215 protein-coding genes, 4 tRNA genes and 4 pseudogenes (2 of these 223 only partly in view) are annotated in these 226,183 nt (G+C 70.5%); 153 read left to right on the top strand and 70 right to left on the bottom strand.

Annotated elements, in window-relative coordinates; all coding sequences use genetic code 11:
- Positions 1-19, bottom strand: partial view of a hypothetical protein gene (locus C6N31_RS03600; RefSeq protein ID WP_198357096.1) — the start only. 206 nt of this gene lie to the left of the window's left edge; only the first 19 of its 225 coding nucleotides appear in the window; it begins with the start codon at positions 17-19; the stop codon falls past the left edge of the window.
- A gap of 216 nt (positions 20-235) precedes the next feature.
- Here C6N31_RS03600 and C6N31_RS03595 point away from each other — a divergent pair, with 216 nt between their 5' ends.
- Positions 236-1,570 carry an NsdA family TPR-like regulatory protein gene (locus tag C6N31_RS03595; protein ID WP_138355165.1) on the top strand — a complete coding sequence of 445 codons (1,335 nt, stop codon included), beginning with the start codon at positions 236-238 and terminating at the stop codon, positions 1,568-1,570.
- A 408-nt stretch (positions 1,571-1,978) separates the two neighbouring features.
- Here the strand turns inward: C6N31_RS03595 and C6N31_RS03590 are convergent, their stop codons facing one another.
- Entirely contained in the window at positions 1,979-2,524 is a 546-nt protein-coding gene (locus C6N31_RS03590; RefSeq protein WP_138355166.1) for an FHA domain-containing protein, read from the bottom strand.
- Positions 2,525-2,730: 206 nt separating this feature from the next.
- On the opposite strand from C6N31_RS03590, the gene C6N31_RS03585 reads away from it, so the two are divergent.
- The gene (locus C6N31_RS03585; RefSeq protein ID WP_198357121.1) at positions 2,731-3,324 is read left to right on the top strand and encodes a TetR/AcrR family transcriptional regulator; all 594 of its coding nucleotides are present in this window, start codon (positions 2,731-2,733) and stop codon (positions 3,322-3,324) included.
- On the opposite strand, the gene C6N31_RS03580 is transcribed toward C6N31_RS03585, so the two are convergent.
- The gene (locus C6N31_RS03580) at positions 3,287-4,180 is read right to left on the bottom strand and encodes a MaoC family dehydratase (RefSeq protein ID WP_198357095.1); all 894 of its coding nucleotides are present in this window, start codon (positions 4,178-4,180) and stop codon (positions 3,287-3,289) included. The genes C6N31_RS03585 and C6N31_RS03580 overlap by 38 nt on opposite strands.
- Before the next feature lie 81 nt (positions 4,181-4,261).
- The gene (locus C6N31_RS03575) at positions 4,262-5,572 is read right to left on the bottom strand and encodes a 3-oxoacyl-ACP reductase (RefSeq protein ID WP_138355168.1); all 1,311 of its coding nucleotides are present in this window, start codon (positions 5,570-5,572) and stop codon (positions 4,262-4,264) included.
- 82 nt (positions 5,573-5,654) lie between these two features.
- Between C6N31_RS03575 and C6N31_RS03570 the strand changes: the two genes are divergently transcribed.
- Both C6N31_RS03570 and C6N31_RS03565 read left to right on the top strand, forming a co-directional pair.
- Complete coding sequence (locus tag C6N31_RS03570; protein ID WP_138355169.1) at positions 5,655-6,965, top strand: acetyl-CoA C-acetyltransferase; 1,311 nt, start codon at positions 5,655-5,657, stop codon at positions 6,963-6,965.
- A gap of 151 nt (positions 6,966-7,116) precedes the next feature.
- Positions 7,117-9,018 carry an AMP-dependent synthetase/ligase gene (locus C6N31_RS03565; RefSeq protein WP_138355170.1) on the top strand — a complete coding sequence of 634 codons (1,902 nt, stop codon included), beginning with the start codon at positions 7,117-7,119 and terminating at the stop codon, positions 9,016-9,018.
- A 75-nt stretch (positions 9,019-9,093) separates the two neighbouring features.
- Here the strand turns inward: C6N31_RS03565 and C6N31_RS03560 are convergent, their stop codons facing one another.
- Both C6N31_RS03560 and C6N31_RS03555 read right to left on the bottom strand, forming a co-directional pair.
- Complete coding sequence (locus C6N31_RS03560) at positions 9,094-10,272, bottom strand: lipase family protein (protein WP_438817407.1); 1,179 nt, start codon at positions 10,270-10,272, stop codon at positions 9,094-9,096.
- A 187-nt stretch (positions 10,273-10,459) separates the two neighbouring features.
- Positions 10,460-11,485 (bottom strand): AraC family transcriptional regulator, encoded by a 1,026-nt coding sequence (locus C6N31_RS03555; protein ID WP_138355172.1) that lies wholly within the window; start codon positions 11,483-11,485, stop codon positions 10,460-10,462.
- Between the two features lie 116 nt (positions 11,486-11,601).
- Here C6N31_RS03555 and C6N31_RS03550 point away from each other — a divergent pair, with 116 nt between their 5' ends.
- The gene (locus C6N31_RS03550) at positions 11,602-13,593 is read left to right on the top strand and encodes an AMP-dependent synthetase/ligase (protein ID WP_232484685.1); all 1,992 of its coding nucleotides are present in this window, start codon (positions 11,602-11,604) and stop codon (positions 13,591-13,593) included.
- 72 nt (positions 13,594-13,665) lie between these two features.
- Here the strand turns inward: C6N31_RS03550 and C6N31_RS03545 are convergent, their stop codons facing one another.
- Positions 13,666-13,869: a cold-shock protein gene (locus tag C6N31_RS03545; protein WP_014144190.1), complete on the bottom strand. Its 204-nt coding sequence runs from the start codon at positions 13,867-13,869 to the stop codon at positions 13,666-13,668.
- 256 nt (positions 13,870-14,125) lie between these two features.
- On the opposite strand from C6N31_RS03545, the gene C6N31_RS03540 reads away from it, so the two are divergent.
- On the top strand, positions 14,126-14,977 hold the full coding sequence (locus C6N31_RS03540; RefSeq protein ID WP_138355173.1) for a menaquinone biosynthetic enzyme MqnA/MqnD family protein: 852 nt from the start codon (positions 14,126-14,128) through the stop codon (positions 14,975-14,977).
- A 69-nt stretch (positions 14,978-15,046) separates the two neighbouring features.
- Here the strand turns inward: C6N31_RS03540 and C6N31_RS03535 are convergent, their stop codons facing one another.
- Positions 15,047-19,456 carry an FtsK/SpoIIIE domain-containing protein gene (locus C6N31_RS03535; RefSeq protein ID WP_198357093.1) on the bottom strand — a complete coding sequence of 1,470 codons (4,410 nt, stop codon included), beginning with the start codon at positions 19,454-19,456 and terminating at the stop codon, positions 15,047-15,049.
- A gap of 277 nt (positions 19,457-19,733) precedes the next feature.
- On the opposite strand from C6N31_RS03535, the gene C6N31_RS03530 reads away from it, so the two are divergent.
- The 4 genes from C6N31_RS03530 (at position 19,734) to C6N31_RS03515 (ending at position 22,735) form a co-directional block, all read left to right on the top strand.
- Positions 19,734-19,979, top strand: a complete 246-nt coding sequence (locus C6N31_RS03530) for a hypothetical protein (RefSeq protein WP_232484684.1) — start codon at positions 19,734-19,736, stop codon at positions 19,977-19,979.
- On the top strand, positions 19,979-20,653 hold the full coding sequence (locus tag C6N31_RS03525; protein ID WP_417791422.1) for a hypothetical protein: 675 nt from the start codon (positions 19,979-19,981) through the stop codon (positions 20,651-20,653). Before C6N31_RS03530 ends, C6N31_RS03525 begins: the two co-directional genes overlap by 1 nt.
- 68 nt (positions 20,654-20,721) lie before the next feature.
- Positions 20,722-21,036, top strand: a complete 315-nt coding sequence (locus C6N31_RS03520) for a WXG100 family type VII secretion target (RefSeq protein WP_306664930.1) — start codon at positions 20,722-20,724, stop codon at positions 21,034-21,036.
- A gap of 97 nt (positions 21,037-21,133) precedes the next feature.
- Entirely contained in the window at positions 21,134-22,735 is a 1,602-nt protein-coding gene (locus C6N31_RS03515) for a serine/threonine-protein kinase (RefSeq protein WP_198357092.1), read from the top strand.
- Between the two features lie 28 nt (positions 22,736-22,763).
- On the opposite strand, the gene C6N31_RS03510 is transcribed toward C6N31_RS03515, so the two are convergent.
- The 5 genes from C6N31_RS03510 to C6N31_RS03490 all read right to left on the bottom strand — a co-directional run bounded on the left by C6N31_RS03510 (position 22,764) and on the right by C6N31_RS03490 (position 31,092).
- The gene (locus C6N31_RS03510; RefSeq protein WP_244809347.1) at positions 22,764-24,290 is read right to left on the bottom strand and encodes a serine/threonine-protein kinase; all 1,527 of its coding nucleotides are present in this window, start codon (positions 24,288-24,290) and stop codon (positions 22,764-22,766) included.
- Between the two features lie 101 nt (positions 24,291-24,391).
- Positions 24,392-26,671: a transglutaminaseTgpA domain-containing protein gene (locus C6N31_RS03505; RefSeq protein WP_138355179.1), complete on the bottom strand. Its 2,280-nt coding sequence runs from the start codon at positions 26,669-26,671 to the stop codon at positions 24,392-24,394.
- Positions 26,668-27,870, bottom strand: coding sequence for a DUF58 domain-containing protein (locus C6N31_RS03500; RefSeq protein WP_138355180.1), 1,203 nt, complete (start codon positions 27,868-27,870; stop codon positions 26,668-26,670). The genes C6N31_RS03505 and C6N31_RS03500 overlap by 4 nt, the downstream gene beginning before the upstream one ends.
- Positions 27,870-28,862, bottom strand: coding sequence for an AAA family ATPase (locus C6N31_RS03495; RefSeq protein WP_138355181.1), 993 nt, complete (start codon positions 28,860-28,862; stop codon positions 27,870-27,872). The genes C6N31_RS03500 and C6N31_RS03495 overlap by 1 nt, the downstream gene beginning before the upstream one ends.
- A gap of 40 nt (positions 28,863-28,902) precedes the next feature.
- The gene (locus tag C6N31_RS03490) at positions 28,903-31,092 is read right to left on the bottom strand and encodes a fibronectin type III domain-containing protein (protein ID WP_138355182.1); all 2,190 of its coding nucleotides are present in this window, start codon (positions 31,090-31,092) and stop codon (positions 28,903-28,905) included.
- A 304-nt stretch (positions 31,093-31,396) separates the two neighbouring features.
- Between C6N31_RS03490 and mqnC the strand changes: the two genes are divergently transcribed.
- Both mqnC and C6N31_RS46870 read left to right on the top strand, forming a co-directional pair.
- A complete protein-coding gene (mqnC, locus tag C6N31_RS03485) occupies positions 31,397-32,584 on the top strand; it encodes a cyclic dehypoxanthinyl futalosine synthase (RefSeq protein WP_138355183.1) in 1,188 nt (395 codons plus the stop codon).
- Positions 32,585-32,689, top strand: a pseudogene (locus C6N31_RS46870) (imidazolonepropionase-like domain-containing protein); the annotation flags it as partial.
- A 95-nt stretch (positions 32,690-32,784) separates the two neighbouring features.
- Here C6N31_RS46870 and C6N31_RS45490 read toward each other — a convergent pair.
- From C6N31_RS45490 to C6N31_RS03470, 3 genes are all read right to left on the bottom strand, one after another.
- Positions 32,785-33,300: a response regulator transcription factor gene (locus tag C6N31_RS45490; RefSeq protein WP_138355185.1), complete on the bottom strand. Its 516-nt coding sequence runs from the start codon at positions 33,298-33,300 to the stop codon at positions 32,785-32,787.
- 53 nt (positions 33,301-33,353) lie between these two features.
- Complete coding sequence (locus C6N31_RS03475; RefSeq protein ID WP_138355186.1) at positions 33,354-34,343, bottom strand: hypothetical protein; 990 nt, start codon at positions 34,341-34,343, stop codon at positions 33,354-33,356.
- A 108-nt stretch (positions 34,344-34,451) separates the two neighbouring features.
- On the bottom strand, positions 34,452-34,856 hold the full coding sequence (locus C6N31_RS03470) for a peptidase inhibitor family I36 protein (RefSeq protein ID WP_138355187.1): 405 nt from the start codon (positions 34,854-34,856) through the stop codon (positions 34,452-34,454).
- A 134-nt stretch (positions 34,857-34,990) separates the two neighbouring features.
- Between C6N31_RS03470 and C6N31_RS03465 the strand changes: the two genes are divergently transcribed.
- The 8 genes and pseudogenes from C6N31_RS03465 to C6N31_RS03435 all read left to right on the top strand — a co-directional run bounded on the left by C6N31_RS03465 (position 34,991) and on the right by C6N31_RS03435 (position 43,390).
- Positions 34,991-35,389 (top strand): hypothetical protein, encoded by a 399-nt coding sequence (locus C6N31_RS03465; protein WP_138355188.1) that lies wholly within the window; start codon positions 34,991-34,993, stop codon positions 35,387-35,389.
- Positions 35,382-36,950, top strand: coding sequence for an efflux RND transporter periplasmic adaptor subunit (locus tag C6N31_RS03460; RefSeq protein ID WP_307811191.1), 1,569 nt, complete (start codon positions 35,382-35,384; stop codon positions 36,948-36,950). The genes C6N31_RS03465 and C6N31_RS03460 overlap by 8 nt, the downstream gene beginning before the upstream one ends.
- A complete protein-coding gene (locus C6N31_RS03455) occupies positions 36,940-37,647 on the top strand; it encodes an ABC transporter ATP-binding protein (protein WP_307811190.1) in 708 nt (235 codons plus the stop codon). The genes C6N31_RS03460 and C6N31_RS03455 overlap by 11 nt, the downstream gene beginning before the upstream one ends.
- Positions 37,648-37,736: 89 nt before the next feature.
- Positions 37,737-38,894, top strand: coding sequence for an ABC transporter permease (locus tag C6N31_RS03450; RefSeq protein ID WP_138355205.1), 1,158 nt, complete (start codon positions 37,737-37,739; stop codon positions 38,892-38,894).
- Positions 38,895-38,987: 93 nt separating this feature from the next.
- Positions 38,988-39,686 (top strand): demethylmenaquinone methyltransferase, encoded by a 699-nt coding sequence (locus C6N31_RS03445; protein WP_138355190.1) that lies wholly within the window; start codon positions 38,988-38,990, stop codon positions 39,684-39,686.
- A 105-nt stretch (positions 39,687-39,791) separates the two neighbouring features.
- Positions 39,792-39,860, top strand: a pseudogene (locus tag C6N31_RS46030) (zinc-ribbon domain-containing protein); the annotation flags it as partial.
- Positions 39,861-39,935: 75 nt separating this feature from the next.
- Entirely contained in the window at positions 39,936-41,990 is a 2,055-nt protein-coding gene (locus C6N31_RS03440; RefSeq protein ID WP_232484682.1) for a hypothetical protein, read from the top strand.
- Positions 41,991-42,103: 113 nt separating this feature from the next.
- The gene (locus C6N31_RS03435; protein WP_138357572.1) at positions 42,104-43,390 is read left to right on the top strand and encodes a geranylgeranyl reductase family protein; all 1,287 of its coding nucleotides are present in this window, start codon (positions 42,104-42,106) and stop codon (positions 43,388-43,390) included.
- On the opposite strand, the gene C6N31_RS03430 is transcribed toward C6N31_RS03435, so the two are convergent.
- Positions 43,387-44,259 (bottom strand): helix-turn-helix domain-containing protein, encoded by an 873-nt coding sequence (locus C6N31_RS03430; RefSeq protein ID WP_138357571.1) that lies wholly within the window; start codon positions 44,257-44,259, stop codon positions 43,387-43,389. The two genes, C6N31_RS03435 and C6N31_RS03430, sit on opposite strands and share 4 nt — an antisense overlap.
- Before the next feature lie 107 nt (positions 44,260-44,366).
- Here C6N31_RS03430 and C6N31_RS03425 point away from each other — a divergent pair, with 107 nt between their 5' ends.
- Positions 44,367-44,759, top strand: coding sequence for a cupin domain-containing protein (locus tag C6N31_RS03425; protein WP_138357570.1), 393 nt, complete (start codon positions 44,367-44,369; stop codon positions 44,757-44,759).
- Between the two features lie 73 nt (positions 44,760-44,832).
- On the opposite strand, the gene C6N31_RS03420 is transcribed toward C6N31_RS03425, so the two are convergent.
- Together C6N31_RS03420 and C6N31_RS03415 are read right to left on the bottom strand one after the other, a co-directional pair.
- Positions 44,833-45,336: a peptidylprolyl isomerase gene (locus tag C6N31_RS03420; RefSeq protein ID WP_138357569.1), complete on the bottom strand. Its 504-nt coding sequence runs from the start codon at positions 45,334-45,336 to the stop codon at positions 44,833-44,835.
- A gap of 81 nt (positions 45,337-45,417) precedes the next feature.
- Positions 45,418-45,879 (bottom strand): annotated as a pseudogene (locus C6N31_RS03415) (ATP-binding protein); the annotation flags it as partial.
- Between the two features lie 30 nt (positions 45,880-45,909).
- Here C6N31_RS03415 and C6N31_RS03410 point away from each other — a divergent pair.
- Both C6N31_RS03410 and C6N31_RS03405 read left to right on the top strand, forming a co-directional pair.
- Positions 45,910-46,500: a DUF5753 domain-containing protein gene (locus C6N31_RS03410; RefSeq protein WP_138357567.1), complete on the top strand. Its 591-nt coding sequence runs from the start codon at positions 45,910-45,912 to the stop codon at positions 46,498-46,500.
- 11 nt (positions 46,501-46,511) lie between these two features.
- Entirely contained in the window at positions 46,512-46,709 is a 198-nt protein-coding gene (locus tag C6N31_RS03405) for a DUF397 domain-containing protein (protein ID WP_138357566.1), read from the top strand.
- A 62-nt stretch (positions 46,710-46,771) separates the two neighbouring features.
- On the opposite strand, the gene C6N31_RS03400 is transcribed toward C6N31_RS03405, so the two are convergent.
- The 3 genes from C6N31_RS03400 to C6N31_RS03390 all read right to left on the bottom strand — a co-directional run bounded on the left by C6N31_RS03400 (position 46,772) and on the right by C6N31_RS03390 (position 48,989).
- Positions 46,772-47,080 carry a helix-turn-helix domain-containing protein gene (locus C6N31_RS03400; protein WP_138357565.1) on the bottom strand — a complete coding sequence of 103 codons (309 nt, stop codon included), beginning with the start codon at positions 47,078-47,080 and terminating at the stop codon, positions 46,772-46,774.
- Positions 47,080-47,445, bottom strand: coding sequence for a type II toxin-antitoxin system RelE/ParE family toxin (locus C6N31_RS03395; protein ID WP_198357089.1), 366 nt, complete (start codon positions 47,443-47,445; stop codon positions 47,080-47,082). Before C6N31_RS03395 ends, C6N31_RS03400 begins: the two co-directional genes overlap by 1 nt.
- A gap of 668 nt (positions 47,446-48,113) precedes the next feature.
- Positions 48,114-48,989: a C40 family peptidase gene (locus C6N31_RS03390; protein WP_138357564.1), complete on the bottom strand. Its 876-nt coding sequence runs from the start codon at positions 48,987-48,989 to the stop codon at positions 48,114-48,116.
- A gap of 595 nt (positions 48,990-49,584) precedes the next feature.
- On the opposite strand from C6N31_RS03390, the gene C6N31_RS03385 reads away from it, so the two are divergent.
- The 14 genes from C6N31_RS03385 to nuoN are packed head-to-tail and all read left to right on the top strand — an operon-like array spanning position 49,585 to position 65,470.
- Positions 49,585-49,944 (top strand): NADH-quinone oxidoreductase subunit A, encoded by a 360-nt coding sequence (locus C6N31_RS03385; RefSeq protein WP_138357563.1) that lies wholly within the window; start codon positions 49,585-49,587, stop codon positions 49,942-49,944.
- Between the two features lie 18 nt (positions 49,945-49,962).
- Positions 49,963-50,517, top strand: coding sequence for a NuoB/complex I 20 kDa subunit family protein (locus C6N31_RS03380; protein WP_138357562.1), 555 nt, complete (start codon positions 49,963-49,965; stop codon positions 50,515-50,517).
- The gene (locus C6N31_RS03375; RefSeq protein ID WP_138357561.1) at positions 50,514-51,248 is read left to right on the top strand and encodes an NADH-quinone oxidoreductase subunit C; all 735 of its coding nucleotides are present in this window, start codon (positions 50,514-50,516) and stop codon (positions 51,246-51,248) included. Before C6N31_RS03380 ends, C6N31_RS03375 begins: the two co-directional genes overlap by 4 nt.
- The gene (locus tag C6N31_RS03370; protein WP_138357560.1) at positions 51,248-52,582 is read left to right on the top strand and encodes an NADH-quinone oxidoreductase subunit D; all 1,335 of its coding nucleotides are present in this window, start codon (positions 51,248-51,250) and stop codon (positions 52,580-52,582) included. Before C6N31_RS03375 ends, C6N31_RS03370 begins: the two co-directional genes overlap by 1 nt.
- Positions 52,579-53,454, top strand: coding sequence for an NADH-quinone oxidoreductase subunit NuoE (gene nuoE, locus C6N31_RS03365; protein WP_138357559.1), 876 nt, complete (start codon positions 52,579-52,581; stop codon positions 53,452-53,454). The genes C6N31_RS03370 and nuoE overlap by 4 nt, the downstream gene beginning before the upstream one ends.
- Entirely contained in the window at positions 53,451-54,791 is a 1,341-nt protein-coding gene (gene nuoF, locus C6N31_RS03360; RefSeq protein WP_138357558.1) for an NADH-quinone oxidoreductase subunit NuoF, read from the top strand. Before nuoE ends, nuoF begins: the two co-directional genes overlap by 4 nt.
- A complete protein-coding gene (locus C6N31_RS03355) occupies positions 54,788-57,277 on the top strand; it encodes an NADH-quinone oxidoreductase subunit G (RefSeq protein WP_138357557.1) in 2,490 nt (829 codons plus the stop codon). Before nuoF ends, C6N31_RS03355 begins: the two co-directional genes overlap by 4 nt.
- Before the next feature lie 26 nt (positions 57,278-57,303).
- On the top strand, positions 57,304-58,632 hold the full coding sequence (nuoH, locus tag C6N31_RS03350) for an NADH-quinone oxidoreductase subunit NuoH (RefSeq protein WP_138357576.1): 1,329 nt from the start codon (positions 57,304-57,306) through the stop codon (positions 58,630-58,632).
- Positions 58,625-59,188, top strand: coding sequence for an NADH-quinone oxidoreductase subunit NuoI (gene nuoI, locus C6N31_RS03345; protein ID WP_164296565.1), 564 nt, complete (start codon positions 58,625-58,627; stop codon positions 59,186-59,188). Before nuoH (C6N31_RS03350) ends, nuoI begins: the two co-directional genes overlap by 8 nt.
- Entirely contained in the window at positions 59,185-60,021 is an 837-nt protein-coding gene (locus C6N31_RS03340) for an NADH-quinone oxidoreductase subunit J (protein ID WP_138357555.1), read from the top strand. Before nuoI ends, C6N31_RS03340 begins: the two co-directional genes overlap by 4 nt.
- A complete protein-coding gene (gene nuoK, locus C6N31_RS03335) occupies positions 60,018-60,317 on the top strand; it encodes an NADH-quinone oxidoreductase subunit NuoK (RefSeq protein ID WP_138357554.1) in 300 nt (99 codons plus the stop codon). Before C6N31_RS03340 ends, nuoK (C6N31_RS03335) begins: the two co-directional genes overlap by 4 nt.
- Positions 60,318-60,329: 12 nt before the next feature.
- Positions 60,330-62,225, top strand: a complete 1,896-nt coding sequence (nuoL, locus tag C6N31_RS03330) for an NADH-quinone oxidoreductase subunit L (protein WP_138357553.1) — start codon at positions 60,330-60,332, stop codon at positions 62,223-62,225.
- Positions 62,226-62,231: 6 nt separating this feature from the next.
- Entirely contained in the window at positions 62,232-63,827 is a 1,596-nt protein-coding gene (locus C6N31_RS03325) for an NADH-quinone oxidoreductase subunit M (RefSeq protein ID WP_138357552.1), read from the top strand.
- A complete protein-coding gene (gene nuoN / locus C6N31_RS03320; protein ID WP_138357551.1) occupies positions 63,824-65,470 on the top strand; it encodes an NADH-quinone oxidoreductase subunit NuoN in 1,647 nt (548 codons plus the stop codon). Before C6N31_RS03325 ends, nuoN begins: the two co-directional genes overlap by 4 nt.
- A 60-nt stretch (positions 65,471-65,530) precedes the next feature.
- Here the strand turns inward: nuoN and C6N31_RS03315 are convergent, their stop codons facing one another.
- The gene (locus C6N31_RS03315; RefSeq protein WP_138357550.1) at positions 65,531-67,531 is read right to left on the bottom strand and encodes a CocE/NonD family hydrolase; all 2,001 of its coding nucleotides are present in this window, start codon (positions 67,529-67,531) and stop codon (positions 65,531-65,533) included.
- 307 nt (positions 67,532-67,838) lie between these two features.
- Between C6N31_RS03315 and C6N31_RS03310 the strand changes: the two genes are divergently transcribed.
- Entirely contained in the window at positions 67,839-68,858 is a 1,020-nt protein-coding gene (locus C6N31_RS03310; protein ID WP_138357549.1) for a polyprenyl synthetase family protein, read from the top strand.
- A 93-nt stretch (positions 68,859-68,951) separates the two neighbouring features.
- Here the strand turns inward: C6N31_RS03310 and C6N31_RS03305 are convergent, their stop codons facing one another.
- The 3 genes from C6N31_RS03305 to C6N31_RS03295 all read right to left on the bottom strand — a co-directional run bounded on the left by C6N31_RS03305 (position 68,952) and on the right by C6N31_RS03295 (position 70,897).
- Positions 68,952-69,710 carry a zf-HC2 domain-containing protein gene (locus C6N31_RS03305; protein ID WP_138357548.1) on the bottom strand — a complete coding sequence of 253 codons (759 nt, stop codon included), beginning with the start codon at positions 69,708-69,710 and terminating at the stop codon, positions 68,952-68,954.
- The gene (locus C6N31_RS03300; RefSeq protein WP_138357575.1) at positions 69,707-70,198 is read right to left on the bottom strand and encodes a sigma-70 family RNA polymerase sigma factor; all 492 of its coding nucleotides are present in this window, start codon (positions 70,196-70,198) and stop codon (positions 69,707-69,709) included. The genes C6N31_RS03305 and C6N31_RS03300 overlap by 4 nt, the downstream gene beginning before the upstream one ends.
- 102 nt (positions 70,199-70,300) lie before the next feature.
- Positions 70,301-70,897 carry a hypothetical protein gene (locus tag C6N31_RS03295; protein WP_138357547.1) on the bottom strand — a complete coding sequence of 199 codons (597 nt, stop codon included), beginning with the start codon at positions 70,895-70,897 and terminating at the stop codon, positions 70,301-70,303.
- A 288-nt stretch (positions 70,898-71,185) separates the two neighbouring features.
- Here C6N31_RS03295 and C6N31_RS03290 point away from each other — a divergent pair, with 288 nt between their 5' ends.
- From C6N31_RS03290 to C6N31_RS03275, 4 genes are all read left to right on the top strand, one after another.
- Positions 71,186-72,265, top strand: coding sequence for a CHRD domain-containing protein (locus C6N31_RS03290; RefSeq protein WP_138357546.1), 1,080 nt, complete (start codon positions 71,186-71,188; stop codon positions 72,263-72,265).
- Positions 72,266-72,572: 307 nt separating this feature from the next.
- A complete protein-coding gene (locus C6N31_RS03285; protein WP_138357545.1) occupies positions 72,573-73,862 on the top strand; it encodes a LolA family protein in 1,290 nt (429 codons plus the stop codon).
- 66 nt (positions 73,863-73,928) lie between these two features.
- Entirely contained in the window at positions 73,929-74,990 is a 1,062-nt protein-coding gene (locus C6N31_RS03280; protein ID WP_138357544.1) for an ABC transporter ATP-binding protein, read from the top strand.
- Positions 74,977-75,876 carry an ABC transporter permease gene (locus C6N31_RS03275; protein WP_187144978.1) on the top strand — a complete coding sequence of 300 codons (900 nt, stop codon included), beginning with the start codon at positions 74,977-74,979 and terminating at the stop codon, positions 75,874-75,876. The genes C6N31_RS03280 and C6N31_RS03275 overlap by 14 nt, the downstream gene beginning before the upstream one ends.
- Positions 75,877-75,933: 57 nt before the next feature.
- Here the strand turns inward: C6N31_RS03275 and C6N31_RS03270 are convergent, their stop codons facing one another.
- From C6N31_RS03270 to C6N31_RS03250, 5 genes and pseudogenes are all read right to left on the bottom strand, one after another.
- Positions 75,934-76,491, bottom strand: a complete 558-nt coding sequence (locus C6N31_RS03270) for a flavodoxin family protein (protein ID WP_138357543.1) — start codon at positions 76,489-76,491, stop codon at positions 75,934-75,936.
- A gap of 473 nt (positions 76,492-76,964) precedes the next feature.
- A pseudogene (locus C6N31_RS03265) lies at positions 76,965-77,690 on the bottom strand (DUF6895 family protein); the annotation flags it as partial.
- 24 nt (positions 77,691-77,714) lie between these two features.
- Positions 77,715-78,476 (bottom strand): class I SAM-dependent methyltransferase, encoded by a 762-nt coding sequence (locus C6N31_RS03260; protein ID WP_138357541.1) that lies wholly within the window; start codon positions 78,474-78,476, stop codon positions 77,715-77,717.
- A 62-nt stretch (positions 78,477-78,538) separates the two neighbouring features.
- Entirely contained in the window at positions 78,539-79,486 is a 948-nt protein-coding gene (rarD, locus tag C6N31_RS03255; protein ID WP_232484681.1) for an EamA family transporter RarD, read from the bottom strand.
- Positions 79,487-79,636: 150 nt separating this feature from the next.
- Complete coding sequence (locus C6N31_RS03250; RefSeq protein ID WP_138357540.1) at positions 79,637-80,494, bottom strand: SDR family oxidoreductase; 858 nt, start codon at positions 80,492-80,494, stop codon at positions 79,637-79,639.
- 117 nt (positions 80,495-80,611) lie between these two features.
- On the opposite strand from C6N31_RS03250, the gene C6N31_RS03245 reads away from it, so the two are divergent.
- Positions 80,612-81,028 (top strand): winged helix-turn-helix transcriptional regulator, encoded by a 417-nt coding sequence (locus tag C6N31_RS03245; RefSeq protein WP_138357539.1) that lies wholly within the window; start codon positions 80,612-80,614, stop codon positions 81,026-81,028.
- A gap of 217 nt (positions 81,029-81,245) precedes the next feature.
- Here C6N31_RS03245 and C6N31_RS03240 read toward each other — a convergent pair whose 3' ends face one another.
- From C6N31_RS03240 to C6N31_RS03220, 5 genes are all read right to left on the bottom strand, one after another.
- On the bottom strand, positions 81,246-82,346 hold the full coding sequence (locus C6N31_RS03240) for a 2-oxoacid:ferredoxin oxidoreductase subunit beta (protein ID WP_198357088.1): 1,101 nt from the start codon (positions 82,344-82,346) through the stop codon (positions 81,246-81,248).
- Entirely contained in the window at positions 82,339-84,276 is a 1,938-nt protein-coding gene (locus tag C6N31_RS03235; protein ID WP_164296594.1) for a 2-oxoacid:acceptor oxidoreductase subunit alpha, read from the bottom strand. Before C6N31_RS03235 ends, C6N31_RS03240 begins: the two co-directional genes overlap by 8 nt.
- Before the next feature lie 325 nt (positions 84,277-84,601).
- Entirely contained in the window at positions 84,602-85,261 is a 660-nt protein-coding gene (locus tag C6N31_RS03230; RefSeq protein ID WP_275946681.1) for a response regulator transcription factor, read from the bottom strand.
- A gap of 231 nt (positions 85,262-85,492) precedes the next feature.
- Positions 85,493-86,806, bottom strand: a complete 1,314-nt coding sequence (locus tag C6N31_RS03225; RefSeq protein ID WP_198357087.1) for a sensor histidine kinase — start codon at positions 86,804-86,806, stop codon at positions 85,493-85,495.
- A gap of 105 nt (positions 86,807-86,911) precedes the next feature.
- Positions 86,912-88,132, bottom strand: coding sequence for a sensor histidine kinase (locus C6N31_RS03220; RefSeq protein ID WP_164296599.1), 1,221 nt, complete (start codon positions 88,130-88,132; stop codon positions 86,912-86,914).
- A gap of 190 nt (positions 88,133-88,322) precedes the next feature.
- On the opposite strand from C6N31_RS03220, the gene C6N31_RS03215 reads away from it, so the two are divergent.
- The 12 genes from C6N31_RS03215 to C6N31_RS03160 all read left to right on the top strand — a co-directional run bounded on the left by C6N31_RS03215 (position 88,323) and on the right by C6N31_RS03160 (position 99,647).
- Positions 88,323-88,691 (top strand): NADH-quinone oxidoreductase subunit A, encoded by a 369-nt coding sequence (locus tag C6N31_RS03215; protein ID WP_138359465.1) that lies wholly within the window; start codon positions 88,323-88,325, stop codon positions 88,689-88,691.
- Positions 88,682-89,341 (top strand): NADH-quinone oxidoreductase subunit B, encoded by a 660-nt coding sequence (locus tag C6N31_RS03210; protein ID WP_198357086.1) that lies wholly within the window; start codon positions 88,682-88,684, stop codon positions 89,339-89,341. Before C6N31_RS03215 ends, C6N31_RS03210 begins: the two co-directional genes overlap by 10 nt.
- Positions 89,338-90,516, top strand: a complete 1,179-nt coding sequence (locus tag C6N31_RS46865) for an NADH-quinone oxidoreductase subunit C (RefSeq protein ID WP_232484680.1) — start codon at positions 89,338-89,340, stop codon at positions 90,514-90,516. Before C6N31_RS03210 ends, C6N31_RS46865 begins: the two co-directional genes overlap by 4 nt.
- Positions 90,513-91,475 carry an NADH-quinone oxidoreductase subunit NuoH gene (gene nuoH, locus C6N31_RS03200; protein ID WP_138352859.1) on the top strand — a complete coding sequence of 321 codons (963 nt, stop codon included), beginning with the start codon at positions 90,513-90,515 and terminating at the stop codon, positions 91,473-91,475. The genes C6N31_RS46865 and nuoH (C6N31_RS03200) overlap by 4 nt, the downstream gene beginning before the upstream one ends.
- A 107-nt stretch (positions 91,476-91,582) precedes the next feature.
- Positions 91,583-92,140 (top strand): 4Fe-4S binding protein, encoded by a 558-nt coding sequence (locus C6N31_RS03195; RefSeq protein WP_198357085.1) that lies wholly within the window; start codon positions 91,583-91,585, stop codon positions 92,138-92,140.
- Positions 92,137-92,700 (top strand): NADH-quinone oxidoreductase subunit J family protein, encoded by a 564-nt coding sequence (locus C6N31_RS03190; protein ID WP_138352861.1) that lies wholly within the window; start codon positions 92,137-92,139, stop codon positions 92,698-92,700. Before C6N31_RS03195 ends, C6N31_RS03190 begins: the two co-directional genes overlap by 4 nt.
- Complete coding sequence (gene nuoK, locus C6N31_RS03185) at positions 92,700-93,086, top strand: NADH-quinone oxidoreductase subunit NuoK (protein ID WP_138352862.1); 387 nt, start codon at positions 92,700-92,702, stop codon at positions 93,084-93,086. The genes C6N31_RS03190 and nuoK (C6N31_RS03185) overlap by 1 nt, the downstream gene beginning before the upstream one ends.
- Entirely contained in the window at positions 93,083-95,080 is a 1,998-nt protein-coding gene (locus tag C6N31_RS03180) for an NADH-quinone oxidoreductase subunit 5 family protein (RefSeq protein ID WP_138352863.1), read from the top strand. Before nuoK (C6N31_RS03185) ends, C6N31_RS03180 begins: the two co-directional genes overlap by 4 nt.
- A gap of 3 nt (positions 95,081-95,083) precedes the next feature.
- On the top strand, positions 95,084-96,652 hold the full coding sequence (locus tag C6N31_RS03175) for a complex I subunit 4 family protein (RefSeq protein ID WP_138352864.1): 1,569 nt from the start codon (positions 95,084-95,086) through the stop codon (positions 96,650-96,652).
- On the top strand, positions 96,652-98,280 hold the full coding sequence (locus C6N31_RS03170) for an NADH-quinone oxidoreductase subunit N (RefSeq protein ID WP_138352865.1): 1,629 nt from the start codon (positions 96,652-96,654) through the stop codon (positions 98,278-98,280). Before C6N31_RS03175 ends, C6N31_RS03170 begins: the two co-directional genes overlap by 1 nt.
- 117 nt (positions 98,281-98,397) lie before the next feature.
- The gene (gene htpX, locus C6N31_RS03165) at positions 98,398-99,258 is read left to right on the top strand and encodes a zinc metalloprotease HtpX (RefSeq protein WP_138352866.1); all 861 of its coding nucleotides are present in this window, start codon (positions 98,398-98,400) and stop codon (positions 99,256-99,258) included.
- Positions 99,255-99,647, top strand: a complete 393-nt coding sequence (locus C6N31_RS03160) for a YccF domain-containing protein (RefSeq protein ID WP_138352867.1) — start codon at positions 99,255-99,257, stop codon at positions 99,645-99,647. The genes htpX and C6N31_RS03160 overlap by 4 nt, the downstream gene beginning before the upstream one ends.
- A 26-nt stretch (positions 99,648-99,673) precedes the next feature.
- Here the strand turns inward: C6N31_RS03160 and C6N31_RS03155 are convergent, their stop codons facing one another.
- Both C6N31_RS03155 and C6N31_RS03150 read right to left on the bottom strand, forming a co-directional pair.
- A complete protein-coding gene (locus C6N31_RS03155; protein ID WP_381585444.1) occupies positions 99,674-100,009 on the bottom strand; it encodes a hypothetical protein in 336 nt (111 codons plus the stop codon).
- Positions 100,006-100,863: a phytanoyl-CoA dioxygenase family protein gene (locus C6N31_RS03150; RefSeq protein WP_198357084.1), complete on the bottom strand. Its 858-nt coding sequence runs from the start codon at positions 100,861-100,863 to the stop codon at positions 100,006-100,008. Before C6N31_RS03150 ends, C6N31_RS03155 begins: the two co-directional genes overlap by 4 nt.
- A gap of 70 nt (positions 100,864-100,933) precedes the next feature.
- On the opposite strand from C6N31_RS03150, the gene C6N31_RS03145 reads away from it, so the two are divergent.
- Positions 100,934-101,728 carry an AraC family transcriptional regulator gene (locus C6N31_RS03145; protein WP_138352868.1) on the top strand — a complete coding sequence of 265 codons (795 nt, stop codon included), beginning with the start codon at positions 100,934-100,936 and terminating at the stop codon, positions 101,726-101,728.
- 94 nt (positions 101,729-101,822) lie between these two features.
- On the opposite strand, the gene C6N31_RS03140 is transcribed toward C6N31_RS03145, so the two are convergent.
- The gene (locus C6N31_RS03140; RefSeq protein WP_138352869.1) at positions 101,823-102,311 is read right to left on the bottom strand and encodes a YajQ family cyclic di-GMP-binding protein; all 489 of its coding nucleotides are present in this window, start codon (positions 102,309-102,311) and stop codon (positions 101,823-101,825) included.
- A 185-nt stretch (positions 102,312-102,496) separates the two neighbouring features.
- Here C6N31_RS03140 and C6N31_RS03135 point away from each other — a divergent pair.
- From C6N31_RS03135 to C6N31_RS03125, 3 genes are all read left to right on the top strand, one after another.
- A tRNA-Tyr gene (locus C6N31_RS03135) sits at positions 102,497-102,578 on the top strand.
- Positions 102,579-103,031: 453 nt separating this feature from the next.
- Complete coding sequence (locus tag C6N31_RS03130) at positions 103,032-103,463, top strand: hypothetical protein (protein ID WP_187144981.1); 432 nt, start codon at positions 103,032-103,034, stop codon at positions 103,461-103,463.
- Positions 103,464-103,623: 160 nt separating this feature from the next.
- Positions 103,624-103,863 (top strand): hypothetical protein, encoded by a 240-nt coding sequence (locus tag C6N31_RS03125; RefSeq protein WP_232484679.1) that lies wholly within the window; start codon positions 103,624-103,626, stop codon positions 103,861-103,863.
- A gap of 12 nt (positions 103,864-103,875) precedes the next feature.
- On the opposite strand, the gene C6N31_RS03120 is transcribed toward C6N31_RS03125, so the two are convergent.
- From C6N31_RS03120 to C6N31_RS03105, 4 genes are all read right to left on the bottom strand, one after another.
- On the bottom strand, positions 103,876-104,676 hold the full coding sequence (locus tag C6N31_RS03120) for a hypothetical protein (RefSeq protein ID WP_138352870.1): 801 nt from the start codon (positions 104,674-104,676) through the stop codon (positions 103,876-103,878).
- 166 nt (positions 104,677-104,842) lie between these two features.
- A complete protein-coding gene (locus C6N31_RS03115) occupies positions 104,843-105,547 on the bottom strand; it encodes a hypothetical protein (RefSeq protein WP_244809350.1) in 705 nt (234 codons plus the stop codon).
- Positions 105,548-105,801: 254 nt separating this feature from the next.
- A complete protein-coding gene (locus tag C6N31_RS03110) occupies positions 105,802-106,464 on the bottom strand; it encodes an NAD(P)H-binding protein (RefSeq protein WP_138352871.1) in 663 nt (220 codons plus the stop codon).
- A 137-nt stretch (positions 106,465-106,601) separates the two neighbouring features.
- Positions 106,602-107,873, bottom strand: coding sequence for an amidohydrolase family protein (locus C6N31_RS03105; RefSeq protein WP_138352872.1), 1,272 nt, complete (start codon positions 107,871-107,873; stop codon positions 106,602-106,604).
- Positions 107,874-108,157: 284 nt separating this feature from the next.
- Between C6N31_RS03105 and C6N31_RS03100 the strand changes: the two genes are divergently transcribed.
- From C6N31_RS03100 to C6N31_RS03060, 10 genes are all read left to right on the top strand, one after another.
- A tRNA-Thr gene (locus C6N31_RS03100) sits at positions 108,158-108,230 on the top strand.
- 45 nt (positions 108,231-108,275) lie between these two features.
- Positions 108,276-108,348, top strand: a tRNA-Met gene (locus C6N31_RS03095).
- A gap of 93 nt (positions 108,349-108,441) precedes the next feature.
- On the top strand, positions 108,442-108,606 hold the full coding sequence (gene rpmG, locus C6N31_RS03090) for a 50S ribosomal protein L33 (protein ID WP_004571794.1): 165 nt from the start codon (positions 108,442-108,444) through the stop codon (positions 108,604-108,606).
- A 109-nt stretch (positions 108,607-108,715) separates the two neighbouring features.
- A complete protein-coding gene (locus tag C6N31_RS45070; RefSeq protein WP_269770728.1) occupies positions 108,716-108,841 on the top strand; it encodes a hypothetical protein in 126 nt (41 codons plus the stop codon).
- A gap of 12 nt (positions 108,842-108,853) precedes the next feature.
- On the top strand, positions 108,854-109,306 hold the full coding sequence (locus C6N31_RS03085; RefSeq protein WP_138352873.1) for a MaoC family dehydratase N-terminal domain-containing protein: 453 nt from the start codon (positions 108,854-108,856) through the stop codon (positions 109,304-109,306).
- 5 nt (positions 109,307-109,311) lie between these two features.
- Positions 109,312-109,746: a MaoC family dehydratase gene (locus C6N31_RS03080; RefSeq protein ID WP_138352874.1), complete on the top strand. Its 435-nt coding sequence runs from the start codon at positions 109,312-109,314 to the stop codon at positions 109,744-109,746.
- Between the two features lie 90 nt (positions 109,747-109,836).
- The gene (locus C6N31_RS03075) at positions 109,837-110,457 is read left to right on the top strand and encodes a TetR/AcrR family transcriptional regulator (RefSeq protein WP_232484678.1); all 621 of its coding nucleotides are present in this window, start codon (positions 109,837-109,839) and stop codon (positions 110,455-110,457) included.
- A gap of 125 nt (positions 110,458-110,582) precedes the next feature.
- Complete coding sequence (locus tag C6N31_RS03070) at positions 110,583-112,049, top strand: MFS transporter (RefSeq protein ID WP_138352875.1); 1,467 nt, start codon at positions 110,583-110,585, stop codon at positions 112,047-112,049.
- An 81-nt stretch (positions 112,050-112,130) separates the two neighbouring features.
- Entirely contained in the window at positions 112,131-113,186 is a 1,056-nt protein-coding gene (locus tag C6N31_RS03065) for a UDP-N-acetylmuramate dehydrogenase (protein WP_138352876.1), read from the top strand.
- 122 nt (positions 113,187-113,308) lie between these two features.
- Positions 113,309-114,532 carry a hypothetical protein gene (locus C6N31_RS03060; RefSeq protein ID WP_381585453.1) on the top strand — a complete coding sequence of 408 codons (1,224 nt, stop codon included), beginning with the start codon at positions 113,309-113,311 and terminating at the stop codon, positions 114,530-114,532.
- Here the strand turns inward: C6N31_RS03060 and C6N31_RS03055 are convergent.
- From C6N31_RS03055 to C6N31_RS03045, 3 genes are all read right to left on the bottom strand, one after another.
- Positions 114,486-115,586: a low temperature requirement protein A gene (locus tag C6N31_RS03055; protein ID WP_138352877.1), complete on the bottom strand. Its 1,101-nt coding sequence runs from the start codon at positions 115,584-115,586 to the stop codon at positions 114,486-114,488. The two genes, C6N31_RS03060 and C6N31_RS03055, sit on opposite strands and share 47 nt — an antisense overlap.
- 85 nt (positions 115,587-115,671) lie before the next feature.
- The gene (locus tag C6N31_RS03050) at positions 115,672-116,691 is read right to left on the bottom strand and encodes an adenosine deaminase (protein WP_138352878.1); all 1,020 of its coding nucleotides are present in this window, start codon (positions 116,689-116,691) and stop codon (positions 115,672-115,674) included.
- Between the two features lie 117 nt (positions 116,692-116,808).
- The gene (locus C6N31_RS03045; RefSeq protein WP_138352879.1) at positions 116,809-118,047 is read right to left on the bottom strand and encodes a pyridoxal phosphate-dependent aminotransferase; all 1,239 of its coding nucleotides are present in this window, start codon (positions 118,045-118,047) and stop codon (positions 116,809-116,811) included.
- A 182-nt stretch (positions 118,048-118,229) separates the two neighbouring features.
- Here C6N31_RS03045 and C6N31_RS03040 point away from each other — a divergent pair.
- The 14 genes from C6N31_RS03040 to tuf all read left to right on the top strand — a co-directional run bounded on the left by C6N31_RS03040 (position 118,230) and on the right by tuf (position 135,859).
- Positions 118,230-118,302: transfer RNA gene (locus C6N31_RS03040), tRNA-Trp, on the top strand.
- A 97-nt stretch (positions 118,303-118,399) separates the two neighbouring features.
- Complete coding sequence (gene secE / locus C6N31_RS03035) at positions 118,400-118,678, top strand: preprotein translocase subunit SecE (protein ID WP_138352880.1); 279 nt, start codon at positions 118,400-118,402, stop codon at positions 118,676-118,678.
- Positions 118,679-118,749: 71 nt separating this feature from the next.
- A complete protein-coding gene (nusG, locus tag C6N31_RS03030; RefSeq protein WP_138352881.1) occupies positions 118,750-119,655 on the top strand; it encodes a transcription termination/antitermination protein NusG in 906 nt (301 codons plus the stop codon).
- Between the two features lie 145 nt (positions 119,656-119,800).
- Positions 119,801-120,235 carry a 50S ribosomal protein L11 gene (rplK, locus tag C6N31_RS03025; protein ID WP_138352882.1) on the top strand — a complete coding sequence of 145 codons (435 nt, stop codon included), beginning with the start codon at positions 119,801-119,803 and terminating at the stop codon, positions 120,233-120,235.
- 77 nt (positions 120,236-120,312) lie between these two features.
- A complete protein-coding gene (rplA, locus tag C6N31_RS03020) occupies positions 120,313-121,035 on the top strand; it encodes a 50S ribosomal protein L1 (RefSeq protein WP_138352883.1) in 723 nt (240 codons plus the stop codon).
- Between the two features lie 422 nt (positions 121,036-121,457).
- Positions 121,458-122,018 (top strand): 50S ribosomal protein L10, encoded by a 561-nt coding sequence (gene rplJ, locus C6N31_RS03015; RefSeq protein WP_138352884.1) that lies wholly within the window; start codon positions 121,458-121,460, stop codon positions 122,016-122,018.
- Between the two features lie 83 nt (positions 122,019-122,101).
- On the top strand, positions 122,102-122,482 hold the full coding sequence (gene rplL / locus C6N31_RS03010) for a 50S ribosomal protein L7/L12 (RefSeq protein ID WP_198357083.1): 381 nt from the start codon (positions 122,102-122,104) through the stop codon (positions 122,480-122,482).
- 535 nt (positions 122,483-123,017) lie between these two features.
- Positions 123,018-126,503 (top strand): DNA-directed RNA polymerase subunit beta, encoded by a 3,486-nt coding sequence (gene rpoB, locus C6N31_RS03005; RefSeq protein WP_164297309.1) that lies wholly within the window; start codon positions 123,018-123,020, stop codon positions 126,501-126,503.
- A gap of 95 nt (positions 126,504-126,598) precedes the next feature.
- Positions 126,599-130,498 (top strand): DNA-directed RNA polymerase subunit beta', encoded by a 3,900-nt coding sequence (locus C6N31_RS03000; protein ID WP_138352887.1) that lies wholly within the window; start codon positions 126,599-126,601, stop codon positions 130,496-130,498.
- A gap of 140 nt (positions 130,499-130,638) precedes the next feature.
- Positions 130,639-131,169: a DUF1707 and DUF4190 domain-containing protein gene (locus C6N31_RS02995; RefSeq protein WP_381585462.1), complete on the top strand. Its 531-nt coding sequence runs from the start codon at positions 130,639-130,641 to the stop codon at positions 131,167-131,169.
- Positions 131,170-131,462: 293 nt separating this feature from the next.
- Positions 131,463-131,834, top strand: coding sequence for a 30S ribosomal protein S12 (gene rpsL, locus C6N31_RS02990; RefSeq protein WP_138352888.1), 372 nt, complete (start codon positions 131,463-131,465; stop codon positions 131,832-131,834).
- Between the two features lie 2 nt (positions 131,835-131,836).
- Positions 131,837-132,307, top strand: coding sequence for a 30S ribosomal protein S7 (gene rpsG, locus C6N31_RS02985; protein ID WP_138352889.1), 471 nt, complete (start codon positions 131,837-131,839; stop codon positions 132,305-132,307).
- A gap of 38 nt (positions 132,308-132,345) precedes the next feature.
- Positions 132,346-134,481, top strand: a complete 2,136-nt coding sequence (gene fusA / locus C6N31_RS02980; protein ID WP_138352890.1) for an elongation factor G — start codon at positions 132,346-132,348, stop codon at positions 134,479-134,481.
- A gap of 184 nt (positions 134,482-134,665) precedes the next feature.
- The gene (tuf, locus tag C6N31_RS02975; RefSeq protein ID WP_138352891.1) at positions 134,666-135,859 is read left to right on the top strand and encodes an elongation factor Tu; all 1,194 of its coding nucleotides are present in this window, start codon (positions 134,666-134,668) and stop codon (positions 135,857-135,859) included.
- Positions 135,860-136,132: 273 nt separating this feature from the next.
- Here tuf and C6N31_RS02970 read toward each other — a convergent pair whose 3' ends face one another.
- Complete coding sequence (locus tag C6N31_RS02970) at positions 136,133-138,226, bottom strand: PIG-L family deacetylase (RefSeq protein ID WP_138352892.1); 2,094 nt, start codon at positions 138,224-138,226, stop codon at positions 136,133-136,135.
- A gap of 129 nt (positions 138,227-138,355) precedes the next feature.
- On the opposite strand from C6N31_RS02970, the gene C6N31_RS02965 reads away from it, so the two are divergent.
- Complete coding sequence (locus C6N31_RS02965; RefSeq protein ID WP_198357082.1) at positions 138,356-139,654, top strand: MFS transporter; 1,299 nt, start codon at positions 138,356-138,358, stop codon at positions 139,652-139,654.
- Positions 139,651-140,670: a PD40 domain-containing protein gene (locus C6N31_RS02960; RefSeq protein ID WP_138352893.1), complete on the top strand. Its 1,020-nt coding sequence runs from the start codon at positions 139,651-139,653 to the stop codon at positions 140,668-140,670. Before C6N31_RS02965 ends, C6N31_RS02960 begins: the two co-directional genes overlap by 4 nt.
- Positions 140,671-140,705: 35 nt before the next feature.
- On the opposite strand, the gene C6N31_RS02955 is transcribed toward C6N31_RS02960, so the two are convergent.
- Positions 140,706-142,286: a N,N-dimethylformamidase beta subunit family domain-containing protein gene (locus C6N31_RS02955; protein ID WP_138352894.1), complete on the bottom strand. Its 1,581-nt coding sequence runs from the start codon at positions 142,284-142,286 to the stop codon at positions 140,706-140,708.
- 480 nt (positions 142,287-142,766) lie between these two features.
- Here C6N31_RS02955 and rpsJ point away from each other — a divergent pair, with 480 nt between their 5' ends.
- The 32 genes from rpsJ (at position 142,767) to truA (ending at position 160,855) form a co-directional block, all read left to right on the top strand.
- Entirely contained in the window at positions 142,767-143,075 is a 309-nt protein-coding gene (rpsJ, locus tag C6N31_RS02950; protein ID WP_138352895.1) for a 30S ribosomal protein S10, read from the top strand.
- Positions 143,076-143,088: 13 nt separating this feature from the next.
- Positions 143,089-143,733 (top strand): 50S ribosomal protein L3, encoded by a 645-nt coding sequence (gene rplC / locus C6N31_RS02945; protein ID WP_138352896.1) that lies wholly within the window; start codon positions 143,089-143,091, stop codon positions 143,731-143,733.
- Positions 143,734-143,737: 4 nt separating this feature from the next.
- The gene (gene rplD, locus C6N31_RS02940) at positions 143,738-144,415 is read left to right on the top strand and encodes a 50S ribosomal protein L4 (protein ID WP_138352897.1); all 678 of its coding nucleotides are present in this window, start codon (positions 143,738-143,740) and stop codon (positions 144,413-144,415) included.
- Complete coding sequence (rplW, locus tag C6N31_RS02935) at positions 144,415-144,750, top strand: 50S ribosomal protein L23 (RefSeq protein WP_138352898.1); 336 nt, start codon at positions 144,415-144,417, stop codon at positions 144,748-144,750. The genes rplD and rplW overlap by 1 nt, the downstream gene beginning before the upstream one ends.
- Before the next feature lie 39 nt (positions 144,751-144,789).
- Positions 144,790-145,626: a 50S ribosomal protein L2 gene (rplB, locus tag C6N31_RS02930; protein WP_138352899.1), complete on the top strand. Its 837-nt coding sequence runs from the start codon at positions 144,790-144,792 to the stop codon at positions 145,624-145,626.
- Positions 145,627-145,638: 12 nt separating this feature from the next.
- Positions 145,639-145,920, top strand: a complete 282-nt coding sequence (rpsS, locus tag C6N31_RS02925; protein WP_138352900.1) for a 30S ribosomal protein S19 — start codon at positions 145,639-145,641, stop codon at positions 145,918-145,920.
- Positions 145,921-145,963: 43 nt separating this feature from the next.
- Positions 145,964-146,311, top strand: a complete 348-nt coding sequence (gene rplV / locus C6N31_RS02920; protein ID WP_138352992.1) for a 50S ribosomal protein L22 — start codon at positions 145,964-145,966, stop codon at positions 146,309-146,311.
- Complete coding sequence (gene rpsC / locus C6N31_RS02915) at positions 146,311-147,150, top strand: 30S ribosomal protein S3 (RefSeq protein WP_138352901.1); 840 nt, start codon at positions 146,311-146,313, stop codon at positions 147,148-147,150. Before rplV ends, rpsC begins: the two co-directional genes overlap by 1 nt.
- A gap of 4 nt (positions 147,151-147,154) precedes the next feature.
- Positions 147,155-147,574, top strand: coding sequence for a 50S ribosomal protein L16 (rplP, locus tag C6N31_RS02910; RefSeq protein WP_138352902.1), 420 nt, complete (start codon positions 147,155-147,157; stop codon positions 147,572-147,574).
- Complete coding sequence (gene rpmC / locus C6N31_RS02905; protein ID WP_138352903.1) at positions 147,574-147,801, top strand: 50S ribosomal protein L29; 228 nt, start codon at positions 147,574-147,576, stop codon at positions 147,799-147,801. The genes rplP and rpmC overlap by 1 nt, the downstream gene beginning before the upstream one ends.
- Positions 147,801-148,085: a 30S ribosomal protein S17 gene (gene rpsQ, locus C6N31_RS02900; RefSeq protein WP_138352904.1), complete on the top strand. Its 285-nt coding sequence runs from the start codon at positions 147,801-147,803 to the stop codon at positions 148,083-148,085. Before rpmC ends, rpsQ begins: the two co-directional genes overlap by 1 nt.
- A gap of 97 nt (positions 148,086-148,182) precedes the next feature.
- Complete coding sequence (rplN, locus tag C6N31_RS02895) at positions 148,183-148,551, top strand: 50S ribosomal protein L14 (RefSeq protein ID WP_073492414.1); 369 nt, start codon at positions 148,183-148,185, stop codon at positions 148,549-148,551.
- Between the two features lie 3 nt (positions 148,552-148,554).
- Positions 148,555-148,878, top strand: coding sequence for a 50S ribosomal protein L24 (gene rplX, locus C6N31_RS02890; protein ID WP_138352905.1), 324 nt, complete (start codon positions 148,555-148,557; stop codon positions 148,876-148,878).
- Positions 148,878-149,435, top strand: a complete 558-nt coding sequence (gene rplE / locus C6N31_RS02885; protein ID WP_138352906.1) for a 50S ribosomal protein L5 — start codon at positions 148,878-148,880, stop codon at positions 149,433-149,435. Before rplX ends, rplE begins: the two co-directional genes overlap by 1 nt.
- A 2-nt stretch (positions 149,436-149,437) precedes the next feature.
- On the top strand, positions 149,438-149,623 hold the full coding sequence (locus C6N31_RS02880) for a type Z 30S ribosomal protein S14 (protein WP_073492416.1): 186 nt from the start codon (positions 149,438-149,440) through the stop codon (positions 149,621-149,623).
- Between the two features lie 220 nt (positions 149,624-149,843).
- Complete coding sequence (rpsH, locus tag C6N31_RS02875; RefSeq protein ID WP_138352907.1) at positions 149,844-150,242, top strand: 30S ribosomal protein S8; 399 nt, start codon at positions 149,844-149,846, stop codon at positions 150,240-150,242.
- A 21-nt stretch (positions 150,243-150,263) separates the two neighbouring features.
- Positions 150,264-150,803, top strand: coding sequence for a 50S ribosomal protein L6 (gene rplF / locus C6N31_RS02870; protein WP_138352908.1), 540 nt, complete (start codon positions 150,264-150,266; stop codon positions 150,801-150,803).
- Between the two features lie 2 nt (positions 150,804-150,805).
- Complete coding sequence (gene rplR, locus C6N31_RS02865; RefSeq protein WP_138352909.1) at positions 150,806-151,189, top strand: 50S ribosomal protein L18; 384 nt, start codon at positions 150,806-150,808, stop codon at positions 151,187-151,189.
- Positions 151,190-151,232: 43 nt separating this feature from the next.
- The gene (rpsE, locus tag C6N31_RS02860) at positions 151,233-151,835 is read left to right on the top strand and encodes a 30S ribosomal protein S5 (protein ID WP_138352910.1); all 603 of its coding nucleotides are present in this window, start codon (positions 151,233-151,235) and stop codon (positions 151,833-151,835) included.
- Positions 151,835-152,017, top strand: a complete 183-nt coding sequence (gene rpmD / locus C6N31_RS02855) for a 50S ribosomal protein L30 (RefSeq protein ID WP_138352911.1) — start codon at positions 151,835-151,837, stop codon at positions 152,015-152,017. The genes rpsE and rpmD overlap by 1 nt, the downstream gene beginning before the upstream one ends.
- Before the next feature lies 1 nt (position 152,018).
- Positions 152,019-152,483, top strand: coding sequence for a 50S ribosomal protein L15 (gene rplO, locus C6N31_RS02850; RefSeq protein ID WP_138352912.1), 465 nt, complete (start codon positions 152,019-152,021; stop codon positions 152,481-152,483).
- Positions 152,484-152,799: 316 nt separating this feature from the next.
- Entirely contained in the window at positions 152,800-154,113 is a 1,314-nt protein-coding gene (gene secY, locus C6N31_RS02845; RefSeq protein ID WP_138352913.1) for a preprotein translocase subunit SecY, read from the top strand.
- Positions 154,113-154,772: an adenylate kinase gene (locus C6N31_RS02840; RefSeq protein ID WP_138352914.1), complete on the top strand. Its 660-nt coding sequence runs from the start codon at positions 154,113-154,115 to the stop codon at positions 154,770-154,772. Before secY ends, C6N31_RS02840 begins: the two co-directional genes overlap by 1 nt.
- A 90-nt stretch (positions 154,773-154,862) precedes the next feature.
- Positions 154,863-155,699, top strand: coding sequence for a type I methionyl aminopeptidase (gene map / locus C6N31_RS02835; RefSeq protein ID WP_138352915.1), 837 nt, complete (start codon positions 154,863-154,865; stop codon positions 155,697-155,699).
- A gap of 288 nt (positions 155,700-155,987) precedes the next feature.
- The gene (gene infA, locus C6N31_RS02830; protein ID WP_014047798.1) at positions 155,988-156,209 is read left to right on the top strand and encodes a translation initiation factor IF-1; all 222 of its coding nucleotides are present in this window, start codon (positions 155,988-155,990) and stop codon (positions 156,207-156,209) included.
- A gap of 59 nt (positions 156,210-156,268) precedes the next feature.
- A complete protein-coding gene (gene rpmJ, locus C6N31_RS02825; RefSeq protein ID WP_003956441.1) occupies positions 156,269-156,382 on the top strand; it encodes a 50S ribosomal protein L36 in 114 nt (37 codons plus the stop codon).
- Positions 156,383-156,555: 173 nt separating this feature from the next.
- Positions 156,556-156,936 carry a 30S ribosomal protein S13 gene (gene rpsM / locus C6N31_RS02820; protein WP_138352916.1) on the top strand — a complete coding sequence of 127 codons (381 nt, stop codon included), beginning with the start codon at positions 156,556-156,558 and terminating at the stop codon, positions 156,934-156,936.
- Between the two features lie 99 nt (positions 156,937-157,035).
- On the top strand, positions 157,036-157,440 hold the full coding sequence (gene rpsK / locus C6N31_RS02815; RefSeq protein ID WP_138352917.1) for a 30S ribosomal protein S11: 405 nt from the start codon (positions 157,036-157,038) through the stop codon (positions 157,438-157,440).
- 26 nt (positions 157,441-157,466) lie between these two features.
- On the top strand, positions 157,467-158,093 hold the full coding sequence (gene rpsD, locus C6N31_RS02810; protein WP_138352918.1) for a 30S ribosomal protein S4: 627 nt from the start codon (positions 157,467-157,469) through the stop codon (positions 158,091-158,093).
- Positions 158,094-158,209: 116 nt separating this feature from the next.
- Positions 158,210-159,232 (top strand): DNA-directed RNA polymerase subunit alpha, encoded by a 1,023-nt coding sequence (locus tag C6N31_RS02805; protein ID WP_033177813.1) that lies wholly within the window; start codon positions 158,210-158,212, stop codon positions 159,230-159,232.
- Between the two features lie 152 nt (positions 159,233-159,384).
- On the top strand, positions 159,385-159,903 hold the full coding sequence (gene rplQ, locus C6N31_RS02800) for a 50S ribosomal protein L17 (RefSeq protein WP_138352919.1): 519 nt from the start codon (positions 159,385-159,387) through the stop codon (positions 159,901-159,903).
- Between the two features lie 106 nt (positions 159,904-160,009).
- Positions 160,010-160,855 (top strand): tRNA pseudouridine(38-40) synthase TruA, encoded by an 846-nt coding sequence (gene truA / locus C6N31_RS02795; RefSeq protein WP_198357081.1) that lies wholly within the window; start codon positions 160,010-160,012, stop codon positions 160,853-160,855.
- A gap of 10 nt (positions 160,856-160,865) precedes the next feature.
- Here truA and C6N31_RS02790 read toward each other — a convergent pair whose 3' ends face one another.
- Positions 160,866-162,089 carry a hypothetical protein gene (locus tag C6N31_RS02790; protein WP_187144983.1) on the bottom strand — a complete coding sequence of 408 codons (1,224 nt, stop codon included), beginning with the start codon at positions 162,087-162,089 and terminating at the stop codon, positions 160,866-160,868.
- Between the two features lie 124 nt (positions 162,090-162,213).
- Here C6N31_RS02790 and C6N31_RS02785 point away from each other — a divergent pair, with 124 nt between their 5' ends.
- The 4 genes from C6N31_RS02785 to glmM all read left to right on the top strand — a co-directional run bounded on the left by C6N31_RS02785 (position 162,214) and on the right by glmM (position 166,623).
- A complete protein-coding gene (locus C6N31_RS02785) occupies positions 162,214-163,833 on the top strand; it encodes an ABC-F family ATP-binding cassette domain-containing protein (protein ID WP_138352921.1) in 1,620 nt (539 codons plus the stop codon).
- Positions 163,834-164,112: 279 nt separating this feature from the next.
- Positions 164,113-164,556, top strand: coding sequence for a 50S ribosomal protein L13 (rplM, locus tag C6N31_RS02780; RefSeq protein WP_138352922.1), 444 nt, complete (start codon positions 164,113-164,115; stop codon positions 164,554-164,556).
- Positions 164,557-164,598: 42 nt separating this feature from the next.
- Positions 164,599-165,147 (top strand): 30S ribosomal protein S9, encoded by a 549-nt coding sequence (gene rpsI / locus C6N31_RS02775; protein ID WP_138352923.1) that lies wholly within the window; start codon positions 164,599-164,601, stop codon positions 165,145-165,147.
- Positions 165,148-165,264: 117 nt separating this feature from the next.
- Positions 165,265-166,623, top strand: coding sequence for a phosphoglucosamine mutase (gene glmM, locus C6N31_RS02770; RefSeq protein WP_138352924.1), 1,359 nt, complete (start codon positions 165,265-165,267; stop codon positions 166,621-166,623).
- 71 nt (positions 166,624-166,694) lie between these two features.
- Here glmM and coaA read toward each other — a convergent pair whose 3' ends face one another.
- The gene (gene coaA, locus C6N31_RS02765) at positions 166,695-167,690 is read right to left on the bottom strand and encodes a type I pantothenate kinase (protein WP_138352993.1); all 996 of its coding nucleotides are present in this window, start codon (positions 167,688-167,690) and stop codon (positions 166,695-166,697) included.
- A gap of 97 nt (positions 167,691-167,787) precedes the next feature.
- Here coaA and glmS point away from each other — a divergent pair, with 97 nt between their 5' ends.
- From glmS to C6N31_RS02730, 7 genes are all read left to right on the top strand, one after another.
- Complete coding sequence (glmS, locus tag C6N31_RS02760; protein ID WP_138352925.1) at positions 167,788-169,635, top strand: glutamine--fructose-6-phosphate transaminase (isomerizing); 1,848 nt, start codon at positions 167,788-167,790, stop codon at positions 169,633-169,635.
- Positions 169,632-170,000, top strand: coding sequence for a holo-ACP synthase (locus C6N31_RS02755; protein ID WP_138352926.1), 369 nt, complete (start codon positions 169,632-169,634; stop codon positions 169,998-170,000). The genes glmS and C6N31_RS02755 overlap by 4 nt, the downstream gene beginning before the upstream one ends.
- A gap of 37 nt (positions 170,001-170,037) precedes the next feature.
- Positions 170,038-171,501, top strand: a complete 1,464-nt coding sequence (locus C6N31_RS02750) for an NAD(P)H-hydrate dehydratase (RefSeq protein WP_138352927.1) — start codon at positions 170,038-170,040, stop codon at positions 171,499-171,501.
- Positions 171,502-171,604: 103 nt separating this feature from the next.
- A complete protein-coding gene (alr, locus tag C6N31_RS02745; RefSeq protein WP_138352928.1) occupies positions 171,605-172,762 on the top strand; it encodes an alanine racemase in 1,158 nt (385 codons plus the stop codon).
- Between the two features lie 16 nt (positions 172,763-172,778).
- Entirely contained in the window at positions 172,779-174,005 is a 1,227-nt protein-coding gene (locus C6N31_RS02740; RefSeq protein WP_232484676.1) for an alpha/beta fold hydrolase, read from the top strand.
- A gap of 195 nt (positions 174,006-174,200) precedes the next feature.
- Complete coding sequence (tsaE, locus tag C6N31_RS02735; RefSeq protein ID WP_138352930.1) at positions 174,201-174,782, top strand: tRNA (adenosine(37)-N6)-threonylcarbamoyltransferase complex ATPase subunit type 1 TsaE; 582 nt, start codon at positions 174,201-174,203, stop codon at positions 174,780-174,782.
- 119 nt (positions 174,783-174,901) lie between these two features.
- Entirely contained in the window at positions 174,902-175,105 is a 204-nt protein-coding gene (locus C6N31_RS02730) for a hypothetical protein (protein WP_138352931.1), read from the top strand.
- Between the two features lie 52 nt (positions 175,106-175,157).
- Here C6N31_RS02730 and C6N31_RS02725 read toward each other — a convergent pair whose 3' ends face one another.
- Positions 175,158-175,715, bottom strand: a complete 558-nt coding sequence (locus C6N31_RS02725; RefSeq protein WP_307811181.1) for a hypothetical protein — start codon at positions 175,713-175,715, stop codon at positions 175,158-175,160.
- A 185-nt stretch (positions 175,716-175,900) separates the two neighbouring features.
- On the opposite strand from C6N31_RS02725, the gene tsaB reads away from it, so the two are divergent.
- Genes tsaB through C6N31_RS02700 form a run of 5 tightly spaced genes read left to right on the top strand, consistent with a single transcriptional unit; the run spans position 175,901 to position 179,310 of the window.
- The gene (gene tsaB / locus C6N31_RS02720) at positions 175,901-176,563 is read left to right on the top strand and encodes a tRNA (adenosine(37)-N6)-threonylcarbamoyltransferase complex dimerization subunit type 1 TsaB (RefSeq protein ID WP_138352933.1); all 663 of its coding nucleotides are present in this window, start codon (positions 175,901-175,903) and stop codon (positions 176,561-176,563) included.
- Entirely contained in the window at positions 176,560-177,096 is a 537-nt protein-coding gene (gene rimI, locus C6N31_RS02715) for a ribosomal protein S18-alanine N-acetyltransferase (protein ID WP_331284067.1), read from the top strand. Before tsaB ends, rimI begins: the two co-directional genes overlap by 4 nt.
- On the top strand, positions 177,089-178,207 hold the full coding sequence (gene tsaD / locus C6N31_RS02710) for a tRNA (adenosine(37)-N6)-threonylcarbamoyltransferase complex transferase subunit TsaD (RefSeq protein ID WP_138352934.1): 1,119 nt from the start codon (positions 177,089-177,091) through the stop codon (positions 178,205-178,207). The genes rimI and tsaD overlap by 8 nt, the downstream gene beginning before the upstream one ends.
- On the top strand, positions 178,207-178,458 hold the full coding sequence (locus C6N31_RS02705; protein WP_138352935.1) for a hypothetical protein: 252 nt from the start codon (positions 178,207-178,209) through the stop codon (positions 178,456-178,458). Before tsaD ends, C6N31_RS02705 begins: the two co-directional genes overlap by 1 nt.
- A gap of 9 nt (positions 178,459-178,467) precedes the next feature.
- The gene (locus C6N31_RS02700) at positions 178,468-179,310 is read left to right on the top strand and encodes a polysaccharide deacetylase family protein (RefSeq protein WP_138352936.1); all 843 of its coding nucleotides are present in this window, start codon (positions 178,468-178,470) and stop codon (positions 179,308-179,310) included.
- Between the two features lie 4 nt (positions 179,311-179,314).
- On the opposite strand, the gene C6N31_RS43555 is transcribed toward C6N31_RS02700, so the two are convergent.
- Positions 179,315-180,865 (bottom strand): serine/threonine-protein kinase, encoded by a 1,551-nt coding sequence (locus C6N31_RS43555; RefSeq protein WP_232484675.1) that lies wholly within the window; start codon positions 180,863-180,865, stop codon positions 179,315-179,317.
- 94 nt (positions 180,866-180,959) lie between these two features.
- Complete coding sequence (locus tag C6N31_RS02690) at positions 180,960-182,189, bottom strand: THUMP-like domain-containing protein (protein ID WP_138352938.1); 1,230 nt, start codon at positions 182,187-182,189, stop codon at positions 180,960-180,962.
- A gap of 228 nt (positions 182,190-182,417) precedes the next feature.
- On the opposite strand from C6N31_RS02690, the gene groES reads away from it, so the two are divergent.
- Together groES and groL are read left to right on the top strand one after the other, a co-directional pair.
- On the top strand, positions 182,418-182,726 hold the full coding sequence (gene groES, locus C6N31_RS02685; protein WP_138352939.1) for a co-chaperone GroES: 309 nt from the start codon (positions 182,418-182,420) through the stop codon (positions 182,724-182,726).
- A 107-nt stretch (positions 182,727-182,833) separates the two neighbouring features.
- On the top strand, positions 182,834-184,459 hold the full coding sequence (gene groL / locus C6N31_RS02680) for a chaperonin GroEL (protein WP_138352940.1): 1,626 nt from the start codon (positions 182,834-182,836) through the stop codon (positions 184,457-184,459).
- Between the two features lie 80 nt (positions 184,460-184,539).
- Here the strand turns inward: groL and C6N31_RS02675 are convergent, their stop codons facing one another.
- The 5 genes from C6N31_RS02675 to C6N31_RS02655 all read right to left on the bottom strand — a co-directional run bounded on the left by C6N31_RS02675 (position 184,540) and on the right by C6N31_RS02655 (position 188,776).
- The gene (locus C6N31_RS02675; protein WP_138352941.1) at positions 184,540-185,241 is read right to left on the bottom strand and encodes an ester cyclase; all 702 of its coding nucleotides are present in this window, start codon (positions 185,239-185,241) and stop codon (positions 184,540-184,542) included.
- A 77-nt stretch (positions 185,242-185,318) separates the two neighbouring features.
- On the bottom strand, positions 185,319-186,092 hold the full coding sequence (locus C6N31_RS02670; RefSeq protein ID WP_198357080.1) for an SDR family NAD(P)-dependent oxidoreductase: 774 nt from the start codon (positions 186,090-186,092) through the stop codon (positions 185,319-185,321).
- A gap of 9 nt (positions 186,093-186,101) precedes the next feature.
- Positions 186,102-186,752, bottom strand: a complete 651-nt coding sequence (locus C6N31_RS02665) for an MOSC domain-containing protein (RefSeq protein ID WP_138352943.1) — start codon at positions 186,750-186,752, stop codon at positions 186,102-186,104.
- Between the two features lie 10 nt (positions 186,753-186,762).
- Entirely contained in the window at positions 186,763-187,428 is a 666-nt protein-coding gene (locus C6N31_RS02660) for an MOSC domain-containing protein (RefSeq protein WP_198357079.1), read from the bottom strand.
- A gap of 268 nt (positions 187,429-187,696) precedes the next feature.
- Positions 187,697-188,776 carry an aminotransferase class V-fold PLP-dependent enzyme gene (locus C6N31_RS02655; RefSeq protein ID WP_198357078.1) on the bottom strand — a complete coding sequence of 360 codons (1,080 nt, stop codon included), beginning with the start codon at positions 188,774-188,776 and terminating at the stop codon, positions 187,697-187,699.
- Between the two features lie 84 nt (positions 188,777-188,860).
- Between C6N31_RS02655 and C6N31_RS02650 the strand changes: the two genes are divergently transcribed.
- Complete coding sequence (locus C6N31_RS02650) at positions 188,861-189,766, top strand: LysR family transcriptional regulator (protein WP_198357077.1); 906 nt, start codon at positions 188,861-188,863, stop codon at positions 189,764-189,766.
- A gap of 172 nt (positions 189,767-189,938) precedes the next feature.
- Here the strand turns inward: C6N31_RS02650 and C6N31_RS02645 are convergent, their stop codons facing one another.
- Complete coding sequence (locus C6N31_RS02645) at positions 189,939-190,247, bottom strand: WhiB family transcriptional regulator (RefSeq protein ID WP_138352947.1); 309 nt, start codon at positions 190,245-190,247, stop codon at positions 189,939-189,941.
- A 508-nt stretch (positions 190,248-190,755) separates the two neighbouring features.
- Here C6N31_RS02645 and C6N31_RS02640 point away from each other — a divergent pair.
- The 4 genes from C6N31_RS02640 (at position 190,756) to C6N31_RS02625 (ending at position 195,236) form a co-directional block, all read left to right on the top strand.
- Positions 190,756-191,367 carry a response regulator transcription factor gene (locus tag C6N31_RS02640; protein ID WP_003948568.1) on the top strand — a complete coding sequence of 204 codons (612 nt, stop codon included), beginning with the start codon at positions 190,756-190,758 and terminating at the stop codon, positions 191,365-191,367.
- Between the two features lie 397 nt (positions 191,368-191,764).
- Positions 191,765-192,394, top strand: coding sequence for a sigma-70 family RNA polymerase sigma factor (locus tag C6N31_RS02635; protein ID WP_232484674.1), 630 nt, complete (start codon positions 191,765-191,767; stop codon positions 192,392-192,394).
- Positions 192,395-192,507: 113 nt separating this feature from the next.
- Positions 192,508-194,010, top strand: a complete 1,503-nt coding sequence (gene guaB, locus C6N31_RS02630; protein ID WP_138352949.1) for an IMP dehydrogenase — start codon at positions 192,508-192,510, stop codon at positions 194,008-194,010.
- A gap of 104 nt (positions 194,011-194,114) precedes the next feature.
- Positions 194,115-195,236 (top strand): GuaB3 family IMP dehydrogenase-related protein, encoded by a 1,122-nt coding sequence (locus tag C6N31_RS02625; RefSeq protein WP_138352950.1) that lies wholly within the window; start codon positions 194,115-194,117, stop codon positions 195,234-195,236.
- Between the two features lie 336 nt (positions 195,237-195,572).
- Here the strand turns inward: C6N31_RS02625 and C6N31_RS02620 are convergent, their stop codons facing one another.
- Together C6N31_RS02620 and C6N31_RS02615 are read right to left on the bottom strand one after the other, a co-directional pair.
- Positions 195,573-196,139, bottom strand: a complete 567-nt coding sequence (locus C6N31_RS02620) for a hypothetical protein (protein WP_138352951.1) — start codon at positions 196,137-196,139, stop codon at positions 195,573-195,575.
- Between the two features lie 137 nt (positions 196,140-196,276).
- Entirely contained in the window at positions 196,277-197,533 is a 1,257-nt protein-coding gene (locus C6N31_RS02615) for a nucleotide sugar dehydrogenase (protein ID WP_138352952.1), read from the bottom strand.
- 221 nt (positions 197,534-197,754) lie between these two features.
- Here C6N31_RS02615 and C6N31_RS02610 point away from each other — a divergent pair, with 221 nt between their 5' ends.
- The 8 genes from C6N31_RS02610 (at position 197,755) to C6N31_RS02575 (ending at position 210,866) form a co-directional block, all read left to right on the top strand.
- A complete protein-coding gene (locus tag C6N31_RS02610; protein WP_138352953.1) occupies positions 197,755-199,461 on the top strand; it encodes a glycerol-3-phosphate dehydrogenase/oxidase in 1,707 nt (568 codons plus the stop codon).
- Between the two features lie 26 nt (positions 199,462-199,487).
- A complete protein-coding gene (locus tag C6N31_RS02605; protein WP_198357076.1) occupies positions 199,488-201,134 on the top strand; it encodes a serine/threonine-protein kinase in 1,647 nt (548 codons plus the stop codon).
- Between the two features lie 71 nt (positions 201,135-201,205).
- Positions 201,206-203,116 carry a serine/threonine-protein kinase gene (locus C6N31_RS02600; RefSeq protein WP_198357075.1) on the top strand — a complete coding sequence of 637 codons (1,911 nt, stop codon included), beginning with the start codon at positions 201,206-201,208 and terminating at the stop codon, positions 203,114-203,116.
- Positions 203,117-203,232: 116 nt separating this feature from the next.
- Positions 203,233-205,191, top strand: a complete 1,959-nt coding sequence (locus C6N31_RS02595) for a serine/threonine-protein kinase (RefSeq protein WP_138352956.1) — start codon at positions 203,233-203,235, stop codon at positions 205,189-205,191.
- A 2-nt stretch (positions 205,192-205,193) separates the two neighbouring features.
- Positions 205,194-205,541, top strand: coding sequence for a hypothetical protein (locus C6N31_RS02590; RefSeq protein ID WP_138352957.1), 348 nt, complete (start codon positions 205,194-205,196; stop codon positions 205,539-205,541).
- A 49-nt stretch (positions 205,542-205,590) separates the two neighbouring features.
- Complete coding sequence (locus C6N31_RS02585; RefSeq protein WP_232484673.1) at positions 205,591-207,216, top strand: serine/threonine-protein kinase; 1,626 nt, start codon at positions 205,591-205,593, stop codon at positions 207,214-207,216.
- 131 nt (positions 207,217-207,347) lie between these two features.
- On the top strand, positions 207,348-208,958 hold the full coding sequence (locus C6N31_RS02580; RefSeq protein WP_138352958.1) for a succinic semialdehyde dehydrogenase: 1,611 nt from the start codon (positions 207,348-207,350) through the stop codon (positions 208,956-208,958).
- Positions 208,959-209,033: 75 nt separating this feature from the next.
- Positions 209,034-210,866, top strand: coding sequence for a GMC oxidoreductase (locus tag C6N31_RS02575; protein ID WP_438817406.1), 1,833 nt, complete (start codon positions 209,034-209,036; stop codon positions 210,864-210,866).
- 534 nt (positions 210,867-211,400) lie between these two features.
- On the opposite strand, the gene C6N31_RS02570 is transcribed toward C6N31_RS02575, so the two are convergent.
- Positions 211,401-211,712, bottom strand: coding sequence for a chorismate mutase (locus C6N31_RS02570; RefSeq protein ID WP_138352960.1), 312 nt, complete (start codon positions 211,710-211,712; stop codon positions 211,401-211,403).
- 307 nt (positions 211,713-212,019) lie between these two features.
- Between C6N31_RS02570 and guaA the strand changes: the two genes are divergently transcribed.
- The 3 genes from guaA to C6N31_RS02555 all read left to right on the top strand — a co-directional run bounded on the left by guaA (position 212,020) and on the right by C6N31_RS02555 (position 215,276).
- Positions 212,020-213,615, top strand: coding sequence for a glutamine-hydrolyzing GMP synthase (guaA, locus tag C6N31_RS02565; protein ID WP_164297483.1), 1,596 nt, complete (start codon positions 212,020-212,022; stop codon positions 213,613-213,615).
- A 137-nt stretch (positions 213,616-213,752) separates the two neighbouring features.
- On the top strand, positions 213,753-214,571 hold the full coding sequence (locus C6N31_RS02560) for a class II aldolase/adducin family protein (RefSeq protein WP_138352962.1): 819 nt from the start codon (positions 213,753-213,755) through the stop codon (positions 214,569-214,571).
- Positions 214,572-214,730: 159 nt separating this feature from the next.
- Complete coding sequence (locus C6N31_RS02555) at positions 214,731-215,276, top strand: DoxX family protein (protein ID WP_138352963.1); 546 nt, start codon at positions 214,731-214,733, stop codon at positions 215,274-215,276.
- A gap of 119 nt (positions 215,277-215,395) precedes the next feature.
- Here the strand turns inward: C6N31_RS02555 and C6N31_RS02550 are convergent, their stop codons facing one another.
- Positions 215,396-216,700: a PspC domain-containing protein gene (locus C6N31_RS02550; protein ID WP_138352964.1), complete on the bottom strand. Its 1,305-nt coding sequence runs from the start codon at positions 216,698-216,700 to the stop codon at positions 215,396-215,398.
- A 231-nt stretch (positions 216,701-216,931) separates the two neighbouring features.
- On the opposite strand from C6N31_RS02550, the gene C6N31_RS02545 reads away from it, so the two are divergent.
- Together C6N31_RS02545 and C6N31_RS02540 are read left to right on the top strand one after the other, a co-directional pair.
- Positions 216,932-218,212, top strand: a complete 1,281-nt coding sequence (locus C6N31_RS02545; RefSeq protein ID WP_138352965.1) for an ATP-binding protein — start codon at positions 216,932-216,934, stop codon at positions 218,210-218,212.
- Entirely contained in the window at positions 218,209-218,880 is a 672-nt protein-coding gene (locus C6N31_RS02540) for a LuxR C-terminal-related transcriptional regulator (protein WP_138352966.1), read from the top strand. Before C6N31_RS02545 ends, C6N31_RS02540 begins: the two co-directional genes overlap by 4 nt.
- 307 nt (positions 218,881-219,187) lie before the next feature.
- Here the strand turns inward: C6N31_RS02540 and C6N31_RS02535 are convergent, their stop codons facing one another.
- The 7 genes from C6N31_RS02535 to C6N31_RS02505 form a co-directional block, all read right to left on the bottom strand.
- Positions 219,188-220,261: a C40 family peptidase gene (locus C6N31_RS02535; protein WP_138352967.1), complete on the bottom strand. Its 1,074-nt coding sequence runs from the start codon at positions 220,259-220,261 to the stop codon at positions 219,188-219,190.
- Between the two features lie 292 nt (positions 220,262-220,553).
- Positions 220,554-221,183, bottom strand: coding sequence for a hypothetical protein (locus tag C6N31_RS02530; RefSeq protein ID WP_198357074.1), 630 nt, complete (start codon positions 221,181-221,183; stop codon positions 220,554-220,556).
- Entirely contained in the window at positions 221,180-222,595 is a 1,416-nt protein-coding gene (locus C6N31_RS02525) for a DUF58 domain-containing protein (protein WP_307811175.1), read from the bottom strand. The genes C6N31_RS02530 and C6N31_RS02525 overlap by 4 nt, the downstream gene beginning before the upstream one ends.
- Positions 222,592-223,611, bottom strand: a complete 1,020-nt coding sequence (locus C6N31_RS02520; RefSeq protein WP_138352998.1) for an AAA family ATPase — start codon at positions 223,609-223,611, stop codon at positions 222,592-222,594. The genes C6N31_RS02525 and C6N31_RS02520 overlap by 4 nt, the downstream gene beginning before the upstream one ends.
- 220 nt (positions 223,612-223,831) lie before the next feature.
- Positions 223,832-224,317 carry a hypothetical protein gene (locus tag C6N31_RS02515; RefSeq protein WP_138352969.1) on the bottom strand — a complete coding sequence of 162 codons (486 nt, stop codon included), beginning with the start codon at positions 224,315-224,317 and terminating at the stop codon, positions 223,832-223,834.
- Positions 224,314-225,309 (bottom strand): DUF4129 domain-containing protein, encoded by a 996-nt coding sequence (locus tag C6N31_RS02510; RefSeq protein ID WP_138352970.1) that lies wholly within the window; start codon positions 225,307-225,309, stop codon positions 224,314-224,316. Before C6N31_RS02510 ends, C6N31_RS02515 begins: the two co-directional genes overlap by 4 nt.
- Positions 225,310-225,313: 4 nt before the next feature.
- On the bottom strand, positions 225,314-226,183 hold the 3' portion of the coding sequence (locus C6N31_RS02505; RefSeq protein WP_306664929.1) for a C40 family peptidase. Its footprint extends 183 nt past the window's final position; only the last 870 of its 1,053 coding nucleotides appear in the window; its start codon lies off the right edge, out of view; the stop codon is at positions 225,314-225,316.

Below are 226,183 nucleotides of genomic sequence, written 5' to 3'. Positions count from 1 at the left end.
GGCGGTCGGCTCGGGTCATGGTGTCGTCTCCGTAGCGGTGGGGAGCCGCTGCCGGTGCTCCGAGGCTTCACGGGCTACCGGTCGCGGTGGGACGTGGGCCGCACGGCGGGGGTTGGGTAGGAGAGGGATTGTTCGTAGTGCGGCTGATGTTGAGTGAACTCGGGTACGCCGTCCGGGAGAACGGGGAATGCTGGACGGGACCGTGAATGCCGTGAACGCTGAGGGGAGTCATCGCATGGCACCACGCACGCGCACACCGAATACCGCCCTTCGCGCCCTGATGACGGAGGCCCAGTGGACAAGAGGCCAGCTGGTGAGGGCGATCACGCGGGTCGGGATCGAGTCGGGAACGGTGCTCAGCTACGACGACTCGACCGTGTCGCATTGGCTCAAGGGCTCGTTACCGGGCCCTGAGGCCAGGCCGCTGATCTGCGAAGCGTTCTCCCGGCACCTGCGCCGCCCAGTAACGTCCACCGACGCCGGGTTCGGCAATGAGACTGGGGCCGGCGCCGTTGATCTGGTGGCCGGAGTGGTGGACCTCGGAAGGGCAGACATGGATCCGTCACGGCGTGGGGTCTTGGCCGCAGGACTGTATTCGGCCGCCTTGATGGTGCCGCGCTATACGGAGCTGTCGACCAGGCTGGAAGCGTCCACGACCGGCCGCACCGTACGGATCGGAGCCGGCGAGGTCGCCACCGTCCGCACCATGACCGACCGCATCGCCGACATCCTCGATGAACTCGGCGGCGGCCATGCGCGGCCGATGGCGGCTGCTTTCCTGGTGAACACCGTCTCGCCGTACCTGCGGGCGGACGGCTCGGAGTCGGTGAAGAAAGACATGCTGTCCGCAGCATCCGACCTCGTGTACCTCACCGGGTGGATGGCGATGTACGAACGCGAGCACGGTTTGGGCCAGCGCTACTACGTCCAAGCACTCCAACTGGCCGGCAGCGCGGAAGACCACCTCACCTACTGCCGCACCCTTCGCGGCATGGCCCTGCAAGCCTCTAACCTCGGGCACGGCACCAAGGCACTGGAGCTCGCCGATTCGGCGGCCGAAGCCTCCCCGAAAGCGGGGCCGCGCCTCCAGGCGTTCCTGGCCGGGCAGCAGGCGCACGGCGCTGCGATGGTCAAAGACCAGCGGCAGGCATTCGCCCGGCTGTCAGAGACCGAAGCCGCCCTGTCCAAGGCCGATGGAAGGAACGACGCGGTGGGCGGTTACGACCAGGCCGCCTACCAATTCCATGTCTCCCACGTGTTGTACGAACTGGGTGATTTGCCCGGATCGGTCAAGGCACTCCAGCAGTCCAACCGCGCCCGCCCCTCGCAAGAGCGGCAGGGGCGTGTCCACGCGAACGGGCTTCTGGCACAACGGCAGCTGGAGATGGGCCACGTGGAAGCCGCGTGCGCCACCTGGGAAGCGTTCCTCGACGACTACGCCGCGATCTCCTCAGCCCGAGGTGACGACCACTTCCGCACGATGCGCCAACGCATCCGACCCCATCAGAGCAACCGAGCCGCGAAGTCGCTGATCCAGCGAGCCCGCACGGTGGCCCACCAGAAGGTGTGACGCACGTCGGCGCGATTGCTCAAGCATGGGACATTTCATATCCCCCAACGAGACCCGCATCGAAGCGGAGCGACCGCTCCGGCCTCTGCCGCATCGCGGCAGCAGCTGCTCCCCGCCCGCCCATTCCCGGTGGCGCGGTCGCCTCGCGCGCCTGTCATGCGTGACGGCTGGGGTACGGCGCCCCACCACGCGGAGCCGGCAGAGGGTCAGCCACGCAAGGCGGGCCACCCCTCCCTCGCTGCCGGCCGTCTTTGGCACCCCGTCCCGGCGGCAGTCGGCAGCGCTCCCGGCCACGCGTGCCATGTGACGGTTGCCGCGTCTGAACGCCCGCCTGACCTGCTCTGGGCTCGGGAAGGAGGTCCAGGACGCCCACGAAGCGTGGGAAGCCGGCGGCGGTACAGGGCCGGATCAGCCGGAGGCGAGGCGGAAGTTGAGGCTGCCGAAGGCCACGTGGTCGCCGGGGTGGACGCGGACGGTGCCGGTGATGCGGAGGCCGTTGACGTGGGTGCCGTTGAGGGAGCCGAGGTCGGAGAGGAGCCAGGCGTTGTCCTGGTAGCGGAGTTCGGCGTGGGTGCGGGAGACGGAGTCGTGGCCGAGGCGGAGGTCGCACACCGGGGCGCGGCCGATGCGCAGGGGCTGGGGGCCGGGCTCGGGCAGCCGGAGGCCGGGGAGCTGCTGGGTGCGCCAACTGCCGCGCAGGCGTACGGAGAGCGCGGAGAGGCGGGCGACGGTGCGCAGCAGGAGTTGCGGGGCGCGGCCGCGGGAGGGGAGGTCGGCGAGGGCGCCGTCGACCTCGGCGCGGCTGCGGGCGGTGAGCACGATGTGCATGCGGTGCATGAAGGTGTCGTGGGAGAGCCGGCCGTCGCCGGTCCCGGCACGGAGCACCTCGAGTGCGTGGTCCCGCTCGTTCTCCGACGGCCGTACGCCCTGGGCGCGGAACTCGGGGGACGTCATGGTGGGATTGTCGGCCCGTCAGTAGGGCTCTGTCCAGATTCCCGAGGGGTGGCCGGTTGTCCGGAACCCGCCACGGGCCCTGTCCCGGGCGGCAGGCCGGGCGGAGACCCGCCCCGTAGGCTTACTTTCGGGTAGGGCTACGCGAGAGGTGGCACGGGGTGGGCGGGAAGACCAAGCGGGTGCCGCGGCAGGTGCGGGAGCAGCAGATGCTCGACGCGGCGGTGGCGACGTTCGCGCGGCGGGGGTACCGGGCGGCCTCGATGGATGAGATCGCCGAGCTGGCGGGGGTGTCGAAACCCCTCGTCTATCTGTATCTGAATTCGAAGGAAGAGCTGTTCACCGCGTGCATCCGGCGGGAGGCGGCGGCGCTCACCGAGGCGGTGATGGCCGGGGTGGAGCCGGGGGCGGCGCCGGACCGGCAACTGTGGTGCGGGCTGCGGGCGTTCTTCACGTATACGACGGAGCGTCCCGACGGCTGGACCGTGCTGTATCAGCAGGCGCGGACCCAGGGGGAGCCGTTCGCGGACGAGGTCGCGAAGATGCGCGCCGAGATCGCCGAGTTCGTCAGGGAGCTGATCGCCGCCGCGGCCCGGGAGGCCGACTGCGCCGGGGAGCTCGCCGAGCGGGAGGTCACGGCGCTGGCGCACGCCCTGGTGGGCGCGGCGGAGTCGCTGGCGGGCTGGGGCTGCGAGCAGCCCGGCCAGTCGGGGAAGGACACCGCGGCGACACTGATGAACTTCGCCTGGGCCGGCCTGGACAACCTCATGAACGGCCGGCGCTGGGAACCACCTCGCCCGTGAGGTGGACGCGGCCGTCGCCGCGCAGCTGGAAGCGGGATCTCGTCCCGGGAGTGGTCTCGGACGTGGTCTCGGCCGCGTAGGTCACCGTGCCGGGGAGCAGCACCGGTGCTCCGAACGTGGCCCGCAGGGTGATCCGGTCGGCGTTCAGTGGCACCGCTTCGGCGGCGCAGCGGGCCACGGTCCACATGCCGTGGGCGATGGCGCGGGGGAAGCCGAGGGGCTTCGCGGTCCAGGGGTGGAGGTGGATCGGGTTGTAGTCGCCGGACACCCGCGCATGGCGGCGGCCCAGGTCCGCGGTGAGCCGCCAGGTGGCGACGGCGGGCAGCGTGGACCCCGCGGGCTCCGGCGCCTCGTCGGGGCGTGGGCCCGTGGCGCCGCTGTGCCGGGCGAGGTACGTACTGCGGTCGGACCACACGAGTTCGCCGTCGAGACGGGCCTCGGTCACGAGGACGGCTTCGGTGCCGCGGTGGTGCGGGCGGAGCGCCGAGGTGTGGACGGTCAGTTCAGGACGGTCGGTCGTGCGCAGGGCCCGCACCTGGGTGATCTCGATCGAGGTGTGCACCAGGCCGAGCAGCGGCAGCGGGAACGCGCGGTCCGCCATCAGCTGCGCGGCCAGCGGGAACCCGAGGATGTGCGGGTAGGTCAGCGGGACCGCGCCGGACGCGTTGTCGGGGTAGCCGCAGACCCGCGCGTACGCGGCGAGCCGGCCTGGGTCGATGCGCGCGGCGGGCAGGACCAGCCGGTCGGTGGGCGCCGCCAAGGCGCGCGGCCGCCCGCGCTTGCGGCGCGAGCCGAGCGCGCCCCGGGCCAGGACCAGGGGCAGCCGCGGTGGCGCGGCGAGGGTGCGGGTGGGCACGTCGGGTTGTCCCTTCCATTCGGCGATGCGGGATTCGGGCCACGCGGTGCGAGCCACGCGGTACGGGCCACGCGGTGCGGGTCACGCGCCCAGCAGGCTCTGGCCGCAGACGCGCACGACCTGCCCCGTGACACCGCCCGATCCGGGATCCGCGAACCAGGCGATGGTCTCGGCCACGTCGACCGGAAGCCCGCCCTGGCCGAGGGAGTTCATCCGGCGGCCCGCCTCGCGGATGAACAGCGGGACCGCGGCGGTCATCTTCGTCTCGATGAACCCGGGGGCGACGGCGTTCACGGTGATGCCGTGCCCGGTCGTGCGCGGATCCGTCGCGAGCGCGCGGACGAAGCCGATGACGCCGGCCTTCGAGGCGGCGTAGTTGGTCTGGCCGGCGTTGCCCGCGATGCCGCTGATCGAGGCGGTGGCGACGATCCGGCCGCCGTCCCGCAGGGTGCCGGACTTCAGCAGGTGGTCGGTGGTGCGGATGACACTGCCGAGGTTGACGTCGAGGACGGAGTCCCAGCGGTCGGCGGCCATGTTGGCGAGCTTGCGGTCGCGGGTGATCCCGGCGTTGTGGACCAGCACGTCCAGGCCGTCGGGGAGCGCGGCGGCGATACGTTCCCCGGCGTCCGGCGCGGTGATGTCCAGGGCGAGCGCGGTGCCGCCCAACCGCCGCGCGACATCGGCCAGGGCCTCTTCGGCCTGCGGGACGTCGAGGCAGACGACATGGTGGCCGTCACGGGCGAGCGTGGCGGCGACGGACTCGCCGATGCCGCGCGCGGCGCCGGTGACGAGCGCGGTCCGGGTGCCGGAGGCGGGAGCGGTGGCGGGGACGACCGGGCCCGCCGGGCCGACCTCGATGACCTGGCCGCTCACGTACGCGGACCTGGGGGAGAGGAGGAAGCGTAGCGTCGACCCGGAGTCCGCGCCGGGCGCCAGGCGCAGCAGTTGGACGGTACGGCCGCGGCCGATCTCCTTGCCGAGGGAGCGGACGAGGCCTTCGAGCGCCTGCTGGGCGGCGGCCTGGTGGGGGTCGGCCGGATCCGGGACGGCGCCGAGAACGACCAGCCGGCCGCAGGGCGCGAGCGAGCGGACGACGGGGTGCAGTGCCGCGTACACGTCGTGCAGAGCCCCCGGTTCGCAGATGCCGGTGGCGTCCAGAACGACAGCGGCAGGTGCGGCGGCCGCAGGCGCGTCGGGTGCGCCGGACACCGGCTCCGTACCGGTCGCGTCGTCCGGGCGCGGGGCGCCGGCCGTCAGGCGCAGGACCGGTCCTGCCAGGTCCGGGTGTTCCGGGGACCAGCGGCGGAGCGCGGTGGGCTGGGGGAGTCCGAGGCGGCCGGAGAGGAAGCGGCCGGGGGCCGTACCCGTGAAACGGAGATAGCGATCGGCCATTGGCCTTCTCCTTACTCTGGAGTAAGTTTACCGCCGGTAAGGCTACTGGTGAGTCAGCGCCCAGCCAAGGGAGAGCCAGCCGATGAGTGACCGCAGGGACAGTCCGCGCCGGGTCGCGGTGGTGGCGGGCAACCGCATACCGTTCGCCCGCTCCGACGGCCCGTACGCCACCGCGTCCAACCAGGACATGCTGGGTGCGGCGCTGGCCGGACTGGTGGAAAGGACCGGGCTGGCCGGTGAGCGCGTCGGGGAGTTCGTGGCCGGGGCCGTCCTCAAGCACAGCCGTGACTTCAACCTCGCCCGCGAGACCCTGCTCGGCAGCACCCTCGACCCCGCCACCCCCGCCTACGACATCCAACAGGCGTGCGGCACCGGATTGCAGGCGATCATCGCCGTCGCGAACAAGATCGCGCTCGGCCAGCTCGACTGCGGCATCGCGGGCGGCGCCGACACCGCGAGCGACGCACCGCTCGGCGTCAACGACCAGTTGCGGCGGATCCTGCTGGAGACGCGCCGCGCCAGGTCCGCGGGTGCGCGCGCCAGGGCGCTGGCGCGCATCCGGCCACGTCATCTCGTACCGGAGATCCCGCGCAACGCCGAGCCGCGCACCGGTCTGTCGATGGGCGAGCACGCCGCGCTCACCGCCAAGCGGTGGGACATCGCGCGCGAAGCGCAGGACGTCCTGGCCGCCGCCAGCCACCAACGCCTCGCCGCAGCGTACGAACGCGGCCTGTTCGACGACCTGGTGACGCCCTTCCGGGGCCTGGACCGCGACCAGAACCTGCGCCCGGACTCCACCGCCGAGCGGCTCGCCCGGCTGCGGCCGGTCTTCGGCGTGCGGGAGGGCGGCGCCACCATGACGGCCGGCAACTCGACACCGCTCACGGACGGCGCGGCCGTCGTCCTGCTGGCGAGCGAGGAATGGGCGGCCGACCGCGGGCTGGAGCCGCTCGCCTTCCTCACGGCGTACGAGACGGCCGCCGTCGACTTCGTCGGCAACCCCATGGGCGACGAGGAAGGGCTGCTCATGGCGCCCGCGTACGCCGTGCCGCGCCTGCTGGAACGGGCCGGGCTCGCCCTCGGCGACTTCGACCTCTACGAGATCCACGAGGCGTTCGCCTCGCAGGTGCTGGCCACCCTCGCCGCCTGGGAGGACAAGGAGTTCTGCACCGGACGGCTCGGCCTGGAACGCCCGTTGGGAACGGTGGACCGGGAGCGGCTGAACGTGGCCGGCTCGTCGCTCGCCACCGGGCACCCCTTCGCGGCGACCGGCGCCCGCATCGTCGCGACCCTCGCCGCGCTGCTCGCCGAACGCGGCGGCCCCGGGCGCGGGCTGGTCTCCATCTGCGCGGCAGGCGGCCAGGGGGTCACGGCCGTGCTCGAATGCCCCTGAACCGCCTCCCGCCCCGCCGCTCGGCCCCGTGAAGCGCTCGTCCAACACGTTGCCCTGAAACCGACCTCGTCCCCGCCCGATGCCGCCCTGAACGCCGCCGATCCGCGTAGCGCGAGCCGCCGTACGATTCCGCGAACCAGGAGAGCCCCTGATGTCCCGTAAGAGCCCGATACCGTCCCAACTCGTCGCCGTGGAACCGGATCTCGTCGTCTCGGGCGGTTCGGTCCGGCAGGCGTCCGTGCCGGCTCTCGTACCGCCCGAGAGCGCCGGGAGCCTCGCGGACATCCCGTTCCGCAACGCGGTGGAGGCTCCGCAGGAGGCCGTCCTCAGCCGTAAGGACGAGCGCGGGGCCTGGCGCGACATCACGGCCACGGCGTTCCGCGACGAGGTGGTCGCGGTGGCGAAGGGGCTGATCGCCTCCGGGCTGCGCCCCGGCGACCGGCTCGCGATCATGTCGCGGACGACCTACGAGTGGACGCTGCTGGACTTCGCGGCCTGGGCCGCCGGCCTCATCACCGTCCCCATCTACCCGACGTCCTCCGCCGCGCAGGCCGCCTGGATCCTCGCGGACTCCGGGGCGGTGGCCTGCGCGGTGGAGAGCGTCGAGCAGACCCGGCTGGTCAGCGGGCGGCGCCGCGAGCTGACCGGGCTGCGGCATCTGTGGCAACTGGACGCGGGCGGCATCTCCCAGCTGATCTCCGAGGGGCGGGAGCTGCCGGACATCCTCATCGAGGGGCGGCGCGGCGGCCTCCGACCCGACAGCGTCGCCACCCTCATCTACACGTCGGGCACCACCGGACGCCCCAAGGGCTGCATCCTCACGCACGCCAACTTCTTCGCCGAGGTCGACAACTCCATCGAGCTGCTGAATCCCGTCTTCAAGTCGGTGAGCGAGGAGCCCGCCTCGACGCTGCTCTTCCTGCCCCTGTCGCACGTCTTCGGGCGGATGGTCGCCGTCGGCTGTCTGCGGGCCCGGGTCAAGCTCGGCCACGCGCCCAGCATCGCCACCGACGATCTGCTGGCCGACCTCGCCGGCTTCCGGCCGACGTTCCTGCTCGCGATCCCGTACGTGCTGGAGAAGGTCTACAACACCGGCCGCGCCACGGCCGAGTCCATGGGCCGGGCCGCCTCCTTCGACCGAGCCGCCTCGATCGCGCGGCGGTACGGCGAGGCCCTGGAGGCGCAGCAGTCCGGCACCGGGCGCGGGCCCTCGCTCGGGCTGCGGGCCGCCCACGCGCTCTACGACCCGCTCGTCTACCGGCGGATCCGCGCCGCCCTCGGCGGCAAGGTCCGGTACGCGATCTGCGGCGGCTCACCACTCGGCCGCCGCCTCGCCGCCTTCTACGCGGGCGCGGGCGTCGTGGTCTTCGAGGGCTACGGGCTGACGGAGACCACGGCCGCCGCCACCGTCACCCCACCCCTGCGGCCACGGCTCGGCACCGTCGGCTGGCCGCTGCCGGGTGCCGCCGTCCGGATCGCCGACGACGGCGAGGTGCTGCTCAGCGGCGGCATGGTGTTCGGCGGCTACTGGAACGGCCGGGTCGGGGCGTATCACCCGGTGAACGGCGGCTGGTTCGCCACCGGCGACATCGGGGAGCTCGACGCCGAGGGCTATCTGACGATCACCGGCCGCAAGAAGGAGATCATCATCACCGCGGGCGGCAAGAACGTCGCCCCGGCTCCGCTGGAGGACCGGCTCCGGGCGCACCCCCTCGTGGGGCAGTGCATGGTCGTCGGCGACAACCGCCCCTACGTGGCCGCGCTCATCACCCTCGAACCGGACGGCCTCAGCCACTGGCGCCGGATGCACCACCGCGACGGCGTCCGTCCGGCGCAGCTCGCCGAGGACCCGGAGCTCCTCGCGGAGATCCAGCACGCCGTCGACGACGCGAACGACTCGGTGTCACGGGCCGAGTCGATCCGGCGCTTCCGGGTGCTGCCGGTGGAGTTCACGGAGGAGTCGGGGCATCTGACGCCGTCGATGAAGCTCAGGCGGGCGGCGGTCGCGAGGGACTTCACCAAGGAGATCGAGGATCTCTACCGCAAGCGGTGACGGCCGTGGTGATGTGCCGGCGCCGGCCGGACCGGTTCCCCGGTCCGGCCGGCGCCGGCGTGTGAACGACCCCGGTCAGCAGTTGCCCGCCGTGGGGTGGCCGGCGAAGCGGTCGGCGAGCCAGGCCATGGCGAAGGGTGAACCCGCGATGGCTCCGGTGATGTGGCCGAGCGGCATCGACTGCCACTGGACGTCGACGCCCTTCGCGCACCAGTCCGCGCGCAGCTGCTGCCCCACGGTGTAGGGGATCAGCTCGTCGATGACGCCGTGGTAGAGGTAGACCGGGGCGTCGGGCGCGTGGGTGCCCAGCGCGTCGGCGCGCAGCGCGCTCTGCCAGTCGGCCTGGTAGAGCGGGTTGCTGACGGTCACCTGGTCGATGCGCTGGAAGAGACCGGCGATGGCGTCTATGGCGACGCACTGCGTCTTGACGATGTTCACCACCGACCGGCCGTTGTCGTTCAGGTACTTGGCGAGGTCGAGCGCCGGGTACGCGGCGTCGTGGCCGACGGCCGCGGCGAGGATCAGGCCCGCGCCGACGCCGCCGTTGTTGAAGTCGGCGACCTTGAGGAGATCGGCGGGGACGCCGCCGGTGGCGGTGCCCCTGACGTTCAGGTCGGGTGCGTAGGAGTCATGGATCTCGGCGGCCCAGCTGGAGGCCTGGCCGCCCTGCGAGTAGCCCATGATGCCGACGGGCGTGTCGGCGTTCAGGCCGGTGCCGGGCAGCCGTTCGGCGGCGCGGGCCGCGTCGAGCACGGCCTGCCCCTCGGCCCGGCCGACGGTGTACGTGTGGGTGCCGGGGGTGCCGAGCCCTTCGTAGTCGGTGACCGCGACGGCCCAGCCGCGCAGCAGCGCCTGCCAGATGAGGCTGCCCTCGGCGGTGGTCCCGGTGGGGAAGCCGCGGGAGGGAGCGCAGTTGTCGGCGAGGCCGACGGTGCCGACGGCGTACGTGACGAGGGGGCGCTGTCCGGTGCGGCCGTCGTCGGGGACGAGGACGGTGCCGGAGACGACGTTGGGGGCGCCGGTGGCGGTGGTGGACCGGTAGCGGATCTTCCAGGCCCTGGTGCTGGTGAGGACGAGGGGGTTGGGCATGAAGCGGCTCGGCTCGGCGCTGACGATGTCGCCGGGCTGCCCGGTGGACGTGGCGGACGCGGCGGCATGGGCCGCCGTTGTCGTTGCTCCGGCCGGGGCTGCGGCGGCGGTCAGTGCGGTCGTCAGTGCCAGGGCGGCCAGGGCCGCCAGGACGGTGTGCCGGATGCGTCGTACGGTGCTCTGCACTGCGGCTCTCCCATCAATACGGTGGAAGGTGTGGGGTACAGGGACCGTAGTGACTTGCGGGTAGCCCCGGCGTTGACCACGCCGCTCACCTTTGCTGACCCGGAACCGCATTCATCCCAAAGGATTCACTCCGGGCGCTCGCGCCAGGGGACCCGGCGCGGGAGCCTCACTCCGAGGGATGCGCCCCGAGGGCCGCATGGCGGTACGCGCCGGGGGTGGTTCCGGTCCAGCGGCGGAAGGCCCGGTGGAAGGCGGTGTCCTCGGAGAATCCGAGCCGCGCCGCCAGTTGGGCGATCGGTTCGTGCCCCTCGCTGAGCCCGGCGATGGCCGCGTCCCTGCGGACGGAGTCCTTGAGCCGCTGGAAGGACGTGCCCTCGGCCGTCAGCCGGCGGCGCAGGGTCGCGGGGCTGACCGCGAGCCGCGCCGCGATCTCCGGGGCCTCCGGCAGCCGGGTGCGGGTGATCAGGGCACGGGCCATGGTGCGGCGGATCTGTTCGGTGACGGTGGTGCCGTAGTCGCGCCGGCTGAGCAGGTCGGCGGGGGCCCGGCGCAGCAGCTCGCCGAGCGCCGACTCGTCCTGGATGAGCGGGGCGTCGAGCCAGTGCGCGTCGAAGGAGGCGCCGGTGTGCTCCGCGCCGAAGCGGACCGGGCAGCCGAAGAGCAGGTCGTACTCGGCCCGGTGCGGGGGCGCCGGATAGGCGAACTCGGCGCGCAGCAGCGGGATGCGGCTGCCGACGAGCCAGCTGGAGAGCCGGTGCCAGATGACGACCAGGCACTCGGAGAGGAAGTGGTCCGGGTCGTCGGTGAGCTCGCCGCGCACGGTGAAGCGCGCGACACCGTCCGACGCGCCGACGGCGAGGGCGGGGCCGCTCGGGAACAGCCCGTAGAACCGCACCGCCCGGTCCAGCGCGGCGCCCAGGTCACGGCCGCCCAGGGCCGTGCAGCACATCATGGCGAAGGTGCCGCGCGGGCTGGGCGCGGGGCCGAGGCCGAGGAACTCGTCGTTCGTGGCCCGGTGCAGTTCCTTGACGAGGCAGGTGAACTGGGCGTCGGTCACCCGGGCCCGGTCGTCGCCGAGCAACAGGGGTGCGATCTGGGCCCGTTGGAGCAGCGGGGCGGTGTCGATGCCGAGCCGCTGGGCACCGCGTAACGCCGCTCTGACCCGGTGCACCGTGATCGTATGCGTGCCCATGACACTCAACGGTGCTCCCGCTGAGCGGCAGGGTCAACCCGTGTGACGGTTCGTGTCATCTTCGTGGGGCCCCGTGCTTCATAGCGTCATGGCTACACGACCAAGGGAGGCGCGCGATGGGCACCATGGCACCGCAGACCGATCGGCCAGGGACGCTGGCGTTGACAGCGGAATGGGTGGCGGAACGGCACGGCGACAGTCCCGCACTGCGCTTCCGCGCCGGCGGCGGCTGGCGCGACATCACCTATACGCAACTGCGCGACACCGTACGGCGGGCCGGCTGCGGGCTCGTCGCGCTCGGCGTCGAGCCCGGTGACCGGCTGGCGATCCTGTCCGAGACCCGGCCGGAGTGGACGTACGCGCACCTCGCCGCGCTGGCGGCGGGCGCGGTCATCGTGCCGGTCTATCCGACGGCCGGCGACGAGGAGGTCGCCTGGGTGCTGAGCGACTCCGGTACCTCCGTGATCCTCTGCGAGGACGACCGACAGGCCGCCAAGGTGGAGCGGCTGCGGGACCGGCTGCCGCAGCTCCGGCAGGTCCTGGTGCTCAGCGAGCTCGACGGGCTGGCGGCGGGCACTGCGGCTCAAGGCGCTGCGGCTGAAGGCACCGCAGCCGAAGGCACCGCGGCGGGCGGCATCGCCGCGGAGGACACGGTGGCGGAGGGCTCGGCCGGGACGCCCGCCCCGCTGGACGACGATCTGCTCGCCGAACTGCTGGCCCGTGCCGGGGCGCGCAAGCCCGAGGACCTGGCGTCCATCGTCTACACCTCCGGCACCACCGGGATGCCCAAGGGGTGCCGGCTCACCCACGGCAACTTCGGCGCCGTGCAGGACGCCACCGTGCCGCACATCGAGGGCGGCCTCCCCGGCGACACCACGTATCTGTACCTGCCGCTCGCCCACATGCTGGCCCAGCTGATCCAGTTCACGACGCTGCTGGTCGGCGGTGCGCTGTGCTTCTTCGGCGGGCGGATCGAGAGCATCGTCGCCGAGCTCGCCGAGGTCAGGCCCACCCATCTGCCGTCCGTGCCGCGACTGTTCGAGAAGGTGCACTCCCAGGTGCTGTCGCTCGCGGAGTCGCAGGAGGGCGGCCGGGAACGGTTCGGGGCGGCCGTCGCGCTCGGCGTGCGGGCGGCCGAGCTGCGGGACCGGGGCGAGGAGCTGCCGCCGGAGCTGCGCGAGGCCTACGACGCCGCGGACGCCGCGCTCTTCAGCCTGGTCCGCGCCGTCTTCGGCGGCCGGCTGCGCTGGGCGACCACCGGAGCCGCGCCCATCGCCCCGCAGACCATGGACTTTCTGCGGGCCTGCGGGCTGGCCGTCCTGGAGGGGTACGGCATGACGGAGTCCGGCGGCATCATCGCCGTCAACCACGCCACCGACTTCCGGCACGGCACGGTCGGCCGGCCCATCGACGGCTGCGAGGTGCGGATCGCGGACGACGGGGAGGTGCTCGCGCGGGGCGCCAACGTCTTCCCCGGCTACCACGGCGACCCGGACGCGACGTCCGAGGCGCTGGACTCCGACGGCTGGCTGCACACCGGGGACCTCGGCGCGTTCGACGCCGACGGCTATCTGACAATCACCGGCCGGAAGAAGGACATCGTCATCACCTCGGCCGGCAAGAACCTCACCCCGACCCAGATCGAGTTCGCCATCCAGCAGTCCCGCTACGTCTCCCGGGCGGTGATGATCGGCGACCGCCGCCCGTACCCGGTCGCGGTGCTCACCCTGGACCCGGACGAGATCATCGGCTGGGCGTCGCGCACCAAGAAGATCCTGGGCGCCCGCCCGACCCGGCACCCGGAGGTGCACGCCCTGGTGCAGGAGATCGTGGACGCGGCCAACGAGCAGGTCGCCCGGCCGGCGCGGATCCGGGCGTTCGTGATTCTCGACGAGGATCTGTCGGTGGAGGCGGGTGAACTCACCCCGACGCTGAAGCTCCGCCGCTCGGTGGTCGCGGAGCGGTACCGGGACCGGATCGACGCGCTCTACGCGGAGCTGGCGGAACGCCCGGAACACGTGGAAAGTGCGGAACGCGGAGAAAGCACAGAACGCGATGAAAGCGGGGAAGGCCGGGAAACTCCGGAACCCGTGCCGGGCCCGCGGTAGCGGCGGGAAAGGCAGGAGCCCCGCACAACCGGTGCGGGGCTCCTTGGCAATGCTGTGAGGCGATCCCGTCGATCAGACCGGGGTTACGTTCTCCGCCTGGGGGCCCTTCGGGCCCTGGGTGACGTCGAAGTTGACCTGCTGGTTCTCCTCGAGGGAGCGGAACCCAGCGGCGTTGATCGCGGAGTAGTGAACGAAGACGTCGGGGCCCCCGCCGTCCTGGGCGATAAAGCCGAAGCCCTTTTCAGCGTTGAACCACTTCACGGTTCCGGTAGCCATAAAGCCCTCCTTGGGCCCAAAGGGTTGCCCTGCTCCAGAACCTGCAACTGCGAAGTCTGAAAACTACAAAAGCCTACGGGGTCACATGCTCCGCAGGCTCTGTACTGCAAGGGAAACCAAACTGCAACTTGCGAGGAGAGTAGCACGCAGGTTCAGGGGTGGGGAAGGGTCTCAAGATCGGCCTTTCGAGGCCCTTCCAGGGGCTGTTCCGCCGCCCGGCCACAAGATCCGCAAGGACCAGGACTAGCCTCCTGATGTGGACAAATCTGCACCTGACGCCGAAAGCGGCCGGACCCGTCCGCGGGTCGGCCACATCCAGTTCCTGAACTGCGTGCCCCTGTACTGGGGGCTTGCCAGGACAGGAGCCCTCCTCGACCTGGAACTCACCAAGGACACCCCGGAGAAACTCAGCGCCCAGCTGGTGCGCGGGGACCTGGACGTCGCTCCCGTCACGCTCATGGAGTACCTGCGGCACGCCGACGAACTGGTGGCGCTCCCGGACATCGCCGTCGGCTGCGACGGCCCCGTCATGTCCTGCGTCATCGTGAGCCAGCTGCCGCTCGACCAGCTCGACGGCCAGCGGGTCGCCCTCGGCTCCACGAGCCGGACCTCCGTGCGCCTCGCCGAGCTGCTGCTCACCGAGCGGTACGGGGTGCGCCCCGAGTACTACAGCTGCCCGCCCGACCTGTCGCTGATGATGCAGGAGGCACAGGCCGCCGTCCTCATCGGTGACGCGGCCCTGCGGGCCTCCCTGCACGACGCGCCCCGGCTCGGCCTGCAGGTGCACGACCTGGGCCAGATGTGGAAGGACTGGACGGGGCTGCCGTTCGTCTTCGCCGTCTGGGCCACCCGCCGCGACTACTTCGCGCGCGAGCCGGAGGCCGTCCGCGAGGTGCACCGCGCGTTCCTCGCCTCGCGTGACCTCTCGCTGGAGGAGGTCGACAAGGTCGCCGAGCAGGCCGCCCGCTGGGAGTCCTTCGACTCCGAGCTGCTGAGCCGGTACTTCACGACGCTCGACTTCTCCCTCGGCGCCGGGCAGCTCACCGGCATCGCCGAGTTCGCCCGTCGCGTCGGCTTCCCCGAGGAGGCGCGCGTCGAACTGCTCTGACCACGCGCCTCCCGGGACCGGAGCGACCGCTGTCGCCCGGAGTGACCGGTGCTCCCCGAGCGACCGCTGTTACAGCGCGGTCAGCGGGACCTGGACGGTGCGGACCTCGCCGTCGCCCAGGTGCAGCAGGCCGCGGCCGGGCTGGATGGCCTGGCCGATGGAGCCGCGCTGCAGCCGGACGCCGACCAGGTCGCCGTCCGACATGTTCTGCGGGGACAGGAGAAGGCCGCGGCGGGCCTTCTTCATCTCGACCTGCCAGCCGTTGAAGCCGCCGCAGATGTCGTCCGCGTCGCCCGCGATGACCAGACCGATGTCCTTGCCGGTCGCGTTGCGCACCACGGACTGGAAGACGTCCCCCGCCTCGCAGTTACGCAGCAGCTCCGCATCGTCCACGATGATCACGCCGGGGCCGCTGAAGCGGGCCAGCGCCTCCTGGAGTTCCGCCGTGGTGATCTCGTCGGTGCCGAAGAAGCCCACGACGCCCGGGGCGTGCTTGAGACGGCGCAGCGGTGACTGGCGGCGCGGGGTGGCCAGGATGATCTGGGTGCCCGCGGTGAGGAACGAGCGCGTCATCGTCAGCAGCGCGGTGCTGCGCCCGGAGCGGGCCGGGCCCGCGATGACGAAGGCGGGCGTGCCCTCGGCGAGGTTCGGGCCCAGCACGGTCAGCTGGTCGCCGCCGATGGCCGCCATCGACCAGAGCCGGCCGCCGCCGCGCATGGCCTGCATCTCCTGCGGGTCGCGCATCTCCCACGCCTCCTCGAACTCGATCCGGGAGGGCAGCACATCGACCCGGAACGGCCGGCGGGAGCGCGGTACGGCGCTGTCCCGGTCCTTGGCCGCGGCGCCGATGGCGTGCAGGGCCGCGGACTGGGCCTGGCCGCTGGGGTCCTCGGTGAGCAGCGCCACATGGGTCTCGGTGGCGCCCTGCGCGCGGAACGCCCGGCCCGGCGGGATCTTCGCGGGGATCTTGCGCGGGTTGAGGCCGATCAGGGACAGGTCGCCCGAGTCGCTGAGCTGCAGCGCGATCTTGTTCTCGGTGAGGGTGGAGATCCGGCCGAGCAGCAGCGACCGGTCGCCCGTCATGATCACGTGGATACCGACGGACGCGCCCTCGCGCATCAGCTGGAAGATCGTGTCGGTCAGCGAGCCGTTGTTCAGATCGCCGAGCGACGGGGTGAAGCCCTCCCAGCGGTCCAGCAGCAGCACGATGTGCGGCAGCCGGTCGGCCTCGGCGACGCCCGTCCGCTGCTCGTTGATGTCGGTGAAGCCGCCCTCGCCGAGCAGCGCCATCCGGCGCTGCACCTCGGCGGCGAGCTTGCCGATCAGCCGGACCGCGCGGTCCGCCTCGTTGGAGCGGACCACGGCGCCGCAGTGCGGCAGCGCGGACAGCGCCAGCAGCGCGCCGTTCCCGCAGTCCAACGCGTACAGGTGCACATCGGCGCAGGAGTTGGAGCGGGCCAGCGAGCCCGCGATGGTGCGCAGCGTCTGCGAGCGGCCCATGCGCGGGGCGCCCGCGATCATCAGGTGACCGAAGGTCGTCAGATCGATGGAGGCGGTGCGCCGCGCCTGCTCGCTCGGCAGGTCGTCGACCGCGTACGGGGCCGGCAGCAGGCCGTCGCGGGAGACGTTGACCGGGGTCTCCAGCTCGTCGATGACCATCCGCTCGGTGAGCGCGGGCAGCCACGGGCTGTGCTGCGGCGGCAGCCCCAGCTGCTCGTTGGCGCCCTGGATGGCCTCGACGAGGACGGCGAGGTCGGTCAGCAGGTCGTCGTCGTTGGTACGGGGACCGGACGGCCGTTCGGGGACCGGACGGCCGAGGCCGTCCCAGCCGATCTGCACGGTCCACGGCGCGGGCGCCTTGTTGGCGACCTGGCCGGGGCGCCGGCCGCCGACGCGTCCGGACTGGAACGGCAGCAGCGAGGAGGCGCCGAGCCGCACATACGCCCGGCCCGGGGTGGACTTGGCGATGTATCCGGCGTCGGGGGCGTCGATGACGTCGGACGATTCGCTGGCGTCGGTGACGCGCAGCGCGATGCGGAGGTTGGTGTTGGCGCGGATCTCGGGGGAGACGACGCCGGAGGGTCGCTGGGTGGCGAGGATGAGGTGGATGCCGAGCGAACGGCCTCGCTGGGCGATGTTGACCAGGCCGGTCACGAAGTCGGGCAGCTCACGGGCCATGGACGCGAACTCGTCGATGACGATGAGCAGCCGGGGCATCGCCGCGAGCCCCGGGTTGGTGCGCATCGCGATGATGTAGTCCTCGAGGTCCTTGGCACCGGCGGCCGCGAGGGTGTGTTCGCGGCGGCGCAGCTCGGCGCCGAGCGACTCCAGGGCCCGTTCCACCAGGTGCGTGTCGAGGTCGGTGACCATACCGACGGTGTGCGGCAGCTTCACGCAGTCCTTGAAGGCCGCGCCGCCCTTGTAGTCGACGAGGACGAACGTCATTGCGTCCGGCCGGTTGGCGACCGCCAGCGACGCCACGATGGTCTGCAGCAGCTCGGACTTGCCGGAACCGGTGGTGCCGGCGACCAGGCCGTGCGGCCCGTCGCGGACCAGGTCGATGGCGAACGCGCCGTCGAAGGACGAGCCGACCACGGCCTGGGTGGAGCGGCCGCCCATGCTCCAGCGGGCGGCGATGCCGCCGACGGTGGGCGGCTCCATCTCGATCACGTCGAGCAGCCGGCAGGAGTCCGGCAGGGCCGCGCCCTCGTCACCGCTGACGTCGCGGATCGGGGCCATCGCGCGGGCCATCTGCTCGCCCCACGCGGCGGTCACACAGTCGGGCCGCACCCCGGAGACCGGCTCGACGCCGGCCATCGAGACCTGCAGCAGCCCGTAGTAGTCCTCCTCGACGAGCGCACGGCACTCCTCGGGGAGCAGCCGGCGGTCGGCGTCGAGGCAGATGAGGTGGATGCCGACGCGGGGGCCGTCGCGCAGCACCTGGGTGAGGCCGGGCAGTGCGCGCAGCCGCCGGGAGCCGTCGAGGACGACGAGGATCGTGGGGCCGCCCCAGGCCTGGTTGGGCTGGGAGCCGGCCTCGCGGGCCGCGTCCTGGCGGGAGGTGACCTGGGCGAGCAGTTCGCTGATCCGGCGGGCGACGCTGTCGGCGTCGGTGCCGATCAGGGCCAGTGCGGACTGTCCCTCGCGGGCCCTGGCGTGCGGCAGCCAGCGCACCCACTCCCAGCCCTCTCGGCCGCTGGGGTCGGTGAGCACGCAGATCTGCAGATCGGCGGGGGAGTGCAGGGCGGCGGCCTGGGCCACCAGCCAGCGGCCGATGGCGCGCGGCAGTTCACCGCGGCCCGCGACGCCGAGCACACCGTGCTGCTGCATGGGGACGGTCACCGGAACGTCGGACAGCTTCCGGGCCTCGTTGCGCTTGTGCTCCTCCTGGGCCGGGTCCGAGACCTGGACCTCGGTGGGGAGGGTGCCGGTGCCGACGCGCAGCATCCCGTAGTCCGGGTCGGAGCGCCGCCGTTCCCACAGCCGCTGGCTCGGCCCGGTCGCGGCGACCAGCACCTCGGCCGGGTCCGGGGCCTGGGTGCGGCGGGCGGCGGTGTCGGCGGCCATGGCCTTGCGGGCCTGCCGCTCGATCGACTCCTTGTGCGTCTCGTAGTCGGCGTTGGTCTGGCGGAACGACTTCTTGCCGTGCTTCTTGTCGTTCATGTAGTTGCCGACCATGGCGACCGGGCTGAGCACCGCCATGAAGAGGAAGCGCGGCTGGTGCATCATCATCGCCATGAGCACCGCGCCGAACAGCGGCACGATCGCCATCAGCCAGGGCATGGGCCGGTTCTCGGACTGCTTGGGCTTGCTCGGCAGCTGGAAATTGGTCGGCCGCGGCGGCGGGGTGATGCGCGGCGGCCGGTTGTAGTCGAGGCCGGTGCCGTCCTCGGAGGGCTTGAGCGCGGTGTCGGGGAAGCTCGGCAGGCTCAGTTCCAGCAAGGTCTGTCCGGCGGCGACGACGCTGCGCGGCCGCCAGGGGCTCGCGTCGGTGAGCGGCTTGCCGTCGATGGTGGCGGAGCTGCCGAAGGACGGGTGGACGGTGACGGTCCCGTCGACCGCGACGTCCACCTCCACCGCGGAGTGCGGCAGCGCCGGGTCGTTGAGCCGGATCCACGCGTCGGGCCCGCTGCCGACGACCGCGACGCCGGGACCGAGCCGGTGCACGCCGCCCGCGTCGGGACCGCCCACGATCCGTACTTCCACCGTGCCCTGGGCGTCGGGCGCCGGGCAGGCGTCGGGCGCGGCGACGCTGACCACCGCGCCGTCACGCACCGGCGAGGCGTCCAGGCTCAGCTCGGGGTCGATCTGGAAGCCGTTGATGTGCAGGGCGGGCGGGCCCTGTCCGTCGTCCGGACGTCCGAGCAGCCGGCCGATCTCCGCCGCGAGCGCGCCGACGGGCGCCGCGGGGTCGGCGTCGACCAGCATGTCCGCACGGTCGTCACGGACCGGGTCGATCACGCTGAGCTGGAGTTCCACTGCCGTCCCCCTGCACCACTGAGCACCACTGGTATTTGCTGTTGACCATCATGCAACAGGTGCCCGACAACGCACCGGCCGCATCGGCCGGAACCGGGCCCACGCCAGGAGGTGTCCTGACGGTAGGTGGGTCAAGAGTGAGAGAATTGACGGGCATTGGACGCGGAAGCCGCGTGCGGCGGGCGGCAGCAGAACCGACGGGGGAAGTATGGGTAGTCCTGACCGATTGAAGGTGGATCTCGGCGGTTTGGAGGATTTTGCCTCCAACCTCGATGCCGTGCGGACCACGATGAACGGCACACGCAAGCTCTTCGAGTCCTACGAGGCGAAGCTCGGCTCCGGGAAGGTCGCGGACGCGCTGGACAGCTTCGAGCACAACTGGAAGGACGGCCGGAAGGAGATCGACGGGCACCTGGAGGGGCTGGCCAAGATGGCCAACACCGCGGTGCGCGAGATCCGGAAGGCCGACAAGCAACTCGCCGACGACCTGGCGAAAGCGGCAAAGGGTGAGGGCGGCAAGTAGTGAGTGCAACTCCGCGGGTGATGCCGGTCGAGCGGGAGGGCTTCTCGCTCACCGTGCCGATGACATGGTGGGAGTTCGACCTGCACCCGGCCAGCCGGGACGAGAGCGTCCGCAAGCTGATGGCGCAGCGCGTGCAGGAGAACCCGGCGATCGGCGAGCACCGTGACGTGCTCGCCAAGTTCCTGCGCAGGGCGGCGCGTGAGGCGTACGACAGCGGGGCGGTGTACATCGGCTGCATGGCGCAGAACTTCGGCGGGATACCGCTGACCGCGTCCGTCACCGTGTCGCTGGTGGGGGCCCGGACGCCCGAAGGGCAGCTGCTGGCCACGGATCCCGCGTCGATCGTCGCGGGACTGCGGGAGAAGCCGGCCCGGCGCGAGGGGGACGCGTGGCGGAAGGTGACGACGGTGGAGATCCCGGAGACCGGAGCCGCCGCCCGTACGTACGGGATCGAGGACATCGAGATCCCCGGCGACAGCAAAACCGTACGCACGGTGCTGATGCAGACATTCATCCCGCTGCCGGGCGGCGGGGACCGGGTCGCGCTGGTCGCCTGCAGCAGTCCGGTGCTCGATCTCGCGGACTCGTTCTTCGACGTATTCGACGCTGTGACCTCGACGTTCCGCTACCGGGAACCGCAGGCTGCACCCGCGCCGTCCTCACCCGTAAGCTGAGGCTTCCGCAGACCATCACATCAATCTGCGACTCAAAGGCCACGGGGGTCGGCCCTGCGGCAAGGCCAATGGAAGGTATTTCCTCTATGTCTAATGTGAACGTTACATACCAGGACATGCGTGACGCGGCCAGCAAGCTCAAGACGGGCCAGGCCGAGATCACCGAGAAGCTGAACACGCTGCACAAGTTTGTTCAGGGCCTGGTGAACGGCGGCTATGTGACCGACCGTTCCTCGAAGCAGTTCGACCAGTCGTACACCGAGTTCAACACCGGTGCGACCAAGACCATCGAGGGTCTTGAGGGCATGGGCAAGTTCCTCGAGAGTGCCGCGCAGGCGTTCCAGTCCGCGGACGAGGAGCTCGCCAAGGGCCTCGGCCACTGATCGAGCGGCAACGGATGCGCCGCAGCGGATCACCGCTGCGGCGCATCGTGCGTCACGGGCGCCGCCCGGGGGCACACTCCGCTCAGAGGAGGCTCTGATGCAGCCGTTGGCTACGACAGATCCGTCGTCGATCGGCCCGTACCGTCTGCTCGGACGGCTCGGAGCGGGTGGGATGGGCCGGGTCTATCTCGGCCGCAGCCCCGGCGGGCGCACGGTCGCGGTGAAGGTGGTCCGTTCCGAGCTCGCCGAGGACACCGAGTTCCGCACCCGCTTCCGCCGTGAGGTGGACGCCGCCCGGCTGGTGGGCGCGGCCTGGAGCGCTCCGGTGCTCGACGCGGACACCGAGTCGCCGGTGCCGTGGATCGCCACCGGCTACATCGCGGGACCCACCCTCGCCGACGCCGTCACCGAGTTCGGGCCGCTGCCGCCGAGCGGAGTGCGGACGCTGGGCGCCGGGCTCGCCGAGGCGCTGGACGCGGTGCACCGGCTCGGCCTGCTGCACCGTGACATCAAACCGTCCAACGTGATGCTCTCGCTCGACGGTCCGGTACTCATCGACTTCGGTGTCGCGCGCGCCATGGACGCCTCCGGCGCGTCCGTCACCGGCAGCGGGGTGGTCGTCGGCTCGCCGGGCTACATGTCGCCCGAGCAGGTGCTCGCCCGGCCGCTCGGCGCCGCCTCCGACATCTTCGCGCTCGGCGCCGTGCTCGCCTTCGCGGCGACCGGACACGGCCCGTTCAGCGGGGACAGCGCCGCCTCGCTGCTCTACAAGGTCGCCCACGAGGAACCGGAACTCGACGGTGTGCCCGACGAGTTGCGCGACGTGGTGGAGTCCTGCCTCGCCAAGGCCCCGGCCGTCCGCCCCACTCCCGCCCAGCTCGCGGCCCGGCTGTCGCCCGACGGGGCCGCCGCGCTGGTGCGCCAGGGCTGGCTCTCCCGGCCGCTGATGGCGCAGCTCGGCCGTCATGCGGTCGAACTGCTGGACCTGGAGGCGGCTCCGCTGTCGGCCCGCTCCGAGGTGACGCCCGCGGGCGCGCACCTCGGGTCGGCCTACGGCTCGTTCGGCCCGCCGCGGGCGCCCTCGCACTCCTTCGGCATGGAGGCGTCGGGGCCGCGCGACGCGGTACCGGGCGCCCTGGCCCCCGGTGCGCGCTCCGCGCCGGAACCTCCCGTACGCCGCGGGCGCCGCCGGCTGCTGGCCGCGGTGGCCGTGCTGCTGGTCGCCGTCGTCGCCGCGACCGTGGTGGTCCTGCTGCGGCCGGAGGACAAGCCGGGCGGCGCCACCGGCGGCGGGCCGGGGAGCAGCACGCCGTCCAGCGACGCGAACACCGGCGCGGTCACCGGATCCGTGCCCGCCGCGTTCATCGGCACCTGGCAAGGCAACACCGTCTCCACCAACGGCGTCCCCAACGGGGTCCTGACGGTCACCGTCAAGGCGGGACGCATCGGCGAGAACGTCGGTGACAGCACTGTGGACCTGCTGGGCGTCCTCAACTGCGGAGGCACCTGGAAGCTGGTGTCCGCGACGACCAAGGTGCTGGTCTTCGACTCGACGGCCGGTGATCCGGGCGCGACGAGCGGCTGTTCCAAGGGCGCCACGGCGGAACGGCTGACCCTCAAGGACCCCACGACGCTGACCTACACCACCAACGACGCGGGGGCCGGCCGGCCCAGCGGCGACCTGAAGAAGATCAAATAGCCGCCGATGGCGCAGGGCCGGACGGTCCTCAGCCGGTCGTCCTGCAGAGCTCCTTGGACGGCGCGAACTGGAACTTCCCGTCCACCGAGATCACCGCGTTGACGGTGTAGCAGGTGTCGGCCGTCACCGACCCGGCCGTGAACACCACCGCGGGCTCATTGCCGTTCGGCGTCTTCTGCAGCGGCTCGCCGCCACCGGGCACCACGGCCCGCACGACATAGCCGGCGACCTGCGCGGCCTGCTTCGGCGGCTTCCACGTGATCTGCACATTTCCGTTGGCCTTCACGGCCTGGACGTTCAGTGGCATCAGACCCGCCAGCTTGTCCGACGGCACCTGCACCGGGGCGGCGCTCGACGTCGGGCCGGGAGCCGTGGAAGCGCTGGAGGAAGCTTTCGGCTCGGGCTTCGAGCCGCGGTCGCGCAGCACCAGCGTGGCCGCGGTCCCCGCCGCGGCGAACACCACCAGCGCGGTGGTCGCCGCGAGCAGCCGCTTGCGCGACTGCCGCTTGGCCTCGTCCTGCGCCCGCGCGCCCGCCTGTTCGACGGCCGCCTGCTCCTCCGGCGTCAGATCGTCCGCCGGGTCCCAGCCCGGCAGCGGCGATTCCATCGCCGGTTCCGGCTCCAGCGCGGGCACCTTCGTCGCGGACGACGGCGACAGCAGCGACCGCAGGGAGCGGTGCACCTCCGTCAGCGGCGGGCGCCCTTCCGGGTTCGCCGACATCATCCTGCGGACGAGGATCAGCAGCGGGTCCGGTATGTCGTGGCGGTGGGCGGGGTACGGCAGTTCGCCGCGCAGCACCTCCGCGTAGAGCGCGGACCACGAGGTGCGGCCCGCGTCCGCGTACGCCGGTTCGCCGTTGAGCAGCGCGTAGAGCGTCGCGCCGAGGGAGTACACATCGGCCGCCGGGCCCGGCTTCTCCCAGCCGAAGAGCTCGCGCGGCACGAACATCGGGTCGAAGACCGCGCCCAGTTGCGGCGCGGAGCGCTGCAGGACGCGCGCGAGACCGTGGTCCGCGAGCAGCGCGTCACCGTTCTCGTCGAAGAGGATGTTCGCCGGGCGGACGTCCAGGTGCAGCACCCCGCGGCGGTGCGCGGAGTGCAGGGCCAGCGCCAGGCGGGTGCCGATGACGATCGTCTCGTCGACGGGGAACGGCCCGGAGTTGGCGAGCTTCGCCTGCGCGTTGCCGCCGCGGCAGAACTGCTCCACCAGGTACGGGCGGTGGTCGGCGGTGAAGCCGGCGTCCTCGACCGTCACCGAGCAGGGGTGCCGCGCGGCGGCGCCCGCCGACAGGAGTTCGGAGTGCGCGGCAAGCCGGGTGCTCTCGCCGTCGACCGTGACGGCGAGCAGCTTGACGGCCACCTCGGCGCCGGTCGCCTCCTCGGCGCACAGCAGAACGGAACTGTGGCGGCCGGTGCCCGCCTGCCGGAGCAGCTTGTAACCCGGCGGGAGACGGTATCCCTCCGCCGACGTCTGCTGGGGTACGGCGACGGAACCCTCGTCACTCTCCGGGTTCTCCGTCGCGCCCTGGCCGCGCCTTCCCGGCGTCCGGTCCACCGTTGTCCTCCCGTGCCTCACCCGTTTCACGACAACCTACCGCCTCCGCCCCTCTGCGGGGTCGGCGCCTGTACCCCCTGCGGCCCGCCGGCCGGAGGCGGTCAGCCCCTCCGCAGCCGCAGGGCACGGCCGATCCGGTCGCGTCTGGGGATGGTGCGGAGCACGACGCGTTCGATGGCGTCGCAGTGCGCCCAGGCGGCGTCGGCCGACGCCGGGTCGGGGGTGCGGCCGGCGTAGCCGACCTCGTTCACCAGGCGGGCGAGATCGGGGAGATGCTCGCCGGCGGCGCCACCCACCCGGGTCGCCCCGAAGGCGGCGACCTCCTCCGCGGTGTGCGCCCCGGTGGCGGGCAGCCCGATCTCGGTGAGCCGGTCGACGATCTGCTGCCAGGCGCCGAGCACCCGCTGCCGTACGTCGGCGGCGCCGCGCCGCCTGGCCCGCCGCCGCCAGGGCAGCCAGGCCGCGTAGAGCAGATAGCCGAGGACGAGCAGCAGGGCGCCGGCCGGGGCGTAGATCCACCAGGGGGTGCCGGCCGCCGGGGCGGCCGTCGGCTGCGGGGTGCCGGCGGCCTTGGGCGGTGCGGACGGCCGCGGCTGGTCGGTGATCTGCTGGTCGACCGTCTTGCGGTCCTTCGTCTGGCCGGCCGGGGCGACCGAGCTGCCGTCCTTCGACGTGGTGCCCGGGGTCGGGTAGAAGGGGACCCAGCCGATGCCCTTGAACTCCACCTCGGGCCAGGCCAGTACGTCCTTGCCCGTCACCTGCCAGGTGTCGTCGCCGGTCTTCGTGCCGGGCCGGAAGCCGACCACCACCCGGGAGGGCAGCCCCAGGGTGCGGGCGAGCACCGCGAACGACGCGGCGAACTGCTCGGACGTGCCGCGCTTGCCGTCGGTGAGGAAGAACTCCAGACCGCGGTAGGTGTGACCGGGGATGGCCCGCGGGTCGAACTGGTAGGACTCACGCAGCCAGTCGGCGAGCTTCACCGCCTGCTCGTACGGGAACGAGCTGCCCTCGGTTGCCTTCGCGGCGATCTTCGTGAAGGACGCGACGGACGGGATCGGCTGGTCGGCCGCGTCCGTGCGCGGGAGTTCGACGAGCGCCGGGTCGTCGGCGGCCGGCGCGTACTGCAGCCGCTGCACGTCGTAGACCGGCAGCTGGGACACGGCCGTGTAAGTGAAGCCGCTGGGTGCCGTCCGGTCGGTGGCCAGTACACCGGCGGCCGGGTCCACCGACAGGTCGGTGTGGTCCGGCAGCGTCACGGCCGACGGCCGGTCGGCGGCGGGCAGCCAGATACCGGGCAGCGACTGGACGGTGAAGCGCTGGGTGACTTCCTGCCGCTTGCCAGGATCGACGCCGTGTTCCGCGGGGACCCGGCCGCCGGTGCGCGCCAGCTTGGCGGTGCTGGACCACGTGGTGCCGTTGTACGCGTCCAGCACGGCCAGCCGGTAGTTGCTCTCGGCGGTGGAGCGGACGGTGAAGACCTTGGCGTCGCCGCTGCGCATCAGCGCCGCGACCTGGTCCAGCGGACTGATGGACTCCGGACGGACGGTGGGCGGGGTGATCGCGTCCCGCGGGTCGTACGAGGCGCCCATCCCCGGGAGGCCGGTCCCGGCCAGCACGGCGATGAGGGTGAGGCCGAGGACGACCGGCAGCCCGAGCGCCAGCCCGCGGACGGACAGGCTCACCCGCGACCGGACCAGCGCCAGCAGCGCGGTGAGCGCGGCCAGCGCGGCGACCACCGGGTGGTTGGACCCCGGGCCGTCCACGCCGAGCACCAGCGGGAAGCCGAAGGCGAGCACCGCGGGCAGCGCCGGGAGCAGCGGGGTGCGGGTGCGCAGCGCCAGTTCGGCGGAGGCGAACGCGGCGAGCCACAGCACCGCGTGCGGCAGCACCAGCAGCCGCGCCTCACCGGGGACCGGAAGGATGGTGGTCAGGACGGCGTGCGGGGCGTCGAGCAGCGCGGGCCAGATGGCGCGCGGCCCGCCGTCCCGGAACATCGTCAGCCAGACCGTGCCGGTCCAGGCGGCGACCGTCAGCACGACGGACGGCCAGAGCGGACCGGTGCGGCCCTTGCGGGACAGGGCGCCCGACAGCAGCGCGGACAGGGCGATCGGCGCGAGAACGGACACCGCGAGCACCGGCAGCAGGTCGTGGGTGCTGAACACCCGGTGCCAGCCCAGGCCGGAGGCGGCGAGCAGCGCGGCGACCGGCAGCAGCGACCACAGGCGGCGGGCGCGCCCGAGGCCGTCGCCGCGGGTCGCGACCGGGGTCTTCGGACGGTCGGTGCTCGGCCCGGTGGGCGCGGGCGCGGCCCAGTCCCAGTTCGGGCCGCCGCCCTGCGGCGGCAGCGGCGCGGTACGTGCGGGACGTGTGGTGGCGCTCAACGGACGGCCTCCCAGCGCCAGCCGGCCAGCAGCGCGTCCAGGGACGCGATGTGCAGTTGCGGTACGTCGACGGTGGCGCTCGACACGCCCTGCGCGTCGGGCGCGGTCCTGTCCTCACCGGCGCGCAGCATCGTCACCCGGTCGAAGCGCCGCCGGACCCGGCCGAGCGCCGTCAGTCCGTCGGTGTCTCCGGTGCCGGTGACGACGACGAGCGAGCCGCCGCCCCGGTGGTGCTCCAGCCCGTCGAAGGCGGACGCCGCCGACGTCCGGTCGGAGCGGCCGATGAGCGCGAGCCGGTCGAGGAGCGCGTCGGCGTCGTTGCCGGAACCGTCGGTGTGCAGGATCGGGCCCGCCTCGCTGAGCACGTGCACCGGGAAGTTGGAGCGGGCGGCGGCGTACGCGATGGACGCGGCCGCGTCGACGGCCAGCTCGAAGTCGTCGTCGGAGACGTACGCGCCGGGCCGGGTGTCCAGCACCAGCGTGGTGTGCGGCAGCGACACGTCGACCATCTGCCGCACCATGAGCGTGCCGGTGCGGGCGGTGGACCGCCAGTGCACCCGGCGCAGATCGTCGCCGAGCACGTATTCGCGCAGCGCGTGGAAGGTCAGCGACCCGTCGTCGGCGGTGTCCGAGGTCGGGCCCTCGACATGGTGCGCCTTGCCGGACGGCAGCACCGGCAGCAGACAGATGCGCGGTCGGACGACGAGGGTGTCGGCGGCGCCGTAGGACCGGATCCGGCGCGCGAGACCGAGCGGGTCGGTGCGCTCCAGCCGCAGCGGGCCGACGGTGATCCTGCCCCGCCGGGCGGTCGGCAGCGCGTAGTGCAGCTCCTGCGAGCCGCCCGCGCGCAGCACCGGCACGTCCATGGTGAGCGGCTGGTCGCCGCACAGGTCGGTGGCGCGCAGCCCGCGCCGGGTGCGGGTGCCGGTGTTGGTGAGGGTGACGATGCCGTCCGCCGGGTCGCCCCGGCCGACCTTGCGCGGCGCGATCCGGCGGTCCGCGGCCAGTTGCGGCTTCGGCACCGTCCAGATCACGGCCGTGACGACCGCGGCCAGGCAGGTCAGCCCGAGCGCCGCGGCCTCTCCGTACCCGTACCCGTAGCCGGCGCCCAGCAGGGCGGCACCGGCCAGCAGCGTGCCCCAGCCGGTGGCGGACAGCGGGCCGGCGCCCGAACGGCGGGTGGCGTCGGCCGCGGGCATCAGATCCGCGCCCCGCCGGCCGCCTGCGGCACCGGCACCGTCGCCAGGACCTCGGCGATGACGTCCGCGCCCGTACGGCCGCTCAACTCGGCCTCCGGGGTCAGGATCAGCCGGTGCGCGAGGACGTGCACGGCGAGCGCCTTGACGTCCTCGGGCAGCGCGTAGCCGCGCGACTGGGAGGCGGCCCGCACCCGGATGGCGCGCAGCAGCGCGACGGATCCGCGCGGGGACGCGCCCAGCCGGACGTCGGGCAGCGTCCGGGTCGCCGCGACGACCCGCACGATGTAGTCGTAGAGCTGCTCGGCGACCTGCACCTGCGTCGCGACCTGGATGAACTCCGCGATGTGGTGCGAGGAGGCGATCGTCGAGAGGGAGTCGGGCGAGGTGTTGGCGGCGGAGCCGGTGAGCACCGCGACCTCCGAGGCGTGGTCCGGGTAGCCGACCGTGACGCGCATCAGGAAGCGGTCCAGCTGCGCCTCGGGCAGCGCGTAGGTGCCGCCCATGTCCACGGAGTTCTGCGTGGCGAGCACCATGAAGGGGCGCGGCACCGGGTGGGTCTTGCCGTCGGCGGTGACCCGGCGCTCCTCCATGACCTCCAGCATCGCCGACTGCGTCTTGGGCGAGGCGCGGTTGATCTCGTCACCGAGCACGATGTTCGCGAAGACCGGGCCGGGCAGGAAGTCGAACGTCCCGGTGTTCTGCCGGTAGATCGTCACGCCGGTGATGTCGGACGGCAGCAGGTCCGGGGTGAACTGCACCCGCGCGAAGTTCGCCTCGATCGATGCGGCCAGGCAGCGCGCCAGCGTCGTCTTGCCCGTCCCCGGCACGTCCTCGATGAGCAGGTGCCCCTCCGCGAACAGGCAGGTCAGCGCCAGCTCGACGGTGTCGCGCTTGCCCTTGACGACCCGCTCGATGTTGTCCCCGAGCGCGTGGAAGCACTGGGCGAAGAGCGCGACGGCGTCGTTCTGCTGGTACTGCGGGGGAACGCTCATGACGTGCTCGCACTTCGGTTGTCGGTGGGGAGGAGGGGGGTCACTGGCATTCCCAGACGGCGGAGTTGAAGCGTGAGTCCAGATAGACGTCGGCGACATAGCCGTTTCCGTAGCTGGACGAGATCTTGCCCCAGACGTCGCTGGTGACGTGGTCGTAAGGCTGGGTCTCCGAGCTGCCGGTCGTCCGGCAGTGCACGGCGACGGAGCCCGTGTAGTTCGCCGGGAACTGATTCACCCGGGTGCCGGTCTTGGTGCTCGGGTCGCTGCGGATCGCCAGCGGGTCCGGGTCGTTGCTGTTGTGCGTGATGTTCATCGCCACGTCCGGCGGCGTCAGGTCGATCGTGCCGCTCGTGGACGCGCCCGAGCCCGCCGCGTTGCTGCTGCTCACCGTGACGTCGTACCGCTTGCTGTTCTCCAGGCCGGTGACCGACTGGCTGGTGCTCTGCGTGGACTCGCTGCCGCCGGGCCAGGTCACCTTGTAGGTGACACCGGATCCGCCCGAGGGCGCCTTCCAGCTGACCTTCGCGCCGTGCCCGCCGCCGTTGTTGCTGATCTTGAGGCTCTGCGGGGCGCCGGGGGCGACACAGGGGCGGACCGGGGCCGAGGACTTCGACTCCTTGCTCGCCGCGCCGCCCGCGTACTCCGCGACGACCGTGTAGCTGAACTCCGTGCCGCAGGCGCCGCCGTCGACCTGGAAGGTGAAGGGCCCGTTCGGGCCGACCTCGGACGGCGTCGCCGTCTGGCCGCTGCCCACTCCCTTGAGCAGATAGCGCTTGGGGGTGAGCCCGGAGGCGGGCTGGAACGTCAGCGTGATGGAACCGTCGCCGGACTGGGCCTGCGGGGTGCCGGGGGTCTGCGGTTCCGGGCAGCCCGCTTCCCAGTTGATGGCGCAGTTCTTCGTCGGGGTGGTCGGCGGCGCCTGGGTCGGCGGCGGCGTGGTGGCCGGCGCGTGCGTCGGCGGCCGGGTGGTGCCGCCCTGGCCCTTGCCCGGGCGGGTCGGCTGCTGCGCCTGGTGGGTCGGCCGGGAGGACGGCACGTTGTCCTCGACGGGCTTGTCGTTCTTCTTCCGGGCCGTCGGCACCTTGTCCGTGTACTTGCCGATGGTGTGGACGTCGCCGCCCGCGTTGATGACGGCGGCGGAGCTGTTGTTCTGGTCGTTGACCCACAGCAGGCCGTTGCGGACGAAGAGTTCCAGGTTGCCCGGCTTCTTCGTCACGTTCACCGAGTCCTGGAACGCCGAGGTCGCGGTGTCGTAGACGAGCAGGCTGCCGGTGGTCCCGTCCGGGATGTACACCTTCTTGCCCAGCACCTGCGGCGCGCCCAGCGCGTGCCCCTGGATCGGGACCTTCGCGTTGATGGACTGGCCGCTCGTGACGTCGACGAGCGCGAGCGCGCCGCTGTCGGAGGCGAGGATCGGCACCATCGGGCTGTCGGTCGTGGCGGGCACCAGGATCTTCACCGGGGCGGAGTCGTTGATCCCGCCCTGCAGGTTGAAGGTCTGCTGGGTGCCGGCGACGGTCAGCACCTTGGTGACGGCGTCCGTCCGGTCGGTCACCACCGGCCGGCCCTGCGCCAGGGTGAGGACCAGGTCGTGGTCCGGGGCGGCGACCTTGACCTCGGCGCTCTTCGCCCCGTTCACGAACGGGACGACGGTGCCCTTGGCGGGCTGCGGAACCCAGAGCGTGCCCTGGGAGTCGACGGCCGCGGTGCCGAGCCCCGGGCCCAGCTGGACCTTGTCCCCGGTCGGGGTCGTCAGCGCCGGGTCGATCCGCTGGACCGTGCCCTTCGCGGCGTCCACGACGTAGGCGTACGTGCCGCCGGAGACGAGCTGCAGTCCGCTGGTGCCGTAGTTCGTCGACTGCTCGGCGGTGAGCTGCGAGGGGTCGATCCGGACGACCTTGCCGGTCTTCCGGTCCAGCACGAGGACGGTCCTGCCGTCCTGCGCGATCGTCACGGAGTGGCCGTTCATGCCCGGCAGCTTGACCTTGCCGTCCACATCACCCGTCAGGCCGTTGGCGTGCGAGGCCTCGCTGGAGCCGCTGCTGCCCAGCCAGGCGCCGATGTCCGCGAGCCGCGGGATCGAGCCCGCGGCGCCGACCCCGACCGCGACGGAGGTGGCGATGAGGGCGCCGACCGCGCCGATCGCCAGATAGCCGGTACTGCGGTTACGGGTGGGGCGCATCGTCGCCCACAGGGTGGTGGCGGCGGAGCCCGCTCGCTGTCTCAGCACCGCCCCGCGACCCGGCGCCGGCGCCGCGGCGAGTGTCTCTTCGCTGAGCCTGCGCGGACGCAGTCCCCTCGTCGATCCGGCCCCCGACATATCCAACCCCGTCCCGCACCACAAGCCGTCGTCACCGAGCATTTGTCTTGAGACTGCAGATTATCCGGCCCGCGAGGGCGATGTCCCGGGCGCAGGGCACCCCGTGACAAGCATGTGACGCTCCGGACACCCGGCGGCCCGGCCAGGGGCTTGTCCGACGCCTGGCGTACGCTGAGCTGGTCCGTCTTGTACCCCTTCGGAAGGGACAGCACCGGTGAGCGATTACGCAGCCGTCCTCGATCGCGCCGCCGCCGGCGGCCGCATCACCCCGGAGGAGGCGCTGGACCTGTATCGCTCCGCCCCGCTGCACGCCCTCGGGTCGGCCGCCGACGCCGCGCGCCGCCTCCGGTACGCGGGTACCGAGCACATCGCGACGTACATCATCGAGCGGAACATCAACTACACGAACTCGTGCGTCACCGCGTGCAAGTTCTGCGCGTTCTACGCCGCGCCGCAGAGCGACAAGGTCTGGACGCGCGACATCGCGGACATCCTGCGCCGCTGCGCGGAGACCGTCGAGCTGGGCGGTACCCAGATCATGTTCCAGGGCGGCCACCACCCGGACTACGGCGTCGAGTACTACGAGGAGCACTTCGCCGCGATCAAGAAGGCGTACCCGCAGCTGGTCATCCACTCGCTGGGCGCGTCCGAGATCGAGCACATGTCCCGCATCTCCGGGGTGACGGCCGAGGAAGCGATCCGGCGGATCCACGCCGCGGGTCTCGACTCCTTCGCGGGCGCGGGCGCCGAGCTGCTCCCGGCCCGGCCGCGTACCGCCATCGCGCCGCTCAAGGAGTCGGGCGAGCGCTGGCTGGAGATCATGGAGATCGCGCACAACCTGGGCGTCGAGTCGACGTCCACGATGCTGATGGGCACCGGCGAGACCAACGCCGAGCGCATCGAGCACCTGCGCATGATCCGTGACGTACAGGACCGTACGGGCGGCTTCCGCGCCTTCATCCCGTACACCTACCAGCCGGAGAACAACAAGCTGAAGGGGCAGACGCAGGCCACGATCTTCGAGTACCTGCGGCTGATCGCCGTCGCCCGGCTCTTCCTGGACAACGTCGCCCACATCCAGGGCTCCTGGCTCACGGTGGGCAAGGAGGTCGGCCAGCTCTCGCTGCACTACGGGGCGGACGACCTCGGCTCGATCATGCTGGAGGAGAACGTGGTCTCCTCGGCCGGTGCCAAGCACCGCTCGAACCGGATGGAGATCATCCAGCTGATCCGCTCGGCCGGCCGGGTGCCCGCGCAGCGCGCGACCACCTACGAGCACCTCGTCGTGCACGACGACCCGGCGAACGACCCGGTCAACGACCACGCCGTCTCGCACCTGTCGTCGACGGCGATCGAGGGCGGCACGGCGCACCCCGAGCTGAAGCTGCTCGCCGCCAACTGAATGCTCACGATCCACAGCGGAGACAGCGGCACCGGACGGGCGGTCGCCGTCTCCGGCGACCGGATCGTGGCGGTCGGCACGGCCGATGAGCTACGCGTGCAGTTTCCGCAGGCGAGGGTGCGGGAATGGCACGGGGCCCTGGGCCCCGCGCTGGTGCACGCGGCACCGGTACCGGACGCGCCGAGCCCGCGGGAGCGGATTCACGCCCTCTTGCGGCTCGGGGCGACGGCGGTGGTGGACGGGTATCTGACGGATCCCGCCCTGCGGGCCGCCGCCGCCCGCGGCGGTCTGACGCGGGTGCCCGCCGGATCCGTGCCGCCCGCGCTGGTCCCCGGCGGCCGGGCGGACCTGGCGGTGTTCGACGCCGGCGGCGCCTGTGTGGCGACCGTGGTCGGCGGACGGCTCGTGCACCGGCGCGCATGACCGCCGCGGGCGTGGTGCACCAGCGCGATCAGGCTGAGCTGCAGCCGTGAGACACCGCCGAGCTTGAAGCGCAGGCTCGCGACGTGCAGCTTCACCGTACGTTCGGTGATGCCGAGTTCCTCGGCGAGCTCCCGGTTCGAGGCGCCGTCCCGCAGGCTCATCAGCACCTCGTGCTCACGGCCCGTCAGATCGGGGATCAGCCGCAGCCCCGCCAGGACCGCGCTGCCATGAGGGTGGGGATCGTCTCGCAGTCCGGTCCCGCAGACCTCGCACACCGGGCAGAGCAGATGCACGGATTCCCCCCGGAAGCCTGGACTTGAGCAACGGAAGGCTATATCAGCCCGACTCAGCCGGACAGCGAATCGGCCAGGCGCATCCGCGCCTGCTGCTGATCCTTGAAGTTCTTCAGGACTTCCGCGTTCTTCTCGATCAGCACCTTCTGGTACGCGGACTCGACGGCGTACCAGACGCCCACCAGGTTCACCTGCTGCTTGCAGGCGACGTCGGCGGTGGCGGTGGTGACCGCCCGCGCACCCGACAGATCGGTCAGCCCCAGCGCCGCGGGGACGCCCAGCGGCGACGGGACGCGGTAGCCGTGCCCGGCCATGCACGCCGACCAGTCCCGGATCACCCGCACCACCCGGGAGTCCTGCCGTGAGCGCTCGTTGGCCTCGGCGTTGAGGTTCTGCGGGAAGGTGATGTCGACGGCGGCGGCGTCGGGCGCGTAGAGCCTGAGCCCCGATTCGCCCGTGCAGCCCGCGACGGGGATCTTGATGCCGTTGACGACCCCGGTGTTCTTGTCGGAGGTCCTGGCCTTCTCCGCCTCCTCCAGGTTCGCGGGGAGGGACTTGGGGTCCAGATCGGGCGGTCCGTCCAGGACGAGGGACTCATTGGTCCCCCTGGCCGGGCGCGGGGCGCGGACCGGCGCCTGCTGCGGCGGGTCGCCGTAGCCGTACTTGGCGGCCAGGGACGGGCTGGACACGCCGTAGCGGCGGCCGTTCTCACCGTAGACATCCGTGCCGACGGTGGATTCCGGTGCGGTGTAGCGGAAGCCGTAGCGCCGCATGCACTGGTCGATGAGGACGTCCTGGGCCTTCTGCAACTCCTGCCGCTGCTCCGCCGGGACGAGGTAGACGTCCATCGGGAACGTCAGCCCGTTGCTGTCGAGCAGCTGGGGCGGCGCGCCGACCGCCGGCTCCGCCCGGTCCCCGGGCGCACCGGACTTCGCCTCCTCGGAACCCGCGCCGGAAGCGGATCCGCAGCCCGTGAGGCCCGTCAGGAGAACGGCGAGCAGGGCGAGGCGGACGGCGGGGGCGGTGGCACGGCGGCTGGGCATCGGCGGACTCCGGGGGACGCGAGGTGCGGGCGGCGCGGATCGGCGCAGGTCGGCGCACGGGCTCCGCCGCTCCCGCCCGCGGTGCGGACGGAGCGGCGGGACCGCGGATCAGCCGGGGTTGGCGGACGAGATCTTGTTCTTGAAGTTGGTGCTGGCGTTGCTCCACGTGTACGCCGGGATCCACCCGTGCACCCCGGCGCGGTAGGCGTCCGTCCAGACGCTCCACGTCTGCGCGTCCCGGTTCCAGTACGACTCGGTGTTGTCGTTGGGCGAGATGCTGAAGTTGGCGGCGTACCGGTCACCGGCGAAGTTGTTACCCGCGTAGAACAGGTCGAACAGCAGGTTGGTGCGGTTCTGGGCGTAGTAGAGGCCCAGTTCACCCGGCTCCAGGTTGCCGTCCTTGCCCAGCGCGTCGGCCGGTCCCGCGCAGACGAGCGAGGCGGTGCCGAGCGCGGCCAGTGCCAGGGTCGTGGCGAGAGTCCGGCGGAGAGTGGTGCGGTTGACGGGCGTCATGCGGCGTTCCTCCCTGATGCGTGGTGCGTGAAGCCGCGACGGCGGCGCACTATGCGACCAGAGGGAATGTCGTTGTATCTACTGTCCTTTGGGACAGTAGAGCGGCTGTTCGACCGCGGCTACGCTGGTCGATCGTGCACAGCGCAGACCGGACCTCGTCCCGTACTCTCCGTACCTCCTGCCGCCCGATCCCGCTGCTCCTGCCCGTGCTGCTGGCCGCGGCGCTGGGCGCCGGTGGCTGTTCGGTGGACTCCGGGCCCGGGACACCCGGCAACTCCGGCGGGAGCGAGCAGGTCAAGGGCAACACCACGACGGTCGACCCGGTCCCCGCGGCGTTCCTGGAAGCGATGCGGCAGGAGACGAAGTGCATGCGTGAGCACGGGATCACGGACTATCCGGACCCCAGCCCGGCGACCGGTGAGTTCCAGTACCCGGCCGAACTGGGGCAGCGTCTGAAGCAGGATCCGTCGACCGCCGCCATCTGGCACACCTGCCAGGCGAAGTCCGGCGGCGACGGGATCCAGGGTGGCTGACGCACCGGTCCTCGCACGGCGCCGGATCTGGGTGATCGCCGTCGCGGTGGGCGCGTTGGCGCTCTCGGGCACGGCCGCCGGGGCGTCGCTGGTCATCAAGTCGCCCGCCCAGGAGGCCGCGGAGCGCGCGGCGCCGGCCCCCGACCTGCTGACCGCGCCGGTGGAACGCCGGGTCCTCAAGGACTCGGTGATCCTGCGCGGCACGGTGCGGGCCGGCCAGTCGGTGGACGTCTCGCCCTCCGTCACGCCGGGGGAGGGCGCCGCCACACCGGTCGTGACGAAACTGCTGGTGGCTCCCCGCGCGACGGTGACCGACGGCAAGGTGCTGCTGGAGGTGTCCGGGCGGCCGGTGTTCGCGCTGCGCGGCGCGCTGCCGGTGTACCGGGACCTGAAGCCGGGCGCGACCGGCGGCGACGTCGCCCAACTGCAGCGCTCGCTCGGGGAACTGGGCCACCGGTCGGGCGACGACCCGCCCGGGACCTTCGGGCCCGGGACGAAGGCGGCGCTGACGGGGTTCTACGCCTCGATCGGCTACGACCCGCTGCCGGCCCACGCGGACGGCGGCGAGGCACTGAAGGCGGCGCGGGACGCGGTGACCGCGGCCGAACGCGCCCTCCAGGACGCGCAGGACGCACAGGACGCACAGGACGAAATGGACGCGGCGAACGAGCCGTTCCTGTCCCCGACCGGAAACCCGTCGACCGGAAACCCGTCGACCGGAAACCCGTCGACCGGAAATCCGCCGGCCGGGAAACCCGCCACCAGCAAGGCCGCCAAGCGCGCCGTGCAGCGGGCCCGGGAGGATCTCGGCAGCGCGCGGACCGACCTCGCCGCGGTCCTCGCCACCGACGGGCCGATGCTGCCGGCGGCCGAAGTGGTCTACCTGGACGGCTTTCCGGCCCGGGTGGACTCCATACCCGCGCACGTCGGATCGAAGGTGTCGGGAGCCGCGGTCATGACCGTGTCGGCCGGCGCGCTGGTGGTGCAGGGCACGCTGCAGGAGTACCAGAAGGGGCTGGTACGGCCGGGGCAGCGGGTCCAGATCCTGTCGGAGGTCAGCGGGGTGACCGCGGCGGCGACGGTGGCCTCGGTCGCCACGGCCGTCGACGGCGGACAGGCGCCGGGGCAGACGTCCGAGGGGCAGCAGGACCAGGATCAGGGACGGGGGCAGGACCAGGGCGGGACCTCCGGGCCGCGCGGATATCCGATGGTGGTCCGCCCCGACCAGCCGCTGGATACACAACTGGCAGGTCAGGACGTCCGCTTGACCGTGGAGGCGGCTTCCACCGACGGGGTCGCGCTCGTCGTCCCCGTCACCGCGATCTCGGCGGGCGCGGACGGCCGCACCGTCGTCACGGTCGTCGCCAAGGGTGGCGCGCAGCGCCGGGTGGAGGTCAGGCCGGGCACCACCGGGGACGGTTTCGTGGAGGTCGTCCCGCTGGGGGGCGGCGTGCTCGCGGAAGGCGACCGGGTCGTCACCGGAGTCAGGGACACCTCCTCCGGAACTCCGTCCAAGGACGCTGCCGGGGACGTCTCCAAGGACGCGTCCAGTGGTCGCTGAGGTCCCCGCAGTCGAGGCCCCCGCGGTCATCGAACTGCGGCAGGCGGGGCTCACCTATCCCGGCCCGCCGCCCGTCGCCGCGCTCACCGCATGTGAACTGACGGTCGGAGCAGGCGAGTTCGTGACCGTCGTCGGCCCCTCCGGCTCCGGCAAGTCCACCTTCCTGAACATCGTGGGCCTGCTCGACGTGCCCACCTCCGGCAGCTATCTGCTCGACGGCATCGACACCGGCGCGCTCAAGGACGCCGACCGCACCGCACTGCGCGGCCGGCGCATCGGCTTCGTCTTCCAGTCCTTCCATCTCCTGCCGTACCGAAGTGCCGTGGAGAACGTCCGGCTCGCCCTGCTGTACGGCGCCGTGCCACGCGCCGAGTCCCACGAGCGGGCCCGCGAGGCACTGGCCAGGGTGGGTCTCGGCCACCGGCTGGACGCCGTGCCCACCCGGCTGTCCGGCGGCGAGCAGCAGCGGGTGGCCATCGCGCGGGCCCTGGTCTCCCGCCCGTCGCTGCTGCTGTGCGACGAGCCGACCGGCAACCTCGACACCGCCACGGCGGGCGCGATCCTGGGCCTGCTCGACGAACTGCACGCCGACGGCATGACGATCGTCGTCATCACCCACGACCCGCTGGTCGCCGCCCGCGGCGCGCGCACCGTCTCGATCCGCGACGGCGTGCTGACCGAACGGGCCACGGTGTGAGGTTCCGCCGGCGCGCTGCGCGCGGGGGGAGTCCCGTCGAGCCGTCCGTCCTCCCGCTGCGCGAGCTGCTCTCCGAGTCGCTCGCCGGGATGCTGCAGCGCCCCGGCCGCTCCGCGCTCACCGCGCTCGGCACCGTCCTCGGCGTCGGCACGTTCGTGGCGATCCTCGGGCTGACGGCCACCACGTCCTCACAGATCGACTCCCGCTTCGACCTGCTCACCGCGACCGAGGTGACGGTCGAGGACACCAGCGTCCAGCAGAACGCGTTCGCCGGTCCGGTCTTCCCGGCCGACGCCGACGAACGCATCGGCCGGCTCGGCGGCGTGGAGCACGCCGGCGTCTACTGGACGGTGCACCCCGCCGGCAGCGCCACCGTCCGCTCCTCGCCGGTGGGCGCCGACTCCGGCGGCGAGGAGATCGGCATCGTCGCCGCGTCCCCCGGAGCCCTCCTCGCGGCGGACCCGCACCTCGCGCAGGGCAGGCTCTACGACGCCTACCTGTCGCGGGGCGCGCAGCCGGTCGCCGTGATCGGCTCGGGCATCGCCGCCCGCCTCGGCATCACCACCCTGGAGACGTATCCGGCGGTGTTCATCGGCGACCAGCCGTTCACGGTGGTCGGGATCATCGACGACACCCGCCGCAAGGCGGACTTGCTGCTCTCGGTGATCGTGCCGCGCACCACCGCCGAGCGGATCTGGGGCCCGCCGAAGGGCGGCGACGCCAGGATGCTGATCGCCACCAGGGTCGGCGCCGCCGGACAGATCGCCCATGAGGCCCCGACCGCGCTGCGCCCCGACCACCCCGAATACCTGAAGGCCGTCCCGCCGCCCGACCCCCGCACGCTGCGCGGCACCGTCACCGGCGACCTCAACCAGCTGTTCCTCCTGCTCGCGGCGATCTGCCTGGTCATCGGCGCCGTCGGCATCGCCAACACCACCCTGGTCGCCGTCCTGGAACGCACCGGCGAGATCGGGCTGCGCCGCGCCCTGGGCGCCCGGGGCCGGCACATCACCGCCCAGTTCCTGGCGGAGTCCGGCGCCCTCGGAGCGCTGGGCGGGCTGGTGGGCACCAGCCTCGGCGGCCTCACGGTCGTGATCGTCGCCCTCGTACGGGACTGGACGCCCGTCGTCCATCCGGCGACGATCGCCGCCGCCCCGGTGATCGGGCTGCTCACGGGCCTGCTCGCCGGCCTCTACCCGGCGCTGCGGGCCTCGCGCATCCAGCCGGCGGAGGCCCTCCGCCGCTGATCGCCGCCTGATCGTCGCCTGATCCGCGTCGGAAAAGGGGATCCGCCGGTGACCCCGGGCCGGGGTGGCGGGCGCGGGGTGGAGAATGGGCCCGTGACCCGAGCCTCCCTGGAAAAGCAGCCGCACGAAGTCGCCGCGATGTTCGACGACGTAGCCGCCAAGTACGACCTGACGAACGACGTGCTGTCACTCGGCCAGGCCCGGCTGTGGCGCAAGGCCGTCGCGCAGGCCCTCGACGTCCGGCCCGGCGAGCGCGTGCTCGACCTCGGTGCCGGCACCGGCACCTCCTCGCTGCCCTTCGTCGCGGCCGGCGCCCAGGTCGTCCCGTGCGACTTCTCCGTCGGCATGCTGCGCGAGGGCAAGAAGCGCCACCCGTCCCTGCCGCTCACCGCGGGCGACGCGACCAGGCTGCCGTTCGCCGACGGTGTCTTCGACGCGGTCACCATCTCCTTCGCGCTCCGCAACGTGCACGACACGGACGCCGGGCTGCGCGAGATGCTGCGCGTCACCAAGCCGGGCGGCCGCGTCGTGATCTGCGAGTTCAGCAGCCCGACCTTCAAGCCGTTCCGCACCGTCTACACCGAGTACCTGATGCGGGCCCTGCCGCCGGTCGCGACCGCCGTGAGCAGCAACCCGGACGCATACGTCTATCTCGCCGAGTCCATCCGCGCCTGGCCCGACCAGGCGGCGCTCGCCTCCCGGCTCCAGGAGGCCGGCTGGGCCAAGGTCGCCTGGCGCAACCTCACCGGCGGTGTCGTCGCGCTGCACCGGGCAGCGAAGATCGGTCAATAACCGGGCAGTTGTGAGGGCGGTGACAATAAACTCCGGGGTCTGAACGAGGACGGCCGTTCCCGACGGCCGTTCCCCGACACACGATCCCGACACCCGGAGTGCCCCATGCCGTTCTGCCCCGCCTGCGGCAACGCGTCGTCGGACGATGCACGTTTCTGCATGAAATGCGGCCGTGAACTGGGGGCGCCTCCGATACCGGCCCAGCCGCCGGCCGAGGGCCAGGAGCCTCCCGAGCGGCAGGAGCCGCCGGTGAGCGGCCAGGCCCCGCCGGCCCCCGGGCAGCCGCCCGCCCCGCCGACCGCACCGCCCACGTACGGCGGGCCGCCCTACGGGCCCCCGGCGTCCGGGCCGCCCGTCTACGCCCCGCCCGCCTACGCGCCACCTCCGTACGCCCCGACCGCGTACGCCCCCGCGCCGCAGGGGCCCTCGCCCATCGCCCTGTTCCTGCGCCGCACCGTCTCCGGCGACTGGACCGGACCGCTCAAGGCGGGCCTGTGGCCCACCGCGGTGCTGCTGGCGTTCGCCGCGGTGATGGCGACGCAGTCCAACCGGCAGACCGACGCGGCCGACCTCGGTTACGGCGACCGGCTGCGCGGCTACCTCGCCATGGTCCTCACGGGCGTCGGCGGCATCTTCGGCGCCAAGGTCACACCGGGTGACGGCGGTTCGTCCTACGACGACTACGACGGCAGCACCGCCGCCCCTTACCTGAGATCGTCGACCCAGGACACCCTCACCCTGTCGATCGTGCCGCTGGTGGTCACCATCCTGTGGGGCCTCGCCCTCGTCCTGGCCCTGCGCCATCTCCGCCGCACCCAGACCGGCGCCGAGGCGGCGATCCGGGTGGCGGCGGTGTGCACCGCCGGCGCCCTCGTCCTGGCGCTCGTCGGCCAGCCGGGTCTCACGGTGACGGACGGGGAGTCCGGGGACCGGATCGACATCACGTCCGGGCCGTTCACCGTGCTCCTGTGGACCTTCGTGCTCAGCCTGCTGGTGGGTCTGTTCGTGCTGTGCCGCGACCGGCTGGACGGACACCTGGCGACCAGCCCGGGCCTGGCCGCCGCGACCCGCGCCCTGCGGGCCGCGATCCTGGCGCTCGGCATCGGGGTGGGCGTGTGCGCGCTCATCGCCCTGATCGTCCTGGCCGACCACTCCGACGAGATGGACAACGGGAGCTGGATGGGCGTCTCGTTGCTGATCGTGAACGGGGGGCTCTCGGCTCTGGGCCTCGCCTGGGGAGTGCCGGTCGAAGCGACGCGGTCGGGATCGGGCTACGACAGCGAGCGGTTCGGCCTCTCCGACCTGGGGCAGTTCGGTGACGGCTGGCCCATTCCCGGCGCCCTCGCCGCCGGTGCGGTCTGCGCGCTGATCCTCGGTGTGGTGGCCGTCCGCCGCTGCGCCGACCGGCGCGAGCAGTGGCTGGCGGCCGGCTTCTACGCGGGGCTCTTCGTGCTGCTGATCGCGATCGGCGGCACGAAGGGCGAGTACACGGAGGGCAGCAGGTCCGCGACGGTGGAGGCCGCCTCCAGCGTTCCGGAAGCGCTGCTCTTCGGGCTCTTGTGGGCCTTCGGCGGGGTGCTCGCCGTGACGTTCATCCTCCGGGTGCGCGCGGGAGGGCCGGGCGGTCAGGGCGGCCCCGGCGGTCAGGGCGGGATTCCCGGCTACCCGCAGGGTTGCCCGCCCGCCTACCCGCCGGGATACGGGCAGCCCTCGCAGCCCTCCCAGCCCTCCCAGCCCTCCCAGCCTTCGCAGCCTTCGCAGCCGGGCTTCGTGCCGCCGCAGGGCCTGCCGGCACAGGACCTGCCGTCAGAGGGACTGCCGTCCTATGGCGGACAGCCGTACGACGCGCCGTCGGCCGGGGGTTTCACGGAACCCGAGCTGCTGCTGAACCTCAACGCCTCGCCCGAGAAGCCGGCCAGGGCGCCCCGCAACCGGCTGCTCGTGGTCGGGCTGATCATGCTCGGCGCGTTCGCGATCGGGGGTGTGGCCACCGCGGGCGTGATCATGTTCAACCGGAACGACGACAAGCCGGCGAATCCGTCCTCCTGCCCGTCCGCGCCCGCCTCCTCCGGGGACCGCACGGAGCTGTGCGCCGAGTCCCCGTCCCCCGGCGACGACGGCACCCCGTCCGACGAGCCGAGCCCGTCCGACAGCACGTCCGACGCTCCGTCCGACAGCGCGACCAGCGACCCCTTCGGCAGTCCGACGGAGGAGTCGTCCGACACTCCGTCCGACACCCCGGCCGACGATCCGTTCGGCAGCACGTCGAACGCCCCGGCCGGCCTCCCGAGCGGCTCGGTCTGAGGCACACGGGGAGCTCGGGGCGTCCCGCACCGAGAGCCGCCGCCCGCACCCGGGCGGCGGCCTCATAGACTCGGCAGGAGCCAAGACCCCTCGCCGAAACCGGAGAGCCCACCGTGACCGACACAGCCCTGTCCGAGAACAGCGCCGATGTGATCGTCGTCGGCGCCGGGCCCGCCGGTTCGACGACCGCGTACTACCTGGCCAAGGCGGGACTCGACGTCCTCCTCCTGGAGAAGACCGCGTTCCCGCGCGAGAAGGTCTGCGGCGACGGGCTGACCCCGCGCGCCACCAAGCAGCTCGTCGGCATGGGCATCGACATCTCCGAAGAGGCCGGCTGGCTCCGCAACAAGGGGCTGCGCATCATCGGCGGCGGCGTCCGCCTCCAGCTCGACTGGCCGGACCTCGCCTCGTACCCGGACTACGGACTCGTCCGCAAGCGCGAGGACTTCGACGAGCTGCTCGCCCGCCAGGCGCAGAAGGCCGGCGCCCGGCTGCACGAGCGCTGCAACGTCGGCGCCCCCATCCGTGACGAGCGCACCGGCCACATCATCGGCGTCGAGGCCAAGCTCGGCGAGGAGAAGACCCCGGTCACCTTCCACGCCCCGCTGGTCGTGGCCGCCGACGGCAACTCGACGCGGCTGTCCCTGCACATGGGCCTGCACCGCCGCGAGGACCGCCCGATGGGCGTCGCGGTCCGTACGTACTTCACCTCGCCCCGCCACGACGACGACTACCTCGAATCCTGGCTGGAACTCTGGGACAAGCGCGGCACCGAGGACCGGCTGCTGCCCGGCTACGGCTGGATCTTCGGCATGGGCGACGGCACGAGCAACGTCGGCCTCGGCATCCTCAACTCGTCGAAGGCCTTCCGGGAGCTGGACTGGCGCGAGGTCCTCAAGACGTGGTGCGCCTCCATGCCCGCCGACTGGGGCTACACCGAGGAGAACCAGGTCGGCCCCATCCGCGGCGCGGCCCTCCCGATGGCCTTCAACCGCCAGCCGCACTACACCAAGGGCCTGCTGCTCGTCGGCGACGCCGGCGGCCTCGTCAACCCGTTCAACGGCGAGGGCATCGCCTATGCGATGGAATCCGGCCAGATCGCCGCCGACGTCATCGTCCAGGCGAACGCCCGCCAGACCCCCGCCCAGCGCGAACTGGCGCTGCACAACTACCCGCGCATCCTGAAGGAGACGTACGGCGGTTACTACACGCTGGGCCGCGCCTTCGTGAAGCTCATCGGCAACCCGCGGGTCATGAAGGTCATCACCGAGCGAGGTCTCACCCACCCGGTCCTGATGCGCTTCACCCTCAAGATGCTCGCCAACCTCACGGACCCGACCGGCGGCGACGCGATGGACCGCATCATCAACGGCCTGAGCAAGGTAGCCCCGAACTCCTAGCCGTTGGGGAAGCCCTTGCCCTTGGGGTTGCCCTGGGGATCGGCGGCGTAGCGCGCGGGCGTGGTGCCCACGTGCCGCCGGAAGTGCCGGTTCAGGTGGGCCTGGTCGTAGAACCCCACCTCGGTGGCGACGTCGGCCGGGCGCCCGCCCGCGAGCAGCAGCCGCCGCGCCCGGTCGATGCGCAGCCCGGTCAGATAGACGTGCGGCGGCAGACCGTACGTCTGCTTGAAGCAGCGGATCAGATGGGTGGGGTGCGAGCGCAGCAGCGCGCTCGCCTCGTGCAGGGCGATGCCCTCCGACACCCGGGCGTCCAGCAGTTCCCGCAGCGCCACCGCCAGCCGGGCCGCCTCGCGGCCGGGCCGGCGGGTGCGGGCGGCGGCCAGATGGACATTGAGCCGCTCCCGCACGAAGGCCAGCCGGGACTCGCCCTCGAAGACGTCGGGAGCGTCCCCCGCGGCTCCTGCATGCCCTGCGTCTCCGAGAGCGTCGTGCAGCTGTCCGATGCGGTGGCGCAGCAGCCCGTCGATGAGCACCGGGCGGTCGACGGCCGTCCCCGTCAGGTTCTCGGGTAGCACGCTCCGGTCGAGGTACAGCACCCGCTTGCGGAATCCGGCGGGAGTCGCCGTCCGGCCGTCGTGGAAGACCCCGGGCGGCAGCAGCAGCGCCGCGGTGTCGGTTCCGGAGACGCCGTGCCGGTGCCGGTCGAGGCCGAAGTCCACCGACCCGTCGTCGACGATCATCAGCGTCCACGTGTCATGTGTGTGCGCGGGATAGGCGTGGTCCAGGAAGTGCGCGTGGAAGACCTCGGCGATGCCCGGAACCGCCGGCCGCCAAGCGGTGATGCGTGAGTCCGTTCGCTCTCCGCCCATGCGAGGAACGTACAAGACCGGTGGGCGCGCGCCGGGACACGCTCAGGGGGACCAGTCGGCCGGACGGGTCGGCCGGACCGGTCAGCCGCATCAGGAAGGGTTTTCTCATGACCACCCCGATACCCGTTGTTGTGCCCGCCGTGGTGAACATCTCCGACGCGCTCGCCCGGTTCAGCGACCACTGGGCGCAGCGGAAGATCGCCGGCATCAACGACTACGAGGTCAAGATCGCCAAGCTGCACGGGGAGTTCGTCTGGCACACCCACGAGGACACCGACGAGTTCATGCTCGTCATCAGCGGCCGGCTCACGGTCCGGTTCCGCGAGGGTGACCGCATTCTCGACCCGGGCGAGTTCGTCGTGGTCCCGCGCGGGGTGGAGCACTGCACGGCCGCGGAGGAGGAGACGTCCATCCTGCTGCTGGAGCCCGCCGGGGTCGTCAACACCGGCGACGCGGGGGGAGAGCTGACGAACGCCGTGCGCGAGCTGGAGCCGAGCTGAAACGACGCCTGAAGGCCGACGCGCGCCGGGAGGCGGGTCCCGCCGCCCCGGCGCGTACGTCAGTCATGCCAGGTCAGGCGCCGACGACTCCGGAGTCGGAGATGGTGACCTTGGCGGAGGTCTTACCGCTCCGCGAGCCGAAGCCCTCGATCTTCGTGACCAGGTCCTGGCTGGCCTGGTCGGCGACCTCGCCGAAGACGACGTGCTTGCCGTCCAGGTGCGGCGTGGCCACGGTGGTGATGAAGAACTGCGAGCCGTTGGTGTTCGGCCCGGCGTTCGCCATCGACAGCAGACCCGGCTTGGAGTGCTTGCGGGTGAAGTTCTCGTCGGCGAACTTCGCACCGTAGATGCTCTTGCCGCCCGTGCCGTCACCGCGGGTGAAGTCGCCGCCCTGGAGCATGAAGCCCGGGATGACGCGGTGGAACGAGGACCCCTTGTAGCCGAAGCCCTGCTCGCCGGTGGCCAGCGCGCGGAAGTTCTCCGCGGTCTTGGGAGCCACGTCGTCGTACAGGTTGAAGGTGATGCGCCCGGCGGGGGCGTCGTCGATGGTGATGTCGAAGTACACGCTGATCGTCATGCCCCCATCCTGACACCCCGAGCCGCCACCGGCCGATTCCTGGGGGTCCGGCCCGCCCGCCGACCGCTCTGACCTGGCCTTTCACAGTTCGAACCAGACGGCCTTCCCCGGCCCCGCCCCGGCCGGCCGCACCCCCCAGTCGATGGCACAGTCCCCGATGAGCGCCAGCCCCCGCCCCGACTCGTCACCCCCTTCGGCCGCCCGCCCGGCGGGCAGGCCGGGCGCGAAGTCGTGCACGAGGACGCGCAGGGTCGCGCAGGAGTCGGGGGCAGCGGGGCTGGGGCCGGGATTGGTGCCGTGGGTGGTGGCGGTGACGGCTCCGGTTCCGGTGACGGCTCTGGTTCCGGTGTCGGTCGGGGTGCGGCGACCGGTCCACTCGGCCGAAAGCGTCACCGGTATCGAACAGCCGCTGCTGTGGCACGCGTTGACCGCGTTCGTCACGGCCTCGGACGTCAACAGCAGCGCCGTATCGGTGAGATCGTCCCGCCGCGCACTCCGCAGGAGTGCGCGAACGGCTTCACGAGCGGACCGCACCCAGACGGGGTCGGGCGGGAAGACTAGGGTGCGTCAGCCTTGGATTTCGCCGAACTGGAGACGTCATCCGCAGCGATCAAGACCTTCCAGGTGATGTTCGTGCCGGGAATGCTCCAGACCGCTGCGTACACCAGAGCCCTGTTCGCGGCTGGTGAACCGAACGCTGAACCGGCGCTCTTCGATCGATACGTGCAGTTCAGGCAGCGGCGCAAGCAGGTGCTGACCGGGGACTCTCCGCCGCAGTTCCATGCAGTGATCCATGAGACGGCGATCCGCATGTCCTTCGTAGGGGTCGACGTTCTGCGTGAGCAACTGGAGCACCTCATCGAGATGGCGCTCATGCCGCACGTCCACATCCAGATCATGCCCCTCGCGGCGCCGGTCTTCCCTGCGGTGGACAAGCCCTTTGTGATCTACGATCCGGGGTTGTCCGAATTGAGTACTGTGCATGTGGAGCATCCGGTCTCCACCGCCTTCCTCAGCGAGCAGTCCTACTTGGCGCAGTACGCCGATGCCTTCGACCGGCTTACCAGCTCCGCCTTGGCGCCGCTCGATCCCAAATCGGAGCCCGGGGTCTTCGCCAAGCGGGACTCGATCGGTCTCATCCAGCACTTGCTGTACCTCTTGTGAAAGGCACACCAATGTCGGAACTCATCTGGCGGAAGTCGAGCTTCAGCGGGTCAGGCGGCAACGGCAACTGCCTGGAAGCGACGGCAACCCCCACCGGCCTCGTCCACTTCCGTGAAAGTGACCGCCCCGGCGAGGTCCTCAGCACCACCCCCGCCCACTGGGCGGCGTTCCTCCGCGCCATCAAGGGCGGCGAAGCCGGGCAGTTGTAGCAGCGACAGCGGTTCAAGCCCGAGCGCTGGTTGTCAGGGGCCGCCGCCGGCCCGGAGGGTCGTTACGCGGCGTGTGCCTCGAACCACAGCGAACCTAGTTCGTGTCCCGGGGTGAGGCGGACGTCGGAGTCCAACGCAGCGGCCAGCGTACGGAGCAGCAGTATCGTCGGCTCGGTGCCACCCTCTTCGATGCACTCGATGGCGTCCTGTGTCATTCCGGCCCGTTCCGCCAGCTCCGCCGTGCTGAGACCGAGGGCCACGCGTCGGTCGTAGAGGGCTTTGCCGAACGCCAGGGACTCTCGGATCGCGATCCGCTCGGGGTCCTCCGTATCAAGGCTGGAGGGAACCCAGCGGGTGTGCCGGCCTGCCATTACGCCTCCCGCTTGTACGACTCGTTCACAGGTCCATGATGCTCGCTGTCACAGACTTTCTGCGCGCGCACAGCCCGATCAATCTGCGCCTGCTCGTGCTGCTTGGTCTTGCGGAACACGGTGAGTAGCACGATCGTCCTGCTCGGCGTGATCCAGTAGGTGATGCGGGCGGCAATGCTCCGCAGGCGGATGCGAAGCTCTCGAACCGGCCCCTCAAGGTGGTCGGACCAGGGGCCTCCGATTCTTGTACCCAGTTCCGCCAGCAGGCTGACGACCTCGTCCACACGCTTGAAGTCGTGATCGCTGAGGCTGTCGAGCCACGCGCGGACTTCCGGTTCGATTTCGACGCGGTACAACTCGCTCACCGGCCGTTCCTTCCACCCCATGCTCCGCACCCGCCGTCGCTCGATGAACAACGGTGTCGTCGTCGCGGGAGTCACGGCATGGCGAGTTCAACGGCTCGGATGAGCTCGAACCACGTCGTCTTGCCGTTGCCAGCGTGGAGTTTGGACCACCTTCTTCGTCGGGATGTGGTGCGGGTGTGACGGGGGATGTCCTGCGGGCCCTGAGGGGCGGTCTTTTGGTGGGTTCGGATCACTAAGGTCGGCCAAAACTCAATATGGCGGGGGTCCGGCCACACAGATTGATCCGTTGGAGGTTGGGCGGGGTTCGAGAGCCGAGGCTCGATCGTCATTCCGCTGCCCGCCCGCCGGAGCCGGCCCTGGCGCCCGCCCCCAGAAGCCGCGCTGCCTCACCGGCCGAACCAATCCCTGACCCCGCTCGGGGAGCGCGGCGAGCCGTTCTCACTGGCAGGCGCACAGCGCCGACGCCCGTTCCTCCGCCCGGTCAAGGCGCGAAGCGACGCAGAAGGACACTTCGCGATCTTTGAGTTCAGCCACTGCCTGGCCCGCGCCGCCCCACAGGCCGCTCCACCGCCCACGAACACTCACACGGAACATACGGAAGGGCCGCCGGCCCGAGCGGGGGACGGCGGCCCTACGTGGGGGGAAGCGGGGGAGCTGGGGGTTGGACGTCAGACCACGCGGGTGGCGAAGTCCGGCATGGACCAGCTCATGTCGTGGACGCCGATGCCCGTGCTCGGGTTGGCGGCGTCGAGGTACTGGTCGCCGCCGATGTAGACGCCGACGTGGTACGCGCTGCCCTGGCCGCCCCAGAAGACCAGGTCGCCGACCTGGAGGGAGCTGATGGAGACCGGGGTGCCGGTGTTCGACTGCTCCTGGGAGGTGCGGGGGAGGTCCACGCCGATCGTCCTGAACGCCGCCTGGACCAGGCCCGAGCAGTCGTACGAGGACGGGCCGGTGCCGCCCATGACGTAGGCCTTGCCGACCTGGGCCTGCAGGAAGCTGATGACGCTCGCGATGCTGCCGCTCGCCTTGGAGGCGGTGGAGGACACCTTCGAGGACGAGGAGCTGGACGAGGACGACACCGAAAGCTTGGTGCGCTCCGAGGAGCGGGACGCGGCCTGGGTGGCGGCCTCGCGCTCGTCAGCGGCCTTGGCGGCGGCAGCCTTGGCGTCGGCGGCCTTCTTCAGCTCGGCCCGCTTCGTCGCGGCTGCGGCCTTCCTGGCCGCGGCGGCAGCGGCGTCCTCGGCGGCCTGCAGCTTCAGCTGGACGACCGTCTGGTCGATGGCTGCGGCGGCCTGCGCGGCGGAGGCGGTGGTGCTCAGTGCGGGCGTCTGCTCGGCGGTCGTCGCGGTTCCGACCGGAGCGGGCGTGTGGTTCGAGTGGTCGGCCATGGCCGGAGCGGCCGCACCACTGAGGGCGAGCGCACTGACGACGCCGCCGACGATTCCGGCCCGGCGGACCCAGTTCGGGTTACCGGGGGCGGCGTGCCGTCGGCGGCGTATATGCGATTCGGATTTGGTGGTCCGGTTCAGGTTTGGGGACATGGAGTCCTGGCTATCAGGATGCGCCGGTTCCGTTCAACAAAGGTGGGATGCGACACAGTTGTCGTGTGCACGGCCGAATGTCCTTATTTGGATCTTGCTCACCCGGACCATATGTCCGACTCGTTCCCGAGCCGCCGCGGAGCGCTCGTGAGTGGGTTCACGTGCGTCAGCGGGACCTTCGTCCCGTTCACCCCTAAGGGGGCGGCCGTCGCTATCACGCCATTCGGTCCAGGGCGAATTTGCGTCTCGCGAGGGGCCCTTGATAATGCGCGCGTCGCTGTGACCAGGGGTAACGTAGATGAATGTGACGTCAAGTGATTGTTTGTGCCGCATGCGGTGCAAGATCACCGCTCATCAGCCTTCATGATCATTCGTCAGGTGGTGGAGATCACAAAGCCGTTGGCCCACCCCGTGTCGCAGATCACAGACCGCCGGGCATAAGATGCAGGCGGCTTGGGCTTGTGAACTGCCTCACATAGACGCGATCTTCACATGAACGCGATCTTCGTGAGGCGGGCACGACCCGAGCGCATGGTCCCTCCCCCGGCGGGGGGACCCCCACGCAGTCATCGGCGACTGGAAGGAGCGGGGGACGATGAACGCCTATGCGCCCATCCTCGTGTTGGGCGGCCTCGGGGCCGGCTTCGCGATCTTCTCCGTGATCACGGCCTCGATCGTCGGACCAAAACGGTACAACCGGGCCAAACTGGAAGCATATGAGTGCGGCATCGAGCCCTCTCCGCAGCCCATCGGCGGCGGGCGCTTCCCCATCAAGTACTACCTGACGGCGATGCTCTTCATCGTCTTCGACATCGAGATCGTCTTCCTCTATCCCTGGGCCGTCACGTTCGACTCCCTGGGGATTTTCGGGCTCGTGGAGATGCTCCTCTTCGTGCTCACCGTCTTCGTCGCCTACGCATACGTGTGGCGGCGCGGCGGCCTGGAATGGGACTAGGGGACAAGGGGCCAACGCATGGGTATCGAAGAAAAACTGCCGAGTGGATTTCTGCTGACCACGGTGGAGTCCGCCGCGGGCTGGGTGCGTAAGGCGTCGGTCTTCCCGGCCACCTTCGGCCTGGCCTGCTGTGCCATCGAGATGATGACGACCGGGGCCGGGCGCTACGACCTGGCCCGTTTCGGTATGGAGGTCTTCCGTGGCTCGCCGCGGCAGGCGGACCTGATGATCGTGGCCGGCCGGGTCAGCCAGAAGATGGCGCCGGTGCTGCGGCAGGTCTATGACCAGATGCCGAATCCCAAGTGGGTCATCTCCATGGGGGTCTGCGCTTCTTCGGGTGGAATGTTCAACAATTACGCCATTGTGCAGGGTGTTGACCACATTGTCCCCGTTGATATCTATTTGCCCGGCTGTCCGCCCCGGCCCGAGATGCTCATGGACGCCATCCTCAAGCTCCACCAGAAGATCCAGGGCGAGAAGCTCGGCGTGAACCGTGAGGAGGCGGCCCGCGAAGCGGAGTCCGCCGCACTCAACGCGCTCCCGCTGATCGAGATGAAGGGGCTGCTGCGGTGACAGACGCCAACGGCACCAACCCCGACCGCGACCTGCAGACCGACAACCTCCCCGGCCAGCGCGACGACGCCGGCGAGGTCATCGGTCACCGCAAGGGCATGTTCGGTGCCAACAACGGTGGCGACACCTCCGGCTACGGCGGCCTCGTCAGGACCGTCCGGCTGCCAGGCCCGGCCCACCGCCCCTACGGCGGCTGGTTCGACGAGGTGGCCGACGAGCTGGAGGGCGCGCTGGAGGAGCAGGGACTGCTCCCCTCCAACGCGATCGACCGGACCGTCATCGACCGTGACGAGCTGACCTTCCACATCGCCCGCGAGCACCTCGTGCAGGTCGCGAAGACCTGCCGCGACGATCCGGCGCTGCGCTTCGAGCTCTGTACGGGCGTGAGCGGGGTGAACTACCCCGAGGACAAGGGCCGTGAGCTGCACGCCGTCTACCACTTGCGTTCGATCACGCACAACCGGCTGATCCGGCTGGAGGTGAGCGCCCCCGACAGCGACCCGCACATCCCGTCGATCGTCCCGGTGTACCCGACGAACGACTGGCACGAGCGTGAGGCGTACGACTTCTTCGGCATCGTCTTCGACGGCCACCCGGCCCTCACGCGGATCATGATGCCGGACGACTGGCCCGGCCACCCGCAGCGCAAGGACTACCCGCTCGGCGGCATCCCCGTCGAGTACAAGGGCGCCCAGATCCCGGCTCCCGACCAGCGGAGGTCGTACTCCTGATGAGCACTCACCACGCACCCGCTCAGGCGGAAGAACGCGACACCACCGAAGGCCGGGTCTTCACCGTCACCGGTGGCGACTGGGACGAGCTGGCCGAGACCGTCGGCAGGTCCGACGACGAGCGCATCATCGTCAACATGGGGCCGCAGCACCCGTCCACCCACGGTGTGCTCCGGCTGATCCTGGAGATCGACGGCGAGACGGTCACCGAGGCCCGGTCGGGCATCGGCTACCTGCACACCGGCATCGAGAAGAACATGGAGTACCGGACGTGGACCCAGGGGTCCACGTTCGTGACGCGCATGGACTACCTCACGCCGTTCTTCAACGAGACGGCGTACTGCCTCGCGGTCGAGAAGCTGCTCGGCGTCACCGAGCAGGTGCCGGACCGGGCCAGCGTCATCCGCGTGCTGCTGATGGAGCTGAACCGGCTCTCCTCGCACCTGGTGTGCATCGCCACCGGCGGTATGGAGCTCGGCGCCACCACGATCATGATCTACGGGTTCCGCGACCGTGAACTGATCCTGGACGTCTTCGAGCTCATCACCGGGCTGCGGATGAACCACGCGTACATCCGGCCGGGCGGCCTCGCCCAGGACCTGCCGCCGGGCGCGGTGGACCAGATCCGCGAGCTCGTGAAGAAGATGCGCAAGAACCTTCCCGAGTACGACAAGCTCGCCACCGGCAACCCGATCTTCAAGGCCCGGATGGAAGAGGTCGGCTACCTGGACCTGGCCGGCTGCATGGCGCTCGGCGCCACCGGCCCGATCCTGCGCGCCGCCGGCCTGCCGCACGACCTGCGCAAGGCGCAGCCGTACTGCGGTTACGAGAACTACGACTTCGAGATCCCGACGGCGGACACCGCCGACTCCTACGGCCGCTTCCTGGTCCGCCTGGAGGAGATGCGGCAGTCGCTGCGCATCGTCGAGCAGGCCCTGGACAAGCTGGCCCCAGGACCGGTGATGGTCGAGGACAAGAAGATCGCCTGGCCCGCGCAGCTCGCGCTCGGCCCGGACGGCCTGGGCAACTCCCTGGACCACATCAAGAAGATCATGGGCACCTCGATGGAGTCCCTGATCCACCACTTCAAGCTGGTGACCGAGGGCTTCCGGGTTCCGCCGGGCCAGGCGTACACCGCGGTGGAGTCGCCCAAGGGCGAGCTGGGCGTGCATGTCGTCAGCGACGGCGGCACCCGCCCCTTCCGGGTCCACTTCCGCGACCCGTCCTTCACCAACCTGCAGTCCATGGCGGCGATGTGCGAGGGCGGCCAGGTCGCCGACGTCATCGTGGCCGTGGCGTCCATCGACCCCGTGATGGGAGGCGTCGACCGATGACCGACGTGTCTTTGGGCATCCCGCAGATGCCCGCGCCCGACTATCCGGCCGATGTACGCGCCAGGCTGGAGGCGGACGCGAAGGAGATCATCGCCCGCTATCCCGGCAGCCGCAGCGCGCTCCTGCCGCTGCTGCACCTGACGCAGTCGGAGGACGGCTACGTCACCCGCACCGGCGTCCGGTTCTGCGCGGAGCAGCTCGACCTCACCACCGCCGAGGTCACCGCGGTCGCGACCTTCTACTCCATGTACCGGCGCAAGCCCAGTGGCGACTACCAGGTCGGGGTCTGCACCAACACGCTCTGCGCGGTGATGGGCGGCGACGCCATCTTCGACGAGCTGAAGGAGCACCTCGGGGTCGGCAACAACGAGACCACCGAGGACGGCAAGGTCACGCTGGAGCACATCGAGTGCAACGCGGCCTGCGACTTCGCCCCGGTGGTGATGGTGAACTGGGAGTTCTTCGACAACCAGACACCGGGCTCCGCCAAGCAGCTGGTCGACGACCTCATCGCCGGCCGCGAGGTGCGGCCGACCCGTGGCGCACCGCTGTGCACGTACAAGGAGACCGCCCGCATCCTCGCAGGCTTCCCCGACGAGCGCCCCGGCGCCGTCGAGGCCACCGGCGGAGCCGGCCCCGCGTCGCTCGCGGGACTGCGGCTGTCGCGCGGCGAGGCACTGCCCGGCCCGGACGCCGGACAGCCGGCCCGCCGGTCGTCCGTACCGCCGCAGGGCGAGACGCCGGCCGCGCCGTCGGGCACCCCCGGGCAGCCCAGCCCCGCCGAGCACGCCAGCTCGCACGACGCACCGCAGGAGACCGCCGTGTCGGACCCCGCCAACCCGGCAGGACCTGAGAGCGAGGAGGGCAAATGATGACCGTGTCGCCCGAGAAGCTGCTCACCCCTGTCCTGTCGGCCTTCTGGGACGACCCGCAGTCGTGGACGCTCGACACCTACCGCCGTCATGAGGGCTACGAGGGCCTGCGCAAGGCCCTCGCGATGCCGCCGGACGACGTCATCGCGTATGTGAAGGACGCCGGACTGCGCGGCCGTGGCGGCGCCGGCTTCCCGACCGGTATGAAGTGGCAGTTCATCCCGCAGGGTGACGGCAAGCCGCACTACCTGGTCGTCAACGCCGACGAGTCGGAACCGGGTACCTGCAAGGACATCCCGCTGCTGTTCGCGAACCCGCACTCGCTCATCGAGGGCATGGTGATCGCCTGCCACGCGATCCGCTCCAACCACGCCTTCATCTATCTGCGCGGCGAGGTCGTCCCGGTGCTGCGCCGGCTGCACGAGGCGGTGCGCGAGGCGTACGAGGCCGGCTACCTCGGCAAGAACATCCAGGGCAGCGGCTTCGATCTGGAGCTGACCGTTCACGCCGGGGCCGGCGCGTACATCTGCGGCGAGGAGACGGCGCTGCTGGACTCGCTCGAAGGACGCCGCGGCCAGCCCCGGCTGCGCCCGCCGTTCCCGGCGGTCGAGGGCCTGTACGCCTGCCCGACCGTCGTCAACAACGTCGAGTCCATCGCCTCGGTGCCCGCGATCATGCAGCGCGGCAAGGACTGGTTCAAGTCGATGGGCAGCGAGAAGTCCCCGGGCTTCACGCTGTACTCGCTGTCCGGGCACGTCGTCAGCCCCGGCCAGTACGAGGCCCCGCTCGGCATCACGCTGCGCCAGCTGCTCGACATGAGCGGCGGTATCCGGCCGGGCCACCGGCTGAAGTTCTGGACCCCCGGCGGCTCGTCGACCCCGATGTTCACCGACGAGCACCTGGACGTACCGCTCGACTACGAGGGCGTGGGCGCCGCCGGCTCCATGCTCGGCACCAAGGCGCTGCAGTGCTTCGACGAGACGACGTGCGTGGTGCGGGCGGTGACGCGCTGGACGGAGTTCTACGCCCACGAGTCCTGCGGCAAGTGCACGCCGTGCCGTGAGGGCACGTACTGGCTGGTCCAGTTGCTGCGGGACATCGAGGCCGGCAAGGGCAAGCTGTCCGACCTCGACAAGCTCAACGACATCGCCGACAACATCAACGGCAAGTCCTTCTGTGCGCTCGGCGACGGCGCCGCCAGCCCGATCTTCTCCTCCCTCAAGTACTTCCGCGAGGAGTACGAGGAGCACATCGAGCGCAAGGGCTGCCCCTTCGACCCGGCCGCCTCGACCGTATGGGCCGACGCCGGAACGTCTCACCTGGAGGTGAACGCATGACAGTCACCACGTCTGCCCCCTCCGGAGGGGGAGAGGCGGCGGTTCCGCCGGAGGATCTCGTCGCCGTCACGATCGACGGCGTCGCGCTCTCGGTCCCCAAGGGGACCCTGGTGATCCGTGCGGCGGAGCTGCTGGGCATCGAGATCCCGCGGTTCTGCGACCACCCGCTCCTCGACCCGGCCGGCGCCTGCCGGCAGTGCATCGTCGAGGTCGAGGGCCAGCGCAAGCCGATGGCGTCCTGCACGATCACGTGCACCGACGGCATGGTCGTCAAGACCCATCTCACCTCGCCGGTCGCCGAGAAGGCGCAGCGCGGGGTGATGGAGCTGCTGCTCATCAACCACCCGCTGGACTGCCCGGTCTGCGACAAGGGCGGCGAGTGCCCGCTGCAGAACCAGGCGATGAGCACCGGCCAGGCGGACACCCGCTTCGAGGGCAAGAAGCGCACGTACGAGAAGCCGGTGCCGATCTCCACGCAGGTGCTGCTGGACCGGGAGCGCTGTGTGCTGTGCGCGCGCTGCACCCGGTTCTCGGAGCAGATCGCGGGCGACCCGTTCATCGAGCTCATCGAGCGCGGCGCCCTCCAGCAGGTCGGAATCGGCGACGGCGACCCGTTCGCCTCGTACTTCTCCGGCAACACCATCCAGATCTGTCCGGTGGGCGCGCTGACCTCGGCGGCGTACCGCTTCCGGTCCCGGCCGTTCGACCTGGTGTCGTCGCCGTCGGTCTGCGAGCACTGCGCGGGCGGCTGCGCGACGCGCACCGACCACCGACGCGGCAAGGTCATGCGGCGGCTGGCCGCCGACGACCCCCAGGTCAACGAGGAATGGGTGTGCGACAAGGGGCGCTTCGGCTTCCGCTACGCACAGCGCCCCGACCGCCTCAAGCACCCGCTGCTCCGTAACAAGGAGACCGGTGAGCTGGAGCCGGCGAGCTGGCCCGAGGCACTGGCGGCCGCGGCCGCCGGGATCGCGGCGGCCGGCGGCCGCACCGCGGTACTGGCCGGCGGCCGGCTGACCGTCGAGGACGCCTACGCCTACGCCAAGTTCGCGCGGGTCGCCCTCGACACCAACGACGTCGACTTCCGGGCCCGCGTGCACAGCGCCGAGGAGGCCGACTTCCTGGCCTCGCAGGTGGCGGGACGCGGCCGGGACCTGGACGGCGACGGCATCACGTACACGACGCTGGAGAAGGCGCCGGCCGTCCTGCTCGTCGGTCTCGAGGCCGAGGAGGAGGCTCCGGGGATCTTCCTCCGGCTTCGCAAAGCGAACCAGAAGCGGCGCCAGCGGACCTTCGCACTGGCGCCGTTCGCGACCCGTGGCCTGACGAAGGCGGGCGGCACGCTGCTGCCCGCCGCACCCGGCACCGAGCCCGAGTGGCTGGACGCGCTCGCCGGCGGTGTCGGTCTCGACGAGGCGGGCGAGAAGGCCGCCGAGGCGCTGCGTGCCGAAGGGTCGGTGATCCTGGTCGGCGAACGGCTGGCCGCCGTACCCGGCGCGCTGACCGCGGCGATCCGCTTCGCCACGGCGAGCGGCGCGAAGCTCGCGTGGATCCCGCGCCGCGCGGGTGAGCGCGGAGCGGTCGAGGCGGGCGCGCTGCCGGGGCTGCTGCCCGGTGGCCGGCCGGTCACCGACCCGCGGGCCCGCGACGAGGTCGCCCGGGTCTGGGGACTGGCCGAACTCCCGCACCGCTTCGGGCGCGACACCGGCCAGATCGTCGAGGCGGCCGCGAGCGGCGAGCTGGCGGCGCTGGTCGTCGGCGGCGTCGAGGTCGCGGACCTGCCGGACCCGGCCCGCGCCCGGCTCGCGCTGGACGCGGTCGGCTTCGTCGTCAGCCTGGAACTGCGGCCCTCCGAGGTCACCGACCGGGCGGATGTCGTCCTGCCGGTGGCCGCGGTCGCCGAGAAGGCCGGCACCTTCCTCAACTGGGAGGGCAGGGCTCGGCTGTTCGACGCGGCCATCAAGCCGGACCAGGTCGTCAACCGGCACCAGCTGCCGGACGCCCGGGTCCTGACGATGCTCGCCGACGCGCTCGGCGTCAGCCTCGGACTGGGCGACGTCCGCGCCGCCCGCACCGAACTGAACCGGCTCTCCCCCTGGGACGGGCCGCACGCCTCCCAGCCGCTGGAGACGTCCCGGACGCTGCCCGTGCCCGCCGCGGGCGAGGCGGTGCTCGCCGGGCACCGGCTGCTGCTCGACCAGGGCAAGCTCCAGGAGGGCGACGACGCGCTGGCCGGCACCCGGCACGAGGCGGTGGTGCGGCTGTCGGCCGCGACCGCCGCGGAGGCCGGGCTCGCCAACGGCGACCTCACCGAGGTCTCCGGGCCCGCCGGTTCGGTACGGCTGCCGCTGCGCATCACTCCGATGCCCGACCGGGTGGTGTGGCTGCCGCTGAACTCCACGGGCGGGGGCGTCGCCAGCGATACCGGCGCGCTGCCCGGCCAGGTCGTCAAGGTCGGCGCCGCTGCCACGGAGGTGGCCCAGTGAACAACCTCTCCGCCGAAGATCTGTCGATGTTCGGCACCGATCCGTGGTGGCTGATCCTCCTCAAGGCGGTCTTCTGCTTCGCCTTCGCCATGCTGACCGTGCTGTTCTCGATCGTCTGGGAGCGCAAGGTCGTGGCGTGGATGCAGCTGCGCATCGGCCCCAACCGGCACGGCCCGTGGGGCATGCTCCAGTCGCTCGCCGACGGCATCAAGCTGATGCTGAAGGAAGACATCATCGTCAAGCGCGCGGACAAGGTGGTGTACATCCTCGCGCCGATCGTCGCGGCGATCCCCGCCTTCATGTCCTTCGCGGTGATCCCCTTCGGCCCGGCCGACAACGAGGTGTCGATCTTCGGCACCCGCACCGCGCTGCAGCTCACCGATCTCCCGATCGGCGTCCTGTACATCCTGGCCACCGCGTCCGTCGGCATCTACGGCATCGTGCTCGCGGGCTGGTCCTCCGGCTCGACGTACCCGCTGCTCGGCGGATTGCGCGCCTCGGCCCAGATGATCTCCTACGAGATCGCGATGGGGCTGTCCTTCGCGGCGGTCTTCCTCTACTCCGGGTCGATGTCCACCTCGGCGATCGTCGAGGCGCAGCACGACCGCTGGTTCGCGGTGCTGCTGCCGGTCTCGCTGCTGATCTACATCGTGGCGATGGTCGGTGAGACCAACCGCGCACCGTTCGACATGCCGGAGTCGGAGGGCGACCTGGTCGGCGGCTTCAACACCGAGTACTCGTCGATCAAGTTCGCGCTCTTCATGCTCGCCGAGTACGTGAACATGGTGACGGTCTCGGCGGTGGCGACCACCCTCTTCCTGGGCGGCTGGCGGGCCCCGTGGCCGATCAGCACCTTCTGGGAGGGCGCGAACCACGGCTGGTGGCCGATGCTCTGGTTCACGGTCAAGGTCCAGCTGCTGCTGTTCTTCTTCATCTGGCTGCGCGGCACGCTGCCGCGGGTGCGTTACGACCAGTTCATGAAGCTGGGCTGGAAGGTCCTCATCCCGGTCTCGATGGTCTGGCTGATGCTGGTCGCGACCGTCCGGGCGATGCGGAACGAGAACTACGGCCTGCGCGACATCGTGCTGTACGTCGGCGGGGCCGTCGTCGGCCTGCTGCTGATCTCCCTCGTGGTCGATGTGTTCCGCGACCGCGGGCGGAAGAAGGACGAGGCGGAAGCCGCCGCGGCACCGCCGGAACCGTTCGATCCGATGGCGGGCGGCTTCCCCGTACCGCCGTTGCCGGGGCAGACGCTGCCACCGGTGCCGCGCCGTCGCAGCCGCAGCCTTGGCGAGCCGCAGCTCGTCGGTGCCCCGGACACCCCGGACAATGACAAGGAGGCCGACGATGCCTGAGTTCCTGGGCCCGGTCGCGGGCTTCGGCGTGACCTTCAAGGCCATGTTCAAGAAGCGGCTGACCGAGCAGTACCCCGAGGAGAAGAAGCCGACCGCGCCGCGCTTCCACGGCCGGCACCAGCTCAACCGGCACCCGGACGGGCTGGAGAAGTGCGTCGGCTGCGAACTGTGCGCCTGGGCCTGCCCGGCCGACGCGATCTACGTGGAGGGCGCGGACAACACCGAGGAGGAGCGCTACTCCCCGGGTGAGCGCTACGGCCGCGTCTACCAGATCAACTACGCCCGCTGCATCCTGTGCGGGCTGTGCATCGAGGCGTGCCCCACCCGGGCGCTGACGATGACCAACGAGTACGAACTCGCCGACAGCAGCCGTGAGTCGCTGATCTTCACCAAGGAGCAGCTGCTCGCCGGCCTGGAGGAGGGCATGGTCGAGGCACCGCACTCGATCTTCCCCGGCACCGACGAGCAGGACTACTACCGGGGACTGGTCAGTGAGGCCGCGCCCGGCACCGTCACCCAGGAGCGCACTCCTGCGGAGAAGGAGGTGGAGGCGTGAGCACGTTCGCCGCCGCCGCTTCCACCACCTCGACGGGTGAGGCGTTCCAGTTCTGGGTGCTCGCCGTCGTCGCCGTGCTGGGTGCGCTGGGCACCGTACTGAGCAAGAAGACGGTGCACAGCGCGCTCTGTCTGGCCGGGACCATGATCATCCTGGCTGTCTTCTACCTGGCGCAGGGCGCGTACTTCCTCGGGGTCGTCCAGATCGTCGTCTACACCGGCGCGATCATGATGCTCTTCCTCTTCGTCGTCATGCTGGTCGGCATCACCGCCGCCGACTCGCTGAAGGAGACGCTGAAGGGCCAGCGCTGGCTGGCCGCGGGATGCGGTCTCGGCTTCGGGATCCTGCTGATCGCGGGCATCGGCAACGCCTCGCTCGACACCTTCGCCGGCCTCGGCCAGGCGAACGCGGGCGGCAACGTCGAGGGCCTGGCGCGGCTCATCTTCACCAAGTACGTCTGGGCCTTCGAGATCACCGGCGCGCTGCTGATCACGGCGGTCGTCGGCGCGATGGTGCTGACGCACCGCGAGCGGACCGAGGAGCGCAGCACGCAGCGCGAGCTGTCGATCGCGCGGGTCCGCGCGGGCACCCAGGTGCCGCCGCTGCCCGCACCCGGCGTCTACGCCCGGCACAACGCGGTGGACGTCCCCGGCCTGCTGCCGGACGGCACCACCTCGGACCTGTCGGTCAGCGCCACGCTGCGGGACCGCGGCCAGATCCGTGATGTGTCGAACGAGGCCCTGGCCGATCTCGCCGAGCTGGAACAGCGCTCGGAGAGCTGGCTGGAACGGTCCGCGCCCGAGGTCACAGCGCCAGAGGAGGCGAGCAAGTGAATCCGGTCAACTACCTGTACCTGGCCGCGCTGCTGTTCACCATCGGCGCCGCCGGGGTGCTGATCCGGCGCAACGCGATCATCGTCTTCATGTGCGTCGAGCTGATGCTGAACGCCTGCAACCTGGCGTTCGTCACCTTCTCCCGGATGCACGGCAACCTCGACGGCCAGATCATCGCCTTCTTCACGATGGTGGTCGCCGCCGCCGAGGTCGTGGTCGGGCTCGCGATCATCGTGACGATGTTCCGCTCCCGGCACTCGGCCTCGGTCGACGACGCCAATCTGATGAAGCTGTAAGGGGTAGCGACAGTGGAGAACCTCATCGGATTGCTCGTCGCGGTACCGCTGCTCGGCGCGGCGATCCTGCTGACCGGCGGCCGCCGGCTGGACCGTATCGGCCACTGGCTCGGCACGATCCTCGCGGCGGTGTCCTTCGGTATCGGCGCCGTGCTCTTCTTCGACATGCTCGGCAAGAGCGGCGAAGACCGCGCGATGTACTCGCACCTGTTCAGCTGGGTGCCGGTCGGCGGCTTCCAGGCCGACATCGGCTTCCAGCTCGACCAGTTGTCGATGACCTTCGTGCTGCTGATCAGCGGTGTGGGCACGTTGATCCACATCTACTCGATCGGGTACATGGAGCACGACGAGCGGCGCCGCCGCTTCTTCGGCTATCTCAACCTGTTCGTGGCGGCGATGCTGCTGCTGGTCATCGCGGACAACTACTTCCTGCTGTACGTCGGCTGGGAGGGCGTCGGCCTCGCCTCGTACCTGCTGATCGGCTTCTGGCAGAACAAGCCGAGCGCGGCCACGGCGGCGAAGAAGGCGTTCCTCGTCAACCGTGTCGGTGACGTCGGTCTGTCCATCGCGATCATGCTGATGTTCACGACCTTCGGGACGTTCAGCTTCCAGCCGGTGCTGGCGCACGCGGGCGACGCGAGCGAGGGCAAGCTGACGGCCATCGGCCTGATGCTGCTGCTCGCCGCGTGCGGCAAGTCCGCCCAGGTGCCGCTGCAGTCCTGGCTCGGCGACGCGATGGAGGGCCCGACCCCGGTCTCGGCCCTGATCCACGCGGCGACGATGGTGACGGCGGGCGTGTATCTCATCACCCGGTCCGGCGCGATCTTCAACGGTGCCCCGGACGCGCAGGTAGCGGTGGTCACGGTCGGCGCGGTCACGCTGCTGTTCGGTGCGATCGTCGGTTGCGCGAAGGACGACATCAAGAAGGCCCTGGCGGGCTCGACGATGTCGCAGATCGGCTACATGATCATGGCGGCCGGGCTCGGCCCGATCGGCTATGTCTTCGCGATCATGCACTTGGTCACCCACGGCTTCTTCAAGGCCGGGCTCTTCCTCGGCGCCGGATCGGTCATGCACGGCATGAACGACGAGGTCGACATGCGGAAGTACGGGGGCCTGCGCACGTACATGCCGGTCACGTTCATCACGTTCGGCCTCGGCTATCTGGCGATCATCGGCTTCCCGGGTCTGTCCGGCTTCTTCTCCAAGGACAAGATCATCGAGGCGGCCTTCGCCAAGGGCGGCACCGAGGGCTGGATCCTCGGCGGCGCGGCCCTGCTGGGTGCCGCGATCACCGCGTTCTACATGACGCGCGTGATGCTGATGACGTTCTTCGGCGAGAAGCGCTGGGAGGCCGACGCGGAAGGCCACGAGCCGCACCCGCACGAGTCGCCCAAGTCGATGACCATCCCGATGATCGTGCTGGCCTTCGGCTCGGTCTTCGCGGGCGGGCTGTTCAGTCTGAACAGCTCCTTCCTGAAGTGGCTGGAGCCGGTCACCGGACACGAGGAGGGGCACTCGCCCCTCAGCGCCACGACGGTGACGGCCGGCACGATGGTCGTGCTGGTCATCGGGGTCGCGCTGGCCTGGCTGATGTACGGGCGCAGGGCCGTACCGGCCGTCGCTCCGCGCGGCTCGCTGCTGACCCGCGCCGCCCGGCGCGATCTGCTCCAGGACGACTTCAACCACGTCGTGCTGGTCCGGGGCGGCGAACACCTCACCCGCAGCCTGGTCTACCTGGACCACTCCCTGGTGGACGGTGCGGTCAACGGCACCGCCGCCGGGGTCGGCGGCCTCTCCGGCCGCATGCGCAAGCTGCAGAACGGCTACGTCCGCTCGTACGCGGTGTCGATGCTGGGTGGCACGGCGGTCCTGATCGCCGCGACTCTCCTGATGAGGGCGGTCTGATAACTCATGTCCTTTCCCCTCCTTACCGTCACGGCCGCCCTTCCGGCGGTCGGCGCGATCGCCACCGCCGCCGTACCGGCCGCGAAGCGCACCGTCGCCAAGTGGTCGGCGCTGGGCTTCTCGGTCGCGACGTTCGTACTGGCCGTGATCGTCCTCGTCCGGTTCGAACCGGGCGGTGAGCGCTACCAGCTCACCGAGTCCCACGCGTGGATCAAGGACTTCGGGGTCCGCTACGAACTCGGCGTGGACGGCATCGGCGTTTCGCTGGTCGCGCTGACCGCGCTCCTGATCCCGTTCATCATCGCGGCGGGCTGGCACGACGCCGACCCCCTCGAAGACAAGAACCCCAACCGCCGCTGGCGGCCCACCCAGGGCTTCTTCGCCCTGATCCTGGCCGTCGAGGCGATGGTGGTGGTCTCGTTCGAGGCCACCGACGTCTTCCTCTTCTACATCTTCTTCGAAGCCATGCTCATCCCGATGTACTTCCTCATCGGCGGCTTCGGGGACCAGGCGCACGAGCACGGCGACGACGAGGCGGCCAAGCAGCGCTCGTACGCCGCCGTGAAGTTCCTGCTCTACAACCTGGTCGGCGGCCTCGTCATGCTGGCCGCCGTCATCGGGCTGTACGCGGCCAGTGCCGACCAGCTCGGGCACGGCACGTTCTCGCTCCAGGAGATCCTCCAGGCGCGCGCGGCCGGCAAGTTCGACCTGGCCTCCTCCACCGAGCGGTGGCTCTTCCTCGGCTTCTTCTTCGCCTTCGCGGTGAAGGCGCCGCTGTGGCCGCTGCACACCTGGCTGCCGAACGCGATGGGGGAGTCGACCGCGCCGGTCGCGGTGCTCATCACCGCGGTCGTCGACAAGGTCGGCACCTTCGCGATGCTGCGCTACTGCCTCCAGCTCTTCCCGGAGGCCAGCAAGTGGGCGACGCCGGTGATCCTGGTGCTCGCGGTGATCAGCATCATCTACGGTGCCCTGCTGGCCGTCGGCCAGCGCGACATCAAGCGGCTGATCGCCTACGCGTCCATCTCGCACTTCGGCTTCATCATCATGGGCATCTTCGCGATGACCACCCAGGGACAGAGCGGCGCCGCGCTCTACATGGTCAACCACGGGATCTCGACCGCCGCGCTGCTGCTGGTGGCCGGCTTCCTGATCAGCCGGCGCGGCTCGCGGCTCATCGCCGACTTCGGCGGTGTGCAGAAGGTGGCGCCGGTGCTCGCGGGCACCTTCCTGATCGGCGGACTGGCGACGCTGTCGCTGCCGGGGCTCGCCCCGTTCGTCTCCGAGTTCCTGGTGCTCGTCGGCACGTTCAGCCGCTACCCGGCGCTCGGCATCATCGCGACCGTCGGCATCGTGCTCGCCGCGCTCTACGTCCTCGTCCTGTACCAGCGGACGATGACCGGGCCGGTGAAGGCGGGCGTCGAGGGGATGAAGGACCTCAAGGTCCGTGAGATCGCCGTGGTGGCTCCGCTGATCGCGCTGCTGCTCTTCCTCGGCGTGTACCCGAAGCCGCTCACGGACATCGTCAATCCGGCGGTCGGCCAGACGCTCTCCGACGTGCACAAGACCGACCCCAAGCCCGCGCTGGAGGCGACCAAGTGAGCGGAACAGCCGTCCACAGCCTGTGGACAATGGCGGCCCCCGCCGCAGACAAGATCCCCGCCCCGAAGATCGAGTACACCCAGCTGTCGCCGGTCCTGATCGTCTTCGGGGCAGCCGTCGTCGGGATCCTCGTCGAGGCGTTCCTGCCCCGTAAGTCCCGCTACCTGGGACAGATCGCGGTCAGCGTCATCGGCCTCGCCGCCGCCTTCGCCGCCGTGGTGGCGCTGGCGGCCAGGGGCTACGGCACCACCAAGGCGCATGTCGCGGCCATGGGAGCCGTCGCCGTCGACGGCCCCGCGCTCTTCCTGCAGGGCACGATCCTGCTGGTCGGGCTGGTCGCGGTGTTCACCTTCGCGGAACGCCGGCTCGACCCGAAGGCGCACGGTCGCAAGGTCGACTCCTTCGCCGCCCAGGGCTCCGCCGTTCCCGGCGGCGACGCCGAGAAGGCCGCGGTCAAGGCCGGGTTCACCACCACCGAGGTCTTCCCGCTGCTGCTCTTCGCGGTCGGCGGCATGCTGATCTTCCCGGCCGCGTCCGACCTGCTGACGCTCTTCGTCGCGCTCGAGGTCTTCTCGCTGCCGCTGTACCTGCTCTGCGCGCTGGCCCGCCGCCGGCGCTTCATGTCGCAGGAAGCCGCGATGAAGTACTTCCTGCTGGGAGCCTTCTCGTCGGCCTTCCTGCTGTTCGGCATCGCGCTGCTCTACGGCTACGCGGGCACCGTCTCGTACTCCGGCATCGCCGCCGTCGTCGACGGCACCGCCAAGATGACCCCGGCGCTCGCCGCCACCACCGGCAACGACGCGCTGCTGCTCATCGGCACCGCGATGGTCGCGATGGGGCTGCTGTTCAAGGTCGGCGCCGTGCCGTTCCACATGTGGACCCCGGACGTCTATCAGGGCGCCCCGACCCCGGTGACCGGCTTCATGGCCGCCGCCACCAAGGTCGCCGCCTTCGGCGCGCTGCTGCGGCTGCTGTACGTGGTCCTGCCGGGCATGCGCTGGGACTGGCGGCCGGTGATGTGGGGCGTCGCGATCCTGACGATGCTGGTCGGCGCGATCGTCGCCGTCACCCAGACCGATGTGAAGCGACTGCTGGCGTACTCGTCGATCGCGCACGCCGGGTTCATCCTCGCGGGTGTCATCGCCACCACGCCGGACGGCGTCTCGTCGGTGCTCTTCTACCTCGCGGCGTACTCCTTCGTGACGCTCGGCGCCTTCGCCGTCGTCACCCTGGTCCGCGACGCGGGCGGCGAAGCCACCCACCTGTCCCACTGGGCCGGCCTCGGCCGCCGCTCGCCGCTGGTCGCGGCGGTCTTCGCGGTGTTCCTGCTGGCCTTCGCGGGCATCCCGCTGACCTCCGGCTTCGCCGGAAAGTTCGCGGTCTTCAAGGCGGCGGCCCAGGGCGGCGCGATGCCGCTGGTCATCGTGGGTGTGCTCTCCTCGGCCATCGCCGCGTTCTTCTACATCCGCGTGATCGTGCTGATGTTCTTCAGCGAACCGAAGCCCGACGGCCCCACCGTCGCCGTCCCGAGCGCCTGGACCTCCACGGCCATCGGCATCGGCGTGGCGGTGACGCTCGCGCTGGGCGTCATGCCGCAGTACTTCCTGGACCTCGCCGACAAGGCGGGCGTCTTCGTCCGCTGAACAACGACACCACGGGAACGGCCGTCGAACGCTTCAGGCGTTCGGCGGCCGTTCCTCGTTTCAGCCCGCCGTGCGCGGGATGCGGCGGTTCCAGGTGCGGTGGAAGACGGTCTCGTCGCCGGAGTGGCAGGTGACCTCGTTGAAGGTGACGAAGTGCGTCGCGTCCGCCTGGATCTCGGATCTGGTGTCGACGCTGACGTCCCAGCCGAGGTCCGGGCGGCGCAGCCGGACGTGCCACAGGGAGCGGGTGGCGGCGGAGAGCGGGTCACCGGACTCGATGCGGTAGGTCTCCAGGGCGTCCTCGGTGAATTCGAGGCCGTCGGGGTAGATCCGGGTACCGCCGTGGCGCGGGTCGACGTCCAGCTGCCAGGCACCGGTCGCGACATCGCGGGTGACGAGCCGTTCGGGGCGCGGCTCGGGTGCGCCGGGGAAGATCACGGGGAGCGGTGGAGCCTGTTCCGGTTCCTCGAAGTACAGCGGGATCGCGGACGGCGACGGGGCGCGGACCGGCAGGTCGAGGGCGCTGTCGGCAGCCTCGATGGTGAAGCCGGAGGCGTGCTCGGGCTGCGGGTGCGGCCAGATCCACGGCCAGTAGGCGGAGGACAGGGCGAGCCGGATGCGGTGGCCGTGCGGGAACGCGTGGCCGATGCCGTTGAGCTCGAACGCGATGTCCTCGGTGTGGCCCGGGGTCCACTCCACCGCCCGGTCCCGGCCGTGCCGCGCCAGCAGGTTGAGGGCGCCACGGGTGACGAGCGTGGAGGAGCCGTCCGGGGCCACGTCGCAGACCCGGGCGATGACCTGGCCGCGCGGCGCGTCGCAGCGCAGCCGCAGCCGGACCCGGGGGCGGCCGAGGACCTCGACACGGTCGGTGAGCGGCGCGGAGTCGAAGCAGACCGAGCGGCCGTCCTCCTCGCGCTGCTCCGGCGGCAGGTCGGCGTCGTTGCCGAACGGGAAGAAGCGGCCGGCGTCGATCCCGGTGTGCTGCGGGGAGTCGACCCGCACCGGGCCGCCGGGCAGCGCGTACGGGGTGTAGGTGACGGCGGGCGACGGCCAGCTGTCCTCGCCGACCCAGCGGCCCGGCAGTTCGTCGTAGACCGTGGCCGGCGGGTGCGACTCGCTGATCCAGGCGCGCAGCAGGGGATCGTCCATCACCCCCGTGGCCTTGTCCTTCAGCCAGTGGTCCCACCAGCGCAGTGTCTCCTGGAGGAAGCCGATGGCGGGCCCGGGCGGCCGCCCCCGGTCGGGGTACTGGTGGGACCAGGGGCCGATCAACCCGCGGACGGGTGCGTCCAGATGTTCGACAAGGCGCAGCACGGTGTCCCGGTACGGGTCGTGCCAGCCGCCGACGGTGAGGACGGCCGCCTTGACGGCGGAGTAGTCCTCGCACACGCTGCCGTGCTGCCAGTACGCGTCACGGCTCTGGTGGCCGAGCCACGTATGGATGAACGGATCGACGGCTTCGAGCCGTTCGAGCCACATCTGCCGCCAGCTGTCGCCGACCGCCGTGGGATCGGGCGGCCGGCAGACGAAGGCGAGCATCGTCGCGGCCCAGGCGTGCATGTCGACGGCGAGGACCGAGCCGCCCATGTAGTGCACATCGTTGTCGTAGCGGTCGTCGGTGGAGCAGACGGTGACGACGGCCTGGAGGGCCGGTGGCGCGAGCGCGGCGATCTGCAGGCTGTTGAAGCCGCCCCAGGAGATGCCGAACATTCCGACCCGGCCGGTGCACCAGGACTGCGCGGCCAGCCATTCGACGACCGCGACGCCGTCCGCGAGCTCCGCGGCGTCGTACTCGTCGCCCGGCAGCCCCTCGGAGTTGCCGTGGCCCCGTACATCCACCCGCACGGAGGCGTAGCCGTGACCCGCGTACCAGGGGTGCCGCTGCGAATCGCGCGGCGCCGTCCAGTCGTACAGCCGGTACGGGAGGTACTCCAGCAGCGCGGGCACCGGTTCGTCGGCGTACGGCCGCCAGATGCGCGCGTACAGCCGGGTGCCGTCGGGCAGCGGGATCCGGACGTCCTCGACGAAGGTCGTGTAGGGGAAATCGGTACGGATGCGCATCGGCGGGGCTCCCTTCGACGTCGGCGGCGGATCGGTGGACGGGGTCGGTGTGCGGGTCAGCGGGCGGTTTCCGTGGGACGGGGTGCCTCGTGCGGCGCAGCCAGGGCGAGATAGGCCTCCCGATCGGTCGGAATAAATGGCATCAATACGGATCATATGAGGCAAGATCCCGAACGGCCTGATGTGTATGACCTGTCCCGGCCATATAGGGGCGATGCCCCGGCAAAGATCGAGAGGGGACCGGCTACGCTGCCCGTGTAAGCAGTGCCACCCCTCAGACGCCATCTCAGCGAATGGAGTACCCCTCGTGAACGTCGTCGGGCCGTTCGGGTTGAGCGTGCGGGACGAGGCTCTCGAAGCCGACGTCCGGGCCGGGCTGTTTGCCGTGGAGGAGGGCCTCCTGGAGGCCACCAAGAGCGACGTCCCCTTCATCACCGGCGCCGCGCGCCATCTGGCCCGTGCGGGGGGCAAGCGGTTCCGGCCGCTGCTGGTCATGCTGGGCGCCCAGTTCGGCGACCCGAACGCGCCGGGCATCGTGCCGGCCGCGGTGGTCGTGGAGCTCACCCACCTCGCGACGCTCTACCACGACGACGTCATGGACGAGGCGGACGTACGCCGCGGCGTCCCCAGTGCCAACGCCCGCTGGGACAACTCGGTGGCCGTTCTCACCGGGGACTTCCTGTTCGCCCGCGCCTCGCACATACTGGCCGACCTCGGCCCCGAGGCCGTCCGCGTCCAGGCCGAGGCCTTCGAGCGGCTGGTGACCGGCCAGATCCTGGAGACCGCGGGACCGGCCGACGACCGCGACCCGATCGACCACTACCTCGACGTGATCGGCGGGAAGACCGGCTCGCTCATCGCCGTCTCCTGCCGCTTCGGGGCCATGATGTCCGGCGCGGACGAGTCGGTCGTCGACATCCTCACCCAGTACGGCGAGCGCATCGGCACCGCCTTCCAGCTCGCCGACGACGTCCTCGACATCGCCAGCGACAGCCACGAGTCGGGCAAGACCCCCGGCACCGACCTGCGCGAAGGCATCCCCACCCTCCCGGTGCTGCATCTGCGCACCCGGGTCGCCGCGGCCAACGGCTCGGCCTCCCCGGCCGACCGCCACCTCGTCGACCTCCTCGCGGGCGACCTCACCGACGACCACCGGCACGCCGAGGCACTGCGCCTGCTGCGCGCCCACCCGGCGCTGGAGCAGGCCCGCCGCGACACCGTCCGGTACGCCGACGAAGCCCGCGCCACCCTCGCCCCGCTCCCGGACTGTGCCGCGAAGCAGGCCCTGGAGGGCCTGTGCGACGCGGTGGTGTACCGCGCGGGCTGACCCCCGCCCTCGCTTCAGCCGCGGACACCCGAACGGCCGTCGAACGCCTGAGGCGCTCGACGGCCGTTCTCGCACCGGCCCCGCGAGGGGATCTCACGCCTTGACGTCCACCAGCGTTCTGCCGTCCAGGGTCCGCACCTCGTAGTGGTCGACCTCGTTCGGCTGCATGGCCGCGCCGCCGTGCATGTAGAGCGGGGTGCGCGCGGTTTCGTGCGGGCTGTCGGGGATGCCGTATCCCCAGGGGCCGACCGCCCAGGTGGTGACGGTCTGCTGGTCGCCGTTCTTGCCGACGGCGACGAGGCTGCAGCGCAGCGGGCCCTTCACGTTGCCGAGTTGGAGGACGACGTGGCTGCCCCAGGCCTTCTTCTCGACGCCGATCGTGGCGCTGACCTTGGTGGCGGGGTCGGTGCCGGAGACCTTGGCGGAGGCCGGTATCAGGTTGAAGGCGTCCTCGGCGGGCCCGCCGTGGGCATGTTCGGCGACCGCCGAGGTCCTGTCGCCGGAGGTGGCCTGGACGGCGATCAGCGGGCCGCCGATGATCAGGACGGCGGCGGCCGCGACCAGGAACATCCGGCGGCGCCGCGTCCTGGCGCGGACCTCGGCGACCTCGTCGAGCAGCCGGCCCAGCAGGGCGTCGTCGGTACTGCCGGGAACGGGAAGGAACGCGCCGGGGCCGGGGGTCGCCGCCGCGTACTCGGCGAGCAGGGGTTCGAGGCCCGCGAGCGAGTCGAGTTCCGCCATGCAGAGCTCGCAGCCGGCCAGATGTGTCTCGAACCGGGTGGCGTCCGCGTCGTCGAGGAGCCCGAGGGCGTACGCCCCCACGTCCGCGTGCTGCTCCTGCGGCGACGTCATGATGTCGTCACTCCTCGTTCCTCGAGCGCCAGTTTGAGCGAGCGCAGCGCGTAGAAGATCCTCGACCGCACTGTTCCGGCGGGTATGCCGAGCACCGCGGCGGCGTCCTCGACGGTGCGCCCCCGCAGATAGGTCTCGGCGAGCACCTGCCGGTGGGCGGCCGTCAGATCGGCCATCGCGTCGGAGATGGTCATGAACCGGAGCACCTTGTCCATCTCGTCCTGGGCAGGCAGCAGCTCCAGGGGGCCGGGATCGACCTCCTGGGGGCGGGCCTGCCGGCTGCGATGGCCGTCGATGACCAGCCGGCGCGCCACCGTCACCAGCCAGGGACGGACGGATCCGGTGGCGCGCTCCAACTGGTCGCTGTTGCGCCAGGCGCGCAACAGCGTTTCCTGCACGACGTCCTCGGCCCGGTGCCGGTCCCCCGCGACCAGCCGCAGTACATAGGCGAGCAGGGGTCCTGCGTGCTCCTTGTAGAGCGTCCGCATCAGCTCTTCGCTCGGTTCCGTGGCCACGGGCGAATCCTTCCGCACCCGATCCTCCAGGTCGAGACCGTCTGGGGATTGATCAACAGCGGATGAGTATCCGGATCAGTATCCGGAGGTGTCGCCGCCGGTGCTCATGCCGGCGCTGCTCGCCGCCTTCTTGCCCTGCGGGCTGCTCACGAACCACGTCCCGCCGACCCCCTGACCGAGGGTGTCGCCGGCCTTGGTGTCCTTGGCGAAGCGGTAGAGCGGCCAGCCGCCGAGGGTGAGCTGCTTGCTGCCGTCGGCGCGGGTGACGGTGGAGACCAGGCTCTTGTCGATGCCGGTCACGGTCACGCTGTCCTTGGCGAGGGCCGGCGGCCACTTCACGGCGCAGTCGCCCGAGCAGTTCGACGCCGACGGGTGCGCGGTGTCCTTGTCGAAGCGGTAGAGCGTGCGGCCCTGGTCGTCGGTGACCATCGCGGCGAAGGACGGGGTCTTCGCGGCGATCAGGGCGCCGGTGGGCGCGGGCTGCTGCGCTGCGGGCTTGCCCGCGGGCTGCTGCGAGCCCGGCTGCGAGGTGGCCGGCGGCGTCGAGGGCTGGTCCTGCGCACCCGACGCGTCGGAGTCCGTCGGGCCGCAGGCGGTGACGGCGAGCGCGAGAACCGCGATTCCGGAAGCGGCGAAGAGACGGATACGGCTGGTGCGAATGGACTTGGACATGGCGGTTCCCCCTGGTGGCAGTGCGTGGATGCTGCGACGTTCGCCTCCATCCATACGCAGCGGCCGCGCCCGCCCACTCAACGATCCGCGAAAAAAGTTTTGGGAGATTCGCTCAACAACCCATCCTGGCCCGGCGATTGTGCGGTATACGCAAACGGCTCCCGTCCGACTCAACGCCGGAGCCGTGATTCTCACCGCACTTCCGCGTTGAGCGACGGCCGCCGGAGGGCGCGTATGAACCCCTGAGACGCCGGGGCGTGGGGCACCGGCCACAGGGGAGGACTTTTCATGAACGGCATCAGGAACCGCATCGGGAACCGTCGCACCGCGATCGCGCTCGCCGTCACCGCCGCCGCGGTCGCGGGCGGCGTCTCGCTGGCCGTGCTGCCCGCCTCCGCGGACGGCAACGCGGCCGGGAACGGGAACGCGGGCCACGACATGAGCTCCATGGCGTCGATGGCGATGCCCGGGTCGGCCGGATGGGGCGACGACAGCATCAGCACGCAGAGCGGCAGCGGCGGGAGCAGCGGCGGTGCCGACCGCGGCAAGGCCGTCTACTTCGTGGCGAGTCTGACCGGTGCCAACGAGGTGCCGGTGGCGAACGGCCCCGCGGTCGGCGACAAGGACGGCAAGGCCGTGGAGTTCCTGAAGATCCAGGGCAACCAGGTCTCGTTCGCCATGAAGTGGAAGGGCATCGCCCCGCCCACCGCCGCGCACATCCATCAGGGCGCCGCCGGTAGCAACGGCGGTGTGAAGATCCCGTTCTTCGCCGAGAAGCTGCCCGGCAGCGTCTACTCGGTGACCGGCTCGGTCACCGTCGACGACGCGAAGCTCCTCTCCGACCTGCGGACGAACCCGGGCGGCTTCTACGCCAATCTGCACACCGCCGAGTTCCCGGGAGGTGCGGTCCGCGGCCAGCTGCACGCGCTCAGCTCGTCGATCGACTTCTCCAAGGCGCTCTCCGACCTGCAGGCTTCCGTGGTCAAGGGCCAGCAGATCTACGCGTGCACCAAGCAGCCGGGTGGCGGGTACGCGTTCACCCAGGACAACGTGAAGGCGCACCTCGGCGCCGGTATCGAACACTCCTTCGTGCGGCCCGCGGCCGGTCCGCCGCAGTGGATCGCCCCCGACGGCAGCGCGGTCACCGGCGCGGTCCTGACCAGGACGCCGAACGGCCAGGGCAACATCCCCGAGCTGGACCTGCGGGCCACCCAGTCGGGCAAGCGGGACGGCGTGCTCGCCGGCACCCAGGAGATCCTGCGGCTCAACACGGCCGGCGGCGTGGCCCCGGCCGGCAGCTGCGACCCGTACAAGACCCCCAGGGTCGGGGTGGACTACCGCGCCGACTACCTCTTCATCGGCAAGTGAGGGTTGCCCCTGAGCTCCTGGGCGCCGGAGGGCCGGCCGAACCCGGCTGAACGGGTGCGAATGCCTCCGAACGGGGCCCCCGCCGGGCTCTCCGGTACCTCCGGGCGTTCCACCGACCCGTGTACGCCCTCGGGGTTCGTCATCCCGGGGGCGTACACAGGGTTGCTCCCGGCGGCTGATGTGCTGGGGCTTCCGGTTTGGTGGGATTGGTATCACCACCTCAGGGGCGGATCGGGTGACAATGGACCCGAGAGGTGGACGAGTGCACGGCATCGTGGCCGCCGCTGACGACGGAGGTAGGAACGCAATGGCACGGATCCAACCGACGCAGGTCCCGGAAGCGGGAGACACCGGAGGCACCGGGGGAGAGGGCAGAGGTCCAGGTCGCCGCAAGGCGATGCGGTACGCGGTCCCTGTCGCGGTGGCGGGGGTGGCGGCGGCGACCATCAGCCTCGTCCCGGCTCTCGCCGACTCCGGTAACCCCGATCTGCCGAAGATCACGGCAGAGCAGTTGCTGACGAAGATAGCCGCGTCCGACACCCAGACGGTCTCGGGCTCGGTCAAGATCACCACAGACCTCGGACTGCCGTCCTTCCTCGGCGGCGCCACCGGCGGCGGCAGCCCCTTCGGCGGTGCGGGCGGGGACGACAGCGGCAAGGGCCGCAAGGGCAGCGGTTCCGCCGCCGACCCCAAGGCGCAGCTCACCCAGCTGCTGGCCGGCAGCCACACGCTGCACATCGCGGCCGACGGACCGGACAAGCAGCGCGTCTCGATCATCGAGAAGGCCGCCGAGTACAGCGTCATCCACAACGGTGACCAGGTCTGGGCGTACGACAGTTCGTCCAACCAGGCGTACCACTCGACGCTGCCGAAGTCCGCGGGCAAGGCCGGCACCGATCACGCCAAGCAGCTGCCCGACGACTTCCCGAGCACCCCGCAGGCCGCGGCCCAGCAGGCGCTCAAGGCGGCGGGCCCCCACACGTCCGTCTCCGTCGACGGCACGGCGAAGGTCGCCGGGCGCAACGCCTACCAGCTTCTCGTCCAGCCCAAGGGCGGCGACTCCACGGTCGGCACGATCCGTGTCGCGGTGGACGCGTCGACCGGGGTGCCGCTGAAGTTCACGCTGACGCCGAAGACCGGTGGCAAGGCCGCGATCGACATCGGCTTCACCAAGGTGGACTTCGGCAAGCCCGAGGCCGGCACCTTCCAGTTCACCCCGCCCAAGGGCGCCAAGGTGACGGAGGACAAGGCCGACGGGGCCGCGCTGAACGACAAGCGGGCGGGCAAGGACGGCGCGTCCGCCCTCGAAGGCCTGAACGTCCTGGGCGCGGACTGGAATGCGGTCGCCGAGATCAAGGCGCCCAAGGGCGCCCTGCCCGGGTCCGACTCCGGATCGCAGTCCGGGCGCGGCCGGAACGACAAGAACGTGCAGGGGCTGATCGACAGCTTCGGCAAGCACGTCACCGGAAGGTTCGGTTCCGGCACGGTCTTCTCCACCCGGCTCGTCAACGCCCTGATCACCGACAACGGCACCGTGTACGTCGGTGCTGTCAACCAGGACGCTCTGCTCAAGGCCGCCAACGCGGCTGCCAAGTAAGCCCCTTCGTCCGCCCGGCCGTGTCACCGGCCGGGCGGGCTCTTGTCCTCCTGCAGAGGAAGTGCGATGGAAGAGCCGTCCGCCGGGACCGGTACCGGGAGGCCCGGGACCGCGGCCGATGCCGAGGCCGTGATCGAGACCCGTGGTCTGACGAAGCAGTACCGGGGGACGCTCGCCGTGGACGGCCTGGACCTCACGGTGCCGCGCGGCAGCGTCTTCGGCTTTCTCGGGCCCAACGGCTCGGGCAAGACGACCACCATCCGGATGCTGATGGGCCTGATCGAGCCGACGGCCGGGACGGCCGCGGTGCTGGGCCGCCCGATGCCGCGCGCCGGGCGCACGGTGCTCCCGAAGGTCGGCGCGCTGATCGAGGGACCGGCGCTCTACGGCTTTCTGTCCGGCCGCGACAACCTGGTGCGGTACGACTCCGCCGATCCCACGGCGGACCCCCGCACGCGCACCGCGCGGGTCGGGGACGCGCTCGACCGGGTCGGCCTGGCGGCCGCCGCGGGCAAGAAGGCGCGGGCGTACTCGCTCGGCATGAAGCAGCGGCTCGGCCTCGCGTCCGCGCTGCTGCAACCGCGCGAGCTGCTGGTGCTGGACGAGCCGACGAACGGCCTCGACCCGCAGGGAATGCGCGAGATCCGGTCCCTGATCAGGGAGTTGGCGGCAGACGGCACGACCGTGTTCCTCTCCTCGCATCTGCTCGACGAGATCGAGCAGGTGTGCTCGCACGTCGCCGTCATGGCACGCGGCCGGCTCATCACCCAGGGGACCGTCGCGGAACTGGCGGCCGGCACGCGCGGCCGGCTCGCCGTGACGACCCCCGATCCGGCGGACGCGGTACGGATTCTCAAGGAGCACGGCGTGACAGATCTGATCGTCCTGGACGACAAGGTCACCGGCGAGCTGCCGCCCGACCCGCCGGACGCCCCCGATCCGTCCGATCCGTCCGATCCGTCAGCGCCGTCCGAAGCGGCGGCACCGGCCGGACCGCTGGACCTCGCGGACCTCAACGCGGCCCTGGTGGCCGCCGGGGTGCGGGTCCGCGGCTTCGGAGTCGAACGGGCCTCGCTGGAGGACGCGTTCGTGGCACTGACCGGGGAGGGCTTCGATGTCGCGGGCTGAGGCCGGAACGGTCCCCGTCGTCCGCCCGCTGAGCAGCGCCCTCTGGTCGCTGGGGCTGTTCCGCAGCGAGCTGACGATCGTCTTCCGCCGCTGGCGGACCGTGGCGCTGCTGGCGGTGCTCGCCGGCGTGCCGCTGCTGGTCGGTATCGCGGTGAAGATCGAGACCCGCAACGGCGGTTCGGCCGGCAGAGGCGGCGGCGGGGGAGACGGCGCCGGTCCTGCGTTCATCTCGCAGGTCAGCAACAACGGCCTGTTCCTGAGCTTCGCCTCGCTCGCCGCGACCCTCCCGGTCTTCCTCCCGATGGCGGTCGGCGTGATCGCCGGTGACTCCGTCGCCGGCGAGGCGAACTCCGGCACGCTGCGCTATCTGCTGGTGGCCCCCGCCGGCCGGACCCGGCTGCTGCTCGCCAAGTTCACCGCCGTGGCCGCCTTCTGCGCGGTGGCGACGCTGGTCGTGGCGGGCGCGGCACTGGCGGTCGGCGCGGCGCTCTTCCCGCTGGGGGACGTGACGCTGCTGTCGGGCACGACCATCTCGTTCTCCGACGGCCTGGTGCGCGCCCTGATGATCGCGGCGCTGGTCGCGGCCTCGCTGGTGGGCGTCGCCGCGATCGGGCTGTTCATCTCGACCCTCACCAACAGCGGTATCGGCGCGATGGCGGCGACGGTGGGCCTGGTGATCACCGTGCAGATCGTGGACACGATCCCGCAGCTGCACGTCGTCCAGCCGTATCTCTTCCCGCACTACTGGCTGAGCTTCGCGGATGTCCTGCGGGCCCCGGTCTACTGGGACGACATCGTCAAGAATCTCGGTCTGCAGGCGCTGTACGCGGCGGTGTTCGGCTCCGCCGCGTGGGCGCGGTTCACCTCGCGGGACATCAGCGCGTGAACCTCGGCGCGTGAAGCGGGCCGCCCCGTGCGGCATCCGCTTCCCGCCGAAGCACCGTCATTCCGCGAAGAACTCCTTCGCCCGGCCGAGCGCCGCGGTGTCCTTCAGTACGTCGCCGGGCTCGCTGCCGTTGCCCGTCAGCACGCCGCCCCACTCCATCCTCAGGTAGTTCGCCGTCTTCTCCAGCGTGCCCGCGAGGGCGTCGGCGTCGGCGGGGTCCTGCCCCGCCAGGGCCGTGATGCCCCAGAGCTTCCGTCCGGCCATCCGGGGCTTGAAGTCCACGCCCGGTACGCGCATCCAGCCCGACCAGTGGTCGAGGTAGCGCTTGGTGGCGGTCGAGACGCTGTACCAGTAGAGCGGCGAGGCGATCACGAGGTCGGTCGCGCCGAGGGTGGCGTCCAGCAGGACCTTGCCGTGGCCGGTGGGCGCGGGGTAGCGGCCGTCGCCCTCGTGGCGCAGATCCTCGAAGTCCGACAGCGGCAGATCCGTCAGCCGCAGCCACTGCTGCTCGGCGCCGGGGGGCAGTTGCTCTGCGGCGTGCCGCGCCAGGAGCTCGGTGTTGCCGTCCGCGCGAGGGCTGCCGAGAAGGAAGAGGAACGTCCGCTGAGTGTGCATACGCATTTATTGCACGCGCATGTAATTCTCGTCAAGGCCGTTCGGTCGTAGCGCGTCGAGGCCGGTCGGGATGGGTCGGCGCGGAGGCGGAACGAGGCGGGAAGGGGTGAGGCGTTGGGCTGCGGCCCGCAGATGCTGTCATCTGCGGGCCGCTGAACGTGACCCTGCCGCTGAGTTGCGGTGGTCTTCGTGGCGACCCGGAGTCGGCGGACTGGACAGGTAGTGATCAATCGCCCGGGAGGCGCATCCATTCCTTCACATGCTAGTGGGATGTACCAGACATTTGTAACCAATCGCCATGTCGCTGACGACGGTATCCGGTTGATGGCCACTCGACTGGCTCAGCACGCCGAAGGTGCCGGAATCCGGTGGGAAGCGTCAGCGGGTTCGCCGGGCCGCCAGCGAGCGCAGCGCGTCGTACGCGCGCTGGATGAATGTGCTGTTCATGGCGGGAGCGGTGTATCGCCATCGCGTCACGGCCGGGCCGGAGCGCCGTCGGCCTCGGGAGAACCGCCGCCGGAACCGCCGTCGAGGGTGCGGGAGGGTGCCAGGGTGCCGGCGATCGCGGCGACGACCGCCGTGTGCTGCTGGTCCGCGAACCCGTCGTCGGGGTCGTCGGAGACGGCGGACGTGTCGCGTGGCGCCAGGCCGTCCTCGTGCTGGATGCCGGCCATCAGCTCCCAGGTCCCCGGATCGAGGTACGGCTCCTTCGGACAGCTGCCGACGATCATCAGCTCGCCCATCAGGTCCCACTCGCCGACCTCGGCCCAGATGTCGATCCAGGCCGGGAGCCACGCGGCGAGATAGTCGCCGATGTCGTCCGGGAGGTCCTCCGGCCGGCGGCCCCGGTCGGTCGCATGGAAGACCGTGTGCGTCATGCTGTAGCCGGTCATCCAGTCGATGAGCCAGGGTTCCGGAGTGTTCCCGAGCCAGGTGGCGCGGATCAACTCCTCCCGGTCGCCCGCCCGTCCGGTGCCTTCGAGGCCGGCGACGCGCACCGCGTTGGCGACGGCGAGGGCGCGGTTGGGATGGTGCTCCACGTTGCGCACCGACCGCAATCCGGTGACGTGCCGGAGCAGTTGCTGCATCGGCTCATGGCGGTAGCCGCCGCGGGCGAGGTGCGCGTACGTCTCCAGCGAGTCCGTCATGAGCGGGTAGCGCAGCAACCGCGCGTAGAGCGGGTCTCCCTCGCCGAACTGCCCCCAGGCGTGGAGGCGTCGGCGTCAGGAGCTTTTGCGTGCTTCGATGAGGAAACGAGTGGTATGAGCGACGAATGAACCGTCCGTCCGGATCTGCTCGTCCAGGGCCTTCAGCTCGGTCCGGTACTGCTCGACGGTGAAGCCCGGGACCATCCAGATGACCTTCCGGAGGAAGTAGATCACCGCGCCGATGTCGTGGAACTCGGTGCGCAGCGTCTCCATCCGCAGATCGAGGACCTCCAGCCCGGCGGCCTCGGCCGCGGTCCGGGCGTCGTCCGGATGCCGCCCGCGCTTTACCTCGGCGGGCAGCGGGCCCAGGAAGTACTCGACGAGCTCGAACACGCTCGCGGGGCCGACCTGCTGCGAGAAGTACGTTCCGCCGGGCCGCAGTACCCGCGCGATCTCGGTCCACCACGTGGTCACCGGATGGCGGCTCACCACCAGGTCGAACGCCGCGTCGCCGAACGGCAGCGGCGGCTCGTCCTCGTCGGCGACGACGACCGCCCCGAGCGGATGCAGCAGCGCGGTGGCCTTGGCGACGTTCGGCGGCCAGGACTCCGTGGCGACGGTCAGCGCCGGAAGCCGCGGCACCCCGGCGAGCACTTCTCCGCCCCCGGTCTGGATGTCCAGCGCCGCGGTGGACCGTGCCATCCGCTCGCCCATGGCCCGCGCGTAGCCCCAGGAGGGCCGTTCCTCGCTCGCCCGCCCGTCGAGCCAGGAGAAGTCCCAGCCGTCGACGGACACGGTCTCGGCCTCGGCCACCAGTTCCTCGAAGCTGCGCATCATGCCCCCAACCCTGGCATCGCGTCCCGGCCCGGGCCAGCGGATTTCCGGGGGCGCAGGGCGGCTTACGCCGGGGCTGTTGCCTTCGCGGCCATCGCCGTCGCGGCGTCGCGGGCCGCGGTGCGGGTGCGGTGGGCGTTGTGTAGGGCGTCCCAGGTGAGGAGGGCGAGGGCACCCCAGACGAGGGCGAACCCGGCCCAGCGCTCGGGGGGCATGGCCTCGTGGAAGTAGACCAGCCCGAGGAGGAACTGGAAGACCGGAGCGAGGTACTGCAGCAGCCCGATGGTGCTGAGCGGGAGGCGGATGGCGGCGGCGCCGAAGGCGATGAGGGGGCCGGCGGTGACGAGGCCGCAGGCCATGAGAAGAGCGGCGTGGCCGGGGCCCTCGCCGGTGAAAGTGGCGTTGCCCTGGGCGCCGAGGAAGATCAGATAGCCGAGCGCGGGCAGGAACTGCACGGAGGTCTCGGCGGCCAGCGACTCCAGCCCGCCCATGCCGACCTTCTTCTTGATGAAGCCGTAGGTGGCGAACGAGAAGGCGAGGGTGAGGGCGATCCACGGCAGCCGCCCGTACCCGATGGCCAGGACGAGGACGGCGGCGACGCCGATGCCGACCGCGGTCCACTGCAGCGGCCGCAGCCGTTCGCGCAGCACCAGGACGCCGATGGCGATGGTGACCAGCGGATTGATGAAGTAGCCGAGCGAGGTCTCGACGACATGGCCGGAGTTGACGCCCCAGATGTACAGGCCCCAGTTGACGGAGACCACGGTGGCGGCGACCGCGAGCAGGCCGAGCCGTTTGGGCTGCCGCAGCAGCTCGGGTATCCAGGCCCAGCGGCGCATGACCAGCAGGATCACCGCGACGACGGCGAGCGACCAGACCATCCGGTGGGCGAGGATCTCCAGCGCTCCGGCGGGCTTGAGGAGCGGCCAGAAGAGCGGGAAGGTGCCCCAGAGCCCGTAGGCGCCGAATCCGTACGCAAGGCCCGCGCGGTGCTCGTTCACTGGTGGCGACAACGGATGCTCCTCGGGCAGATGCCAATGCTCGAAGGTAGCGCCGTCGAGCCCCACCTGTCATGGCCGTCTTGCTTAACGGTCATGACAGGTGGGGCTTAACGGATGCCGGACCAGGATCCGCAGGTCGGAGCGGTAGGGCCGGCGGGCGGGTCAGACCTTCAGTGCCTCGGCGAGCGTCACCGTGAACGGGGTGGTCGGGCGGCCGATCAGCCGGGCCAGGTCGCCGGTGGCGATGGCGAGCCGGCCGCGCGCGATCGCGTCGTCCACGTCGGCGAAGATCTCGGCGAAGTCCGCGGGCATGCCCGTGCCGGTCAGCAGCGCGCGGAAGTCCTCGGTGGGCAGGTCGGTGTAGACGACCTCCTTGCCGGAGTGCTTCGCCACTTCGGCGGCGTACTCGCCCAGCGTCCAGGCGGTGTCGCCGCTCAGCTCGTAGGCGGTGTTCTCGTGGCCGTCCCCGGCCAGCACGACAGCGGCCGCGGCGGCGTAGTCCTGGCGGGCCGCGCTGGCGACCCGGCCCTCGCGGGCGCTGCCGACGACGGCGCCGTGCTCCAGCACCGTGGCGAGCCGGCTCGTGTAGTTCTCGGTGTACCAACCGTTGCGCAGGAACGTGTACGGCAGCCCGGACGCGAGGATCAGCTGCTCCGTCTCACGGTGGGCGGAGGCGAGCAGGAAGTCCGCCTCGGGCCCGCCGAGTATGCCGGTGTAGGCGAGCCGGGCCACCCCGGCCTCCTTGGCGGCATCGATCACCGCGGTGTGCTGCGCCACCCGGCCGTGCAGATCGTTGCTGGAGATCAGCAGCACCGTGTCACCGGGGTGGAGGGCGGCCTTGAGCGTCTCCGGGCTGCTGTAGTCGGCGATCCGCAGCTCCACGCCGCGGGCGGCGAGGTCGGCGGCCTTGTCCGCGTCGCGCACCACGGCGGCGATGCGGTCGGCGGGCACGCGCTCCAGCAGCTCGTCGATGACGAGGCGGCCGAGCTGTCCGGTGGCTCCGGTGACAACGATGCTCATGGTGAGTGCTCCCTGTAGTAACGACGTGGCCGGTGACTGCGCCGGACCGGCTGATGCACTCACCCTAGGACCTGCACTAACCAATCGAAAGTACCCACTTTGAGGTAAGGTACTGGTATGAGCGTAAGTATCGAGCCCAGTGCACTGGAGCAGCTGGTCGCCAGTGGGCCCCCACGGGACGTTCCCGACGTCTTCTCGGCGGACTGCCCCTCGCGGGTGGTCCTGGAGCACGTCACCAGCCGCTGGGGCGTGCTCGTCCTCGCCGCGCTGATCGACGGGACGCACCGGTTCAGCGCCCTGCGCCGGCAGGTCGGCGGGGTGAGCGAGAAGATGCTCGCCCAGACGCTCCAGGCGCTGGAGCGTGACGGCTTCGTGCACCGCGAGGCGTACCCCGTGATCCCGCCGCGCGTCGAGTACTCCCTCACCCCGCTCGGTGAGGGCGCCGCGCGGCGCGTCTGGGAGCTCGCCTGCTGGATCGGCGGCTCACTGCCGGACGTGTTCGAGGCGCGCGCGACGTACGACGCCGCGCGCTGAACGGACCGGACCGCGAAAGGACGCCGACGAACCGGACCGCGAACGACCCCTGAACGCACCGGATCGCTGAACGCACCGGATCGCTGAACGCACCGGACCGCTGAACGGCGATGCCCGCCGGGGGAGTTGTCGAACTCCCCCGGGCGGGCATCCGCGTGGACCGCTCCGTCGATGTGCCGGTGTGGCGATGTGCCGCTGTGCGGTGGTGTGCCGGTCGTCAGCCGACGACCGTCCAGGTGTCCTGGCCGGCGAGCAGTGCGGCGAGGTCGCCTTTGCCCTTCTCCTCGACGGCGCGTTCCAGCTGGTCGGACATGTCGGCGTCGTAGACCGGCCGTTCGACGCTGCGCAGCACCCCGATGGGGGTGTGGTGCAGCGTGTCCGGGTCGGCGAGGCGGGACAGGGCGAAGGCGGTGGTGGGCGACGCGGCGTGGGAGTCGTGGACGAGCACCCCTGCCGTCCCTTCCACGGTCACGTCGATCACCTTGAGTTCGCCGGTGGCCAGGTCCCTGACGACGCCCTTGGAGCCCAGACCGTCCTCGGCCGGCGCGCCGAACCGGATCGGCTGCCCGTGCTCCAGCCGGATCAGGGCGTCCTGCGCCGTCTGCTGGTCCTTGAGCGCGTCGAAGGCGCCGTCGTTGAAGATGTTGCAGTTCTGGTAGATCTCCACCAGCGCGGTGCCCGGGTGGGCGGCGGCCTCGCGCAGCACCGACTGCAGGTGCTTGCGGTCGGAGTCGATGGTGCGCGCCACGAAGCTGGCCTCGGCGCCGATGGCGAGCGAGACCGGGTTGAACGGCGCGTCCAGCGAGCCCATCGGGGTCGACTTGGTGATCTTGCCGACCTCGGAGGTGGGCGAGTACTGACCCTTCGTCAGGCCGTAGATCCGGTTGTTGAACAGCAGGATCTTGAGGTTGACGTTGCGGCGCAGTGCGTGGATGAGGTGGTTGCCCCCGATGGACAGCGCGTCCCCGTCGCCGGTGACCACCCAGACGCTCAAGTCCCGCCGGGAGGAGGCGAGTCCGGTGGCGATGGCCGGGGCGCGGCCGTGGATGGAGTGCATCCCGTAGGTGTTCATGTAGTACGGGAAGCGCGACGAGCAGCCGATGCCGGAGACGAAGACGACGTTCTCGCGGGCGAGTCCCAGCTCGGGCATGAAGGACTGGACGGCGGCCAGGACCGCGTAATCACCGCAGCCGGGGCACCAGCGCACCTCCTGGTCCGTCTTGAAGTCCTTCATCGACTGTTTGGTGTCGGACTTGGGGACCAACGACAGGGCCGGAAGCCCCGGCGTGGGGTGGTCGGCGATGGTTGCCTCAGACATCTGCGCCCTCCTCCATGATGGCGTGAGCGAGCTGTTCGGCCTTGAACGGGAGGCCGGTGACCTGGTTGTACGAGCGGGCGTCCACCAGGTACTTCGCCCGCAGCAGGTGGGCGAGCTGGCCGAGGTTCATCTCGGGGACCACCACCTTGTCGTAACGCTTCAGAACCTCTCCGAGATTCCTCGGGAACGGGTTGAGGTGGCGCAGATGGGCCTGCGCGACCTGGCCGCCGCCGGCCCGGATCCGCCGTACCGCGGCGGTGATCGGACCGTACGTCGAGCCCCAGCCGATCACCAGGGTGCGGGCGTGCGGCTGTCCGTCGACGACGCTCGGGTCGTCGACCTCCAGGTCCGGTACGTCGATGCCGTCGATCTTCGCCTGGCGGGTGCGGACCATGAAGTCGTGGTTGGCCGGGTCGTAGGAGATGTTGCCCGTGCCGTCCTGCTTCTCGATACCGCCGATCCGGTGTTCGAGACCGGGGGTGCCGGGTACCGCCCAGGGGCGGGCCAGCGTCTGCGGGTCGCGCTTGTACGGCCAGAACGCCTCGTCGCCGTTGTCCAGCGTGTGGTTCGGGCCGGTGGCGAACTGCACCCGCAGGTCCGGCAGTTCGTCGATGTCGGGGATCCGCCACGGCTCGCTGCCGTTGGCCAGGTAGCCGTCGGAGAGCAGGAACACCGGGGTGCGGTAGGTGAGCGCGATCCGGGCCGCCTCGATGGCGGCGTCGAAGCAGTCGGCCGCGGTGGCCGGGGCCACGATCGGCACCGGCGCCTCGCCGTTGCGCCCGTACATCGCCTGCAGCAGGTCGGCCTGCTCGGTCTTGGTCGGCAGCCCGGTGGACGGGCCGCCGCGCTGGATCGCCACCACCAGCAGCGGCAGTTCCAGCGACACCGCCAGCCCGATGGTCTCCGACTTCAGCGCCACACCGGGCCCCGAGGTGGTGGTGACGGCCAGCGCCCCGCCGAACGCGGCGCCCAGCGCGGCGCCGATGGCCGCGATCTCGTCCTCGGCCTGGAACGTCCGCACACCGAAGTTCTTGTGCTTCGACAGCTCGTGCAGGATGTCGGAGGCCGGGGTGATCGGGTACGAGCCCAGGTACAGCGGCAGGTCGGCCTGCTTGCTCGCGGCGACCAGGCCGTACGACAGCGCCAGGTTCCCCGAGATGTTGCGGTAGGTGCCGGCCGGGAAGGCGGCGGAGGCCGGGGCGATCTCGTAGGAGACCGCGAAGTCCTCGGTGGTCTCCCCGAAGTTCCAGCCGGCCCGGAACGCCGCGACGTTCGCCTCGGCGATGTCGGGCTTCGTCGCGAACTTCTTCCGCAGGAACTTCTCGGTTCCCTCGGTCGGCCGGTGGTACATCCACGACAGCAGGCCCAGCGCGAACATGTTCTTCGCGCGCTCCGCGTCCTTGCGCGCCAGCCCCGAGTCCTTCAGGGCCTCCACGGTCAGGCTCGTCAGCGGCACCGGGTGGATCGCGTACGCCTCCAGCGAGCCGTCCTCCAGCGGGCTGGCCGCGTAACCGACCTTCGCCATCGCCCGCTTGGTGAACTCGTCCGTGTTGACGATGATCTCCGCGCCGCGCGGCAGATCGGCGATGTTCGCCTTCAGCGCGGCCGGGTTCATCGCGACGAGCACGTTGGGCGCGTCGCCGGGCGTGAGGATGTCGTGATCGGCGAAGTGGAGCTGGAAACTGGACACACCCGGCAGGGTTCCCGCGGGTGCCCGGATCTCGGCGGGGAAGTTCGGCAGCGTGGAAAGGTCGTTCCCGAACGACGCCGTTTCCGAGGTGAACCGGTCACCCGTGAGCTGCATTCCGTCACCCGAGTCCCCGGCGAACCGGATGATCACCCGGTCCAGCCGCTGGACCTCCTTGGCCGGTTTGCGCTGTTCACCGAGCAGCGGCTGTCCTACGGCTGGGCTGCTGACCTGGCTGGTCACTGAATCGGACCTCCTTCGAGGCGGCGGCTCACGGACACGGTCATGACCGTTGATCCCACCCACATGGTACGGGGGTAAGGGTCACCTTCCTGGGGTTTGACCGCATCCGGAACGTCGCGCTGAGCTTCCTGTGTGCCGCGTTGTGCCACGGTTCCATCGCCCCCCGAAGCCCTCACTCGTAAGACGCTGTCGCGTGCTGCTTCAGTTCTACGACCGCGCGCATGAGCGGGACTCAATGCCGGTGCGTGCTGCTCCGTACCGGTGTGTGGTGCGCCGCGCCGAATGCGGGGCGCACCATGCCAGCATCTGACACTTTGTCAGATGATCATGAATTGAGATAGGTGAGTACGGCCAGCACCCGGCGGTGATCCCCGCCACTCGGTGCCAGCCCCAGTTTCAGGAAGATATTGCTCACGTGCTTCTCCACCGCGCCGTCGCTCACCACCAGCTGAGCGGCCACCGCGGAGTTGGTCCGGCCCTCGGCCATCAGGCCCAGCACCTCGCGCTCGCGCGGAGTGAGCCCCGCCAGAACGTCCTGCTTCCGGCTCCGGCCCAGCAGCTGCGCCACGACCTCGGGGTCCAGCGCGGTACCGCCCTGGGCCACCCGGACCACGGCGTCCACGAATTCACGGACCTCCGCCACCCGGTCCTTGAGCAGATAGCCGACGCCGCGGCTGCTGCCGGCCAGCAGCTCCGTCGCGTACTGCTCCTCGACGTACTGCGACAGCACCAGCACACCCACCCCGGGATGCTCCCGGCGCAGCTGAACGGCGGCCCGCACACCTTCGTCCGTATGGGTGGGCGGCATCCTGACGTCCGCCACCACCACATCGGGGAGATTGCCCTCGTCCGCCATCTCTCCGATGACCTTGATCAGCGCCACGGCGTCGCCCACTCCCGCGACGACATCGTGACCCCGGTCGGTCAGCAGCCGGGTCAGGCCCTCCCGAAGCAGTACCGAATCCTCGGCGATGACGACCCGCACCCTGTCTCCCACGTGTTCCAGCCCCCCACATTCGATGTGACCACCCCAGCATTCCAGTATCGGGACCCGGGATGGGGAGCCTGCCGCCCCTAATCGCCGGACGGTCCCGGATTTCCGGGTCCGGCCGGCGATGAGGGGCGTGGGGTGGGGGCGGATTCAGCGGGCGGAGGCCGCGGGGAATCCGGGGAGTCCCAGGGGTGGCCCGGCCGCTGCCGGGGGTCCCGGCGGGTGTCACACCCGCCAGGGGAGCTCGGCGGTGATGCGCGTCGGGCCGCCGGGCGGGGAGTCGACGGCCAGCACACCGTCGACGGCGTCGAGCCGCTCCATCAGCCCCGCCAGCCCCGAACCGGCCGCGGTGTCGGCACCGCCGACGCCGTTGTCGGAGACGTACAGCATCATCCGGTCCGCCGACCGCCAGATGTCGACCTGGGCCTTCGAGGCCCCGCTGTGCTTGCTGATGTTCTGCAGCAGCTCGGAGACCGTGAAGTACGCGATGCCCTCGATCGCGGGCACCGGGCGGGCCGGCAGGTCCACGGTCACGCTCACCGGCACCGTGCAGCGCGTGGCGACCGCCGACAGGGCCGGGCCGAGACCGCGGTCGGTGAGGATCGCGGGGTGGATGCCGCGGGCCAGGTCGCGCAGCTCCTGGAGGGCGATCTTCACCTCGCCGTGTGCCTCGCCGACCATGACGGCCGCGGCCTGCGGGTCCTCCAGCAGCTTCTCCTTGGCCAGGCCGAGGTCCATCGCCAGTGCGACGAGCCGGGCTTGCGCGCCGTCGTGCAGATCGCGCTCGATGCGCCGCAGGTCGGCCGCCGCGTGGTCCACGACGACTCCTCGGTCGGACTCCAGCTCGGTGACGCGGGTGGCCAGCTTCGACGGGCCGAGCAGCCCCGACACCATCAGCCGGTCGACGTGCGCCATGCCGCGGAACATCCACGGGGCGGCGATGACGAGGACCAGGCCGACGCTGGAGGTGAGCACCATGTCGCCGGCGGTGTGCAGGTACCAGCCGCCACCGTTGGCGTCGCCGTCCAGCTGCAGCCCCGCCTGGCCGAGGTAGACGGGGAAGATCCACCGCCACAGCGGGTAGGTCAGGAAGCCCCAGCCGTAGAAGAAGAACGAGATCGACACGCAGAAGCTGAAGACCGCCCACGGGAAGTGCAGGAAGCAGTAGAGGGCGTGCCGCCAGGAGACGCCGCTCTTGAGCTGGGCGCCCAGCCACCCCATGAAGCCGCCCTTGGCGGCGCGGACCGGGCCCGGCTCCGGCACGTCGTGACGCAGCAGCGCGCGCGCCCGGGCCCGCTCGATGATGCCGATGCCCCGGCAGCCCGCGAGGCCCGCGGCCAGGACCGGCAGGCCGAGGAAGGTGATGAGGAGGCCCGCACCGACCGAGAGCATCGTCACGACGTAGACGAAGCTGAAGATGCCCATGGGCAGGTTCAGCAGCAGGTATGCCAACTCACGCCAGGTCCTCGCCTCGAACGGCGCGCGAAGCACCGCTGGGACGCGGTGCTCGCGCGGTGCCGGCGAAAAATCGTAGGCCATGGTTCCGTCCGTCCTCTGGTTTCTGCTCCCTTATGACATACAGCCTGGTCGAACGGCGCCTCCCCGCCCATGGTGCGGATCGGCGTGTTCGGGAGGGGGATATCCCTACCCCGCGAGGTGGCCCTGGCGTGCGGACCCGGTCCGGGGCGGTGTCTGCTCGCGGTCGCGCCAGGGGAGTTCGGCGGTGATGGTCGTCGGGCCGCCGACGGGGGAGTCCACGACGAGCAGGCCGTCGACGGAGTCGAGCCGCTCGGTCAGCCCGGCAAGGCCCGTACCGCCGGTGGTGCCGGCGCCGCCGTTCCCGTCGTCCCTGACCTGGATCATCAGCCGCTCCTGCGAACGCCACAGGTCGACACTGGCGGTGCGCGCGCCGCTGTGCTTGCTGATGTTCTGCAGCAGCTCGGACACGGTGAAGTACGCGATGCCCTCGATCGCCGCCGCGGGCCGGGCGTCCAGGTCGACACCGACCTGGACCGGCACCGTGCAGCGCGCGGCGACCGACGACAGCGCGGCGTTCAGACCGCGGTCGGTGAGGATCGCCGGATGGATGCCGCGGGCCAGATCACGCAGCTCCTGGAGGGCGATCTTCACCTCGCCGTGCGCCTCGCCCACCATCTTGGCCGCCGCCTCCGGGTCCTCCAGCAGCTTCTCCTTGGCCAGCCCGAGGTCCATCGCCAGCGCGACGAGCCGGGCTTGCGCCCCGTCGTGCAGATCGCGCTCGATCCGCCGCAGATCGGCCGCCGCATGGTCCACGACCACCCCCCGGTCCGACTCCAGCTCGGCGATCCGCCGCTCCAGCTCGTCCGACGGCTGCAGCAGCCCCCGCACCATCACCCGGTCCACGGTGGTCAGCCCGCGCGCGATGAAGCCGAGCGCGGGCCAGGCGACGAAGAGCGAGGCGAAGGTGACGGTGAAGGTGAGGATGCCCCAGGGCAGCCGGATGGCGAAGTACAGCGCGTGCCGCCAGGCGACCGGGTCCTTGAGCGTCGCCCACAGCCACGGCAGGAAGCCGAAGGTGCTCGGCCGCATCGGCCGGGGATCGTCGATCACCACACCCAGCAGCTCCCGGGCGCGCGCCCGCTCGAGTTTGCCGAGCAGCCGGCAGCCGACGAGCCCGCCCGCGAGCAGGGGCAGTCCGATCACCGTGACCGACAGCCCGATACCGATCGCCAGCATCGTCACGACGAAGACGAAGCCGATGATCACGATCGGCAGGTTCAGCAGCAGATACCCGACTTCCTTCCAGGTCACCGCGCCGTACGCGAGCCGCGGTGGCGGCAGCGGGGCGGGTTCGGCGGAGGTCGGGACAGCAGGACTCGGGCTCATGCTCCCAGCCTGCCGGTAGGGGCGGCCGGAGCGCCATGGGGTTCATAGGGCGGGACAAGGTGGGGTTAACCCCCCTGACGCCTGCACGGCCGCTTCCCGCGCTCAAGTCAGGGCCTAGACTCCCTCCGTATAGATCGTCTAAAGATCCACTGGGATCGCTGGACAACGAGGGAACGAGGGGCGGACGGACGTGGACTACTTCCACGGCTACTCGGTCGTCGGTCTGGTCGCGGTGGTCGGGGTGCTCTTCGTGGCCGTGGCCTTCGGCGCCGGGCGGCTTTTGCGGCCGGTCGTGCCGACACAGGAAAAGATGCTCACGTACGAGTGCGGGGTCGACCCCGTCGGCGAGGGCTGGGCGCACACCCAGATCCGCTACTACGTGTACTCCTTCCTCTACGTCATCTTCGCGGTGGACACGATCTTCCTGTTCCCCTGGGCGACGGTCTTCGCCGCACCCGGATTCGGCGCGACCACGCTGGTGGAGATGTTCGTCTTCATCGGCTTCCTGGCCGTCGGCCTGCTCTACGCCTGGAAGAAGGGCGTCCTCGAATGGACGTGACCCCCGTGACTCCCGCGACGTCCGGTCCCGGTGCCTCCGGTGCTTCCGGTCCGGACGGGAGCGAGGTCCAGTACCTGCCGGAACCGCGCCGGCTGGGCACGCTCGCCCGGCTCGCGCCGGAACCGATGAAGGTGATCCTGAACTGGGGCCGCCGCTACAGCCTGTGGGTCTTCAACTTCGGACTCGCCTGCTGTGCGATCGAGTTCATCGCGGCGTCGATGGCCCGGCACGACTTCATCCGGCTCGGCGTCATCCCGTTCGCCCCCGGCCCCCGGCAGGCCGACCTGATGATCGTCTCCGGCACCGTCACGGACAAGATGGCGCCGGCCGTGCGGCGGCTCTACGAGCAGATGCCCGAGCCGAAGTACGTCATCTCCTTCGGCGCCTGCTCCAACTGCGGCGGCCCGTACTGGGACTCCTACTCCGTCACCAAGGGCGTCGACCAGATCATCCCCGTCGACATCTACGTGCCCGGCTGCCCGCCGCGGCCCGAGGCGCTGCTCCAGGGGATCCTCAAGCTCCAGGAGAAGATCGCCCGCGAGTCCCTCGCCGACCGGTACGCCGACGGCCCGGTGGCCCGCCCGTCCGTGGCGGCCCTGAGCAGCAAGCTGATCGCCGCACCGCCGACGCCGGGGGAGGACCAGCGATGACGACCTCGGAACCGGGTGCGCCGGAGGCAGAGCCGGGCGCCGTGCCGGCGGCAGAGCGGGACGCCGAGGCGGCGTCGGAGCCGGGCACGACTCCTGACGCTGAAACCGGTGCTGAACGGCCGCCGTCGCCGGGTGTCGAGCCGGGCACGGCGCCGAGCGCTGAACCCGGCGCGAGTTCAGACGCTGCTCCGGCCGCCGTCGAGCCGGCCGCGGCCGAACCGCCGGCCGTCGCGCCGGTTCCCGCCGAGCCGGCCGTCGGGTGGCTGCCCGGTGCCGCGGCCGGGATCTTCGGGGCCGAGGCCACGGCCGTGGAGGCGTTCGGTCTGCTGACCGTGGACGTTCCGGTCGGCTCGTGGATCGCCGCGCTGGAGATCGCCAGGGACAAGCTCGGCTGCACCTACTTCGACTGGCTGAGCGCCGTCGACGAGGCCGCCGCGGGCTTCCGGGTCTGCGCGCACCTCGTGTCGCTGCCCGGTGCCGCGGCCGACGGCCGCATGGTGCGGCGGCTGCTCGTCCGCACCACCGTCCCGCACTCGGCGGCCGTGCTGCCGACTGCTATCGACGTCTTCGCGGGCGCCGGCTGGCACGAGCGCGAGACCCACGAGATGTTCGGCATCGACTTCACCGGCCACCCGCACCTGGTGCCGCTGCTGCTCCCCGACGAGTTCGAGGGCCATCCGCTGCGCAAGGACTTCGTCCTCGCGGCCCGCGTCGCCAAGGCATGGCCGGGCGCCAAGGAGCCGGGCGAATCGGAGCACGGCGGGCCCAAGCGCCGGACGATGCTCCCGCCGGGCGTCCCCGACCCGAACGAATGGGGCCCGCTCAAGGGCCAGCTCCCGCCGGCCCCGGCCCGCCCCGCCCGCACCCCGCGGGCGGCGGGCGCGGCCGGTGCCGCGCGCGGTGCGGCTGCTGCCGGTGCGGGTGCCGCCGCCGAGCGGCCGGCCCGACGGCCCCGCCCGGCGAGCGACCAGCCCGACGCCCCGTGGCAGCAGGCCCCGGCGGAGAAACCCGCACCGGTGGCACCGCCGACCGAGAAACCCGCGCCTGTCGGGAAACCGGCTCCGGCTACGGAGACCGCTCCGCCTGCCGAACCCGCACCGCCCGCTGAACCTGCTCAACCCGCCCCGGCCACCCCGCCGGAGACCCCCGACACCGAGGGAGGACCGACCCCGTGAACGACATCCTCGATGTCGCGCTGCGGCTCGTCGCCGTTCTCGTCGTCTTCCTCACGTTCCCGCTCCTCGTCGGCCAGGCCGAGCACAAGGTGATGGCCCATATGCAGGGCCGGCTCGGCCCGATGTACGCGGGCGGCTTCCACGGGTGGGCCCAGTTGGTCGCCGACGGGGTGAAGTTCGCGCAGAAGGAGGACATCGTCCCGGCCGAGGCCGACCGGCGGATCTTCCAGCTGGCGCCGGCCGTCGCGCTGCTCCCCTATCTCCTGGTGCTCATCGCCATTCCGGTCGGCCCGAACGGTTTCGTGGGACAGGCCATCGACGCGGGGCTGTTCTTCGTGCTCGCGGTGATGGGCGTCGGGGTCCTGGGGTCGCTGATGGCCGGCTGGGCGTCGGCCAACAAGTTCTCGCTGCTCGGCGGGTTGCGTACGGCCGCGCAGCTGATGGCCTACGAACTGCCGATGCTGCTGGCGGCGGCCTCCGTCGCGATGGCGGCGGGCACACTCTCGCTCCCCGGGATCGTCGACGCGTACCAGTGGTGGTGGACGCCGTGGCAGATCGTCGGCGCCCTCGTCTTCTTCATCGCGGGCCTGGCCGAACTGCAGCGCCCGCCGTTCGACATGCCGGTCGCCGACTCGGAGATCATCTTCGGTGCGTACACCGAGTACACGGGTCTGCGCTTCGCGCTGTTCCTGCTCGCGGAGTACGCGGGCATCGTCGTGCTGTGCGGGCTGACCACCGTTCTCTTCCTCGGCGGTTGGCACGGCCCGTGGGCCGACAGCGTCGGCTGGGTGTGGACGCTGCTCAAGACCGCGGTGCTCGCCTTCGTCGTCATCTGGCTCCGGGTCACGTATCCGCGGCTGCGTGAGGACCAGCTGCAGAAGCTCGCCTGGACCGTCCTCATTCCGCTCGCCCTGGCGCAGATCGCGCTCACCGGCGTCGTCAAGGTGGTGATCTCGTAGTGGCCCACCCGTCTCCCACCCCCGCCCTTCCAACGACTCCCTCCGGGAGCTCCTCTCGATTTCCCGGCCACGGCTTGGCCAAAGGCCTTGCCGTCACCCTCAAGGCGATGACGCGCCGTTCCGTCACCGCGCAGTACCCCGACGTGCAGCCCGATCTGCCGCCGCGCAGCCGCGGCGTCATCGCGCTGTTCGAGGAGAACTGCACGGTCTGCATGCTGTGCGCGCGCGAGTGCCCCGACTGGTGCATCTACATCGACTCCCACAAGGAGACGACGCCCGCCACCGCGCCCGGCGGGCGGGAGCGCAGCCGCAATGTGCTCGACCGCTTCGCCATCGACTTCTCGCTCTGCATGTACTGCGGGATCTGCATCGAGGTGTGCCCCTTCGACGCGCTGTTCTGGACGCCGGAGTTCGAGTACGCCGAGACCGACATCCTCGAACTGACCCATGAGCGCGACAAGCTCCGCGACTGGATGTGGACGGTGCCGGCCCCGCCCGCGCTCGACCCCGGTGCCGAGGAGCCCAAGGAGATCGCCGCCGCCCGCAAGGCGGCGGACAAGCTCATCGCCGCGCAGCAGGCGGAGCAGGCGGCGCAGGCCCAGTCGGCCGGACAGGCCGGACAGGCCGGACAGGCCGGGCAGACACCACCGGAGAGCGGCGCATGAGCCTCGCAGCCGCCGCCGCGGCCCCTTCCGGATTCCTGTCCCCGACCGGGGTCGAGATCGCCTTCGTCCTCGTCGGTATCGCCACCCTCGGCGCCGCCCTGATCTCCGTCACCACCAAGCAGCTGGTGCACGCCGCGCTGTGGCTGGTGGTCGCGCTCGGCGGGCTCGCCGTCGAGTACCTGCTGCTGACGGCGGAGTTCATCGCCTGGGTGCAGGTGCTGATCTACGTCGGTTCCGTCGTGGTCCTGATCCTGTTCGGGCTGATGCTCACCCGGGCGCCCATCGGCCGCTCCCCGGACGCGGACTCCGACAACCGCTGGGTCGCGGTCACGGTGGCGGCCGCCTCCGCGATCACCCTGGTCTGGGTGGTCGTCGACGCGTTCCGCACCACGTGGATCGAGCTGGACGGTTCGGTCCAGGGCTCCACCAAGGTCACCGGGCAGACCCTCTTCCAGCACTGGGTGCTGCCGTTCGAGGCGCTGTCGGTGCTGCTGCTCGCCGCCCTGGTCGGTGCCATCGTGCTGTCCCGCAAGAACCAGGACCAGGACAAGGAGAGCTGATGCACCTCGCCTATCCCGCCGTGCTCGCGGTCCTCCTCTTCTCCATCGGGCTCTACGGCGTCCTCGGCCGCCGCAACGCGATCCTCGTCCTGATGTCCGTCGAGCTGATGCTGAACGCGGTCAACCTCAACCTCGTCGCGTTCGACGTCTGGCTCCGCGACACCCTGCACGCCGGCCAGGCGCTGACGCTCTTCACCATCACCATCGCCGCCGCCGAGATCGGCATCGGTCTGGCGATCGTGCTGCTCGTCTACCGCAACCGCGGCAGCTCCGACGTCGACAGGCTCACCGACCTCGCCGAGAACGGCCTCGCCGGAACCGGTCCGGCCGGCGCGGGCAGCACGCCGGACGCGGCGGCAGACGAGAAGGCAGAGGCCACCGCGTGACCCTCACGACCCTTGCCGCGCTGGTCCCCATCCTCCCGTTCCTCGGCGCGGCCGCCGGACTGCTGCTGGGCAGGCGGGCCCCCGGATTCGTCCGGCCGCTCGCCGTACTGCCGACCGCGGCGGCCTTCGTGCTGGCCGCGGTCGTCGCCGTGCGGCAGGGCAGCGGCGCGCCCACCGACGCCGCGACCCGGCTCACCCCGACCGGCTCGGTCCCCATCGACCTCGCCCTGCACCTGGACGGCTTCGCCGTCCTGATCGCGGTGCTCGTCGGCCTCGTGGCGACCTGCGTCCAGCTCTACTCGACGGCGTACCTGCGCGACGATCCCCGTTACCCCTCCTACGCCGCCCTGGTCTCCCTCTTCACCGCCGCCATGTTCCTGGTCGTCTACTCCGGCGACCTGATGGTGCTGCTGGTCGGCTGGGAGATCATGGGCATCTGCTCGTACTTCCTGGTCGGCCACTACTGGGAGACCGAGGTCGCCCGCGCGGCGTCCATGAAGGCGTTCCTCGTCACCAAGCTCGGCGACGTCCCCTTCATCATCGGCGTCTTCGCGCTCGCCACCGACGCGGGCACCTTCCGCATCAACGGGATCCTCACCGCCGCCACCCACGGCCAGCTCCAGCACCCGACGATCGTCGCGCTGCTGCTGCTCGCCGGAGTCGCGGGCAAGTCCGCCCAATTCCCGCTGCACACCTGGCTGCCCGACGCGATGGCCGGCCCGACGCCGGTCTCCGCGCTGATCCACGCCGCGACCATGGTCGCGGCCGGCATCTACCTCGTCGCCCGGCTGCTGCCCGTCTTCACCGCCAGCGCGGCCGCGCTCGTGGTCCTCGCCGTGATGGCCGCCGTCACCATGATCGGCTCGGGTCTCGCGGCCCTCGCCCAGGACGACATCAAACGGGTACTGGCCTATTCGACGATCGGCCAGCTCGGTTACATGGCCGGCGCGCTCGCCGTGGGCGACCGCAGCGCCGCCGTCTTCCACCTCCTGTCCCACGGCGCCTTCAAGGCGCTGCTCTTCCTCGGAGCGGGCGTGGTCATCCACGCGGCCGGCACCAACTCGCTCTCCGCGATGTCCCGTATGGGCGACCTCGGCAAGCGCGCCCCGGACGCCATGTGGACGATGGGCATCGCCCTGGCGGCGCTCGCCGCCCTGCCTCCCTTCTCCGGCTTCTTCTCCAAGGAATCGGTGCTGCGCGCCGCCGAGCACGCCTCCGGCGGCCACACCGACGGCGTGCCGTCGGCGGTCGGCTGGACCGTGCTGGCCGCCGGGCTGATCACCGCCGTGCTCACCGCCGGCTATGCCACCCGGCTCTTCCTGCTCGCCTTCCGGGGCAGCGGGCCGCGCGCCGCCGACCACGGCCGTGAGCCCGCGATCATGAACGCCGTCCTGTGGGTGCTCGCCGTCCCCAGCGTCGCGTTCGGCATGATCGCCCTCGTCCCGTCGGTCTTCGACCTCCCGAAGTGGTTCGACGGCACCGAGCTCACCCCGACCCTCCTCACCTCCGTCCTCGGCATCGGCCTCGCCCTCGTCGGCGTCCTCGTCACCTACGGCGCCTGGACGGCCGGTGCCGCCCGCCGGTCCGCCGCCCCGCTCGGCGCGATCGGCGCCGACTCGGGCGCCGAGCCTGCCGAGGCGGAAGCGACCGCCATCGCCGCGCACACCGCCGTCTACGGCGACATCGCGTCGTCCGACGACCCGGCCGACCCGGGCCGGCTGCTCCTCGGCCGCCTGCACCGCCACGCGGCGAGCGGCTTCCACCTCGACGCCGTCTACACGGCGCTCTTCGTCCGACCGGTGCTCGCCGCCGCGAACCTCGTCCGCTTCCTCGACCGCGAGGTCGTCGAGACCTACGTACGGGGAGCGGGCGCGGCGCCGCGCCTGCTCGGCGCGGCCGTCCGGCGCGCCCAGACCGGAAATGTCCAGACCTATCTCAGCGCGCTGCTGGCCGGTGCCGTCGTACTCGCCGTCCTCGTCGCCGTCGGAGCGTGAGCCGTGAACGACACCGCCCTCCAGTACGTGCTCGCAGGCATCGTGGTCCTGCCCCTGCTCGGTGCCGTCGGAGCCCTGCTCCCCGCGCCGCCCGGCCTCCGGGGACGCAACCCGGACCAGGCCGTGCTCCGCCACGGCGTCACGGTCACCGGCGCCGTACTGATCCTCGCGATCGTCCTCGCGGCCGGCTTCGACCACGACCACCCGGCGACGATGCAGGCCAGCACCGACCTCAAGTGGATCCCCGCCCTCAACATCCACATCCATCTCGGCGTCGACGGCATCTCGCTCCCCCTCCTCGTCCTGACCGCGCTGCTGACCTTCCTCTGCGCGCTCCACAGCTACTTCAAAAGGCCCGCGGGCCCGTCCCCCAAGGCCTTCGTCGCCCTGCTCCTCGTCCTCGAAGCGGGCACCCTCAGCACCTTCGCCGTGCTGGACCTGATGCTCTTCTTCCTGGCCTTCGAGACCGTCCTCATCCCGATGTACTTCCTCATCGCCCGCTGGGGCGGCGCCGGACGCGAGGCCGCCTCGCTGCGCTTCATCCTCTACACCCTCCTCGGCTCCGTGATCATGCTGCTCGGCCTGCTGCTCATCGGGGTGAAAGCGGGCACATTCGACATGGTGGCACTCGCCACTGACAACGGGTCGTCGCTCGGTCACTCCACGCAGTTGCTCGCCGTCCTCGCCATCGGCATCGGCTTCGCGATCAAGGCCCCGATGTGGCCGCTGCACAGCTGGCTCCCGGACGCCCACACCGCCGCGCCCACCGTCGGCTCCGTGCTGCTGGCCGGCGTCATGCTCAAGATGGGCACCTACGGATTCGTCCGTATCGCGCTGCCCGTCGCCCCGGACGGCATGCACACCTTCGCGCCCTACCTGGCCGCGTTCGCCGTCGTCGGCATCGTCTACGGGTCCCTCGCCTGCCTCGCACTGGCCCGCAAGGGAGCCGGCGGCGACCTGAAGCGCCTCATCGCCTACTCCTCCGTCGGCCACATGGGCTTCGTGCTGCTCGGCATCGCGACCCTCACCCCGACCGGTGTGAACGGGGCGCTCTTCGCGAACGTCGCCCACGGCCTCATCACCGGCCTGCTCTTCTTCCTGGTCGGCGCCATCAAGGACCGCTACGGAACGAGCGACCTCGACCGCCTCACCGGGGAGAACGGCGCGGCCCTGTACGGCAGGGCCCCCCGCCTCGGCGGCCTGCTCGCCTTCGCCGCCGTCGCCTCCCTCGGACTGCCGGGGCTGGCCGGCTTCTGGGGCGAGATGCTCGCCATGTTCGGCGCCTTCAAACCCGCCGACGGGCTCAGCCGCCCCACCTACCTGGTGTTCACGGCGGTCGCCGCGTTCGGCACCCTGCTCACCGCCGCGTACCTGCTGGCCGTCGTGCGCCGCGTCTGCATGGGGGACAAGGGCACCGCGGAGTCCGGGCAGCCGGTGCTGTCCGACGTCCACGGCTACGAGTTCGCCGCCTGGACCCCACTCGCCGCCCTCACCGTCCTCGCCGGCCTGTGGCCCGCGGCCCTCCTCGGCCTCACCGACCCGGCCGTGCGCTCGCTCCTCGGAGGCAGCTGATGAGCATCCCCGTCACCGGCTCCCACGCCTCCTCCCACGCGACCGGAACGCTCGCGGCGGACGCCGTCGGCTCCCTCGTGCAGTCCGTGGACTGGATCGCCATCGCCCCGGCGGCGATCCCCGCGGCCGTCGCGCTCGTCGTCCTGGTGGCCGACCTCTTCCTCCCCAAGGAGAAGAAGGCCCTGCTGGGCTGGGTCACCATCGCCGGCCTCGCCCTGGCCGGGCTGGCCCTGGGCCCGCTCCGGGCCGGCCACCGCAAGACGTTCTGCCTCACCACCGACCCCGGCGAATGCTCCTACGCGGCCGACCACTTCACCGTCGTCATCCAGCTCCTCGTCATCGGCGGCGCGCTGCTGACGGCGCTGCTGTCGATGCACGACATGGAGAAGTACCCGGCCGGCGAGTACTGGTTCCTGCTGCTGTCCTCGGCCGCCGGAGCCGCGCTGCTGCCCGCCTCCCGGGACCTGGCGACCCTGGTCGTCGCCCTGGAGGTCACGACGCTGCCCGCCTTCGCGCTCGTCGGCATCAAACGCGGCGACCGGCTCTCGTCCGAGGCCGCGCTCAAGTTCTTCCTCTCCTCCGTGGCGGCGACCGCCGTCACGCTGCTCGGCGTCAGCTTCGTGTACGCCGCCACCGGCACCCTCCACCTGGCGTCGATCGCGGACGGTCTGGGCGACGTACAGCCGCAGCTGGCGACGCTCGCCAAGGTCGGCGCGGTCCTCACCCTCGTGGGCTTCGCCTTCAAGCTCGCCGCCGCGCCCTTCCACTTCTGGGTACCCGACACCTACGTGGGCGCGCCGCTGCCGATCGCCGCGTACCTCTCGGTCGTCGGAAAGGCCGCGGGCTTCTCCGGCCTCATCCTCATCACCGTGATCGCGTTCGAGCCGTACGCCGACGTCTGGGGCCCGGTCGTCGCCGTACTGGCCGCCCTGACGATGACGGTCGGCAACGTCGCCGCGCTGCGCCAGCGCGCCGGGTTCGCGCACAGCGCGGTCCGGCTGCTGGCCTGGTCCTCCATCGGCCAGGCGGGCTATCTGCTGGTGCCGATCGCGGCCGCCGCGTACTCCGACGACCCGCAGCACCAGATCGGCACCACCGTGGCGTACGCCCTGATGTACGCGGCCGTGAACCTCGGTGCCTTCGCGGTGGCCGCCCTCGTCGCCCGAACGGCCCCCGCCAACCGCCTGACCGACTACCGGGGGCTCTACGCGAACCGCCCGCTGACGGCTCTCGCGCTGGCGTTCTTCCTGCTCTGCCTGGCCGGGCTGCCGCCGGGCGTCATCGGACTCTTCGCCAAGGTCGCGGTCTTCTCGTCGATCGTCGGTACGGGACCGGCCTGGCTGGCCGTCGTCATGGCCGTCAACGTGGTCATCGCGCTCGTCTACTACCTGCGCTGGACCGCGCTCCTGTTCGCGAAGCCGGAGGCCGGGCCGGCGGCGGCCACGGGCGCGGCGGACGGCACGGGAACGGTCTCCGGAGCGGTTGCCGGTGCGGTCGCCGTGGCGGTGCCCGCCACCCGGACGCCCGCCCCGCTCACCGCCGCCATCGCCCTCACCGCGGTCGCCGGCATCGTGCTCTCCGGCGTCCCGCAGCTGGTCCTCCGCTACGCCTCGGGGGCGCTGCTCTGACCCCGCCCGGGGCGTGTGCACAAGGGAACTAGCGGCCTTCCGGTGGCGTTGACCAGTACAGGAGGTTCTCCTAAGAGGGGAGAAGGTTCCCCCGCCGCACACCTTGGAGGGCGCACCGTGCACCGCCGGCACAATGGGCTGAAGACCGCCGTACTCCTCGGCGGTCTGTCCGCACTCATCCTCGTCATCGGCAGCTTCTTCGGCCGGACGGGGCTCATCGTCGCGCTCGTCATCGCGATCGGCACCAACGCCTACGCGTACTGGAACAGCGACAAGCTGGCTCTACGCGCGATGCGTGCCCGCCCCGTCAGCGAGTTCGAGGCCCCCGCGCTCTACCGCATGGTCCGCGAACTCTCCACGGAGGCGCGCCAGCCCATGCCGCGGCTGTACATCTCACCCACCGAAGCGCCCAACGCCTTCGCCACCGGGCGCAATCCGCGCAACGCGGCGGTCTGCTGCACCGACGGCATCCTGCAGATCCTCGACGAACGCGAGCTGCGCGGCGTGATCGGCCACGAGCTGAGCCATGTCTACAACCGCGACATCCTCATCTCGTCGGTCGCCGGCGCGCTCGCCTCCGTCGTCATGTTCCTCGTCAACTTCGCCTGGCTGATCCCCGTCGGCCGGTCCAACGACGACGAGGGCCCCGGCATCCTCGGCATGCTGCTGCTGATGATCCTCGGCCCGCTGGCCGCCTCCGTCATCCAGCTCGCCGTCAGCCGCTCCCGCGAGTACGAGGCCGACGCCTCCGGCGCCCGCCTCACCGGCGACCCCCTCGCCCTCGCCAGCGCGCTGCGCAAGCTGGACGCGGGCACCAAGCAGCTGCCGCTACCGCCTGAGCCGCGCCTCGAGACCGCCAGCCATATGATGATCGCGAACCCGTTCCGGCCCGGCACCACGTCGAAACTGTTCTCCACCCACCCCCCGATGGCCGAGCGCATCGCGCGCCTCGAACAGATGGCAGGACACCGCCCATGACGACGATCCTGAACATCATCTGGCTCGTGCTCTGCGGTATCTGGATGGCGATGGCCTATGCCGTCGCCGGCCTGGTCTGCTGCATCCTCATCATCACGATCCCGTGGGGCGTGGCCTCCTTCCGGATCGCCAACTACGCCCTGTGGCCCTTCGGCCGCACCACCGTCGAACGGCACGACGCCGGTGCGGGCTCCCTCATCGGCAACATCATCTGGATCGTCTTCGCCGGCTGGTGGCTGGCGCTGGGCCACATCGTGACCGGGATCGCCCTGTGCCTGACGATCATCGGCATCCCGTTCGGCATCGCGAACTTCAAGATGATCCCGCTCTCGCTGGTCCCGCTCGGCCGGGAGATCGTCCCCACCGACCGGCCGTTCGCCACACGCTGAGCGATCGCCCCCGGCCTCCTCAGCCCTCAGTCGCCCTGGCGGGCGGTGTCGACGAGCTTCTCGAAGAAGAACTCGTGCTTGAGGAACGAGGTGTCGTACTCGTGCCCGGGATACGGCGGGATCAGCTGCGCCGCCTGGAACAGCCGCCAGCCGTCGCACAGCGCGGCCACCCCCGTCCCGTACGGCGGTTCGTCGCTGTCCCCGGTCGTCGGCGACGTCGTGCCGGTCCCGTCGTAGGCGGACCACCCCACGACCTGGGAGTCCAGCGCCGACGTGGCCAGGTACAGCACCAGTACCCGCTGCCGCAGCGTGCTGGTGGCGCCCATGGTGGGGTCGAAGGTGGGGTCGAAGGTGGTGCTCATGCCTCGCTCCTCAGGTGCGCGGGGACGACGCGCTGCGGCCGGTTGGCGACCCGCGTCATCCAGTGGTCCAGGTCGTACGTGCTGTCGCCGGTCAGCGCCCGCCACAGCTTGATCCGGTTGTGGAACTCCAGCCGGGCGGCGGCCGCTTCGTACCAGGGGAAGCGCGTGCCCAGCTCGGCGGCGACCGCCGGGTCGGCGAGATCGCCGGTGTCCCACAGCCGCAGCTGCCGCACCGTCGGATTGAACCGGATCTTGAACATGTAGCGCGCGGCGTCGCTGTCGTTGCGCCGTCCGCCGTGCCAGATCCCGTGGTGCAGGAACACCACGGTCCCGGCCGGGCACACCAGCCGCGTCTGCCCGCGGAGGTTCTGGTAGCGGCCGGTGTCGCTCTCGTTGGTGCGCCGCAGATGGCTGCCGGGCACGCTCAGCGTGCCGCCCATCTCCAGCGTCACCGGCTGCGGGTAGTACATGAGCTGTACGTCGAACGCGTCCGGCCGTACGTCGATGATCGCGTCGGCGTGCAGCGGCTGCGCCTGCCCGTCCCGGGGCCGGCGGATGTGCACCGCGTGATGGTCGACGGTCGGCCCGGGCCCCACGAGGCTGCGCAACGCGCCCGCCACCAACGGGAGTTCGACGAGGTCGCGGGCGAACGACCCGCGCTCGTAAGCCTCCTCCAGCGGCGTCCCGTACGGCACCTCCGGTATCCCGGCCGCCAGGACGCCCATCGCCCGCTCGTTCATCTCCTCGGGTACGACCGCGTCCATGCGCAGCGAGCCGTGCGCCACGAAGTGCGCCATCTGGACGGAGCTCAACAGGCCCCTGTTCTCAGTGCTGGCTTCCGTGCTGGTTTCCATGCGCCAACGGTAGGAAGGAAACCCCTGGCAGCGCGTGGGTCACACTCACCACTACTGGTACGTTTTCACCATGGATGCCGTCGCCCTCCACCTCGACGAGCCACCTCGGGTGGTGAACCTCGGAGTCGGTGTCCACGGCCCCGCCGGCCACACCGATGTCTTCCGGCTCCCCGACCTGTGGCAGCTGCACCTCTACCGCTACACGGCCGATCTCACCGTCGACGGCACCCCGCACGCCATCCGGCCCGGCCGCGTCAGCCTCGTCCCGCCCGGCGCGACCGTCAGATACCGCTACCGCGGCCGCTCCGAGCACCTCTACGCCCATCTGCGCATCCCGGAGGCGGGCGAGCCCCGCAGCGTCCCCGTCATCCAGGACGCGGGCGCACAACTGCCCATGCTCTCCGCCCTGATGCTGCAGGCCGTGGCCGCCCAGCCCGGCAGCCCCGCCAGGACGGCGGCCGAGATCTGGGCCGTCCTGTGGCGCGTCGCCCACCTCACGGCCCCCGCCGCGTCCGACGGCCCGCACCCCGCCGTGGCCGCCGCCATCGCGCACATCGAGTCGCACCTCGCCGACCCGCTGACGGTCCCCGGCGTCGCCCGCGCGGCCGGCGTCTCGCACAACCACCTCACCCGGCTGTTCCGCGCCGCGACCGGCGACACGGTCGTCACCTACATCCGGCGACGCCGCCTGGAACGCGCCCGGCATCTGCTCGTGGAGTCGACGCTCTCCATCCCCGCCGTCGCCACCTCGGTCGGCATCGCGGACCTCCAGGCCTTCAACAAGGCCTGCCGCCGCGAACTCGGCGCCTCCCCGCGCGCCGTCCGGCAGGGCCCACCGGTGAACCGCGGCTCCGGAACGCGGTGAGGAACGCGGTGAGGAACGCGGTGAGGGCGGCAACCGGGGTTGTCCCGGCGGCCGCCCTCATCCACTTCACCACTCCACCGCTTCCCCCAACGGGTCAGCGGTAGTTCACGTACTGCAGAGCGAAGTCGAAGTCCTTGCCCTTCAGCAGCGCCTGAACGGCCTGCAGATCGTCCCGGCTCTTCGAGCTGACCCGCAGCTCGTCGCCCTGGACCTGCGCCTTGATGCCCTTCGGGCCCTCATCGCGGATGATCTTCGCGACCTTCTTGGCGTTGTCCTGCGAAATCCCCTCCTCGATTGAGGCGAAGATCTTGTACTCCTTGCCGGAGAGCTGCGGCTCGCCGGCGTCCAGCGACTTGAGCGAGATACCCCGCTTGACCAGCTTGGTCTCGAAAACGTCGAGGATCGCCTTGACGCGCTCCTCCGAGTTCGCCTGCATCAGAATCTTCTCGCCCGACCAGTCGATCGAGGCCCCGACGTTCTTGAAGTCGTAGCGCTGCGAGATTTCCTTCGCGGCCTGGTTGAGGGCGTTGTCGACCTCCTGCCGCTCGACCTTCGAGACGATGTCGAAACTGGAGTCGGCCATCTTGAGTTGGCTCCTTGGCTGTGATCCGTCAGTACCGCGACCCGTCCCCGGGCCGCCCTCCCAGCCTAGCCACCGCACCCGCCCCGAACACTGATCCATCAGGTGGCGAACCACCCCCGCGCATCAGGTATCGTTTACGTCGTTGCCACAGACCACCCTCAAAAGTGACCTGCGGCGGCTTCCCTGGCGGTGTGCCCGAGTGGCCAAAGGGAGCAGACTGTAAATCTGCCGGCTCAGCCTACCCAGGTTCGAACCCTGGCGCCGCCACGGTATTGGAACGGCCCCTGATCTGCGGAAACGCGGATCAGGGGCCGTTCGATTTTCTGCCCCTGGAGTGCCGGACTGTCTCACTCGGTCCCGTTCTCGCACGCTCTCTACCAGGGGTTCTGGACGGGCTGTGGACGGGATTCTCAGGCCTGACCAGCGGCTGTGGGGCATTCGTGGGACAGAGCTCAAGGCGGGTGGTCCCGCTCCTCAGGGCAGAGATCGACTGAGTGACCGGGATCACGTCGATGTGCATCGCTCGCCTCGTCAGATGGGTCCTCTCGGGCTGCCCTGCCGGCCTTCGCTGCACACCGTCAGCGCTTGGGCCTCGTCACGCTGAACCAAGGAACCGTCGAAAGGAACTGTCGACCGGAACGGTGCAGACCGGTCGGTCCTGGTGTCGAAATTGGGTTGGCCTTGAGGTACGGCGCACCGCGATACTCCGGCATGAGCAGAATGGCGCAGGTCATCGTGTTGGCGCTGTATGCGGACGAGGTCATGGAACCTCTGACGCGTCCGGACGAGTCGCGCAGTTGGAAGGGCACGTTCAAGCCGCTCGATTTGTTCGCCGGCGGGTGGGTCATCGAGTACTCCAGGGAACGGCCGCGCTCCGGGCTTCTGAAGCACCTGGCATCACTTCCCTGGCCCAACCCGGGGCAGGTACAGGTTCTGATCCATGACGAGGAGGACGACGTCTACGGCCTGTGGACGATGCAGGACGGCGCACTGGTCGAGGTTCCGCTCCCTGGCACCCAGCGATACCACAGCCCAGCTCCGCCGACAGATGAGTTCCCGCCCAGCCCCGGTTATTTGTGGCTGGCGGACACAGAACTTCGCCCCGGGGCCGACCTCTCGACGGAACGTCAGGACCCGCGACCGGCCTGGTGAGTGCCAGTTATTCGTGAATTCTGGGCGCCATTGGGGTTGGACGTTGGATGCGGGTCCCAACGGCGCCGAGAGCGCTACTCCTACGGCGAGGCCGGGTGGTGGTGTTCCGACAGGCGGCTTCTACGCGATGGATTGCTATCGGCTCCTCGGCGAAGACTGCATGGCGCGCAACCTCGCGGAGGAAGTCATCCGAGTCGGCACGGATTTCGACGACACCGAGCACTCGCCCATGCGCAACGCGGAAGCCCGCATCACGCTCGGCGTCGCGGCGGCCCGCGAGGGCGACCTCGAAGGGGCGGTTGCCTATGGGGAGCGCGCCCTTCGCGGGGACCGTCAGGCAGCCGCCGCACTGGTCGAGCGCCAGGTACACATGAACCGCAGGGGTCCCTCTGCCAGCTGATGTGGTGCCTGGCTAGCCCTGAACGCCGGGAGTGGTGCTGGAGAATCGAGGTTCTGGCAGCCGGATCTCGTTTTCCCGGGAGATCCAGTACGTGCGTCGGCGAGTCGGACGCGGGATGTATTCCAAGCTGCGTGATCCATCTCCTTCGGTGACGTGGTGACCCACTACCCTCCACACACTGCCGCGGGTCTCGTGCGGCTCGACGGGACACCCGGTGAGTTCCAGGTTCCAGGTGTCCGTGACGCCGTTGTCGCGATCGTCGTGCACCGTCACGGTGCCTTGGACGCGGTGTGGAAGAGGGTGTCCCTCCTCGCGTGCCGCGTAGTTCCCCGCTAGCTCCTTAATGGTGAAGTCCTTGTTCAGATACAGCCCAGACCGCTGACCAGGTTCAAGGGGGATGTGCGGGGCTGGGTGGAACCGGTTTTCCCGGTTAACAACCAGGTCTCCGCTGAATGTCACCCACACACTGCGACTACTCGGGTTGTCCAGCCACACGAGCGCCTGAAGGACGATCCGTTCGTGCTCCTTCTCCGGGAAGGGCCATTCATGGCCGGGAGGCCACGGATGTACGGGCACGCCTATGTGCGACCACGCCAGAGGAGGCCACGGAACGTCGTCGATGACGACGGTCACCTCAGGGGCCTGATCGTCCAGCCGCGCTCGGGCGGCATCCAGAGCCACAGCTTCGGAGACGGTGAGGGCGGTGTGCGCGACGCTCAGCGCACTACGGGTGAGGATTGACTGCCAGGCAACCACCAAGAAGGCGAGCGCCGTGGCGACAGCAGAGACCGCTGTCCAGACCGTGTCCCACATAGTGGTGATTGTTGACCTCAACTACCAGTGACCACCACTCCACTTGGCCTTGTGATGAAGTGAAACGGCCGCGTAACGTCCACCTGTGGTGCCGCGACGGCGACGTGGTCAGCGCTTCGACTGAGCGTAGGGAGTCGGCGGGGCTCAGCGTGCCGTCGGCCAGGGTTCACCTGGGGAGGCCGATCCACTTCCGCCAGACATGGAGAGAGTTTGGCAGTTCGGGGCGGTCGAGCAGCCAGAGGACATAGCCGGCATGGCGCCGCGCCCATGGGTTGTCCGACTCGGCAGCGGTGCCGAGCCTTTCGCGCAGATCCGCGCTGTCGACGGCCCGAGCCACGCGCACGTAATCGCGGTCCTTGCAGCGGTAGGGCCGCTGGATGACGATCTCAATCAGATCGGTGAGCTTCGCCCTGACGATTTTGTTATGGCCAGCGACCGCCATGTCCCGTAGGAGGTCCTCTTTCGTACCCCACTTCTTGGCATGTTGGGTCCATGCCTGCGGGTACCTTGCCTCCCACTCCAGGAAGAGCAGCGCATACGGCAGACCTGGCCATTCCCTGATGTCCGCACACCGGCGGTTCCACAACGCGTCCGGCAGCGAATGCCGTGCGGCATCGCGGTGCACCTCGATTGCCTGCTGGAGGGCTGGATCCCGGTAGTGCAACTGCCTGCCCGGCGACTGCGTGGATGACCACACATTGTTGAACTGCATGAGGGCATCGCCGACGTTCCTCTTGGCGATAGTCAGCCGGGCCAGCGCTGCGGTCCGCTCGGAAGGATCATCTGCTATCAGCCCGTACGCCCAGTCCAATCGCGCGTCCCATGTGTGGACTTCGTCCACACCCGCGCCAGAATCTGCTTCTTTTGTCACAAGGGAGATCATCCCCCGGCTACCACGCGCGGTGCTCCGAAACAAAGGGGCTACACACGCGACGTTGATCGGGTCTTCGGCCTGTATCGGCGCCAGCAGAGCACAAGGGGCGGGGCCACCAAGGGCCGCCCGCGCTGGACGAGCCGTGGACGACGGGCGTGGCGCCGCCGCCACGGTAAAGAAGGGTCCCCCGGACCGCGGAAACGCGGTCCGGGGGACCCTTCTTCGTTGGGGTGGGTGAGGGTCGCCCGGGGTCAGTTGCCGGAGATGTCTTTTACCGCGACCGGGACCGGGGTGGGGCCCGAGATGACTTCCAGGGTGAGGCCGGCCGTGGACGGCGTGTCCAGGAGTTCGGCGAGGACGGCGGCCACGTCGTCGCGGGGGATGGGGCCGCGGCCGGTCTTGGCGGCCAGCTGGAGACGGCCGGTGCCGGGGTCGTCGGTGAGGGCGCCCGGGCGCAGGATCGTCCAGTCGAGGTCCTTGCGGGCGCTCAGGTCGACGTCGGCCGCCGTTTTGGCGCGCAGGTACTCGGCGAAGACGGGGTCGGCGCCGGGGGCCGGTTCGGTTCCCGCGCCCATCGACGAGACGATGATGTAGCGGCGGGCCCCGGCCCGCTCGGCCGCGTCGGCGAAGAGCACGGCCGCGGCGTGGTCGACGGAGTGCTTGCGCTCCGGGCCGCTGCCCGGCCCCGCGCCCGCCGCGAAGACGGCCGCGTCCGCACCGCGCAGGGCCGCCGCGACCTCGTCGACGGTGGCCGACTCCAGATCGCAGACGATCGGCTCGGCGCCGGCCGCCCGCAGGTCGTCGGCCTGCTCGGGTTTGCGGATGATGCCCGCCACGTCGTCTCCGCGGGCGGCGAGCAGTCGCTCCAGCCGCAACGCGATCTTTCCATGTCCACCTGCGATCACAATGCGCATGATTGCGACGCTACGCCCGCCGGGCGTCCCGCGCGCGTGCACGGCGTGAACGGATCACCATCGGGTGACGCCCGGAATCGTCTGCCGCGCTCGCGACGGCGGCCTGCCCCGTGGGGCTGGCGCATCGTCAGAAGGCCTCAGGCGAGGCCGCCGTCGCTCCGTGACTGGCGGGGCAGGTCGAGGGCGGCGGTGGTCGCCGAGTCGCAGTACTCGCGGACGGCGCTGGTGCGGGAGACCACCCGGCCGCGGTGGATGATGATGCGGCTGTACGCGAGGGAGAGCACGCCCTCGATCCGTTCCCCGCGTACGGCGAGCAGTTCGGCGGGGAAGCCCGCCTCCACCCGGACCTCGGGCAGCCCCAGGACCGCCCGCGCCTGGCCGCTGACCGCGTCGTAGGCGTCCGCCGCGCCGCATTCGCCGTAGGAGGTGAGGAGGAAGGCGGCCTCCAGGGGGTCGCCGCGTCCGACGGGGTTGGCCAGGTCGCGCAGCGAGCCGCTGCCCGCCGCGACCCGTACGCCGGCCGCGCGCAGTTCGCGTACCGGGGCGAGCAGCCCCGCGGCGCCGCGCCGGGAGGACTCCAGCGCGCCGCAGCCGCCCTGCGGCAGGGCCACCACGGAGACGCCGGCCGCGGAGAGCTGGCCCGCGGCGCGGGCGGCGGCGGCCTGCGGGAGGCGGGCGAGGCCGTTGCAGGGGCCGATGACGACGCCGGGGCGCAGCCCGCCGGCCATGGCGGCGAGCCGGGCCAGCCGGGCCGGATCGTCACCCTGCGTGTGCAGATCCACGGGGAGGCCGAATTCGGCCGCGACGGCGAGGACGGCCTCTGCATAGCCGCTCGGGTCCGGGTCGAGGTCGGGGCAGCCGCCGACGACGCCGGCGCCCATCTTGAGTGCGTCGCGCAGCGCGGAGAGCCCGTCGGCGCCGGCCACGCCGGTGAGGAGGCGGGGGACGGCGACGGCGTGCAGATCGACGAGCCCGCGCAGCGCGCGGCGGGCCTGGAGCACGGCGGCGAGGGTGCCGAGTCCCTGGATGTCGCCGATCCGGACGTGGGTGCGGATCGCCGTTGCGCCATGGCCGAGTTGGAGGAGCGCGGCCTCGGTGACGCGCCGCTGCACGTCCTCGGGTTCGTACGAGGGCGGGCCCGAGGCGACGCTCGCGTCGGCGGTGAGGGCGCCGTCGAGGTGGGCGTGCGGTTCGGCGGGTGCGGGCAGCAGGAGGTAGCCGCGCAGGTCGATGCGGGTTCCGTCGGCGTCGCTGTGGTCGGGGGCGGCGGTGAGACTGCCGGCGGTGCCGACGGCTTCGATACGGGTGCCGCTCAGCCGCACGTCGACCGTGCGGCCGTCGGTGAGATGCGCACCACACAGCAGCAGCGTGGTGGTCTCGGCGGCGGTGCCGCGCTGGTTCTCGGTCATCGCGCTCCTCCGGTACTGCGGCTCTCGGGTGGGAGGCAAGATCACGCAGGGACGGGGCGAGCCTATGGGGCAGCTCACGCAGGGTCCGGGAGGAGGCCAATAGTCGTACTGGCGTGGTCGATCGAGGCTGTCTCGCTGGGTCCTCGGGGGAGCCTCGCGGCGCGCTCGGAAGGGGTCGGAAGGTGCTCCGGACGGGCTCCTGAAGAGCGACGGAAGAGCCCGAAGTGTGTCGTGAGATATGGATTTCACCTTCGGCTGCGGACCGTGTAATGTCTTCCTCGCTCGCCCCAATAGCTCAGTCGGTAGAGCGTCTCCATGGTAAGGAGAAGGTCTGCGGTTCGATTCCGCATTGGGGCTCTGATGGATCGGCCATCCACCGCTTGGTGGGGGTCAGTTCATCGCAGCGGTGTAGCTCAGTTGGTAGAGCAAGCGGCTCATAATCGCTGTGTCACCGGTTCAAGTCCGGTCACCGCTACCCTGCGTAGTCGTAGTCGATTGTGGGTTTAGTCCTTCAATCGGCTACTCTCGTTGTGTTCATATACCCATCCGTTCGTCAAGGAGCACTCACGTGGCCGCCACCGACGTCCGCCCGAAGATCACGCTGGCCTGCGTGGAGTGCAAGGAGCGGAACTACATCACCAAGAAGAACCGGCGTAACGACCCGGACCGTCTTGAGATGAAGAAGCACTGCCCGCGCTGCAACGCGCACACCGCGCACCGCGAAACGCGCTAACAACAGGCCGTAACACACCACGAGGCCGTCCCCATTCTTGGGGGCGGCCTCGTGGCGTTGATCCGCCCGCCCGCAGGCGGCATGATCACCTCGAGCGTCAGCACCCCTGATGTCAGCACGCCCCGAGCGTCAGCACCCCGAACGTCAGCACGCCCCGAACGTCAGCACCCCGAACGTCAGTGTCGTCATCATGGCCGCCATGATGATGACCGCCACCCCGATCAGCATCCCGTAGCCGGAGGTACCGATGGCACTGGACCAGTCCTTCGTCGGGCGGAGCTATCCGCCCACCGCCCCCTATGAGGTGGGCCGGGAGAAGATTCGCGAGTTCGCCGAAGCGGTGGGCGACCTCAATCCCGCGTACACCGACCCCGACGCCGCCAGGGCCCTCGGGCACCCGGATGTGATCGCGCCGCCGACGTTCGCGTTCTCGATCACGTTCAAGGCGGCCGGCCTGGTCGTGCAGGACCCCGAGTTGGGGCTGGACTACAGCCGGGTGGTCCACGGCGACCAGCGGTTCGTCCACTCGCGCCCGGTGCGTGCCGGGGACCGGCTCACGGTCGTCTCGCACATCGATTCGATCAAGTCCCTCGCGGGGAACGACGTCCTGTCGGTCCGTGGTGAGGTGCACGACGAGAACGGTGAGCATGTCGTGACGGCGTACACGATGCTCGTGGCCCGCGCGCAGGAAGGGGTGTGATCCGGATGACAGCGAAGATCTCCTACGACGAGGTCGAGGTCGGCACCGAGCTCCCGGCGCAGACGTTTCCTGTGAGCCGCGCCACGCTCGTGCGGTACGCGGGTGCGTCCGGTGACTTCAACCCGATCCACTGGAACGAGCGGTTCGCGAAGGAGGTCGGACTGCCGGACGTCATCGCGCACGGCATGTTCACGATGGCCGCCGCGATCCGTGTGGTCACCGACTGGGTCGGCGACCCGGGTGCGGTCGCCGAGTACGGCGTCCGGTTCACCAAGCCCGTCGTCGTCCCGGACGACGACAAGGGCGCGGTGATCGAGGTCTCGGCCAAGGTCGCGGTCAAGCTGGACGACGAGGCCCGCACGGTCCGCGTGGACCTGGTGGCCACCGCCGCCGGCCAGAAGGTGCTGGGCCTGTCCCGCGCCGTCGTCCGACTGGCCTGAACACGCTCCGGAACGGGAGGGCTTCCTCGGAAAGGAAGTCCTCCCGTTTTCCGCTTGACGAAGTTAGTTAGTGGTCACTACCTTAGAGACATGGCGAAGACGAGCATGCGGATGAGCGCGGAGGACCGGCGCGAGAGTGTCACCCGCGCCGCGATGACCGAGTTCGCCAAGGGCGGTTATTTCGGAACGTCCACGGAAGCGATCGCCCGCCGGGTCGGGGTCTCGCAGCCGTATCTGTTCCGGCTGTTCCCCACCAAGGTGGATCTGTTCAAGGCCGCCGCGAACCGCTGTTTCGACCGCACCATCGCCACCTTCGAGCAGGCCGCGGAGGGCCTGGAGGGGGAGGGCGCGCTGGAGGCCATGGGGCAGGCCTACGGCGAGATGATCGAGGAGGACCGTGATGTCCTGCTCATGCAGATGCAGCTCTACGTCGCCGCCGCGGCGTCGGGCGACGGTGACGTGGCCGAGCTGGTCCGCCGCCGGTGGCTCGACATGTGGGACATGGTGCGCGCCCGCACCGGTCTCGACGACGAGTGGATGAACAAGTTCTTCTCGACCGGGATGCTGATCAACACGCTGGTGTCGCTGGGGATCCCCTCGGACGACCGCTGCTGGTTGGGCTTCCCGTTCGACGAGTCGACCGAGCAGGCGGAGCCGGCCGAGTCGAACAAGTCGGCCGGGCCGGCTGATCCGGCAGAGCCGGCCGCCTGACCCCCCGGACCCCCCTGACCCCCGGGATCGCCGGACCTCCGGCGGACAGCAGCAGATCAGCGCAGATCGCCGCACACGTGTACCCACAGAAGTTAGTGACTGATAACTAATCCCCGGGAGGGGTCATGCAGGAGCAGGAGCACCAGCAGCAAGAGGCAGGACAGGAGAAGGGACCCCGGCGCGGTACCGCCGTATGGGCCCTGATCATCACCAGCCTCGCCGGCTTCATGGCGAGCCTCGACAACCTCGTCGTCACCACCGCGCTGCCCTCCATCCGCAAGGACCTCGGCGGGGCGCTCGAAGACCTCGAATGGACGGTGAGCGCCTACACCCTCACCTTCGCGGTCCTCCTGATGTTCGGCGCCGCCCTCGGCGACCGGTTCGGCCGCCGCCGGCTCTTCACCGTCGGCCTCGGGCTGTTCACCGCGGCCTCCGCCGCCGCCGCGCTCGCCCCCGGCATGGGCGAGCTGATCGCCGCCCGCGCCGCCCAGGGCGTCGGCGCCGCGATCATGATGCCGCTGACCCTCACCCTGCTCTCCGCCACCGTCGCGCCGGAGCGCCGCGGTATGGCGTTCGGCATCTGGAGCGCGGTCAACGGTCTCGCCGTCGCCACCGGCCCGCTCATCGGAGGCACCCTCACCGAGCACTTCTCCTGGCAGTGGATCTTCTGGCTGAACGTGCCGATCGGGCTGCTCCTGCTGCCCCTCGCCCGGCTCCGCCTGAACGAGAGCCGCGGCCCGAACTCCCGGCTGGACGTCCCCGGCACCGCGCTCGCCAGCGCCGGCCTCTTCGGCATCGTCTACGCCCTCATCCGCGGCAACGCCGACGGCTGGACCAGCCCCTCCGTCCTGACCGGGCTGATCGCCGGCGCCGCGCTCATAGTCGCCTTCGTCGCCTACGAGAACCGTGCCGCGCACCCCATCCTGCCGATGCGGCTCTTCCGCAACCGCGCCTTCAGCGCGGTGAACGCGGCCAGCCTGCTGATGTTCCTGGGCATGTTCGGCTCGATCTTCCTGCTCAGCCAGTTCATGCAGAACGTGTCCGGCTACTCGCCGATGGAAGCCGGCGTCCGGATGCTCCCCTGGACGGCCATGCCGATGATCGTCTCGCCCATCGCGGGCATCCTCTCCGACCGCATCGGCGGCCGCCCGATCATCGCCGCCGGGCTGGCGCTCCAGGCCGTGGGCCTCGCGCTCTTCGCCCTCGTGGTCACGACGGACGTCTCCTACACGGCCCAGCTGCCCGCGCTGATCATCAGCGGTATCGGGATGGCGATGTACTTCGGCCCCACCGCCAACGTCGTGATGTCCAGCGTCCGCCCCGAGGAACAGGGCATCGCCTCCGGCGCCAACAACGCCTTCCGTGAGCTCGGCGGCGCCCTCGGCGTCGCGATCCTCGCCTCCGTCTTCTCCTCCCAGGGCGGCTACGAGTCCGCCGGCCGCTACGTGGACGGCCTGGTGCCCGCACTGTGGGTCGGCGCGGTCGCGGTCGGCCTCGCGGCGGTCGCCGCGGTGCTCATCCCGAGGCGGCGCAAGGCGACGGCCACCCCGGCCGACGCCCAGCCGCAGCGCACCCTGGAGCCGGTCGCCTGACCGGCGGGGAGCACGCGGAGAGAACACCCCCTGGGGACCGGCCGACCGGTCACCGGGGGGTGTCCCCGTAGGGTGGACGGCGTGCACGTAACCCACGACACCCCCCTCGCCCCCCTGACGACCTTCCGGCTCGGCGGCCCCGCGGCCCGCCTCGTGACGGCCACCACCGACGCCGAAGTCGTCGAGGTGGTCCGCGCGGCGGACCGCGCCGGCACGCCGCTCCTGGTGATCGGCGGCGGCAGCAACCTCGTCATCGGGGACGCCGGATTCGACGGCACCGCGCTGCGCATCGCCACCACCGGCTTCACCCTCGACGGCACGGCGCTGGAACTGGCGGCCGGCGAGGTGTGGAGCGACGCGGTCGCCCGGACCGTCGAGGCCGGCCTGGCCGGTGTCGAGTGCCTGGCGGGCATCCCCGGATCCGCCGGGGCGACGCCGATCCAGAACGTGGGGGCGTACGGGCAGGACGTCTCGGCGACCGTCACCGAGGTCGTCGCGTACGACCGCCGCAGTGGCGAGACGGTGACGATCCCCGCCGCCGACTGCGGCTTCGCCTACCGCGACAGCCGATTCAAGGCCGACCCGGAGCGGTACGTCGTGCTGCGGGTGCGCTTCGGCCTGGAGGACGCCGGCGGGCTGTCGGCGCCGGTGAAGTACGCGGAAGTGGCCCGCGCCCTGGGCGTCGAGGCCGGCGACCGGGTCCCGGTGGCCACCGCCAGGACGACGGTGCTGGCGCTGCGCGCCGGCAAGGGGATGGTGCTGGACGCGGCCGACCACGACACCTGGTCGGCGGGTTCGTTCTTCACCAATCCGATCCTGACGGAGCGGGAGTTCGCGGAGTTCGTGAGCCGGGTGCACGACCGGCTCGGCGCGGACACCGAACCGCCCGCCTACCCCGCGGGGGACGGCCTGCGGAAGACGTCGGCTGCCTGGCTGATCGACCGCGCCGGGTTCGCCAAGGGGTACGGGGACGGCCCGGCCCGCATCTCCGGGAAGCACACCCTGGCGCTGACCAACCGCGGCCAGGCCAAGACCGAGGACCTGCTGGCCCTCGCCCGTGAGGTCCGCGACGGAGTGCGATCCGCCTTCGGAGTCACGCTCGTCAATGAACCGGTCATGGTCGGAACCCGTCTGTGAAGCAGGGAAGAGTCTCGGAGAGACCTCCCGGCGGTTTCCGCGCGGGCTGGTGACGAGGTCCGAGAGAGGGAATTGCCGCCCCGGCGAACGCAGTTGACGGAAGCTGACGGTAAGGGCGGAATGTGCGCAGGGCGGGGACGACCAGGGCCGCGACCGGAGCCACCGACGGGGTGGCGGCGTGGTTCGGCCGGTGGCCCGTCCGGCGGCACACCGTGGCCCTCACGCTCTGGACCGTCTGCTGGTTCGTGGTCACGTCCCGCAACGGCGGCGTCTCCTGGCACTACCTGAGGACCGGTGGCCGGCTGCTGACCGGCGGCGGCCCGGGCGGCGGGCTCGCGATCTACCAGAACCACCCGGAGCTGCAGATCGGCCCGGTCAGCTTTCTGACCGCCGCGCTCTTCGAGCCCTTCCCGCCGGGAGTGGGGGAGCGGCTGGCCGAGGCGTTCATGTCGGGCCTGGGCCTGTACATGCTGGTCGTGGTGGGCCGCACGGCCGCGGACTTCTACGCCGGCACCGGCATCAACCACCGCAGGCTGCAGCAGCGGGTGCTCATAGCCGGGCTGGCCTTCATCCCGATGTGGGTGGAGGTCTCGGTGCGGTTCGCGCACCTGGACGACGTACTGGCGCTGTTCTTCACCGCCCTGGCGGTGCGCGCCCTGGTCCGCGGCCGGCCGGCCGCCGTCGGCATCCTGCTGGCGCTGGCCGTGGACTCCAAGCCCTGGGCGCTGTCCTTCCTCCCGCTGCTGCTGGCGCTGCCGCGCGCGCACTGGCGCCGCGCCGCCTGCTGGCTGGTGGCCCTCGTCGCGGTGGCCTGGCTGCCGTTCTACGTCACCCACCTCGGCTCGGCCGCCGCCGCGCGGTTCGCGATCCCCAACCAGCCCGCGTCCGCGCTGCGCTGGTTCGGGGTGGCCGATGCCGTCACCCCCGGCTGGGACCGTCCCGCGCAGGCCCTGCTGGGCCTCGCGCTCGGCACGGTGGCGGTGCTGCGCGGCCGCTGGCCGGCCGTCGTGCTGCTCGGCGCGGACGCCAGGATCGCCCTCGACCCGAGCGTCTACACGTACTACAGCGCGTCGGTCCTGCTCGGGACGCTGCTGTGGGACGCGGTCGGGCAGCGCCGCCTGGTGCCCTGGTGGAGCTGGATCGCGCTGCTCTCGCTCTACGGGAGCGCGCTGCTGGTCCCGTCGGAGTCGGCGCAGGGGCTGATCCGGCTCTCGTTCGCGGCCGTGTCGGCGGCGTACGTCCTGCTGTGGCCCATGAAGAAGCGGACGAGACCCCGGGCGGGCGGCCGGCGCGCCGCCGCTACAGGGAGCCGGCGCGGCGCACCCGCTCCCATTCGAGGACGTTGAGGGCGGCTATGAGCAGCGCGAGCAGCCCGAGCGCGCCCACCGCGGGCAGCCGCGCCGCGAGCGGCAGCACGGCGAGGACGACGGCGGAGGCCGCCAGCCGCGTCGTCGACCACAGGCGGAACATCCGCCACCGGGTGTAACCGAAGACGGCCAGGAAGAGCGCGCAGCCCCCGAAGAGCAGCCCGGCCACGCCCGTGCCGAGCCGGGCCGCCGGGTGCGCGACCGCGTCGTGCATGCCGACCGCCACCGCGATCACCCCGCCGAGGAATCCGACGTGGGCGTAGGACAGCACCTCGCGGATGGTGTCGGTCTGCCGGTCGGAGGTGGCCAGGGCGTGCTGGATGGCGCTCGCCGCGAACGCGAAGTACACCCACCACAGGCCGGCCGCGAGGGTGAAGGCCGCCGCGACGGCGGTGAGCTCGGCCGCGTCCAGGTGCGCGGCAGCGGACGCCGGGGCGCCGATCGCCACGATCGACTCACCGAGCGCCACGATCAGGAACAGCCCGAAACGTTCCGGCAGATGCCCGGGGTGGAACCGCACCCGGGACAGCCGGCGGCGCAGCAGGAACGGCATCGACAGGTCGATCAGCGCGGCCGACCCCCACAGGGCGGTGCGCGCCGGGCCGTCGAGGAAGCCGCCCGCCAGCAGCATCGGTCCGGTGAGGCAGGCGCCGACGGCGAAGGCGCTGAGCCGTACGTCCTGCCAGCGCAGCACCAGCGCCCAGAGCACCAGCCGGGCCGCCCAGTACGAGGCCCCGTAGAGCACTCCGCGCCCGTCGTAGGCCAGCGGCAGCGCCAGCCCCATGAACAGCGCGCTGAGTCCGACGGCGAAGATCCCGATCCGGTCCAGCGGATTGTCGACGTCCTGCCGGTTGGCGTGCAGGGACATCCCCACCCAGGCCCAGTACGGCGGCACGAACACGATGAGCGCCCGCCCGACGCCCGCCCAGGAGTGGTCCTCGTGCAGCAGCGCGCTCACCTGCGTGATCGCGAACACGAACACCAGGTCGAAGAACAACTCCGCCCAGGTGACCCGCTTTTCGGCCTCGGCCATCCCCGCCCCCGTAACACTCACCGCCCCGACGGCGCACGACTGTACTGCGGGGGCCGGGCCGTCGAGTAAACCGTCCGGCGGGCGGTCAGGCCGGCAGCGCCAGCCAGTCCTCGATGCCGGCCAGCAGCCGCTCCCGTACCTCCGGCGGCGCCGCCGAGCCCCGTACCGACTGCCGGGCCAGCTCCGCCAGCTCCTCGTCCGTGAAGGCGTGCGAGTCCCGGGCGATCTCGTACTGCGCGGCGAGCCGGGAGCCGAAGAGCAGCGGGTCGTCGGCGCCCAGCGCCATCGGTACGCCCGCGTCGAAGAGCGTGCGCAGCGGCACGTCCTCCGGCTTCTCGTAGACGCCCAGCGCCACGTTGGACGCCGGGCAGACCTCGCAGGTGATCTGCCGCTCGGCGAGCCGTCTCAGCAGCCGCGGGTCCTCGGCGGCCCGTACGCCGTGCCCCACGCGCCCCGCGTGCAGGTCGTCGAGGCAGTCGCGGACGCTGCTGGGCCCGGCGAGCTCACCGCCGTGCGGGGCGGCGAGCAGCCCGCCGTCCCGGGCGATGGCGAAGGCGCGGTCGAAGTCGCGGGCGAGCCCGCGGCGCTCGTCGTTGGAGAGACCGAAGCCGACGACGCCCCGGTCGGCGTAGCGCACCGCGAGCCGGGCGAGGGTGCGGGCGTCGAGCGGGTGCTTCATGCGGTTGGCGGCGACGATGACGGCCATCCCGACGCCGGTGTCCCGGGAGGCGGTCGCCACCGCGTCCAGGATGATCTCCATGGTCGGGATGAGGCCGCCCAGCCGGGGTGCGTAGGACGTCGGGTCGACCTGGATCTCCAGCCACCCGGAGCCGTCCCTGGCGTCCTCCTCGGCGGCCTCATGGACCAGCCGCTGGATGTCCTCGGCGGTGCGCAGACACGAGCGCGCGCTGTCGTAGAGCCGCTGGAAGCGGAACCAGCCCCGCTCGTCGGTGGCCCGCAGTTTCGGTGGTTCGCCCGAGGTCAGCGCCTCGGGGAGGTGCACACCGTGCTGGTCCGCGAGGTCCAGCAGGGTCTCGGACCGCATGGAGCCGGTGAAGTGCAGATGGAGATGGGCCTTGGGGAGCAGACGGACATCACGTGCCATCCGAAGATCCTGCCGTACGGGTGACGCTGTCCGGTACCGGTTTCACCGAACGGGGACTTGCCCGAAAACAGAAACGGGCCCCCGGCAGCAGCCGGGGGCCCGTCAGAGGGAGAGCCGTCAGTCGCGGGCCTCGCCGAGCAGCTTCTGGATCCGGGAGACGCCCTCGACCAGGTCCTCGTCACCCAGTGCGTAGGAAAGCCGCAGGTAGCCGGGGGTGCCGAAGGCCTCACCCGGGACCACGGCGACCTCGACCTCGTCCAGGATGAGGGCCGCCAGCTCGACCGAGGACGCCGGGCGCTTGCCGCGGATCTCCTTGCCGAGCAGCTCCTTCACCGAGGGGTAGACGTAGAACGCGCCTTCGGGAGTGGGGCACACCACACCGTCGATCTCGTTCAGCATCCGCACGATGGTCTGCCGCCGCCGGTCGAAGGCGGTGCGCATCTCGGCGACCGCGTCCAGGTTCCCGGAGACCGCGGCCAGCGCGGCGATCTGGGCGACGTTGCTGACGTTGGAGGTGGCGTGCGACTGGAGGTTCGTCGCGGCCTTGATGACGTCCTTGGGGGCGATCATCCACCCGACGCGCCAGCCGGTCATGGCGTACGTCTTGGCGACGCCGTTCACCACGATGCACTTGTCGCGCAGCTCGGGAAGGACCGCCGGCAGCGAGGTGAAGGTCGCGTCACCGTAGACGAGGTGCTCGTAGATCTCGTCGGTGAGCACCCACAGGCCGTGCTCGACGGCCCAGCGGCCGATCGCCTCGGCGTCGGCCGCGCTGTAGACGGCGCCGGTCGGGTTGGACGGCGAGACGAAGAGCACGACCTTGGTCCGCGGGGTGCGGGCCGCCTCCAGCTGCTCGACCGTCACCCGGTAGCCGGTCGTCTCGTCCGCGACGACGTCGACGGGCACGCCGCCCGCGAGCCGGATCGACTCGGGGTAGGTGGTCCAGTACGGCGCCGGGACGATGACCTCGTCGCCCGGGTCGAGGATCGCGGCGAAGGCCTCGTAGATGGCCTGCTTGCCGCCGTTGGTGACCAGCACCTGGGAGGCGTCGACCTCGTAGCCCGAGTCGCGCAGCGTCTTGGCGGCGATGGCGGCCTTGAGCTCCGGCAGCCCGCCGGCCGGGGTGTAGCGGTGGAACTTCGGGTTGCGGCACGCCTCCACCGCGGCCTCGACGATGTAGTCGGGGGTCGGGAAGTCGGGCTCGCCGGCACCGAAGCCGATGACCGGACGCCCGGCGGCCTTGAGGGCCTTCGCCTTGGCGTCCACAGCGAGTGTCGCGGACTCGGAGATCGACCCGACGCGGGCCGACACCCGACGGTCGGAGGGGGACTGTACGGGGGGAGTGGCAGCGGTCATGAGTGCATGGTCCCAGACGGCGTACCGCCCCGGCACCGCGGTTTGCGGAGTGGACACCCCGGTGTTTACGGAGTGGACGGCGGGGCCTGCGGCGGAGCCGTTCGACGACCGGCCTGTGAACACGTACACTCATCCGTCGATGGCCCTCTCGCGAACTGCGGTACGTTGAGGGGCGTCTTCAAAGGGTCGTAGCTCAATTGGTAGAGCACTGGTCTCCAAAACCAGCGGTTGGGGGTTCAAGTCCCTCCGGCCCTGCTACACGCGTCCTCACCAGGATGCGGGCAGGTAATTGCACTCGCCGTACCGCGCGACGGGCGCGGTATGGCCACGACCCGGAGTCAGGTGAAGACGAGTGACTGAAATCACGGACTCCATCGAGGTCCCTGAGCCTGACGCATCCCAGGACAAGAAGGCCCGCCGCGGAGGTAAGCGCGGAAAGAAGGGCCCCCTGGCCCGTCTCGGCCTCTTCTACCGGCAGATCGTCGCCGAGCTCCGCAAGGTCGTCTGGCCTTCGCGTCACGACCTCACGACGTACACGAGCGTCGTAATTGTCTTCGTTGTCGTCGTCATCGGGCTTGTGTCCGTGATTGACTTTGGCTTCGCGAAGCTCGTCTCGTACGTCTTCGGATGATCCTGCGGACGACGCCCCTGCGGCGCCTTTCCGCATGTTCCACCCCTTGAAGTCAGGAAGAAGCAGTCACCGTGTCTGACCCGAACGTGTACGACGCCGACGAGTCCGTCGAGGGCGACGACACTGCGCTCGACATCGTCGAGGCAGCCGACGGCGACATCGACCAGGCCGAAGCTGCCGATGAAGCCGCGGGCGAAGCCGCCGAGCAGGCCGCCGTCCACGTCATCGACGAGACCGGTGCGGCAGTCGCCGAGGACGCCCAGGACGAGACCGAGGCGGCCGTCGACGAAGAGGCCGACGCCGTGCTTGCCGAGGCCGACGCCGAGCTGGCCGAGGACGCCGAGCCCGTCGAGGAGCCGGAGCCGGTCGACCCCGTCGCCGCCTTCCGCGAGGAACTCCGCACTCTGCCCGGCGAGTGGTACGTCATCCACACGTACGCCGGCTACGAGAACCGCGTGAAGTCCAACCTGGAGCAGCGCGCCGTCTCGCTGAACGTCGAGGACTACATCTACCAGGCAGAAGTGCCCCAGGAAGAAGTAGCCCAGATCAAGAACGGCGAGCGGAAGACGGTCAAGCAGAACAAGCTTCCCGGCTATGTGCTCGTCCGCATGGACCTGACGAACGAGTCGTGGGGTGTCGTCCGCAACACGCCGGGCGTCACCGGCTTCGTGGGCAACGCGTACGACCCGTACCCGCTGACGCTGGACGAGATCCTCAAGATGCTCGCTCCCGAGGTCGAGGCGGCCGCCGAGGCCGCCGCCGCCGCGGACGGCACGGGTCCGGCCCGCAAGATCGAGGTCCAGGTGCTGGACTTCGAGGTCGGCGACTCGGTCACCGTCACCGACGGCCCGTTCGCGACGCTGCAGGCGACGATCAACGAGATCAACCCGGATTCGAAGAAGATCAAGGGCCTCGTCGAGATCTTCGGCCGTGAGACCCCGGTCGAGCTCAGCTTCGACCAGATCCAGAAGAACTGACTTTTTTACACGTCCGACCAGGTCAGACCGGATTTCATCGCCGGTCTGGCCTGTTTGGTTTCAGGCCACGCCGCGATACCCGTTATCGTGGTGCGGTATGCCTGCTAGCAGGCGAAACAACTCTCACTAGGACCCGGAGAGAGCAATGCCTCCCAAGAAGAAGAAGATCACGGGGCTTATCAAGCTCCAGATCAACGCGGGCGCGGCCAACCCCGCCCCGCCCGTCGGCCCCGCACTGGGCCAGCACGGCGTCAACATCATGGAGTTCTGCAAGGCCTACAACGCCGCGACCGAGTCGCAGCGTGGCATGGTCGTGCCGGTGGAGATCACGGTCTACGACGACCGCTCCTTCACCTTCATCACCAAGACTCCGCCGGCCGCGAAGCTGATCCTCAAGGCCGCGGGCGTGGAGAAGGGCTCCGGCGAGCCGCACGTCAAGAAGGTCGCGAAGCTCACCGCCGCTCAGGTGCGTGACATCGCCACCGTCAAGATGCCGGACCTGAACGCCAACGACCTGGACGCCGCGTCGAAGATCATCGCCGGCACCGCCCGTTCCATGGGCATCACGGTCGAGGGCTGACACCCACCCCGAAGCACGTCTGTGGAAGGGCCGCGCGCGGTCCGTACCACGACTCCACTCACCATTGAGGAGCAGCAGTGAAGCGCAGCAAGACTCTCCGCGCTGCGGACGCGAAGATCGACCGGGAGAAGCTCTACGCCCCGCTCGAGGCCGTCCGTCTCGCCAAGGAGACCGCAGCGACGAAGTTCGACTCGACCGTCGAGGTCGCCATGTGCCTGGGTGTCGACCCGCGCAAGGCCGACCAGATGGTCCGCGGCACCGTGAACCTCCCCCACGGCACCGGCAAGACCGCCCGGGTCCTGGTCTTCGCGACCGGTGACCGTGCCGAGGCCGCGCGTGCCGCCGGCGCCGACATCGTCGGCTCCGACGAGCTCATCGAAGAGGTGGCCAAGGGCCGCCTCGACTTCGACGCCGTCGTCGCCACCCCGGACCTCATGGGCAAGGTCGGCCGCCTCGGCCGCGTGCTCGGTCCCCGTGGCCTGATGCCGAACCCGAAGACCGGCACCGTGACCCCGGACGTGGCCAAGGCCGTGACCGAGATCAAGGGCGGCAAGATCGAGTTCCGCGTCGACAAGCACTCGAACATGCACTTCATCATCGGCAAGGTGTCGTTCGATGACGCGCAGCTGGTCGAGAACTACGGCGCGGCCCTGGACGAGCTCCTTCGTCTGAAGCCGTCCGCCTCCAAGGGCCGGTACATCAAGAAGGCCGTCATCAGCACCACGATGGGCCCCGGTATCCCGGTGGACCAGAGTCGTACCCGCAACCTCCTCGTCGAAGAGGACCCGGCCGCCGTCTGATTCTGACGACGCCGCCGCGTACGCGACTCGGGCCGGGCCCCGCTCCTCTCCGGAGCGGGGCCCGGCCTGTCAGCTGTCCCGGCCCTGTACGCCCCTGTCCCGCCCGGACGGGGGCGCCGGCGCCCCCACGGCGTTCCGGCCCGAACGCGGCCGCTGAGCGGCCCGTTGAGGCGATTTGCCGGATCGCGACCCGTTCGCGTACGCTATCGAAGAAGCCAAAGACCGCTGGTCGCTGCTGTGCCCTCGTTGAGGAGCGCGGCGGCCGAAGGATCCGCTAGCTGCGGACGACCCGCTCAGGTTGCTGTGGAAGAACTCCTGGAATTCATTCTGGTTGAGTAACGCCCCGTGCGCCTGCGCCGGGGCGTTCGTGTTGCCCAGCCCCTTCCGTGCGGTCCGAATCACCCGGAAGGAGGCCGAGACTCATGGCGAGGCCCGATAAGGCTGCTGCGGTTGCCGAGCTGACGGACAAGTTCCGCAGCTCCAACGCCGCAATGCTGACCGAGTACCGCGGTCTCACCGTGGCGCAGCTCAAGACGCTGCGCCGTTCGCTCGGTGAGAACGCTCAGTACGCCGTGGTGAAGAACACGCTGACCAAGATCGCGGCCAACGAGGCCGGGATCAGCACGCTGGACGACCTGTTCGCAGGTCCGACGGCGGTTGCCTTCGTCACCGGTGACCCGGTGGAGTCGGCGAAGAGTCTGCGTGACTTCGCCAAGGACAACCCCAACCTCATCATCAAGGGCGGTGTCCTTGACGGTAAGGCGCTGACCGCTGATGAGATCAAGAAGCTCGCGGACCTCGAGTCCCGCGAGGTTCTGCTCGCCAAGGTGGCCGGTGGCATCAAGGCGTCGATGGCCAAGGCCGCGGCGACTTTCCAGGCCCCGCTCACGGAGTTCGTCCGCACTGCGGACGCGCTTCGCGCCAAGGTCGAGCAGGGCGGTGCCGGTACGCCGGCTCCCGCCGAGGCCGAGGTGGCGGAGTAACCCTCCGCCCCTGGTCGCAGCGGGCGCCTCACGCCCGCCTTCATGTACACCCGGCACCTGCCGAATAGTGGAAGGACGCCATCATGGCGAAGCTGTCCCAGGAAGAGCTGCTCGCGCAGTTCGAGACCCTGACCCTCATCGAGCTCTCTGAGTTCGTCAAGGCGTTCGAAGAGAAGTTCGACGTCAAGGCTGCCGCCCCGGTCGCCGTCGCCGCCGGTGGCGCTGCCGCCGTCGCCGACGCCCCGGAGGAGCAGGACGAGTTCGACGTCGTCCTCACCGGCGCCGGCGAGAAGAAGATCCAGGTCATCAAGGTTGTGCGTGAGCTCACCTCGCTGGGTCTGAAGGAGGCCAAGGACCTCGTCGACGGCGCTCCGAAGCCGGTCCTCGAGAAGGTCGCCAAGGACGTTGCCGAGAAGGCTGCGGACTCCCTCAAGGCCGCTGGCGCGTCCGTCGAGGTCAAGTAACTCCCAGCCCCTCCACAAGGGGCTGAACAGCCGCAGGGCGGCCACCCGAAAGGGTGGCCGCCCTCGGTCGTTCCCGGAGTCCTCCAGGGGGCCTGTAGCCGCCCGGGGGTAAGGTGATCATCCCCGCCGGGCCAGGGGGGCCGTGCGGATCTCCGGGGGGCTGGGGCCTTGACGAACCGCACGCGGCGCGCAATTCTCAGGACGCGTCGTAAGTTCGATCCGGGGTCCGAGGCATGGATCGAGCGCGATGCGGGAATGCCTAGCGTCAAGCACAGATCCGGTGCCGAGACCGGGTCGACAACAGTGGCGAGGGGGCAATGATTCGGTACTCCGAATCTCTGCCTGGACATCAGTGTGCCGAGTGGCTACACTGACCCTTTGCGCTGCCTGTTAGCTGTAGCCTGGCCCGTCACCAGGGACAGCCCCAAGCCTGAGCACGGAATGAAGAGATGTCCCGTCTGTGGACATCCCCGTGTGCTCGGGGGCGGACACCGGTATGCGCGTAGTGAGTCCGAGCCCTCGGAAGGACCCCCTCTTGGCCGCCTCGCGCAACGCCTCGACTGCCAATACGAACAACGGTGCCAGCACTTCACCGCTGCGCATCTCTTTTGCGAAGATCAAGGAACCCCTCGAGGTACCGAACCTCCTCGCGCTGCAGACCGAGAGCTTTGACTGGCTGCTCGGCAACGCCGCGTGGAAGGCTCGTGTCGAGGCGGCTCTGGAAAGTGGCCAGGACGTCCCCAGGAAGTCGGGTCTGGAAGAGATCTTCGAGGAGATCTCTCCGATCGAAGACTTCTCCGGGTCGATGTCGCTCACCTTCCGCGACCACCGTTTTGAGCCTCCGAAGAACTCGATCGACGAGTGCAAGGAGCGCGACTTCACGTACGGCGCTCCGCTCTTCGTCACCGCCGAGTTCACCAACAACGAGACCGGCGAGATCAAGTCGCAGACGGTCTTCATGGGCGACTTCCCGCTCATGACCAACAAGGGCACCTTCTGCATCAACGGCACCGAGCGTGTCGTCGTGTCGCAGCTGGTCCGCTCGCCCGGCGTCTACTTCGACTCCTCGATCGACAAGACGTCCGACAAGGACATCTTCTCGGCGAAGGTCATCCCGTCCCGCGGTGCCTGGCTCGAGCTCGAGATCGACAAGCGCGACATGGTCGGTGTCCGCATCGACCGCAAGCGCAAGCAGTCGGTCACCGTGCTCCTCAAGGCTCTCGGTTGGACGACCGAGCAGATCCTCGAGGAGTTCGGCGAGTACGAGTCCATGCGCGCCACCCTGGAGAAGGACCACACCCAGGGCCAGGACGACGCGCTGCTCGACATCTACCGCAAGCTGCGTCCGGGCGAACCGCCGACCCGCGAGGCCGCGCAGACGCTGCTCGAGAACCTCTACTTCAACCCGAAGCGCTACGACCTCGCGAAGGTCGGCCGCTACAAGGTGAACAAGAAGCTCGGCAGCGACAAGCCGCTCGACGCCGGCGTGCTGACCACGGCCGACGTTCTCGCGACCATCAAGTACCTGGTCAAGCTGCACGCCGGTGAGACCGAGACCGTGGGCGAGGACGGCCGGAACATCGTCGTCGAGACCGACGACATCGACCACTTCGGCAACCGTCGTCTGCGCAACGTCGGCGAGCTCATCCAGAACCAGGTCCGTACCGGCCTGGCTCGTATGGAGCGCGTCGTCCGCGAGCGGATGACCACCCAGGACGTCGAGGCGATCACGCCGCAGACCCTGATCAACATCCGGCCGGTCGTCGCCTCCATCAAGGAGTTCTTCGGCACCAGCCAGCTGTCCCAGTTCATGGACCAGACGAACCCGCTGTCGGGTCTGACCCACAAGCGTCGTCTGTCCGCGCTGGGCCCGGGTGGTCTGTCCCGTGAGCGCGCCGGCTTCGAGGTCCGTGACGTTCACCCGTCGCACTACGGCCGCATGTGTCCGATCGAGACCCCGGAAGGCCCGAACATCGGCCTGATCGGCTCGCTCGCCTCCTACGGCCGGGTCAACGCCTTCGGCTTCGTGGAGACCCCGTACCGCAAGGTCGTCGAGGGCATCGTCACCGATGACGTCGACTACCTGACGGCCGACGAGGAGGACCGCTTCGTCATCGCGCAGGCCAACGCGCCGCTGACGGACGACAACCACTTCGAAGAGGCCCGCGTCCTGGTCCGCCGCCGTGGCGGCGAGATCGACTACATCCCCGGCGCCGACGTCGACTACATGGACGTCTCGCCGCGCCAGATGGTGTCGGTCGCGACCGCGATGATCCCGTTCCTCGAGCACGACGACGCCAACCGCGCGCTCATGGGATCGAACATGATGCGCCAGGCGGTGCCGCTCATCAAGAGCGAGGCCCCGCTGGTCGGCACCGGCATGGAGTACCGCTGCGCGGTCGACGCCGGTGACGTCATCAAGGCCGAGAAGGACGGTGTGGTCCAGGAGGTCTCCGCGGACTACGTCACGGTCGCCAACGACGACGGCACCTACACCACGTACCGGGTGGCGAAGTTCAGCCGCTCGAACCAGGGCACCTCCTTCAACCAGAAGGTCGTCGTCGACGAGGGCGCTCGCGTCGTCGCCAACCAGGTCCTGGCCGACGGCCCCTCCACCGACGAGGGCGAGATGGCCCTCGGCAAGAACCTCCTCGTGGCATTCATGCCGTGGGAAGGCCACAACTACGAAGACGCGATCATCCTCAGCCAGCGGCTGGTCCAGGACGACGTCCTCTCCTCGATCCACATCGAGGAGCACGAGGTCGACGCCCGTGACACCAAGCTCGGCCCGGAGGAGATCACCCGGGACATCCCGAACGTCTCCGAGGAGGTCCTCGCGGACCTCGACGAGCGCGGGATCATCCGCATCGGTGCCGACGTCGTCGCCGGCGACATCCTGGTCGGAAAGGTCACGCCCAAGGGCGAGACCGAGCTGACCCCGGAGGAGCGCCTGCTCCGTGCGATCTTCGGTGAGAAGGCGCGCGAAGTGCGCGACACCTCGCTGAAGGTGCCGCACGGCGAGACCGGCAAGGTCATCGGCGTCCGCGTCTTCGACCGCGAAGAGGGCGACGAGCTGCCGCCGGGCGTGAACCAGCTGGTCCGCGTCTACGTCGCGCAGAAGCGCAAGATCAACAATGGTGACAAGCTTGCCGGACGTCACGGCAACAAGGGCGTCATCTCGAAGATCCTGCCGGTCGAGGACATGCCGTTCCTGGAGGACGGCACCCCGGTCGACATCATCCTCAACCCGCTGGGTGTCCCGTCCCGAATGAACCCGGGACAGGTCCTGGAGATCCACCTCGGCTGGCTCGCCCAGCAGGGTTGGGACACCTCCGGGATCAGCACCGAGTGGGCCCGCCGGCTGGAGTCCATCGGAGCCGACAAGGTGCCCGCGGGCTCCAACGTCGCCACCCCGGTGTTCGACGGTGCGCGCGAGGACGAGATCACCGGCCTCTTCGAGGCCACGATCCCGAACCGCGACGGCGACCGGATGGTGCTGCCCTCGGGTAAGGCCCGGATGTTCGACGGCCGCTCCGGCGAGCCGTTCCCGGACCCGATCTCGGTCGGCTACATGTACATCCTGAAGCTCCACCACCTGGTGGACGACAAGCTCCACGCCCGCTCCACCGGCCCGTACTCCATGATCACGCAGCAGCCGCTGGGTGGTAAGGCGCAGTTCGGTGGCCAGCGATTCGGTGAAATGGAGGTGTGGGCACTTGAGGCATACGGTGCCGCCTACGCCCTCCAGGAGCTGCTGACGATCAAGTCTGACGACGTGCTCGGCCGCGTGAAGGTGTACGAGGCGATCGTCAAGGGCGAGAACATCCCCGAACCCGGCATTCCCGAGTCCTTCAAGGTGCTCATCAAGGAAATGCAGTCGCTGTGCCTCAACGTGGAGGTGCTGTCCTCGGACGGTATGTCCATCGAGATGCGCGACACGGACGAGGATGTCTTCCGCGCTGCGGAAGAGCTCGGTATCGACCTGTCCCGGCGTGAGCCGAGCAGCGTCGAAGAGGTCTGACGGGCCTGGTCGGGACTCCCTCACCGGAGTCCCGGCCGCCCCGGACCGTTCAGACCATGTTTGACACTCGACCCTGAAAGAGGGATTGACGACAAGTGCTCGACGTCAACTTCTTCGACGAGCTGCGGATCGGCCTCGCCACCGCGGACGACATCCGGACCTGGTCGCACGGCGAAGTAAAGAAGCCGGAGACCATCAACTACCGCACGCTCAAGCCGGAAAAGGACGGGCTCTTCTGCGAGAAGATCTTCGGTCCGACCCGGGACTGGGAGTGCTACTGCGGTAAGTACAAGCGTGTCCGCTTCAAGGGCATCATCTGCGAGCGCTGCGGCGTCGAGGTAACTCGCGCCAAGGTGCGTCGTGAGCGGATGGGCCACATTGAGCTGGCCGCTCCCGTGACCCACATCTGGTACTTCAAGGGCGTTCCGTCGCGGCTGGGCTACCTGCTCGACCTCGCCCCGAAGGACCTCGAGAAGGTCATCTACTTCGCCGCCTACATGATCACGTGGGTCGACGACGAGCGCCGTACGCGCGATCTGCCCTCCCTCGAGGCGCAGGTCTCCGTCGAGCGCCAGCAGGTCGAGAACCGCCGGGATTCCGATGTCGAGAACCGGCAGAAGAAGCTCGAAGCGGACCTCGGCGAGCTGGAGGCCGAGGGCGCCAAGGCCGACGTGCGCCGCAAGGTGCGCGAAGGTGCCGAGCGTGAGATGAAGCAGCTCCGTGACCGCGCCCAGCGCGAGATCGACCGCCTCGACGAGGTGTGGGCCCGCTTCAAGAACCTCAAGGTCCAGGACCTCGAGGGCGACGAGCTGCTCTACCGCGAGCTGCGCGAGCGCTTCGGTACGTACTTCTCCGGTTCGATGGGTGCCGCGGCGCTGCAGAAGCGCCTCGAGACCTTCGACCTCGAGGAGGAGGCCGAGCGTCTCCGCGAGATCATCCGTACCGGCAAGGGCCAGAAGAAGACCCGTGCGCTCAAGCGCCTCAAGGTCGTCTCGGCGTTCCTGCAGACCACCAACAAGCCCAACGGCATGGTGCTGGACTGCGTCCCGGTCATCCCGCCGGACCTGCGTCCGATGGTGCAGCTGGACGGTGGCCGCTTCGCGACCTCCGACCTGAACGACCTGTACCGCCGCGTGATCAACCGCAACAACCGCCTCAAGCGTCTCCTTGACCTCGGTGCCCCCGAGATCATCGTGAACAACGAGAAGCGGATGCTGCAGGAGGCCGTCGACGCGCTGTTCGACAACGGCCGCCGTGGTCGCCCGGTCACCGGTCCCGGTAACCGCCCGCTGAAGTCCCTGAGCGACATGCTCAAGGGCAAGCAGGGTCGTTTCCGTCAGAACCTGCTCGGCAAGCGAGTCGACTACTCGGCCCGTTCGGTCATCGTCGTCGGCCCGCAGCTCAAGCTGCACCAGTGCGGTCTGCCGAAGGCCATGGCGCTGGAGCTCTTCAAGCCGTTCGTGATGAAGCGCCTGGTGGACCTGAACCACGCGCAGAACATCAAGTCGGCCAAGCGCATGGTCGAGCGCGGCCGCACCGTCGTCTACGACGTCCTCGAAGAGGTCATCGCAGAGCACCCGGTGCTGCTGAACCGTGCACCGACCCTGCACCGCCTCGGCATCCAGGCCTTCGAGCCCCAGCTGGTCGAGGGCAAGGCCATCCAGATCCACCCGCTCGTCTGCACCGCGTTCAACGCGGACTTCGACGGTGACCAGATGGCCGTGCACCTGCCGCTGTCGGCAGAGGCGCAGGCCGAGGCCCGCATCCTGATGCTGTCCTCGAACAACATCCTGAAGCCGGCCGACGGTCGTCCCGTCACCATGCCGACCCAGGACATGGTGCTGGGTCTGTTCTTCCTCACCACCGAGCCGGAAGAGCGCGTGCTCATCGGCGAGGGCCGGGCGTTCGGTTCCACCGCCGAAGCGATCATGGCGTTCGACAACCGCGAGCTCTCGCTGCAGTCGAAGGTCGACATCCGCTTCCCGGTCGGCACCGTCCCGCCGCGTGGCTGGACCCCGCCCGCCCAGGAAGAGGGCGAGCAGGGTTACCAGGTCGGCGACACGTTCCGGCTGCGGACGTCCCTGGGGCGCGCGCTCTTCAACGAGCTGCTGCCCGAGGACTACCCGTTCGTCGACTACGCGGTCGGCAAGAAGCAGCTCTCCGAGATCGTCAACGACCTCGCCGAGCGGTACCCGAAGGTCATCGTGGCGGCGACGCTCGACAACCTGAAGGCGGCCGGCTTCCACTGGGCCACCCGTTCCGGCGTCACCGTGGCCGTCACGGACATCGTCGTCCCCGAGGCCAAGAAGGCCATCGTCAAGGGGTACGAGGAGCAGGACGAGAAGGTCCAGAAGCAGTACGAGCGCGGCCTGATCACCAAGGACGAGCGCACGCAGGAGCTCATCGCGATCTGGACCAAGGCGACCAACGAGGTTGCCGAGGCGATGAACGCGAACTTCCCCAAGACGAACCCCATCTTCATGATGGTTGACTCGGGTGCCCGAGGAAACATGATGCAGATGCGTCAGATCGCCGGTATGCGTGGTCTGGTGTCGAACGCGAAGAACGAGACCATCCCGCGTCCCATCAAGGCCTCGTTCCGTGAGGGCCTGTCCGTGCTGGAGTACTTCATCTCCACCCACGGTGCCCGTAAGGGTCTCGCGGACACCGCCCTGCGTACCGCCGACTCGGGTTACCTGACCCGTCGTCTGGTGGACGTCTCGCAGGACGTCATCATCCGCGAGGAGGACTGCGGTACCGAGCGCGGCCTCAAGCTGCAGATCGGTGCGCGCGGCGAGGACGGCGTCCTTCGTAAGACGGACGACGTCGAGACCAGCGTCTACGCCCGCATGCTCGCCGAGGACGTCGTCATCGACGGCAAGGTGATCGCGCCGGCCAACGTGGACCTGGGCGACGTGCTCATCGACCAGCTGATCCAGCACGGTGTCGAGCAGGTCAAGACCCGCTCGATCCTCACCTGCGAGTCCACGGTCGGCACCTGTGCCTTCTGCTACGGACGCTCGCTGGCCACCGGCAAGCTGGTGGACATCGGTGAGGCCGTCGGTATCATCGCGGCCCAGTCGATCGGTGAGCCCGGTACCCAGCTGACGATGCGTACCTTCCACACCGGTGGTGTGGCGGGTGACGACATCACGCAGGGTCTGCCGCGTGTCGTCGAGCTCTTCGAGGCCCGTGTCCCCAAGGGTGTCGCCCCGATCTCCGAGGCTGTCGGCCGGGTCCGCATCGAGGAGACCGAGAAGACGAAGAAGCTCGTCGTCACCCCGGACGACGGCAGCGAGGAGATCGCTTACCCGATCTCCAAGCGGTCCCGTCTGCTGGTGGGCGAGGGCGACCACGTCGAGGTCGGCCAGAAGCTGACCGTGGGTGCCACCAACCCGCACGACGTGCTGCGTATCCTCGGCCAGCGCCAGGTTCAGATCCACCTGGTGGCCGAAGTGCAGAAGGTCTACAACAACCAGGGCGTGTCGATCCACGACAAGCACATCGAGATCATCATCCGGCAGATGCTCCGCCGTGTGACGATCATCGAGTCCGGCGACGCCGAGCTGCTGCCCGGCGAGCTGGTCGAGCGCGGCCGCTTCGAGACCGAGAACCGTCGTGTGGTCTCCGAGGGCGGTCACCCCGCCTCCGGCCGTCCGCAGCTGATGGGTATCACCAAGGCCTCGCTGGCGACCGAGTCCTGGCTGTCGGCCGCCTCCTTCCAGGAGACGACCCGAGTGCTGACCGACGCGGCGATCCACGCCAAGTCGGACTCGCTGCTCGGCCTGAAGGAGAACGTCATCATCGGTAAGCTCATCCCGGCCGGTACGGGTCTTGCCCGTTACCGGAACATCCGGGTGGAGCCCACCGAGGAGGCGAAGGCAGCGATGTACTCGGCCGTCGGTTACGACGACATCGACTACTCGCCCTTCGGCACCGGCTCCGGCCAGGCCGTTCCCCTGGAGGACTACGACTACGGCCCCTACAACGGCTGAGTCGTGTCCCACAGAGTCTGATCCGCAAGGCGGCCGTCCCCTCCCGGGATGGCCGCCTTGCGGCTTTTCGCGGAACTTCGCACGGTCGCCGTGCGTCCGTCAGTATGGAGAGACCATTCCAAGGCGGGGAGGTGTCGCGCGTGTCGCTCGATCCGTGGGGCAACGGGCGGTTGCCCCAGTCCGGCCAGGTGCCTGGCATGCTGGCGGCCGACGCCGACCGTGAGCGCACGGTGGACGTGCTGAAGGCCGCGTTCGCGGAGGGGCGGCTGCAGCAGCAGGAGTACGAGCACCGGATGTCCACCGCCTACCAGGCGCGTACCTACGGTGAGTTGCAGCTGCTGGTGCGCGACCTCCCGCAGGGGCCGTCGCCGATGTCCGCACAGATGTCCCCGCCGATGGGCTATGTGCCGCGGACCTTCCTGCCGGCCCCGCCGCGTACGAACACCTCCGCCATCGCCTCGTTCGTCTGCGGTCTGGCGGGCACCTTCACCCTCGTGACGGCGATCCCGGCGGTGATCCTCGGGCACAAGGCCCGCAAGGAGATCCGCAACAGCGGCGAGGCGGGGGACGGGTTCGCGGTCGCCGGCCTGGTGCTGGGCTGGATCGTGTCCGGCTTCCTGGGTCTGATCATGCTCTTCGTGATGATCGGAATGGTCTCCGGTTCCGGCTGAGAGTTCGCGCCGGAAGGGCGGCGTGTCCTGCGCTGATGCATTTGTTTTGACCGGAGCCGATGCGATAGGTACGATCTGACCTTGTGCCTGGGGTGTGCCCGGGTCCTTGCGCGTGCCCCCAGCCTCTGGCCGGGAGGTCACCGATATCGCACGGGGACACCGAGGCCGCGACACCCGACATACGTACGTTCTCTGCTCCACGGGGACGTGCGGGGTCCGCGACACACCCGACCGCGTGGGTCGGTGCCCCAGGTTAGTTTTATCGAGATCGGCACACAGAAACCGGAGAAACGGTGCCTACGATCCAGCAGCTGGTCCGGAACGGCCGGCAGGACAAGGTCAAGAAGAATATGACACCCGCGCTGAAGGGTTCCCCTCAGCGCCGCGGTGTTTGCACGCGTGTGTACACGACCACCCCGAAGAAGCCGAACTCGGCGCTTCGCAAGGTGGCCCGTGTGCGTCTGACCAGTGGGATTGAGGTCACCGCCTACATTCCGGGCGAGGGCCACAACCTCCAGGAGCACTCCATCGTGCTCGTGCGTGGCGGTCGTGTGAAGGACCTGCCGGGTGTTCGCTACAAGATCATCCGCGGCTCCCTGGACACCCAGGGCGTCAAGAACCGCAAGCAGGCCCGCAGCCGCTACGGCGCCAAGAAGGAGAAGTAAGCATGCCTCGTAAGGGTCCTGCCCCGAAGCGCCCGGTCATCATCGACCCGGTCTACGGATCTCCTCTGGTGACCTCGCTGGTCAACAAGATCCTCCTGCACGGCAAGCGTTCCACCGCCGAGCGGATCGTTTACGGCGCCCTCGAGGGCCTCAAGGAGAAGACCGGTACCGACCCGGTCATCACCCTGAAGCGCGCTCTTGAGAACATCAAGCCGACTCTGGAGGTCAAGTCCCGCCGCGTCGGCGGTGCGACCTACCAGGTGCCGGTCGAGGTTCGCCCCGCCCGTGCTTCCACGCTCGCGCTGCGCTGGCTCGTGGGTTACTCCCGCGCCCGCCGCGAGAAGACCATGACCGAGCGCCTGATGAACGAACTGCTGGACGCCAGCAACGGTCTCGGTGCCTCGGTCAAGCGTCGCGAGGACACCCACAAGATGGCCGAGTCGAACAAGGCCTTCGCGCACTACCGCTGGTAGTCACCACCCACATCGAGACCGAGAGAAGACTGAGCCTAATGGCCACCACTTCGCTTGACCTGGCCAAGGTCCGCAACATTGGGATCATGGCCCACATCGACGCGGGCAAGACGACGACCACCGAGCGGATCCTGTTCTACACCGGCGTCTCGTACAAGATCGGTGAAGTCCACGATGGCGCAGCCACCATGGACTGGATGGAGCAGGAGCAGGAGCGCGGCATCACGATCACGTCGGCCGCGACGACCTGCCACTGGCCGCTGAACGATGTCGATCACACGATCAACATCATCGACACCCCGGGGCACGTCGACTTCACGGTCGAGGTGGAGCGTTCGCTCCGCGTCCTCGACGGTGCCGTCACGGTGTTCGACGGTGTCGCCGGTGTTGAGCCGCAGTCCGAGACCGTTTGGCGTCAGGCGGACCGCTACGGCGTTCCGCGCATCTGCTTCGTCAACAAGCTCGACCGGACCGGTGCCGAGTTCCACCGCTGCGTCGACATGATCGTGGACCGCCTCGGTGCGGTTCCGCTGGTCATGCAGATCCCCATCGGCACTGAGATGGACTTCAAGGGCGTCGTCGACCTCGTCGCCATGAAGGCGATGGTGTGGTCCGCCGAGGCCACCAAGGGCGAGATGTACGACACTGTCGACATCCCGAGCACGCACGTCGAAGCCGCCCAGGAATGGCGCGGCAAGCTCCTCGAGACCATCGCGGAGCACGACGACGAGATGATGGAGCTGTTCCTCGAGGGCCAGGAGCCCAGCGAAGAGCAGCTGATGGCCGCGATCCGTCGCGCCACCATCGCCTCGACCGACTCGGAGCACCAGGGCAAGCCGACCTTCACGCCGGTGTTCTGTGGCAGCGCGTTCAAGAACAAGGGCGTACAGCCCCTGCTCGACGCCGTGGTCCGTTACCTGCCCTCCCCCCTGGACATCGAGGCCATCGAAGGCCACGACGTCAAGGACTCGTCGGTAGCCGTGAAGCGCCAGCCGTCCGAGGACGAGCCGTTCTCCGGTCTTGCTTTCAAGATCATGAGCGACCCGCACCTCGGCAAGCTCACCTTCGTCCGGGTTTACTCGGGCCGCCTCGAGACCGGCACCTTTGTGCTGAACTCGGTGAAGGGCAAGAAGGAGCGCATCGGCAAGATCTACCGTATGCACGCGAACAAGCGTGAGGAGATCCCGACGGCGGGCGCCGGCGACATCATCGCCGTCATGGGCCTGAAGCAGACCACCACCGGTGAGACGCTGTGCGACGAGAAGCAGCCGGTCATCCTGGAGTCCATGGACTTCCCGGCCCCGGTCATTCAGGTCGCCATCGAGCCCAAGTCCAAGGGTGACCAGGAGCGTCTGGGTATCGCGATTCAGCGTCTCGCTGAGGAAGACCCCTCGTTCCAGGTTCACTCCGACGAGGAGACCGGCCAGACCATCATCGGTGGTATGGGCGAGCTCCACCTCGAGGTGCTGGTCGACCGCATGAGGCGCGAGTTCCGCGTCGAGGCGAACGTCGGCAAGCCCCAGGTCGCATACCGCGAGACGATCCGCAAGACTGTCGACCGGATCGACTACACGCACAAGAAGCAGACTGGTGGTACCGGCCAGTTCGCGAAGGTACAGATCTCGATGGAGCCCATCGAGGGCGGCGACGCCTCGTACGAATTCGTGAACAAGGTCACCGGTGGCCGCATCCCCCGTGAGTACATCCCCTCGGTGGACGCCGGCGCCCAGGAAGCCATGAAGTTCGGCATCCTGGCCGGTTACGAGATGGTGGGTGTTCGCATCACCCTTCTCGACGGTGGCTACCACGAGGTCGACTCCTCCGAGCTCGCCTTCAAGATCGCCGGTTCGCAGGCGTTCAAGGAGGGTGCTCGCAGGGCGAGCCCCGTACTGCTCGAGCCGATGATGGCCGTTGAGGTCACCACGCCCGAGGACTACATGGGCGACGTCATCGGCGACCTGAACTCCCGCCGTGGCCAGATCCAGGCCATGGAGGAGCGCAGCGGCGCCCGTGTCATCAAGGGTCTCGTGCCCTTGTCGGAGATGTTCGGCTACGTCGGAGACCTCCGCAGCAAGACCTCGGGTCGCGCAAGCTACTCGATGCAGTTCGACTCCTACGCCGAGGTTCCGCGGAACGTCGCTGAGGAGATCATCGCGAAGGCCAAGGGCGAGTAGCGCTCAATTTTCGCAGTGTTGCTCAACCCTTAGGCTTGATAGCAGGCATCGGGGCATTCGTCGCAATCCACCGGGGCTTCGGCCCTGAGAAGCGTGGCGGATTCCCCGGCAGCCCGCATTCCAGCAAAGATCACCTGGCGCCGATGAAGCAAGGCGTACAGAACAACTCCCCAGGAGGACCCCAGTGGCGAAGGCGAAGTTCGAGCGGACTAAGCCGCACGTCAACATCGGCACCATCGGTCACATCGACCACGGTAAGACGACGCTGACCGCGGCGATTACCAAGGTGCTGCATGACGCGTACCCGGACCTGAACGAGGCCTCGGCCTTCGACCAGATCGACAAGGCTCCTGAGGAGCGCCAGCGCGGTATCACGATCTCGATCGCGCACGTCGAGTACCAGACGGAGTCGCGTCACTACGCGCACGTCGACTGCCCCGGTCACGCGGACTACATCAAGAACATGATCACGGGTGCGGCGCAGATGGACGGCGCCATCCTCGTTGTCGCCGCGACCGACGGCCCGATGCCGCAGACCAAGGAGCACGTGCTCCTGGCCCGCCAGGTCGGCGTTCCGTACATCGTCGTGGCCCTGAACAAGGCCGACATGGTGGACGACGAGGAGATCCTGGAGCTCGTCGAGCTCGAGGTCCGTGAGCTCCTCTCCGAGTACGAGTACGCGGGCGACGACCTTCCGGTCGTGCGCGTGTCGGCGCTCAAGGCTCTTGAGGGCGACAAGGAGTGGGGCGCGAAGCTCCTCGAGCTCATGGCGGCCGTCGACGAGGCGATCCCGACTCCGGCTCGTGACGTCGAGAAGCCGTTCCTGATGCCGATCGAGGACGTCTTCACGATCACCGGTCGTGGCACCGTCGTCACCGGTCGTATCGAGCGTGGTGTCCTCAAGGTCAACGAGACTGTCGACATCATCGGCATCAAGGAGACCAAGACCACCACCACGGTCACCGGTATCGAGATGTTCCGCAAGCTGCTCGACGAGGGCCAGGCGGGCGAGAACGTCGGTCTGCTCCTCCGTGGCATCAAGCGCGAGGACGTCGAGCGCGGCCAGGTCATCATCAAGCCGGGTTCGGTCACGCCGCACACCGAGTTTGAGGCCCAGGCCTACATCCTGTCGAAGGACGAGGGTGGCCGTCACACCCCCTTCTTCAACAACTACCGTCCGCAGTTCTACTTCCGGACGACCGACGTGACCGGCGTTGTGACCCTCCCCGAGGGCACCGAGATGGTCATGCCGGGCGACAACACCGCCATGACGGTCGCGCTGATCCAGCCGATCGCCATGGAAGAGGGCCTGAAGTTCGCCATCCGCGAGGGTGGCCGTACCGTGGGCGCCGGCCAGGTCGTCAAGATCACCAAGTGATCTGACGCTTAGGGCCTGTCCGGCCGGTCTGGGTCGGATAGGCCGCGGCGTCTGGTGCGTGCGATCGCAAGGCGCCGGAGCGTCCTGATAGCGGAGCTATCCGGTCGTTTCGGCAACGCAGCGAGCGTGCGTGCCAGGCGTCGCGGGCCCGGCCTGGGCTGGCCGGACAGGTCCTGGCGAGCATCACACCAAGGGCCCTGTCCCACCGTTCGCGGTGGGGCAGGGCCCTTGGCCTTTTTCCAGAACGTATCTGCGGGGAGGTCCCCCGGGCGGTTACGCCGTGGACTGCGTCTCGGCCCGCCACACCCACGGGGTCGCGGCGAAGTCCAGGCCGACCACGTACGCCCGGCCGTCGGCGCCGTGCAGCAGCGTGGGGGTGCCGACCGGGAGCGCGAAGGGCGGCCGCTTGAGCGGCCGGCCGGGCTGCGTGGTGTCCACGAGCTTGACGGTGCCGTCGAGCTCCTTGCCGAGCAGCAGCAGGCCGCGGTGCCCGCTGCGGGCCGGCGCGGCGCCGACCGCGACATCGGCGTAGCCGCCGTACCCGCTCAGTTGCGCGGGCGTCAGCACGCCGTCCCGTGACGCCGTGCCGTCGACCGTGCGCAGTACCAGCTCGCCGGTCACCGGCCGCCGGTAGGCGACCGTGAGGGAGCCGTCGGGGGCGAGCGCCGCGGACGGGGGCTCACCGGGCTGCGGCATGCCCTTCAGCGCCTGGAAGGCCATCGGCTGCCCGGGCGCGGGCTGCGTCCAGTGGTGGACGGTCTCGCGGCCGGCGGCGAAGACATGGATCCGCGCCTGGCCGTCGAGCACCACCGCCAGGCCGTCCTGCACCTCGTCGCCGCCGAGGTCACGCCAGTCGCCCCACTTCCCGCCGGGCTCCCTGACCTTGGTCCAGACACCCTTGGCGGCGCTGCGGACGAAGAGGTGGACCCGCCCGTCGGGGGTGGAGATCGCGACCGGGCAGCCGATCCGGCGGCCGTTGTCCTCGGTGCGCTCGGGGTTGCCCATACCGGTCCAGGCCCGGAACGCGCCGTCGGGGGAGCTCTGTTCCAGCAGGACGATCTCGCGTGAGTTGTGCCCGCCCTGGCCCTGCAGGGAGGAGAACCGCAGGGCGAACAGCAGCCGGCGGCCCGTGGTGTCCTTCACGGCGGCCAGCGCGGGGGCCAGCGGCCCGCCGCCGAGGTCCTGGGGATCGCTCCACTGGCCGCTGCCGGGGGCGCTCTCCTGCCAGCGCACGGCCCGGGTGCCGAGGACGCTGAACGCCTCCAGCCGGCCGTCGGCGCCGGTGAACGTCGCGGGCCGGGCGCCGGGGTAGCGGTAGTGGGTGGAACGGACCCAGCCCTTGGGGTTGGTCAGCGGGGTGTTCTGGCCGACTCCGTAGTCCCCGCAGCCGGCGGCGTTGCCGCAGTCCCACTCCGGATCTCCGCCGTACGGCAGGAGGTACTCGTTCTTCTCCCGGACCACGGACTGCGGGAGATTGCGGGGCCAGCGCTGGTTGTAGTAGCCGCGGTAGGAGGTGGTCACGAACCGCGGCACGTCACCGTCCGCCTTCGCGCTGTCGGCCACCCACTGGGCGAGGGCCTTCCAGGCGAAGAGCGCGGCGGGCGTGTGGTCGCGGTGGTCGGAGTAGCCGTTCTGGTCGCTGTTCTGGTGGTGGGCCGCGTCGTGCACCTGGATGTCGGGATCGGGGTCCAGGGTCTGCACGAGGGTCGGCTGGTAGCGCTCCAGCAGCGCGGCCAGCGAGTCCACCAGGGTCCGGTGGCTCACCTTGGTGGACCTTCCGACGGGGGAACCGGTGGCCACCACGGTGTCCAGGGTGATGCCGGGGACCGCCCACAGATGGGGGAGTCCCATCAGGTTCGGGTTCCCCTCGCCCATCGACAGGTTCACGAAGACCAGATCGGCCCGGCGCTCACCGTTCGCCAGCTGGTCGAGCTCGACGGTGAGGCCGCCGGTGAGCCGCAGCGCGGAATGGCGCCACGGGGTGAACTTGTCGAGGCCGAGCATGGTCGCGTACGCCTGGCGCAGCCCCTGGTGCCGGGCGGAGGAGTACGCCTGCCGGTTGGCCTTGGGCGTGGGGGTGCGCGGCGCGTGGTTCACGCCCACGGACTCGCCCGCCGTCACGTAGACCGAGACCACCGGGACGCCGCTGCGCACGGCGTGCAGGGTGTCGGGGTTCATGAAGTACAGGTCGTCGTCCGGGTGCGCGAGGACCTGGAGGAGCAGCGGCTTGGCGCCGGGCCGGTAGGCCTGGACCGCGCTCGGGTCGGAACCGGTGACCGGTTTCGCGTCGGACGGCGTGCTGGTGCAGCCGGCTGCCGCGGCCGCGGTTGCTAGGGCTGTGGCGACAAGTAGTTCCCTGCGGGACAACCTTCGCCTCGTAGAGACGCTCACAACAGATAGGAGCGTTCGGACGGCTCCGAGGTTGCGTGCGAGAACCTGCACGCCGGCTGACCTAGGGTGGTCCGTCGGGTTACCAGGGCGTTAAGGGAGCGATGCGTGTATCTGTCGGAGACCCGGGCGAGTGACAAGGCCCGGTCCGAGGGCGAACGTCCGGGCCGCCGCCGGGGACTGCGCGGTCTGGTGTCGGCGAACGTCTTCGCGCTCGGGATGACGAGCCTGATCACCGACATCTCCTCGGAGATGGTCACCGCGGTCCTTCCCGTGTACCTGGTGACCGGACTCGGTCTGAGCATGCTGCAGTTCGGCTTCCTGGACGGCGTGTACTCGGGGTCGACGGCCCTGCTGCGGATCGTCGGCGGCTACCTCGCCGACAAGTTCACCGCACGCAAGGCCGTGGCGGGCTCCGGCTACCTCATGTCGGCGGTGACGAAGCTGGGATTCCCCCTGGTGGGCGCCTCGGTGCCGGGCATCGGGATGATGATGGCCGTCGACCGGGCGGGCAAGGGGATCAGAACCGCCCCGCGGGACGCGCTGATCTCGCTGTCCACCCCGCCGGAGTCGCAGGGCCGGGCGTTCGGCGTGCACCGGGCGATGGACACCGTCGGCGCCTTCATCGGCCCGGTCATCGCCTTCGCCCTGATGTCGATGATGAGCACCTCGCTGGGCACCGCGTACGACGCCGTGTTCGTGGTGAGCTTCTGCATCGGCGCGATCGGCGTGGTGGCCCTCGCGCTGTTCGTAAGGGACCCGTTCACGCGGAAGAAGACCGCCCGGGTCGCGGTCTCGCTCCGCGCCGGGCTGGGGATGCTCGGCAACGCGGCGTTCCGGCGGGCCTGCATCGGGGCCTGCCTGCTCGGCCTGGCGACGGTCTCCGACGCGTTCATCTACCTGGCGCTGCAGAACCGCACCGACCTGGCGATCTCCTGGTTCCCGCTGCTCCCGCTGGGCACGACCGGGGTGTACCTGCTGGCGGCGGTGCCGCTGGGCGGGCTGGCCGACCGGATCGGCCGCTGGAAGATCTTCCTGGCCGGGCACGCCTGCCTGATCGGCGCCTATCTGCTGATCGGCGGCGTCCTGGACCTGCGGGGCACGGCCCTGATCCTCATCGTCCTGGCCCTGCACGGGCTGTTCTACGCGGCGACCGACGGCGTCCTGATGGCGCACGCCGGGCCGCTGATCCCCGAGGAGCTGCGCACCAGCGGGCTGTCCGTGCTGCAGACCACCCAGACCCTGGGCCGTTCCGTCTCCTCCGTGGCGTTCGGCGCCGCCTGGATGCGCTGGGGCCCGGAGAACACCATCCAAGGATTCACCGTCGCTCTGACGGCCGCCGTGCTGCTGTGCATGGTGCTGCTGCGGCCGGGTGCCGCCCACGGTCCCGAGGTGGCCGACGTATGAAGAACCGGATCATAGTTTTCGCGGTGTGCGTGGCCGTGCTGGCCTCGGTGGCCATCGGGTACACGGTGTACGCCCTGCAGCGCGACAAGGCCCGCGCCGGGGGCGGTGAGGGAGTGCGCCCGGTCGCCGGCGCCGTCGACCTCACCCCGGGCGGCAGTGCCCGGCTGATCTTCCGCGACACCGCCAAGGGCCCCGGCTTCGGCCGGCTGGCCGAGGTGCGGGTGGGCAGCCCCGGCGGCGGCCGGAAGGTCGACACGCAGGCCTGCGAGCGCAGCTACGCGGCGGCCGGCCGGCTGCTCTGCCTGGCCGGCCAGAACGGCCTGGTGGTGCACCACTACGCGGAGCTGCGCGACAGCCGGATGAAGCTGCTCAAGCGGATCCAGCTGCCCGGCCTGCCCAGCCGCGCCCGGCTCTCCGCCGACGGCCGGATGGCGGCCTGGACGGCGTTCGTCTACGGGGACTCGTACACCTCGGCCGGCTTCTCCACCCGCACCGGCATCTACGACTCGCGCACCGACACGGTGGTGCCGACCCTGGAGACGTTCGAGGTCCGGCGGAACGGCAAGGACTTCACACCGCCGGACCGGAACTTCTGGGGGGTGTCGTTCCTGAAGGACGACAACACCTTCTACGCGACGCTGGGCAGCTCCTCCAGCGGCGGAACGTTCCTGGTCCGCGGCGACTTCGCGGCCCGCACCATGACCGTGTTGCGGGAGAACGTCGAGTGCCCGTCGCTCTCCCCCGACGGCACCCGGCTGGTCTTCAAGAAGAAGATCTCCGACGACCCGTCCAAGCCGTGGCGGCTGTACGTGCTGGACCTGGCGACCCTGCGGGAGACGGCGCTCGCCGAGACCCGCAGCGTGGACGACCAGGGCGACTGGCTGGACGACCGCACCATCGCCTACTCCCTGCCGACCGGCAGCAGCGCCTTCGACGTGTGGAAGCAGCCCGCGGACGGTTCGGGCCGGCCTGAGCTGATGGTGTCGGGCGCCTACGGGCCGAGCGTGGTGCGCTGAGCGCTCCCCGCCCGCCCGGCCACAGGCCCTCAGTCTCAGTGCGCGAAGGACATCCTGCTGGGCGGTGAGACGTACCGGGCGTAGTTGTCCTGCGCCGGGTACGTACGGCCCGCCGGTCCGGCGGCGAAGACCCGCAGGATGTTCTCGGAGACCTGGCGGGCGAACTCCCCGGACGCCTCGGGCACCCGCTGCTCGCCGGCCTGGTCCCGGCAGCCGGTGTTGCCGTACACGCTGCAGGCCCAGCTCATGGTGCCGGTGGCGAAGACCCCGGCGCCCGAAGGCACCGTGTAGTAGGCGGCGTTGGCCCGGGTCTTCGCGCCGCGGCAGGTCAGCGGGGAGTCCCCGACGACCTGGATCGGGCGCGGCACCGGGACGCCGGCCATCAGCCGGTCCGACTCCACGCCGACCAGTCCGATGTACTTGCTGCCGGCCCTGGCGCCGGTGCCGCGGAACATCCACGCGTCCGGGTCGGTGACGACGAACGGCGCGTAGACCGGGTTGCACTCGTACAGCACGCCGGTCAGGACGCTCTCCGGGCGCGGGTCGGGCGGCAGCCGCCACTGCTGGGTGGCCTGGCTGGGGTCCTTGAGGATCATCGGGTCCTCGGCGGGGTCCTTGTAGACCACCACCACGCGGTCCTTGCCCAGCGAGCTGGGCTCCAGCCGTATGTGCCGGTAGGCGGCGTTGGAGGAGAAGAAGGCGATGTTCACGCCGGCGTCGCGGATCGTGAGGGTGTTGTCGCGCATGCCCGCCGACCAGTACTCGTCGTGCCCGGGGAAGATCACCGCACGGGCGCCGCGGAACAGCTCCGCCGAGTTGTCGAGGTCGGTGTCGGTCTCGTAGGCGAGCGGTATGCGCATCCGCTCCGCGATGCTGAGCATCGGCAGCTCGTACCAGTTGAAGGGCGAGCCCTTGCCGTCGTACGGCCGGTCGAAGCCGGCCTTGCGCGAGCGCTTGTCGTAGCCGGGTCCCGTGGTGCCGCGGGAGTCGCCGTAGACATTGGTGCCGCCGCCCCACTTGTTGTACGCGGCCCAGGTGGTGACCGCGTTCACGAACACGGTGCGGCCGACGGTGGAGGTGGAGCGGATCGTCAGCGTCACCCAGCGGTCGTGGCCCTGGCTGGAGACGAGCTTCAGCAGATAGCTGCCCTGCGGCCAGTTCCTGGTGCTCACCGTCAGGGACGGCTTCCAGGGCGCGCTGATCAGGTATATGCCGGGCACCGTCTTCGGGCCCGCCTGCCGCTCACCGGGCCGGGATGCCGACGACCAGACCTTGCGGCCCTGCTTCCCCTGGTACCAGCCCATCCGGTACGCCTCGACGCGGAAGCTCCTGGCGGTGGTGGAGACGAACAGCCGAAACGATTCTCCTGAGGTGACGCTCACGTGGTCGGCGAAGCCCTCGATCGCGTCGGACGGCCCCGGGTCGCGCAGCCGCCAGGCGGTGCTGCCGGGCCGCCGGTTCTCCTCCGTCACCGACCAGTTGTCCATGTCGAGCGGCGGGGCGGCCTGGGGAGTCCTGGCGGGCGGGGTCAGCGCTCCGGTGCCGGGGGTGCCGCACGCGCCGGCGAACAGCGCGAGGACGACCGTGAGCAGTACCAGACGGGGCAGCCTCTTCAACGAACACTCTTTCTCGTCCGACGTGTCCCCGCCATGTCAGGGAACTCCGCAGATGAGGACCGTCCGGGGGAGCCTTTGGTTGCTCCGCCTGCCCAGGTGGTAGTGTCACCGGCTCGATTGGCGTGGAGTGTGCCCCATATGGCACACTAGCCAAGTTGCTCGGTCGAGCGCCGATGCTGCGCGCCTCCCGTCGGGAGGACCGGAAGCGAGTCCCACAGTACTCGTCGTCATGATCCGCCTCTTGGTGGCATGACGGACGTACGGGAATCTTCCGGGAAGCGTTAGTGCGGTTCCGGCCAGGCACCCGGTGGGAGTCTTCACCACATCCTGCGGTCAGAGCGCCGCGCTTCCTTCTCCGAGGGATTTCCGCTTGCGGAAATTTATGAGAAGGGGTGCGACACGCCCGACCGCGTGGGTCGGCGGAGAGTCACTACCGACCGGGTTCCAGAGCGTTACGAGACAAAGGACTACGGAGTAGCCATGGCGGGACAGAAGATCCGCATCCGGCTCAAGGCGTACGACCACGAGGTCATCGACTCCTCGGCGAAGAAGATCGTCGAGACGGTGACGCGTACTGGTGCGCACGTCGCAGGCCCGGTGCCGCTGCCCACTGAGAAGAACGTGTACTGCGTCATCAAGTCGCCGCACAAGTACAAGGATGCGCGCGAGCACTTCGAGATGCGCACCCACAAGCGGCTCATCGACATTCTCGACCCCACGCCGAAGACGGTTGACTCGCTGATGCGTCTCGACCTCCCGGCTGGCGTCGACATCGAGATCAAGCTCTGAGGTGACGCGCGAGATGGCTAAGAGCATTAAGGGCGTCCTGGGCGAGAAGCTCGGCATGACGCAGGTCTGGGACGAGAACAACCGCATTGTGCCGGTGACCGTCATCAAGGCCGGCCCGTGTGTCGTGACCCAGGTCCGCACCAACGACGTCGACGGCTACGAGTCGGTTCAGATCGCCTTCGGCGAGATTGACCCGCGCAAGGTGAACAAGCCCCTCAAGGGTCACTTCGCCAAGGCCGACGTAACCCCGCGCCGCCACCTGGTGGAGCTTCGTACGCCTGACGCCGGCGAGTACACGCTGGGCCAGGAGATCACCGCTGCGACCTTCGAGTCCGGTGTCAAGGTCGATGTGACCGGCACCAGCAAGGGCAAGGGTTTCGCCGGTGTCATGAAGCGTCACAACTTCAAGGGTCTCGGCGCTGGTCACGGCGTTCAGCGCAAGCACCGTTCCCCCGGCTCCATCGGTGGCTGTGCCACCCCGGGTCGTGTCTTCAAGGGCATGAAGATGGCCGGCCGGATGGGTGGAGAGCGTGTGACCACACAGAATCTGACCGTCCACGCCGTTGACGCGGAGAAGGGCCTGCTCCTCATCAAGGGAGCGGTACCTGGTCCGAACGGCGGCCTCATCCTGGTCCGTACCGCGGCCAAGGGGGCTTGAGGATATGAGCACCATTGACATCCTGTCGCCCGCGGGCGACAAGACCGGGAGCCTTGAGCTTCCCGCCGAGATCTTCGACGCCAAGGTCAGCATTCCGCTGATCCACCAGGTCGTCGTGGCGCAGCTCGCTGCCGCCCGTCAGGGCACGCACAGCACCAAGCGTCGCGGCGAGGTCCGCGGTGGTGGGCGCAAGCCTTACCGCCAGAAGGGCACCGGCCGCGCCCGCCAGGGTTCGACCCGCGCTCCGCAGTTCGCGGGCGGTGGCGTCGTCCACGGTCCGAAGCCGCGTGACTACTCCCAGCGGACGCCGAAGAAGATGATCCGGGCCGCCCTCCTCGGCGCCCTGACCGACCGGGCGCGTCACTCCCGCATTCACGTCGTTTCCGGCGTGATCGAGGGCACGACGCCTTCCACGAAGTCCGCCAAGACGCTGTTCGGCAAGATCTCGGAGCGTAAGAACGTGCTCCTGGTCGTCGAGCGCGCTGACGAGGCCGCGTGGCTGTCCGCCCGCAACCTGCCCCAGGTCCACATCCTGGAAGCCGGTCAGCTGAACACCTACGACGTGCTCGTCTCCGACGAAGTGGTCTTCACGAAGGATGCCTTCGAGCGTTTCGTGGCGGGTCCCGCCGCGTCCGCCAAGGCCGTTGCCTCCGAGGATGAGCTCGAAGGGAACGACGCCTGATGAGTGAGACCAAAACCGCCGCGGTCGTCACCAGCAAGACCTTCACGGACCCCCGTGACATCCTGGTCAAGCCGGTGGTTTCCGAGAAGAGCTACGCGCTCCTGGACGAGAACAAGTACACGTTCATCGTCGCGCCGGGCAGCAATAAGACCCAGATCAAGCAGGCCGTCGAGGCGGTCTTCTCGGTCAAGGTCACCGGGGTCAACACGATCAACCGGCAGGGTAAGCGCAAGCGCACCAAGACCGGTTTCGGCAAGCGCAAGGACACCAAGCGCGCCATCGTGACCCTCGCTGAGGGCGACCGAATCGACATCTTCGGCGGCCCGGTCTCCTAACGGAGTCCGTGTCGTCCGATATCGGACGAGGACTGAGAAATGGGTATCCGCAAGTACAAGCCGACGACGCCGGGCCGTCGTGGCTCCAGCGTCGCCGACTTCGTCGAGATCACGCGGTCCACGCCGGAGAAGTCGCTGGTCCGCCCCCTGCACAGCAAGGGCGGGCGTAACAGCTCGGGTCGCATCACTGTTCGCCACCAGGGTGGCGGTCACAAGCGTGCTTACCGAGTCATCGACTTCCGTCGTCATGACAAGGACGGCGTTCCGGCGAAGGTCGCTCACATCGAGTACGACCCGAACCGCACCGCACGCATCGCGCTGCTGCACTACGCAGACGGCGAGAAGCGCTACATCATTGCCCCGGCCAAGTTGAGCCAGGGCGACCGGGTTGAGAACGGCCCCACGGCCGACATCAAGCCGGGCAACAACCTCCCGCTGCGCAACATCCCGGTGGGTACGACCATCCACGCTATCGAGCTGCGTCCCGGCGGCGGTGCGAAGATCTCCCGTTCCGCGGGTGCTTCGGTCCAGCTGCTGGCGAAGGAGGGCTCCATGGCCACCCTTCGTATGCCGTCCGGTGAGGTCCGCCTGGTCGACGTCCGCTGCCGCGCCACTGTTGGCGAGGTCGGCAACGCCGAGCAGTCGAACATCAACTGGGGCAAGGCCGGCCGTATGCGCTGGAAGGGCGTCCGCCCGACCGTCCGCGGTGTCGCGATGAACCCTGTCGACCACCCGCACGGTGGTGGTGAGGGTAAGACCTCCGGTGGTCGCCACCCGGTCTCCCCGTGGGGTCAGAAGGAGGGTCGTACTCGCTCGCCGAAGAAGGCAAGCAGCAAGTACATCGTCCGCCGCCGCAAGACGAACAAGAAGCGCTAGGAGCAGGTTTAGATGCCGCGCAGTCTCAAGAAGGGGCCCTTCGTCGACGACCACCTCATCAAGAAGGTGGACGTACAGAACGAGGCAGGCACCCACAACGTCATCAAGACCTGGTCCCGCCGCTCCATGATCATTCCGGCGATGCTGGGCCACACGATCGCGGTGCACAACGGCAAGATCCACGTCCCGGTGTTCGTCACCGAGTCCATGGTCGGCCACAAGCTCGGCGAATTCTCGCCGACCCGCACGTTCCGCGGCCACGTCAAGGACGACCGCAAGACGAAGCGTCGCTGATCGGCGGAGTGCGAAGACTATGACTGACACCGAAGGGACAACCATGGAAGCCAGGGCCCAGGCGCGGTACATCCGCGTCACGCCCATGAAGGCCCGCCGCGTGGTGGACCTCATCCGTGGCATGAATGCCACGGAGGCTCAGGCGGTCCTGCGTTTCGCCCCGCAGGCCGCGAGCGTGCCGGTGGGCAAGGTGCTTGACAGCGCCATTGCCAACGCCGCGCACAACTACGACCACTCCGATGCCGAGTCTCTCGTCATCACTGAGGCGTATGTCGACGAAGGTCCGACCCTGAAGCGGTTCCGTCCGCGTGCCCAGGGCCGTGCCTACCGGATCCGCAAGCGGACCAGCCACATCACCGTGGTCGTCAGCAGCAAGGAAGGGACCCGGTAATGGGCCAGAAGGTTAACCCGTACGGGTTCCGGCTCGGAATTACCACGGACTTCAAGTCTCGTTGGTACGCCGACAAGCTGTACAAGGACTACGTCAAGGAAGACGTCGCCATCCGCAAGATGATGACGCAGGGCATGGAGCGCGCCGGCATCTCGAAGGTTGAGATCGAGCGCACCCGTGACCGCGTGCGTGTGGACATCCACACCGCGCGTCCCGGCATCGTCATCGGCCGTCGTGGTGCCGAGGCCGACCGCATCCGCGGCGACCTGGAGAAGCTGACCGGCAAGCAGGTGCAGCTGAACATCCTCGAGGTCAAGAACCCCGAGATGGACGCTCAGCTGGTGGCCCAGGCCGTCGCCGAGCAGCTCTCCTCGCGTGTCTCCTTCCGTCGTGCCATGCGTAAGAGCATGCAGGGCACCATGAAGGCCGGCGCCAAGGGCATCAAGATCCAGTGCGGTGGCCGTCTCGGCGGCGCCGAGATGTCCCGCTCTGAGTTCTACCGCGAAGGCCGTGTGCCGCTGCACACCCTGCGCGCCAACGTGGACTACGGCTTCTTCGAGGCCAAGACCACCTTCGGCCGCATCGGTGTGAAGGTGTGGATCTACAAGGGCAACGTCAAGAACATCGCAGAGGTTCGCGCCGACAACGCCGCGGCCCGTGCGGGCAACCGCCCGTCGCGTGGTCCCGGCGCCGGTGGAACCGACCGTCCGCAGCGCCGCGGTGGCGAGCGCGGCGGCCGCGGCCGTAAGCCCCAGACGGACGGCGGTTCGGCTCCCAAGGCCGAGGCCCCCGCCGCTGTCGAGGCTCCGGCTGCGGACACTCCCGGAACGGAGGCCTGACCCAATGCTGATCCCCCGCAGGGTCAAGCACCGCAAGCAGCACCACCCGAAGCGCTCGGGCATGGCCAAGGGCGGCACCGAACTCGCGTTCGGTGAGTACGGCCTGCAGGCCGTCACCCCGGCCTATGTGACGAACCGGCAGATCGAGTCCGCTCGTATCTCCATCACCCGTCACATCAAGCGCGGCGGCAAGGTCTGGATCAACATCTACCCGGACCGTCCGCTGACCAAGAAGCCTGCTGAGACCCGCATGGGTTCCGGTAAGGGTTCGCCGGAGTGGTGGATCGCGAACGTCAAGCCCGGTCGGGTGATGTTCGAGCTGTCCTTCCCGAACGAGAAGGTTGCCAAGGAGGCGCTCACCCGCGCCGCCCACAAGCTTCCGATGAAGTGCCGCATTGTGCGGCGCGAGGCAGGTGAATCGTGATGGCGGCCGGCACCACTAAGGCCACCGAGCTGCGCACGCTGGGCGACGAGGAACTCCTCGCCAAGCTGAGCGAAGCCAAGGAGGAGCTGTTCAACCTCCGCTTCCAAGCGGCCACGGGACAGCTCGAGAACAACAACCGGCTCAAGGTCGTCCGCAAGGACATCGCCCGGATCTACACCTTGATGCGCGAGCGCGAGCTGGGCATCGAGACGGTGGAGAGCGCCTGATGAGCGAGAAGAATGTGACTGAGACCTCCGAGCAGCGCGGCTTCCGCAAGACCCGTGAGGGCCTTGTGGTCAGCGACAAGATGGACAAGACCGTAGTGGTCGCCGTCGAGGACCGTGTGAAGCACGCCCTGTACGGCAAGGTCATCCGGCGCACCAACAAGCTCAAGGCGCACGACGAGCAGAACGCTGCCGGCATCGGCGACCGTGTCCTCCTCATGGAGACCCGGCCGACCTCTGCCACCAAGCGCTGGCGCGTCGTGGAGATCCTCGAGAAGGCCAAGTAATCCCTGAGGGCTTTCCCTCAGGACCGTTCCGTCAGGCTCGGTAGGGGCGGGGCAACCCGCCCCTACCGGGAACCGACGCGACAAACAGGAGATAGACGTGATCCAGCAGGAGTCGCGACTGCGGATCGCCGACAACACTGGTGCGAAGGAAATCCTTTGCATCCGTGTTCTCGGTGGTTCGGGTCGCCGCTACGCGGGAATCGGTGACGTCATCGTTGCCACCGTCAAGGACGCGATCCCCGGTGGCAACGTGAAGAAGGGCGAGGTCGTCAAGGCGGTCATCGTCCGGACCGTCAAGGAGCGCCGTCGCGCAGACGGCTCGTACATCCGGTTCGACGAGAACGCCGCCGTCATTCTGAAGAACGACGGCGACCCCCGCGGCACCCGTATCTTCGGCCCGGTGGGCCGTGAGCTGCGCGAGAAGAAGTTCATGAAGATCGTTTCTCTCGCGCCGGAGGTGCTGTAACCGATGAAGATCAAGAAGGGCGACCTGGTCCAGGTCATCACCGGTAAGGACCGCGGCAAGCAGGGCAAGGTCATTGTGGCCTACCCCACTGAGAGCCGTGTCCTCGTCGAGGGTGTCAACCGGGTCAAGAAGCACACCAAGGCCGGCCAGTCCGACCGCGGTAGCAAGACCGGTGGGATCATCACGACCGAGGCCCCGATTCACATCAGCAATGTTCAGCTGATCGTGGAGAAGGACGGCAAGAAGGTCGTTACCCGCGTCGGTTACCGCTTCGACGACGAAGGCAACAAGATCCGCGTTGCCAAGCGGACGGGTGAGGACATCTGATGACTGCCACCACCACGCCGCGTCTGAAGACGCGCTACCGCGAGGAAATCTCGGGCAAGCTGCACGAGGAGTTCTCTTTCGAGAACGTCATGCAGATCCCGGGTCTGACCAAGATCGTGGTCAACATGGGTGTGGGCGACGCCGCCCGCGACTCCAAGCTGATCGAGGGCGCGATTCGCGACCTCGCCACGATCACCGGCCAGAAGCCGCAGGTCACCAAGGCCCGCAAGTCCATCGCGCAGTTCAAGCTGCGTGAGGGCCAGCCGATCGGCGCCCACGTCACCCTCCGCGGTGACCGTATGTGGGAGTTCCTGGACCGCGTGCTGTCACTCGCACTGCCGCGTATCCGTGACTTCCGCGGCCTGTCGCCGAAGCAGTTCGACGGCCGGGGCAACTACACCTTCGGTCTCACGGAGCAGGTCATGTTCCACGAGATCGACCAGGACAAGATCGACCGGGTCCGGGGCATGGACATCACCGTGGTTACCACGGCGACCAACGACGACGAGGGTCGTGCCCTGCTTCGTCACCTCGGCTTCCCGTTCAAGGAGATGTGACCGTGGCGAAGAAGGCTCTGATCGCTAAGGCCGCTCGCAAGCCCAAGTTCGCTGTGCGCGGTTACAACCGCTGCCAGCGCTGTGGCCGGCCGCACTCTGTCTACCGCAAGTTCGGCCTCTGCCGCGTGTGCCTTCGTGAGATGGCTCACCGTGGCGAGCTGCCGGGCGTGACCAAGAGCTCCTGGTAGATCCGGTTCCCTTCGGGGAATCCGGTGACCAGGAACTCTCGGTAAGCATCTGGACGGCAGGATGCCCTCCCCGTCTGCCGTAAGGTAGAGGGGTTGGGCGCCCTGTCGCCCATGACCGACTTACTACGCCGTAGGTCCCCGCGCCGCACCCGTCCCGACTTTGCTCGGGGAGAAGGATGGCGCAATGGAAACCCCGGCGAGAGAGGCCTAGGGCCAACTCATGACCATGACCGACCCCATCGCAGACATGCTCACCCGTCTGCGTAATGCGAACTCGGCGTATCACGATGACGTCGTGATGCCGTTCAGCAAGATCAAGTCGCACATCGCGGAGATCCTCCAGCAGGAGGGTTACATCACCGGCTGGAAGGTCGAGGATGCCGAGGTTGGCAAGAACCTCATCCTCGAGCTGAAGTTCGGTCCGAGCCGTGAGCGCTCGATCGCCGGCATCAAGCGCATCAGCAAGCCGGGCCTTCGGGTCTACGCAAAGTCCACCAATCTGCCCAAGGTGCTCGGCGGCCTGGGCGTGGCGATCATCTCCACGTCCCACGGTCTCCTCACCGGCCAGCAGGCCAGCAAGAAGGGCGTAGGTGGGGAAGTCCTCGCCTACGTCTGGTAATCGGGAACAGGAGGCATTGCAATGTCGCGCATCGGCAAGCTGCCCATCCCGGTTCCCGCCGGCGTGGACGTCACCATCGACGGCCGTACGGTCTCGGTGAAGGGCCCCAAGGGTTCCCTTTCCCACACCGTCGCTGCCCCGATCGATGTCGCCAAGGACGAGACCGGCACGCTCATCGTGTCGCGTCCTAACGACGAGCGTGTTTCGAAGGCCCTGCACGGCCTGTCCCGCACGCTGGTGGCGAACATGATCACTGGCGTGACCGCGGGTTACAGCAAGGCGCTCGAGATCAACGGCGTCGGCTACCGCGTCCAGGCGAAGGGCTCCAATCTGGAGTTCGCCCTGGGCTACAGCCACCCCGTCGTGATCGAGCCGCCGGAGGGCATCTCGTTCAAGGTGGAGTCGCCGACCAAGCTGAGTGTCGAGGGAATCGACAAGCAGAAGGTCGGCGAGGTAGCCGCGAACATCCGCAAGCTGCGGAAGCCCGACCCGTACAAGGGCAAGGGTGTTAAGTACGCGGGCGAAGTCATCCGCCGCAAGGTCGGAAAGGCTGGTAAGTAGCCATGGCATACGGTGTGAAGATCGCCAAGGGCAAGGCTTACAAGGGCGCGGCTCTCAAGCGTCGCCACATCCGCGTCCGCAAGCGGATCTCGGGCACGGAGGCGCGTCCGCGTCTCGTCGTGACCAGGTCCAACCGCGGCATCGTGGCGCAGGTTATCGACGACCTCGCGGGGCACACCCTCGCGTCGGCGTCGACCCTCGACCCGTCCATCCGTGGCGGCGAAGGCGACAAGTCCTCCAAGGCGAAGCAGGTCGGCCAGCTCGTGGCCGAGCGTGCCAAGGCCGCGGGTATTGAGACTGTCGTATTCGACCGTGGCGGCAATCAGTACGCAGGGCGCATTGCCGCCCTTGCGGACGCCGCCCGCGAAGCCGGACTCGAGTTCTGAGTTCGTCCCGCAGCTAGCGGATCAACGAAGAGAGGTAATTCCAATGGCTGGACCCCAGCGCCGCGGCAGCGGTGCCGGTGGCGGCGAGCGGCGTGACCGTAAGTCTGGGCGGGACGGCCAGCAGGCCGAGAAGACCGCCTACGTCGAGCGTGTTGTCGCGATCAACCGCGTCGCCAAGGTAGTCAAGGGTGGTCGTCGCTTCAGCTTCACCGCGCTGGTCGTGGTGGGCGATGGTGACGGCACCGTCGGTGTCGGTTATGGCAAGGCCAAGGAAGTTCCGGCCGCCATCGCCAAGGGTGTCGAGGAAGCGAAGAAGAACTTCTTCAAGGTTCCCCGCATCCAGGGCACCATCCCGCACCCGATCCAGGGCGAGAAGGCCGCGGGCGTCGTTCTGCTCAAGCCTGCTTCCCCCGGTACCGGTGTTATCGCCGGTGGCCCGGTGCGCGCCGTACTCGAGTGCGCCGGTATCCACGACGTTCTGTCCAAGAGCCTCGGCTCGGACAACGCGATCAACATCGTGCACGCCACGGTGGCCGCGCTTCAGGGCCTTCAGCGCCCCGAGGAGATCGCTGCCCGTCGTGGCCTGCCGCTGGAGGACGTCGCGCCCGCAGCTCTGCTGCGTGCACGTGCCGGGGTGGGTGCCTGATGGCTCGCCTCAAGGTCACGCAGATCAAGTCCTACATCGGTAGCAAGCAGAACCACCGTGACACCCTGCGTTCGCTCGGGCTCAAGCGCCTGAACGACGTGGTGGTCAAGGAGGACCGTCCGGAGATTCGCGGAATGGTCCAGACCGTCCGCCACCTCGTCACGGTCGAGGAGGTTGACTGACATGGGTGCTGAGAACCCGCAGAACCCCCTGAAGGTCCACAACCTGCGTCCCGCCCCGGGTGCCAAGACCGCCAAGACCCGTGTGGGTCGTGGCGAGGCGTCCAAGGGTAAGACCGCTGGTCGTGGTACCAAGGGCACGAAGGCCCGTTACCAGGTTCCGGCTCGCTTTGAGGGTGGGCAGATGCCCCTCCACATGCGCCTGCCGAAGCTCAAGGGCTTCAAGAACCCGTTCCGCGTCGAGTTCCAGGTCGTGAACCTGGACAAGCTCACCGCCCTCTACCCCGAGGGTGGAGAGGTCACGGTGGCCGATCTGGTCGCCAAGGGCGCGGTACGTAAGAACCAGCTCGTCAAGGTGCTCGGCACCGGCGAGATCACCGTGGCGCTGCAGGTTTCGGTTGACGCCGTCTCCGGCTCCGCCAAGGAGAAGATCGCTGCTGCCGGCGGCACCGTCACCGAGCTCATCTGAGTCTCGGCGACTGCTGCTGACAGCGACCGAATCGGGCCCGTTCCTCCTCGGAGGGACGGGCCCGATTCGGTAGCAGGCACCGAAGGACAAACTGCGCAAGTACGACCCTGACGTGTCTCTACCGGGTGGCGATCGCCAACTGGGGGAGACACGCGCTTCATACGGACCGCCACGCGCTGTTAGAGTCCGTTGGGTCGACTGGCGAAACTGCCCGCAGACTGTCCTCGCGCCCCATCCCGGCCGGTGATCCGCCGTCCGTGACAGACCATCTCGACCGACCCTTCCGCCCTGCTGCGCGGAAGGTGCAGGAGGCACCGTGCTCACCGCGTTCGCCCAGGCGTTCAAAACGCCTGACCTGCGCAAGAAGCTGCTGTTCACGCTGGGCATCATGGTGCTGTTCCGGCTCGGGGCGCACGTCCCGGTGCCAGGGGTGGACTACAAGGTCGTCAACGCGTGCATCAAGGACGCGGGCGGCGGGCAGGGCCTCTTCAGCCTGGTCAACCTCTTCAGCGGTGGTGCACTGCTCCAGCTGACCATCTTCGCGCTCGGGATCATGCCGTACATCACGGCGAGCATCATCCTGCAGCTGCTGACCGTGGTGATCCCACGCCTCGAAGCCCTCAAGAAGGAGGGCCAGGCGGGCACCGCGAAGATCACGCAGTACACCCGATACCTGACCGTGGCGCTGGCGATCCTGCAGGGCACCGGCCTGGTGGCCACCGCCCGCGGCGGCAGCCTCTTCTCCAGCTGCACCCAGCGCTACGACATCATCTCCAGCAAGTCGATCTTCACCACCGTCACGATGGTGGTCACGATGACCGCCGGTACCGTGATGATCATGTGGCTCGGCGAGCTGATCACCGACCGCGGCATCGGCAACGGTATGTCGATCCTGATGTTCGTCTCGATCGCGGCCGGCTTCCCGGGCGCCCTGTGGTCCATCAAGAGCTCCGGCAAGATCATGGGCGGCTGGTTCGAGTTCTTCATCGTCATCCTGATCGGCCTGGTGATGGTGGCCCTTGTGGTCTTCGTCGAACAGGCGCAACGCAGGATCCCGGTGCAGTACGCGAAGCGCATGATCGGCCGGCGGTCCTACGGCGGAACGTCCACGTATATCCCGCTCAAGGTGAACCAGGCGGGTGTGATTCCCGTCATCTTCGCCTCGTCGTTGCTCTACATTCCGGCCCTCGTCGTTCAGTTCAGCGGGTCGACAGCACCGTGGGCCCAGTGGGTCAGCGTCAACCTGACCAAGGGCGATCACCCCGCCTACCTGGCCGCTTACTTCCTGCTGATCGTCTTCTTCGCCTTCTTCTACGTCGCGATCTCGTTCAACCCCGAGGAAGTCGCCGACAATATGAAGAAGTATGGTGGCTTCATCCCGGGCATCCGGGCCGGTCGACCTACTGCTGAATACCTGAGCTACGTGTTGAACAGGATCACGTGGCCGGGATCGCTGTATCTGGGGCTCATCGCTCTCGTTCCCACCGTTGCCATCGCCTTGTTCAACGGCAGCACCAACTTCCCGTTCGGCGGGACCAGCATCCTGATCATCGTGGGTGTCGGCCTGGAGACCGTGAAGCAGATCGAGAGCCAGCTCCAGCAGCGCAACTACGAAGGGTTCCTCCGCTGATGCGAATCGTCCTCGTCGGGCCGCCTGGGGCCGGCAAGGGTACGCAGGCTGCGTTCCTCGCCAAGAACCTGTCGATCCCGCACATCTCGACGGGCGACCTCTTCCGCGCGAACATCAGCCAGGGCACCGCCCTGGGCAAGCAGGCGAAGTCCTACATGGACGCCGGCAACCTGGTGCCCGACGAAGTGACCATCGGGATGGCGAAGGACCGGCTCGACGAGCCGGACACCGAGGGCGGCTTCCTGCTCGACGGTTTCCCGCGCAACGTCCACCAGGCCGAGGCGCTCGACGCCTTCCTGGTCGAGCGCGGTATCGCGCTCGACGGGGTCCTGGACCTGGAGGTCCCGGAGGACGAGGTCGTCAAGCGCATCGCCGGCCGGCGCACCTGCCGCAAGGACACGGCGCACACGTTCCACATCACGTACAAGAAGCCCGAGGTCGAGGGTGTGTGCGACGAGTGCGGCGGCGAGCTCTACCAGCGTGACGACGACTCCGAGGCGACCGTGCGCAACCGCCTCGCCGTCTATCACCGGGAGACCGAGCCGATCATCGACTACTACCGGCAGCAGGACCTGGTGGCGACGATCTCGGCGCTCGGTCCGGTCGCGGAAGTCACCCAGCGGGCGATGGACGCACTGAAGAGCAACAAGAGCGCGTAGTACCCACACGTACACAGGTCGGCCGCGGTGCCCAGGTGGCACCGCGGCCGTACTGTTTGAGTGACGACTTTTTCAGAGAGGGCCACAGGCATGGTCGAGATCAAGACCCCGGAGCAGATCGCCAAGATGCGCGAGGCGGGGTTGGTCGTCGCGGCCATCCACCGGGCGTGCGGCGAGGCCGCGGTTCCGGGCGTGAGCACCAAGGAGCTCGACGAGATCGCCGCGAAGGTGATCGCCGAGCACGGTGCCAAGCCGAACTTCCTCGGGTACGGCGGCTTCACCGGCAACATCTGCACCTCGGTCAACGATGTCGTGGTGCACGGCATCCCGGACCGGGAGACCGTCCTGAAGGACGGCGACCTCATCTCCATCGACGCGGGCGCCATCATCGACGGCTGGCACGGCGACGCGGCCTTCACGGCCTTCGTGGGCACCGGTCACGCTCCGGAGCTCATCGAGCTCAGCCGGGTGACCGAGGAGTCCATGTGGGCCGGTATCGCCGCGATGAAGAAGGGCAACCGGCTCTCCGACGTCTCGGCGGCGATCGAGGGCTACATCCGCCGCCAGCCGCGGCCGGCGTCCGGCAAGTACGGCATCGTCGAGGAGTACGGCGGCCACGGCATCGGCTCCGAGATGCACATGGACCCGCATCTGCTGAACTACGTCAACAAGAAGCGCGGCCGGGGCATCAAGCTGGTGCCGGGTGTCTGCCTGGCGATCGAGCCGATGGTCACCCTCGGCACCCCGCACACCCACGTCCTCGAGGACGAGTGGACGGTCAAGAGCGACGACGGGTCCTGGTCCAGTCACTGGGAGCACTCGATCGCGCTGACCGAGCAGGGCCCGCTGGTGCTCACCGCCGTCGACGGCGGCAAGGCGAAGCTGGCGGAGTACGGGATCACGGCGGCCCCCGACCCGCTCGGGTGAGCCGAGGCCCCGGCGGACGGGGTCGGACGCAGCCGCTCGAAGCTTGTGAGGCGCTCCGGCGCCGAGCCCGCGAGAGCGGCATGAAGAGGATTCGACCCGCTCGGGTGAGTCCGGACGATCGTCGGACGCTGTTGGGCCGGGTGGAGTAACGATCACCCAACGTGGGCATCTACCCCGGATTCGTCATTCCGGGGTGCCTGCCGTAGACTGACACGTCGGCTCATGTATACCCGCACGTCTGCGTGATTTACCTGGGCCGATCAAGGTAGCCGATTCGAAGGGCGAAGCGTGGCCAAGAAGCAAGGTGCCATCGAAATCGAGGGCACCGTGATCGAGTCTCTCCCGAACGCGATGTTCCGGGTGGAGCTCCAGAACGGTCACAAGGTCCTCGCGCACATCAGTGGCAAGATGCGTATGCACTACATCCGCATCCTTCCCGATGACAGGGTCGTTGTGGAGCTGTCTCCCTACGACTTGACGCGCGGACGGATCGTCTACCGCTACAAGTAGATCTCGCTGCTGCCCCGCTCCCGTGGGGCGATGGCACGACCCGGAGAACCTGACATCACATGAAGGTCAAGCCGAGCGTCAAGAAGATCTGCGACAAGTGCAAGGTGATCCGCCGTCACGGTCGGGTCATGGTCATCTGCGACAACCTGCGCCACAAGCAGCGCCAGGGCTGACGCACGACCTGCAACTCGCAGTTCTTCCCGCGACGCACACACAGTAATTACGCAGTCACCCGTCCCGGTACGCCGGGACGACACCTTCGGCGGGGGCCGAGGACCCGGAACGTACCTCGTACGGCGGCCGGGAACGGTACTGCGGAAGACCTCCGAATCAACAGGAGCCATGAATGGCACGCCTTTCCGGCGTTGACCTCCCGCGTGAGAAGCGCGTGGAGATCGCCCTCACCTACGTCTTCGGCATCGGTCGCACCCGTGCCCAGGAGACCCTGAAGAACACTGGTGTGAACCCCGACATCCGCGTTCGCGACCTTGCCGAGGAAGACCTCGTCAAGCTCCGCGACTACGTGGACGCCAACTTCAAGACCGAGGGTGACCTCCGTCGCGAGGTGCAGGCCGACATCCGCCGCAAGGTGGAAATCGGCTGCTACCAGGGTCTGCGTCACCGTCGTGGCCTTCCGGTCCACGGTCAGCGCACGCACACCAACGCTCGTACCCGTAAGGGTCCGCGTCGCGCCATCGCCGGTAAGAAGAAGCCGGGCAAGAAGTAGTCCTAGCGGACGCAACTGCGGTGCCGCCGGGGGGCGACCCCGGATCTCCGCAGAAGAAAGCGGTTCGCTCAGGACCGACCACCTCCACGGGAGTAATACATGCCTCCGAAGGGCCGTCAGGGCGCAGTCAAGAAGGTGCGCCGCAAGGAAAAGAAGAACGTCGCTCATGGGCACGCCCACATCAAGAGCACGTTCAACAACACGATCGTCTCGATCACGGACCCCTCGGGCAACGTGATCGCTTGGGCCTCTGCCGGCCATGTCGGCTTCAAGGGCTCGCGCAAGTCGACTCCGTTCGCCGCACAGATGGCTGCCGAATCGGCTGCCCGTCGCGCGCAGGAGCACGGCATGCGCAAGGTCGACGTCTTCGTCAAGGGTCCCGGCTCCGGCCGTGAGACCGCGATCCGCTCCCTCCAGGCCACTGGCCTCGAGGTCGGCTCGATTCAGGACGTCACCCCCACTCCGCACAACGGATGCCGCCCGCCCAAGCGCCGCCGCGTCTGACCACCTGAAGTAGGAGACAAGACAATATGGCGCGTTACACCGGGGCCGACTGCAAGCGTTGCCGTCGGGAGAAGCAGAAGCTGTTCCTCAAGGGCAGCAAGTGCGAGAGCGCAAAGTGCCCGATCGAGATCCGTCCTTACCCCCCGGGTGAGCACGGCCGCGGGCGCACCAAGGACAGCGAGTACCTCCTTCAGCTTCGCGAGAAGCAGAAGTGTGCCCGTATCTACGGTGTACTCGAGAAGCAGTTCGTGAACTACTACAAGGAAGCGAACCAGAAGTCCGGCAAGACCGGTGAGAACCTTCTGCGCATCCTTGAGATCCGTCTCGACAACGTGGTCTACCGGGCCGGCTTCGCCAAGTCCCGCGACCACGCCCGTCAGCTGGTTCGTCACGGACACATCACCGTGAACGGCCGCAAGACCGACATCCCGTCGGCTCGCGTGGCTGTGAACGACATCGTCGAGGTTCGTGAGTCCTCGCGTCAGATGACCCCGTTCGTGGTCGCTGCCGCCGAGGCCGGCGAGAAGACCGTGCCCGCGTGGCTCGAGTCGATCCCGTCGAAGCTCCGGATCCTCGTGCACTCGCTGCCCGAGCGGCCTGTTATCGACACGCAGGTCCAGGAGCAGCTGATCGTGGAGCTCTACTCCAAGTAGTCCTTGGAGCGAAAGCTCAGCGATACGGGCGGCAGAACCCAACCGGGTCCTGCCGCCCGTACCCTTGCAGTACCCCTCGGCATCAAATAGCGGATGCCGATGACTGGAGGAACATCATGCTTATCGCTCAGCGTCCGTCGCTGACCGAAGAGGTCGTCGACGAATTCCGCTCCCGGTTCGTGATCGAGCCGCTGGAGCCGGGCTTCGGCTACACCCTCGGAAATTCCCTTCGCCGCACGCTTCTCTCCTCGATCCCCGGTGCCGCTGTCACCAGCATCCGGGTCGACGGCGTTCTGCACGAGTTCACCACCGTGCCGGGCGTCAAGGAGGACGTGACCGACGTCATCCTCAACATCAAGCAGCTCGTCGTCTCCTCGGAGCACGACGAGCCCGTCGTGATGTACCTGCGCAAGCAGGGCCCGGGTGTCGTCACCGCCGCCGACATCGCGCCCCCGGCCGGTGTCGAGGTGCACAACCCCGACCTGGTTCTGGCCACCCTGAACGCCAAGGGCAAGCTGGAGATGGAGCTGACCGTCGAGCGCGGTCGCGGCTACGTCTCCGCCGTCCAGAACAAGCAGCAGGGCCAGGAGATCGGCCGTATCCCGGTCGACTCCATCTACAGCCCGGTGCTCAAGGTCACGTACAAGGTCGAGGCGACCCGTGTCGAGCAGCGCACCGACTTCGACAAGCTGATCGTCGACGTCGAGACCAAGCAGGCCATGCGCCCGCGCGACGCCATGGCGTCGGCCGGTAAGACCCTGGTCGAGCTGTTCGGCCTGGCCCGCGAGCTCAACGTCGACGCCGAGGGCATCGACATGGGCCCGTCCCCGACGGACGCCGCTCTGGCCGCCGATCTGGCGCTGCCGATCGAGGAGCTCGAGCTCACCGTTCGTTCGTACAACTGCCTCAAGCGCGAGGGCATCCACTCCGTGGGTGAGCTCGTCGCCCGCTCCGAGGCCGACCTGCTCGACATCCGCAACTTCGGTGCGAAGTCGATCGACGAGGTCAAGGCGAAGCTGGCCGGCATGGGCCTGGCCCTCAAGGACAGCCCGCCCGGATTCGACCCCACCGCCGCCGCCGACGCCTTCGGCGCCGACGACGACGTGGACGCCGGCTTCGTGGAGACCGAGCAGTACTGATCCGACTCCGTCGCGGAGGCGGGCCCGACCGCGGTTCACCCCGCTGGTCCCCGCCTCCGCGCGGTTCGGCAAGGACTTCTGGCAGGCACACGCCCGTCGGACACTGACACCGGTACCTGATCCGGCCGGTGCAGAAAAGAAGGAGAAAGACCATGCCTCAGCCCGCCAAGGGTGCCCGTCTGGGCGGCAGCGCCGCGCACGAGCGTCACCTGCTCGCGAACCTTGCGAAGGCGCTGTTCGAGCACGGCCGCATCACCACCACCGAGGCCAAGGCGCGTCGTCTGCGTCCGGTCGCGGAGCGCCTCATCACCAAGGCGAAGAAGGGCGACATCCACAACCGTCGCCAGGTGCTGGCCACCATCACCGACAAGAGCATCGTGCACACGCTCTTCACGGAGATCGGCCCGCGCTACGAGAACCGCCCCGGTGGTTACACGCGTATCACCAAGATCGGCAACCGTCGTGGCGACAACGCCCCGATGGCGGTCATCGAGCTGGTCGAGGCCCTGACCGTGGCCCAGGCCGCCACCGGTGAGGCCGAAGCCGCGACGAAGCGCGCGGTGAAGGAAGACACCCTCAAGAAGGACGACGCCGTCGAGGCGAAGTCCGACGAGGTCGTCGAGGACGCCAAGCCGGCCGAGAAGGCCGACGAGGAGTCGAAGGACGCCTGATCCAGGCGTTCGGCGTACTACGGACGGGCCCGCTCCCAGCTTCTGGGGGCGGGCCCGTTCCGCATGCACGGCATGATCAGCACCATCGGCACGAGAGGACCGCACGGTGAGCGACGAGGTGGAGCCCGGTTTCGTACGGGTGCGGCTGGACCTGTCGTACGACGGGGCCGAATTCTCCGGCTGGGCGAAGCAGCGGACCCGGCGCACCGTGCAGGGCGACCTGGAGGCGGCGCTGCAGACCGTCATGCGGCTGCGGGAATCGGTCTCCCTGACGGTGGCCGGCCGCACGGACGCGGGAGTGCACGCGCGCGGCCAGGTCGCGCACCTGGACCTGGCCGAGGACGTGTGGGCCGAGCACGGCGAGAAGCTGCTCAGACGGCTCGCAGGCAAGCTGCCGCAGGACGTGCGGGTGTGGCGGGTCGCCGTGGCCCCGCGGGCCTTCAACGCCCGGTTCTCGGCCGTCTGGCGGCGTTACGCGTACCGGGTCGGCGACCAGCAGGCCGGGGTCGACCCGCTGCTGCGCGGGCACGTGCTGTGGCACGACCGGCCGCTGGACGTGGACCTCATGAACGAGGCGGCAGGGAAGCTGCTGGGCGAGCACGATTTCGCGGCGTACTGCAAGAAGCGCGAGGGTGCGACGACCATCCGCAAGCTGCTCGATCTGCACTGGGAGCGCACGCCCGACGGGATCGCCGTCGCGACCGTGCGGGCCGACGCGTTCTGCCACAACATGGTGCGGGCGCTGGTCGGCTCCATGCTGCTGGTCGGGGACGGGCACCGGCCGGCGGAGTTCCCCGGCGAGGTGCTGGCCGCCGGGGTCCGCAACTCCGCGGTCAATGTGGTGCGCCCGCACGGGCTGACGCTGGAGGAGGTCGGCTACCCGGCGGACGACCAGCTCGCGGCCCGCAACCTGCTGGCCCGCAATCTGCGGACGCTGCCCGGCTGCCTCTGAGCGGCCGCCGTCAGTTCCCGGCGGCCGTGTCGCGCGCCGCCGCGTCCTTGCCGCGCTGCACGATGCGCTCGAAGGCGAAGTTCGACGCGTCGATCCCGGCCTGCTTGGACGCGGTGTCGGCGCTGGTCGCGGTCGTGCCGTTCTTGGGCCCGGAGATCGTGTAGTAGGCGTAGCGGCCGACCGCGTTGGAGGTCGTCCAGCAGGACACGTTGTGGCAGAACGCGGCGACTCCGCCGCCGTTCAGCGGCAGCAGGAAGTGCAGGGTGGCCTTGGCCTTGTCGGCCGGCGCCTTGTCGTCGAAGACCGCGACGCCGACGGTGACCGCCGAGCCGCCCAGCACGTACGTCGCCCGGATCACCTGGCGGCAGTGGTTCTGCGGCAGCGCGGTGGCGAGGCCGTCGGTGGCCGCCGCGGCGCAGCTCGTCGTCTGGGTGCCGGCGGTCCTGGTGTACGTGCGGCCCGCGATGGTCATCAGCTTGCCGGGGAAGAGGGTCTCCGCGCTGATGGGGGCGGTGTCCTTCTTGGCCGTGGAGATGTAGTCCAGCGGGTTCTTCGGGGGCGGCGGCGCGACCGAGGAGAAGGACGGCTCGGGCGGCAGCGGCTGGGAGGGCGCCGTGGTGGTGGGGCCCGCCTTCGGCTTGCCGTCGCTCTTGTTGGACGCCACGACGGCGGCCGCGACGATCCCCGCGACGGCCACCGCGGCGAGCGCTCCGCCACCGACCATGAACAGCTTGCGGCGCTTCGCCGCGGCCTCGCGCTGCGCGGCGAGCGCTCCCCAGTCGGGGGCGTTGGACTGCGGGGCCTGCGGGAAGGCGCCGGGGCCGGCCGCCGGGCCCTGCGACTGCTGGGGGAAGGCCGGCGGGGCGCCGGCGGCGCCGAGGCCGCTCGTCGGCGGGGCCCAGGCGGGAGCCTGCGGTGCGCCGGGGTCGCCCTGCGGGGGCTGCTGGGCCTGCTGCTGAGCCCGCTCGGGCTGTTGGGCGCCGGCCGGGGGCCGGGCCTGTGCTCCGGGGCCGTACGGGTCCGGCTGCGCCGGTGCCTGCGGTGCCGTGCCGTCGGGTATCCGCGGTGGCTGCGGGGCGCCCGCCGCGGGCGGCCCGGCCTGGTAGGGGAGCGGCCGGGACGGGATGACCCGCCCCTCCAGCACCTCGCGCCGGCCCTCGCCCCCGGACTCGGGCGGGGTGGGCGCCGTGAAGCCCTGGCGCGGGTCGTGGGGAGGCGTGGGCCCATCAGTCATGACGCGCATCATATTCGGCGAACGGGTGACGCGGACGCCCGATCCGGGCGGTCCCGGGCACCGCTGTCCGGGTGCTGGAAATCGGTTTGGGCCCGGGCCCTGGCAGGGGCGAGAATCCAGAGCTATGGGACATGTAGAGGCGGCACACCTGGAGTACTACCTTCCGGATGGACGGGTGCTGCTCGGCGACGTCTCGTTCCGGGTGGGAGAAGGCGCCAAGGTCGCTCTGGTCGGGGCGAACGGCGCGGGCAAGACGACCCTGCTGCGGCTGATCTCGGGAGAGCTCAAGCCGGACGGCGGCTCGGTGACCATCAGCGGCGGGCTCGGCGTCATGCCGCAGTTCGTGGGTTCGGTCCGGGACGACCGGACGGTCCGGGACCTGCTGGTCTCCGTATCGCGGGCGCGGATCAGGACGGCCGCGAAGGCCGTGGACGCGGCCGAGCTGGCGATCATGGCGCAGGACGACGAACCGGCCCAGATGGCCTACGCGCACGCGCTCAGCGACTGGGCGGAGGCGCACGGCTACGAGGCCGAGAACATGTGGGACATGTGCACCCTGTCCGCACTGGGCGTCCCGTACGAGCGGGCGCAGTGGCGCGAGGTCAAGACGCTCTCCGGCGGTGAGCAGAAGCGCCTGGTGCTGGAGGCCCTGCTGCGCGGCACCGACGAGGTGCTGCTGCTGGACGAGCCGGACAACTATCTGGACGTACCCGGCAAGCGCTGGCTGGAGGAACAGCTCGCGCAGACCAAGAAGACCGTGTTGTTCGTCTCCCACGACCGGGAGCTGCTGGCCCGCTCCGCGGAGCGCATCGTCAGCGTCGAGCCGGGGCCCGCGGGCTCCGACGTCTGGGTGCACGGCGGCGGCTTCGGCACGTACCACCAGGCGCGCAAGGACCGCTTCGCGCGGTTCGAGGAGCTGCGGCGCCGGTGGGAGGAAGAACACACCAAGATCAAGCAGATGGTCTTCCGGCTGCGCCAGCAGGCCGCGATCAGTCCGGACATGGCGTCGCGGTACCACGCGGCCCAGACCCGGCTGAAGCGCTTCGAGGACGCGGGTGCCCCTCAGGAGCCGCCGCGCGAGCAGGACATCAAGATGCGGCTGCGCGGCGGCCGTACCGGGGTGCGGGCGGTGACCTGCGAGGGGCTGGAGCTCACGGGGCTGATGCAGCCGTTCGACCTGGAGATCTACTACGGCGAGCGGGTCGCGGTGCTCGGCTCCAACGGGTCGGGTAAATCACACTTCCTGCGGCTGCTGGCCGGCCAGGACGTCCGGCACACCGGTTCCTGGAAGCTCGGCGCCCGGGTGGTGCCCGGCCACTTCGCGCAGACCCACGCGCACCCGGAGCTGGAGGGGCGCTCGCTGGTCGACATCCTGTGGACCGAGAACGCGCACGACCGCGGCCGGGCGATGGGCGTGCTGCGCCGCTACGAGCTGGAACGGCAGGGCGACCAGAACTTCGGCAGCCTCTCCGGGGGCCAGCAGGCCCGCTTCCAGATCCTCCTGATGGAGCTGGCGGGTACCACCGCGCTCCTGCTGGACGAGCCGACGGACAACCTTGACCTGGAGAGCGCCGAGGCCCTCCAGGAGGGCCTGGAGGCCTACGACGGCACGGTGCTCGCGGTGACCCACGACCGCTGGTTCGCCCGGTCCTTCGACCGCTATCTGGTCTTCGGCTCGGACGGATTCGTCCGCGAGTCGACGGAGCCGGTCTGGGACGAGCGCCGGGTGGAGCGCAAACGGTAGGGCCGCGGGCGGTGACGACCAGGTGACGGACGGCTGACGACAAGCTCCTGACCAGGGCATTGGGCCGCGTTTTGACCCGTACGGTCGAAGCCGGGTATTCTGCGAGTTCGTTATGCGTATTGGCTTGCTCGTTCTCACGTGAGAGGCCCTTACGCCGGTCCGCCGGGCCGAACACCAGCGGCAGTACCGGGTTGCGTCCCCGAGTACCGCCAGGGCTGTCGTGATCGTCCGGGTGGCCTTGTCAGGACTCCACTCTCTGAAGAAGCGAAGGCTACGACCGTGCGTACGTTCAGCCCCAAGCCCGGCGATGTAACTCGCCAGTGGCACGTCATCGACGCGCAGGACGTTGTCCTGGGCCGTCTGGCCTCTCAGGCCGCGAACCTTCTCCGGGGCAAGCACAAGCCTGTGTACGCCCCGCACGTTGACACCGGTGACTTCGTCATCATCATCAACGCCGACAAGGTTCACCTGTCCGGCAACAAGAAGTCCCAGAAGATGGCCTACCGCCACTCTGGCTTCCCGGGTGGTCTGCGCTCCGTCCGTTACGACGAGCTGCTCGACAAGAACCCCGAGAAGGCCGTCGAGAAGGCCATCAAGGGCATGGTCCCGAAGAACACCCTGGGCCGTCAGATGCTCTCGAAGCTGAAGGTCTACGCGGGTGCCGAGCACCCGCACGCTGCGCAGCAGCCGGTCCCGTTCGTGATCAGCCAGGTCTCGCAGTAGTCCCGGCCACCAGCTACCAGCAGAAAGCATCTGAGGAGAATCGTGGCTGAGACCACTACCGAGGCCCCCGTCGTCGAGGCTGACGACACCACCGAGACCGTTGAGGCCTTCGGGTCCGAGGAGGCTCCTACGGAGTACACCTCGGAGTCCGAGGCTCCGGAGGAGTACACCTCCGAGTCTCTCGCGGGCCGCTTCGGCGACCCGCAGCCGGCAGCCGGCACCGGCCGCCGCAAGCAGTCCATCGCCCGTGTCCGCATCGTGCCGGGCTCTGGCAAGTGGAAGATCAACGGTCGCACCCTCGAGGGTTACTTCCCGAACAAGGTGCACCAGCAGGAAGTCAACGAGCCGTTCAAGCTCCTTGAGCTGGACAACCGCTACGACGTCATCGCGCGTATCGGTGGCGGCGGCATCTCCGGCCAGGCCGGTGCGCTGCGCCTGGGTGTTGCCCGTGCGCTGAACGAGGCGGACACGGACAACAACCGCGCCGCCCTCAAGAAGGCCGGATTCCTGACGCGTGACGACCGTGCGGTCGAGCGCAAGAAGGCCGGTCTGAAGAAGGCCCGTAAGGCGCCGCAGTTCAGCAAGCGCTAATCACGCTCGGCGTTCGCCCCGGAGGCACTTTGTGCGCCTCCGGGGCGTTCGCTTTTTAGTGCCCAGGGCGTATATCTGTCGGTAACGCCCATGGTTCCCATACTCGGAGGAATAACAGTGGGACGACTCTTCGGCACGGACGGCGTGCGCGGCGTCGCCAACGCGGACCTGACCGCCGAGCTGGCGCTCGGCCTGTCCGTCGCGGCGGCTCATGTGCTCGCTGAGGCGGGCTCGTTCCAGGGTCATCGGCCGGTGGCCGTGGTCGGACGCGATCCGCGTGCTTCGGGGGAGTTTCTGGAGGCCGCCATCGTGGCGGGCCTCGCGAGCGCGGGCGTGGACGTCCTGCGGGTCGGTGTGCTGCCCACCCCAGCGGTGGCGTATCTCACCGGTGCGCTGGGTGCCGACCTCGGCGTGATGCTCTCCGCCAGCCACAACGCGATGCCGGACAACGGCATCAAGATCCTGGCCCGCGGCGGCCACAAGCTCGACGACGAGCTCGAAGAGCGCATCGAGAAGACCTACGAGGAGCACCGCGCGGGCGAGCCCTGGGACCGGCCGACCGGTTCCGGCGTCGGCCGCGTGAAGGACTACACCGAGGGCTTCGACCAGTACGTCGCGCACCTCATGGGGGTGCTGCCGAACCGCCTCGACGGACTGAAGATCGTCCTGGACGAGGCGCACGGCGCCGCCGCCTGGGTGTCGCCCGAGGCGTTCTCCCGGGCCGGCGCCGAGATCATCACGATCGGCGCCCAGCCCGACGGCCTGAACATCAACGACGGCTGCGGCTCCACGCACCTCGAACTGCTCAAGGCCGCCGTCGTCGAGCACGGCGCGGACTTCGGCATCGCCCATGACGGCGACGCGGACCGCTGCCTGGCCATCGACGCCGACGGCGACGAGGTCGACGGCGACCAGATCCTGGCCGTGCTGGCCCTGGACCTGCGCGAGCGGGGCGGGCTGCGGGAGAACACCGTGGTCGGCACCGTCATGTCCAACCTCGGCTTCAAGCTGGCGATGGAACGCGAGGGCATCCACCTCGTCGAGACGGCGGTCGGTGACCGCTATGTGCTGGAGTCGATGAAGGAGCACGGCTACGCGCTGGGCGGCGAGCAGTCCGGCCACGTCATCATCCTGGACCACGCCACGACCGGCGACGGCACGCTGACCGGCCTCATGCTGGCCGCCCGCGTCGCCGCCACCGGCCGCACGCTGGCCGATCTGGCCGGCGTCATGCAGCGGCTCCCGCAGGTGCTGGTGAACGTTCCGGACGTCGACAAGAGCCGGGTCAACACCGCTCCCGAGCTGGCGGCCGCGGTCGCCGAGGCCGAGCGCGAACTGGGCACCACCGGACGGGTCCTGCTGCGTTCCTCCGGCACCGAGCCGCTGGTCCGCGTCATGGTCGAGGCCGCCGACATCGACCACGCCCGCGCGGTCGCGGGCCGGCTGGCCGACGTCGTGAAGTCCGTCCTCGGCTAGGGCGTGTCGCGAAAGTAGCGCCGCCCGCCCGGATTCCCGGGCGGGCGGCGCGCGTTCGGTGCGCGGTGAGTTCAGAGCTTGCGCAGCGACAGCCGCTGGACCTTGTGCTGCGGGCCCTTGCGGAGCACCAGCGTGGCGCGGCTGCGCGTCGGCAGCACATTCTGCTGCAGGTTGGGCTTGTTGACGGTCCGCCACATCAGCCGGGCGTACTCCATCGCCTCCGCCTCCGAGACCTGCGTGTACTTGCGGAAGTACGAGAACGGGTTCTGGAACGCCGTCTCACGGAGCTTGCGGAACCGGCCGAGGTACCACTGCTCGATGTCCTCGGTACGCGCGTCGACGTACACGCTGAAGTCGAAGAAGTCGGCGAGGCCGACACGGGTGCGGCCGTCCTTGCCGGGTAGCGCCGGCTGCAGCACGTTCAGGCCCTCGACGATGAGGATGTCGGGCCGGCGCACCGTCAGGCGCTCCCCGGGGACGATGTCGTAGATCAGGTGCGAGTAGACGGGTGCGGTCACCTCGTCCTTGCCCGCCTTCACATCGGCGACGAAGCGGGTCAGCGCGCGCCGGTCGTAGGACTCCGGGAAGCCCTTGCGCGACATCAGGTCGCGGCGGTGCAGTTCGGCGTTGGGCAGCAGGAAACCGTCGGTGGTCACCAGCTCGACCCGCGGGTGCTCGGGCCAGCGGGCCAGCAGCGCGCGCAGGATACGGGCGGTGGTCGACTTCCCGACGGCGACGCTCCCCGCCACCCCGATGACGAACGGGGTGCCGGGCTGTTCGCCCTGCCCGTTGCCCGCGTCGCCCAGGAAGGTGTTCAGGGCGCCCCGCAGGCCGCTGTGGGCGGCCACGTACAGATTGAGCAGCCGGGACAGCGGCAGATACACGTCCACGACCTCGTCCAGGTCGATGACGTCGCCCAGGCCCCGCAGCCGCTCCACCTCGTCGGCGGTCAGCGGCAGTGGCGTCCGCTCCCGCAGCGCGCTCCACTCCGCGCGGCTGAGGTCCACGTACGGGCTGATCTCGGCGCGTCGGCGCTGCTGCTGATCGGTGGTCGGCACACGCCCCATTGTGCTGCCGCGCCGCGCCCGGCTCACCTCGGGGGGCGCCGGGCGCCCCCGGAGGGCCTCTGGGACGGCGGGGCGGTACGGCCATAGGGTGGCGGGCATGTGCGGAATCGTGGGGTATGTGGGCGGCCGGTCCGCTCTCGAGGTCGTTGTCGCCGGGCTGCGGCGGCTGGAGTACCGGGGCTACGACTCGGCGGGTATCGCCGTGCTGGCCGACGGCGGTCTGGCCGCCGCCAAGAAAGCCGGCAAGCTCGCCAATCTGGAGGCGCTGCTGGAACGGCAGCCGCTGCCGGCCGGCGGAACCGGGATCGGGCACACGCGGTGGGCGACCCACGGCGGCCCGACGGATGTGAACGCGCATCCGCACCTGGACAACGCCGGACGGGTCGCGGTGGTGCACAACGGCATCATCGAGAACTTCGCCGCGCTGCGGGCGGAGCTGGCCGAGCGCGGCCACGCGCTGGAGTCCGAGACCGACACCGAGGTCGTGGCGCATCTGCTCGCCGAGCACTTCTCCTCGTCGGCGGACCTGGCCGAGGCGATGCGGCAGGTGTGCCGGCAGCTGGACGGGGCGTTCACGCTGGTCGCGGTGCACGCGGACGAGCCGGACGTGGTGGTCGGGGCGCGCCGCAACTCACCGCTGGTGGTGGGCGTCGGGGAGGGCGAGAACTTCCTGGCGTCGGACGTCGCCGCGTTCATCGCGTACACCCGTGAGGCGATCGAACTGGGCCAGGACCAGGTCGTCGAGCTGCGCCGGGAGAGCGTCACCGTCACCGACTTCGAGGGCAAGCCGGCCGAGGTGCGGCCCTATCACGTCGACTGGGACGTCTCGGCCGCCGAGAAGGGCGGCTACGACTACTTCATGCTCAAGGAGATCGCCGAGCAGCCGAAGGCGGTCGCCGACACGCTGCTGGGGCGGATCGGCACGGACGGCCGGCTGACCCTCGACGAGCTGCGGATGCCCGACCGGATGCTGCGCGAGATCGACAAGGTCGTGATCGTCGCGTGCGGGACGGCGTTCCACGCCGGGATGATCGCCAAGTACGCGATCGAGCACTGGACGCGGATGCCGTGCGAGGTGGAGCTCGCGAGCGAGTTCCGGTACCGGGACCCGATCCTGGACCAGCGCACGCTCGTCGTCGCGATCAGCCAGTCCGGCGAGACGATGGACACCCTGATGGCGCTGCGGCACGCCCGTGAGCAGGGCTCCAAGGTGCTCGCCATCTGCAACACCAACGGTTCGACGATCCCGCGTGAGTCCGACGCCGTGCTGTACACGCACGCCGGGCCCGAGGTCGCCGTCGCCTCGACGAAGGCGTTCCTGACGCAGGTCGTCGCCTGCTATTTGGTCGCGCTGTACCTGGGGCAGGTACGCGGCACCAAGTGGGGCGACGAGATCACCGGGGTGATCCGTGAGCTGTCGGAGATCTCCACCCAGGTGGGGCAGGTGCTGGAGACGATGGAGCCGGTGCGGGCGCTCGCGCGGTCGCTGAAGGACAAGAACACCGTGCTGTTCCTGGGCCGGCACGTCGGCTACCCGGTCGCCCTGGAGGGCGCGCTGAAGCTCAAGGAGCTGGCGTACATGCACGCTGAGGGCTTCGCGGCGGGTGAGCTCAAGCACGGGCCGATCGCGCTCATCGAGAAGGACCTGCCGGTGGTCGTGGTGGTGCCGTCGCCGCGCGGCCGGTCGGTGCTGCACGACAAGATCGTCTCCAACATCCAGGAGATCCGGGCCCGCGGCGCCCGCACCATCGTCATCGCCGAGGAGGGCGACGAGGCGGTCGTCCCGTACGCGGACCACATCATCCGCATCCCGCGCACCCCGGTGCTGCTGCAGCCGCTGGTGGCCACCGTGCCGCTGCAGGTCTTCGCGTGCGAGCTGGCCACCGCCCGCGGCAACGAGGTCGACCAGCCGCGGAACCTCGCCAAGTCGGTGACCGTCGAATGATCATCGGGGTCGGGATCGACGTCGCCGAGATCGAGCGCTTCGCCGCGTCCCTGGAGCGCACCCCGGGCCTGGCCGACCGGCTCTTCACCAGGAACGAGCGGCTGCTGCCCGGCGGCGAACCCCGTGGCATCGCCTCGCTCGCCGCCCGCTTCGCCGCCAAGGAAGCCCTCGCCAAGGCGCTCGGCGCCCCGGCGGGGCTGGTCTGGCTGGACGCCGAGGTGACCACCGAGGACACCGGCCAGCCACGGCTCACCGTGACCGGCTCGGTGGCCCGGCGGGCGGCGGAACTGGGGGTGCGGGGGTGGCACGTCTCGCTCAGCCATGACGCGGGGATCGCTTCCGCTGTGGTGATCGCGGAGGGTTGAACCGCCCGCCCGCGGGCGGGAAACGAGAGGACAACGGATGCGGCACGCACACACCGTCGAGACCGTACGGGCGGCGGAGCGCGCTCTTATGGCGCGGTTGCCCGAGGGGGCGCTCATGCAGCGGGCGGCCGCCGGGCTGGCGGCTGCCTGTGCCGGGCTGCTCGGGCGGGTGTACGGCGCCCGTGTCGTTCTGCTCGTCGGCAGCGGTGACAACGGGGGCGACGCGCTGTACGCGGGGGCCAGGCTCGCGCGGCGCGGCGCCGCCGTCACCGCTGTGCTGCTCGCGCCGGACCGTACGCACGGCGGCGGGCTGGCGGACCTGCGGGCCGCGGGCGGGCGTACGGTGACCGCCGACGCGGCGCTGCCGCTGATCGGCCGCGCCGACCTCGTCCTGGACGGGATCGTCGGCATCGGCGGGAAGGGCGGTCTGCGGCCGGCGGCCGTGCCGCTCGCGCGGGCCGCGCGCGACTCCCGCGCCACGGTCGTCGCCGTGGACCTGCCGAGCGGTGTCGATGCCGACACCGGTGAGGTCACCGGCCCGGTCGTGCACGCCGATGTCACCGTCACCTTCGGCACCTACAAGCCGGGCCTGCTGATCGACCCGGCCGCCGGTCACGTCGGAGCCCCGCGCCTGATCGACATCGGCCTCGGCCCCGGTCTGCCGGCCCCGGCGCTCGAAGCCCTGCAGTTCGCGGAGGTCGCCGCGCTGCTGCCGGTGCCGGCCACCGAGAGCGACAAGTACCGGCGCGGTGTCGTCGGCGTGGTCGCCGGGTCCGACCGCTACCCGGGCGCGGCCGTCCTCGCGGTGGCGGGCGCGCTGCGCGGCGGCGCGGGCGCCGTGCGGTACGCCGGGCACGGAGGGGAGGCCGTGCTGGCCCGCTTCCCCGAGACGCTCGTCACGACCGGCCCGCCGTCCGAAGCGGGTCGCGTCCAGGCGTGGGTGGTCGGTCCTGGTCTCGGCGACGGTACGGAGGCGCGGCGGTCGGTCGACGACGTCCTCGCGTCCGGGGTGCCCGTCCTCGTCGACGCGGACGGGCTGCGTCTGATCACCCGCGAGCAGGTCAGGGCGCGCACCGCGGCCACCGTCCTCACCCCGCACGCGGGGGAGGCGGCGGCGCTGCTGGGGCGGTCCCGGGAGGAGGTCGAGGCGGCCCGGCTGGCGTCCGTGCGGGAGCTCGCCGAGCAGTACGGCGCCACGGTGCTCCTCAAGGGCTCGACGACGCTGGTGGCCGACCCCGACCGGGCCGTACCGGTGCGGGTCAACCCGACCGGCACGTCGTGGCTCGCCACCGCGGGCAGCGGCGACGTCCTGTCCGGCCTCACCGGCTCCCTGCTGGCCGCCGGCCTCGCCCCCCGCGACGCCGCGTCCGTCGGCGCCCACCTCCACGGCCTGGCCGCCCGGCTGGCCTCCGGCTCCGCCGCCGGTGTCGGCGCGCCCGTCTCGGCCCAGGACATCGCGGCCACCCTTCCGGCCGCGTGGCGTCAGGTGACGGGCGGCTGAACCCCGTCCTCGCGCCGGAGGACGGCCTGGTTGCGGGCCCGTTCCGCCGGTCGCGCGGGGCGGAGGCGCGGGGCGGAGCCACAGGCCTGAGAGACTGGGCTCGATGGACAACACTGCGATGCGTGCCTGGGCGGAGATCGATCTGACCGCGCTCCGGGCGAATGTGACGGCGCTGCGGGCCTGTGCCCCCGGCGCCGGGCTGATGGCCGTGGTCAAGGCGGACGCCTACGGGCACGGCATGGTGCCGTGCGCGCGGGCCGCGCTGGAGGCCGGGGCGACCTGGCTCGGCACCGCCACGCCCGAGGAGGCGCTGGCGTTGCGCGCGGCCGGGGTGGGCGGCCGGCTGCTGTGCTGGCTGTGGACGCCCGGCGGCCCGTGGCGCGCCGCGGTCGAGGCCGACATCGATGTGACGGTGAGCGCCCTGTGGGCGCTGCGCGAGGTGTGCGCGGCGGCCCGCGAGGCGGGCCGCACGGCCAGGGTGCAGCTGAAGGCGGACACCGGCCTGGGCCGCAACGGCTGCCAGCCGGCCGACTGGCCGGAGCTGACCGCCGCGGCGCGGGCGGCCGAGACCGACGGGCTGATCAAGGTCACCGGCATCTGGTCGCACTTCTCGTGCGCCGACGAGCCGGGCCATCCGTCGATCGCCGCCGAGCTGGCGGCCTTCCACACCGCCCTGGCGGGCGCGGCGGCCGCCGGCCTCGACCCCGAGGTGCGGCACATGGCGAACTCGCCGGGCACCCTGACCCTTCCGGAGTCGCACTTCGACCTGGTGCGCCCCGGCGTCGCGATGTACGGGATCTCGCCGGTGCCGCAGGTCGGCGGCCCCGCCGACTTCGGGCTGCGGCCGGTGATGACGCTGGCCGCGCGGCTGGCGTCGGTGAAGCGGGTGCCGGGCGGGCACGGGGTCAGCTACGGCCATCACTACATCACCCCGGGTGAGACGACCCTGGCGCTCGTCCCGCTGGGCTACGCGGACGGCGTCCCCCGGCACGCTTCGGGCTCGGGGCCCGCCCTGGTCGCCGGGAAGTGGCGGACGGTCGCCGGCCGGGTCGCGATGGACCAGTTCGTCGTCGACCTCGGGGGCGACGCGGCCCAACCGGGCGACGAGGCAGTACTGTTCGGGCCGGGTGACCGGGGCGAGCCGACCGCGGAGGACTGGGCGCTGGCCGCGGGCACCATCGCCTACGAGATCGTCACGCGGATCGGGACCCGGGTGCCGCGCGTCTATGTCGACAACGGGAGACGCGTACCAGGGGAGTAGCGGGAACACGATGACCATGGACAGCGGAGCGAAGTGGGAGCGGGCCGGCAAGAGCGCCGGCTTCGTCGGTGCGGCGATCGGCGTGGTGGCGGCGGGCGCCGCCGCTGGCGTCGCGCTGGAGCGGCTCACGGTCGGCCGGGGCATCCGCAGGAAGGCGCGGCTCGCGCTGGACGCGGCCGGGCCGTACGGAGCGTTGCGCGGCACACCGGGTTCGGTGGCCGCGGAGGACGGCACCGAGCTGTACTACGAGGTCGAGGACGTCGTGGAGCAGCCGGTGGCGGTGCCGCGGCGCGGCTGGACGGGCCTCTTCAAGCGGGGCGGCGGGGCCGAGCCGCAGCCGCTCACCGTCGTCTTCTGCCATGGCTACTGCCTCAACCAGGACGCCTGGCACTTCCAGCGCGCGGCCCTGCGCGGCAGCGTCCGGGCCGTCTACTGGGACCAGCGCAGCCACGGGCGCTCCGAGCGCGGCCGGGACCAGCTCGCGGGTGAGCCCGCCACGATCGACCAGCTCGGCCGCGACCTCAAGGCGGTGCTGGACGCCGCCGCGCCGAACGGCCCGCTGGTGCTCGTCGGGCACTCGATGGGCGGCATGACGATCATGGCGCTGGCCGACCAGTTCCCCGATCTGGTGACGGAACGGGTGGCCGGGGTCGCCTTCATCGGCACGTCAGCGGGGAAGCTGGCGGCGATGACGATGGGGCTGCCGGCCGCCGGGGCACGGGCGTTCCGGGCGCTGGCGCCCGGCGTGCTGCGGATCCTCGGCACGCAGGTGGATCTGGTGGAACGCGGGCGGCGGGCCACCGCGGACCTCTTCGCGGGCATCGTGAAGCGGTACTCGTTCGCCTCGGACGTCGACGCGTCGGTGGGCCGGTTCGCCGAGCGGCTGATCGAGGGGACGCCGATCGACGTCGTCGCCGAGTTCTACCCGGCGTTCATCCAGCACGAGAAGGCGGACGCGCTGGCCGTCCTGGACGGCAAGCCCGCGCTCGTACTGGCCGGGGACAAGGACCTGCTCACCCCGAGCGACCACAGCGCCGACATCGCGGAGCGGCTGCCGGCCGCGGAACTGGTGATCGTCGAGAACGCCGGTCACCTGGTGATGCTGGAGTACCCGGAACTGGTGAACGCCCATCTGGCCGCCCTGCTGGCCCGCGCGGCGGACGCCGTCCAGGCCCCGCTGCCGCAGACGGTCAGAGAACTGGGGCTCTCTCAAGAGGTGCAGCAGGCGGCACAGGAGGCATAGGGCCTGGCCGGCCGATCACGAGCGGCCCTTTCGCCGCCTGGCACGGCCCCTCGCGGCGTTGCCGAAACACCTGAATACAGACCGGTATGCAGGTGCTCCGGCGCCTTGCGAGGCACCGCACCAGACGACGCCTTGCCCGCCCATGATCGGCCGGCCAGGCCCTCGCCTCCGCCACGCCGCGTAGCATTCGCGGACATGGAACCGCTGCACGGTCAGCACACCGCTGACGACCCCGTATCCGTCCGTCTCACGGTCAGGACCCCCGACCGTATGCGGGAGTTGGGCCGGGCTCTCGCCGGTCTGCTGCTCCCCGGTGACCTGGTGCTGCTCAGTGGCGAACTGGGCGCGGGCAAGACGACGCTGACCCGCGGCCTGGGGGAGGGCCTCGGGGTGCGGGGGGCGGTGACCTCGCCGACCTTCGTGATCGCCCGGGTGCATCCGTCGCTCAGCGGCGGGCCCGCCCTGGTGCACGTGGACGCGTACCGGTTGGGCGGCGGGCTCGACGAGATGGAGGACCTGGACCTCGACGTCTCGCTGCCGGAATCGGTGGTGGTCGTCGAATGGGGCGAGGGCAAGGTCGAGGAGCTGTCCGAGGCCCGGCTGCAGGTCGTCATCTCCCGGACGCTCGGCACGGCCGGGCAGCACGACGCCGGCGCTGACGCGGATCCCGGCGCCGACGTCGACGCCGAGAGCGATGTCGACGACGTGCGCGAGGTGACCGTCACCGGTATCGGCCGACGCTGGGTCAACCAGGACCTTTCACCGCTCGGGGCCTAGCCCGGCGGGGAGGCGTTCCGACAGCGTGTCGGGAAGATGTTGCGCGCGGGTGGCCCGGCGTGGTCGCATGGGAGTGCAGATGTTGGTCGAGGCTGCCTACATTCCCTCAGGAGGCACGCATGCCGGCTCATGGCACTTCGGACGCGCCGAAGCCCGCCGCAGTCCCCGCGGTCCCGGCTGCCCCCGTGGTCCCCGGAGTTCCCACCGGTCCCGCGATCCCCGCACTGCCGTCGATGAGCGAGCTGCTGGCCGCGGGTGCGGCGGCGACGGCTGTGTCCACCCCGCCCGACGAGAACGACGGGGAACGCCGCGACGCGGCGTAACAGCCGGCCGCCCTTCACTCGAACGGTGGAATTCGCGTCCTTGAGCGCTTGATCAGCGGACGACGACGATCTTGGTGTCGATCACCGCGAGCTTCCACAGCTCGTCACCGTCGGCGGGCGTCTCACGGATACCGCCGGTCTTCTTCTGCGGGTCCGGGCTGGGCATCGAGGCGTCCACCGCCGCGCTGAAGCCGATGACGGTGGCGCCGACGGTCGCGAACCGCACGACGTGCTCGATCGCGATCCCGTCACCGCCGGTGCCGCGCGCGGTGCGCGAGGTGACCTTGTAGCGGCCGGGGGCCGGATCGACGCTGCCCGGCGCGACGACGTAGGTGCGCACCACCTTGTTGGCGCCGTTCACCAGCCAGACCCGCTTGGCCGCCAGCCCGTAGACCACGCGCTTGCCGCTGCCGGTGTTCGCGGGCAGCACCGGCACCTGGGTGACCGGCGGCACCTTGGCCGTGGGCGCGGTGGCGGCCGGGCTCGAGGGGCGGGCCGTCACGGGGTGGTCCGCCGCGGAACCGGAGGCCTGGACGGCCAGTACGGCGATGACGGCGAGCGCGGCAGCGGTGAGGCCTGTCACGAGGGTCCCCGACCCGATCCTTGGCACGGTTGGTTCGCTCCTCCGGAGGGGTTTGCGGGCTGTGGTCGACGTTAGCAGCCGGGGCCCGCCCGATGACCGCGCGAGCGGGCGCCGGGCGGCCGGGTGTTGTGCCCGGTGTGGCGGCCTGGGCCACCGCCCCCACCGCCACCGCGGCCGACCCGGGGGATGGGGCGGGGCCGTAGGGTGTCACCGTGCTTCTGCTTGCTTTTGACACCGCTACGCCCGCTGTGACCGCCGCGCTCCACGACGGCGGGCGGGTGCTCGCCGAATCGACGGTCGTCGACGCCCGGCGGCACGGAGAACTCCTCATGCCGGCCGTCGACCGGGTGCTGGGCGAGGCCGGGGCGGCGATCGGCGATGTGACCGGCATCGTCGTCGGGACCGGCCCCGGGCCGTACACGGGGCTGCGGGTCGGCCTGGTGACCGCCGCCGCGTTCGGCGACGCGCTCGGGGTGCCGGTGCACGGCATCTGCACCCTGGACGGGATCGCGTACGCGGCCGGTCTGGCCGGCGTCGAGGGCCCCTTCGTGGTGGCCACCGACGCCCGCCGCAAAGAGGTCTACTGGGCCCGCTACGACAGCCCCCGCGAGCCTGTGACCGAGCCCGCCGTCGACCGTCCCGCCGATATCGCGCAGGCGGTCGCGGGGCTGCCCGCCGTCGGCGCCGGGGCCGCGCTGTACCCGGAGGTCTTCACGGACGTACGGGCGCCTGAGCACCAGTCCGCCGGCGCGCTGGCCGCGCTCGGTGCCCTGCGGCTCGCGGAGGGCGCGGAGTTCGCGCCCCCGCTGCCGCTGTACCTGCGGCGGCCCGACGCGCAGGTGCCGGCCGGCTACAAGGCGGTCCTGCCCAAGTGACGGTGACACTGCGCGAGATGCGCTGGTGGGACCTGGACCGGGTGATGGAGCTGGAACTGGAGCTCTTCCCCGAGGACGCCTGGTCGCGCGGCATGTTCTGGTCCGAGCTGGCCGACGCGCGGCACCCGCTGGCCACCAGGCACTACATCGTGGCCGAGGACGTCGCTGAAGACGTCGCCGAGGACGCTGCCGCCGTCACCGGCGGTGGGGGCCGGCTGGTCGGCTACGCGGGACTCGCGGCGATCGCCGGGACCGGCGACGTGCAGACCATCGCCGCCGCCCGCGACCAGTGGGGCACCGGCCTGGGCGCCCGGCTGCTCGCCGACCTGATGCACCAGGCCACGGCCTTCGAGTGCCACGAGGTGCTGCTCGAGGTCCGGGTCGACAACCTCCGCGCCCAACGGCTCTACGAGCGCTTCGGCTTCGAGCCGATCGGCTTCCGCAAGGGTTACTACCAACCGGGCAACGTCGACGCCCTCGTGATGCGTATGACCGAACCCTCCTCCGTACAAGGAACCACTACTGATGGCTGACGAGCCGCTTGTCCTCGGCATCGAGACCTCCTGCGACGAGACCGGTGTCGGCATCGTCCGGGGGCACACCCTGCTCGCCGACGCGGTGGCGTCCAGCGTCGACGACCACGCGCGCTACGGCGGCGTGGTGCCCGAGATCGCCAGCCGGGCGCATCTGGAGGCGATGGTCCCCACGATCCAGCGCGCCCTGAAGGAGGCGGGGGTCGCCGCGAGCGACCTCGACGGCATCGCCGTCACCGCGGGCCCCGGGCTCGCGGGCGCGCTGCTGGTGGGCGTGAGCGCCGCCAAGGCGTACGCCTACGCGCTCGGCAAGCCGCTCTACGGCGTCAACCACCTCGCGTCGCACATCTGCGTGGACCAGCTGGAGCACGGCGCGCTGCCCGAGCCGACGATGGCGCTGCTGGTCTCCGGCGGGCACTCGTCGCTGCTGCTCGCCCCGGACATCACCAGTGATGTGCGGCCGCTGGGCTCGACGATCGACGACGCGGCGGGCGAGGCGTTCGACAAGGTCGCCCGGGTGCTGGGCCTCGGCTTCCCCGGCGGCCCGGCCGTCGACCGGCACGCCCGCGACGGCGACCCGAAGGCCATCAGGTTCCCGCGCGGCCTGACCGGCCCGCGCGACGCGCCGTACGACTTCTCGTTCTCCGGCCTGAAGACGGCCGTCGCGCGCTGGGTCGAGGCGCAGCGCCGGGACGGCTTGGACGTGCCGGTGGCGGATGTCGCCGCGTCCTTCCAGGAGGCCGTGGTGGACGTGCTGACCCGTAAGGCGATCCGGGCCTGCAAGGAGCACGGCGTGGACCACCTGATGATCGGCGGCGGGGTCGCGGCGAACTCACGGCTGCGGTCTCTGGCACTGGAGCGCTGCGAGGACGCTGGCATCGTGCTGCGGGTGCCGCGCCGGGCACTGTGCACGGACAACGGCGCCATGGTCGCGGCGCTCGGCGCGGAGATGGTGGCGCGCAACCGGCCGTCCTCGACCTGGGACCTGCCGGCCGACTCCTCCCTGCCCGTCACCGAGGTCTCCGTACCGGGCCACTCGCACCCGCACCCGGAGGAGCACACCCACTCGCACGACCATGTGCACGAGCTGAGCAAGGACAACCTGTACTGATGACCGTCGCCCTGATGTGGGAGGCGCGGGCCGCCGAGGGGCGCGGTGCCGAGCTGCTGGAATGGGTCCGCGCCCAGGAGCTGGCACCGGCCCCGCTGCGCCGCGAGCACTTCTCCGCACCTGGTGACCGGGTGCTCGTCATCACCTGGTGGGACGCGCCCTACGAGGCCGAGTTGCCCGAGCTGGCGGAACCCCCGGCCGCTTTTCTGCATCGTTCAGTACACAGATGGCGTTTTGAACGAACAGCATAGGGTTCACATATGCACATAAAAGCGGCGGGACTGATCGTTTCCGGTCTCCTGCTCGTCACCGGGTGCTCGACGGCTTCGTCCACGCCGAAGGCCGCGCCGGCGACTTCCGGGACCGGACCTTCCGCCGCCCCGTCGTCCGACGGGAGCACCGCCCCCGGCGACGGTGCGGACACCGCCGCCGCGTTCCGCAAGTGGAAGATCAAGCCGATGGCACCGGCCCCGGCCCCGCCGAAGGTGAAGCCGGTGAAGACCGGTTCCGGTACGCCGCCGGTGGTCAGCGACATCCCCACCAAGGAGAAGATCGTCTTCGTCACCTTCGACGACGGCGCGGAGAAGGACCCAAAGTTCGTCACCATGATGGGCGAGCTGAAGATCCCCTTCACGATGTTCCTGACCGACGACATCATCCGGAGCGACTACGGCTACTTCAAGCCGCTCCAGAAGCTCGGCAACCCGATACAGAACCACACGCTGACGCACCCGAACCTGCGGACCGAGTCGGAGTCCGCCCAGCGTCACGAGATATGCACCCAGCAGACGAAGCTGAAGGCCGAGTACGGCACCACGCCCCGCCTCTTCCGGCCGCCCTACGGCAACCTGAACGAGGCCACCAAGACCGCCGCGAAGTCCTGCGGACTCCAGGCGCTCATCCTGTGGCGCGAGTCCATGCAGATCAAGGGCATGCAGTACCAGCGCGCCGACAAGAAACTGCACCCCGGCGACATCATCCTGGCCCACTTCCGCGGCCCGTCCGAGCTCAAGGGCACCTCCATGACGGAGATGACCGCCAACATGCTGCGCATGATCTCCGAGCAGGGCTTCACCGTGGCGCGCCTCGAGGACTACGTCTGAGCCGTCAGCCTTTGCTCTCCGGCTCGGGCCGGTAGGCGCGGCTCGCGTACCGCCGCAGCGCCGTGGACAGCTCCCGCGCCTCGGCGGGGTCCAGCCGCAGGGTGAGCCCCGCGCTGCGCCGCGCCGCCGCGACGGTGACGCCCGCGGCCCCGGAATCCACACCGAACTCCTGGGGCGGGACGGCCCGCAGGCTGCCGGCCGGAACGGTCGCCCGCAGGAGGAAGCCGGCGCGCCGGCTCACCGTGGCCCGGGTACGGACGAGCGCGACCTCCTGCACCTCGGACCACGGCCGGGACCATTCGGCCCTGCCGTGCCGCAGTCGCAGCCCGGCCGCGTCCAGGCCGACCGAGACGGCGGCCGTGCGCCGAGCCCTGACCAGGGCGCGCAGCGCCCACGTCAGGACCGTGGTGAGCAGCGCGACCACGATGAGGCTCATCATGGTCACCTGGTTGCCGATCAACCCCACCTCGGCCACCGAGGACAGGACCAGCGCGATCGTGAAGATCCCCGCGTTGCCGGCCAGGCCCGGTCCGCCGGACACCGGTGCCTGCTGCGCGAGTTCATACCTGCCCGGAGCCGGCGTCTTGGCCCGGGCGCGGACCGGCCCGGCTTTGCGCTCGGCGACCTGCGGCGCGGTGGCGGTCGGCGCGGCGGCGGCTGGGGCGACCGAGGGTACGACGACGGGCGCGACGGCGGCGGGTGGGGTGGCGGCCGGTGCCACGACGGTCGGCCGGTGTGCCGGCGGGGCTTCGCGGGCGGCGGTCAGCGTATCGATCAGGGAATCCGTTCCCGGGCGCTCCCGGGGGTCCTTGGCGAGGCAGGCGGCGACCACCGGCCGCAGGGCGTCCGGCACCCCGCTGAGATCCGGCTCGTCGTGCACCACCCGGTACAGCAGCGCCGGAACCGTCCCCGTCCCGAAGGGCGCCCGGCCGGTGGCCGCGAACACCAGGACCGAGCCGAGCGAGAAGACATCGCTCTCCGCGCCCACCCGGCCGCCGGTGGCCTGCTCGGGGGACATGAACCCCGGCGTGCCGATCACCGCGCCCGTCCCGGTGAGCATCGTGGCGCCCTCCAGCGCCTTGGAGATCCCGAAGTCGATGACCCGCGGTCCGTCGTCGACCATCAGCACGTTGCCCGGCTTGAGGTCGCGGTGCACCAGGCCGGCCGCGTGCACCGAGGCCAGCGCCTCCGTCAGCCCCGCGCCCAGCGCCCGGAGTTCGGCCTCCGGCAGCGGTCCGTCCCGCTGCACCAGGACGCCGAGGTCGGGCGCCTCCAGATACTGGCTGGCCACCCAGGGCCGTTCCGCCTCCGGATCGGCGTCCACGACCGACGCCGTCCAGAAGCCGGACACCGCGCGTGCCGCGTCCACCTCCCGGCGGAACCGGCTGCGGAAGCCGGGATCCGCGGCGATCTCGGCCCGGACGAGCTTGACGGCGACCGCCCGGCCGCTGCGCGACCGGCCGAGATACACCTCGCCCATGCCCCCCGCGCCGAGCCGCTTCTGCAGCTCGTACGGTCCGACCCTGCGCGGGTCGCCCGGCCTCAGTTCATCCATCCCGGCCCCCCGGTTCATCAGCAGTCGGCTGCAGGCTACCGGCGCGGATGATGCCGCGTCAGGCGATGCCCGGTGCCGCCCGACACCGGTCGGCCTACGGCTCGTTCACCGGCCGGCCCAGCAGCATCGACGGTGCGCCCGCCACGCGGGTGAGGAAGACCGTGACGGAGTGCGGGCCCTCCAGCTTCAGCTTCTTGCGCAGGTCCTCCGGCTCGATGGCGGAGCCGCGCTTCTTGATGACGGCGACGCCCACACCGCGCTGCCGCAGCAGCGCCTTCAGCTTCTTCAGGCCGAACGGCAGCACGTCGGTGATCTCGTACGCCGTCGCGAACGGTGTCGGGCGCAGCTCGTCGGCGGTGATGTACGCGATCGTCTCGTCGATCAGCCGGCCGCCGACCTGTTCCGCGACCTCGGCGACCAGGTGCGCGCGGATCACCGCGCCGTCCGGCTCGTGGAGGTACCGGCCGACCGGGCCGGCCGGCGGGTCGGGGAGCGGGGCGCCGGTCCACAGGGTGCCCGCGGACGGCAGCAGGGTCGCGCTCACCGAGCCGGGGTTCTTCCCGAACCACAGCACGGCCTCCTTCACATCACCGCGGTAGGAGATCCACTCCGCCCCGGCGTCGTCGGGTACGGCCTCGTGCGGGATGCCCGGCGCGACCTTCAGGGCCGCCACCGGCACCTCGCGGGCCGCCCCGATCGCCCAGGACAGCGACGGCGAGTACGACTCAGGGTCGAAGATCCGCCCACCCGTCGCCCGGCCACCACCCCTCACCGACTGGCTGCGCGAGACCCCTCCTGATCTGCCTCCCCTCCGGGCAGGATCCACGAAGACGGCGTCGTAGCCGCTGGTGGCGATCTCGGTCACATCGGCGCAGCGCACCTCGATGAGGTCGGCGAGGCCCAGCGACTCCGCGTTGGCCCGTGCGACCGCGCAGGTCAGCGGGTCCCGGTCGACCGCCAGCACCGCCACGCCGGCCCGGGCGAGCGCGATGGCGTCCCCGCCGATCCCGCAGCACAGATCGGCCAGCCGCCGTACGCCCAGCGCTGTGAAGCACTCCGCCCGGTACTCCGCCACCTCGGTGCGGGTGGCCTGTTCCACTCCGTCGGGGGTGAAGTACATCCGGTACGCGTCCGCCCCGAACTTCGCCTCCGCGCGCTGCCGCAGCCGGGCCTGGCCGAGCGCCGCCGACACCAGTTCCGCGGGGTGTTCACGCCGCAGCCGGGTCGCCTCCGCCAGTTCGCGGGCGGGGTCGTAGTCGCGCAGCGACCCCAGCAGGGCCTGCCCGGCGGGGGTCAGCAGGTAGGAGAACGCGTCAAGATCCACGCTTCGATTGTCCTCCAGTCCGGAGGCGTCCGGCACCGTTCCGGCGGCGCTCCGTTGGCACTCCGCTTGACCGAGTGCTAAAGCCGTCCTAGTCTCGGTGCTGGCACTCAGCACTGCCGAGTGCCAGCACAACAGCGACGGGCAGGTCCGGCACCCGCGACGACGGGCCTACCAGGTCGCCACCCAGACAGACACTCCCGTTAGCCCTTTGAAGGGGGAGGTCGGAACGTGACGACCGCCAGCAGCAAGGTTGCCATCAAGCCGCTCGAGGACCGCATCGTGGTCCAGGCGCTCGAGGCTGAGCAGACCACGGCCTCCGGCCTGGTCATCCCGGACACCGCCAAGGAGAAGCCCCAGGAGGGCGTCGTCCTGGCCGTGGGCCCGGGCCGCTTCGAGGACGGTAACCGTCTTCCGCTCGACGTTTCCGTCGGCGACGTCGTGCTGTACAGCAAGTACGGCGGCACCGAGGTGAAGTACAACGGCGAGGAGTACCTCGTCCTCTCGGCCCGCGACGTTCTCGCGGTCATCGAGAAGTAGGTCTGCTTCACCACTAGCAGCAGCCGTGACCTTCCCCGGGTATCCGTGTCTACTGACCCGGCGCCCGGGGTTTGGTCTTTGACGAGGAAAAGACGAGGTAGGACGCAGTGCCGAAGATCCTTAAGTTTGACGAGGACGCCCGTCGCGCCCTTGAGCGTGGCGTCAACAAGCTTGCCGACACCGTGAAGGTGACGATCGGTCCCAAGGGCCGCAACGTCGTCATCGACAAGAAGTTCGGCGCGCCGACCATCACCAACGACGGTGTCACCATCGCCCGTGAGGTCGAGCTCGACGACCCGTACGAGAACCTTGGCGCCCAGCTCGTGAAGGAGGTGGCGACCAAGACCAACGACATCGCGGGTGACGGCACCACCACCGCCACCGTGCTGGCCCAGGCACTGGTCCGCGAGGGCCTGCGCAACGTCGCCGCCGGCGCTTCCCCCGCCTCCCTGAAGAAGGGCATCGACGCCGCGGTCAAGGCTGTCTCCGAGGAGCTGCTGAAGACCGCCCGCGCGATCGAGGGCAAGGAAGACATCGCGGCCGTCGCCGGGCTGTCCGCCCAGGACAAGCAGGTCGGCGAGCTCATCGCCGAGGCGATGGACAAGGTCGGCAAGGACGGTGTCATCACCGTCGAAGAGTCCAACACCTTCGGCCTGGAGCTGGACTTCACCGAGGGCATGGCCTTCGACAAGGGCTACCTGTCGCCCTACTTCGTCAGCGACCAGGAGCGTATGGAGGCCGTCCTCGACGACCCGTACATCCTGATCCACCAGGGCAAGATCTCCTCGATCCAGGACCTGCTGCCGCTGCTGGAGAAGGTCATCCAGGCCGGCGCGTCCAAGCCCCTGCTGATCATCGCCGAGGACGTCGAGGGCGAGGCGCTCTCCACCCTCGTCGTCAACAAGATCCGCGGCACCTTCAACGCCGTCGCGGTGAAGGCCCCGGGCTTCGGTGACCGCCGCAAGGCCATGCTCGGCGACATCGCCACCCTCACCGGTGCGACCGTCATCGCCGAAGAGGTCGGCCTCAAGCTCGACCAGGCCGGTCTCGACCTGCTGGGCACCGCCCGCCGCGTGACCATCTCCAAGGACGACACCACCATCGTCGATGGTGCCGGTGACAAGGCCGAGATCGACGGCCGTGTCGGCCAGATCAAGGCCGAGATCGCCGCCACCGACTCCGACTGGGACCGCGAGAAGCTCCAGGAGCGCCTCGCGAAGCTCGCCGGCGGCGTCTGCGTCATCAAGGTCGGCGCGGCCACCGAGGTGGAGCTCAAGGAGAAGAAGCACCGTCTCGAGGACGCCATCTCGGCGACCCGCGCCGCGGTCGAGGAGGGCATCGTCTCCGGCGGTGGCTCCGCTCTCGTCCACGCCGTCAAGGTCCTTGAGGGCAACCTCGGCCTGTCCGGCGACGAGGCCACGGGTGTCGCGGTCGTCCGCCGCGCCGCCGTCGAGCCGCTTCGCTGGATCGCGGAGAACGCGGGCCTCGAGGGCTACGTCATCACCGCCAAGGTCGCGGAGCTGGAGGCCGGTCACGGCTTCAACGCCGCCACCAACGAGTACGGCGACCTCGTGAAGGCCGGCGTCATCGACCCGGTCAAGGTCACCCGCTCCGCGCTGGAGAACGCCGCTTCCATCGCGGCCCTGCTGCTCACGACCGAGACCCTGGTCGTCGAGAAGCCGGCCGAGGACGAGGGCGACGCCGGCCACGGCGGCCACGGCCACTCGCACTGACGTCGTAGCCGCGCTCTGTCGCACGAAGGCCCCTGCTCCCGCCGCCCGGCGGGAGCAGGGGCCTTTCGCCGTACCGGGCGCTAGTGAGGCATCTCGATCACGCCGAGCTTGGTCAGCAGGCCGAGCATGTCGTGGTTCCACCAGGCTTCCACGATCATCCCGTCCTGGAACCGGAAGACCGTCTGGCCGGTCATCCGGGCCTGCCGGTCGGTGGCCGGCATGCCGCGGAACTCCGCGACGTGCGTGGCGGTCCAGGTCCACCGGTTCGCCACGCGGTCCCCTTCGGCGAGCTGGTCGTCGATCGTGAACCGGAAGTCGAATCCCGCCCGGTATCCGGCGACTTCCTCGCGCAGGGCGGCGGTTCCCATGGTGGGCGTCTCGTTGTTGGGGTCGTGATCGCGGTAGTCGGCCGCGAAGATCTCCTCGATGGCGTCCAGATTGCCGTCATTGGCGATCTCTTCGAAGAACCGGCGGCAGGCCGCCTTGTTGAGCTGCTCGTCCCGGACCACGTCCAGGTCCGTGAACGTGGGCATCCCGTCGCAGAGCGCCACCATCTCCTGGAAGATCCGCTCCGTCTCCGGGAGCTGGGAATTCTTCATCGCCTCTTCGTACGACGGGAATTCCACGATCTCGACGTAGTGGGACGCGTCGGCGCGGTCCTTGCCGATGACGCTGTGGCTCGCGGTCCGCTTGCCCTTGGTCTGTTCGACCCAGCGGTCCATGAGCTGGTTCATGTCGTCGAACTGGTCGGTCTTGAAGTCGATGATCTGCGTGAAGTGCATGGCGTACCTCCCGAGCCGGGTGGGATACGTCCATTTTAGTGAGAAATGCGCCTTCCGCAGATACCGCCGGGCAGCGGCTACTGCGGCCCGTACTTGCGGCCCGTCCTGGAGGTGACCCCGCCGAGCAGGCCGCGCGGCGCCAGCTTCACCAGGCCCATCAGCGTCTTGTACCTCGGGTCCGGCACGGACAGCGTCTTCCCGCGGGCCAGGTCCTTGAGCGCCGTCGCGACCAGCTTGTCCGCGTCCAGCCACATCCAGCCCGGGATGTTGTCCGTCCCCATCCCGGCACGCTCATGGAATTCGGTCCGCACGAAGCCGGGGCAGAGCGCCATCAGCCGTACGCCGGTCCCCGCCAGATCCTTCGACGCGCCCTGCGTGAACTGCACGACCCACGCCTTGCTCGCCCCGTACGTCCCGCGCGGCACGAAGGCGGCGACCGACGCGACGTTCACCACGCCGCCACGTCCCCGCTCCCGCATGCCGTCCGCCGCCGCGCTCGTCAGCCGCAGCACCGCCTCGCAGTGCACCTTGAGCATGGTCAGCTCATCGGCCATCGAGACCTCGAGATAGCGCCCCTTGTTGCCGAACCCGGCGTTGTTGATGAGCAGATCCACCGCATCGGACCGGTCCGCGAGCCGTGACTCGACGGCCGCGATCCCGTCGTCCCGCGACAGGTCGGCGGAGAGCACCTCCGCCTCGATGCCGTGCCGATCGTGCAGTTCGGCCGCCTGCTTCCGCAGCCGCTCGGCGTCCCGGGCCACCAGCACCAGGTTGTGCCCATCGGCCGCCAGCCGGCGCGCGAAGGCGGCGCCGACCCCTGCCGTCGAGCCGGTGATCAGTGAAGTCGTCATGCCATGAAGTTAGCCGAGCCGCTTGCGGATCGATTCCGCGTACGACCTGTTGATCAGGTCGATCGCCACCAGCGTCCGCGGCAGCAGCTCCGACTCCGTCGTCATCGCCCGGAACAGGAACTCGACGGTCACCTCGTGATCGGGTCGCGACAGCACGGTGATCCCGTCACCCGCCCGCACCGAACCCGGCTCGACGACCCGCAGAAAGGCACCGGGCCTGCGGTCCTGGGTGAAGCGCTTGACCCACCCCTTCTCGTCCAACCACCCGGCGAAGGTGCGGCACGGTATCCGCGGCGAGGTCACCTCCAGCACCACCTCACCGACGCGCCAGCGCTCCCCGATCACCGCGGAGTTGACCTCCACCCCGGCCGTCGTGAAGTTCTCCCCGAACACCCCGCTGGGCAGCTCCCGCCCGAGCACCCGCTCCCACCGGTCCAGGTCCTCCCGCGCGAACGCGTACACGGCCTGGTCGTCCCCGCCGTGGAACCGCCGGTCGATGATGTCGTCCCCCGCCAGCCCGCTGCCCGCCACTCCCTGCGGCCCGGGGTCGGCCACCGCCACCGGGCCGTCGACGGGCCGTTTGTCGATCCCGGTCGTCCCACGATCCGAGTAGCCGACGGCCATCAGGCGGCCGATATTGAGTGACAGGAGTCGCGACATGCAAAGCACCTTACGTTCGCGGCCCCCGTCCGGCGACCCTCCTGCGGATCCGCTCGAGATCCCCGGCGGGCAGCGCGTCCGCGACGACCAGCCGCGGCAGCAGCTCCGGCTCTCCGGTCAGCGCCCGGAACGCCAGCGCGACCGTCACCTCGTGCTCCGGCCGCCCGACGACCTCCACCGCGTCCCCCGCGCAGATCTCGCCCGCCGTGACCACCCGCAGATACGCCCCGGGCACCGCGGCCGCGGTGAACCGCTTGAGCCATCCCGGCCGGTCCAGCCAGCCCTCGAACGTCACACACGGAATCCGCGGACACGACACCTCCAGCACCACCCCGGCCCCCACCCGCCACCGCTCCCCGATGAGCGCGCCGTTCACATCCACCCCGGATGTCGTGAGGTTCTCCCCGAACACCCCGTTGGGCAGCTTCCGCCCGAGCTCGCCCTCCCACCCGTCGAGGTCCTCCCGTGCGTAGGCGTACACGGCCTGATCGTTCCCACCGTGATGCTTCACGTCATGGACGCGGTCCCCGGCGAGCCCCACGGCCCCGGTGCCTTTCGCCCCGGGCGCCGCCACGGCCACCGGGCCGGTCACGGGACGCTTGTCGATGCCGGTCGCGGCGATTCCCTTCCAGGGATTGGCCTGCGGCCGGCCCACATTGACAGATAGCAGCAGCATGCTTCGACGATAGGCGTCGGGGGCGCGGGTACGTCAGCCCTCGCCCCGCCGTTGCGCCACACGCCTGCCGGCGGGGTGCGGGTACGTCGGCGCCTGTCCCGCCGTTGCGCCTGCGGCGGGCTTTCTCCACCCCCCGCCCCTTGCTCGTATGGGCGGATGCGCGTCGGCACCCGTCCGCAGACTCGGCGCGCAGGCGCAAGGGACCCGAGGGCGGTGTTCCCGCCCACGACCCGCACAGACGGGCTGTGACGTGAGGCCCCCGACTCCGTCACCCCGCCCGCAGAACGCCCAACACCCGCTCCACATCCGCAGACCCGTTGTACAGATGAAACGCGAACCGCAGATTCCCCGCCCGCGCCGCCAACTCCACCCCCGCCTCCTCCAACCGCCCCGCCACCCAACCCGGCAACCCCGGAACCGACACGATCGCCGACCCACCCTCCCCGATCGCCGGGAACCCCAACTCCGCCATCCCGTCCCGGAACGCCGTAGCCAGCGACACGTCATGCGCGTGGATCGCCTCCACCCCCGCCTCCTCGATCAGCGCCAGCGACTCCGCCACCGCCACGAACCCCAGATACGCCGGCGACGCGTCGAACTGCCGCGCCGTCGTCGCCAGTCGGGCGATCGGGCCGTAGCACTCCGCCCAGGGGTCGTCCCCCGCGTACCAGCCGGCGAACGCGGGGGAGAGGCCGTCCTCGGTGCCGGGGCGGACGGTGAGGAAGGAGACGCCGTGCGCGCCGAGGAGCCACTTGAAGGAGCCGCAGACGAGGTAGTCGTAGTCGTCGGCGCGCAGGGGGAGCCAGCCGGCCGCCTGGGTGGCGTCGACGAGGGTGCGGGCGCCGTGCGCGGCGGCCGCGGCGCGGATCGCCGGGAGGTCGGCGACGCGGCCGTCGGCCGACTGGACGGCGCTGACGGCGACGAGCGCCGTCCCCGGCCGCACCTCGGCCGCCAGGCCGGCCAGCGGGACGGAGCGCAGGGCCAGGTCACCGCGGCCGGCGAACGGGTTCACCAGGGAGCTGAAGTCGCCGTCGGCGACGAGCACTTCGGAGCCCGCCGGCAGCGCCGCGGCGATCTTGCCGACGCTCGTGGAGACGGTCGAGCCGATGGCGACCCGGTCGACGGAGGTGGACAGCAGCCGGGCGAACGACGCGCGGGCGGCGCCGACGGCGGCCTCGTACCGGTCGAGGGGCGGCCGCCCGGCGGCCCAGTCGTCGATGGCGGTACGCAGGGCTTCGGCCGTCCGGGTGGGCGGCAGCCCCATGGTGGCGGTGTTCAGGTACGTGATGCCCGGCGCGATCGAGGAGAACGCGCCGCCGGCCGGCCCGGAGTTCGGTAGGGAGTCCATGCCTCCTGAGCCTGCCGCGCCCCGCTCTCAAAGTCCACGACCAATAACTTCGAAGTATCCCCAAGTATCGCTTATGGTTGAAGTATGATCGAGGCACGTCATCTCAGGGTGCTCCGCGCCGTGGCCAGGACCGGTTCGTTCTCCGCCGCCGCCCGGGAGCTGGGCTGTACCCAGCCCGCAGTCAGTCAGCAGATGAAGGCCCTGGAGCTGTCCGCCGGGACCACCCTGCTGATCAGGACCGGCCGGGAGATGCGGCTGACGGAGGCCGGCGAGGCGCTGGTCCGGCACGCGGCCGGGATCCTGGCGGGCCTGACGGCCGCCGAGGAGGAGGTCGCGGCCATCGCGGGGCTGCGCGCCGGACGGGTGCGGCTGTCGTCGTTCCCGTCGGGCAGCTCGACGCTGGTGCCCACCGCGGTCGCGGGGATGCGCGCCGCGCACCCCGGCACGAAGATCTCGCTGGTGGAGGCGGAGCCGCCGAAGTCGGTGGAGATGCTCCGTGCGGGGGACTGCGACATCACGCTGGCGTTCCGCTACGTGGATCTGCCGACCGCTGCGGAGGAGCAGTGGGACGACCTGGTCGTCCGGCCGCTGCTGACCGACCGGCTGGTCGGCCTGGTGCCCGCCGGGCACCGGCTCGCGGCCGGGGACCGGCCGGTGCGCATCGAGGAGCTGGCGGAGGAGGAGTGGATCGCGGGCTGCCCGCGCTGCCGCCGCCATCTGGTGGAGGTGTGCGAGCGCGCGGGCTTCACCCCGCGCATCGACTTCGCGACGGACGACTATCCGGCGGTGGTGGGCCTGGTCGCGGCCGGGCTCGGGGTGGCGGTGCTGCCGGAGCTGGCGCTGGAGGCGGTGCGCCCCAAGGGCGTCGCGGTGCTGGAGGTGCTTCCGGCCGTGCAGCGTGAGGTGGTGGCCCTCACACTGCCCGACCTGGCCCATGTGCCGGCCGTGGACATGATGCTCGGCCGCCTCGCGCGGGCGGGCCTGCGGTAGGTCAGGGCGTCACACCCGCCCGGGCCTGGCAGGCACGGCTGTGCCCGTAGCCGCGCGGACGAGTGCGGAAGCCGGCCACAGGCGACGAAGCCGCGCGCCGGAGGCGCCGACGTCGCGCACGGGACGTGCCGAACCCGCGCGGGACGCGCATACGCGCCGAAGAAACGATTCTTCAGTTCGTCGGCTGCATGGTGAGCAGCCGGTGCCGCGAGCGGCCCATCATCTCTTCGCGCTCATCCTCCGTCAGCCCGCCCCACACTCCGTAGGGCTCCCGTACGGCCAGCGCGTGCGTCGCGCACTCCGCGCGTACCGGGCACCGCATGCAGACCTCCTTGGCGGAGGCCTCGCGGGCGCTTCGGGCGGCGCCGCGCTCGCCTTCTGGGTGGAAGAACAGGGAGCTGTCGACGCCGCGGCAAGCCGCGACGAGCTGCCAGTCCCATAGATCGGCGTTCGGGCCCGGAAGGCGGGAGAAGTCTGCCATTGCTCATCCCCTCGAAGGGTGTGTTGAGGAGCCAGGGTCCTGTCCGGTCGCTGCCCGGACCGTCCGAGTCCGGTCGCTGCCGGCTGGACACGCTCCAGGTGCTCTCGACCGTACATCTACTGTCTAAGTAGATGTAAATATGACTCATCACAAATTTAGCCGCGAACACCGTGCAATGCGCCAAAGAGCATCCAAATAGTGCAAACTCCGACATAAGACCCGTTCGGCGGGATGCATGTCCGGCAAGTGGGCGCGCGAAGTGCTTCCGGGCCCGATCCCAGTGCGCCCTCTGGACCTGCGATGCGGCTGATCCGTATTCGTTCCCTCACGTAGAGTGCTGGCTACGGCAGCCAAACTCCGTAACTCTTTCGAGTGAGGGTCGTTGAGAGTGCGGAAGTGGTTGGCGGACGAACGATTCGGGCAGGTGCCCGACGCCGTCAGCCCCAACGGTGAAGTTTCGTACAGCCTGGAGGCTCAACGTGACGCGGTTCAGCTGCGGAGGGCGGGCATGACTTCCGTCCTCGTCTGTGACGACTCCCCGCTCGCCCGAGAGGCCCTGCGCCGCGCGGTCGCGACCGTGCCCGGCGTCGAGCGTGTAACGACCGCGGCCAACGGCGAGGAAGTCCTCCGCCGCTGGGGCGCCGACCGCTCGGACCTCATTCTCATGGATGTCCGGATGCCCGGCCTCGGCGGTGTCGAGACCGTGCGCCGGCTGCTCTCGGCGGACCCGGGCGCCCGCATCATCATGCTCACCGTCGCCGAGGACCTGGACGGCGTGGCGCTCGCCGTCGCGGCCGGTGCCCGGGGGTACCTGCACAAGGACGCCTCGCGCGCCGAACTGCGGGCCACCGTCACCCAGGCGCTCGCCGACCCGACCTGGCGGCTGGCCCCGCGCCGGCTGCGCTCCGCCGAGATGGGCGCCGCGCCGACCCTGACCGCGCGCGAGATCCAGGTGCTCGAGGGCATGAGCCATGGACGGTCCAACGCCGAGATCGGCCGCGAGCTGTTCCTCTCCGAGGACACCGTCAAGACGCACGCCCGGCGGCTGTTCAAGAAACTCGGTGCGTCGGACCGGGCCCACGCCGTGGCGCTCGGGTTCCGCTGGGGCCTGGTCCGCTAGGCCGTGTCTGACAAATCCCGCCTGGCCCGGGACGCCTGGTACGCACGCTCGCTGCGTTGTCGGGCTCATCCACGTACCCCGGTACGAGGACGACCCTCCGCCTTGCGATCGCACGCACCAGACGCCCCGGGCCCCGCCCTTCGGGCGGACGCCGCTATTTGTCAGACCCGGCCTAGGAACCAGGGCCATGGGCGGTGGGCTTACGGGTGGAGCCGCCCCGCTCGTACCGGTTTCCCGAGCGAGGACGCATGCTTGACGTATGGACTTCCTCGGGGATCGGCGGGCGGGGCAGCGGGGGGACGCCGTGAAGGCGGCCGACGCCCCCGCGCATAACGCTTCGGTGCACAAGGACTCACGCGATGCGGCAGAACGTCCTGCGGCCATGCACCATGGACCGATGCGAGACGAGGCCAACGGCGACAACGCAGCCTTCGGCGCCCTCGTCCGCCGTGCGGTCGATGGTGACGAGCAGGCGACCCATGATCTGCTGGCCCTGGTGCACCCGCTGGCCGAGCGGTATTGCCGCGGCCGTTTGTCCCGGTTGCCCGGTGATGCTCGTCACTTCGTGGACGACCTCGCCCAGGAGGTCTGCCTCGCCGTGCTGTGCGCGCTGCCGCGCTATCGCGACCAGGGGCGGCCGTTCGAGGCATTCGTCTTCGCCATCGCCGCCCACAAGGTCGCGGATCTGCAGCGGGCCGCCATGCGCGGCCCGGGCAGCACCGCCGTGCCCTCCGACGAGATGCCGGAGAAGCCGGACGACTCGCTCGGCCCCGAGGAGCGCGCACTGCTCAGCAGCGACGCGGCCTGGGCCAAGAAGCTGCTCGCCAACCTTCCCGAGCACCAGCGGGAACTGGTGCTGCTGCGGGTCGCGGTCGGCCTCAGCGCCGAGGAGACCGGGCAGGTGCTGGGGATGTCGCCCGGAGCCGTCCGGGTCGCCCAGCACCGTGCCCTCAGCAGGCTGCGCGCCATCGCGGAGGAGTCCGCGGAGGCGTCGACCGGCGGCGATCCCCGAGGTCTCAGCGCGTAGGACCTGTCCCAGCGCCGGTGGTGCTCCCCGGGGTCCCGGCTTCGGCGCCGGGAATGCCCGCGGAGTCCACTAGCATTGAACAACTCGCCGGGCAAGACCATTGGGAAGGTGTCATGACTCTGAACGCCGCAGGGGTACCCGAGAAATTCGCGATGCTCGGCCTCACGTACGACGACGTGCTGCTGCTGCCGGGCGCCTCCGAGGTGCTCCCGAACCAGGTCGACACCGCCTCCCGGATCTCCCGCAACGTCCGGGTCAACATCCCGCTGCTGTCCGCCGCCATGGACAAGGTCACCGAGGCGCGGATGGCCATCGCCATGGCGCGGCAGGGCGGCGTGGGCGTGCTGCACCGCAACCTGTCCATCGAGGACCAGGTCAACCAGGTCGACCTCGTGAAGCGCTCCGAGTCCGGCATGGTCACCGACCCGATCACCGTGCACCCGGACGCGACGCTCGCCGAGGCGGACGCGCTCTGTGCCAAGTTCCGCATCAGCGGTGTCCCGGTCACCGACGCCGCGGGCAAGCTGCTCGGCATCGTCACCAACCGCGACATGGCCTTCGAGAGCGACCGCTCGCGCCAGGTGCGCGAGGTCATGACGCCGATGCCGCTGGTCACCGGCAAGGTCGGCATCTCCGGCGTGGACGCGATCGGCCTGCTGCGCCGCCACAAGATCGAGAAGCTTCCGCTGGTCGACGACGAGGGCCGGCTCAAGGGCCTGATCACCGTCAAGGACTTCGTCAAGGCCGAGAAGTACCCGCTCGCCGCCAAGGACGCCGAGGGCCGGCTGCTGGTCGGCGCGGCCGTCGGCGCCAGCCCGGAGGCGCTGGAGCGCGCCCAGGGCCTGGTCGCGGCCGGTGTGGACTTCCTGATCGTGGACACCTCGCACGGGCACAACAGCAACGCGCTGAGCTGGATCTCCAAGATCAAGTCGAGCGTCTCGGTGGATGTCATCGGCGGCAACATCGCCACCCGTGACGGTGCCCAGGCCCTGATCGACGCGGGCGCCGACGGCGTCAAGGTCGGCGTCGGCCCCGGCTCCATCTGCACCACCCGCGTGGTCGCCGGCATCGGCGTCCCGCAGGTCACCGCGATCTACGAGGCGGCGGTGGCCTGCCAGGCCGCGGGCGTCCCGGTCATCGGCGACGGCGGCCTGCAGTACTCCGGCGACATCGGCAAGGCCCTCGCGGCCGGCGCCGACACCGTGATGCTCGGCAGCCTGCTGGCCGGCTGTGAGGAGAGCCCCGGCGAGCTGCTCTTCATCAACGGCAAGCAGTTCAAGTCGTACCGCGGCATGGGTTCGCTCGGCGCGATGCAGTCCCGCGGCCAGGGCATGTCGTACTCCAAGGACCGCTACTTCCAGGCCGAGGTCTCCTCGGACGACAAGCTGGTCCCCGAGGGCATCGAGGGCCAGGTCCCGTACCGCGGCCCGCTCTCCGCGGTGCTGCACCAGCTGGTCGGCGGTCTGCGCCAGACCATGGGCTACGTGGGCGCCGCCAGCATCGACGAGATGGCGACCAAGGGGCGCTTCGTGCGGATCACCTCCGCCGGCCTCAAGGAGTCCCACCCGCACGACATCCAGATGACCGTCGAGGCGCCGAACTATCACGGGCGCTGACCTGCGGGAGAACGTCAGCGGAAGCCCGCAGACCGATGGTCTGCGGGCTTCCGCTTGCCCGCTCGGGGATACTGGGCGGGTAGACCAGCGAAGAAGGGCCAACAGTGACTGAGATCGAGATCGGGCGGGGCAAGCGCGGCCGCAGGGCGTACGCATTCGACGACATCGCCGTCGTCCCCAGCCGCCGCACCCGGGACCCGAAGGAGGTCTCGATCGCCTGGCAGATCGACGCCTACCGCTTCGAGCTCCCCTTCCTCGCCGCCCCGATGGACTCCGTGGTCTCGCCCGAGACCGCGATCCGCATCGGAAACCTGGGCGGCCTGGGCGTGCTCAACCTCGAGGGTCTGTGGACCCGGTACGACGACCCGGAGCCGCTGCTCGCCGAGATCGCCGAACTGGACGAGACGGCCGCGACCGCCCGCCTCCAGGAGATCTACTCGGCGCCGATCCGGGAAGAGCTGATCGGGCAGCGCATCAAGGAGGTGCGTGACGCCGGTGTCGTGACCGCCGCCGCGCTCTCCCCGCAGCGCACCGCGCAGTTCTCCAAGGCCGTCGTGGACGCGGGCGTGGACATCTTCGTGATCCGCGGCACCACCGTGTCGGCCGAGCATGTCTCGGGCTCGCACGAGCCGCTCAACCTGAAGCAGTTCATCTACGAGCTGGACGTGCCGGTCATCGTCGGCGGCTGCGCCACGTACACCGCGGCGCTGCACCTGATGCGGACCGGCGCCGCCGGTGTGCTGGTCGGCTTCGGCGGCGGCGCCGCGCACACCACGCGCGCCGTGCTCGGCATCCAGGTGCCGATGGCGACCGCGGTCGCCGATGTCGCGGCCGCCCGCCGCGACTACATGGACGAGTCCGGCGGCCGGTACGTGCACGTCATCGCGGACGGCGGCTTCGGCTCCAGCGGCGACCTGCCGAAGGCGGTCGCCTGCGGCGCCGACGCCGTGATGATGGGCTCCCCGCTGGCCCGCGCCACGGACGCGCCGGGGCGCGGCTTCCACTGGGGCATGGAGGCGGTCAACCCGGAGCTGCCGCGCGGCAAGCGCATGAACCTCGGCACCGCCGGCACCACCGAGGAGATCCTGCTCGGTCCGTCGCACGCGCCGAACGGGTCGATGAACTTCTTCGGGGCGCTGCGCCGTTCGATGGCCACGACGGGTTACTCGGACCTGAAGGAGTTCCAGCGGGTCGAGGTGACGGTGTCGCCTGCGCATCGTCGCTGACGCGCTGACGTTGTGACGCGCTGACGTTGTGACGTGAAGGGGCCCGGATCGCTGTGGTGCAGCGGTCCGGGCCCCTTTGCGTTTGTGGTGCGGTCGGGGGACGGGGCCTCCGGGGCGGGGCTTCGAAATCGACTATTTAGGGCCTGGCGGCCCTCAAATAGCTCGGCAGCATTTCGAAACCCCACCCCTGCGGCCCCGTCCCCCTCACGTCCAAGCGTGCCTGTGCGGGAGGGGAGGGGGACGGTCCCGGCCCCCTCACGTCACCACATCCTGTGCGGGAGGGTGAGGGGGGACGGTCCCGGCCCCCTTGCGTCACATCTGCTGCTGCGGGCTGCGTCAGCTCGCTACGCGCTTGGCGATGACGAAGCCCTCGAGGCCGGCGATGCCGAAGAACAGGATGTCCATGCCGCCGAGGGACTCCTTCCAGGCCTGCTGCACGATGTCGTAGTGATCCGTGAGGATCGTCATGACGCCGGGGGCGCCCGGGGAGTCGGCGAGCAGCAGGGTGATGCCGAAGACCTGGCCGAGGTAGACGCCGAGCAGGGCGAGCGGGATGCCGATGACCGGCAGGACCGGGTTGCGGCCGCCGACCTTGCCGAGTGCGGCACCGACCAGCGCGCCGACACCCAGGGCCGCGTAGCCGATCTCGTGCTCGGTCACCTTGATGAGCCCGCCGTACGCCAGGGCGCCGACGATCATCGCGAGGATGCCGACGAGGATGCCGAGGCCCACGTTGTTGGTGGCCGGCGGCAGCGGGGCGGGCGGCGGGTAGCCGCCGAAGCCGCCCGGCTGCTGCGGCTGCTGGCCGAACGGGTTGCCGCCCTGCGGCGGGACGACGCCCGGCTGCTGGCCGTAGGGGTTGCCGCCCTGCGGCGGCTGCGGCGGTGGGTACGACTGGCTCATGGTGGGGTCCCCCGGGGATGGAAGGTTTGCATCGCACAGAAGTGTGGCGTGCGAACAATGGCCCCGAAGGCTAGCAGCCGGATATGACAGTGCGACAAGACGTTTCAGCGGGCCGTTACGCGACCGCTACCGGTCCGCTACAAGCGGGCCGCGGCTCCTACCGGGGTGGCGCCGCGGGTGTCGAGGAGCAACTGGGCCTTGACGGCGAGGCCTTGGAGATCGTAGGTGCGGTGATGCTGCAGCAGGAGGGTCAGATCGGCGTCGGCGGCGGCTTCCCAGAGGGAGTCGGCGCGGGGGATGGGGCGGTCCAGGACGCGCCATTCGGGGACGTACGGGTCGTGGTAGCAGATCTGGGCGCCCAGTTCGATGAGGCGGGAGCCGATCTCGCGGGCGGGGGCGTTCTCCTGGTCGGCCAGATCGGCCTTGTACGTGACGCCGAGCAGCAGGACGCGGGCGCCGCGCAGTGACTTGCCGTGCTCGTTCAGCAGGGCGGCCGCGCGCTGGACGACGTAGCGCGGCATCCGCCCGTTGACCTCCTGGGCCAGTTCGACGATGCGCAGCGGGTAGCCGGGGGTGCGGGCCCGGGTGGCGACGTAGTTGGGGTCGAGGGCGACGCCCGGTCCGCCGACGCCGGGGCCGGGGCGGAAGGCCTGGAAGCCGAACGGCTTGGTCTCGGCGCAGCGGATGACGTCCCACAGGTCGACGCCGACGTCGTGGCAGAAGACCGCCATCTCGTTGGCGAAGGCGATGTTGACGTGCCGGTAGTTGGTCTCCAGCAGCTTGACGGTCTCGGCCTCGCGCAGCCCGCGGGCGCGGACGACGCGTTCGACGAAGCGCCCGTAGAACGCGGCGGCGGCCTCGGTGCAGGCGGAGGTGTAACCGCCGATGACCTTGGGGGTGTTGGGGATGTGGTGGTCGCGGCTGCCGGGGTCGACGCGGCTGGGGGAGTAGGCGAGATGGAAGTCGCGGCCGGCCCGCAGGCCGGACTCCTCCAGGATCGGGAGGAGGAATTCCTCGGTGGTGCCGGGGTAGGCGGTGGATTCGAGCACCACGGTGGTGTGCGCCCGCAGATGCGTGGCGAGCGCCCGTGCGGCGGCCGCCACGGCGCTGAGGTCGAGGGCGCGGTCGGCGCCGAGCGGGGTCGGGGCGCAGATCACGGCGGTCCTGACCCGGCCGAGCACGGAGGGGTCGGAGGTGGCGCGGAATCCGGTGGCGAGCATCCGGCGGATGTCGGCGGCGGCGAGGGAGCCGGCCGGTACGCGGCCGGCGTTGATGTCCGCGGCGGTGTTCTCGTCGGCGTCGTATCCGATGACGCCGATTCCGGCGGCGGCTGCCGCTTGGGCGAGGAGGATCCCGGCGCGGCCGAGTCCGATGACGGCGAGGTCTGCGGGCATGGGGGTCAGTCCTCTCCCTAGCAGCCACGAATGGCTTCAAAACAGGCTAACCAGACATAAGGCTGATATGACCGCACGGCGCGCCGGTACTGCGGGGTACTCGTCCACGGATCCGGCGCCGGTCCGGGGGCGCCCGGGCGTGCAAAGGTGGCTGTCGGCCCCTGTGGCGGTCACTATCGAGTGACGGGGCGCACGCACCTGCTCCACAACAGGAGGCACGAATGCGGACGACAACACTGGGCCCGGCCGAGCGCGAGGCGGCACTCGCCCGGATGGCGGACGAGGAGCTCGACATCCTGGTCGTGGGCGGCGGCGTCGTCGGGGCCGGTACGGCGCTCGACGCGGCGACCCGCGGGCTGTCGACCGGCCTGGTCGAGGCGCGGGACTGGGCGTCCGGCACCTCCAGCCGCTCCAGCAAGCTGATCCACGGCGGTCTGCGCTATCTGGAGATGCTCGACTTCGCCCTGGTGCGTGAGGCGCTCAAGGAGCGCGGCCTGCTGCTGGAGCGGCTCGCACCGCACCTGGTGAAGCCGGTGCCGTTCCTGTACCCGCTGCAGCACAAGGGCTGGGAGCGGTTCTACGCCGGCTCGGGCGTCGCCCTGTACGACGCCATGTCGTTCTCGTCGGGCCACGGCCGCGGGCTGCCCGTGCACCGCCATCTGACACGTAAGCACGCGCTGCGGGTCGCCCCCGCCCTCAAGAAGGACGCCCTGGTCGGCGCGTTGCAGTACTACGACGCCCAGATGGACGACGCGCGCTACGTCACGACGCTGGTCAGGACCGCCTCGGCGTACGGCGCCCAGGTCGCCAACCGGGCGCGGGTGGTCGGCTTCCTGCGGGAGGGCGAACGCGTGGTCGGCGCCCGGGTGCAGGACGTGGAGGGCGGCCGCGAGTACCAGGTGCGGGCCAAGCAGGTCGTGAACGCGACCGGGGTCTGGACGGACGACACCCAGGCGCTGATCGGCGAGCGCGGACAGTTCCACGTCAGGGCGTCCAAGGGGATCCACCTGGTCGTGCCGAAGGACCGCATCCACTCCTCGTCCGGGCTGATCCTGCGGACCGAGAAGAGCGTGCTCTTCGTGATTCCGTGGGGACGGCACTGGATCATCGGCACCACCGACACGGACTGGGACCTCGACAAGGCGCACCCGGCCGCGTCCAGCGCCGATATCGACTATCTGCTCGAACACGTCAACTCGGTGCTCTCCGTCCCGCTGACCAGGGACGACGTCCAGGGTGTGTACGCCGGGCTGCGGCCGCTGCTGGCCGGTGAGTCGGACGCGACGAGCAAGCTCTCACGCGAGCACACCGTGGCGCACCCGCTGCCGGGGCTGGTCGTCGTCGCGGGCGGCAAGTACACGACGTACCGGGTGATGGCGAAGGACGCGGTGGACGAGGCCGTCCACGGGCTCGACCACCGGGTCGCGGAGTGCATCACCGAGGAGGTGCCGCTGGTCGGCGCCGAGGGCTACCACGCGCTGTGGAACGCCCGGGCCCGGCTCGCGGCCCGTACGGGGCTGCACGTCGCCCGGATCGAGCACCTGCTCAACCGGTACGGCGCGCTCGCCGAGGAGGTCCTGCAGCTCATCGTGGAGGATCCGTCGCTGGGCGACGCGCTGCCCGCCGCCGAGGACTATCTGCGGGCCGAGATCGTGTACGCGGCGTCGCACGAGAGCGCCCGGCACCTCGACGACGTGCTGACCCGCAGAACCCGTATCTCGATCGAGACGTTCGACCGCGGCACCCTCAGCGCCCGCGAGGCCGCCGAGCTCATGGCGCCCGTCCTGGGCTGGGACAAGGAGCAGATCGAGAAGGAGGTCGAGCACTACCAGAAGCGCGTCGAGGCGGAGCGCGAGTCGCAGCGGCAGCCCGACGACACGACCGCGGACGCGGCACGGCTGGGCGCGCCGGATATCGTGCCTCTCTAGGGACCAACGGGGGAGCAGAGGGGCGCATGGTGTCTGATCACGCGGAGGCGGGGCGACTCGTCGCCGGCCGGTACCGGCTCGTGGAGCGGATAGGCCGCGGGGGCATGGGCACGGTCTGGCGCGCGGAGGACGAACTGCTCGGCCGCCAGGTCGCGGTCAAGAAGCTGCACCCCCCGCAGCCCCATCTGCACGAGGACGAACTGGCCACCATCTTCGAGCGCACCCGCCGGGAGGCCCGCGCCGCCGCCCGGATCAGCCACCCGAACGTCATCGTCGTGCACGACGTGGTGGACGACGAGGGCCTGCCGTCCATCGTCATGGAGTACGTACCGTCCATGACGCTGGGCGAAGCGCTGAAGAAGCACGGCGCGCTGCCGCCCGTGGAGGCCGCGCGGATCGGCCGCGGCATGGTCGCCGCACTGCGGGCCGCGCACCGCGCCGGGGTGCTGCACCGCGACGTGAAGCCGGGCAACGTCCTGCTCGGCGGGGACGGCCGGGTGGTGCTGACCGACTTCGGCATCGCCCAGGCGTCCGGCACCTCGACGCTCACCCGCACCGGCGAGCTGATCGGCTCCATCGACTTCCTGTCGCCGGAACGCATCAAGGGCCAGTCGCCCGGCCCGGAGGCCGACCTGTGGGCGCTGGGTGCGACGCTCTATCAGGCGGTGGAGGGGAACTCGCCGTTCCGCCGGGACACCGCGATCGAGACCGCGTACGCCATCTCCGAGGACCCGGTGCTGCCCGCCGCCAACGCAGGGCCGCTGGAACACGTCATCGCCGGGCTGCTCGCCAAGGATCCGCGCGAGCGGATGTCGGCGGAGGAGGCCGAACGGCTGCTGCGGCTGCCGGCGGCCGAGGCGGACACCACGCGCTTCGAGCGCGGCGGCACCGCGTCGACCACCGTCCCGCCCGCCGGGTCCGGATCCGCCCGGCCGGCCGAACCCGCCCGCCCCACCGCCCAGGTGACGGTCGGCCACGGCGCCGAGCCGGTCCCCGACGCCTCCACGGCCGGCCCCGGTGGCACGCCAACCGCCGCTCCCCGGCCGCGGCGCCGGGCCCGGTGGGTCGTCGCGGTGCTCACCGCCGCCGCCGTCGCGGGCGGCGGGACCGCGGCCTTCGCGTACTTCCGGGACGACGGCGGCAGTCCCACCGCGTCCAAGAAGCACACCGCGCCGCCGGTGACCACGACGCTCAGCCCCTCGACGTCCACGACCGCGGAGCCGCCGCCGCTCCCGAAGAACTACCGGCTGGCCACCGAGGCCGCCAAGGGCTTCACCGTGCCGGTGCCGAAGGGCTGGCGGCGCTCGGTGGCGGACGGTGAGGTCAACTACATCGATCCCACCGGGCTCGTGGGGCTCAAGTTCAGCGTCCTGGACTACGCCGGTCCCGACCACCTCGCGCACTTCAAGTCCCTGGAGACCAAGGTGCGCGACACCCTGGCCGGCTATCACCAGGAGCGCATGCAGCCGACGACCGTATTCGGACAGAACGCCGCTATTTGGCAGTTCACGTTCAAAGGCAGTAAACGCGACTATCGGGCCATAGATCTGGGATTCGGCAAGGAAGGCGAACGCGAGTTCGCCATCTACCTTTCCGCTCCCAAGTCCCAATGGGACGAGTACAAGCCGGTGTTCGACAACGCCGTGGCCGGTTTCCGGCCGTCCGCGCAGTAAGCCGGGTTCGCTTCCGAGGCCTCCGGTCGGCGATGATGGGACCCACATCACCAGTGACCGCAGGGGAATTCATGGGCCAGGCGCAAGGCACCGACGGACGTCTCCTCGCCGACCGGTACCGGCTCGGCGAGGTCCTCGGCAAGGGCGGCATGGGAACGGTCTGGCGCGCGGAGGACGAAACCCTCGGCCGGACCGTCGCCGTCAAGGAGTTGCGCTTCCCCGGAAATGTCGACGAGGACGAGAAGCGCCGGCTGGTCACCCGGACCCTGCGCGAGGCCAAGGCCACCGCGCGGATCCGCGGCACCGGCGCGGTCACCGTGTTCGATGTCGTCGAGGAGGACGACCGGCCGTGGATCGTCATGGAACTGGTCGAGGGCCGCTCGCTGTCCGACGCCATCCGTGAGGACGGCCCGCTGACGCCCAAGCGCGCCGCCGAGGTGGCCCTGGTCGTGCTCGACGTGCTGAAGGCCGCGCACAAGGAGGGCATCCTCCACCGCGACGTCAAGCCGTCCAACGTCCTCATCGCCGACGACGGCCGCGTGGTGCTCAGCGACTTCGGCATCGCGCAGATCGACGGCGACCCCTCCGTCACCTCGACCGGCATGCTCGTCGGCGCCCCCTCGTACATCTCGCCGGAGCGCGCCCGCGGCCAGAAGCCGGGCCCGCCGGCGGACCTGTGGTCGCTCGGCGCCCTGCTCTACGCATCGGTCGAGGGCCGCCCGCCCTACGACAAGGGCTCGGCCATCGCCACCCTGACCGCCGTCATGACCGAGCCGGTCGGCCCCATGGAGAACGCGGGCGCGCTCGCGGACGCCATCCACGGCCTGCTCATCAAGGACCCGGCGGAGCGCCTGGACGACGCGGGCGTCCGCACCCTGCTCACCCGCGTCGCCCACGCGCCGCAGCACCCGGCCGGTCCGGCGCTCGACGCGGGGGCCTCCGCGACCCGCACCATCGCGCTGCCCCCGGACCCGCAGCCCACCCCGACCGACGCACCGCCCGCCACCCGTAAGGCCGCCGCCGACCAGGCCCGGGTCCGCAACGCGCTGCGCTCGGTGCGCGGCGCCGCCACGGCCGCCGGTACCGCCACCGCAGCCAAGGCGACAAAGGCGGCGAAGGCGGCGAAGGCAGCGAAGCCGAGACCGGCGGCCGAGCCGGGGGAGCCCGGCACCAAGCCGAAGGCGCCGCGCGCGCCGATCACCGACGTCGTACCGCGCCGGGTGCTGCTCATCGCCCTCGTCGCCGTCGCCCTCGCCGTCATCGGCACCGCGATCGGCTTCGCACTGGCCAACGGCGGGGACGGCGACAACGCGCCCGACTCCAAGCCGGGTTCCGCGTCCTCCGCCCCGGGCAAGACGGGCGACGGCAAGACGGCGCCGACCACCCCGAAGGGGAGCACCGGCGGCACCGGACAGCAGCCGTCGACCAACCCGGGCGCGGCGACGAGCGCGGGCACCACGGCCGGCACGAGCGCGGGTACCACCGCGGGCACGGGCGGCGCGAACCCGCCGGCGGGCACGGACAACAAGGTGCCGGCCGGCTACAACGTCGTGACCGCGGGCCACTTCTCCATCGCGCTGCCCGCGGGCTGGAAGAAGACCGGCAGCGCGGGCGCCGACAGCTTCATATTCAGCGCCGACGGCGGTTTCCCGCGCGTGCAGATCGACTTCACCGACGAGCCGGGCAACAACGCGGCGGCCGACTGGTTCGCGCACGAGTCCGCGGTGGCTTCCGCCAGCAGCGGCTACCACCGGGTGTCGATCGGCAACGTCGCCTTCAACGGCTACCCCAGCGCCGCCGACTGGGACTTCCTGCGGACCGAGAAGGGCGGCCTCAAGGGCCGGGTCCTGAACCGCGGGTTCGTCGTCAACGATCACCAGGGCTTCGCCATCATGTTCTCCGCGCCCGCCGACCAGTGGGACACCCCCGCCATCGTGCAGATGCGCCAGACGTTCTTCGCCACCTTCAAGCCGTCCAACTGATCTGCGCAGAGCGGGTCACGGGGCATGCCTCCGGCACGTATCGTGAAAGCTCGCGGACTGTCCGCAGCCAGATTCCATCCGGACCGGACCGGATCTGACGCTTTTGGGGAGGCGTCGTGGACGAATACGCGGGTCGCGTACTCGCCGACCGCTACCGCCTGCCCCGGCCACCCGCGGACGAGTACGAACTGGTCGAAACGCGCGCCTTCGACACGTACAGCGGCCAGGAGGTCCTGGTCCGCCAGGTGCTGCTGCCGGAGATCGTCAGCGCGGAACTGATGGGGCCGGGGCCGTACGGTGACCAGCCGGGCCACGGCCAGGACCGCACGAGCGACAGCGCGCAGCGCGCGCTGGACGCCGCGCGGGCCGCCGCCGCGATACCCGATCACCCGCGCCTGGTGCAGGTCTTCGACATCTTCGTCGAGGACGGCAGCCTCTGGATCGCCAGCGAGCTCGTCAACGCCCGGCCGCTCGCGTCGTTACTCGTCGACAAGCGGCTCGGCCACTACCGCGCCGCCGAGGTCGCCTCGGACGTGCTGGTGGCGCTGCGCGTCCTGCACGCCTACGGCTGGACCCACCGCAACGTCACCGCCAGCACCGTCCTGGTCTGCGACGACGGCCGCGCCATGCTGTCCGGCCTGGCGGCCGGTGCCGCGCAGGAGGCGCTCTGCGGCTACGACCCGGTCCCGGCCGAGGTGATGGCCGGCGGGAACGGCGCCGGCTGGGGCGGACCCGACTCCGCGCTGGAGCAGGAGCGGGCCCGGCAGGCCCGCATCACCGTCGTCGGCCCGGTCACCGAGCGCTGGGCACCGGAACAGGCCACCCCCGTCCATGAGAACTGGCAGCTGGCGCCGCCCGTCGGCCCCGCGGCCGACCTGTGGGCGCTGGGCTCGCTGCTCTTCCGCAGCGTCCAGGGCCACCCGCCGTTCCCCGAGGAGAGCACCCCGGAGCTCGTCCAGCTGGTCTGCGCGGAACCGCCCGCCTTCGCCGAGGAGAGCGGACCGCTGCGGCCCATCGTCGAGTCGCTGCTGCGCCCCGATCCCGAGGAGCGCCCGGACTTCGACGAACTGGAGGGCTGGCTGCGCTCCTTGATCCGGTCCGCGCCCGAACCCGACCTGGGCCTGCGGACGGTGCCGGTCCCGACGGATCCCCGCAAGCTGCCGATCGTCCGGCGCCGGGGCGAGCTGGTCCGCCGCCGCAGGTCCGCGGCGGCCGCGGCCGCCTCCGCCGAGGGGCTGTCCGGGACGACCCACCGGCGCCATGCGCGGGCGAAGCAGGAGCGGTCCGCCCGGCAGGTGAACCAGGCGCAGCCGACCCGGACGAAGGGGCCGCAGCAGAAGACGTCGAAGGAACGGGCCCCGCGCAGCCTGGGCGCGCGGCTGCTCATCCTCGTGCTGCTCCTGCTGGTCGCGGTGGTGGCGTACGCGCTGGTGATGATGCCGCACAACACCACCGACGACGGCAGCCAGGCCGGTGCGACGACCCGGACCGTCCCGGCGCAGATGCCGGGCTCCGGCTCGGACGGCAAGACCGGCAGCAAGGCGCCGACCACCGCACCGACGTCCGCGAAGCCGCCGCCCAGCACCCGGCCCCCGGCGACGAGCGCCCCGCCGGCCACCGATCTCGGCGGCGACTTCGTGCTGCGCACGGACGACGCGGGCTTCACGGTCGCCGTGCACACCGGCTGGCAGCGGCAGGGCAAGAACGCCCAGGACCAGATCCGGTACACCGGCGGTGACTTCCAGCTGATCGTGGTCCCCGGCCGCGACGCGGCGTCCGACGCGGGCAGCGACCCGATGGCGTACCAGTCGAACGAACCCGAACTGGCCCCGTTCCGCGCCTCGCAATGGGCCTCGGCCGGCGCGCTCCGGACGCTCGACGTGGGCGGATCGCCCGCGGCGGAGGGCGAGTACAGCTGGCGCGACGGCAGCGGCCACCAGGTCTACGCCCGCAATCTCGCGCTGCTCCAGGACGGCAAGTACCACCTGGTCCTGGTGATCGGCCCGGACGACCAGCGGGCCGACGTCCAGCGGATCTTCGACAAGGCCGCCGAGACGTACCGCCCGGCGGGCTGAACGTGCAGGAGTTCGACTCGGGTCAGGTGGAGCAGCTGCTGGCCGGGGCGCGGTTCGTCGACGATCCTGCCGAGCGGGTCTGTCCCGCGTGCGGGCAGCAGGCGGTGCGCACGTATGTCGACCGCCGGGGAGCGCCGGCGCGGCCGGTGCTGATCACCTACAGCTGGTGTGCCTCCTGCCGCCGGCACAAGGGGTGGACCGGGCCGGATCTCGGGGACCTCGGCTTCGACGATCCGCTCCAGGAGCTGTCCGCGACGGAGCGGGACGCCCTGTCGCGGGATTTCGACGCGTTTCTGCGCAGGCTGGACGCGTTGTGGGAGGAAGGCCGGCTGCCGCAGCGGTTCCGTTGACCTGTCGGTCCGCGGACAAGGCCGCGGGCCCGTGCGGCATGATGGGCGCATGGCGAGCGACGGGGGACACGGCATGTCCCCGTATCGGTCCGGCCTGCCGGGACCCGTCGCCGGCCGGTACCGGATCACCGGGCGGCTGGGCCGCGGCGGTATGGGCACCGTGTGGCGGGCGACCGACGAGCTGCTGGACCGGCAGGTCGCGGTCAAGGAGCTGCACTTCAACGAGGATCTGTCCGAGGCCGAGCAGCAGCTGTACCGGGACCGCGCGCTGCGCGAGGCCCGGAGTGTGGCGCAGATCCGGCATCCGCATGTCGTCGTCCTGCACGACGTGGTCGAGCAGGACGGCCGGCCGTGGATCGTGATGGAGCTGATCGACGGCCGCTCGCTGTCCGACGTGCTCGCCAAGGACGGTCCGGTGGATGCGCGCGAGGCGGCCCGGATCGGCGCCGCGGTGGCGGGCGCGCTGCATGCCGCGCACGAACGCGGGGTGCTGCACCGGGACATCAAGCCGGCCAACGTCCTGATCGAGCGGGACACCGGGCGGGTCGTGCTCACCGACTTCGGGATCGCGCGGGTGTCGGGAACGACGACGCTGACCGAGACCGGGGTGTTCGTCGGTTCGCCCGAGTACACCTCGCCGGAGCGGATGTCCGGGGCGGTGGCGGGGCCGGAGTCCGACCTGTGGTCGGTGGGCGTGCTGCTGTGCGCGTCCGTCGACGGGCACTCGCCGTTCCGCCGCGATTCGATCGGCGGGGTGCTGCACGCCGTCGTCTACGACGAGATCCGCCCGCCCGCCAGCGCCGGCCCGCTGCTGCCGGTGGTCTCCGCGCTGCTGGAGCGCGACACCGGCCGCCGGATGGGAGCGCTCGCGGCGGAGCTGTGGCTGCGCACGTACGCCGAGACCGGCGAGGCGACCGACACGGGACACGTCCCGACCGTCGCCCAGGACACCGTGGTCCCGCCGGATCCCGGCATGGAACCGGCTCAGGACCCGACCCCGCCCCTGACCCCCTCCCCGTTCCCTGTCGCGTCCGAGCTCGCGTCCTCCACGGGCCGGAAGTCCCGCAGGGGAGTGCTGGTGGGCGCGCTGCTCGCGCTGGTCGTCGGGGGTGGCGTGGCCGCCGCCGTGCTGACGATGAACGGTGCCGACGGCAGCGCGGACACCGCGACGCGACCCTCCTCGCCCCCTCCGACGTCCGCGCACACCACGCCGCCCGTCACACCGACCCCCACCCCGGTCCCGGCCGGATTCCGTACCGTCACCGACTCGTCGGGTTTCTCCGTCGTGCTCCCCGACGGCTACGACCGGTCGGTCGATCCGCCGCGGATCTACTACTACTCGCCCGGCAAGGAGTTCCGGTTCGGCGTCCGCAACGAGAAGCCGGACCCGAGCGGCCCGATGGCGGTGATGACCGCGCAGCACCGCTCGGGCGCGGCCGCGTACAAGGGGTACCGGGACGGCTTCGTCACCGGGACGACGAAGGACGGCGGACCCGCCGCGCTCTGGGAGTTCACCTGGGACGGCTACCCGGGCGGCGGCGCGCGCCGTACGTTCGACCTGTGCTGGACCGGGAACGGGCGGCAGTACGACATGTGGGTCTCGTCGCCGGTGGAGAAGTCGGAACAGGGACGGCAGACCTTCGACACGGCGCGGAACACCTTCACCCCGCGCTGAGCGGGCGCGGCATGCTCTGAGCTGCGGAAATCAAGATCGCGCCAGCGATTGCTGGCTTAATTGTGCTCGTCAGGTGAAAAGTAGCTACTGATGGGTACCCAGCGGCGCCCATCAGCCGTAATCTCGCCGATATGACGGACTCGCTCGGCACCACGCGCCCCACCGACGGCAACCCGGCGGCCCCCACCACCGCCAGAGGAGCCCAGGACGTCGTCACCCCCGACCTCGTCGCGCGGCTCACGCGTGGCGTCATCGGCAGCGGCCGGACCAGCAACCACACCCCGCTCACCGGCGAGAAGCTCGCCGACCTCCCGGAGGCCACTCCGGACGAGGTCGCCACCGCCTTCGAGCGGGCCCGCGCCGCCCAGCACGCCTGGGCCGCCACGCCGGTACGGCAGCGCGCCGCCGTGCTGCTGCGCTTCCACGACCTGGTGCTCAGCCGGCAGAGCGAGGTCCTCGACCTCATCCAGCTGGAGACCGGCAAGGCCCGGCTGCACGCCCACGAAGAGGTCCAGGCCGTCGTCATGTCCGCCCGCCACTACGGGCGCCGGGCCCCCGCGTACCTCAAGCCCAAGGGTCACGGCGGTGCCGTTCCCGTCCTGACCAAGGTGGTCGAGCTGCGCCAGCCGCGCGGCGTCGTCGGGCAGATCGCGCCCTGGAACTACCCGTTCGAGCTGTCGGTCGGTGACGCGCTCCCCGCCTTCGCCGCGGGCAACGCCGTCGTGATGAAGCCCGACACCGAGACCGCGCTCACCGCCCTGTGGGCGCGCGAGCAGCTCATCGAGGCCGGACTGCCCGCCGACGTCTGGCAGATCGTGATCGGCGAGGGCCCGGTCATCGGCCCGGCCCTCGTCGAGCACGCCGACTACGTCTCCTTCACCGGTTCCACCCGTACCGGCCGCGAGGTCGCCCAGCGCGCCGCCGCCCGGCTGATCGGCGTCTCCCTCGAACTCGGGGGCAAGAACGCCATGCTCGTGCTGCGCGACGCCGACCTCGACAAGGCCGCCGAAGGCGCCGTCCGCGCCTGCTTCGCCTCCGCCGGTCAGCTCTGCGTCTCCATCGAGCGGCTCTTCGTCGACGAGACCGTCGCCGACGCCTTCCTGGAGAAGTTCGCCGCCCGCACCAAGGCGCTCAAGCTCGGCACGGCCCTCGCCTTCGGCGCGGGCATGGGCTCGCTGGCCGGCGAGCGCCAGCTGGAGACCGTCAGCCGGCACGTCGACGAGGCCCGCTCCAAAGGCGCCACCGTCGTGACCGGTGGCCAGGCCCGCCCGGACATCGGCCCCTACGTCTACGAGCCGACGATCCTGGACGGGGTCGAGGCGCCGATGTCGGTCTGCACCGAGGAGACCTTCGGCCCGGTCGTCTCCATCTACCGCTTCCGCGACGAGGACGAGGCCGTCGAGCGCGCCAACGCGACCCCGTACGGCCTCAACTCGGCCGTCTGGACCAAGGACACCCGCCGCGGCGGCCGCATCGCCGCGCGGCTGCGCTCCGGAACCGTCAACGTCAACGAGGGCTACGCCCCCGCGTACGGCAGCGTCCAGGCGCCGATGGGCGGCATGAAGGATTCCGGACTCGGCCGCCGGCACGGCTCCGAGGGCATCCTCAAGTTCACCGAGGCGCAGACCGTCGCGACGCAGCGGCTGCTGCCGATGGCGCCGTCGATGGGCATGGACGACGAGAAGTACGCCGCCTTCATGAGCCGTTCGCTGCGCGCGATGAAGGTGTTCCGGCTGCGCTGACCCACCGAGTGCGGCGCCGGCGACGGCATGGGGCCGGTCTGTGTGAGGGCCCTGTGCGACGGCCTGTGTGACGGCATTTCTGACGGCAGTTCGAAGGCAACATCCGCTACGGAGGAACCTGTGTCGCGTGACCTGCCCGGCTACGACTACGACGTCATCGTCATCGGCTCCGGCTTCGGGGGCTCGGTGTCCGCGCTGCGCCTCACGGAGAAGGGCTACCGCGTCGGCGTACTCGAAGCCGGGCGCCGCTTCACGCGCGAGACGCTGCCCAAGAACTCCTGGGACGTCCGCAACTTCCTCTGGGCGCCGTCGCTCGGCCTCTACGGCATCCAGCGCATCCACCTGCTGAACAACGTCCTCGTGCTGGCCGGCGCGGGCGTCGGCGGCGGATCGCTGAACTACGCCAACACCCTGTACGTGCCGCCGAAGGCGTTCTTCGACGACCGCCAGTGGGGCCACATCACGGACTGGCAGGCGGAGCTCAAGCCGTACTACGACCAGGCCCAGCGCATGCTCGGCGTCCGGCTCAACCCCACGCTCACCCCTTCCGACGTGCACCTGAAGGCCGCCGCCGAGAAGATGGGCGTCGGTGACACCTTCCACATGGCGCCGGTCGGCGTCTTCTTCGGGGACGGCCAGGACGCCGGCGGAGAGGCGAAGGCCGAGCCGGGCGGCGAGGTCGCCGACCCGTACTTCGGCGGCGCGGGCCCGTCCCGGCGCGCGTGCACCGAGTGCGGTGAGTGCATGACCGGCTGCCGGCACGGCGCCAAGAACACCCTCAACGAGAACTACCTGCACCTCGCCGAACAGGCCGGCGCCGTCATCCACCCCATGACGACGGTCGTCGGCCTCTCCGAGGACCCCGCGGGCGGCTACCGTGTCGCGACCGCGCCCACCGACAAGAAGCGCAAGGGCAAGCGAACCGTGCTGCGCGCCCGGCAGATCGTCGTCGCCGCCGGCACGTACGGCACCCAGACGCTGCTGCACACCATGCGCGACGCGGGCGAACTCCCGGGCATCTCCGCGAGGCTCGGCGAGCTCACCCGCACCAACTCCGAGGCCCTGGTCGGCGCCCAGACCGACAACCGCCGCTACCGCAAGGCGCACGGCGCGGCGAAGGTCGACTTCACCAAGGGCGTCGCGATCACGTCCTCGATCCACCCCAACGACAACACCCACATCGAGCCGGTCCGCTACGGCAAGGGCTCCAACTCCATGGGCGCCCTCACCATCCTGCAGGTCCCGCACGGCACCCGCGCCCCCAAGGGGATCGCCTTCGCCGCGGCCTGCGCGCGCCACCCGATGCTCACGCTCCGCTCGCTGTCCAACCGCCGCTGGTCGGAGCGCACCATCATCGGCCTGGTCATGCAGTCGCTGGACAACTCGCTGACCACGTACCGCAAGCCCAAGGGCCTGGGCAAGGGACTGCTCACGGCCAAGCAGGGCCACGGCGCGCCCAACCCCGAGCACATCCCCGAGGGCGCCGAGGCGGCGCGGCTCATCGCCGAGGAGATCAACGGCTTCGCGGGCAGCAACGTGGGCGAGCTCATGGGGACGCCGCTGACCGCCCACTTCCTCGGCGGCTGCGCCATCGGCGAGGACGCCGAGCACGGCGTGATCGACCCGTACCACCGGCTCTACGGGCACCCGGGCATTCATGTCGTCGACGGCGCCGCCGTCTCCGCCAACCTCGGGGTGAACCCTTCGCTCACGATCACCGCGCAGGCCGAGCGGGCGATGTCGTTCTGGCCCAACAACGGGGACGAGGACACCCGCCCGACGCAGGGCGAGGCCTACGTCCGCCTGCCGGCGGTGGAGCCGCGGACCCCGGCCGTCCCGGAGGACGCGTTCGCCGCGCTGCGACTGCCGCTGCTGCCCGTGCCGCCGATCCCGCCGAAGAACGTCTGAGCGGAAGAGGGTCCGAGGGGGAAGGGTCCGAGTGGAGAAGGGTTCGAGTGGAGACGTCCGGGCGCAGCAGGTCCGGGCGCAGCAGGTCCGGGCGCGACCTGTGGCGGCGTGAGGTATGTCACCGGACGGGGACGCCGGACACCGCGCCGGCCGGGGAGGACAGGCCGTACTCCGATCGGGCGTCGGTACTCCGTTCCCGGGGGCGCGGATGAGTAGGGTGGGTTTCGCAGAGCGGCCGGATCCCAGCGTCCTGGGAGCCGACCGCCTCTTTGGAGTTGCGACCGAGCAGCTGTCCCCTGCTGCCCGGTCACGGAGCCCGGAGCGAGGTCCCACGGCCTGCCGCACGAATGGGCAGGCCTCATCGCTCCGAATTGATACCCCGCCCAGCTGCGTCTGAGCGGCATCCTGTTCGTCCACGCGTGGTTGTGGTCGACCGCCCCTGGCTGGCACGGACACCCCATCCAACGAAGGGGCCCCCGGGCCGGTCACGTGCCGTACGGGTGATGCCGCCCGAACGGGCGATCCGCAGAAACGTCACACGCGGCCGCGGCACAGCTCCAGCAGGGTCATCGCGAGGGTCGTCCCGGGCCGGCCCAGCTCATCGCTGAAGTGGTTCAGCACCTCCATCTCGCGGGACAGGCTCACCCGCCGGCCGCCCGACGCGATGCGGGCCCGCTGGATCTCCGCCGAGACCGCCATCCGTTCCGTGACCAGCGCGATGATCCGGGTGTCGAGATCGTCGATCCGGCCGCGCGCCCCCGTGATCAGGGCCACCGCCTCGTCCGTGCGTGCTCCGGTCCCGGCGGGAGCGGGGGCCGTGGTGACTGCTGCCGTCTGGGTGCTCATCGTGATGTCTCCTGTGATGACTGGGCCGGACCGGGCCCGGAGACGACAGACGCCCCGGACCGAAAGGTCCGGGGCGCCTGGGAAGTCGCTTGTCAGTAGCTCAAGCAGCACGACCATGGCAGCCGGACCAGCCGGTGCCATAGGTAAACGCGAAGATCGCGTAGTGCGTGTTCGAGGACATGCGGACCAGTATGGCGACGAGCACGCCGGGTAGCCAGCCGGCGACCGGATGGTGAGACGGGAGCGCCCTCGTGGAAACGGTAGAATCAGGGTCCGATCCCTCGTACATAACGCCGGAAGGCCGCCCGTGGCATCAGCGACCCCAGCCGCCCCCGACCACACCCCGGACGTCGTCCTGGTAGTGGACTTCGGAGCGCAGTACGCCCAGCTCATCGCCCGACGCGTCCGCGAGGCCCGGGTCTACAGCGAGATCGTCCCCAGCACCATGCCGGTGGCCGAGATGCTCGCGAAGAACCCGAAGGCGATCATCCTCTCCGGCGGTCCGTCGTCGGTCTACGCCGAGGGCGCCCCCTCGCTCGACACGGCGATCTTCGAGGCCGGGGTCCCGGTCTTCGGCATGTGCTACGGCTTCCAGCTGATGGCGGTGGCGCTCGGCGGCACCGTCGACGATAACGGTGCCCGTGAGTACGGCCGCACCGCGCTGACCGTCAGCAAGCCCGGCTCGACGCTCTTCGAGGGCACCCCCACCGAGCAGTCGGTGTGGATGTCGCACGGCGACGCGTGCTCGGCGGCGCCCGCCGGCTTCGCCGTCACCGCCTCCACCGACGTGGTACCGGTCGCCGCCTTCGAGGACGACGCCCGCAAGCTGTACGGCGTCCAGTACCACCCCGAGGTGCTGCACTCCACGCACGGCCAGCAGATCCTGGAGCACTTCCTGTACCGCGGTGCGGGCATCGCGCCGGACTGGACGACGACGAACGTCGTCGAGGAGCAGGTCGCGGCGATCCGCGCCCAGGTCGGCACCAAGCGCGCGATCTGCGGGCTCTCCGGCGGCGTGGACTCCTCGGTGGCCGCGGCCATCGTGCAGAAGGCCATCGGCTCCCAGCTGACCTGCGTGTACGTCGACCACGGGCTGCAGCGCAAGGGCGAGTCCGAGCAGGTCGAGAAGGACTTCGTCGCGGCCACCGGCGTCCAGCTGAAGGTCGTCGACGCGGAGGAGCGCTTCCTGACCGCGCTCGCCGGCGTCACCGACCCGGAGACCAAGCGGAAGATCATCGGCCGTGAGTTCATCCGCGTCTTCGAGCAGGCCCAGGCCGAGCTCGTCGCCGAGGCGGGCGCGGCCGGCGAGGACGTCGCCTTCCTGGTGCAGGGCACCCTGTACCCGGACGTCGTCGAGTCCGGCGGTGGTACCGGCACCGCCAACATCAAGTCGCACCACAACGTGGGCGGGCTCCCCGACGACATCGAGTTCGAGCTGATCGAGCCGCTGCGCAAGCTCTTCAAGGACGAGGTCCGGATGGTCGGCCAGGAGCTGGGCCTGCCGGAGGAGATCGTCCAGCGCCAGCCGTTCCCCGGTCCCGGCCTCGGCATCCGCATCGTCGGCGAGGTCACCAAGGAGCGCCTGGACCTGCTGCGCGAGGCGGACTTCATCGCCCGCGAGGAGCTCACCGCGGCCGGCCTGGACCGGGAGATCTGGCAGTGCCCGGTCGTGCTGCTCGCCGACGTCCGCTCGGTCGGCGTCCAGGGCGACGGCCGCACCTACGGTCACCCGATCGTGCTGCGCCCGGTCTCCTCCGAGGACGCCATGACCGCCGACTGGTCGCGGCTGCCGTACGACGTCCTCGCCAAGATCTCCACCCGCATCACGAACGAGGTCGCCGACGTCAACCGCGTCGTCCTCGACGTGACGAGCAAGCCGCCGGGCACCATCGAGTGGGAGTGACCTCCCGCTGAGCCCTGGACCGTGTCCCGCACGGCCGCCGCGCCGCCCCTCCTGCCTGCTGGGAGGGGCGGCGCCGTCGTTCCCTGACCCGCTCCGCACTCTGTTCTTCTCGCTTACCGCGCGGTAGCTTCCGCTGCATGGCCGACTTCCTCCCGCAGCCCTCGCAAGGGCGCACGCCGCCGCAGCCGATACCCACCGAGCAGCTGCACTTCGCGCTGCCGCAGACGTTCACCAACACCGACGACGAGCGGCAGCACCGCAAGGAACGGCTGGTGGCCGCGCTACGGCTGTTCGGGCGGTTCGGGTTCGAGGAGGGCGTGGCCGGGCACATCACGGCGCGCGACCCGGAGTTCACCGACCATTTCTGGGTCAATCCGTTCGGGATGAGCTTCAAGCTCGTCACCGTCAGCGATCTGATCCTGGTCAACCACGCGGGCCAGGTCGTCGAGGGCCGCTTCCACGTCAATCAGGCGGCCTTCGCGATCCACGCGCAGGTGCACCAGGCACGCCCGGACGTGATCGCCGCCGCGCACAGCCACTCGACGTACGGGCGGGCGCTGTCGTCGCTCGGGGAGCTGCTGGACCCGATCACCCAGGACGTCTGCGCGTTCTACGAGGACCACGCGCTGTTCGACGACTACACGGGCGTCGTGGTCGACGAGGAGGAGGGCCGCCGCATCGCGGAGGCGCTCGGGCCGCACAAGGCCGTCATCCTGCGCAACCACGGGCTGCTGACGGTCGGCGACTCGGTCGACGCGGCGGCGTGGTGGTTCATCACGATGGAGCGCTCCTGCCAGGTGCAGCTGACCGCCCGGGCGGCCGGGAAGCCGGTGCTGATCGACCACGAGAGCGCCGTCCACACCCGTGGCCAGCTGGGCAACGATCTCGTCGCCTGGATCAACTATCAGCCGCTCTACCAGCAGATCTCGCGCAGCGAGCCCGATCTCTTCGGCTAGCCGCGGGGCCGGCCGCGGTGGGACCGGGCGGGGATCCGGCCGGATTCGCCGGGAACTGAGTCGGATCCTTGCGGTCTACGTACCACCCGGTGAGAGAGTCGTACGTGAAGAATCGTTTCCATTCCTGGGGGGCGCGTACGACGGGAGAGGCGGGACAGCATGCTCCGAATCTGGCGGGAGACCGCGTCGCGCTATGCGTTGATGCCGCTGCGGATCTTCCTCGGCGTCACCTTCGTCTACGCGTCGCTCGACAAGCTCACCGGCTCCGTGTTCCTCACCGATTCCGCGCCGGGATCGCTGGTCGGCACCCTGCACGCGGTGCGTGACAGCGCGGCGATCCCGCAGATGGTCGATCTCGCGCTCAAGGCGCCGCACGCCTTCGGGTACGCCATCGCCTTCGGTGAGCTGGCCGTCGGCATCGGCATACTGATCGGCCTGTTCGGCCGCCTCGCCGCGCTCGGCGGCGCAGCGATCTCGCTCAGCCTGTGGCTGACGGTCAGCTGGGCCACCGATCCCTATTACTACGGCAACGACCTAGTGTACCTGATGGCCTGGCTGCCGCTGATCCTCGCCGGCACCCCGCTGCTGTCCGCCGACGGGCTCATCGCCTCACGCCGCCGGTCCGGTGTCGCCCCGCTGCCGCCGTCGGACCAGGCGGCTGATCACCGACGTCACCGCGGCGCAGGCCAGACCGCCCGCCGCTAGGGCCACCGTCAGCGGCCGGGAGGGATCCCAGCCGCCGGCGGCGTCCAGCAGGAACACCGCCGCGAGGCCCAGCAGTACCAGTCCCATCACGAGGGACGCGGGCTCGAATCCATGCCGTTTCACCGGACCACCCTCATCTGTCCCGCGCCCACCTCGACGTCGAGTTCGATCGTGCCGGTCGACGGGATGCCCGCGTCCGGTTCGAAGACCACCTGGCTGCGCGTGTCCGAGCTGAGGTCCACACCGTGGTTGACCTTGCCCGGCAGCTGCACCTCGCCGAAGCCCATCTGGTAGTTGAGCCGCACGGTGGCGTTCCTCGGCAGCCGGACCTCGGCCCGGCCGGCGCCGACCTCCAGCTTGGTCGTGACGGTCTTCCCGCCGAGCGGCAGCGCGGTCAGATCGAGCAGGCCGTGTCCGGTGCCCTGCTCGTAGTGCGGCTGGAGGTCGGAGACGGCCACCGGCCGCCAGTCCGTCGTCGCCCACTCGGTGGTCATGCTCTTGGGAACCGCGGCGGCACCCACCAGCAGCGCGATCGTCAGCACGGCCCAGAAGGCCGTACCGCCCCTCGCCCGGCCGGTCCAGGCGCTCAGGACGAACGCCAGCCCGAAGACGGCCAGCGCGGACGCCAGCCCGATCTCCAGGGCCGTCCCGAGCGGGTGCCCGTGCCAGGCCGCCGCCGTACCGACCGCGCCCGCCATCAGCGCAACGAAGAACGCCAGCACTCCCAGCCAGGACGACTCCCGCCGGGCGGCGGACTTCCTGGCCCGCCAGGCCTTGCGGTCCTGCTCCTGGTACGGGCCGTCGTCCGGCCCCCACAGGTAGCCCGTGGAGCTGCTCACGCCGGCCGAGAAGTCCTTGGTCAGCGGATCGCGCCACCACGAAGGGGTCACGGGGCTCGGCGGCGCCTGCGCGGCCGGCGGGGCGTCGGCGGCCGGACCGGCCGCCACCGCGCTCGCCTCGCCGTCGAGCTGGGCCCGGCGGCGCTGCTGCGACCAGTAGACGGCGCCCACCACGGCCGCCAGCAGCAGGATCGAGAACCCCTGGTCGGTGCCGTTGCCGAGCATCGACGCGTACAGGCCGCAGCCGACCAGCGCGACGAGCACGGCGGTCAGCGCCGTCCCCTCGACCCGGCCGGACAGCAGTCGGTGCGCCTCGCTCTGGTCCTCGCCCTCCTGCGGGATGACCAGCCAGGCCATGCCGTAGACGATCAGGCCGATACCGCCGGTGAGCGACAGCACGGCGAGCACGATCCGGAAGATCACCGGATCGAGCTCGAAGTAGCGGCCCGCGCCGTCGCACACACCCGCGACCACCCGGCGGCGGCTGCGAACGATGCGGCGCCGGGCCGGGGGCTCCGGTGAGTCCGGAAGATCCGGGGTGGCGTCGGCCTCGGCCTCGAAGGCCGGCCTGCTGTCCTGCGTCATGCCTCCATGGTGGCGGCCGCGGGCACTCTCCGGCACCAGGTACAACCCTGGCCGATCCCTGAGCCGGCCCCCAGGGGCCGGGCTTCCGACCCATCACCCGGTCCGGGTGGGGCCTGGGGCACCCGGGCCCCTGGGCACCTGGCCACCCGGGCCCCTGGTCCCAGGGGGTCAGGGTGACCTCCGGGAGGAACCCTGATGCCCCGGGCGGCCCCGGCGTGTGACGATCGGGGTATGCCAGCCACCACCCCTGCTCCTGCGACGGGCGCGTCCTACCTAAAACCGCCCGACCCGGCGGACCCGCTGGCGCGCAAGCTCTACCGCAGCTCCGAGGGCCGGATGATCGGCGGAGTGGCGCGCGGGCTCGCCGGGCACCTCGGGCTGCCGGTGTCGTGGGTGCGTGTGGTGTTCGTGGTGCTCGCGACGTTCAACGGCCTCGGCATCCTGCTCTACGCGCTCTTCTGGTTCTTCGTGCCGCTCGGCGTCGGCGGGGTGAGCGAGGCCAAGGAGCCGCGCGACGCCAAGTCCTGGCTGGCCGGACGGCGGCCCGACAAGGGCCAGATCCTCGCGCTCATCGCGCTGTTCATCGGCCTCGGCGTCCTCGTCAGCAATCTGAACCTGGGCGCGGCCAACGCCGCGATCTGGCCGCTGCTCGTCATCGGCCTCGGCGTCGCCCTCGTCTGGCGGCAGGCCGACAACGCCCGCCGCAGCCGCTGGGTCGAGATGAGCCAGGGCAAACGGTTCTGGCCGATCGCCCGTGGCGCCGCCGGTGTGCTGCTGGTCGGGGCCGGGGTCACCGGCTTCCTCGTGGTGCGCAGTTCCGGCAGCCACCTCGGCGGCATCCTGCAGGCGGCGCTCGCCGTGCTGGTCGGGGTGGCACTGATCGCCGGGCCCTACCTCGTACGTCTGACCCAGGACCTGTCCGCCGAGCGGCTGATGCGTATCCGGGCCCAGGAGCGTGCCGAAGTCGCCGCGCACGTCCACGACTCCGTACTGCACACCCTCACCCTCATCCAACGCAACGCCGAGGACCCGCGCGAGGTCGCCCGCCTCGCCCGCGCCCAGGAGCGCGAGCTGCGGGCCTGGCTGTACCGGCCGGAGGGCACCGGCAAGGAGGACGAGCCGACGAACTTCGCCGACGCCGTACGCAAGGCCGCCGCCGAGGTGGAGGACGCCCACGGGGTGCCCGTCGAGGTGGTCTGCGTCGGTGACTGCCCGCTGGACGACAATCTGGTCGCACAGATGGCAGCCGCACGCGAGGCAATGGTGAACGCGGCCAAGTACGGTGGCGACGAGGCGGTTCAGGTGTACGCCGAGGTCGAGGAGCGCAAGGTCTTCGTGTCCGTACGGGACCGGGGGCCCGGATTCGACCTCGACCAGGTGCCGGACGACCGCATGGGCGTCCGGCAGTCGATCATCGGCCGGATGCAGCGGAACGGCGGCGAGGCGCGCCTGCGCAGCGCACCGGGCGGGGGCACGGAAGTGGAACTCGAAATGGAGAGGGTGGCGTCATGACTGAGGACCGACGCGTAAGGGTCGTGCTCGTCGACGACCACCGGATGTTCAGGACCGGTGTACAGGCCGAGATCGGCGAGACCGAACGAACGGGTGTCGAGGTCGTCGGCGAGGCCGCCGACGTGGACCAGGCCGTCACGGTCATCACCGCGACCCGTCCCGAGGTCGTCCTCCTGGACGTGCACCTCCCCGGCGGCGGCGGTGTCGAAGTGCTGCGGCGCTGCGCACCGCTCATGGGCGACGCGGAGCGGCCGGTCCGCTTCCTGGCGCTGTCGGTCTCCGACGCCGCCGACGACGTCATCGGCGTCATCCGCGGCGGCGCGCGTGGCTACGTCACCAAGACCATCACCGGGCCGGATCTCGTGTCGTCCATCTTCCGGGTCTCCGACGGCGACGCCGTCTTCTCCCCGCGGCTGGCCGGCTTCGTCCTCGACGCCTTCGCCTCGACGGACGCCCCGCCGGTCGACGAGGACCTGGACCGCCTCACCCAGCGGGAACGGGAAGTGCTGCGGCTCATCGCGCGCGGCTACGCGTACAAGGAGATCGCCAAGCAGCTCTTCATCTCGGTGAAGACGGTCGAGTCCCATGTCTCGGCGGTGCTCAGAAAGCTGCAGCTCTCCAACCGGCACGAGCTGACGCGGTGGGCGACGGCACGGCGCCTGGTCTGAGGGCCGGCGGGTCCGAGGCCGTCGGGTTCAACGGCCTCGGCGCGGACGCGGCCCTACGGCTCAGGCGGCCGGGGCCGGGTCCGCGAGGCCGTCGATGACCAGGTCGGAGAGCCGGACCTGGTACCAAGACGGTCTGGCTGGTGCTGTCGGCCCAGTTCTCGGCCCATGGGAAGAACGGTTTCCGCGCACCCCAGGCTGATCCGCCGTCAGAACCACCCGAGCGGCCGGTGGTACGGGACGAACGCGCCCACGCCGCGCCGCCCCACCTGCCGCACCTGACCCCGAGCAGCGTTCGCAGGGGCCGTACTCACGACGGGCGGCTCGCGCCCGCGAAGGGCATTTCGTTGATCGGGGCGATGCGGATCGGGGCGCCCGGGTGGGGGGCGTGGATCATTTGGCCGTTGCCGATGTAGAGGCCGACGTGGCTGATGCCGGAGTAGAAGAACACCAGGTCGCCGGGTTGGAGTTGGGACTCGGAGACGCGTTGGCCGGCGTTGATCTGGGTGTACGTGGTGCGGGGGAGCGAGACGCCCGCGGCCTTCCAGGCGGCCTGGGTGAGGCCGGAGCAGTCGTAGGAGGACGGTCCGGTGGCGCCCCAGACGTACGGGAGGCCGAGGGCGCTGTAGGCGAAGGCGACGGCCTGGGCGGCGCGGGCGGAGGGTGCCTGGACGGCGCCGGGGGCGATCGGGACGCGGTCGGTGGAGCGGTCGGCGTGCTGAGTGCCGGATGTCGTCCCGGTGTCGTCGCCGCCGTCGTCCACACTGGCCCGCTGGGCGGCCGTGAGGCGGTCCAGGAGGACCTGGGCGTCGTGCAGCTTGGTCTCGATGGTGAGCTTGTGCTCCGCGAGCTTCGTCTGGGCGTCGCTGAGGGCGGCGAGTTTGGCGTCCGCCGCGTCGTGCGTCGTGGTGATCTCCCGCTGCTGCTCGCCGAGGGTGCGCAGGATGTCGGCCTCCCGGCCGCTCACCTGGTCGATGAGGGCGGCACGTTCGAGATATGTGTCGGGGGTGGAGTCCAGGGCGAGCTGCATGGCCGGGTCGATGCCGCCCGAGCGGTACTGCGCGGCGGCGATGGCGCCGATCTGGTCGCGGGTGGCGTTGAACCGGGCGGTCTTGCGGGCCATCTCGTCCTGGAGCCTGCCCACGTCGGCGCGGGCGGTGTCGGCCGCCTCCTTGGCGCCGTTGTACTGCTCGGTGGCCTGTTCCGCCTGCTCGTACAGGGCGTCGACCCGGGTCTTGACCTCGCCGACGCTGAGCTGCGGGTCGGCGTGGCCGGTCTCGCCGAAGGCGCTGACCGACGCGGCTCCCGCCATGGCGAGGGTGGCCGCGGTTCGTGCGGTGGTTCCGGTGAGTGAGCGCTGCTTGGGCTTTCTGTGCGACGCCACGCGGCCGTCACTCCTTTGTGCCTAGCTGGTGCCCGCCTGCTGAGACCTCGATCCGGCGGCGTCCGCACGGGGAAGCGGAACACCGCCGGATCTTCGGCGGGGGTGGCCGTGCCGTCGGGTCCGACGGCAGTGGGGTTCGGCCACCTGGAGGAGGACGCTAAACCTGGGGGGTACGGAGGAGTACGGCGTAGAGCAGGTCTGGTCCCAATCGGCCGTTGGGTGATCGTCATTGATCAGTGTTCGACGGGTGACATGGCCACTTGCAGAACGGCCTTGACCGATGGGGCAGTTGTCACTCCGTGGGCGACTCGTCCCTGCTATGGGGCGTGGCCGATCTCCGCGGCCTGCGCGGCCACAGAGCCGTTCCGACCGCGTACGCCGCGGCGCACACGGCGGACACCGCGACCGCCGGGCCCCAGGCACTGCCGTCGGAGGGGGCGAACGCGGCGAAGAGGACCAGGCCGCTCGCGCCGTACGCGGTCAGCGGGATGTGGCGCGAGCGCAGCTGGCGGATGCCCGCCGGGCCGGCGGCGCAGGCGTCGACGATGAGGAGATAGGTCAGCAGCAGGGCCGTGACGCACGACGCCAGCCAGACGGGCGGCGCGCTGAACGCGGCGAGGACGACGCAGCCGACGGCGAAGACCGTGTTGCGGTGCTGGGACAGCAGCGCGGCTTTACGGGCCGAGTACTGGACCGGGCGCCGGACGAGCGGCGGGGCCGCCCACCAGGCCAGCACGACCGCGGCGAGCGGCGTCAGTACGTCGCCCATCGTGGGGGAGCCGGTGACGGCCGGATCGCAGGCCGCGAGCGCCAGTGCGACGCCGAGGCCGCGCACCGGCCGGACCGGGACCTGGGGGAGGGTCATGGCGGAGGACGGGGACGAGGACACCGTGGCGGGTTCCGGGGACAGGGAGGGAGTCATCGGGTCCTGCCCTGGATTCGGGTGCGGAGCAACGGTGCGAGGGCGAGGTCGAGGCTCTTGCCGGCCGACTGGGCGACGACCGGGATGCCGCGTTCCCGCAGCGCGAACCGCATCGCCGCCCGGTCGGCGAGCCAGAGCCGCCGGGCCAGGTGTCCGACGGTGTCGCCGGGCGCGATGTACGGGGCGCCGGTCGGGATCTCGATGACGACGAGAGGGTTGCCGCGTTGCGCGAGATCGCCCAGCACTTCGAGGATCCGCTCGTCGGCGAGCTGGGTGATCGCGTAGACGAGGGCGCCGCGGGGCAGCGCGGGCGGCGGCAGGCGCTGGAGGGCGGGGACGGAGTAGCCGAGGTCCTTGCGGACCTCCAGCACGCTCTCGACGATCCGGTAGAAGTAGCCCCCGCCGGAGCCCGGTTGCAGCCAGCGCAGCGTGCCGCCGATCGACACCAGGCCGACCCGGTCGTGGCTGCGCAGATAGGCGCGGGTGAGGCCGGCCGCGGCGCGCACCGTCTCGTCGAGTCCTGAGGCCCTGGTCGCGGGGTCGATGAAGTCGACGAGCGCGTCGACCAGCACGACGGTGTCGGCGGTGCGTTCGGCGGCGAACTGGTTGATCTGGATGCTGCCGCGCCGGGTGGTCGAGGGCCAGTGGATGCGCCGCTGCCGTTCGCCCCAGATGTGCGGGCGCACCCCGACGACCTCGATGCCGTCGCCGTTCTGCCGGGCGGTGTGCTCGCCGAGGCGGTCCGGCAGCCGGACCGGGATGGGGGTGAGAGAGGCCTGGGTGGGCACCGGGAAGACCTGGATCTCACCGAGTTCGGCCCGCACGGTGCGACGGGCGAGCCCGCCGGTGTCGTAGACGTCCACATCGACGGTGCCCAGGCTCCAGCGACCCCAGCGGCGGGCGGTGAGGGCGAGTTCGACGACGGGGCCGGCCACGGCGAGCGAGGTCAGCTCGACGCCCGGCCCGAGGGTGATGCCCGGGTCGATCCAGCCCGCGGCGCCGTCGAAGTCCAGCCGGATGCGGACGGCGATGTCCTCGTTCTCGAAGCAGCGGCCCGGCCCGGTCTCGACGGCGGCGCTCAGCCGGCTCGGCCGGCCGGACGTCAGCACAGCTCCCCCCACCGCTCCCGGCCCGGCGAGTACGAGCAGGACGACCGGGCCCGCGGCCAGCGCCAGCAGCCACGCGTGGCCGGTGAGGAGCGCGGCGGCGGCCGCCACGGCGGCCACCGTGAGCAGCCGCAGGGCGCGCTCGCCGGCCCGCCAGCCGGGCGGCGGCGGGGACGGCGGTTCGGCCGGTTCCGCCGCCTCGCCGGCGGTGGCGTCCGGGGAGCCGCCCAGTGCCCGCGCGATGTGCGTGGGGACCGCGACCGGGCGGGCTGCGGGCCGGCCCGGCGGCTGTCGGTCCGCGGTCACGGCCGCGCTGCCGGGCGCCGGAACGCGCCGGGCCTGTCCTCGGCGCCGTCGGAGCGCTTGTCCTCGGGCAGGGTCTGCGGCGCCGGTACGGACCGCGCGAGTTCGGCGATGACGTCGTCGGCGTTGATCTGCCGCACCCACAACTCGGGCCGCAGCGTGACGCGGTGCGCGAGGGCCGGGACGACCAGCGCCTTCACGTCCTCCGGGGTGACGTAGTCGCGGCCGTCGAGCACCGCGCGGGCGCGGGCCAGCTGTACGAGCGCGAGTCCGCCGCGCGGCGAGGCGCCGACCTGGATCTGCGGATGGGCACGGGTCGCGCCGATGAGGGCGACGACGTACGCGATCAGATCGTCGTCCACCTCGACGCTCTCCAGGCTGGAGCGCATGGCGAGCACCTCGGCGGGCGTGCTGAGGGTGTTCAGTACGGCTTCGGGGGCGGCCCGGTCGAGCCGGATGCGGAGCATCGACGCCTCGTCGCGGGGCGGCAGGTAACCCATCCTGACCCGCAGCAGGAAGCGGTCCAACTGGGCCTCAGGCAGGCTGTACGTGCCCTCGTACTCGATCGGGTTGGCGGTGGCGATGACCACGAACGGCTCGGGCAGCCGCCGGGTGACGCCGTCGACCGAGACCTGCGCCTCGGCCATCGCCTCCAGCAGCGCCGCCTGGGTCTTGGGGGGTGTGCGGTTGATCTCGTCGGCGAGCAGCAGATGGGTGAAGAGCGGTCCTGGCCGGAAGACCATCTCGCCGCTGCGCTGGTCGTAGAAGGGCGCTCCGGACACGTCGGAGGGCAGCAGGTCGGGGGTGAACTGGACCCGGCGGAAGTCGAGTCCGAGCGCGGTGGCGAAGGAGCGGGCGAGCAGGGTCTTGCCGAGTCCCGGCAGGTCCTCGATGAGGATGTGGCCGCCGGCGAGGACGCCGAGCATGACCAGTTCGAGGGAGTCGGGCTTGCCGACCACGGCGCGTTCGATCTCGGTGAGCACCTGGCGGGCGCGTTCTCCGGCCTCGCGCGGCGTCAGGGCGGCCGGGGACGCGGCGGCGGACCGAGCGGCGGATGCCTGAGCAGGAACCTTGGTGGCGGGGGCCGGGGCGGAAGTGGCCTGGGCGGAACTGGGCTGAGCGGAAGGGGCCTGGGCGGAACTGGGCTGAGCGGCGGGCTGGGCCGGCTGAATGGTCGTCACGGTGCTCCTGGGAGGACGTTCGGCGGTTCAGTGGTTCCGAGGGGGTCGGCGGTCACCGTCACAGCTCGTCGAGGCGGTCGACGACGGCCCGCAGGACCTGTGCCGGGATGGTGCCCTCCGGGGCGGGCCGGTGGGGATCGATCCAGGGCCACAGCTCGGGGCCGACGACGGCGGCGGCCCGGTCGGGCTGGGCGCGCAGCGAGATCCCGTGCCGTTCGGCGAGCCGGGCCGCGTACAGGCGTTGGAGGCCGGGTCTCAGGGTGTGGGTGAAACCGTCCTCGGACGACATCCCCTGGGCGACCGCACGGCCCCAGTCGCCCAGCCGGGGTGTTCTGCTGCCCAGCAGCCGGACCGGTCTGCGGTAGCCGTGGTCCTGGGAGTCGAAGCCCGTCGCGTAGCGGGCGGTGAGCAGGGCGACCGCCGCGATGAGCACGGCGCCGGTGCCGGCCGCGGCGAATCCGCCGGCCAGGGCGAGGGCGGCCTCGGTGCCGGCCGCGACCGTGCCGAGCACGAGCAGCGTGTGGCGCGTGGAGCCGGGGGTCACCGGTCGCCCGCCGGGGCCCGGTCGCCGGTGGTCGCTACTCCTACGGCTGGCACGGCCTCCGGGGCTTCCACGGCGGCCAGTTGGGCCGCGATCGTGTCGAGGGCGGTGCCGGCCCGCCGCAGATGGCCGTCGTCCATCGGGTGGCTGGAGTACCGCGCCTCGCGGAAGAGCTGGGTCAGGTCCCCGGCCGCGGTCCCGGTCAGCGTCCCGCCGGCGACCGCGCGGTGCAGCAGGTCCGTCGGGCTGTCGGATTCGAGCCGGGCGATCCCTGACCGGGCGAGGGTGGTCTCCATCGCCGCGTAGCAGGCGATCACCGCGGCACGGGCGTCCTCACCGTGCAGGGCCCGGCGGCCGGAGTCGACGGCGCCGGCCAGCGCGCTCTCGGCGCTGTCCGGGTTGCCGGGGATCAGTTGGAGGCCGGGTCCGGCCTTGCCCGCCAGGTACCAGCGCAGCCAGCGGACGAGCGCGACGACGACCACGACCGCGGCCAGTACCGCTCCGACGACGAGCAGCAGATGGAACAGATCGAAGGACGATCCGGCGGTCGCCTGCCCGGTGGAGGACGGCGGCTGTGTCGGTGCCTCGGTGACGGGCGGCCCGCTCGCCGTCTCCGTGGGGAGGCTCTGGTCGGTCCGCGGCTCCGTGCCGGCCGGGCTGCTCCGGTGGCTCAGCAGCACGGCGACGGGCACCACCGCGGTGGCGGCGGTCAGCAGCAGGAGCGCCGCGTCCTTGAGCCGTTCGGCCACCGGGTCCGGGCTGTCGATGTGCTGCACGGCCCGGCGGTAGCGCGCGGCGAGCAGCGCGCCGCCCACCACGCACGCCAGGGCCAGCAGCAGCAGATACCCGCCGTGGTACGAGAGCGGGCCCGAGCCGTCCGGCGGATCGAGCACCGACCGGCCGCCACCCGCTCGCAGCGCACCGGCCGCGAGGACCAGACCGCCGATCGCGGCGGTGGCGAGCAGGAGGACCGGCCGACCGGTGATCCGGGCCAAGGTGTCAGGCGAGTCGCACAGCGCCGGCGAACGGCATCCAGCTCATCTTGCCGACCTCGACGACACCACCGGGGTGCGGGGCGTGCACGATCTCGCCGTTGCCCAGGTAGATGGCCACGTGGCTGATGCCGGAGTAGAAGAACACCAGGTCGCCGGGGCGCAGCTCGGACTGCGAGACGCGCGTGCCGTCGTTGATCTGGGTGTACGTGGTGCGGCTGATGCTGATGCCGGCCGAGCGGTACGCGGCCTGGGTCAGTCCCGAGCAGTCGTACGAGTTCGGGCCGGTGGCGCCGGAGACGTACGGCTTGCCGCGCGCGGCGAGGGCGAAGGCGATGGCCTGCGCGGCGCGGCCGCTGGCGGGGCCGTTGTACGTGTAGGACGCGCTGTTGGCGCTGCCGGACTGCTGGGTGTCCAGCGCGGCGACCTTCTTGCGGTCCTCGGCGGTGAGGCTGGTCAGCAGCTTCTGCGCGTCGGCGAGCTTGGCCGCGGCGGTCTTCTTCTCGGCGGCCAGCTTGGTCTGCGCGGCGGCCAGGTCCGCGACGCTCGCGGCGGCCTTGGCGCGCTCGGTCGTCGCGGCCGTCTGCTGGGTGCGGAATTCCTTGATGGCCTCTTCCTGCGTGGCCGACACACGGTCCACGAGGTGGGACTGCTCAAGGTACTTCTCCGGGTTGTCGGAGAGCAGCAGGGCGGTGGTCTGGTCGACGCCGCCTTCGCGGTACTGGGCGGCGGCGAACTGGCCCAGGGTCTCCCGCGCGTCGTTCAGCTTCTGGGTCTTCTTCGCGACCTCGGCGAGCAGCAGATCGGCCTTCGCGCGCTGCTGGTCGGTCTTCTCCTTCGCCGCGTTGACGTGCTCCGTGGCGGCTTCGGCCTTTTC

Source organism: Streptomyces fildesensis (genome assembly GCF_016107395.1).
Classification (GTDB): Bacteria; Actinomycetota; Actinomycetes; order Streptomycetales; family Streptomycetaceae; genus Actinacidiphila; species Actinacidiphila fildesensis.
Note: the sequence above shows the minus strand (reverse complement) of the source record. Positions and strands in the feature narration are given on the sequence as shown.

What these genes read in the sequence shown, in the direction of transcription:
- C6N31_RS03140 (WP_138352869.1), bottom strand. Translation starts at nt 102,311, where the DNA reads ATGGCCGACTCCAGTTTCGACATCGTCTCGAAGGTCGAGCGGCAGGAG.
- rpsG (WP_138352889.1), top strand. Translation starts at nt 131,837, where the DNA reads ATGCCTCGTAAGGGTCCTGCCCCGAAGCGCCCGGTCATCATCGACCCG.
- C6N31_RS03085 (WP_138352873.1), top strand. Translation starts at nt 108,854, where the DNA reads ATGGCACTGGACCAGTCCTTCGTCGGGCGGAGCTATCCGCCCACCGCC.
- C6N31_RS03380 (WP_138357562.1), top strand. Translation starts at nt 49,963, where the DNA reads ATGGGTATCGAAGAAAAACTGCCGAGTGGATTTCTGCTGACCACGGTG.
- C6N31_RS03240 (WP_198357088.1), bottom strand. Translation starts at nt 82,346, where the DNA reads ATGTCTGAGGCAACCATCGCCGACCACCCCACGCCGGGGCTTCCGGCC.
- C6N31_RS03500 (WP_138355180.1), bottom strand. Translation starts at nt 27,870, where the DNA reads ATGCCCGCGGCCGACGCCACCCGCCGTTCGGGCGCCGGCCCGCTGTCC.
- C6N31_RS03475 (WP_138355186.1), bottom strand. Translation starts at nt 34,343, where the DNA reads ATGCCCAGCCGCCGTGCCACCGCCCCCGCCGTCCGCCTCGCCCTGCTC.
- C6N31_RS02700 (WP_138352936.1), top strand. Translation starts at nt 178,468, where the DNA reads ATGCACATAAAAGCGGCGGGACTGATCGTTTCCGGTCTCCTGCTCGTC.
- rpsC (WP_138352901.1), top strand. Translation starts at nt 146,311, where the DNA reads ATGGGCCAGAAGGTTAACCCGTACGGGTTCCGGCTCGGAATTACCACG.
- C6N31_RS03555 (WP_138355172.1), bottom strand. Translation starts at nt 11,485, where the DNA reads ATGGGCACGCATACGATCACGGTGCACCGGGTCAGAGCGGCGTTACGC.
- C6N31_RS02540 (WP_138352966.1), top strand. Translation starts at nt 218,209, where the DNA reads ATGACTGAGGACCGACGCGTAAGGGTCGTGCTCGTCGACGACCACCGG.
- C6N31_RS02570 (WP_138352960.1), bottom strand. Translation starts at nt 211,712, where the DNA reads ATGAGCACCCAGACGGCAGCAGTCACCACGGCCCCCGCTCCCGCCGGG.
- C6N31_RS03315 (WP_138357550.1), bottom strand. Translation starts at nt 67,531, where the DNA reads ATGCGCATCCGTACCGATTTCCCCTACACGACCTTCGTCGAGGACGTC.
- C6N31_RS02660 (WP_198357079.1), bottom strand. Translation starts at nt 187,428, where the DNA reads ATGCTGCTGCTATCTGTCAATGTGGGCCGGCCGCAGGCCAATCCCTGG.
- C6N31_RS02675 (WP_138352941.1), bottom strand. Translation starts at nt 185,241, where the DNA reads ATGCACTTCACGCAGATCATCGACTTCAAGACCGACCAGTTCGACGAC.
- rpsE (WP_138352910.1), top strand. Translation starts at nt 151,233, where the DNA reads ATGGCTGGACCCCAGCGCCGCGGCAGCGGTGCCGGTGGCGGCGAGCGG.
- C6N31_RS02785 (WP_138352921.1), top strand. Translation starts at nt 162,214, where the DNA reads ATGGGACATGTAGAGGCGGCACACCTGGAGTACTACCTTCCGGATGGA.
- coaA (WP_138352993.1), bottom strand. Translation starts at nt 167,690, where the DNA reads ATGGGGCGTGTGCCGACCACCGATCAGCAGCAGCGCCGACGCGCCGAG.
- C6N31_RS03305 (WP_138357548.1), bottom strand. Translation starts at nt 69,710, where the DNA reads ATGACGTCGCCGCAGGAGCAGCACGCGGACGTGGGGGCGTACGCCCTC.
- C6N31_RS03145 (WP_138352868.1), top strand. Translation starts at nt 100,934, where the DNA reads ATGGATGCCGTCGCCCTCCACCTCGACGAGCCACCTCGGGTGGTGAAC.
- C6N31_RS03355 (WP_138357557.1), top strand. Translation starts at nt 54,788, where the DNA reads ATGACAGTCACCACGTCTGCCCCCTCCGGAGGGGGAGAGGCGGCGGTT.
- C6N31_RS03225 (WP_198357087.1), bottom strand. Translation starts at nt 86,806, where the DNA reads ATGGCCTACGATTTTTCGCCGGCACCGCGCGAGCACCGCGTCCCAGCG.
- C6N31_RS02755 (WP_138352926.1), top strand. Translation starts at nt 169,632, where the DNA reads ATGATCATCGGGGTCGGGATCGACGTCGCCGAGATCGAGCGCTTCGCC.
- fusA (WP_138352890.1), top strand. Translation starts at nt 132,346, where the DNA reads ATGGCCACCACTTCGCTTGACCTGGCCAAGGTCCGCAACATTGGGATC.
- rplJ (WP_138352884.1), top strand. Translation starts at nt 121,458, where the DNA reads ATGGCGAGGCCCGATAAGGCTGCTGCGGTTGCCGAGCTGACGGACAAG.
- C6N31_RS03595 (WP_138355165.1), top strand. Translation starts at nt 236, where the DNA reads ATGGCACCACGCACGCGCACACCGAATACCGCCCTTCGCGCCCTGATG.
- rplX (WP_138352905.1), top strand. Translation starts at nt 148,555, where the DNA reads ATGAAGATCAAGAAGGGCGACCTGGTCCAGGTCATCACCGGTAAGGAC.
- rpmD (WP_138352911.1), top strand. Translation starts at nt 151,835, where the DNA reads ATGGCTCGCCTCAAGGTCACGCAGATCAAGTCCTACATCGGTAGCAAG.
- C6N31_RS02555 (WP_138352963.1), top strand. Translation starts at nt 214,731, where the DNA reads ATGCTCCGAATCTGGCGGGAGACCGCGTCGCGCTATGCGTTGATGCCG.
- C6N31_RS03390 (WP_138357564.1), bottom strand. Translation starts at nt 48,989, where the DNA reads ATGTCCCCAAACCTGAACCGGACCACCAAATCCGAATCGCATATACGC.
- C6N31_RS02705 (WP_138352935.1), top strand. Translation starts at nt 178,207, where the DNA reads ATGACCGTCGCCCTGATGTGGGAGGCGCGGGCCGCCGAGGGGCGCGGT.
- nuoI (WP_164296565.1), top strand. Translation starts at nt 58,625, where the DNA reads ATGCCTGAGTTCCTGGGCCCGGTCGCGGGCTTCGGCGTGACCTTCAAG.
- C6N31_RS03055 (WP_138352877.1), bottom strand. Translation starts at nt 115,586, where the DNA reads ATGGCCGAGGCCGAAAAGCGGGTCACCTGGGCGGAGTTGTTCTTCGAC.
- C6N31_RS02750 (WP_138352927.1), top strand. Translation starts at nt 170,038, where the DNA reads ATGCGGCACGCACACACCGTCGAGACCGTACGGGCGGCGGAGCGCGCT.
- C6N31_RS03425 (WP_138357570.1), top strand. Translation starts at nt 44,367, where the DNA reads ATGACCACCCCGATACCCGTTGTTGTGCCCGCCGTGGTGAACATCTCC.
- C6N31_RS02650 (WP_198357077.1), top strand. Translation starts at nt 188,861, where the DNA reads ATGATCGAGGCACGTCATCTCAGGGTGCTCCGCGCCGTGGCCAGGACC.
- C6N31_RS03405 (WP_138357566.1), top strand. Translation starts at nt 46,512, where the DNA reads ATGTCGGAACTCATCTGGCGGAAGTCGAGCTTCAGCGGGTCAGGCGGC.
- rpsS (WP_138352900.1), top strand. Translation starts at nt 145,639, where the DNA reads ATGCCGCGCAGTCTCAAGAAGGGGCCCTTCGTCGACGACCACCTCATC.
- C6N31_RS46865 (WP_232484680.1), top strand. Translation starts at nt 89,338, where the DNA reads ATGACGACCTCGGAACCGGGTGCGCCGGAGGCAGAGCCGGGCGCCGTG.
- C6N31_RS03160 (WP_138352867.1), top strand. Translation starts at nt 99,255, where the DNA reads ATGACGACGATCCTGAACATCATCTGGCTCGTGCTCTGCGGTATCTGG.
- C6N31_RS02610 (WP_138352953.1), top strand. Translation starts at nt 197,755, where the DNA reads ATGCGGACGACAACACTGGGCCCGGCCGAGCGCGAGGCGGCACTCGCC.
- C6N31_RS02665 (WP_138352943.1), bottom strand. Translation starts at nt 186,752, where the DNA reads ATGTCGCGACTCCTGTCACTCAATATCGGCCGCCTGATGGCCGTCGGC.
- C6N31_RS02960 (WP_138352893.1), top strand. Translation starts at nt 139,651, where the DNA reads ATGAAGAACCGGATCATAGTTTTCGCGGTGTGCGTGGCCGTGCTGGCC.
- C6N31_RS02670 (WP_198357080.1), bottom strand. Translation starts at nt 186,092, where the DNA reads ATGACGACTTCACTGATCACCGGCTCGACGGCAGGGGTCGGCGCCGCC.
- tsaE (WP_138352930.1), top strand. Translation starts at nt 174,201, where the DNA reads ATGGAACCGCTGCACGGTCAGCACACCGCTGACGACCCCGTATCCGTC.
- C6N31_RS03470 (WP_138355187.1), bottom strand. Translation starts at nt 34,856, where the DNA reads ATGACGCCCGTCAACCGCACCACTCTCCGCCGGACTCTCGCCACGACC.
- C6N31_RS03570 (WP_138355169.1), top strand. Translation starts at nt 5,655, where the DNA reads ATGAGTGACCGCAGGGACAGTCCGCGCCGGGTCGCGGTGGTGGCGGGC.
- C6N31_RS45070 (WP_269770728.1), top strand. Translation starts at nt 108,716, where the DNA reads ATGTCAGCACGCCCCGAGCGTCAGCACCCCGAACGTCAGCACGCCCCG.
- rplL (WP_198357083.1), top strand. Translation starts at nt 122,102, where the DNA reads ATGGCGAAGCTGTCCCAGGAAGAGCTGCTCGCGCAGTTCGAGACCCTG.
- nuoH (WP_138357576.1), top strand. Translation starts at nt 57,304, where the DNA reads ATGTTCGGCACCGATCCGTGGTGGCTGATCCTCCTCAAGGCGGTCTTC.
- C6N31_RS02805 (WP_033177813.1), top strand. Translation starts at nt 158,210, where the DNA reads ATGCTTATCGCTCAGCGTCCGTCGCTGACCGAAGAGGTCGTCGACGAA.
- rplF (WP_138352908.1), top strand. Translation starts at nt 150,264, where the DNA reads ATGTCGCGCATCGGCAAGCTGCCCATCCCGGTTCCCGCCGGCGTGGAC.
- C6N31_RS03195 (WP_198357085.1), top strand. Translation starts at nt 91,583, where the DNA reads ATGACGCGCCGTTCCGTCACCGCGCAGTACCCCGACGTGCAGCCCGAT.
- rplR (WP_138352909.1), top strand. Translation starts at nt 150,806, where the DNA reads ATGGCATACGGTGTGAAGATCGCCAAGGGCAAGGCTTACAAGGGCGCG.
- C6N31_RS03080 (WP_138352874.1), top strand. Translation starts at nt 109,312, where the DNA reads ATGACAGCGAAGATCTCCTACGACGAGGTCGAGGTCGGCACCGAGCTC.
- C6N31_RS03300 (WP_138357575.1), bottom strand. Translation starts at nt 70,198, where the DNA reads ATGCGGACGCTCTACAAGGAGCACGCAGGACCCCTGCTCGCCTATGTA.
- C6N31_RS03170 (WP_138352865.1), top strand. Translation starts at nt 96,652, where the DNA reads ATGAGCATCCCCGTCACCGGCTCCCACGCCTCCTCCCACGCGACCGGA.
- rplD (WP_138352897.1), top strand. Translation starts at nt 143,738, where the DNA reads ATGAGCACCATTGACATCCTGTCGCCCGCGGGCGACAAGACCGGGAGC.
- C6N31_RS03295 (WP_138357547.1), bottom strand. Translation starts at nt 70,897, where the DNA reads ATGTCCAAGTCCATTCGCACCAGCCGTATCCGTCTCTTCGCCGCTTCC.
- C6N31_RS03545 (WP_014144190.1), bottom strand. Translation starts at nt 13,869, where the DNA reads ATGGCTACCGGAACCGTGAAGTGGTTCAACGCTGAAAAGGGCTTCGGC.
- C6N31_RS03075 (WP_232484678.1), top strand. Translation starts at nt 109,837, where the DNA reads ATGGCGAAGACGAGCATGCGGATGAGCGCGGAGGACCGGCGCGAGAGT.
- rpsK (WP_138352917.1), top strand. Translation starts at nt 157,036, where the DNA reads ATGCCTCCGAAGGGCCGTCAGGGCGCAGTCAAGAAGGTGCGCCGCAAG.
- C6N31_RS03430 (WP_138357571.1), bottom strand. Translation starts at nt 44,259, where the DNA reads ATGGGCGGAGAGCGAACGGACTCACGCATCACCGCTTGGCGGCCGGCG.
- C6N31_RS02550 (WP_138352964.1), bottom strand. Translation starts at nt 216,700, where the DNA reads ATGACGCAGGACAGCAGGCCGGCCTTCGAGGCCGAGGCCGACGCCACC.
- rplV (WP_138352992.1), top strand. Translation starts at nt 145,964, where the DNA reads ATGGAAGCCAGGGCCCAGGCGCGGTACATCCGCGTCACGCCCATGAAG.
- rplC (WP_138352896.1), top strand. Translation starts at nt 143,089, where the DNA reads ATGGCTAAGAGCATTAAGGGCGTCCTGGGCGAGAAGCTCGGCATGACG.
- C6N31_RS03515 (WP_198357092.1), top strand. Translation starts at nt 21,134, where the DNA reads ATGCAGCCGTTGGCTACGACAGATCCGTCGTCGATCGGCCCGTACCGT.
- C6N31_RS02530 (WP_198357074.1), bottom strand. Translation starts at nt 221,183, where the DNA reads ATGACTCCCTCCCTGTCCCCGGAACCCGCCACGGTGTCCTCGTCCCCG.
- C6N31_RS03285 (WP_138357545.1), top strand. Translation starts at nt 72,573, where the DNA reads ATGGCACGGATCCAACCGACGCAGGTCCCGGAAGCGGGAGACACCGGA.
- C6N31_RS03385 (WP_138357563.1), top strand. Translation starts at nt 49,585, where the DNA reads ATGAACGCCTATGCGCCCATCCTCGTGTTGGGCGGCCTCGGGGCCGGC.
- C6N31_RS03575 (WP_138355168.1), bottom strand. Translation starts at nt 5,572, where the DNA reads ATGGCCGATCGCTATCTCCGTTTCACGGGTACGGCCCCCGGCCGCTTC.
- tsaD (WP_138352934.1), top strand. Translation starts at nt 177,089, where the DNA reads ATGGCTGACGAGCCGCTTGTCCTCGGCATCGAGACCTCCTGCGACGAG.
- C6N31_RS02615 (WP_138352952.1), bottom strand. Translation starts at nt 197,533, where the DNA reads ATGCCCGCAGACCTCGCCGTCATCGGACTCGGCCGCGCCGGGATCCTC.
- C6N31_RS03050 (WP_138352878.1), bottom strand. Translation starts at nt 116,691, where the DNA reads ATGGCACGTGATGTCCGTCTGCTCCCCAAGGCCCATCTCCATCTGCAC.
- C6N31_RS03495 (WP_138355181.1), bottom strand. Translation starts at nt 28,862, where the DNA reads ATGAGCGTTCCCCCGCAGTACCAGCAGAACGACGCCGTCGCGCTCTTC.
- C6N31_RS03290 (WP_138357546.1), top strand. Translation starts at nt 71,186, where the DNA reads ATGAACGGCATCAGGAACCGCATCGGGAACCGTCGCACCGCGATCGCG.
- C6N31_RS03270 (WP_138357543.1), bottom strand. Translation starts at nt 76,491, where the DNA reads ATGCACACTCAGCGGACGTTCCTCTTCCTTCTCGGCAGCCCTCGCGCG.
- rpsH (WP_138352907.1), top strand. Translation starts at nt 149,844, where the DNA reads ATGACCATGACCGACCCCATCGCAGACATGCTCACCCGTCTGCGTAAT.
- C6N31_RS02655 (WP_198357078.1), bottom strand. Translation starts at nt 188,776, where the DNA reads ATGGACTCCCTACCGAACTCCGGGCCGGCCGGCGGCGCGTTCTCCTCG.
- C6N31_RS43555 (WP_232484675.1), bottom strand. Translation starts at nt 180,865, where the DNA reads ATGGATGAACTGAGGCCGGGCGACCCGCGCAGGGTCGGACCGTACGAG.
- C6N31_RS03275 (WP_187144978.1), top strand. Translation starts at nt 74,977, where the DNA reads ATGTCGCGGGCTGAGGCCGGAACGGTCCCCGTCGTCCGCCCGCTGAGC.
- rpmC (WP_138352903.1), top strand. Translation starts at nt 147,574, where the DNA reads ATGGCGGCCGGCACCACTAAGGCCACCGAGCTGCGCACGCTGGGCGAC.
- C6N31_RS02605 (WP_198357076.1), top strand. Translation starts at nt 199,488, where the DNA reads ATGGTGTCTGATCACGCGGAGGCGGGGCGACTCGTCGCCGGCCGGTAC.
- C6N31_RS02560 (WP_138352962.1), top strand. Translation starts at nt 213,753, where the DNA reads ATGGCCGACTTCCTCCCGCAGCCCTCGCAAGGGCGCACGCCGCCGCAG.
- rpsD (WP_138352918.1), top strand. Translation starts at nt 157,467, where the DNA reads ATGGCGCGTTACACCGGGGCCGACTGCAAGCGTTGCCGTCGGGAGAAG.
- C6N31_RS02545 (WP_138352965.1), top strand. Translation starts at nt 216,932, where the DNA reads ATGCCAGCCACCACCCCTGCTCCTGCGACGGGCGCGTCCTACCTAAAA.
- alr (WP_138352928.1), top strand. Translation starts at nt 171,605, where the DNA reads ATGGACAACACTGCGATGCGTGCCTGGGCGGAGATCGATCTGACCGCG.
- C6N31_RS03070 (WP_138352875.1), top strand. Translation starts at nt 110,583, where the DNA reads ATGCAGGAGCAGGAGCACCAGCAGCAAGAGGCAGGACAGGAGAAGGGA.
- rpsJ (WP_138352895.1), top strand. Translation starts at nt 142,767, where the DNA reads ATGGCGGGACAGAAGATCCGCATCCGGCTCAAGGCGTACGACCACGAG.
- rplK (WP_138352882.1), top strand. Translation starts at nt 119,801, where the DNA reads ATGCCTCCCAAGAAGAAGAAGATCACGGGGCTTATCAAGCTCCAGATC.
- C6N31_RS02600 (WP_198357075.1), top strand. Translation starts at nt 201,206, where the DNA reads ATGGGCCAGGCGCAAGGCACCGACGGACGTCTCCTCGCCGACCGGTAC.
- C6N31_RS03110 (WP_138352871.1), bottom strand. Translation starts at nt 106,464, where the DNA reads ATGCGCATTGTGATCGCAGGTGGACATGGAAAGATCGCGTTGCGGCTG.
- rplE (WP_138352906.1), top strand. Translation starts at nt 148,878, where the DNA reads ATGACTGCCACCACCACGCCGCGTCTGAAGACGCGCTACCGCGAGGAA.
- rplQ (WP_138352919.1), top strand. Translation starts at nt 159,385, where the DNA reads ATGCCTCAGCCCGCCAAGGGTGCCCGTCTGGGCGGCAGCGCCGCGCAC.
- C6N31_RS03210 (WP_198357086.1), top strand. Translation starts at nt 88,682, where the DNA reads ATGGACGTGACCCCCGTGACTCCCGCGACGTCCGGTCCCGGTGCCTCC.
- C6N31_RS03550 (WP_232484685.1), top strand. Translation starts at nt 11,602, where the DNA reads ATGGGCACCATGGCACCGCAGACCGATCGGCCAGGGACGCTGGCGTTG.
- nuoK (WP_138352862.1), top strand. Translation starts at nt 92,700, where the DNA reads ATGCACCTCGCCTATCCCGCCGTGCTCGCGGTCCTCCTCTTCTCCATC.
- C6N31_RS02585 (WP_232484673.1), top strand. Translation starts at nt 205,591, where the DNA reads ATGGCGAGCGACGGGGGACACGGCATGTCCCCGTATCGGTCCGGCCTG.
- C6N31_RS03120 (WP_138352870.1), bottom strand. Translation starts at nt 104,676, where the DNA reads ATGTGGGACACGGTCTGGACAGCGGTCTCTGCTGTCGCCACGGCGCTC.
- C6N31_RS02730 (WP_138352931.1), top strand. Translation starts at nt 174,902, where the DNA reads ATGCCGGCTCATGGCACTTCGGACGCGCCGAAGCCCGCCGCAGTCCCC.
- C6N31_RS03325 (WP_138357552.1), top strand. Translation starts at nt 62,232, where the DNA reads ATGTCCTTTCCCCTCCTTACCGTCACGGCCGCCCTTCCGGCGGTCGGC.
- C6N31_RS03590 (WP_138355166.1), bottom strand. Translation starts at nt 2,524, where the DNA reads ATGACGTCCCCCGAGTTCCGCGCCCAGGGCGTACGGCCGTCGGAGAAC.
- C6N31_RS03520 (WP_306664930.1), top strand. Translation starts at nt 20,722, where the DNA reads ATGGAAGGTATTTCCTCTATGTCTAATGTGAACGTTACATACCAGGAC.
- map (WP_138352915.1), top strand. Translation starts at nt 154,863, where the DNA reads ATGGTCGAGATCAAGACCCCGGAGCAGATCGCCAAGATGCGCGAGGCG.
- C6N31_RS02790 (WP_187144983.1), bottom strand. Translation starts at nt 162,089, where the DNA reads ATGACTGATGGGCCCACGCCTCCCCACGACCCGCGCCAGGGCTTCACG.
- C6N31_RS03125 (WP_232484679.1), top strand. Translation starts at nt 103,624, where the DNA reads ATGGCGCGCAACCTCGCGGAGGAAGTCATCCGAGTCGGCACGGATTTC.
- C6N31_RS02645 (WP_138352947.1), bottom strand. Translation starts at nt 190,247, where the DNA reads ATGGCAGACTTCTCCCGCCTTCCGGGCCCGAACGCCGATCTATGGGAC.
- C6N31_RS03280 (WP_138357544.1), top strand. Translation starts at nt 73,929, where the DNA reads ATGGAAGAGCCGTCCGCCGGGACCGGTACCGGGAGGCCCGGGACCGCG.
- C6N31_RS03420 (WP_138357569.1), bottom strand. Translation starts at nt 45,336, where the DNA reads ATGACGATCAGCGTGTACTTCGACATCACCATCGACGACGCCCCCGCC.
- rplB (WP_138352899.1), top strand. Translation starts at nt 144,790, where the DNA reads ATGGGTATCCGCAAGTACAAGCCGACGACGCCGGGCCGTCGTGGCTCC.
- rpmJ (WP_003956441.1), top strand. Translation starts at nt 156,269, where the DNA reads ATGAAGGTCAAGCCGAGCGTCAAGAAGATCTGCGACAAGTGCAAGGTG.
- C6N31_RS03450 (WP_138355205.1), top strand. Translation starts at nt 37,737, where the DNA reads ATGCTGCAGCGCCCCGGCCGCTCCGCGCTCACCGCGCTCGGCACCGTC.
- rplW (WP_138352898.1), top strand. Translation starts at nt 144,415, where the DNA reads ATGAGTGAGACCAAAACCGCCGCGGTCGTCACCAGCAAGACCTTCACG.
- C6N31_RS03105 (WP_138352872.1), bottom strand. Translation starts at nt 107,873, where the DNA reads ATGACCGAGAACCAGCGCGGCACCGCCGCCGAGACCACCACGCTGCTG.
- C6N31_RS03190 (WP_138352861.1), top strand. Translation starts at nt 92,137, where the DNA reads ATGAGCCTCGCAGCCGCCGCCGCGGCCCCTTCCGGATTCCTGTCCCCG.
- C6N31_RS03260 (WP_138357541.1), bottom strand. Translation starts at nt 78,476, where the DNA reads ATGATGCGCAGCTTCGAGGAACTGGTGGCCGAGGCCGAGACCGTGTCC.
- nuoF (WP_138357558.1), top strand. Translation starts at nt 53,451, where the DNA reads ATGATGACCGTGTCGCCCGAGAAGCTGCTCACCCCTGTCCTGTCGGCC.
- rpsQ (WP_138352904.1), top strand. Translation starts at nt 147,801, where the DNA reads ATGAGCGAGAAGAATGTGACTGAGACCTCCGAGCAGCGCGGCTTCCGC.
- C6N31_RS03130 (WP_187144981.1), top strand. Translation starts at nt 103,032, where the DNA reads ATGGCGCAGGTCATCGTGTTGGCGCTGTATGCGGACGAGGTCATGGAA.
- C6N31_RS03245 (WP_138357539.1), top strand. Translation starts at nt 80,612, where the DNA reads ATGAGCGTAAGTATCGAGCCCAGTGCACTGGAGCAGCTGGTCGCCAGT.
- C6N31_RS03565 (WP_138355170.1), top strand. Translation starts at nt 7,117, where the DNA reads ATGTCCCGTAAGAGCCCGATACCGTCCCAACTCGTCGCCGTGGAACCG.
- C6N31_RS03370 (WP_138357560.1), top strand. Translation starts at nt 51,248, where the DNA reads ATGAGCACTCACCACGCACCCGCTCAGGCGGAAGAACGCGACACCACC.
- C6N31_RS03250 (WP_138357540.1), bottom strand. Translation starts at nt 80,494, where the DNA reads ATGAGCATCGTTGTCACCGGAGCCACCGGACAGCTCGGCCGCCTCGTC.
- rplP (WP_138352902.1), top strand. Translation starts at nt 147,155, where the DNA reads ATGCTGATCCCCCGCAGGGTCAAGCACCGCAAGCAGCACCACCCGAAG.
- rplO (WP_138352912.1), top strand. Translation starts at nt 152,019, where the DNA reads ATGGGTGCTGAGAACCCGCAGAACCCCCTGAAGGTCCACAACCTGCGT.
- C6N31_RS02840 (WP_138352914.1), top strand. Translation starts at nt 154,113, where the DNA reads ATGCGAATCGTCCTCGTCGGGCCGCCTGGGGCCGGCAAGGGTACGCAG.
- C6N31_RS02620 (WP_138352951.1), bottom strand. Translation starts at nt 196,139, where the DNA reads ATGAGCCAGTCGTACCCACCGCCGCAGCCGCCGCAGGGCGGCAACCCC.
- C6N31_RS02640 (WP_003948568.1), top strand. Translation starts at nt 190,756, where the DNA reads ATGACTTCCGTCCTCGTCTGTGACGACTCCCCGCTCGCCCGAGAGGCC.
- C6N31_RS02740 (WP_232484676.1), top strand. Translation starts at nt 172,779, where the DNA reads ATGGACAGCGGAGCGAAGTGGGAGCGGGCCGGCAAGAGCGCCGGCTTC.
- guaB (WP_138352949.1), top strand. Translation starts at nt 192,508, where the DNA reads ATGACTCTGAACGCCGCAGGGGTACCCGAGAAATTCGCGATGCTCGGC.
- C6N31_RS03155 (WP_381585444.1), bottom strand. Translation starts at nt 100,009, where the DNA reads ATGAGCACCACCTTCGACCCCACCTTCGACCCCACCATGGGCGCCACC.
- rpsM (WP_138352916.1), top strand. Translation starts at nt 156,556, where the DNA reads ATGGCACGCCTTTCCGGCGTTGACCTCCCGCGTGAGAAGCGCGTGGAG.
- C6N31_RS02580 (WP_138352958.1), top strand. Translation starts at nt 207,348, where the DNA reads ATGACGGACTCGCTCGGCACCACGCGCCCCACCGACGGCAACCCGGCG.
- glmS (WP_138352925.1), top strand. Translation starts at nt 167,788, where the DNA reads ATGTGCGGAATCGTGGGGTATGTGGGCGGCCGGTCCGCTCTCGAGGTC.
- C6N31_RS03045 (WP_138352879.1), bottom strand. Translation starts at nt 118,047, where the DNA reads ATGACCGCTGCCACTCCCCCCGTACAGTCCCCCTCCGACCGTCGGGTG.
- C6N31_RS03400 (WP_138357565.1), bottom strand. Translation starts at nt 47,080, where the DNA reads ATGGCAGGCCGGCACACCCGCTGGGTTCCCTCCAGCCTTGATACGGAG.
- nuoE (WP_138357559.1), top strand. Translation starts at nt 52,579, where the DNA reads ATGACCGACGTGTCTTTGGGCATCCCGCAGATGCCCGCGCCCGACTAT.
- C6N31_RS03585 (WP_198357121.1), top strand. Translation starts at nt 2,731, where the DNA reads ATGCTCGACGCGGCGGTGGCGACGTTCGCGCGGCGGGGGTACCGGGCG.
- C6N31_RS03220 (WP_164296599.1), bottom strand. Translation starts at nt 88,132, where the DNA reads ATGAGCCCGAGTCCTGCTGTCCCGACCTCCGCCGAACCCGCCCCGCTG.
- C6N31_RS02635 (WP_232484674.1), top strand. Translation starts at nt 191,765, where the DNA reads ATGCGAGACGAGGCCAACGGCGACAACGCAGCCTTCGGCGCCCTCGTC.
- C6N31_RS03150 (WP_198357084.1), bottom strand. Translation starts at nt 100,863, where the DNA reads ATGGAAACCAGCACGGAAGCCAGCACTGAGAACAGGGGCCTGTTGAGC.